Origin of the sequence: Streptomyces sp. NPDC007189 (genome assembly GCF_040703635.1) — a bacterium.
Lineage (GTDB): Bacteria > Actinomycetota > Actinomycetes > Streptomycetales > Streptomycetaceae > Streptomyces.
Genome location: NZ_JBEYEY010000015.1, coordinates 1 through 228,277, shown reverse-complemented (window position 1 = coordinate 228,277; position 228,277 = coordinate 1). Strand labels below are relative to the sequence as shown.

At 72.0% G+C, this 228,277-nt stretch carries 205 protein-coding genes, 2 tRNA genes and 3 pseudogenes (1 of these 210 cut by a window edge); 127 read left to right on the top strand and 83 right to left on the bottom strand.

Going from position 1 to position 228,277, the window contains the following annotated elements; translation table 11 throughout:
* A protein-coding gene (locus AB0950_RS28630; RefSeq protein ID WP_366779701.1) for a PA14 domain-containing protein crosses the window boundary here: on the bottom strand, positions 1-485 show its start. The gene continues 1,546 nt to the left of window position 1, outside the view; the window shows 485 of its 2,031 coding nt (coding positions 1-485); its start codon is at positions 483-485; its stop codon lies off the left edge, out of view.
* 291 nt (positions 486-776) lie between these two features.
* Between AB0950_RS28630 and AB0950_RS28625 the strand changes: the two genes are divergently transcribed.
* Together AB0950_RS28625 and AB0950_RS28620 are read left to right on the top strand one after the other, a co-directional pair.
* The gene (locus AB0950_RS28625; RefSeq protein WP_360571772.1) at positions 777-1,886 is read left to right on the top strand and encodes a substrate-binding domain-containing protein; all 1,110 of its coding nucleotides are present in this window, start codon (positions 777-779) and stop codon (positions 1,884-1,886) included.
* 197 nt (positions 1,887-2,083) lie between these two features.
* Complete coding sequence (locus AB0950_RS28620; protein WP_360154376.1) at positions 2,084-3,130, top strand: LuxR C-terminal-related transcriptional regulator; 1,047 nt, start codon at positions 2,084-2,086, stop codon at positions 3,128-3,130.
* Here AB0950_RS28620 and AB0950_RS28615 read toward each other — a convergent pair.
* Entirely contained in the window at positions 3,093-4,079 is a 987-nt protein-coding gene (locus AB0950_RS28615; RefSeq protein WP_366779700.1) for a helix-turn-helix transcriptional regulator, read from the bottom strand. The genes AB0950_RS28620 and AB0950_RS28615 overlap by 38 nt on opposite strands.
* A 20-nt stretch (positions 4,080-4,099) precedes the next feature.
* Positions 4,100-5,044 (bottom strand): helix-turn-helix transcriptional regulator, encoded by a 945-nt coding sequence (locus tag AB0950_RS28610; protein ID WP_360154551.1) that lies wholly within the window; start codon positions 5,042-5,044, stop codon positions 4,100-4,102.
* A 182-nt stretch (positions 5,045-5,226) separates the two neighbouring features.
* Between AB0950_RS28610 and AB0950_RS28605 the strand changes: the two genes are divergently transcribed.
* Together AB0950_RS28605 and AB0950_RS28600 are read left to right on the top strand one after the other, a co-directional pair.
* On the top strand, positions 5,227-5,529 hold the full coding sequence (locus AB0950_RS28605) for a hypothetical protein (protein ID WP_366779699.1): 303 nt from the start codon (positions 5,227-5,229) through the stop codon (positions 5,527-5,529).
* Positions 5,526-5,861, top strand: coding sequence for a hypothetical protein (locus tag AB0950_RS28600; protein WP_330338729.1), 336 nt, complete (start codon positions 5,526-5,528; stop codon positions 5,859-5,861). Before AB0950_RS28605 ends, AB0950_RS28600 begins: the two co-directional genes overlap by 4 nt.
* Positions 5,862-6,032: 171 nt before the next feature.
* On the opposite strand, the gene AB0950_RS28595 is transcribed toward AB0950_RS28600, so the two are convergent.
* On the bottom strand, positions 6,033-6,425 hold the full coding sequence (locus tag AB0950_RS28595; RefSeq protein ID WP_330338728.1) for a PPOX class F420-dependent oxidoreductase: 393 nt from the start codon (positions 6,423-6,425) through the stop codon (positions 6,033-6,035).
* Positions 6,426-6,553: 128 nt separating this feature from the next.
* Between AB0950_RS28595 and clpB the strand changes: the two genes are divergently transcribed.
* Positions 6,554-9,151, top strand: coding sequence for an ATP-dependent chaperone ClpB (gene clpB / locus AB0950_RS28590; RefSeq protein ID WP_360154365.1), 2,598 nt, complete (start codon positions 6,554-6,556; stop codon positions 9,149-9,151).
* 3 nt (positions 9,152-9,154) lie between these two features.
* Here clpB and AB0950_RS28585 read toward each other — a convergent pair whose 3' ends face one another.
* Positions 9,155-9,625, bottom strand: coding sequence for a hypothetical protein (locus AB0950_RS28585; RefSeq protein WP_360154362.1), 471 nt, complete (start codon positions 9,623-9,625; stop codon positions 9,155-9,157).
* 154 nt (positions 9,626-9,779) lie between these two features.
* Between AB0950_RS28585 and AB0950_RS28580 the strand changes: the two genes are divergently transcribed.
* Positions 9,780-10,319 carry a YbjN domain-containing protein gene (locus tag AB0950_RS28580; RefSeq protein ID WP_360154359.1) on the top strand — a complete coding sequence of 180 codons (540 nt, stop codon included), beginning with the start codon at positions 9,780-9,782 and terminating at the stop codon, positions 10,317-10,319.
* A 15-nt stretch (positions 10,320-10,334) separates the two neighbouring features.
* Here AB0950_RS28580 and AB0950_RS28575 read toward each other — a convergent pair whose 3' ends face one another.
* Both AB0950_RS28575 and AB0950_RS28570 read right to left on the bottom strand, forming a co-directional pair.
* Positions 10,335-11,477: a hypothetical protein gene (locus AB0950_RS28575; protein WP_366779717.1), complete on the bottom strand. Its 1,143-nt coding sequence runs from the start codon at positions 11,475-11,477 to the stop codon at positions 10,335-10,337.
* Positions 11,478-11,673: 196 nt separating this feature from the next.
* A complete protein-coding gene (locus AB0950_RS28570; protein WP_366779698.1) occupies positions 11,674-12,858 on the bottom strand; it encodes a pyridoxal phosphate-dependent aminotransferase in 1,185 nt (394 codons plus the stop codon).
* 837 nt (positions 12,859-13,695) lie between these two features.
* On the opposite strand from AB0950_RS28570, the gene AB0950_RS28565 reads away from it, so the two are divergent.
* From AB0950_RS28565 to AB0950_RS28500, 14 genes are all read left to right on the top strand, one after another.
* Complete coding sequence (locus AB0950_RS28565; RefSeq protein ID WP_360154353.1) at positions 13,696-14,220, top strand: DUF2617 family protein; 525 nt, start codon at positions 13,696-13,698, stop codon at positions 14,218-14,220.
* 98 nt (positions 14,221-14,318) lie between these two features.
* A complete protein-coding gene (locus AB0950_RS28560; RefSeq protein WP_360154350.1) occupies positions 14,319-15,956 on the top strand; it encodes a polyamine aminopropyltransferase in 1,638 nt (545 codons plus the stop codon).
* Between the two features lie 73 nt (positions 15,957-16,029).
* On the top strand, positions 16,030-16,830 hold the full coding sequence (locus AB0950_RS28555; protein WP_366779697.1) for an SRPBCC domain-containing protein: 801 nt from the start codon (positions 16,030-16,032) through the stop codon (positions 16,828-16,830).
* 71 nt (positions 16,831-16,901) lie between these two features.
* Positions 16,902-17,690 (top strand): aldose 1-epimerase, encoded by a 789-nt coding sequence (locus tag AB0950_RS28550; RefSeq protein ID WP_366779696.1) that lies wholly within the window; start codon positions 16,902-16,904, stop codon positions 17,688-17,690.
* Positions 17,691-17,700: 10 nt separating this feature from the next.
* Positions 17,701-18,249: an orotate phosphoribosyltransferase gene (gene pyrE, locus AB0950_RS28545; RefSeq protein WP_360154341.1), complete on the top strand. Its 549-nt coding sequence runs from the start codon at positions 17,701-17,703 to the stop codon at positions 18,247-18,249.
* A gap of 144 nt (positions 18,250-18,393) precedes the next feature.
* The gene (gene fbaA / locus AB0950_RS28540; protein WP_360571781.1) at positions 18,394-19,416 is read left to right on the top strand and encodes a class II fructose-bisphosphate aldolase; all 1,023 of its coding nucleotides are present in this window, start codon (positions 18,394-18,396) and stop codon (positions 19,414-19,416) included.
* Between the two features lie 68 nt (positions 19,417-19,484).
* A complete protein-coding gene (locus AB0950_RS28535) occupies positions 19,485-20,948 on the top strand; it encodes an MFS transporter (RefSeq protein WP_366779695.1) in 1,464 nt (487 codons plus the stop codon).
* A 64-nt stretch (positions 20,949-21,012) separates the two neighbouring features.
* A complete protein-coding gene (locus AB0950_RS28530) occupies positions 21,013-21,426 on the top strand; it encodes a DUF3151 domain-containing protein (protein ID WP_366779694.1) in 414 nt (137 codons plus the stop codon).
* Between the two features lie 145 nt (positions 21,427-21,571).
* Positions 21,572-22,420: a tryptophan 2,3-dioxygenase family protein gene (locus tag AB0950_RS28525; RefSeq protein ID WP_360154329.1), complete on the top strand. Its 849-nt coding sequence runs from the start codon at positions 21,572-21,574 to the stop codon at positions 22,418-22,420.
* Positions 22,413-23,606: a kynureninase gene (kynU, locus tag AB0950_RS28520; protein ID WP_366779693.1), complete on the top strand. Its 1,194-nt coding sequence runs from the start codon at positions 22,413-22,415 to the stop codon at positions 23,604-23,606. Before AB0950_RS28525 ends, kynU begins: the two co-directional genes overlap by 8 nt.
* Before the next feature lie 201 nt (positions 23,607-23,807).
* On the top strand, positions 23,808-24,710 hold the full coding sequence (locus AB0950_RS28515) for an alpha/beta hydrolase (RefSeq protein WP_360154323.1): 903 nt from the start codon (positions 23,808-23,810) through the stop codon (positions 24,708-24,710).
* A 104-nt stretch (positions 24,711-24,814) separates the two neighbouring features.
* Complete coding sequence (locus tag AB0950_RS28510) at positions 24,815-26,170, top strand: histidine kinase (RefSeq protein WP_360154320.1); 1,356 nt, start codon at positions 24,815-24,817, stop codon at positions 26,168-26,170.
* Positions 26,167-26,835, top strand: coding sequence for a response regulator transcription factor (locus AB0950_RS28505; RefSeq protein ID WP_366779692.1), 669 nt, complete (start codon positions 26,167-26,169; stop codon positions 26,833-26,835). The genes AB0950_RS28510 and AB0950_RS28505 overlap by 4 nt, the downstream gene beginning before the upstream one ends.
* A 94-nt stretch (positions 26,836-26,929) precedes the next feature.
* Entirely contained in the window at positions 26,930-28,150 is a 1,221-nt protein-coding gene (locus AB0950_RS28500; protein ID WP_366779691.1) for a cytochrome P450, read from the top strand.
* Positions 28,151-28,180: 30 nt separating this feature from the next.
* Here AB0950_RS28500 and AB0950_RS28495 read toward each other — a convergent pair.
* Positions 28,181-28,462 (bottom strand): annotated as a pseudogene (locus tag AB0950_RS28495) (ABC transporter permease); the annotation flags it as partial.
* 118 nt (positions 28,463-28,580) lie between these two features.
* On the bottom strand, positions 28,581-29,417 hold the full coding sequence (locus AB0950_RS28490; RefSeq protein WP_360154311.1) for a diacylglycerol kinase: 837 nt from the start codon (positions 29,415-29,417) through the stop codon (positions 28,581-28,583).
* Between the two features lie 207 nt (positions 29,418-29,624).
* On the opposite strand from AB0950_RS28490, the gene AB0950_RS28485 reads away from it, so the two are divergent.
* Complete coding sequence (locus tag AB0950_RS28485; RefSeq protein WP_360154308.1) at positions 29,625-30,908, top strand: adenylosuccinate synthase; 1,284 nt, start codon at positions 29,625-29,627, stop codon at positions 30,906-30,908.
* 253 nt (positions 30,909-31,161) lie between these two features.
* Positions 31,162-32,976 carry a 5'-nucleotidase C-terminal domain-containing protein gene (locus AB0950_RS28480; RefSeq protein ID WP_360154305.1) on the top strand — a complete coding sequence of 605 codons (1,815 nt, stop codon included), beginning with the start codon at positions 31,162-31,164 and terminating at the stop codon, positions 32,974-32,976.
* A 96-nt stretch (positions 32,977-33,072) separates the two neighbouring features.
* Here the strand turns inward: AB0950_RS28480 and AB0950_RS28475 are convergent, their stop codons facing one another.
* Together AB0950_RS28475 and AB0950_RS28470 are read right to left on the bottom strand one after the other, a co-directional pair.
* Positions 33,073-33,300: a hypothetical protein gene (locus AB0950_RS28475; protein ID WP_360154302.1), complete on the bottom strand. Its 228-nt coding sequence runs from the start codon at positions 33,298-33,300 to the stop codon at positions 33,073-33,075.
* The gene (locus AB0950_RS28470) at positions 33,287-33,526 is read right to left on the bottom strand and encodes a DUF6400 family protein (RefSeq protein WP_360154299.1); all 240 of its coding nucleotides are present in this window, start codon (positions 33,524-33,526) and stop codon (positions 33,287-33,289) included. Before AB0950_RS28470 ends, AB0950_RS28475 begins: the two co-directional genes overlap by 14 nt.
* A 152-nt stretch (positions 33,527-33,678) precedes the next feature.
* Here AB0950_RS28470 and AB0950_RS28465 point away from each other — a divergent pair, with 152 nt between their 5' ends.
* Positions 33,679-33,906, top strand: a complete 228-nt coding sequence (locus AB0950_RS28465; RefSeq protein WP_360154296.1) for a hypothetical protein — start codon at positions 33,679-33,681, stop codon at positions 33,904-33,906.
* A 27-nt stretch (positions 33,907-33,933) separates the two neighbouring features.
* Here AB0950_RS28465 and AB0950_RS28460 read toward each other — a convergent pair whose 3' ends face one another.
* From AB0950_RS28460 to AB0950_RS28450, 3 genes are all read right to left on the bottom strand, one after another.
* Positions 33,934-34,584 carry a hypothetical protein gene (locus AB0950_RS28460; protein WP_360154293.1) on the bottom strand — a complete coding sequence of 217 codons (651 nt, stop codon included), beginning with the start codon at positions 34,582-34,584 and terminating at the stop codon, positions 33,934-33,936.
* Between the two features lie 61 nt (positions 34,585-34,645).
* Entirely contained in the window at positions 34,646-35,341 is a 696-nt protein-coding gene (locus tag AB0950_RS28455) for a GntR family transcriptional regulator (RefSeq protein ID WP_360154290.1), read from the bottom strand.
* 123 nt (positions 35,342-35,464) lie between these two features.
* Positions 35,465-36,820: an aspartate aminotransferase family protein gene (locus AB0950_RS28450; protein WP_360154287.1), complete on the bottom strand. Its 1,356-nt coding sequence runs from the start codon at positions 36,818-36,820 to the stop codon at positions 35,465-35,467.
* A gap of 259 nt (positions 36,821-37,079) precedes the next feature.
* On the opposite strand from AB0950_RS28450, the gene AB0950_RS28445 reads away from it, so the two are divergent.
* A complete protein-coding gene (locus AB0950_RS28445; protein WP_366779689.1) occupies positions 37,080-39,038 on the top strand; it encodes a serine/threonine-protein kinase in 1,959 nt (652 codons plus the stop codon).
* Between the two features lie 16 nt (positions 39,039-39,054).
* On the opposite strand, the gene AB0950_RS28440 is transcribed toward AB0950_RS28445, so the two are convergent.
* A complete protein-coding gene (locus tag AB0950_RS28440; RefSeq protein WP_360154281.1) occupies positions 39,055-39,804 on the bottom strand; it encodes an SLATT domain-containing protein in 750 nt (249 codons plus the stop codon).
* Positions 39,805-40,066: 262 nt separating this feature from the next.
* Here AB0950_RS28440 and AB0950_RS28435 point away from each other — a divergent pair, with 262 nt between their 5' ends.
* Genes AB0950_RS28435 through AB0950_RS28425 form a run of 3 tightly spaced genes read left to right on the top strand, consistent with a single transcriptional unit; the run spans position 40,067 to position 41,717 of the window.
* Positions 40,067-40,411 carry a YbaB/EbfC family nucleoid-associated protein gene (locus tag AB0950_RS28435; protein ID WP_360154545.1) on the top strand — a complete coding sequence of 115 codons (345 nt, stop codon included), beginning with the start codon at positions 40,067-40,069 and terminating at the stop codon, positions 40,409-40,411.
* A gap of 51 nt (positions 40,412-40,462) precedes the next feature.
* A complete protein-coding gene (gene recR, locus AB0950_RS28430) occupies positions 40,463-41,062 on the top strand; it encodes a recombination mediator RecR (protein WP_358933022.1) in 600 nt (199 codons plus the stop codon).
* Positions 41,055-41,717 (top strand): DUF5063 domain-containing protein, encoded by a 663-nt coding sequence (locus AB0950_RS28425; protein WP_360154278.1) that lies wholly within the window; start codon positions 41,055-41,057, stop codon positions 41,715-41,717. Before recR ends, AB0950_RS28425 begins: the two co-directional genes overlap by 8 nt.
* On the opposite strand, the gene AB0950_RS28420 is transcribed toward AB0950_RS28425, so the two are convergent.
* Positions 41,668-42,102: a hypothetical protein gene (locus AB0950_RS28420; protein WP_360154275.1), complete on the bottom strand. Its 435-nt coding sequence runs from the start codon at positions 42,100-42,102 to the stop codon at positions 41,668-41,670. The two genes, AB0950_RS28425 and AB0950_RS28420, sit on opposite strands and share 50 nt — an antisense overlap.
* 102 nt (positions 42,103-42,204) lie before the next feature.
* On the opposite strand from AB0950_RS28420, the gene AB0950_RS28415 reads away from it, so the two are divergent.
* The 6 genes from AB0950_RS28415 to AB0950_RS28390 all read left to right on the top strand — a co-directional run bounded on the left by AB0950_RS28415 (position 42,205) and on the right by AB0950_RS28390 (position 48,024).
* On the top strand, positions 42,205-42,984 hold the full coding sequence (locus AB0950_RS28415) for a helix-turn-helix transcriptional regulator (protein ID WP_360571833.1): 780 nt from the start codon (positions 42,205-42,207) through the stop codon (positions 42,982-42,984).
* A complete protein-coding gene (locus tag AB0950_RS28410) occupies positions 42,977-43,174 on the top strand; it encodes a DUF397 domain-containing protein (protein ID WP_360571790.1) in 198 nt (65 codons plus the stop codon). Before AB0950_RS28415 ends, AB0950_RS28410 begins: the two co-directional genes overlap by 8 nt.
* A gap of 167 nt (positions 43,175-43,341) precedes the next feature.
* Positions 43,342-44,613 (top strand): aspartate kinase, encoded by a 1,272-nt coding sequence (locus tag AB0950_RS28405; RefSeq protein WP_360154269.1) that lies wholly within the window; start codon positions 43,342-43,344, stop codon positions 44,611-44,613.
* Between the two features lie 31 nt (positions 44,614-44,644).
* Positions 44,645-45,703, top strand: coding sequence for an aspartate-semialdehyde dehydrogenase (locus AB0950_RS28400; RefSeq protein WP_366779688.1), 1,059 nt, complete (start codon positions 44,645-44,647; stop codon positions 45,701-45,703).
* Positions 45,704-46,135: 432 nt separating this feature from the next.
* Positions 46,136-46,819, top strand: coding sequence for a SigE family RNA polymerase sigma factor (locus AB0950_RS28395; RefSeq protein ID WP_330338686.1), 684 nt, complete (start codon positions 46,136-46,138; stop codon positions 46,817-46,819).
* A 128-nt stretch (positions 46,820-46,947) separates the two neighbouring features.
* Positions 46,948-48,024: a hypothetical protein gene (locus AB0950_RS28390; protein ID WP_366779687.1), complete on the top strand. Its 1,077-nt coding sequence runs from the start codon at positions 46,948-46,950 to the stop codon at positions 48,022-48,024.
* A gap of 68 nt (positions 48,025-48,092) precedes the next feature.
* On the opposite strand, the gene AB0950_RS28385 is transcribed toward AB0950_RS28390, so the two are convergent.
* Both AB0950_RS28385 and AB0950_RS28380 read right to left on the bottom strand, forming a co-directional pair.
* Complete coding sequence (locus AB0950_RS28385; protein WP_360154261.1) at positions 48,093-48,878, bottom strand: SURF1 family protein; 786 nt, start codon at positions 48,876-48,878, stop codon at positions 48,093-48,095.
* Between the two features lie 50 nt (positions 48,879-48,928).
* The gene (locus AB0950_RS28380; RefSeq protein ID WP_366779685.1) at positions 48,929-49,717 is read right to left on the bottom strand and encodes a class I SAM-dependent methyltransferase; all 789 of its coding nucleotides are present in this window, start codon (positions 49,715-49,717) and stop codon (positions 48,929-48,931) included.
* A 941-nt stretch (positions 49,718-50,658) separates the two neighbouring features.
* Here AB0950_RS28380 and AB0950_RS28375 point away from each other — a divergent pair.
* On the top strand, positions 50,659-52,473 hold the full coding sequence (locus AB0950_RS28375) for a prolyl oligopeptidase family serine peptidase (RefSeq protein WP_366779684.1): 1,815 nt from the start codon (positions 50,659-50,661) through the stop codon (positions 52,471-52,473).
* 11 nt (positions 52,474-52,484) lie between these two features.
* Here the strand turns inward: AB0950_RS28375 and AB0950_RS28370 are convergent, their stop codons facing one another.
* Entirely contained in the window at positions 52,485-54,284 is a 1,800-nt protein-coding gene (locus AB0950_RS28370; RefSeq protein WP_366779683.1) for an NAD-binding protein, read from the bottom strand.
* A 162-nt stretch (positions 54,285-54,446) separates the two neighbouring features.
* Here AB0950_RS28370 and AB0950_RS28365 point away from each other — a divergent pair, with 162 nt between their 5' ends.
* Positions 54,447-55,457, top strand: coding sequence for a permease (locus AB0950_RS28365; protein ID WP_366779682.1), 1,011 nt, complete (start codon positions 54,447-54,449; stop codon positions 55,455-55,457).
* Entirely contained in the window at positions 55,454-56,176 is a 723-nt protein-coding gene (locus tag AB0950_RS28360; protein ID WP_366779681.1) for a TIGR03943 family protein, read from the top strand. Before AB0950_RS28365 ends, AB0950_RS28360 begins: the two co-directional genes overlap by 4 nt.
* A gap of 147 nt (positions 56,177-56,323) precedes the next feature.
* Here the strand turns inward: AB0950_RS28360 and AB0950_RS28355 are convergent, their stop codons facing one another.
* Positions 56,324-56,851, bottom strand: a complete 528-nt coding sequence (locus tag AB0950_RS28355) for an NUDIX hydrolase (protein WP_360154245.1) — start codon at positions 56,849-56,851, stop codon at positions 56,324-56,326.
* A 10-nt stretch (positions 56,852-56,861) separates the two neighbouring features.
* Positions 56,862-58,910: an NAD(+) synthase gene (locus tag AB0950_RS28350; protein ID WP_360154242.1), complete on the bottom strand. Its 2,049-nt coding sequence runs from the start codon at positions 58,908-58,910 to the stop codon at positions 56,862-56,864.
* A gap of 316 nt (positions 58,911-59,226) precedes the next feature.
* On the opposite strand from AB0950_RS28350, the gene AB0950_RS28345 reads away from it, so the two are divergent.
* On the top strand, positions 59,227-59,895 hold the full coding sequence (locus AB0950_RS28345; RefSeq protein WP_360571803.1) for an isoprenylcysteine carboxylmethyltransferase family protein: 669 nt from the start codon (positions 59,227-59,229) through the stop codon (positions 59,893-59,895).
* A gap of 72 nt (positions 59,896-59,967) precedes the next feature.
* Here the strand turns inward: AB0950_RS28345 and AB0950_RS28340 are convergent, their stop codons facing one another.
* On the bottom strand, positions 59,968-60,888 hold the full coding sequence (locus AB0950_RS28340; RefSeq protein ID WP_366779680.1) for a hypothetical protein: 921 nt from the start codon (positions 60,886-60,888) through the stop codon (positions 59,968-59,970).
* Between the two features lie 1,306 nt (positions 60,889-62,194).
* On the opposite strand from AB0950_RS28340, the gene AB0950_RS28335 reads away from it, so the two are divergent.
* The 7 genes and pseudogenes from AB0950_RS28335 (at position 62,195) to AB0950_RS28305 (ending at position 68,892) form a co-directional block, all read left to right on the top strand.
* Complete coding sequence (locus AB0950_RS28335; RefSeq protein ID WP_360571809.1) at positions 62,195-62,506, top strand: hypothetical protein; 312 nt, start codon at positions 62,195-62,197, stop codon at positions 62,504-62,506.
* A gap of 136 nt (positions 62,507-62,642) precedes the next feature.
* Positions 62,643-62,858, top strand: a pseudogene (locus AB0950_RS28330) (site-specific integrase); the annotation flags it as partial.
* A 499-nt stretch (positions 62,859-63,357) separates the two neighbouring features.
* Complete coding sequence (locus AB0950_RS28325; RefSeq protein WP_360154227.1) at positions 63,358-63,723, top strand: hypothetical protein; 366 nt, start codon at positions 63,358-63,360, stop codon at positions 63,721-63,723.
* Complete coding sequence (locus tag AB0950_RS28320; protein WP_366779679.1) at positions 63,713-67,987, top strand: polymorphic toxin type 17 domain-containing protein; 4,275 nt, start codon at positions 63,713-63,715, stop codon at positions 67,985-67,987. Before AB0950_RS28325 ends, AB0950_RS28320 begins: the two co-directional genes overlap by 11 nt.
* Before the next feature lie 21 nt (positions 67,988-68,008).
* Positions 68,009-68,236, top strand: a complete 228-nt coding sequence (locus AB0950_RS28315) for a hypothetical protein (RefSeq protein ID WP_360154557.1) — start codon at positions 68,009-68,011, stop codon at positions 68,234-68,236.
* The gene (locus AB0950_RS28310) at positions 68,139-68,741 is read left to right on the top strand and encodes a hypothetical protein (protein WP_366779678.1); all 603 of its coding nucleotides are present in this window, start codon (positions 68,139-68,141) and stop codon (positions 68,739-68,741) included. The genes AB0950_RS28315 and AB0950_RS28310 overlap by 98 nt, the downstream gene beginning before the upstream one ends.
* Positions 68,704-68,892, top strand: a complete 189-nt coding sequence (locus tag AB0950_RS28305; RefSeq protein WP_360154218.1) for a hypothetical protein — start codon at positions 68,704-68,706, stop codon at positions 68,890-68,892. The genes AB0950_RS28310 and AB0950_RS28305 overlap by 38 nt, the downstream gene beginning before the upstream one ends.
* A gap of 407 nt (positions 68,893-69,299) precedes the next feature.
* Here the strand turns inward: AB0950_RS28305 and AB0950_RS28300 are convergent.
* The 3 genes from AB0950_RS28300 to AB0950_RS28290 form a co-directional block, all read right to left on the bottom strand.
* A tRNA-Pro gene (locus AB0950_RS28300) sits at positions 69,300-69,373 on the bottom strand.
* A gap of 65 nt (positions 69,374-69,438) precedes the next feature.
* Positions 69,439-70,215 (bottom strand): Pr6Pr family membrane protein, encoded by a 777-nt coding sequence (locus AB0950_RS28295; RefSeq protein ID WP_360154162.1) that lies wholly within the window; start codon positions 70,213-70,215, stop codon positions 69,439-69,441.
* A 161-nt stretch (positions 70,216-70,376) separates the two neighbouring features.
* Complete coding sequence (locus AB0950_RS28290; RefSeq protein ID WP_366779677.1) at positions 70,377-71,303, bottom strand: metallophosphoesterase; 927 nt, start codon at positions 71,301-71,303, stop codon at positions 70,377-70,379.
* Positions 71,304-71,418: 115 nt separating this feature from the next.
* Here AB0950_RS28290 and AB0950_RS28285 point away from each other — a divergent pair, with 115 nt between their 5' ends.
* Positions 71,419-71,886, top strand: a complete 468-nt coding sequence (locus tag AB0950_RS28285; protein ID WP_360154157.1) for a GatB/YqeY domain-containing protein — start codon at positions 71,419-71,421, stop codon at positions 71,884-71,886.
* A gap of 217 nt (positions 71,887-72,103) precedes the next feature.
* On the opposite strand, the gene AB0950_RS28280 is transcribed toward AB0950_RS28285, so the two are convergent.
* Positions 72,104-74,416: a transglycosylase domain-containing protein gene (locus tag AB0950_RS28280; protein ID WP_360154154.1), complete on the bottom strand. Its 2,313-nt coding sequence runs from the start codon at positions 74,414-74,416 to the stop codon at positions 72,104-72,106.
* A 491-nt stretch (positions 74,417-74,907) separates the two neighbouring features.
* Between AB0950_RS28280 and wblA the strand changes: the two genes are divergently transcribed.
* Positions 74,908-75,246: a transcriptional regulator WblA gene (wblA, locus tag AB0950_RS28275; RefSeq protein ID WP_018547931.1), complete on the top strand. Its 339-nt coding sequence runs from the start codon at positions 74,908-74,910 to the stop codon at positions 75,244-75,246.
* A 420-nt stretch (positions 75,247-75,666) separates the two neighbouring features.
* Here the strand turns inward: wblA and AB0950_RS28270 are convergent, their stop codons facing one another.
* Positions 75,667-77,061 (bottom strand): ArsA family ATPase, encoded by a 1,395-nt coding sequence (locus tag AB0950_RS28270; RefSeq protein ID WP_360154151.1) that lies wholly within the window; start codon positions 77,059-77,061, stop codon positions 75,667-75,669.
* Complete coding sequence (locus AB0950_RS28265; protein WP_360154148.1) at positions 77,058-78,035, bottom strand: ArsA-related P-loop ATPase; 978 nt, start codon at positions 78,033-78,035, stop codon at positions 77,058-77,060. The genes AB0950_RS28270 and AB0950_RS28265 overlap by 4 nt, the downstream gene beginning before the upstream one ends.
* A 142-nt stretch (positions 78,036-78,177) precedes the next feature.
* Between AB0950_RS28265 and AB0950_RS28260 the strand changes: the two genes are divergently transcribed.
* The 4 genes from AB0950_RS28260 to AB0950_RS28245 are packed head-to-tail and all read left to right on the top strand — an operon-like array spanning position 78,178 to position 80,580.
* Positions 78,178-78,342, top strand: coding sequence for a DUF4177 domain-containing protein (locus AB0950_RS28260; protein WP_136744038.1), 165 nt, complete (start codon positions 78,178-78,180; stop codon positions 78,340-78,342).
* Complete coding sequence (locus AB0950_RS28255) at positions 78,339-78,803, top strand: RidA family protein (protein WP_360154144.1); 465 nt, start codon at positions 78,339-78,341, stop codon at positions 78,801-78,803. The genes AB0950_RS28260 and AB0950_RS28255 overlap by 4 nt, the downstream gene beginning before the upstream one ends.
* Positions 78,804-78,859: 56 nt before the next feature.
* Positions 78,860-79,753 (top strand): NUDIX hydrolase, encoded by an 894-nt coding sequence (locus AB0950_RS28250; RefSeq protein ID WP_366779676.1) that lies wholly within the window; start codon positions 78,860-78,862, stop codon positions 79,751-79,753.
* The gene (locus AB0950_RS28245) at positions 79,750-80,580 is read left to right on the top strand and encodes an MBL fold metallo-hydrolase (protein ID WP_360154137.1); all 831 of its coding nucleotides are present in this window, start codon (positions 79,750-79,752) and stop codon (positions 80,578-80,580) included. Before AB0950_RS28250 ends, AB0950_RS28245 begins: the two co-directional genes overlap by 4 nt.
* Here AB0950_RS28245 and AB0950_RS28240 read toward each other — a convergent pair.
* Positions 80,577-81,404 (bottom strand): nucleotidyltransferase domain-containing protein, encoded by an 828-nt coding sequence (locus AB0950_RS28240; RefSeq protein WP_366779675.1) that lies wholly within the window; start codon positions 81,402-81,404, stop codon positions 80,577-80,579. The genes AB0950_RS28245 and AB0950_RS28240 overlap by 4 nt on opposite strands.
* A 131-nt stretch (positions 81,405-81,535) precedes the next feature.
* Entirely contained in the window at positions 81,536-82,210 is a 675-nt protein-coding gene (locus tag AB0950_RS28235) for a Crp/Fnr family transcriptional regulator (protein ID WP_014674022.1), read from the bottom strand.
* 276 nt (positions 82,211-82,486) lie between these two features.
* Here AB0950_RS28235 and nth point away from each other — a divergent pair, with 276 nt between their 5' ends.
* The 3 genes from nth to AB0950_RS28220 are packed head-to-tail and all read left to right on the top strand — an operon-like array spanning position 82,487 to position 85,624.
* The gene (gene nth, locus AB0950_RS28230; protein WP_366779674.1) at positions 82,487-83,635 is read left to right on the top strand and encodes an endonuclease III; all 1,149 of its coding nucleotides are present in this window, start codon (positions 82,487-82,489) and stop codon (positions 83,633-83,635) included.
* A gap of 53 nt (positions 83,636-83,688) precedes the next feature.
* Positions 83,689-84,411, top strand: a complete 723-nt coding sequence (locus tag AB0950_RS28225; protein ID WP_360154127.1) for a CoA pyrophosphatase — start codon at positions 83,689-83,691, stop codon at positions 84,409-84,411.
* 13 nt (positions 84,412-84,424) lie between these two features.
* Positions 84,425-85,624: a MarP family serine protease gene (locus AB0950_RS28220; RefSeq protein ID WP_360154124.1), complete on the top strand. Its 1,200-nt coding sequence runs from the start codon at positions 84,425-84,427 to the stop codon at positions 85,622-85,624.
* A 15-nt stretch (positions 85,625-85,639) separates the two neighbouring features.
* Here the strand turns inward: AB0950_RS28220 and AB0950_RS28215 are convergent, their stop codons facing one another.
* From AB0950_RS28215 to acs, 5 genes are all read right to left on the bottom strand, one after another.
* Positions 85,640-85,819 (bottom strand): hypothetical protein, encoded by a 180-nt coding sequence (locus AB0950_RS28215; protein WP_360154121.1) that lies wholly within the window; start codon positions 85,817-85,819, stop codon positions 85,640-85,642.
* Between the two features lie 219 nt (positions 85,820-86,038).
* On the bottom strand, positions 86,039-86,959 hold the full coding sequence (locus AB0950_RS28210; protein ID WP_360154118.1) for an alpha/beta hydrolase: 921 nt from the start codon (positions 86,957-86,959) through the stop codon (positions 86,039-86,041).
* The gene (locus AB0950_RS28205; protein ID WP_360154115.1) at positions 86,956-87,444 is read right to left on the bottom strand and encodes a phage holin family protein; all 489 of its coding nucleotides are present in this window, start codon (positions 87,442-87,444) and stop codon (positions 86,956-86,958) included. The genes AB0950_RS28210 and AB0950_RS28205 overlap by 4 nt, the downstream gene beginning before the upstream one ends.
* A 146-nt stretch (positions 87,445-87,590) precedes the next feature.
* On the bottom strand, positions 87,591-89,030 hold the full coding sequence (gene nhaA, locus AB0950_RS28200; protein ID WP_366779673.1) for a Na+/H+ antiporter NhaA: 1,440 nt from the start codon (positions 89,028-89,030) through the stop codon (positions 87,591-87,593).
* Between the two features lie 189 nt (positions 89,031-89,219).
* Positions 89,220-91,175 carry an acetate--CoA ligase gene (gene acs / locus AB0950_RS28195; protein WP_360154109.1) on the bottom strand — a complete coding sequence of 652 codons (1,956 nt, stop codon included), beginning with the start codon at positions 91,173-91,175 and terminating at the stop codon, positions 89,220-89,222.
* 330 nt (positions 91,176-91,505) lie between these two features.
* Here acs and AB0950_RS28190 point away from each other — a divergent pair, with 330 nt between their 5' ends.
* Positions 91,506-92,795, top strand: a complete 1,290-nt coding sequence (locus tag AB0950_RS28190; protein ID WP_366779672.1) for a hypothetical protein — start codon at positions 91,506-91,508, stop codon at positions 92,793-92,795.
* Between the two features lie 38 nt (positions 92,796-92,833).
* Here AB0950_RS28190 and AB0950_RS28185 read toward each other — a convergent pair whose 3' ends face one another.
* Complete coding sequence (locus AB0950_RS28185) at positions 92,834-93,826, bottom strand: ATP-binding protein (RefSeq protein WP_366779671.1); 993 nt, start codon at positions 93,824-93,826, stop codon at positions 92,834-92,836.
* Positions 93,827-93,927: 101 nt separating this feature from the next.
* Between AB0950_RS28185 and AB0950_RS28180 the strand changes: the two genes are divergently transcribed.
* Positions 93,928-94,752 carry an oxidoreductase gene (locus AB0950_RS28180; protein ID WP_366779670.1) on the top strand — a complete coding sequence of 275 codons (825 nt, stop codon included), beginning with the start codon at positions 93,928-93,930 and terminating at the stop codon, positions 94,750-94,752.
* 362 nt (positions 94,753-95,114) lie between these two features.
* Here the strand turns inward: AB0950_RS28180 and AB0950_RS28175 are convergent, their stop codons facing one another.
* Complete coding sequence (locus tag AB0950_RS28175; protein WP_360154097.1) at positions 95,115-95,942, bottom strand: HAD-IB family hydrolase; 828 nt, start codon at positions 95,940-95,942, stop codon at positions 95,115-95,117.
* 591 nt (positions 95,943-96,533) lie between these two features.
* On the opposite strand from AB0950_RS28175, the gene ssd reads away from it, so the two are divergent.
* The 7 genes from ssd to AB0950_RS28140 all read left to right on the top strand — a co-directional run bounded on the left by ssd (position 96,534) and on the right by AB0950_RS28140 (position 101,657).
* The gene (gene ssd / locus AB0950_RS28170; protein ID WP_360154094.1) at positions 96,534-97,640 is read left to right on the top strand and encodes a septum site-determining protein Ssd; all 1,107 of its coding nucleotides are present in this window, start codon (positions 96,534-96,536) and stop codon (positions 97,638-97,640) included.
* Positions 97,637-98,905, top strand: a complete 1,269-nt coding sequence (locus AB0950_RS28165) for a TadA family conjugal transfer-associated ATPase (protein WP_360154091.1) — start codon at positions 97,637-97,639, stop codon at positions 98,903-98,905. The genes ssd and AB0950_RS28165 overlap by 4 nt, the downstream gene beginning before the upstream one ends.
* The gene (locus AB0950_RS28160; RefSeq protein WP_360154088.1) at positions 98,889-99,758 is read left to right on the top strand and encodes a type II secretion system F family protein; all 870 of its coding nucleotides are present in this window, start codon (positions 98,889-98,891) and stop codon (positions 99,756-99,758) included. Before AB0950_RS28165 ends, AB0950_RS28160 begins: the two co-directional genes overlap by 17 nt.
* 38 nt (positions 99,759-99,796) lie before the next feature.
* A complete protein-coding gene (locus tag AB0950_RS28155) occupies positions 99,797-100,576 on the top strand; it encodes a type II secretion system F family protein (RefSeq protein ID WP_360154085.1) in 780 nt (259 codons plus the stop codon).
* Positions 100,577-100,682: 106 nt separating this feature from the next.
* Positions 100,683-100,889, top strand: a complete 207-nt coding sequence (locus tag AB0950_RS28150; protein WP_360154082.1) for a DUF4244 domain-containing protein — start codon at positions 100,683-100,685, stop codon at positions 100,887-100,889.
* Entirely contained in the window at positions 100,876-101,250 is a 375-nt protein-coding gene (locus AB0950_RS28145) for a TadE family type IV pilus minor pilin (RefSeq protein WP_360154079.1), read from the top strand. Before AB0950_RS28150 ends, AB0950_RS28145 begins: the two co-directional genes overlap by 14 nt.
* Positions 101,247-101,657: an Rv3654c family TadE-like protein gene (locus tag AB0950_RS28140; protein WP_360154076.1), complete on the top strand. Its 411-nt coding sequence runs from the start codon at positions 101,247-101,249 to the stop codon at positions 101,655-101,657. Before AB0950_RS28145 ends, AB0950_RS28140 begins: the two co-directional genes overlap by 4 nt.
* A 230-nt stretch (positions 101,658-101,887) precedes the next feature.
* Here the strand turns inward: AB0950_RS28140 and AB0950_RS28135 are convergent, their stop codons facing one another.
* The gene (locus AB0950_RS28135) at positions 101,888-104,395 is read right to left on the bottom strand and encodes a DEAD/DEAH box helicase (protein WP_366779669.1); all 2,508 of its coding nucleotides are present in this window, start codon (positions 104,393-104,395) and stop codon (positions 101,888-101,890) included.
* A gap of 79 nt (positions 104,396-104,474) precedes the next feature.
* Between AB0950_RS28135 and bldG the strand changes: the two genes are divergently transcribed.
* From bldG to AB0950_RS28080, 11 genes are all read left to right on the top strand, one after another.
* On the top strand, positions 104,475-104,816 hold the full coding sequence (gene bldG / locus AB0950_RS28130) for an anti-sigma factor antagonist BldG (RefSeq protein WP_010986038.1): 342 nt from the start codon (positions 104,475-104,477) through the stop codon (positions 104,814-104,816).
* 203 nt (positions 104,817-105,019) lie between these two features.
* Positions 105,020-105,448: an ATP-binding protein gene (locus AB0950_RS28125; RefSeq protein WP_360154069.1), complete on the top strand. Its 429-nt coding sequence runs from the start codon at positions 105,020-105,022 to the stop codon at positions 105,446-105,448.
* 272 nt (positions 105,449-105,720) lie between these two features.
* Entirely contained in the window at positions 105,721-108,123 is a 2,403-nt protein-coding gene (locus AB0950_RS28120; RefSeq protein WP_360154066.1) for a sodium-translocating pyrophosphatase, read from the top strand.
* Positions 108,124-108,330: 207 nt separating this feature from the next.
* On the top strand, positions 108,331-108,963 hold the full coding sequence (locus tag AB0950_RS28115; protein ID WP_360154063.1) for a small secreted protein: 633 nt from the start codon (positions 108,331-108,333) through the stop codon (positions 108,961-108,963).
* Between the two features lie 171 nt (positions 108,964-109,134).
* Positions 109,135-110,655 (top strand): class I SAM-dependent methyltransferase, encoded by a 1,521-nt coding sequence (locus AB0950_RS28110; RefSeq protein WP_366779668.1) that lies wholly within the window; start codon positions 109,135-109,137, stop codon positions 110,653-110,655.
* Between the two features lie 457 nt (positions 110,656-111,112).
* On the top strand, positions 111,113-111,310 hold the full coding sequence (locus AB0950_RS28105; RefSeq protein WP_360154057.1) for a hypothetical protein: 198 nt from the start codon (positions 111,113-111,115) through the stop codon (positions 111,308-111,310).
* A gap of 268 nt (positions 111,311-111,578) precedes the next feature.
* A complete protein-coding gene (topA, locus tag AB0950_RS28100; RefSeq protein WP_366779667.1) occupies positions 111,579-114,431 on the top strand; it encodes a type I DNA topoisomerase in 2,853 nt (950 codons plus the stop codon).
* A 175-nt stretch (positions 114,432-114,606) separates the two neighbouring features.
* On the top strand, positions 114,607-117,930 hold the full coding sequence (gene tmk / locus AB0950_RS28095; RefSeq protein WP_366779666.1) for a dTMP kinase: 3,324 nt from the start codon (positions 114,607-114,609) through the stop codon (positions 117,928-117,930).
* Between the two features lie 212 nt (positions 117,931-118,142).
* Positions 118,143-119,348, top strand: coding sequence for a DNA polymerase III subunit delta' (locus tag AB0950_RS28090; RefSeq protein ID WP_366779665.1), 1,206 nt, complete (start codon positions 118,143-118,145; stop codon positions 119,346-119,348).
* A gap of 120 nt (positions 119,349-119,468) precedes the next feature.
* A complete protein-coding gene (locus tag AB0950_RS28085; protein WP_366779664.1) occupies positions 119,469-121,067 on the top strand; it encodes an alpha/beta hydrolase in 1,599 nt (532 codons plus the stop codon).
* A 108-nt stretch (positions 121,068-121,175) separates the two neighbouring features.
* Positions 121,176-121,252 (top strand) — tRNA-Thr (locus AB0950_RS28080).
* Positions 121,253-121,264: 12 nt separating this feature from the next.
* On the opposite strand, the gene AB0950_RS28075 is transcribed toward AB0950_RS28080, so the two are convergent.
* Positions 121,265-122,776 (bottom strand): MFS transporter, encoded by a 1,512-nt coding sequence (locus AB0950_RS28075; protein WP_366779663.1) that lies wholly within the window; start codon positions 122,774-122,776, stop codon positions 121,265-121,267.
* A gap of 55 nt (positions 122,777-122,831) precedes the next feature.
* Between AB0950_RS28075 and AB0950_RS28070 the strand changes: the two genes are divergently transcribed.
* Positions 122,832-123,632, top strand: a complete 801-nt coding sequence (locus tag AB0950_RS28070) for a TetR/AcrR family transcriptional regulator (protein WP_360154039.1) — start codon at positions 122,832-122,834, stop codon at positions 123,630-123,632.
* A 268-nt stretch (positions 123,633-123,900) separates the two neighbouring features.
* On the opposite strand, the pseudogene AB0950_RS28065 reads toward AB0950_RS28070, so the two are convergent.
* The 7 genes and pseudogenes from AB0950_RS28065 to AB0950_RS28035 all read right to left on the bottom strand — a co-directional run.
* Positions 123,901-124,335 (bottom strand): annotated as a pseudogene (locus AB0950_RS28065) (metallophosphoesterase); the annotation flags it as partial.
* A 411-nt stretch (positions 124,336-124,746) separates the two neighbouring features.
* On the bottom strand, positions 124,747-126,345 hold the full coding sequence (locus tag AB0950_RS28060; protein ID WP_360575076.1) for a fatty acid--CoA ligase family protein: 1,599 nt from the start codon (positions 126,343-126,345) through the stop codon (positions 124,747-124,749).
* A complete protein-coding gene (locus tag AB0950_RS28055) occupies positions 126,342-127,178 on the bottom strand; it encodes an SDR family NAD(P)-dependent oxidoreductase (protein WP_360154024.1) in 837 nt (278 codons plus the stop codon). The genes AB0950_RS28060 and AB0950_RS28055 overlap by 4 nt, the downstream gene beginning before the upstream one ends.
* On the bottom strand, positions 127,175-127,933 hold the full coding sequence (gene fabG / locus AB0950_RS28050; protein WP_360154021.1) for a 3-oxoacyl-ACP reductase FabG: 759 nt from the start codon (positions 127,931-127,933) through the stop codon (positions 127,175-127,177). The genes AB0950_RS28055 and fabG overlap by 4 nt, the downstream gene beginning before the upstream one ends.
* Positions 127,930-128,103, bottom strand: coding sequence for an MbtH family protein (locus AB0950_RS28045; RefSeq protein WP_360154018.1), 174 nt, complete (start codon positions 128,101-128,103; stop codon positions 127,930-127,932). The genes fabG and AB0950_RS28045 overlap by 4 nt, the downstream gene beginning before the upstream one ends.
* Before the next feature lie 25 nt (positions 128,104-128,128).
* Positions 128,129-129,352: a cytochrome P450 gene (locus tag AB0950_RS28040; protein ID WP_366779662.1), complete on the bottom strand. Its 1,224-nt coding sequence runs from the start codon at positions 129,350-129,352 to the stop codon at positions 128,129-128,131.
* Position 129,353: 1 nt separating this feature from the next.
* Complete coding sequence (locus AB0950_RS28035) at positions 129,354-131,099, bottom strand: amino acid adenylation domain-containing protein (RefSeq protein WP_366779661.1); 1,746 nt, start codon at positions 131,097-131,099, stop codon at positions 129,354-129,356.
* An 884-nt stretch (positions 131,100-131,983) separates the two neighbouring features.
* Between AB0950_RS28035 and AB0950_RS28030 the strand changes: the two genes are divergently transcribed.
* Together AB0950_RS28030 and AB0950_RS28025 are read left to right on the top strand one after the other, a co-directional pair.
* Positions 131,984-132,877 carry a glycosyltransferase gene (locus AB0950_RS28030; protein WP_366779660.1) on the top strand — a complete coding sequence of 298 codons (894 nt, stop codon included), beginning with the start codon at positions 131,984-131,986 and terminating at the stop codon, positions 132,875-132,877.
* A 479-nt stretch (positions 132,878-133,356) separates the two neighbouring features.
* Complete coding sequence (locus AB0950_RS28025; RefSeq protein ID WP_366779659.1) at positions 133,357-136,893, top strand: BTAD domain-containing putative transcriptional regulator; 3,537 nt, start codon at positions 133,357-133,359, stop codon at positions 136,891-136,893.
* A gap of 85 nt (positions 136,894-136,978) precedes the next feature.
* On the opposite strand, the gene AB0950_RS28020 is transcribed toward AB0950_RS28025, so the two are convergent.
* The 4 genes from AB0950_RS28020 to AB0950_RS28005 form a co-directional block, all read right to left on the bottom strand.
* Positions 136,979-138,679, bottom strand: coding sequence for a bifunctional 3'-5' exonuclease/DNA polymerase (locus tag AB0950_RS28020; protein WP_360575069.1), 1,701 nt, complete (start codon positions 138,677-138,679; stop codon positions 136,979-136,981).
* A 61-nt stretch (positions 138,680-138,740) separates the two neighbouring features.
* Positions 138,741-139,505, bottom strand: coding sequence for a Clp protease N-terminal domain-containing protein (locus tag AB0950_RS28015; RefSeq protein ID WP_366779658.1), 765 nt, complete (start codon positions 139,503-139,505; stop codon positions 138,741-138,743).
* 94 nt (positions 139,506-139,599) lie between these two features.
* The gene (locus AB0950_RS28010; RefSeq protein ID WP_360575067.1) at positions 139,600-140,226 is read right to left on the bottom strand and encodes a LysE family translocator; all 627 of its coding nucleotides are present in this window, start codon (positions 140,224-140,226) and stop codon (positions 139,600-139,602) included.
* A 141-nt stretch (positions 140,227-140,367) separates the two neighbouring features.
* Positions 140,368-140,895 (bottom strand): helix-turn-helix domain-containing protein, encoded by a 528-nt coding sequence (locus AB0950_RS28005; RefSeq protein WP_366779657.1) that lies wholly within the window; start codon positions 140,893-140,895, stop codon positions 140,368-140,370.
* A gap of 59 nt (positions 140,896-140,954) precedes the next feature.
* On the opposite strand from AB0950_RS28005, the gene AB0950_RS28000 reads away from it, so the two are divergent.
* Together AB0950_RS28000 and AB0950_RS27995 are read left to right on the top strand one after the other, a co-directional pair.
* Complete coding sequence (locus AB0950_RS28000) at positions 140,955-141,881, top strand: S41 family peptidase (RefSeq protein WP_360575066.1); 927 nt, start codon at positions 140,955-140,957, stop codon at positions 141,879-141,881.
* Positions 141,882-142,089: 208 nt separating this feature from the next.
* On the top strand, positions 142,090-143,199 hold the full coding sequence (locus AB0950_RS27995) for a DUF2786 domain-containing protein (protein WP_366779656.1): 1,110 nt from the start codon (positions 142,090-142,092) through the stop codon (positions 143,197-143,199).
* A gap of 125 nt (positions 143,200-143,324) precedes the next feature.
* Here the strand turns inward: AB0950_RS27995 and AB0950_RS27990 are convergent, their stop codons facing one another.
* Both AB0950_RS27990 and AB0950_RS27985 read right to left on the bottom strand, forming a co-directional pair.
* The gene (locus tag AB0950_RS27990) at positions 143,325-143,840 is read right to left on the bottom strand and encodes a DUF4232 domain-containing protein (protein ID WP_360153985.1); all 516 of its coding nucleotides are present in this window, start codon (positions 143,838-143,840) and stop codon (positions 143,325-143,327) included.
* 175 nt (positions 143,841-144,015) lie between these two features.
* Positions 144,016-144,549, bottom strand: coding sequence for a hypothetical protein (locus AB0950_RS27985; protein ID WP_360153982.1), 534 nt, complete (start codon positions 144,547-144,549; stop codon positions 144,016-144,018).
* A gap of 756 nt (positions 144,550-145,305) precedes the next feature.
* On the opposite strand from AB0950_RS27985, the gene AB0950_RS27980 reads away from it, so the two are divergent.
* The 4 genes from AB0950_RS27980 (at position 145,306) to AB0950_RS27965 (ending at position 147,056) form a co-directional block, all read left to right on the top strand.
* Entirely contained in the window at positions 145,306-145,680 is a 375-nt protein-coding gene (locus AB0950_RS27980; RefSeq protein WP_361990012.1) for a VOC family protein, read from the top strand.
* Positions 145,681-145,687: 7 nt separating this feature from the next.
* On the top strand, positions 145,688-146,035 hold the full coding sequence (locus AB0950_RS27975; RefSeq protein ID WP_360153976.1) for a metalloregulator ArsR/SmtB family transcription factor: 348 nt from the start codon (positions 145,688-145,690) through the stop codon (positions 146,033-146,035).
* Between the two features lie 25 nt (positions 146,036-146,060).
* A complete protein-coding gene (locus tag AB0950_RS27970; RefSeq protein WP_360153973.1) occupies positions 146,061-146,540 on the top strand; it encodes an SRPBCC domain-containing protein in 480 nt (159 codons plus the stop codon).
* 246 nt (positions 146,541-146,786) lie between these two features.
* Positions 146,787-147,056, top strand: a complete 270-nt coding sequence (locus AB0950_RS27965) for a DUF397 domain-containing protein (RefSeq protein ID WP_360153970.1) — start codon at positions 146,787-146,789, stop codon at positions 147,054-147,056.
* A gap of 90 nt (positions 147,057-147,146) precedes the next feature.
* On the opposite strand, the gene AB0950_RS27960 is transcribed toward AB0950_RS27965, so the two are convergent.
* Entirely contained in the window at positions 147,147-147,641 is a 495-nt protein-coding gene (locus tag AB0950_RS27960; RefSeq protein ID WP_360575063.1) for an ATP-binding protein, read from the bottom strand.
* 344 nt (positions 147,642-147,985) lie between these two features.
* On the opposite strand from AB0950_RS27960, the gene AB0950_RS27955 reads away from it, so the two are divergent.
* The 3 genes from AB0950_RS27955 (at position 147,986) to AB0950_RS27945 (ending at position 151,035) form a co-directional block, all read left to right on the top strand.
* A complete protein-coding gene (locus AB0950_RS27955) occupies positions 147,986-148,810 on the top strand; it encodes a helix-turn-helix transcriptional regulator (protein WP_360154538.1) in 825 nt (274 codons plus the stop codon).
* 69 nt (positions 148,811-148,879) lie between these two features.
* Positions 148,880-150,340, top strand: coding sequence for an aldehyde dehydrogenase family protein (locus AB0950_RS27950; protein ID WP_360153964.1), 1,461 nt, complete (start codon positions 148,880-148,882; stop codon positions 150,338-150,340).
* Between the two features lie 146 nt (positions 150,341-150,486).
* Positions 150,487-151,035: a DinB family protein gene (locus AB0950_RS27945; RefSeq protein ID WP_360153961.1), complete on the top strand. Its 549-nt coding sequence runs from the start codon at positions 150,487-150,489 to the stop codon at positions 151,033-151,035.
* A gap of 108 nt (positions 151,036-151,143) precedes the next feature.
* On the opposite strand, the gene AB0950_RS27940 is transcribed toward AB0950_RS27945, so the two are convergent.
* Entirely contained in the window at positions 151,144-152,550 is a 1,407-nt protein-coding gene (locus AB0950_RS27940; protein WP_366779655.1) for a glutamate decarboxylase, read from the bottom strand.
* 33 nt (positions 152,551-152,583) lie between these two features.
* Entirely contained in the window at positions 152,584-153,873 is a 1,290-nt protein-coding gene (locus AB0950_RS27935; protein ID WP_360153955.1) for an ion channel protein, read from the bottom strand.
* Positions 153,874-153,994: 121 nt separating this feature from the next.
* On the opposite strand from AB0950_RS27935, the gene AB0950_RS27930 reads away from it, so the two are divergent.
* Positions 153,995-154,774, top strand: a complete 780-nt coding sequence (locus tag AB0950_RS27930; protein ID WP_366779653.1) for a MerR family transcriptional regulator — start codon at positions 153,995-153,997, stop codon at positions 154,772-154,774.
* Positions 154,775-154,802: 28 nt separating this feature from the next.
* On the opposite strand, the gene AB0950_RS27925 is transcribed toward AB0950_RS27930, so the two are convergent.
* Positions 154,803-155,168 carry a YbjQ family protein gene (locus tag AB0950_RS27925; protein WP_360153949.1) on the bottom strand — a complete coding sequence of 122 codons (366 nt, stop codon included), beginning with the start codon at positions 155,166-155,168 and terminating at the stop codon, positions 154,803-154,805.
* Between the two features lie 147 nt (positions 155,169-155,315).
* On the opposite strand from AB0950_RS27925, the gene AB0950_RS27920 reads away from it, so the two are divergent.
* Positions 155,316-156,215 carry a VTT domain-containing protein gene (locus AB0950_RS27920; RefSeq protein ID WP_366779652.1) on the top strand — a complete coding sequence of 300 codons (900 nt, stop codon included), beginning with the start codon at positions 155,316-155,318 and terminating at the stop codon, positions 156,213-156,215.
* A gap of 65 nt (positions 156,216-156,280) precedes the next feature.
* Here the strand turns inward: AB0950_RS27920 and AB0950_RS27915 are convergent, their stop codons facing one another.
* Positions 156,281-157,936 carry a threonine/serine exporter family protein gene (locus tag AB0950_RS27915; protein WP_360153943.1) on the bottom strand — a complete coding sequence of 552 codons (1,656 nt, stop codon included), beginning with the start codon at positions 157,934-157,936 and terminating at the stop codon, positions 156,281-156,283.
* 115 nt (positions 157,937-158,051) lie between these two features.
* Positions 158,052-158,543 carry an inorganic diphosphatase gene (locus AB0950_RS27910; protein ID WP_189303680.1) on the bottom strand — a complete coding sequence of 164 codons (492 nt, stop codon included), beginning with the start codon at positions 158,541-158,543 and terminating at the stop codon, positions 158,052-158,054.
* A gap of 79 nt (positions 158,544-158,622) precedes the next feature.
* On the opposite strand from AB0950_RS27910, the gene dacB reads away from it, so the two are divergent.
* The 7 genes from dacB to AB0950_RS27875 all read left to right on the top strand — a co-directional run bounded on the left by dacB (position 158,623) and on the right by AB0950_RS27875 (position 167,513).
* Positions 158,623-160,224: a D-alanyl-D-alanine carboxypeptidase/D-alanyl-D-alanine-endopeptidase gene (gene dacB / locus AB0950_RS27905; RefSeq protein WP_366779651.1), complete on the top strand. Its 1,602-nt coding sequence runs from the start codon at positions 158,623-158,625 to the stop codon at positions 160,222-160,224.
* A gap of 119 nt (positions 160,225-160,343) precedes the next feature.
* The gene (locus AB0950_RS27900) at positions 160,344-161,477 is read left to right on the top strand and encodes a zinc-dependent metalloprotease (protein ID WP_366779650.1); all 1,134 of its coding nucleotides are present in this window, start codon (positions 160,344-160,346) and stop codon (positions 161,475-161,477) included.
* 192 nt (positions 161,478-161,669) lie between these two features.
* Positions 161,670-162,836 carry a tRNA lysidine(34) synthetase TilS gene (tilS, locus tag AB0950_RS27895; protein WP_360153934.1) on the top strand — a complete coding sequence of 389 codons (1,167 nt, stop codon included), beginning with the start codon at positions 161,670-161,672 and terminating at the stop codon, positions 162,834-162,836.
* Positions 162,837-162,926: 90 nt separating this feature from the next.
* Positions 162,927-163,487, top strand: a complete 561-nt coding sequence (hpt, locus tag AB0950_RS27890; RefSeq protein ID WP_031165039.1) for a hypoxanthine phosphoribosyltransferase — start codon at positions 162,927-162,929, stop codon at positions 163,485-163,487.
* A gap of 218 nt (positions 163,488-163,705) precedes the next feature.
* The gene (gene ftsH, locus AB0950_RS27885; RefSeq protein WP_360153929.1) at positions 163,706-165,745 is read left to right on the top strand and encodes an ATP-dependent zinc metalloprotease FtsH; all 2,040 of its coding nucleotides are present in this window, start codon (positions 163,706-163,708) and stop codon (positions 165,743-165,745) included.
* Positions 165,746-165,856: 111 nt separating this feature from the next.
* The gene (gene folE / locus AB0950_RS27880) at positions 165,857-166,462 is read left to right on the top strand and encodes a GTP cyclohydrolase I FolE (protein WP_360153926.1); all 606 of its coding nucleotides are present in this window, start codon (positions 165,857-165,859) and stop codon (positions 166,460-166,462) included.
* Between the two features lie 79 nt (positions 166,463-166,541).
* Positions 166,542-167,513 carry a hypothetical protein gene (locus tag AB0950_RS27875; RefSeq protein WP_366779649.1) on the top strand — a complete coding sequence of 324 codons (972 nt, stop codon included), beginning with the start codon at positions 166,542-166,544 and terminating at the stop codon, positions 167,511-167,513.
* Between the two features lie 13 nt (positions 167,514-167,526).
* On the opposite strand, the gene AB0950_RS27870 is transcribed toward AB0950_RS27875, so the two are convergent.
* The 6 genes from AB0950_RS27870 to AB0950_RS27845 form a co-directional block, all read right to left on the bottom strand.
* Complete coding sequence (locus AB0950_RS27870; RefSeq protein WP_360575055.1) at positions 167,527-168,015, bottom strand: DUF3180 domain-containing protein; 489 nt, start codon at positions 168,013-168,015, stop codon at positions 167,527-167,529.
* 82 nt (positions 168,016-168,097) lie between these two features.
* Positions 168,098-168,709: a 2-amino-4-hydroxy-6-hydroxymethyldihydropteridine diphosphokinase gene (gene folK, locus AB0950_RS27865; RefSeq protein WP_366779648.1), complete on the bottom strand. Its 612-nt coding sequence runs from the start codon at positions 168,707-168,709 to the stop codon at positions 168,098-168,100.
* Complete coding sequence (folB, locus tag AB0950_RS27860; protein WP_059251576.1) at positions 168,706-169,065, bottom strand: dihydroneopterin aldolase; 360 nt, start codon at positions 169,063-169,065, stop codon at positions 168,706-168,708. Before folB ends, folK begins: the two co-directional genes overlap by 4 nt.
* 266 nt (positions 169,066-169,331) lie before the next feature.
* Positions 169,332-169,865 (bottom strand): nuclear transport factor 2 family protein, encoded by a 534-nt coding sequence (locus AB0950_RS27855; RefSeq protein WP_360153911.1) that lies wholly within the window; start codon positions 169,863-169,865, stop codon positions 169,332-169,334.
* Positions 169,862-170,836 carry a dihydropteroate synthase gene (gene folP / locus AB0950_RS27850; protein WP_366779647.1) on the bottom strand — a complete coding sequence of 325 codons (975 nt, stop codon included), beginning with the start codon at positions 170,834-170,836 and terminating at the stop codon, positions 169,862-169,864. Before folP ends, AB0950_RS27855 begins: the two co-directional genes overlap by 4 nt.
* A gap of 140 nt (positions 170,837-170,976) precedes the next feature.
* Positions 170,977-172,791 (bottom strand): phosphatidylglycerol lysyltransferase domain-containing protein, encoded by a 1,815-nt coding sequence (locus AB0950_RS27845; RefSeq protein ID WP_360153905.1) that lies wholly within the window; start codon positions 172,789-172,791, stop codon positions 170,977-170,979.
* Between the two features lie 228 nt (positions 172,792-173,019).
* Here AB0950_RS27845 and AB0950_RS27840 point away from each other — a divergent pair, with 228 nt between their 5' ends.
* Both AB0950_RS27840 and AB0950_RS27835 read left to right on the top strand, forming a co-directional pair.
* Positions 173,020-174,147 (top strand): alpha/beta hydrolase-fold protein, encoded by a 1,128-nt coding sequence (locus AB0950_RS27840; RefSeq protein ID WP_360153902.1) that lies wholly within the window; start codon positions 173,020-173,022, stop codon positions 174,145-174,147.
* A gap of 96 nt (positions 174,148-174,243) precedes the next feature.
* Entirely contained in the window at positions 174,244-175,638 is a 1,395-nt protein-coding gene (locus AB0950_RS27835) for a hypothetical protein (protein WP_360153899.1), read from the top strand.
* 53 nt (positions 175,639-175,691) lie between these two features.
* Here AB0950_RS27835 and AB0950_RS27830 read toward each other — a convergent pair whose 3' ends face one another.
* The gene (locus tag AB0950_RS27830) at positions 175,692-176,975 is read right to left on the bottom strand and encodes a PH domain-containing protein (protein ID WP_366779716.1); all 1,284 of its coding nucleotides are present in this window, start codon (positions 176,973-176,975) and stop codon (positions 175,692-175,694) included.
* A 137-nt stretch (positions 176,976-177,112) separates the two neighbouring features.
* Positions 177,113-177,616, bottom strand: a complete 504-nt coding sequence (locus AB0950_RS27825; RefSeq protein WP_366779646.1) for a PH domain-containing protein — start codon at positions 177,614-177,616, stop codon at positions 177,113-177,115.
* Between the two features lie 31 nt (positions 177,617-177,647).
* Here AB0950_RS27825 and AB0950_RS27820 point away from each other — a divergent pair, with 31 nt between their 5' ends.
* Complete coding sequence (locus tag AB0950_RS27820; RefSeq protein ID WP_366779645.1) at positions 177,648-178,799, top strand: NADH-quinone oxidoreductase subunit D; 1,152 nt, start codon at positions 177,648-177,650, stop codon at positions 178,797-178,799.
* A 78-nt stretch (positions 178,800-178,877) separates the two neighbouring features.
* On the opposite strand, the gene AB0950_RS27815 is transcribed toward AB0950_RS27820, so the two are convergent.
* Complete coding sequence (locus AB0950_RS27815; protein WP_366779644.1) at positions 178,878-179,981, bottom strand: SAM-dependent methyltransferase; 1,104 nt, start codon at positions 179,979-179,981, stop codon at positions 178,878-178,880.
* 118 nt (positions 179,982-180,099) lie between these two features.
* On the opposite strand from AB0950_RS27815, the gene AB0950_RS27810 reads away from it, so the two are divergent.
* Both AB0950_RS27810 and AB0950_RS27805 read left to right on the top strand, forming a co-directional pair.
* Positions 180,100-181,305, top strand: coding sequence for a sensor histidine kinase (locus AB0950_RS27810; RefSeq protein ID WP_360153887.1), 1,206 nt, complete (start codon positions 180,100-180,102; stop codon positions 181,303-181,305).
* 80 nt (positions 181,306-181,385) lie between these two features.
* Positions 181,386-182,057: a response regulator transcription factor gene (locus AB0950_RS27805; protein WP_360153884.1), complete on the top strand. Its 672-nt coding sequence runs from the start codon at positions 181,386-181,388 to the stop codon at positions 182,055-182,057.
* Between the two features lie 22 nt (positions 182,058-182,079).
* On the opposite strand, the gene AB0950_RS27800 is transcribed toward AB0950_RS27805, so the two are convergent.
* Positions 182,080-183,273 (bottom strand): beta-eliminating lyase-related protein, encoded by a 1,194-nt coding sequence (locus AB0950_RS27800; protein WP_366779643.1) that lies wholly within the window; start codon positions 183,271-183,273, stop codon positions 182,080-182,082.
* 204 nt (positions 183,274-183,477) lie between these two features.
* Here AB0950_RS27800 and AB0950_RS27795 point away from each other — a divergent pair, with 204 nt between their 5' ends.
* From AB0950_RS27795 to AB0950_RS27750, 10 genes are all read left to right on the top strand, one after another.
* Positions 183,478-184,440 carry a DUF2520 domain-containing protein gene (locus AB0950_RS27795; protein ID WP_360153878.1) on the top strand — a complete coding sequence of 321 codons (963 nt, stop codon included), beginning with the start codon at positions 183,478-183,480 and terminating at the stop codon, positions 184,438-184,440.
* Complete coding sequence (gene panC, locus AB0950_RS27790; protein WP_366779642.1) at positions 184,437-185,438, top strand: pantoate--beta-alanine ligase; 1,002 nt, start codon at positions 184,437-184,439, stop codon at positions 185,436-185,438. Before AB0950_RS27795 ends, panC begins: the two co-directional genes overlap by 4 nt.
* On the top strand, positions 185,435-187,132 hold the full coding sequence (locus tag AB0950_RS27785; protein WP_360153872.1) for an L-aspartate oxidase: 1,698 nt from the start codon (positions 185,435-185,437) through the stop codon (positions 187,130-187,132). Before panC ends, AB0950_RS27785 begins: the two co-directional genes overlap by 4 nt.
* Before the next feature lie 27 nt (positions 187,133-187,159).
* On the top strand, positions 187,160-188,137 hold the full coding sequence (nadC, locus tag AB0950_RS27780; protein ID WP_360153869.1) for a carboxylating nicotinate-nucleotide diphosphorylase: 978 nt from the start codon (positions 187,160-187,162) through the stop codon (positions 188,135-188,137).
* A 5-nt stretch (positions 188,138-188,142) separates the two neighbouring features.
* Positions 188,143-188,940 carry a type III pantothenate kinase gene (locus AB0950_RS27775; RefSeq protein ID WP_360153866.1) on the top strand — a complete coding sequence of 266 codons (798 nt, stop codon included), beginning with the start codon at positions 188,143-188,145 and terminating at the stop codon, positions 188,938-188,940.
* Positions 188,941-189,070: 130 nt separating this feature from the next.
* Positions 189,071-189,745, top strand: coding sequence for a hypothetical protein (locus tag AB0950_RS27770; protein WP_360154531.1), 675 nt, complete (start codon positions 189,071-189,073; stop codon positions 189,743-189,745).
* A gap of 524 nt (positions 189,746-190,269) precedes the next feature.
* The gene (locus AB0950_RS27765; RefSeq protein WP_023547678.1) at positions 190,270-190,449 is read left to right on the top strand and encodes a hypothetical protein; all 180 of its coding nucleotides are present in this window, start codon (positions 190,270-190,272) and stop codon (positions 190,447-190,449) included.
* Positions 190,450-190,608: 159 nt separating this feature from the next.
* Entirely contained in the window at positions 190,609-191,049 is a 441-nt protein-coding gene (locus tag AB0950_RS27760; RefSeq protein WP_360153862.1) for a BlaI/MecI/CopY family transcriptional regulator, read from the top strand.
* Positions 191,050-191,058: 9 nt separating this feature from the next.
* Positions 191,059-191,592 (top strand): amino-acid N-acetyltransferase, encoded by a 534-nt coding sequence (locus tag AB0950_RS27755; protein ID WP_360153859.1) that lies wholly within the window; start codon positions 191,059-191,061, stop codon positions 191,590-191,592.
* 214 nt (positions 191,593-191,806) lie between these two features.
* Positions 191,807-192,142, top strand: a complete 336-nt coding sequence (locus AB0950_RS27750) for an Lsr2 family protein (protein WP_059251614.1) — start codon at positions 191,807-191,809, stop codon at positions 192,140-192,142.
* On the opposite strand, the gene AB0950_RS27745 is transcribed toward AB0950_RS27750, so the two are convergent.
* Positions 192,121-192,780 carry an SCO3374 family protein gene (locus AB0950_RS27745; RefSeq protein WP_366779641.1) on the bottom strand — a complete coding sequence of 220 codons (660 nt, stop codon included), beginning with the start codon at positions 192,778-192,780 and terminating at the stop codon, positions 192,121-192,123. The two genes, AB0950_RS27750 and AB0950_RS27745, sit on opposite strands and share 22 nt — an antisense overlap.
* A 430-nt stretch (positions 192,781-193,210) precedes the next feature.
* On the opposite strand from AB0950_RS27745, the gene AB0950_RS27740 reads away from it, so the two are divergent.
* A complete protein-coding gene (locus tag AB0950_RS27740) occupies positions 193,211-195,736 on the top strand; it encodes an ATP-dependent Clp protease ATP-binding subunit (protein WP_360153850.1) in 2,526 nt (841 codons plus the stop codon).
* A gap of 312 nt (positions 195,737-196,048) precedes the next feature.
* On the opposite strand, the gene AB0950_RS27735 is transcribed toward AB0950_RS27740, so the two are convergent.
* Both AB0950_RS27735 and AB0950_RS27730 read right to left on the bottom strand, forming a co-directional pair.
* The gene (locus AB0950_RS27735) at positions 196,049-196,666 is read right to left on the bottom strand and encodes an HAD family acid phosphatase (RefSeq protein WP_360153847.1); all 618 of its coding nucleotides are present in this window, start codon (positions 196,664-196,666) and stop codon (positions 196,049-196,051) included.
* Between the two features lie 176 nt (positions 196,667-196,842).
* Positions 196,843-197,442: a TetR/AcrR family transcriptional regulator gene (locus AB0950_RS27730; protein WP_360153844.1), complete on the bottom strand. Its 600-nt coding sequence runs from the start codon at positions 197,440-197,442 to the stop codon at positions 196,843-196,845.
* A gap of 124 nt (positions 197,443-197,566) precedes the next feature.
* On the opposite strand from AB0950_RS27730, the gene AB0950_RS27725 reads away from it, so the two are divergent.
* The 3 genes from AB0950_RS27725 to AB0950_RS27715 all read left to right on the top strand — a co-directional run bounded on the left by AB0950_RS27725 (position 197,567) and on the right by AB0950_RS27715 (position 200,214).
* Positions 197,567-199,135 (top strand): MDR family MFS transporter, encoded by a 1,569-nt coding sequence (locus AB0950_RS27725; protein ID WP_360153841.1) that lies wholly within the window; start codon positions 197,567-197,569, stop codon positions 199,133-199,135.
* Between the two features lie 111 nt (positions 199,136-199,246).
* A complete protein-coding gene (locus AB0950_RS27720; protein ID WP_360153838.1) occupies positions 199,247-199,771 on the top strand; it encodes an AraC family transcriptional regulator in 525 nt (174 codons plus the stop codon).
* A complete protein-coding gene (locus tag AB0950_RS27715; RefSeq protein ID WP_360575045.1) occupies positions 199,768-200,214 on the top strand; it encodes a VOC family protein in 447 nt (148 codons plus the stop codon). The genes AB0950_RS27720 and AB0950_RS27715 overlap by 4 nt, the downstream gene beginning before the upstream one ends.
* A 684-nt stretch (positions 200,215-200,898) precedes the next feature.
* Here AB0950_RS27715 and AB0950_RS27710 read toward each other — a convergent pair.
* Positions 200,899-201,651, bottom strand: coding sequence for an SDR family oxidoreductase (locus AB0950_RS27710; protein WP_360153832.1), 753 nt, complete (start codon positions 201,649-201,651; stop codon positions 200,899-200,901).
* Between the two features lie 156 nt (positions 201,652-201,807).
* Here AB0950_RS27710 and AB0950_RS27705 point away from each other — a divergent pair, with 156 nt between their 5' ends.
* Entirely contained in the window at positions 201,808-202,389 is a 582-nt protein-coding gene (locus tag AB0950_RS27705) for a TetR/AcrR family transcriptional regulator C-terminal ligand-binding domain-containing protein (protein ID WP_360153829.1), read from the top strand.
* 40 nt (positions 202,390-202,429) lie between these two features.
* On the opposite strand, the gene cseC is transcribed toward AB0950_RS27705, so the two are convergent.
* The 5 genes from cseC to AB0950_RS27680 form a co-directional block, all read right to left on the bottom strand.
* On the bottom strand, positions 202,430-203,785 hold the full coding sequence (gene cseC / locus AB0950_RS27700) for a two-component system sensor histidine kinase CseC (RefSeq protein ID WP_360153826.1): 1,356 nt from the start codon (positions 203,783-203,785) through the stop codon (positions 202,430-202,432).
* Between the two features lie 10 nt (positions 203,786-203,795).
* On the bottom strand, positions 203,796-204,500 hold the full coding sequence (gene cseB / locus AB0950_RS27695; protein WP_366779640.1) for a two-component system response regulator CseB: 705 nt from the start codon (positions 204,498-204,500) through the stop codon (positions 203,796-203,798).
* Positions 204,501-204,534: 34 nt separating this feature from the next.
* Positions 204,535-205,185 (bottom strand): hypothetical protein, encoded by a 651-nt coding sequence (locus AB0950_RS27690; RefSeq protein ID WP_360153820.1) that lies wholly within the window; start codon positions 205,183-205,185, stop codon positions 204,535-204,537.
* Positions 205,173-205,712 (bottom strand): SigE family RNA polymerase sigma factor, encoded by a 540-nt coding sequence (locus AB0950_RS27685; protein WP_330338561.1) that lies wholly within the window; start codon positions 205,710-205,712, stop codon positions 205,173-205,175. The genes AB0950_RS27690 and AB0950_RS27685 overlap by 13 nt, the downstream gene beginning before the upstream one ends.
* Positions 205,713-205,988: 276 nt before the next feature.
* Positions 205,989-206,864, bottom strand: a complete 876-nt coding sequence (locus AB0950_RS27680) for an A/G-specific adenine glycosylase (RefSeq protein ID WP_366779639.1) — start codon at positions 206,862-206,864, stop codon at positions 205,989-205,991.
* Positions 206,865-207,044: 180 nt separating this feature from the next.
* On the opposite strand from AB0950_RS27680, the gene AB0950_RS27675 reads away from it, so the two are divergent.
* Entirely contained in the window at positions 207,045-207,857 is an 813-nt protein-coding gene (locus AB0950_RS27675) for a hypothetical protein (protein ID WP_366779638.1), read from the top strand.
* A gap of 115 nt (positions 207,858-207,972) precedes the next feature.
* On the opposite strand, the gene disA is transcribed toward AB0950_RS27675, so the two are convergent.
* Positions 207,973-209,097 (bottom strand): DNA integrity scanning diadenylate cyclase DisA, encoded by a 1,125-nt coding sequence (gene disA / locus AB0950_RS27670; protein ID WP_330338559.1) that lies wholly within the window; start codon positions 209,095-209,097, stop codon positions 207,973-207,975.
* A gap of 81 nt (positions 209,098-209,178) precedes the next feature.
* Entirely contained in the window at positions 209,179-210,588 is a 1,410-nt protein-coding gene (radA, locus tag AB0950_RS27665; protein WP_360153811.1) for a DNA repair protein RadA, read from the bottom strand.
* Between the two features lie 197 nt (positions 210,589-210,785).
* Between radA and AB0950_RS27660 the strand changes: the two genes are divergently transcribed.
* On the top strand, positions 210,786-212,543 hold the full coding sequence (locus AB0950_RS27660) for a hypothetical protein (RefSeq protein WP_366779637.1): 1,758 nt from the start codon (positions 210,786-210,788) through the stop codon (positions 212,541-212,543).
* Between the two features lie 103 nt (positions 212,544-212,646).
* Here the strand turns inward: AB0950_RS27660 and AB0950_RS27655 are convergent, their stop codons facing one another.
* The gene (locus tag AB0950_RS27655) at positions 212,647-213,543 is read right to left on the bottom strand and encodes a hypothetical protein (protein ID WP_366779636.1); all 897 of its coding nucleotides are present in this window, start codon (positions 213,541-213,543) and stop codon (positions 212,647-212,649) included.
* A gap of 71 nt (positions 213,544-213,614) precedes the next feature.
* Here AB0950_RS27655 and AB0950_RS27650 point away from each other — a divergent pair, with 71 nt between their 5' ends.
* The 4 genes from AB0950_RS27650 (at position 213,615) to ilvD (ending at position 218,366) form a co-directional block, all read left to right on the top strand.
* A complete protein-coding gene (locus AB0950_RS27650) occupies positions 213,615-214,547 on the top strand; it encodes a Ppx/GppA phosphatase family protein (RefSeq protein WP_360153802.1) in 933 nt (310 codons plus the stop codon).
* A 126-nt stretch (positions 214,548-214,673) separates the two neighbouring features.
* Positions 214,674-215,486, top strand: coding sequence for a sugar phosphate isomerase/epimerase (locus AB0950_RS27645; RefSeq protein ID WP_360153799.1), 813 nt, complete (start codon positions 214,674-214,676; stop codon positions 215,484-215,486).
* 281 nt (positions 215,487-215,767) lie between these two features.
* Positions 215,768-216,379, top strand: a complete 612-nt coding sequence (locus AB0950_RS27640) for a TetR family transcriptional regulator (protein ID WP_360154528.1) — start codon at positions 215,768-215,770, stop codon at positions 216,377-216,379.
* A gap of 133 nt (positions 216,380-216,512) precedes the next feature.
* Complete coding sequence (gene ilvD / locus AB0950_RS27635; RefSeq protein ID WP_360575040.1) at positions 216,513-218,366, top strand: dihydroxy-acid dehydratase; 1,854 nt, start codon at positions 216,513-216,515, stop codon at positions 218,364-218,366.
* Positions 218,367-218,419: 53 nt separating this feature from the next.
* On the opposite strand, the gene AB0950_RS27630 is transcribed toward ilvD, so the two are convergent.
* Positions 218,420-220,510: a serine/threonine-protein kinase gene (locus tag AB0950_RS27630; protein ID WP_366779635.1), complete on the bottom strand. Its 2,091-nt coding sequence runs from the start codon at positions 220,508-220,510 to the stop codon at positions 218,420-218,422.
* Positions 220,511-220,688: 178 nt separating this feature from the next.
* On the opposite strand from AB0950_RS27630, the gene AB0950_RS27625 reads away from it, so the two are divergent.
* The 3 genes from AB0950_RS27625 (at position 220,689) to AB0950_RS27615 (ending at position 221,947) form a co-directional block, all read left to right on the top strand.
* Positions 220,689-221,006 carry an SH3 domain-containing protein gene (locus AB0950_RS27625; RefSeq protein WP_360153790.1) on the top strand — a complete coding sequence of 106 codons (318 nt, stop codon included), beginning with the start codon at positions 220,689-220,691 and terminating at the stop codon, positions 221,004-221,006.
* 84 nt (positions 221,007-221,090) lie between these two features.
* The gene (locus AB0950_RS27620; RefSeq protein WP_360154525.1) at positions 221,091-221,372 is read left to right on the top strand and encodes an SH3 domain-containing protein; all 282 of its coding nucleotides are present in this window, start codon (positions 221,091-221,093) and stop codon (positions 221,370-221,372) included.
* 50 nt (positions 221,373-221,422) lie between these two features.
* Positions 221,423-221,947 carry an EamA/RhaT family transporter gene (locus AB0950_RS27615; protein WP_366779634.1) on the top strand — a complete coding sequence of 175 codons (525 nt, stop codon included), beginning with the start codon at positions 221,423-221,425 and terminating at the stop codon, positions 221,945-221,947.
* A gap of 66 nt (positions 221,948-222,013) precedes the next feature.
* On the opposite strand, the gene AB0950_RS27610 is transcribed toward AB0950_RS27615, so the two are convergent.
* Complete coding sequence (locus AB0950_RS27610) at positions 222,014-222,469, bottom strand: SAM-dependent methyltransferase (RefSeq protein WP_360575113.1); 456 nt, start codon at positions 222,467-222,469, stop codon at positions 222,014-222,016.
* Between the two features lie 211 nt (positions 222,470-222,680).
* Between AB0950_RS27610 and AB0950_RS27605 the strand changes: the two genes are divergently transcribed.
* The 4 genes from AB0950_RS27605 to proC all read left to right on the top strand — a co-directional run bounded on the left by AB0950_RS27605 (position 222,681) and on the right by proC (position 226,536).
* Positions 222,681-223,505: a class I SAM-dependent methyltransferase gene (locus tag AB0950_RS27605; protein ID WP_366779633.1), complete on the top strand. Its 825-nt coding sequence runs from the start codon at positions 222,681-222,683 to the stop codon at positions 223,503-223,505.
* A gap of 119 nt (positions 223,506-223,624) precedes the next feature.
* The gene (locus AB0950_RS27600; protein ID WP_360575035.1) at positions 223,625-224,497 is read left to right on the top strand and encodes an ABC transporter ATP-binding protein; all 873 of its coding nucleotides are present in this window, start codon (positions 223,625-223,627) and stop codon (positions 224,495-224,497) included.
* Positions 224,498-224,526: 29 nt separating this feature from the next.
* On the top strand, positions 224,527-225,318 hold the full coding sequence (locus AB0950_RS27595) for an ABC transporter permease (RefSeq protein WP_360153778.1): 792 nt from the start codon (positions 224,527-224,529) through the stop codon (positions 225,316-225,318).
* A 405-nt stretch (positions 225,319-225,723) separates the two neighbouring features.
* Positions 225,724-226,536 carry a pyrroline-5-carboxylate reductase gene (proC, locus tag AB0950_RS27590; protein ID WP_360153775.1) on the top strand — a complete coding sequence of 271 codons (813 nt, stop codon included), beginning with the start codon at positions 225,724-225,726 and terminating at the stop codon, positions 226,534-226,536.
* Positions 226,537-226,609: 73 nt separating this feature from the next.
* Here proC and trpS read toward each other — a convergent pair whose 3' ends face one another.
* Entirely contained in the window at positions 226,610-227,638 is a 1,029-nt protein-coding gene (trpS, locus tag AB0950_RS27585; RefSeq protein ID WP_360153772.1) for a tryptophan--tRNA ligase, read from the bottom strand.
* Between the last annotated feature and the right edge of the window lie 639 nt (positions 227,639-228,277).

Sequence of the window (228,277 nt, the reverse complement as noted above, 5' to 3'; positions counted from 1 at the left end):
GAGGTGCGCGGGGTGTAGGCGAACTTCACGCTCGCGGCGCCGGTCCAGTTGACGTAGTCCACGCGCAGGGTGTGCTTGCCCTTGGGGACGGTGACGTTGACCGTCTTGGCACGGGTGCCCGAGGTGTTGGACCACAGGTCGGTCTTGCGGACACCGTCCAGGTACACCCGGATGCCGTCGGTCCCGGAGGCGGCGAACGCGAAGGGGCCGCCGGAGCCGAAGTCGCGGGTGACGCTCCAGCGGACGCCGAAGTTGTCCTTCGGCAGCCCGGAGGCGGGCGCGCCGGTCCAGTTCTGGTCGATGACGCTGTCGCAGTCCGTCTTCTTCGGGGTGCCGGAGAACGTGGTGTTCGCGTAGAACGTCCGCTTGTACGTCGGTGCGGTGCAGGTCGTGGCCGCGGACGCGGTCAGGGCGGCCGCGTTCAGCAGGGCGCCGGCGGTGGCGAGCACGACGGCCGTGGCGGTCGCGCGTCTGGCTGGGTTCATTCGGTCCTCTGCTCGAGTCGGGTGGGCGGCGCGCGGCCGCCGGTGATCACGACTCGCGAAGATCGGGGTTGGTTGTACCGCTCTTTGCCGGGCCATGAACTCCCTTTGAATGGAGGGTCCGTAAAGAGTGTTTGGAGGTGATTCCGCGTGTCCTTCACAGAGTCAGCTGAGCGTGGTGTTGCGGACTCGTTAAGTAGTTCCGCTTGACGCCGGGTGTGGCCTCCGCGTTGGCTTTTCAGACACCTGGGTCGTATAGCCGCCCTACGTCCGGAAGCCGAAGTGAGCCCTCGCATGCGTCGTATCGCCCTGTCCGTGGCCGCATCCACGATGACCCTCTCGCTCGCCGGCTGTGGCGTGCTGGACGCCACGGGGAACAGCGCGAGCGCGAGCCCGAGCAGGGGCAACGACATCACCGTCGGGCTGCTGCTGCCGGAGAAGGCCAACACCCGCTACGACAAGTTCGACTACCCCATCATCAAGAGCGAGGTCTCCCGGCTCACCGCGAAGCAGGGCAAGACCGAGTACCTCAACGCCGACGCGGACGCCTCCCGGCAGGCCTCGCAGATGCAGCGGCTGATCGACGAGAAGGCCGACATCATCATGCTCGACGCCGTCGACGCGCACGCCATCGCGCCCGAGGTGAAGAAGGCCAAGGACGCGGGCATCCCGGTCATCGCCTACGACCGGCTCGCCGAGGGCCCGATCGACGCCTACATCTCCTTCGACAACGAACTCGTCGGCGAGGTGCAGGGCCGCACCCTGCTGGAGGCCCTCGGCTCGAACGCCGACAGCTCCGCCAAGATCGTCATGGTGAACGGCTCGCCCACCGACCCCAACGCCAAGCAGTTCAAGGAGGGCGCGCTCTCCGAACTGAACGGCAAGGTGACGATCGCCCAGTCGTACGACACCACGGACTGGAAGCCGGAACTCGCCGAGTCCGAGATGACCAAGGCGATCGGCGCGATCGGCAAGAGCAACATCGCCGGTGTCTACGCCGCCAACGACGGCATGGCGGGCGGCGTCATCAAGGCCCTGAAGGCGGCCGGCGTCACCGCTCTGCCTCCGGTCACCGGCCAGGACGCGGAACTCGACGCGGTGCAGCGGATCGTGACCGGCGAGCAGTACATGAGCGTCTACAAGGCCTACCCGGACGAGGCCGAGGCCGCCGCCCAGATAGCCGTCGCCAAGGTCCAGGGCAAGGACATCCAGTTCGACGCGCTCACCCAGGACAAGGTCTCCAGCCCCACCACCAAGGACATCCCGTCCAAGCTGATCCAGCCGATCGCCCTGACCAAGGGCAACATCAAGGACACGGTCATCGCGGACGGCATCTACACCGTGGCCGACATCTGCACGCCCAAGTACAAGGCGGCCTGCGCGGCGATCGGCCTGAAGTCCTGAGGTCCTGAGGCAAGGGCGCGTTCCCCGCGCCCCCACCCCCATCAGCTTGTTGCAAGGCGAGGGGCGGAGCCTGGTCGATACCCGGACATAACGTGCTTTAGCGGTGGGCCTGTTGGGGCGAGCCGTGTTGCGGACCCGGTCGGCGCCGCGCATAGTTGCGCTGCGGAAGTGGCAGCACACCGGGGGTGAAATGGGCGATGGCCGGGCACGGGGCGGAGGAGCATCCACACGGGGCCGACCGACTGTGCGCGGCCGGGGACCGTGTCTATTCCCGGGCCGTACGCCGGGGCCGGGTGCCGCGCACCGACGCCGAGCCGGTGCCCTGCCTGCTGGACCTGGCCCTGCTGCACCCGGACCCCGACGACATGGACTGGCTGGTGCCGACCTCCCCGCAGGAGGTCATGACCAGGCTGCTGCGCGGGGTCTACGACGAGGTCAGTGAAAGCCAGCGCAAGGTGGGCTCGGCGGTGGCCGCCTTCGAGTGGTACGCCGGACTCGGCCGCCGGCTCGGCGCGCTGTCCGCACCGGCCGAGGGCAGCGCGATCCGGGTGCTGGACGGGCTCTCCCGGATCCAGGCCGCGATGGACGAGGCCACCGAGGCGTGCACCACCGAGGTGCTCACCGTGCAGCCCGGCGGCATCCGCCGGGAGGCCGAGCTGACCGAGGGCCTGCACCGGGCGCTGGCCCTGCGCGGCCGGGGCGTGCGCATGCGCGACCTGTACACGCACGTGGCCCGGCACGGCCAGGGGCTGCTCAACTACCTGGAGCTGATGGGCGACACGGTCGAGGCCCGGACGCTGGACGAGGTCATCGACCGGCTCATCCTGTTCGACCGCACGGTGGCCTTCATCCCCGCCAACGCCGACCGCACCATGGCCCTGGAGCTGCGCCACCCGGCCCTCGTGGAGTACCTGGTGACGGTCTTCGAACGCCTCTGGCGCCTCGCCATCCCGCTCACCGCGCCGCTACCCGACACCGGCATCGAGGGCATCTCGCACCGCGAGCAGTCCATCGCCGCGCTGCTCGCCGAGGGACACCAGGACGCGGTGATCGCCGAGCGGCTCGGCATCAGCGTGCGCACCTGCCGCGCCCACATCGCCCGCCTGTCGGAGACCCTCGGCGCGGCCAGCCGTACCCAGCTGGGTGTGCGGATCGCCCAGGTCGGCCTGGACGGCCACCGCGGCGCCGGGCTGCCGGCCCGCGCGCTCACGGTTCCTGGTCAAGAATCCCCGAGCGTGCGATGAGATAGCCGAGCTGGGCGCGGCTGTCGCTGCCGAGGGTGGCGGCGAGCTTGGCGATGTGCAGCCGGGCGGTGCGGACGTTCATGCCGAGCCGGTCGGCGATGTGGGCGTCGGTGTGGCCCTCGACCAGGAGGGCCACGATGGCCAGCTGGCGGGGCGTGACGCCGTCGAGGGAGGGCTGCGGGGCGGTCTGCGGGTACAGGGGCGTGGCCAGGCGCCACAGGCGGTCGAAGGCGGTGGCGAGGAACCCGACGATGGCGGGGTGGCGGATCTCCACGGCGAGGGTCCGGTCGGCGTTCGCCGGGATGAAGGCGACCGTGCGGTCCACGACGATGAGGCGGTCGGTGATCTCGTCGAGGGTGCGGGCCTCGACGTCGCCTCTGAGCTGCTCGTAGCGGGCCACCACCGAGGGCGCGTGCCGCAGGGTGTGCTGGTAGAGCGTGCGGATCCGGCCGCCCCGGTCGAGGAACGCCTGGTCCCGGCCGAGAGCCTGGGCGCGCGCCTCGTCGGACGCCCGGGTGTGGCTGACGTGCGGCTGGACGGCGAGCAGTTCGCCGCTGCTGCCTGCCATGGCCCGCTCGATCGCCCGGCCGATGCCGCGGAATCCGCTGAGGACGGCGATCACCGGCGGGTCGTCGGCCCCGGTGGGCCCGGCGTCGGTCCGCATCAGCGGGGCGAACAGCTCGGCCAGCCGGACCTCGCGCCGCCGTTCGTCGGCGATGCGGTCCTGAGAGGCCAGCAGCAACCGGTGCAGGGCGACGGCGGGTGCGAGGGGCTCCAGTCTGTCCAGGTCCCCGACCGACGGGTGCAGCAGACCGGTGTCGATCAGGCAGGGCGCTTCCTCGGCGTCCTCGGCGCGCAGGTGACCGTCGCGCAGCGCGCGTGCGTACAGTGCCGCCCCCTCGGCGCACAGGTCGTCGGCAGCGTGTGCCGCGTGCGTGGCCCGGCCCATCGTCGCCTCCCCTTGCGGACTCAGAGGTCCTGGTCCAGGATTCCCGACTGCGCTATGAGGAAGCCGAGCTGTGCCCGGCTGCCGCTGCCCAGTGCGGTCGCGAGCTTGGCGATGTGGGCCCGGCAGGTGCGCACGTTCATGCCCAGGCGCCGGGCGATGGCCTCGTCGACATGGCCCTCCACCAGCAGCTTGGCGATGGAGTGCTGGATCTCCGTGATGCCGTCGGGTGCGGTCTCGTAGGGCGCGCCGGCGCTGAGGGGGACCGCGCGGGCCCACATGAACTCGAAGACCTTGATCAGATAGCGGACGAGCCCGGGGTGCCGCAGTTCCAGGGCGATCTCCCCGTCGTCGCGCGTCGGGATGAAGGCCACGGTCTCGTCGCAGATGATCAGCCGCTCGACGAGTTCGTCGATGGTGCGGTACTCCACCTTGCCGTCGGTGAACTGGGCCACGTAGGCCAGCGTCTCCGGGCTGTAGCGGGCCGGGTGCTGGTAGAGGGTGCGGATGCGGCAGCCGCGTTCGATCAGCGGACGGTCGCGCTCGAGTGCCTTGGTGAGGGTGTGCTCCAGCCGCCGGCGGCTCGGCTGTACGGTCAGCATCTCGGTCTGGCACTGTGAGGTGGCCAGGTCCAGCGCCGCGTTGATCCGGTCGAGGCCCTCCAGCACGGTGATCGAGTGCGTGGTCGCCGTGGGCTGGGCACTGATGCTCATGAACGGCTCGAAAGCATCGGCCAGTTCGATCGACTGCCGCCTTCGCTGGCTGATCTCCTGCTCGATGGGGTTGAGCCGCTGGGCCAGGGCAATGGATGGAGGGACCGGACGCAGCCAGTTCGGGTCGTCGGGATCGGGGTGAAGGAGGGCGAACTCCATCAAACAGGGCGCCGGTTCCACATCCGCACGGGCTAGGCGTCCCGTCCGGAGAGCGTTCCCGTAAAGGCGGCGCCCGTCCTCGCACAGGTCGGTCAGCCCGTGGGGATGTGTCCGCTTAGTCTCATTTATCGCCAAATCTCCACCCCCCAGGGTCCTGAACGTGCAGGAACATGATGCATCGATTGTGTGGCCATGACGTGCCGGAATGGGCCATCGTCGTATTCGGACGGGGGAGAGGTGACCTTCAAATGAGGACGAAGCCGACTATGCATAAGAGAATGCTTCGCTCGGCGCTTGTCGCCGCCTTCTCCGCCGTGCTGGCCTTCGGAGCGATGACCGGTCACGCGGGGGCGAGGAGTGCCGCGCAGGACAGCAGCTGGCTGGTCAAGGCCGCGCCCGGCGACAGCAGTTGGCTGGTCAAGGCCGCGCCCGGCGACAGCAGTTGGCTGGTCAAGGCGGCGCCCGGTGACAGCAGTTGGGTGATCACGGCGTCCGGCACTCCGGGTGACAGCTCCTGGGTCGCTCCGGCGGACAGCTCTTGGGTCGCCCCGGCGGACAGCAGCTGGGCCGTGCGGTCATGAGCACTCCACCCGACGACCGCTCCTTCCGTCGCGAGATGGCCACGGCCTACCGCTCCGGATGGCACTTCATCGACCTGGTCACCGCCATCCCGCACAGCGGTGACTCGCTGATGGTGACGGTGTTCGGTGAGCCGGTCGTCGTGACGCGGGACGCGGACGAGGACGTGCGGGCGTACCGGTGCCTGCGCAAGCCGCGCGGAGCCCCCCAGCCCGTGCGGTGTGCCGTACGGTACGGAATGATCTTTGTGAATCTCGACCAGCGGGACCACCGGCTCGCCGAGCCGGCGGACCAGGACCTGAGGACCATCTCGGCCACCCCCCGCAGTGCCTGACGCGATTCCCCCGTCGTAAAAGATCGCTCAGGTGCTTCCCCCCGCAGCGGCGTCACCGTGACCTGAACACGGTGACGCCGCTGTCGTTTTCCAGCGGTATCTCCCGGCATCCCCCGGTATGTGCGCGCCTCCAGCGTGGCCGGAACTGTTCGCTCGCGCCCCGGCACCCCGTCACAGGTTGCCCAGCGCCCGCTCCACCTCGATCTCGATCACCACGCGCGCCGGATTGGGCGACGGCACCCGGTCGTACCGCTCGGCGTACCGCTTCTCCGCCTCCGCCACCCGGTCGGCCTGCGTCCGCACCCGCGCCCGGCCCTCCAGCGTGGCCCAGCGCCGGCCGTCCACCTGGCACACCGCGACCCGGGCGCCCTCGGCCCCCGCCGCGCGCACGTGCCGTACCTTCGCGCTGGTCCCGTTGGTGATCACCCTGGCCAGCCCGGCCGCCGCGTCGTACGTCACCCCCACCGGGACCACGTGCGGACTGCCGTCGGGCCGGAGCGTCGTCAGCGTGCACAGATGGCGTTCGCGCCAGAAGGCCAGGTACTGCTCGGAGTGGTTCACCATGCCCGCAACCTAGCCGCCCGCCCCCCTTTCCGCCCTACCGTCTCAGCCTTGAGCGGAATAGACTCAACTTTGTGTACGCTGGCTAAGTCAGCAGTGGAAGAGTGCGGCCGAGGAGGAGAACGGACGACGTGGACGCCGAGCTGACCAACAGGAGCCGGGACGCGATCAACGCGGCCAGCAGCCGGGCCGTGACCGAGGGGCACCCGGACCTCACCCCCGCTCACCTGCTGCTGGCTCTGCTCCAGGGGCAGGACAACGAGAACATCACCGACCTGCTCGCGGCCGTCGAGGCCGACCAGGCCGCCGTGCGTGCGGGCGCCGAGAAGATCCTGGCCGCGCTGCCCAGCGTGACCGGGTCCACCGTCGCGCCCCCGCAGCCCAACCGCGAGCTGCTGGCCGTGATCGCCGACGCCGGCGAGCGCGCCAGGGAACTGGGCGACGAGTACCTGTCGACCGAGCATCTGCTCATCGGCATCGCCGCGAAGGGCGGCCGGGCCGGTGAGCTGCTCGCACAGCAGGGCGCCGACGCCAAGAAGCTGCTGGAGGCCTTCAAGAAGGCCAGGGGAGGACGCCGCGTGACCACCGCCGACCCGGAGGGCCAGTACAAGGCCCTGGAGAAGTTCGGCACCGACTTCACCGCCGCCGCCCGCGAGGGCCGGCTCGACCCGGTCATCGGGCGCGACCAGGAGATCCGGCGGGTCGTGCAGGTGCTGAGCCGCCGGACGAAGAACAACCCCGTCCTCATCGGCGAGCCCGGCGTCGGCAAGACCGCCGTGGTGGAGGGGCTGGCCCAGCGGATCGTCAAGGGCGACGTGCCCTCCTCGCTGAAGGACAAGCGGCTGGTCGCGCTCGACCTCGGCGCGATGGTCGCCGGCGCCAAGTACCGCGGCGAGTTCGAGGAGCGGCTGAAGGCCGTCCTCGCCGAGATCAAGGACTCCGACGGGCAGATCATCACCTTCATCGACGAGCTGCACACCGTCGTCGGCGCGGGCGCCGGCGGCGACTCCGCCATGGACGCGGGCAACATGCTCAAGCCGATGCTGGCCCGCGGCGAGCTGCGCATGGTCGGCGCCACCACGCTGGACGAGTACCGCGAGCGGATCGAGAAGGACCCCGCCCTGGAGCGCCGCTTCCAGCAGGTGCTGGTCGCCGAGCCCACCGTGGAGGACACCATCGCGATCCTGCGCGGCCTGAAGGGCCGGTACGAGGCGCACCACAAGGTGCAGATCGCCGACAGCGCGCTGGTGGCGGCGGCCACCCTCTCCGACCGCTACATCACCTCCCGCTTCCTGCCCGACAAGGCCATCGACCTCGTCGACGAGGCTGCCTCACGGCTGCGCATGGAGATCGACTCCTCCCCGGTCGAGATCGACGAACTCCAGCGCGCCGTCGACCGGCTGAAGATGGAGGAGCTGGCGATCGCCAAGGAGACCGACCCGGCCTCCGTGGCCCGCCTGGAGAAGCTGCGCCGCGACCTCGCCGACAGGGAGGAGGAGCTGCGGCACCTCACCGCCCGCTGGGAGAAGGAGAAGCAGTCCCTCAACCGGGTCGGCGAGCTGAAGGAGAAGCTGGACGACCTGCGCGTCCAGGCCGAACGCGCCCAGCGCGACGGCGACTTCGACACCGCCGCCAAGCTGCTCTACGGCGAGATCCCGGGCCTGGAGAAGGAACTGGAGGCCGCCTCCGAGGCCGAGGAGGAGGTCGCCAGGGACACCATGGTCAAGGAGGAGGTCGGCTCCGACGACATCGCCGACGTCGTCGCCGCCTGGACCGGCATCCCGGCCGGCCGCCTGCTGGAGGGCGAGACGCAGAAGCTGCTGCGCATGGAGGAGGAGATCGGCAAGCGGCTCATCGGCCAGAGCGAGGCCGTACGGGCGGTCTCGGACGCCGTACGGCGCTCGCGGGCCGGCATCGCCGACCCCGACCGGCCCACCGGATCCTTCCTGTTCCTCGGGCCCACCGGCGTCGGCAAGACCGAACTCGCCAAGGCGCTCGCCGACTTCCTCTTCGACGACGAGCGGGCCATGGTCCGCATCGACATGTCGGAGTACAGCGAGAAGCACAGCGTGTCCCGGCTGGTCGGCGCGCCCCCCGGGTACGTCGGCTACGAGGAGGGCGGCCAGCTCACCGAGGCGGTCCGCCGCCGCCCGTACTCCGTCATCCTGCTGGACGAGGTGGAGAAGGCCCACCCGGAGGTCTTCGACATCCTGCTCCAGGTGCTGGACGACGGACGCCTGACGGACGGTCAGGGCCGCACGGTCGACTTCCGCAACACCATCCTGGTGCTCACCTCCAACCTGGGCAGCCAGTTCCTGGTCGACCCGCTCAGGAGCGAGGAGGAGAAGCGGGAGCAGGTCCTGGAGGTGGTCCGGGCCTCCTTCAAGCCGGAGTTCCTCAACCGCCTGGACGACCTGGTGGTCTTCTCGGCCCTGACCAGGCCCGAGCTGGAGCGGATCGCCCAGCTGCAGATCGAGCGCCTGGGCAGGCGGCTGGCCGAACGCCGGCTCACCCTGGACGTCACGCCCGAGGCGCTGGCCTGGCTCGCCGAGGAGGGCCTGGACCCGGCCTACGGCGCCCGCCCGCTGCGCCGCCTCGTCCAGAGCGCCATCGGCGACCGCCTCGCCAAGGAGATCCTCGCCGGCGACGTCAAGGACGGCGACACGGTGCGCGTCGACCGCTTCGGCGACGGCCTGCTGGTCGGACCGCCGACCGGGAAGACGCTGTGACGCTCACACGGTGAACGCCGAGAAACGTACGAGGGCCTGCCGAGGGCCCTCGTACGTCACGTCGATCTGCACCGCGTTCGCACCGATGCCGGGCGGCGCCGTGACCTCGCTGTCCATGTCCACGCAGAAGTCCGCCCCGCCGCCGACGCAGAAGCCGGTGTCCGGGTCGGGCGCCCGCGGGTAGGTGCGCCGCAGCCACGACCACAGCTCGGCCCGGGGCACGCGGAACTCGGCCTCGTAGTCGGTGTCCAGCCACGTCCGGACCGTGCACCTGCCCTCGAACGCCCCGTCCGGGAGCCTCGCCCCGCCGAAAGCCAGCGCCTCGGCGCACGGCACCTTCTCCGGGGCCCCGCCCAGCGGGTAGTCCGAGGTCGCGAACCGCACCGCCATCACCGCCAGCCCGGCCAGGATCAGTCCGGGCAGCGCCAGGATCGCCGCGACGGTTCCCCACCTGGTACGACCCCGTTCCGCCACCCGTGCCCCCACCTGCGCCCCCGCCCCTGTCACGGCCCACCGCCCCATCGGCCGGAATCATGTCAGCCAAAGGCGGACAGGGGGGCGTCGGGGCTTGCCTCCCCCCTCCCCGCATGGGGGAGGATGGCGGAATCCGCATGAAGGGAAGTACACGGTGACCATCGACCCGTCCTCGATTCCGAACTTCGGGGGCCAGCCCGAACCGCAGCCCCAAGGACCGGCGGGCCCCGTCGTCCCGGATCAGGATCTTGTGAAGCAGCTCCTCGACCAGATGGAGCTGAAGTACGTAGTCGACGAGGAGGGTGACCTCGCGGCGCCGTGGGAGCAGTTCCGCACCTACTTCATGTTCCGCGGAGAGGCCGAGCAGGCCGTCTTCTCGGTGCGGACGTTCTACGACCGCCCCCACAAGATCGACGAGAAGCCGCAGCTGCTGGAGTCCGTCGACGACTGGAACCGCCGCACCCTGTGGCCCAAGGTGTACACCCACACCCATGACGACGGCACCGTCCGGCTGATCGGCGAGGCCCAGATGCTGATCGGCACGGGCGTCGACATCAACCACTTCGTCTCCTCGACCGTCAGCTGGGTGCGGGCCGCCATCGAGTTCGACCGCTGGCTCGTCGAGCAGCTCGGCCTGGAGCAGGAGGTCAACGAGGCGGACCAGCCCGAGAACCCCGAGGACGACGCCGAGTAGCGCGCGCGTCCCCGTCTACAGTGGCTTGTGCGCGTACACCACCAGGTACGCGCCGTAGGCATAGCTGAGCCCGGCCAGGGCCGCGACCAGCACGGTCGCGTGCCAGGGCCGGGCTCGCGCCGTTCGCGCCAGGCTCCGCGCCGGCGGCAGCAGCAGCGGGAACGCCGGCAGCAGGAACCGCGGCTTGCACTCGAAGAAGCCCGACCCGCCGAGCACGACCAGCAGCAGCACCCCGCTGAACACCAGCAGCGGCAGCGGGGCGCGGTCCAGCACCAGCAGGGCGTACAGCACCGTGGCCGCCGCGACCAGGACCAGCGCCATCGGGAACACGAACCGGCTGCCGTGCAGCAGCATCGAGCGCAGGAACAGCAGCGTGCCGTGCCCGAAGTCGAACGTCGACCCCCACAGCCGCTGCACCTCGAAGTAGCCCCCGAACAGGTCCCCCCTGCGCCGGCCGACCCACAGCACGTACGCCGTCCAGCCCAGCGGGGCGAGCGCCGCGCCCGTCCACAGCCTGGGGGAAACCCTTCCGCGCCGCCGCCACAGCTCGGCCCCGGCCGCGGCCACCACCGCGACGGCGACCGCGAACCCGTTCGGCCTCGCCAGCCCGGCGCCCGCCGCGAGCGCGCCCGCCCACAGCCAGTTCCCGGCCAGCACCGCGTACAGCGACCAGGCCGCGAACGCGGTCAGCACCGGCTCGGTGTACGCCATCGACAGCACCACCGCGTGCGGCAGCAGCCCCCACAGCAGCACCAGCGCGACACCGGTGGCCGGCCCGTGCAGCCGCGTGCCGACCGCGTGGATCCCGGCGGCGGCCACGGCGGCCCCGGCCCACGAGATCAGCAGCCCGGCCGCGCCCCCGCCGAGGGGGGTCAGCGCGGTCACCGCCCGCAGCAGCGCCGGGTACAGCGGGAAGAACGCGAGGTCGCTGTGCGGGCCCGGCTCGTGGGAGGGCAGGTCGTGCCCGTAGCCGTGGGCGGCGATGCCCAGGTACCACACCGAGTCCCAGGACCGCGCGAGCAGCCGCAGCGGATCCCGGCCGGCGACATGCGCGACGAGCGCCAGCACGGCCGCACCGGTGAGCCGCACCCCGAGGAAGAGGCCCACGGCGACACCGCCCGCACGCAGCAACGACGGCCCGGTACGGTCCCCCCGCACCGGCTTCGGAGCGGCCCGGGACGGGGCGGGGGCCGGGACACGGGTCGGACTGGCGTGGGTCGGACTGGCGTGGGTCACATCTGAGCACCATGCGCGAGAAGACGGCACGTCCGCACGGTGCAGCGCCGGTGTGGCGCTTGGGGTCACCCGTCTGCGGGGCCGCATGCGGACACGGTCCCGCGCCTCTACGGGGTGCTCACAGCGCCCGGAGCCGTTCGGCCGCCTCCCGCAGCACGTCCTCCCTCTTGCAGAACGCGAAGCGCACGTACGGCGCCCCCGCCTCCCGGTCGTCGTAGAACACGGCGTTGGGAATGGCGACCACACCCGCGCGTTCCGGCAGGGCCCGGCAGAAGGCGAAGCCGTCCTTCTCACCGAGGGGCCGGATGTCGGTGGTGATGAAGTAGGTGCCGGACGGCACGAAGACCTCGAACCCCGCCTCCGCCAGCCCCTGCGCCAGGATGTCCCGCCGGACCAGCATGGACCGGCGGAACTCCTCGAAGTAGGAGTCGGGCAGAGCGAGGGCCTCGGCCACCGCGTACTGGAAGGGGCCGGAGGAGACGTACGTCAGGAACTGCTTCACCGAGCGCACCGCGGTCACCAGCTCCGGCGCGGACGTCACCCACCCCACCTTCCAGCCCGTGAAGGAGAACGTCTTGCCGGCCGAGCCGATCGTCACCGTGCGGTCGCGCATGCCGGGGAAGGAGGCGAGGGGCAGGTGTTCGGCGTCGTCGAAGACCAGGTGTTCGTAGACCTCGTCCGTGACCACCAGCAGGTCCCGCTCGACCGCCAGCTCGGCGATCGCGGCCAGCTCGGGGCGGGTGAGGACCGTGCCCGTCGGGTTGTGCGGGGTGTTGATCAGCAGCAGCCGGGTGCGGTCGGTGACGGCGGCGCGCAGCTCGTCCAGGTCCAGGCGGAAGGAGCCCTCGTGCGGGCGCAGGGTGACCGGCACGCGCGTGCCGCCCGCCATCGCGATGCTCGCCGCGTAGGAGTCGTAGTACGGCTCCAGGGCGACGACCTCGTCACCCGGCTCCACCAGCGCCAGCAGCGCCGCCGCGATCGCCTCCGTGGCGCCCGCCGTGACCAGCACCTCGGTGTCGGGGTCGTAGCTCAGCCCGTACCGGCGCTGTTGGTGCGCGGCGATCGCGGTGCGCAGCTCCGGGATGCCCGGGCCCGGCGGGTACTGGTTGCCGCGGCCCTCGCGCAGCGCCCGCACCGCCGCCTCCCGCACCTCCTCGGGTCCGTCGGTGTCGGGGAAGCCCTGGCCGAGGTTGATCGACCCGGTCGACAGGGCGAGCGCGGACATCTCGGCGAAGATCGTCGTACCGAACTCGGCCAGCCGGCGGTTCAGGTGAGGGCGTGCGCTGGAGGTCATGCCGGCCATCCTGCGCCCAAGCTCTGGAGTTCCTCAACTCTGCTTTGCGCCCCGAGGCGGCCGGGCATCCCCCGGGCACGGCGGTCCACGGGGGGCCGCTTCGGGGGAACGGAAGGAGGGTGACGCCATGGTTGCGGGCATCATCTTCATCCTGGTCGTGGTGGCGATCGTGGGGTGCACGGCGCTGGCGGGCGGGTCGCGGAGCCGGCGACGCGCGGTGCCGCCGGGGAAGGGCGGCAGCCGTCCGTCCCGGTCCCGGACGTACCGCTCGGCGTCCTCGTCGGGGGCGGCCGGGGGCGGCGCCAGCTGGTGGGCCGGTGACTCGGGGTCGTCCTCGGGGAGCCACGGGGGACACCACGGCGGCCACCACTCCTGCGGGGGCGGCCACTCGTGCGGGGGCGGGCACGGCTGCGGAGGGGGTGGCGGATGCGGGGGAGGCGGCGGCTGCGGCGGCGGATGCGGGGGAGGCGGCTGATGCGGGGCAGGCGCGCTGCTCTTTCGGGCGCCCGCCGGTGACGACGGCCGGTGGGCGCCGGACCGTGTGAGGCGTTCGGTGCTTGCGTGACCTGGGGCCGGACCTCGCCGTTGTGTTCAGCGTGCCCGGCGCTTGCGGGTCGTTCCGCGCGCCAGGCGTGCGCCGTGGTTGAACAGTTGAACTGTGGAGTCCCCTGAGGGATGGAAACCCCACGAAGTTGGGTAAAAACGCTGTGGGGGTGCCTCTGTTCATGATTCCCTCTAAATCGCCAACGCAGCCCCCGGATTGTCCCTGAGACTGCCCACTCCGGCGGAGCCGGCTGGGCTGACGTGGCCGATCTCCCCCTCATCGCGTGTTAGCGGAGCCGACCCATGCTCACGACCCTGAACACCTCCTACACCGATACGCGCGCCGCCGACCTAGCCTGGGCCCTGGGACGCGAACCGCTGCCGGCCCTGGCCACCCTCGACCTGGAACTGACCGATGCGAAGCTCCAGTTGAGACTGCTCGGCGCGTCCCACCAGGTACTGCTGGACCAGGAGCGCGGCAACTGCTCGGAGACGGTCGCGTGCATCCCCGGCTCCAGCACCCCCCTGCCGCTCGGCGTGGCCAAGCGGGTCGGCGACTGGGAGTACGAGTTCGCGGCGCGCGTCGAGGTGCTCACGCCCGGCTCCTTCGCGGGCCGCGCCCAGGAGTTGCTGGCGCTCGTCTCCGACCACCCGCACGGCCTCGTCGGCGTCTTCCCCGGCAGCCCGCACGCCTTCACCGCGATGCTGGCCCAGCGCCACGAGGGCCAGGTGCACTGGCGTACCTGGCACGCCTACCCGCAGGACGGGCAGCTGGTGGCCACCCGGACCCGGGTCGGGGTGCGGGTGCCGGTGGGCAGCGCCGGTTGACCCAAGATCGATGACATAAACCCACGGGGGCTCAACTGGCCCCAGATCCACACGTGTGGGTGACGAAGCGTCCCGAGCCCGTGACGTAACGTCGCAGGGTGATCGAACCGCACGCCCCCGCGCCCCCGGGCGCCCCGCCCCCCTGGGCGGGTCCGGCCCTGCTGCCCGTCCGGCCCGGCACCGGGCGGTTCCTGGTCCTCGTGTGCGTCTTCGTCTGCGCGGCCTGCGGACTCGTGTACGAACTCGAACTCGTCGCGTTCGCCTCGTACTTGATCGGCGACTCGGTCACCCAGGCCTCCGTCGTGCTCTCCGTGATGGTGTTCGCGATGGGTATCGGTTCCCTCGCCGCCAAACGGCTGCGCTGGCACGCCGCCGCCGGCTTCGGCGCGATCGAGACCGCGCTCGCCCTGGTCGGCGGGTGCAGCGCGATGGTGCTGTACGCCGTCTTCGCCTGGACCGGCGGCTGGGGCGGGCTGTGGGCCGAGGGCCCGCGCTGCCTGCTGGTCGCCTTCTCCCTCGCCATCGGCCTGCTCATCGGGGCCGAGGTCCCGCTGCTGATGGAGCTGATCCAGCGCATCCGCCGGCAGGACGCGGGCGGCGCGGTGGCCGACCTGTTCGCGGCGGACTACGTCGGCGCGCTGGTCGGCGGTCTCGCCTTTCCCTTCCTTCTCCTGCCGTTCCTCGGCCAGTTGACCGGCGCGCTGCTCACCGGCACGGTCAACGTCGTCGCCGGCGGCGCCCTGGTCCTCGGCCTGTTCCGCCGCGACCTGACCCGGCGGGCCCGCTGGACCCTGCTCCTCGTCGGCCTCACCGTCCTCGGCGTCCTCGCCTCCGCCGCCGCCCTCGCCGGCGACTTCGAACGCGCCGCCCGGCGCGCCGTGTACGGCACGGACGTCCGGGTCGCCGAACAGACCGACGGCCAGGAGGTCGTCCTGACCGGCGGCAGCGGCGGCGCGCCCCTCGACCTCTTCCTGGACGGCCGGCTGCGCGTCGGCGGCCGCGACGAACGCCGGTACGCCGAGGCCCTCGTGCACCCCGTGCTGTCCGGCGGCCCGCACGCGCGCGTGCTGATCCTGGGTGGCGGCGACGGCCTGGCCGCCCGCGAGGCGCTGCGCCACGGCGGGGTGCGCCGCGTCGACGTCGTCGAACTCGACCCCGGCCTGATCCGCCTGGCCCGCCACGACCCCGGCCTCACCGCCGCCAACGGCCACGTCTACGACGACCCCCGCGTACGCACCGTCACGGCCGACGCCCTCGGCTGGCTGCGCGGGGCGCCCGCGGCGGCGTACGACGTCGTGATCGCCGACCTCCCCGACCCGGGCATCACCGCCAGCACCAAGCTGTACTCCGAGGAGTTCTACGGCCTGGCCCGCCGCGTCCTCGCCCCCGGCGGCCGGCTCGTCGTCCACGCCGGGTCCGTCACCACCCGCCCCCGCGTCTTCTGGACGGTCGCCGCGACCCTGCGCGCCGCCGGCTTCGCCGGCTGCCCCTACCGCGTCGTCGGCCACGACTTTGGCTTCCCGGCCGGCCCCGACCGCTCGGCGGCCGCGTCCGGCGCCCCGCACGACTGGGGCTTCCTGCTGGCCCGGCCCGGCACCACCCCACCGCCGCTCCGCCTGACCCCCGGCCGGCTGCGCACACTCACCCCGGCGGCGCTGACAGCGGACGCCGGAGCAGCGGAACGCACCCGCATCGAGGGCCTGCCGGCGTCGACCCTCGTCCATCCCCGGTACTGAGGAGCCGGTCCGGTACCGAGGAGCCCGTCAGGTGGGGGTACTTTCCGGGGACACCTGGGTAGGCTCAGCGGACATGGAGCACCAGGTCTTCGTCCCGGTCCCGCCCGCCCAGCTCGGCGTCGCGCTCGCCGACCCGGTGCGCGTCGCCCGCGCGCTGCCCGGCCTGCAACAGGACGCCGGCGCCGAACCCGTCGCCGGGCGCCTGAAGCTCCGCGTCGGCGGACACTCCGTCACCTACCGGGGTACGGCACGGGTGGTGGCCCGCGACGACGGCACGTACGCCGTCGAGGCCGACGCCACCGAGGCCCGCGGCACCGGCGCCGTGAAGCTCGCCCTCACCCTGCGCCTCGCGGACACCGAGGGCGGTACGACGGTCACGGCCGAGGGCACGGCGGACGCGGACGGCCGTATCGCGGAACTCCCGCCGGACACGGTGCACGCGGCGGCGACCCGCCTGCTGAACCGTTTCCTGGAGAACCTGGCGACGGCACCGGAGCCGGAAGCGGCGCCGGAGCCCGAAGAGGAGCACACGCCCGAAGAGGAGCACACGTCCGTCTTCGACACCGAGGTCCCCCCGCCGTCCCTGGATGCCGCCGCCGACGAGGACGTGGCCGCCGGCACCCCGGCCGGCGGCCTGTCCGAGGACTTCGCCGACACCGGCGAGCCGCCCGCCGAGGCCGCGCACGCCCGCCGCACGATGATCGGCCGCAGCGCGGAGGAGGTCGACCACGCACCCCCGCGGGGCCGCTACGCCCCGGTGCCGGCCCCCCAGACGGTGACGGCGAGCTCGGCCCTGCGCTGGGCGGCGCCCGCGGCGGCACTGGCGGTGGCGTCGGCGATCGTCGTGACCCGGGCCCTGCGCAAACGCCGCTGAGCGCAAGCGCCCCCTAAGGCGCTGCGGCCCGCAGCCGCAACCGGGGCCGGTTCCCCCAGTAGTGTCGTCCCGTGAGCAACGAAGACATCACGCTGACCGCAGGCGAAGCGGAAGTACGTGTCAGCCCCGCGGGCGGCGGCCGCGTCGGCAGCCTCCGGATCGGCTCCCTGGAACTGCTGAGGCAAGGGCCCCGCTACGGCTGCTTCCCGATGGTGCCCTGGTGCGGCCGTATCCGCGAGGGCCGTTTCCTGGACGGCGGCGCCGTCCGCCAGATGCCGCTCAACTCCCCGCCCCACGCCATCCACGGCACCGCCCGCGACGGCGCCTGGCGCACCGCGCGCGTCGCGGAGAACGAGGCGGTGCTCACGTACGACCTGGTCGAGCCCTGGCCGCACCCCGGCCGCGTCACCCAGGTCGTCACGCTCGCCGAGGACAGCCTGACCCTGACCATGTCGGTGGAGGCGCGCGACGACTCCTTCCCGGCGCAGATCGGCTGGCACCCCTGGTTCAACCGGAACCTGGGCGGCGAGGACGTGGCCCTCGACTTCAAGCCCGCCTGGCAGGAGGAGCGCGGCGAGGACCATCTGCCCACCGGCAACCGGATCGACCCCGCGCCCGGCCCCTGGGACGACTGCTTCGGCATGCCCGGCGGCGTCGACGTCAGCCTCACCTGGCCGGGGCAGCTGGAGCTGAAGGTGACCAGCCGGGAGGAGTGGGTGGTGGTCTACGACGAGCAGGCCGAGGCCGTCTGCGTGGAGCCGCAGACCGGCCCGCCCAACGGCCTGAACACCGCCCCGCGCCTGGTCACGCCCCTGGAGCCGCTGGAGGCGAGCACCGCCTGGAGCTGGCGGCGCCTTTAAGCTGGTCGGCATGACGGACGTACGCGGCGCGCTGCTGCAGCAGATCAAGGACAAGGCCGTGGTGCACGGCAAGGTGACCCTCTCCTCGGGTCTGGAGGCCGACTACTACGTCGACCTGCGCCGCATCACCCTCGACGGCGAGGCCGCCCCGCTGGTCGGCCAGGTGCTCCTGGACCTGACCGCGGACCTGGAGTTCGACGCGGTCGGCGGCCTGACCATGGGCGCCGACCCGGTGGCCGCGGCCATGCTGCACGCCGCCGCCGCGCGCGGGAAGAGGCTCGACGCGTTCGTGGTACGCAAGGCCGCGAAGGCGCACGGGCTGCAGCGGCGGGTCGAGGGCCCGGAGATCAGGGGCCGCCGGGTCCTGGTCGTCGAGGACACCTCCACCACCGGCGGCTCGCCGCTCACCGCCGTGGAGGCCGTGCGGGAGGCCGGCGCCGAGGTCGTCGCCGTCGCGACCATCGTGGACCGGGCCACCGGCGCCGCGGAGAAGATCGAGGCCGGTGCGGGCGTTCCGTACCGTTTCGCCTTCTCGAAGGATGAACTGGGTCTGGACTGACGACGCGGAGTGACCTGGACTTGTCCGGCGCATGGACCAGCGGTCCATGTCTGGAAAGATGGGGACGACGACGGCGTCGAAACCCTCAGGTCTAGGTCAGGGCCGTAACGCACAACCCCAACCCGCAACACAAGGAGCGGACAGATGCCCATCGCAACCCCCGAGGTCTACAACGAGATGCTCGACCGGGCGAAGGCAGGCAAGTTCGCCTACCCGGCCATCAACGTCACCTCGAGCCAGACCCTGAACGCGGCGCTGCGCGGCTTCGCGGAGGCGGAGAGCGACGGCATCGTCCAGATCTCTACCGGCGGTGCCGAGTTCCTCGGCGGCCAGTACAGCAAGGACATGGTCACCGGCGCGGTCGCGCTCGCCGAGTACGCGCACATCCTCGCCGAGAAGTACCCGGTCAACATCGCGCTGCACACCGACCACTGCCCGAAGGACAAGCTCGACGGGTACGTGCGTCCGCTGCTCGCGCTCTCCGAGGAGCGCGTGAAGGCCGGCCGGAACCCGCTGTTCCAGTCCCACATGTGGGACGGCTCCGCCGAGACCCTCGCCGACAACCTGGCCATCGCGCAGGAGCTGCTGGAGCAGGCCCGCCGGGCGAACATCATCCTCGAGGTGGAGATCACCCCGACCGGCGGCGAGGAGGACGGCGTCTCCCACGAGATCAACGACTCCCTCTACACCACGGTCGACGACGCGATCCGCACCGCCGAGGCCCTGGGCCTGGGCGAGAAGGGCCGCTACCTGCTGGCCGCGTCCTTCGGCAACGTCCACGGCGTGTACAAGCCGGGCAACGTCGTCCTGCGCCCCGAGCTGCTGAAGGAGCTGAACGAGGGCGTCGCCGCCAAGTTCGGCAAGGCCTCCCCGTTCGACTTCGTCTTCCACGGCGGCTCCGGCTCCAGCGAGCAGGAGATCCTCACCGCGCTCGACAACGGCGTGGTGAAGATGAACATCGACACCGACACCCAGTACGCCTTCACCCGTCCGGTCGCCGCGCACATGTTCCAGAACTACGACGGCGTCCTGAAGGTCGACGGCGAGGTCGGCAACAAGAAGGCCTACGACCCGCGCACCTGGGGCAAGCTGGCCGAGGCGAGCATGGCCGCCCGCGTCGTCCAGGCCACGCAGCACCTGCGCTCGGCGGGCAACAAGATCAAGTAAGCGGTACGTCCGTTCCGCACCGGGCCCGGCGGCTGTCCTCGGTCGCCGGGCCGCTGTATACCTGGGACGTGCCCGATGTCCGGCTGGCCTCTTCCCAGGGCAAGTGGATCCTGCTCACCACGGTCCTCGGCTCCAGCATGGCGCTGCTGGACTCGACCGTCGTCAACGTGGCGCTGCCGCGCATCGGCGACGACCTCGGCGCGAGCCTCGCCGCGCTGCAGTGGACGGTCAACGCGTACATGGTCACGCTGGCCGGTCTGATCCTGCTCGGCGGCTCGCTCGGGGATCACTACGGCCGCCGGAAGATCTTCGTGCTGGGCGTGATCTGGTTCGCGGCGGGGTCCCTGCTGTGCGGCCTGGCGCCGAATGCGGGGATCCTCATCGCCGCGCGGGCGTTGCAGGGCGTCGGCGGCGCCCTGCTGACCCCCGGCTCCCTGGCGATCATCCAGGCGTCCTTCCACCCCGACGACCGCAGCCGGGCCGTGGGCCTGTGGTCCGGGTTCGGCGGGATCGGGGCCGCGGTCGGCCCGTTCCTCGGCGGCTGGCTGGTCGCCGGGCCCGGCTGGCGCTGGGTGTTCCTGCTGAACGTGCCGCTGGCGCTGCTGTGCGTACCGGTGGCGCTGCGGCACGTCCCGGAGTCGGCGGACGGCGGCAGGCACGCCCGCTTCGACGTGCTCGGCGCCGCGCTGGGCGCGCTGGCCCTGGCGTTGCTGACATACGCGCTGATCGAGGCGAGGGCGGGCGCACTGACGGTGGCCCTGACGGCGGCGGCGGGCCTGGCGGCCGCGGTGGCCTTCGTGCTGGTCGAACGGCGCCGCCCGGACCCGATGCTCCCTCTGGGCGTCTTCGCCTCACGCCAGTTCAGCGCGGTCAACCTGGTCACCCTGTGCGTGTACGCGGCGTTCGGCGGCTTCTTCTTCCTCACCGCGCTCCAGCTCCAGGTCGTGGCGGGCTACTCCCCGCTCAAGGCCGGTACGGCCCTGCTGCCGACGACGGCCCTGATGCTGCTCCTCTCCTCCCGCTCCGGCGCCCTGGCCGACCGGACGGGACCGCGCCTGCCCCTGACGGTCGGCCCGCTGCTGTGCGCGGCCGCGATGCTGCTGATGCTGCGGGTGGGCAAGGGCGCGTCCTATCCCGCCGACGTGCTCCCGGCCGTCCTCGTCATGGGCGCCGGCATGGTGACCCTCGTCGCGCCGCTGACCGCCACGGTCCTCGCCTCGGTGGACGCCTCCCGGGCGGGCCTGGCCAGCGGCGTCAACAACGCGGCGGCGCGCGCGGCGGGCCTGGTCGCGGTGGCCGCCCTGCCCCTGCTGGCCGGGATGGGCCCGGACGCGTACCGGGTCCCGTCCGCCTTCGACGCGGCCTTCCGGCGGGCCATGCCGATCTGCGCCGGGGTGCTCGTGGCCGGCTCCCTGCTGGCCTTCGCCCTGGTGCGCCGCCCACCGCCGGGCTGCCGCCGCCCGGACTGCCGCACGCACGGCAACGTGACGGCGCCGCCTCTGGAGGGAGAGCGCCGGGGGCAGCCGTCGTAGCGACCGGGACCGGCCCGGGGGCCGGCACCCCGCGCCTGTCACCCGCGTACGCCAGACTGGACCCATGACCATCCACGAAAACTTTCTCGGCGGCCCGCCCCCCACCCACCTCCCCGACGACCCCGAGCCCCGCGAGCAGCTCGCCGCCGGCGCCGCCCCCGCGGACGTCGCCGCCAAGTACCCCACATCCTCCCTCGCCTGGGCCCAGCTGGCCGACGATGCGTTCGAGCGCGGCGCGGTCGTGGAGTCGTACGCCTACGCCCGTACCGGCTACCACCGCGGCCTGGACGCCCTGCGCCGCAGCGGCTGGAAGGGCCACGGTCCCGTGCCCTGGGAGCACGAGCCCAACCGCGGCTTCCTGCGCGCCCTGCATGCCCTCGCCCGCGCCGCGCAGGCGATCGGCGAGCAGGAGGAGTACGAGCGCTGCACCCAGTTCCTGAAGGACTCCTCCCCGACGGCGGCCCAGACCCTGGGCTAGCCCCACGTGCCGGTGTGGCCCGTCTGGCACAGGCGGGCCTTGCCGTATCCGGGGTCCATTGCGGAGGATGCCGGTGGGGACCGGGGCCCCCGTGCCGGCATCGGCAGGGGCGGACCGCTACCCGGAGCTACAACAGGAGACAGCGATGTCCCAACCGGCTCAGCAGTCCACACAGACTCAGGAGCCCGAGACTCCGCATCTCGATTTCGCCGGCACGACGCCTTACGAGGACTACGTCAGGGCGGACGTGCTCACCCACCTCCAGCACACCCTCTCCGACGATCCCGGAGAGATGGTCTTCCTGGTCACGACCCAGGTGATGGAGCTGTGGTTCACCGTCATCGTCCACGAGTGGGAGACCGCGGCGGCCGCCCTGCGCGGTGACGACGTACCGGCCGCGATCGCCGCGCTGAAGCGTTCCGTACGGGAACTGGAGGCGCTCAACGCCTCCTGGACACCGCTCGGCCAGCTCACCCCGGCGCAGTTCAACTCCTACCGGTCCGCCCTCGGCGAGGGCTCCGGCTTCCAGTCGGCGATGTACCGGCGCATGGAGTTCCTGCTCGGCGAGAAGTCCGCGTCCATGCTGGTCCCGCACCGCGGCGCCCCCCGCGCCCACGCGGAACTTCAGAAGGCGCTGCACGAGCCGAGCTTGTACGACGAGGCGCTGCGGCTGCTGGCCCGGTGCGGCCACGCCATCCCCGGGTCCGTCCTGCACCGGGACGTCTCGCAGCGCTACGAGCCCTCCGACCAGGTCGAGCGGGCCTGGGCGGCGGTCTACGCCGGTGACCAGGACGCCGAACTCGTCCGCCTCGGCGAGGCGCTGACCGACGTGGCCGAACTGGTGTGGCGCTGGCGCAACGACCACCTGGTGGCCACCCGCCGCGCGATGGGCGCCAAGCCCGGCACCGGCGGCTCGGCCGGCGTCGCCTGGCTGGAGAAGCGCGCCCGCAAGAACGTCTTCCCGGAGCTGTGGACGGCGAGGTCCCATGTCTGAACTGTCCGAACCGGCCCTGGAAGCGGAGAAGCTGGACGCGGCGGACGAACTCGCCCCGCTCCGCGACCGCTTCGTCCTCGACGACGTGGTCTACCTCGACGGCAACTCCCTCGGCGCGCTCCCCGCGAACGTCCCCGACCGGGTGGCCGACGTGGTCCGCCGCCAGTGGGGCGAGCTGCGCATCCGCTCCTGGGAGGACAGCGGCTGGTGGACCGCGCCCGAGCGGATCGGCGACCGGATCGCCCCGCTGGTCGGCGCGGCGGCCGGGCAGATCGTCGTCGGCGACTCCACAAGCGTCAACGTCTTCAAGGCACTTGTGGCCGCCGTACGGATGGCGGGCGAGGACCGCACCGAGATCCTGGTGGACGCCACGACGTTCCCCACGGACGGCTACATCGCCGAGTCCGCGGCCCGCCTGACCGGCCGCACCCTGCGCGCGGTGACCCCGGCCGAGGTGCCGGAGGCGCTGAGCGGCCGTACGGCGGCGGTGCTGCTCAACCACGTCGACTACCGCACCGGCCGGCTGCACGACCTGCCCGGCATGACCGCCGCGATCCACGCCGCCGGCGCCCTCGCGGTCTGGGACCTGTGCCACAGCGCGGGCGCGTTGCCGGTCGGCCTGGACGAGCACGGCGTCGACCTGGCGGTCGGCTGCACCTACAAGTACCTGAACGGCGGCCCGGGTTCACCGGCGTACCTGTACGTCCGCCGGGACCTGCAGCCCCGCTTCGACTCGCCGCTGCCCGGCTGGAACTCGCACACCGACCCGTTCGGCATGAGCCCGTCGTACGCCCCTGCGCCGGGCGCGCTGCGCGGCCGGGTCGGCACCCCGGACATCCTGTCCATGCTGGCCCTGGAGGCGGCCCTGGACGTCTGGGACGGCGTGTCCGTCTTTGCCGTCCGCGCCAAGTCCCTCGCGCTGACGGACTTCTTCCTGCGCTGCGTACGGGCGTACACCGAGCCGGGGCGCGTGGAGTGCGTGACCCCGGAACGCCACGAGGAGCGCGGCAGCCAGGTCGCGCTGCGCTGCGACGACGCGGGCGAGGTGATGAAACGCCTGATCGACCGGGGTGTCGTGGGCGACTTCCGGCATCCCGACGTCCTCCGTTTCGGCTTCACCCCGCTGTACGTCGGCTTCGCCGACACGGAGCGGGCGGCCCGCATCCTGGGGGAGGAACTGGCGTAGGGAGCGGGGCCTGAGGGTGCGGGGCCGCGCGGGAACCGCACCCTCAGGCCCCGTACCGGACCGTTTGTCCCTCACCGTGCGTGACATCCCCGTGTCCGCGCACGTCACCGGCCTGATACCGTCCCGCCCAACGGCGAACTGGTGACCAGACGCCCAACGGGTCCCATCGCCAACCACGTTCCATCGCTGAGAGGTTGGAGCATGCCGGACGACGCCGCAGCAGCCCGCGCCGCCGCCGAAGAGGAATCGGCCTTCTCGCACCCCCCGGTCGACCCCGACGCCAGCTCCGCTTACGGCAGCCACCCCGACCAGGTGATCGACTTCTACGCGCCCCGCACCGCCGCGGACTCCCCGGCACCGCTGGTGGTGGTCCTGCACGGCGGCGCCTGGCGCGCCCGCTACGACCGGCGGCACCTCACCCCCTTCGCGGACTTTCTGGCCCGCAGGGGGTTCGCGGTGGCCAACGTCGAGTACCGGCGCGGCGGCGAACCGCTGATCCCCGGGCAGAACGCGGGGACGGAAGCGGGGAGCGTCCCCCCGCCGGCCGGCCGCTGGCCCGACACCTTCGACGACGTCGCCGCCGCCCTGGACGCGCTGCCCGCCCTGGCCCGCGAGGCGCTCCCGCAGGCGGACCCGCGCCGCACGGTGCTGACGGGCCACTCGGCCGGCGGCCACCTGGCCCTGTGGGCCGCCGCCCGCCATCTCCTGCCCGCGGACGCCCCCTGGCGCACCGACCGGCCGGTCCCGCTGCGCGGTGTCGTCGCCCTCGCCCCGATCGCGGACTTCGAGGTGGCGGAGAAGCTGGAGGTGTGCGGTCACGCGAGCCTGCAACTCCTCGGCGGCCACGACACGTTCGCCGAACGCCGCCCGTACGCCGACCCCGTCCTGCTCCTCCCGACGGGCATCGCGACGACGCTGGTCCAGGGGCGCGCGGACCTGGAGGTGCCGCAGACGGTGGCCGAGTCCTATGTGGACGCGGCGGCGAAGGCCGGTGAGATGGTGGGCCTGACCCTCCTGGAGGACGTCGGCCACTTCCCCCTGATCGACCCGGCGGCGGACGCGTGCGCGGTCGTGGCGGAGGAGATCGCCCAACTGGCGTGGTAGGCGATCCGTAGTACTGGCTTGGCCCGTAGTACCTGAGAGGGACCCGTGAGAACCCCTCTGCAAGGGGACGACCGCGACCCCGGCCGCCGCCTACCGTTTTCCACGTGACCGAGACGACGCACACGCAGACGACACCGCGGGGCGCGGCCGGCAGGCCGCGCAGCCCGGAGTACCGGCTGGCCGCGGACGCGCTGAGCGGGCTGCGCCAGGACCTGTTCCACGAGGCCTTCGCCTACCGCCCGCTGCCCCGGCTCGGCGCCGACAGCCCCTTCGTGCGCCGCCGGTCCGGCCGTATGCAGGAGTACGCGACCTGGGCGCCGCACGCGGTGGTCGTCGTCCTCGGCCTGGTGGCGGCGCTGATCGGTCTGACGCGCGGGGGCGACTCCGGGGTGCCGTCCCTGCTGTGCGGGCTGCTGGCCCTGGCGCCGGTGCTGCTCACCCTGGTGCGTCCGGCCGGAGCCTTCTGGCTGTCCCTCGCCGCCTCCACGGTCACGGCGGTCTTCAGCGAGCAGGAGTGGGTCGGCCGGCCGTGGCCGCCGAGCAGCTTCGTCTCCCACCTGGTGGTGCTCACGGTCGTCGCGGTACGCACCCGCCCGCGCACGGCGGCCTGGATGTGGGTGCTGACCGGTGTGTACGGCTCCTTCGCCGCGAGCGTGCTCGGCCCCTGGCACGGTGACACCGATGTGGCCCAGATGCTGGTCCTGTCGGCGGTGCTCCTGCTGGTGGTCACCGTCCGGCACATACGCCGGGAGGCGGCGCAGGAGGTGACCGCGCAGCAGACGGTCACCGCGCACGAACGCTCCCGGCGCACCCTCCTGGAGGAGCGCACGACGATCGCCCGCGAACTGCACGACGTGGTCGCCCACCACATGTCGGTGGTCGCCATCCAGGCGGAGGCGGCGCCCTACCGGGTGGAGAATCCGCCGGAGGAGCTGGAGAAGGCGTTCGCCACGATCCGGGAGAACGCGGTGGCGGCCCTGACCGAGCTGCGCCGGGTCCTCGGCGTCGTCCGCGCCGAGGACTACGAGGCGCCGGACGCCCCGCAGCCGACCCTGGCCGACCTGGACGGACTGCTCGCCAACGTGCGGGAGGCCGGGCTGACGGTGGAGAAGGCGGTGACGGGCGCGGTGCGCGAACTGCCGCAGGGGGTGGAGCTGTCGGCGTACCGGATCGTGCAGGAGGCCCTCAGCAACACCCTGCGCCATGCGCCGGGGGCGAGCGCCCGCGTGGAGATCGGCTACGTCCTCGGCGGGCTGGGCCTGCGCGTGGTCAACACCCCGCCGCCGGCCCCGCGGCTGGTCAAACCGTCGCCCGGCGCCGGACACGGCATCACGGGCATGCGGGAGCGGGTCTCCATGCTGGACGGCGAGATGACGGCGGGCCCGTCGCCGGACGGGGGCTATGAGGTGACGGTGTTCCTGCCGGTGCCGGCGGCCACCGTGAGCGAAGGGGACGCATGACCATCCGCGTACTGATCGCGGACGACCAGATGATGGTCCGCGAGGGCTTCTCGGTCCTGCTGAACGCGATGCCGGACATCGAGGTCGTCGGCGAGGCCGTCAACGGAAGGGAGGCGGTGGAGCGGGTCCGTGAACTAGCCCCGGACGTCGTGCTGATGGACATCCGCATGCCCGAGCTGAACGGCATCGAGGCCACCCGGGAGATCGTGGCGGCGGACGCGGCGGCGAAGGTGCTGGTCCTGACCACCTTCGACCTGGACGAGTACGTGTACCAGGCCCTGCGGGCGGGCGCCTCCGGCTTCCTCCTCAAGGACGCCTCGGCCCGCCAACTGGCCGACGGCGTACGCGTGGTGGCCGCCGGCGAGGCCCTGCTCGCGCCCTCGGTCACCAGGCGCCTGATCACGGAGTTCTCCCGCCTCGCGGACCCCCCGCGCCCGATCCCGCCGGCGGCCCGAGCGGCCTACGGCGACCTCACGGAACGCGAGACGGAGGTCCTGGTCCTGATCGCCCAGGGCCTGTCCAACGCGGAGATCGCCGAACGCCTGGTGGTGGCCGAGTCGACGATCAAGACCCACGTCAGCCGCATCCTGGTCAAACTGGGCCTGAGAGACCGCACCCAGGCAGCGGTCTTCGCCTACGAGGCCCGCCTGGTGACACCTGGCTGACCACCGCGCCTGATGGAACCAGCCGGATGAGGGCAGCTGCCGGGGTGACATCAGCCCCTGGTCACACCCCATCCCGGCGCGTTAGCGTCCCGGCATGGCTGGCAGCTCCGACCTGACCTTCGATCCGTGGGACCCGGCGTTCGTCGCCGACCCGTATCCGGCCTACGCCGAGCTGCGGGCGCGCGGCAGAGTGCTGTACTTCGAGCCCACGAAGCAGTGGCTGGTGCCGCATCACGCGGACGTGTCGGCGCTGCTGCGGGACCGGCGCCTCGGCCGCACCTACCTGCACCGGTTCTCGCACGAGGAGTTCGGCCGGACCGCGCCCCCGCCGGAGCACGAGCCGTTCCACACGCTCAACGACCACGGGATGCTCGACCTGGAGCCGCCGGACCACACCCGGATCCGGCGGCTGGTGTCGAAGGCGTTCACGCCGCGCACGGTGGAGCGGCTGCGGCCGTACGTCCACGCCCTGGCGGACGAGCTGGTGGCGGCGCTCGTCCGCAAAGGCGGCGGCGATCTGCTGAGCGAGGTGGCCGAGCCGCTGCCGGTGGCGGTGATCGCCGAGATGCTCGGCATCCCCGAGGCGGACCGTGCCCTGCTGCGCCCCTGGTCGGCGGCCATCTGCGGGATGTACGAGCTGAACCCGTCACAGGAGACCGCCGCGAAGGCGGTGCGGGCGTCGGTGGAGTTCTCGGACTACCTGCGAGGGCTGATCGCCGCGCGCCGCAAGGAACCCGGTGAGGACCTCGTCTCCGGGCTGATCGCGGCGCACGACGAGGGCGACCGGCTCACCGAGCAGGAGATGATCTCCACGGCGGTGCTGCTGCTCAACGCGGGCCACGAGGCGACCGTCAACGCGACCGTGAACGGCTGGTGGGCCCTGTTCCGCAACCCCGACCAGCTCGCCGCCCTGCGCGCCGACCACTCCCTGGTGCCGTCGGCGGTCGAGGAGCTGATGCGCTACGACACCCCGCTCCAGCTCTTCGAACGCTGGGTGCTGGACGACATCGAGATCGACGGCACGACGATCCCCAGGGGCGCGGAGATCGCCATGCTCTTCGGTTCCGCCAACCACGACCCGGCCGTCTTCACCGACCCCGACCGCCTGGACCTCACCCGCGGGGACAACCCGCACATCTCCTTCAGCGCGGGCATCCACTACTGCATCGGCGCCCCGCTGGCCCGTATCGAACTCGCGGCCTCCATGACCGCCCTCCTCCGGCAGGCCCCGACCCTGGCCCTGGCGGCGGAACCACGGCGGAAGCCGAACTTCGTCATCAGGGGGCTGGAAGGGCTCAGCGTGGAGGTGCGCTGAGCAAGCATCGGACGGCTGCCGCCGGTGCGCTCAGGCCGTCAGGTCCCTGCGGCGCAGCCCCGCGAGGCCGGCCGCGACGAACAGCACGGCCAGACCCAGCAGGACCAGCACCGGCCCCCACTCCATCTGCCCGCCCGGCAGCTTCGGCAGATGCCCGAAAGGGGAGAGGCCCAGCACCGCCCGGGGCAGGTTCAGCGCCGGCCCGATCCAGCCGAGGAGCAGGGCCGCGCCGGCCACGCCCCAGGCCGCGACCGCTCCCCGGAGCAGCAGGCCGTACAGCAGGACGGCGACCGCGCCGATCACCCAGACGGCGGCCGGCCGAGACCCTGGACTTCTTCGCGTTCATCGAGCGGGACGTCGCCGCGATGACGGAACGCTGGCGCGCCTACCGGGACCGCACGTACCAGAGCTGAGCCCCGGCACCGAGACCTCACGCCACCGGCAGCACCAACCCCCACGCCCCCTGCGCCACCCGCCAGGTCCGGCGTCGTACCGGGCCCGAGACGCCCGCGTCCGCCCGGTAGCGGAAGTCCGCGCCGGTCACCGTCACCGTGCGGCCCCACGCCCGTACCGGCGTCGCCTCCGCGCCCACCGACAGCGGCCGTACCTCCACCTCCGCGAGGCCGCGCGCGCCCGGCATCACCGACACCGCCTCGACCGGCTGGCCCAGGTCCACCACCGTCTTGCCGTCGACCTCCACCCGGAGCCGGGAGGGGCCGGGGGAGGGGATGGCCGCGAGCCGGGGCGGGCGGGGGGCGAGGGTGCGGACCAGGGAGCGGTACCAGGGGCGGCAGTCGACCGAGACCGGCTGCGGCGCGGCGGCCCGCGCCACCGGCTCCGGTGGTATGCCCAGCCCGCTCAGCACGACTCCGTCGCTGTCATCGACGAGCAGGTCCAGGCGCCGCTCCGCGCCGTCCAGCACGGCCCGCGCCGCCGCCACCGTCCCGCCCGGCACCCCGAGCGACTCGGCCAGACGGGTGTCACCCACCGGGACCATCGACAGCGCGCATCCGGCCAGCTCCCGCGCCCGGTGCAGCAGGGTCACGGCCCGCACCAGCGCCCGGTCGTCGCCGACCACCACCGGTCGCCGGGACCCCCGCCGGCCCAGCGCGCGGGCGAATTCCTCCGGCCCGTCCGGCAGGCACACCTTCGTTGCCGCACCCGCGCTGAGCACGTCTTTCGCGATGCGTACGGACTCTCCGTCCGCCTGCCGTGCCGCCGGATCGATGATCACCAGCAGCTGTTCGGACGTCGCGAAAGTCGCCACCTCGGTCCTGCCTCGCTTCCTCGGGTAGCATCTTTGTGCAAGAGCCCCTTGCGCTATTGCGCCAGGGGCTTCGTCTATTCCGGGGCATCCGGTCCGACGGTTGGGCGACCACCGGCGACCAACGACGGTCGCTGTGGCACGCGGCGGTGAACCTTACGCCCACGCCCCCGACCTTGGACATGCCCCGCCCGGAAGGGGTGTACGCGCGTGCCCGCACTTGTGCTGCTCGGTGCTCAGTGGGGTGACGAAGGCAAGGGAAAGGCGACCGACCTGCTCGGTGGCTCGGTGGACTATGTAGTGCGGTACCAGGGCGGCAACAACGCCGGCCACACGGTCGTCGTCGGCGACCAGAAGTACGCCCTCCACCTGCTCCCTTCCGGAATCCTGTCTCCCGGTTGTACGCCGGTCATCGGCAACGGCGTCGTCGTCGACCCGTCGGTCCTGCTCTCCGAGCTGAGCGGTCTGAACGAGCGTGGCGTCGACACGTCCAAGCTCCTGATCAGTGGTAACGCGCACATCATCACGCCGTACAACGTGACCGTCGACAAGGTGACGGAACGCTTCCTCGGCAAGCGCAAGATCGGCACCACCGGCCGCGGCATCGGCCCGACCTACGCCGACAAGATCAACCGCGTCGGCATCCGGGTCCAGGACCTGTACGACGAGTCGATCCTGCAGCAGAAGGTCGAGGCGGCCCTCGACGTCAAGAACCAGATCCTCACCAAGCTCTACAACCGGCGCGCCATCGCCGTCGACCAGGTGGTCGAGGAGCTGCTGGGCTACGCCGAGCAGATCAAGCCGTACGTCGCCGACACCGTCCTGATCCTCAACCAGGCGCTGGAGCAGGACAAGGTCGTGCTCTTCGAGGGCGGCCAGGGCACCCTGCTGGACATCGACCACGGAACCTATCCCTTCGTGACGTCCAGCAACCCCACCGCGGGCGGCGCCTGCACCGGCGCCGGCGTGGGCCCCACGAAGATCAGCCGGGTCATCGGCATCCTCAAGGCCTACACGACCCGCGTCGGCGCCGGCCCCTTCCCGACCGAGCTGCTCGACGAGGACGGCGAGGCGCTGCGCCGGATCGGCGGCGAGCGGGGTGTGACGACGGGCCGGGACCGCCGCTGCGGCTGGTTCGACGCGGTCATCGCCCGCTACGCCACCCGCGTGAACGGCCTGACCGACTTCTTCCTCACCAAGCTGGACGTGCTGACCGGCTGGGAGCAGATCCCGGTCTGCGTGGCGTACGAGATCGACGGCAAGCGGGTCGAGGAACTGCCGTACTCGCAGACCGACTTCCACCACGCGAAGCCGGTCTACGAGATGCTGCCGGGCTGGTCGGAGGACATCAGCAAGGCGAAGTCCTTCGCGGACCTCCCGAAGAACGCCCAGGCGTACGTCAAGGCGCTGGAGGAGATGTCCGGCGCCCCGATCTCCGCGATCGGCGTGGGCCCGGGCCGGGACGAGACGATCGAGATCAACTCGTTCCTGTAGGCAGGACGCGGTGGCCGGCACGGCGAAAGCGTGCCGGCCACCGCCTCACCCGACGACCGCCTGCCCCAGGGCGACGGCGAGCCCAAGGGAGCGGAGTGTGCGGAGTGCTCAACTCCGCTTCTGTTTCCCATTTGTTGACCCGTCCATGACCCATTCCTGGTTTCGCGCGGTTACGGCGTACGGCAAGCATCTACGCGGGTAGTCCCGCCGTCACGCCCGTTCGATCCTGCCTCTCGAGCTCCAGGAGCCCTGCATGCCCGCCCATCCCATGAACCGCCGTGAGTTCGTGAAGAAGTCGGCCGTCACCGGTGCGGCGGTGGCCGCCGCCGGGGCCGTCGGCACCGGCACCGCGCAGGCCGCCGAGGCCGGGCACCGGCCCGGAGACGCGCCGCGCACCTGGTCGTTCTCCATCCTGGGCACCACCGACCTGCACAGCCACGTCTTCGACTGGGACTACTACAAGGACGCCGCCTACACCGACAAGGCGGGCAACTCCGTGGGCGTGGCACGGGTCGCCACCCTCATCAAGCAGCAGCGCGAGGCCAAGGGCGAGCACCGCGTGCTGCTGGTCGACGCCGGCGACATCATCCAGGGCACCTCCCTCGCCTACTACTTCGCGCGCGTGCAGCCCATCACCGCCGAGGACGGCCCCAAGCACCCGATGGCCGTGGCCATGAACCACATGCGCTACGACGCCGCCGCCCTCGGCAACCACGAGTTCAACTACGGCATCGACACGCTGCGCAAGTTCGAGAGCCAGTGCCGCTTCCCGCTGCTCGGCGCGAACGCGCTCGACGCGAAGACGCTCCGGCCCGCCTTCGAGCCGTACACCGTCAAGCACATCCGCGTGCCCGGCGCCCCGGACATCAAGGTCGGCATCCTCGGCCTCACCAACCCCGGCATCGCGCTGTGGGACAAGGACAACGTCAGCGGGAAGATGGTGTTCCCGGGCCTGGTGGAGCAGGCCAAGAAGTACGTGCCGCGGCTGCGCGCGCTGGGCTGTGACGTCGTCTTCCTCACCGACCACTCCGGCCTCGACGGCTCCTCCTCCTACGGCGACGAACTGCCGTACGTGGAGAACGCCTCCAACCTGGTGGCCGAGCAGGTGCCGGGCATCGACGCGATCCTGGTGGGACACACGCACGTCGAGGTGCCGTCCTACACGGTGAAGAACGAGCAGACCGGCGAGGAGGTCCTGCTCTCCGAGCCGTACTGCTGGGGCTACCGCCTCAGCGTCTTCGACTTCGAGCTCGAACTCCACCACGGCCAGTGGAAGGTGACGGGCAAGACGGCGCAGACCCTCAACCCCAACACGGTGGACGAGGACCCGGAGATCAAGAAGCTCCTGGAGGCCGACCACGACCTGGTGGTCAAGTACGTGAACACGTCCGTCGGCACCTGCACCGCGGACCTGTCGGCGGCGGACTCCTGCTGGCAGGACGTCCCCATCATGGACTTCATCCACAAGGTCCAGATGGACACGGTGAAGACGGGCCTGTCGGCGGCGGACGCCGCGCTCCCGCTGATCTCCGTCGCGGCGCCCTTCTCCCGCACGGCCGACATCCCCCAGGGCAGCGTCACCATCAAGGACATCGCCGGCCTGTACATCTACGACAACACCCTGTACGGCAAGAAGCTGACCGGCGCCCAGCTCAAGGACTACCTGGAGTACGCGGCGAAGTACTACCACCAGGTCCCGGCCGGCACGAAGGTCGACACCGCGACCCTCACCAACGCCAACAACTTCTGGGACTACATGTACGACACGGCGGCGGGCGTCGACTACGAGATCGACATCGCGCAGCCGGAGGGCTCCAGGATCAAGAACCTGACCTACAACGGCGCCCCCGTCGCCGACGACCAGGTCTTCGTCGTGGCGGTGAACAACTACCGCGCGAACGGCGGCTCGGGCTACCCCCACATCGCCGCGGCGCCCATCGCCTACAGCTCCACGAACGAGATCCGCCAGCTGATGATCGACTACGTGACCGCGAAGAAGACCCTCGACCCGGCCGACTTCGCCGTCACCAACTGGAAGCTGACGCAGGCGGGCACGCCGGTCTTCTGAGAACGGCGTCCACGACACAGGCGGAGTGCGTGAGCGCGCGAGGGCCGCCGGGGTTCGCCCCGGCGGCCCTCGTCCGTGCTGCCGCAGGCCCGCCGGTCAGCCGGACGAGCGGGTGGCGCCGAAGCCGCTCTCGTGGGTCCAGACGTGGTGGCACGAGGGGCATTGCAGGTGCAGCAGGCTGCCGGTGTTGGACAGCAGGTAGCGCCAGTGGGCGGTGCAGGCGGCCTGCCGCCGGCAGGTCTCGCACGCGGCCCGGTCGTCGCAGTTCGGGCAGGCCACCCAGGCCCGCCGGCCTATGTCGGCCTGCGGATCAAGCGGCAGCATCGCCGGGTCCCGGCGGCAGCACACCGGCCGCCACCAGCTCGTCGTAGATCCGCTGCTGCTCGGCGTCCAGCCCGGAGTACAGCAGCGCCCGCGCCTCCTCCTCGCCGCGCAGCGCCGCCGCCGGGTCCCAGTCGGGGCCGAGGGCGGCCATGACGTGGGTGCGCCGGAGCATCTCGTGCGCGCTCAGGTCGACGCCGAATGCGAAGGTGGGGCCGTGCGGGGACATGCCACCGAACGTAGGCGGGACATTTCCCCCACGGCAAGACCAGGTGGGTGACATCACACCACCTCGGCCGGCCCGGACCGCCCTCGCTCCGTCCACCCCTGCCGCGGCATGCCAGGATGTGCCCCGTCCACGGGCGCGGGAGGAGATCGGCGTTGGTGCTCGTCATCGGGGTGCTCACCCTGCTCGTGAGCAGCGCCTTCCTGGCCGTGGCATGCGGCTGGCGCGGCAGCGACGTGTGGGTGTGGGACTGGGCACCCCTGGTGGTCCGGCAGTGGACCCGCAGCGGAGCGCCCTGGCGGAGCCTCACGACCATGCGGATCCAGTTCGGGATCATCGGCCTGACGTGCCTGGGGTTCGCCCTGCACCTCCTGGCACGCTGACCCGCCCCTCGGCCGGACACGGCCGGCTCAGCTGAAGACGATCATCGAGCCCTGGGCCAGGGAGCGGGTCGCCGCCGCGTGCAGGCCCAGCCACACATGCCGCTCGCGGGCGAAGGGGCTGGGATCGTACGGCGCGGGGACCGCCGGTTCCTCCAGTTCCGTCGGGGCCGTCGGCGGGGCCGGGGCCGCCGGGGGGTTGGCCGGGTCGATGCCGATGGACGCGGCCACGTACTCCAGCTCCCGCAGCAGGGTCTGCGAGCTGCCCAAGGGGCCGCCGCCCGCTAGGAGTTCGTCGTTGGACAGCGGGTGCGGGAAGTCGACCGGCACATACGCGCCCGCGTGGTCGTAGTGCCACACCAGATGGGACTGCTGGGCCGTGGACTCGAACATCTCCAGCAACTGCTCGTAGTCGCCGCCCAGTTCGTCCACCGGCGTCACTGGCAGGCCGCAGACCTGGAGCAGATAGGCCCGGCGCAGGAAATGCAGGGCGTCGTAGTCGAAACCCGCCACCGGCGCGACCTCGCCGGACAGGCCCGGCATGTACTGGTACACCGGCACCGGCGGCAGCCCGGCCTCCCCCAAGGCCTTGTTGTACTGCGCGAGTTCCTCGGCGAACGGGTTGTCGGGGGTGTGGCACAACACGTCCACGAGCGGTACCAGCCACAGGTCACAGGCCAAAGAGGGCTCCTCGCAACAGAAGGGTCCAGCACGGACGTGGTCAGGGAAGGGTACTGGTCATCTACCCGCTGGTCAGGTCTTCCAGCAGCGCCAGCGAATGGGCGTTGGACTCGGCGACGATCGCGCGGGCGGTGTCGGCGTCGCGGCGGGCCAGCGCGTCGACGAGCCGGGTGTGCCCGGACCAGAGCCGGCCGCGCAGGTCGGGCAGGCGCAGCAGGTGCTGCACCGCGCACACCCAGGACTGCACGCGCAGCCGGTTGAGGAAGTCGCCGAGGTAGGGATTGCCGAAGAGCGCGCTCAGCTCGCGCCAGAAGCGCAGGTCGTAGCCGATGAGTATGGTCAGGTCACCGGCCGCGGCGGCCCGCGCGGCCTCCTCGCCCCGGCGCCGCACGGTGGTCAGCGCGGCCGTCGTACGGGCGTCCTCGGGCGGGGTGCGGAAGGCGGGGTGGCCGCTGCCGAGGGCCTGGAACATGCCGTCGGTGACCAGGCTGCGGGCCTGGATCATGTTCCGGTAGTCGGTGACGGAGTACTCCGGCACCCGGAAGCCGCGGTGCTGGTCCGCCTCCAGGATGCCCTGCGCGGACAGGTCGACCAGCGCCTCGCGCACGGGGGTGGCGGAGACGCCGTACTGGTCGGCGATCTCCTTGACCGTGAACGCCCGGCCCGGCCGCAGCCGCCCCGCCAGCACCTCGTCACGGAGCGCGTCCGCGATCTGCTGCCGCAGGGTGCTGCGGGTCACGGCGCCGGTGCCGGGCATGGGGGGCCTCTCCTCACGCGTCGGATGACGTGCTCGTCCGTACTCGCCGTCTACGCGAGTATCTGTGCTTACGAGCACGTCACCTTACGCGTTCGAATCACCCCGGCGGCAGCCGTCGTACGGCTACACCGTGTACTCGTCGGCCACGCTCAGCGCGGCGTCCAGAGCGGCGAGGCCCTCCTTCAGTTCGGCCTCGGTGACATTGCACGGCGGGACCACGTGGGTGCGGTTCATGTTCACGAACGGCCAGATGCCGTACTGCCGGGCGGCGGCCGTGAAGGCGGCCATGGGGGCGTTCGCCTCGCCGGTGGCGTTGTACGGCACCAGCGGCTCGCGGGTCTCGCGGTTGCGCACCAGCTCCAGCGCCCAGAACATGCCGACGCCGCGCACCTCGCCGACGCTGGGGTGCCGCTGGGCCAGCTCGGCCAGGGCGGGCCCGAGGACGCTCTCGCCGAGCCGCCTGGCGTTCTCCACCACACGCTCCTCAGCCATCACGTTGATCGTGGCGACGGCGGCGGCGCAGGCCAGCGGGTGCCCGGAGTAGGTCAGACCGCCGGGGTACGGCCGCTTGCCGAAGGTCGCGGCGATCTCCTGGGAGATGGCGACACCGCCGAGCGGCACGTAACCGGAGTTCACGCCCTTGGCGAAGGTCATCAGGTCGGGCACGACACCGAAGAGGTCGGCGGCGAACCACTCGCCGGTGCGCCCGAAGCCGGCCATGACCTCGTCCAGGACGAAGACGATGCCGTACTTGTCGCAGATCTCGCGGACGCCGGCCAGATAGCCGGGCGGCGGGATCATGATCCCGGCCGTGCCGGGGATGGTCTCCAGGATGATCGCCGCGACCGTCCCCGGCCCCTCGAAGGCGATCGTCGTCTCCAGGTGCTCCAGGGCGCGCGCGGTCTCCTGCTCCTCGTTCTCGGCGTAGAAGCGGGAGCGGTACAGGAACGGCGCCCAGAAGTGGACGACCCCGTTCGTGGCGCTGTCGCTGGCCCAGCGGCGCGGGTCACCGGTGATGTTGACGGCCTGCTGGGTGCCGCCGTGGTACGAGCGGTACGCCGAGAGCACCTTCGGGCGGCCCGTGTGCAGCCGGGCCATGCGCACCGCGTGCTCGACGGCGTCCGCGCCGCCGTTGGTGAAGAAGATCTTGTCCAGGTCGCCCGGGGTCCGCTCGGCGATCAGCCGGGCCGCCTCCGAGCGCGCCTCGATCGCGAAGGCGGGCGCGAAGGTCGTCAGCTTCGCCGCCTGCTCCTGGATGGCCGCGACGACCTTCGGGTGCTGGTAGCCGATGTTCGTGTAGACGAGCCCGCTGGTGAAGTCCAGGTACCGCTTGCCGTCGTAGTCCCAGAAGTACGACCCCTCGGCGCCGGCGACGGCGAGCGGGTCGATGAGGTCCTGGGCGGACCAGGAGTGGAAGACGTGCGCGCGGTCCGCCGCCTTCACTGCGGCGCCGGCGTCGGGGTGGGGCTGAGGGGTCATGCGCCCGAGGGTAAGTGTCCGCGATGCGGAAGGGATATCGGCGTCCTGTTCCGTGGACGGGGGGAAACTGCGACAGGTTGTCCAGGCCGGGCCCCGCTCGAGCCGGGCGCTCCCGCCGGAACCGCGGACGCCGACTGGCGCGACTCTCCCGTGGGGCCGGATTATTCTCGGCTCCGTCGTACACGCATGCGTCGTACGCGCCGCGCGTGTGCCGCGTGTACGGGGTGCGTGGGAGGACCGGGGGGAAGGCGGGGCGGGCATGGAGAAGCTGGGGCCGGGGGATCCACAGGGCATCGGGGGTTACCGGCTGCTGGCGCGGCTGGGCGCGGGCGGCATGGGGCACGTGTATCTGGCCCGCTCGGACCGGGGCCGTACGGTCGCCGTGAAACTGGTCCGCGAGGAACTGGCCGCCCAGGAGGAGTTCCGGGCGCGGTTCCGGCAGGAGGTGCAGGCCGCGCGCCGGGTCGGCGGGTACTGGACCGCGCCCGTGCTGGACGCGGACACCGAGGCGGCGGTGCCGTGGGTGGCCACCGGGTATGTGGCCGGGCCCAGCCTGCAGCAGGTGGTCGGGCACGATCACGGCGCGCTGCCGGAGCGGTCGGTACGGATCCTCGCGGCCGGACTCGCGCACGCGCTCAAGGACATCCACGCGGCGGGGATCGTGCACCGGGATCTGAAGCCGTCGAACGTGCTCGTGACCATCGACGGGCCGCGCGTCATCGACTTCGGGATCGCGCGGGCGCTGGAGACGACCTCGCTGGGCGGGGAGGGGCTGACGAGGACCGGGTCGCTCGTCGGTTCGCCCGGTTTCATGGCGCCCGAGCAGGTGCGGGGGGACCGGATCACCCCGGCCTGCGACGTCTTCTGCCTGGGTTCCGTGCTGGCGTACGCGGCGACCGGGGCGCTGCCGTTCGGGAGCGCGAACAGCGGGGTACACGCGCTGATGTTTCGGATCGCCCAGGAGGAGCCGGATCTGGAGGGGGTGCCGGAGGGGATCGCCGACCTCGTACGGGACTGCCTGCGCAAGGAGCCGGGGCGCCGGCCTTCGCTGGACGCGATTCTCGAGCGGACCGGGGCGGAGGACACGGTGACCGGGGGAAAGTCCCGGGATCCGTGGCTGCCGGGGGCGTTGGTCGCGCAGCTGGGGCGGCATGCGGTGCAGCTGCTGGAGGTGGAGGATCCGGAGGGGGAGGGGGCGGCTCCGTCGCCGGGTGCGGGGGCGTCGTCGAGTGCGTGTGGCCCCGGTGGGGCGGACTCGCCGTCGGCGGGTGCGGGGGCGCCGAGTGCGGGTGAGGGTGCCCCTGGATCCGGTGGTGCCGAAACGCCCTCCGCCGGTGCTGCGAGTGCCGGATCGGTGAGTGGCGGTGGGTCGCCTGAGCATGCTGTCGCAGGCCGGGTGGAGCATCTGCCGACCGTGGTGTCGGGGCAGGCGCCGCCGGGAGTGCCGCCGGCCGGTCCCGGGGCCGGGGCGGCGCCGGGGGCGTACGGGTTTGGGCAGCAGCATCCGCAGCCGTATGCGCAGCCCCCGGCCGGCCCCGCCTATGGGTACCCGCAGCAGTCGTACGGGCCGTACGCCGGTGGGCCGGGGCCCACGCCGCCGTACGGGCCGCCGCCCTTCGGCGCCGCGCAGGAGCCGGAGCGGCGCAGTGGGCGGTCGACCGCGCTGCTCGTCGTGGTCGCCCTGGTGGTGGCGCTGGGCGCGGGCGGCTCGGTGTACGCGTTGATGCGGAACGGCGGCGGGAGCGACGACAAGGGCGCCGGGAAGGTGAGCCCCGCGCCCACCGCCAGTTCCACGGCCGGCGACGGGACCTCCGCCGCGCCGACGCCCACCGACTCCGCTTCCGCCTCCGCCTCCTCCGACGGGGCCGTCCCGGACGCCTACCTGGGCACCTGGGAGACCAGCATCGACAACGCCAACGGGACCAACACCCGCCGGCTGACCATCCGGCAGGGCGAGGTAGGCGACAGCGTGCTGACGCTGGTCGCGGACGGCCCCACGGACGGCGGCGGCTCGTACCACTGTGTCTTCGAGGCGAAGCTCGCCCAACAGCCCAGCGCGGACGGGCCGTTGGAGATCGGCCCGTCCAGCGTCACCAGCGGCGAGCCCGCGTCCTCCTGCACGCCGGGCGCGGCCACCGAGGTCACCCTGCTGCCGGACGGCCGGCTGAAGCGGGCCCAGGCGGGCGGCGGGGAGAGCCTGACGTACACCAAGCAGTGAGACGCCCGGGGCAGGCCTACCGCGGCTCCGGCGGCCGCTGGCGGGGCATGTTCGGGCGGGTGCCGTTCGCCGGGGGGATCGGGAAGCGGCCGGTCGGGCCGCCGATCTCCTGGCGCGGCACGTACGCCACCGCCGCCTGCAGCCCGAGCGGCGCGGTACCGGTGCGGAACTCGACCATCCAGTCGGTCGTCTCGGTGCGGATCAGTTCCGTGACGTCCTCGCTGAAGCGCCGCAGCACCCCGAGGCAGCGCTCCGCCGCCTCGCTCGCCGTGCCCTCCGCCGGGCCCAGCACCTCCCGGATGCTCTCCGCGGCCCAGTCGAACTGCAGCGCCTGCAGCCGCCGGTGCACCGCCTGCGCCGTCGCCACGTCCCGCATCCAGCCGGAGGTGAGCCCGAAGTACCGGTCGACGCCCACGCACGCGACCGCCACGAGCAGGGCGAGACAGCCCCAGGGAGCCACCCCGCGCGTCGCCCCGGTCAGGTCCAGCAGGGGCAGGGCGGCTCCGGAGACCACGCCGGCCGCCGCGCCCGCCCGCAGCAGCTGGGCGCCGCGCCGCTTCCACACCCGGTCCCGCAGATACCAGGACGCCGTCTGAAGTGCCCCGCGCTCCACCCACCGGTACAGCTCGTCCAGCCGTTCGGCGGGCTCTCCCCAGTCGCCGAGCGGAAAGGCCCGCCCGGTCAGATCGCCCGGCCGCAGCCCGGCCGCACCCTCGCCCCGCCCGTCCTGAGGCGGGCCCTCGGGCTGCATCTCCGGCTGACCCACCGGGCACTCCCTACTGATCACGACTGGACTGATCACGACTGATCACGACTGGTCACCTTCTGTGACATTCCATGACGGCGTGCGGCGTCCTTCCTACCGCCCAATGGGTGGCGGAGAGGACGCTTTCCCCGCTTTTCCGCCCGGAAGGAGGCCTTGATCAGGTATAGGGCTGTCGTACTTGTCACCCGAAAGAGTGGCGGGGCGACCGCGGCGGGGACCACGTAGGCTCATGCTCAGCGGAGAAAACGTAGAGGAGCTGATCGTGTTTCCCGGTGGTGGCCAGCCCAACATGCAGGAGTTGCTCCAGCAGGCCCAGAAGATGCAGCAGGATCTGCAGCGGGCGCAGGAGGAACTGGCGAACACGGAGGTCGACGGGCAGGCGGGCGGCGGTCTGGTGAAGGCCACCGTGACCGGCGCCGGCGAGCTGCGCGCGCTGAAGATCGACCCGAAGGCGGTCGACCCCGAGGACACCGACACCCTCGCCGACCTCGTCGTGGCCGCCGTGCAGGCGGCGACCGAGAACGCCCAGACCCTCCAGCAGCAGAAGCTCGGCCCGCTGGCCCAGGGCCTCGGCGGCGGCACCGGCATCCCCGGTCTGCCGTTCTGAGGCCGGGGCAACTAGCGTACGTACCGAAAGGTCTCAAGGAAGGTCAGTCCGTTGTACGAAGGCGTGGTCCAGGACCTCATCGACGAGCTGGGACGGCTGCCCGGCGTCGGTCCCAAGAGCGCGCAGCGGATCGCCTTCCACATCCTGCAGGCCGAGCCCGCGGACGTGAAGCGGCTCGCGCAGGCGCTCCTGGAGGTCAAGGCGAAGGTCCGCTTCTGCGCGGCCTGCGGCAACGTGGCGCAGGAGGAGCTGTGCAACATCTGCCGCGACCCGCGCCGCGACCCCTCGGTCATCTGTGTGGTCGAGGAACCCAAGGACGTGGTCGCCATCGAGCGCACCCGTGAGTTCCGTGGCCGCTACCACGTGCTCGGCGGCGCGATCAGCCCGATCGAGGGTGTGGGTCCCGACGACCTGCGTATACGAGAACTTCTCGCGCGGTTGGCCGACGGGACGGTCACGGAACTGATCCTTGCCACGGACCCGAATCTGGAGGGCGAGGCGACAGCGACGTACCTCGCCCGCATGATCAAGCCCATGGGCCTGAAGGTCACCCGCCTGGCCAGCGGCCTCCCGGTGGGTGGCGACCTGGAATACGCGGACGAGGTGACCCTCGGCCGCGCCTTCGAGGGGAGACGACTCCTAGATGTCTGACGCCACACTGCACGCGACCGGTCAGAACCCGGACGATTTCGCGGTCCAGATCGCGGACCAGATCGAAAGCTTCCTGGTGGCCGTCACGGAGGTGGCGAGGGGCGACGAGCCGGGCTCGACCGTCCCCTTCCTCCTCCTGGAGGTCTCCCAGCTGCTGCTGGCAGGCGGCCGCCTGGGCGCGCACGAGGACTTCGTCCCCGAGGAGCGCTACGAGCCCGACGTGGGCCCGGACGCCGATGTGGACGAACTCCGTGAGAACCTGGCCCGCCTGCTGGAGCCGGTCGACGTCTACTCCGAGGTCTTCGACCCGTACGAGCCCCGCAAGGCGCCCGTCCCGGCCCGGATCTCGGACGACCTGGTCGACGTCATCGCCGACCTGCGCCACGGCATGGCCCACTACCGCGCGGGCCGCACCACGGAGGCCCTGTGGTGGTGGCAGTTCTCCTACTTCTCCAACTGGGGCGCCACCGCCTCCGCCGTCCTGCGCGCCCTGCAGTCGGTCCTCATCCACGTCCGCCTCAACCAGCCCCTGGAAGAACTCGACGGCCTCGACACCGACCAGTCCGACATGGGCGACGAGACGCTGGAGTTCGAGGCGGGCCGCGTCATGGCGGAGGAGATCGGCGAACCGCTGGGGATCCGCCCCGGGCAGTGACCGAGAGCAGCGCCACCGCGTCGACGTACGGCGCGGTCGGCGTCGGCTCGCTGTACCAGCGCAGCGGCCAGGTGTCGCCGTCCAGCGCGGGGACGCCCACGTAGGTGACGGCTCGGTCCCATCGCCGCCCGAAGTACTGCACGCCGAGTGGCCAGTCGTAGCCGTGCACGACCCCGGGCGCCAGCAGGAAATACACCCACCGCGTCCCGCTCCCGCCCGCACACACGACGGGCCCCGCGTCGCCGTCCCCCCGCTCGATCAGCGCGTCGGCGACGGCCTCCCCCCATCTTCCCTCGATCCGCACGGCGTCGAAGTGCACGCCGGCCACGCGCAGCCGGTGGCCCCGTACGGGGACCCAGGCGGGCCGGTGAATTCCGTTGGTCATGGTCACAGGGTGCTGCCACGCTGGATACCCTCGGTAGTGACGCCGGTGATACACGGCGGGATGTACCGGTCGGAGGTGCGTGCGGTGTCCCAGTCGCCCGTCATGTGGCGCTTCAGCGGCAACCAGATGAAACGCTGGCGCACGAAGGCGAACATCAGCCGAGAGCAGTTGGCCGCCGCCGCGAACTACTCTCCGGACACCATCAAGGCGATGGAACAAGGGGTACGCATGCCGACGCCCCGAGTCCTGGACGTGGCAGACGAGTTGTGCCGCGCGGAGGGCTTGCTGAGCGCGGCGAAGGAGTACCTCAGCAGGGAGAAGTTCCCGCCCAGGGCGCAGGAGTTCATGGAGCGGGAGAGGGAGGCGATCGGTCGCTGGTCGTACGAAACCCTTTTGATCCCCGGGTTGTTGCAGACCGAGTCGTATGCACGCGCGCTCATCGAGAGCCGCTATCCGCCGCTCGACGAGGAGATGGTCGAGAAGCGGATCGCGGCGCGCATGGAGCGACAGGCGATCCTCAGCGGCAGGAAGCCGCCGGTGGCCTTCAGCTTCGTCATCCACGAGGCAGCCCTGCGCGGCCCCTTCGTAGATGCCGACCAACTTCGCCACTTGCTCGAAGTGTCCCGCCTGCGAAACGTCAACGTGCAGGTGCTGCCGTTCGAACGGGCCACGAGCGACGCCCACTTGGGTCCCATGGTCCTGTTGGAGGTCGAGGACCACGAGCGGTTCGCTTTCACGGAGGGCCCGCTGGCCAGTGAACTCTCGGCTGATCCGGAGGTTGTCAGCCGGGTCAGTGGGCGGCTTAGCATGATCCGCGCACTGGCCCTCAGCCCCGCTGAGTCGGCCTGTTTCATCGAGCGGATGGTGGATCGCCATGACTGACCAGCTCACGTGGTTCAAGTCCAGCTACAGCGATAACGAAGGCGGCGATTGCGTGGAAGTCGCCCCCACCCCCACCACCATCCACATCCGCGACTCCAAGACGGCCCCCGCCGGCCCCGAACTCCACGTCCCCGCCCCCGCCTGGTCGGCGTTCATCGCGGCGCTCCGGCTGTTCACCCCCAGTGGTTGAAAGGTACACATCCTGGCTGTGACCCGGGGCACTTTCCGAGTGGTGCGTCGACGGCTGGGCAGGTGCCGGATGCGGGCGCCGGATGTCTCACCATGCGGGAGCAGGGTGGTGGAATTCGGGCGCTCGTTAGACTGAGCCGACACAAACGAACCGAGCGAGGAGCGCACGTGGGCCTTGTCGTGCAGAAGTACGGAGGCTCCTCCGTAGCCGATGCCGAAGGCATCAAGCGCGTCGCCAAGCGGATCGTGGAAGCGAAGAAGAACGGCAACCAGGTTGTCGTCGTCGTTTCCGCGATGGGCGACACGACGGACGAGCTGATCGATCTCGCCGAGCAGGTTTCTCCGATGCCTGCCGGGCGTGAGTTCGACATGCTGCTGACCGCCGGAGAGCGTATCTCCATGGCCCTGCTGGCGATGGCGATCAAAAACCTGGGTCACGAGGCCCAGTCCTTCACCGGCAGCCAGGCCGGCGTCATCACCGACTCGGTCCACAACAAAGCCCGGATCATCGACGTCACCCCCGGGCGGATCCGCGAGTCGCTCGACAAGGGCAACATCGCGATCGTCGCGGGCTTCCAGGGCGTCAGCCAGGACAAGAAGGACATCACCACGCTGGGCCGCGGTGGGTCCGACACGACGGCCGTGGCGCTCGCCGCCGCGCTCGACGCCGAGGTCTGCGAGATCTACACCGACGTCGACGGCGTGTTCACCGCCGACCCGCGCGTGGTGAAGAAGGCGAAGAAGATCGACTGGATCTCCTTCGAGGACATGCTGGAGCTCGCGGCATCCGGCTCCAAGGTGCTGCTCCACCGCTGTGTGGAGTACGCCCGCCGCTACAACATCCCGATCCATGTCCGGTCCAGCTTCAGCGGGCTGCAGGGCACCTGGGTCAGCAGTGAGCCGATTGGGGACAAGAAGGTGGAGCAGGCCATCATCTCCGGTGTCGCGCACGACACCTCCGAGGCCAAGGTCACGGTCGTCGGCGTGCCGGACAAGCCGGGTGAGGCGGCCGCGATCTTCCGGGCCATCGCCGACGCCGAGATCAACATCGACATGGTGGTGCAGAACGTGTCCGCCGCCTCCACCGGCCTGACGGACATCTCCTTCACGCTGCCGAAGACCGAGGGCCGCAAGGCCATCGACGCCCTCGAGCGCAACAAGCCGGGCATCGGCTTCGACTCGCTGCGCTACGACGACCAGATCGGCAAGATCTCCCTGGTCGGCGCGGGTATGAAGACCAACCCGGGCGTCACCGCCTCCTTCTTCGAGGCGCTGTCCGACGCGGGCGTGAACATCGAGCTGATCTCGACCTCCGAGATCCGCATCTCGGTCGTCACCCGCAAGGACGACGTCCCGGAGGCCGTCCGCGCCGTGCACACCGCCTTCGGGCTCGACTCCGACTCGGACGAGGCCGTGGTCTACGGAGGCACCGGGCGATGACCGTCGCCATGACGTACGGAGGCGTACGACGATGACCGGCAAGCCGACGCTCGCGGTCGTGGGAGCGACCGGAGCCGTCGGCGCGGTCATGCTCCAGATCCTGTCCCAGCGCGCGGACATCTGGGGCGAGATCCGCCTGCTCGCCTCCCCGCGCTCGGCCGGCCGCAAGCTGGCCGTGCGCGGGGAGGAGGTGGAGGTTGCGGCCCTGAGCGAGGAGGCCTTCGACGGGGTCGACATCGCCCTGTTCGACGTCCCCGACGAGATCGCCGCGCACTGGGCGCCGATCGCCGCCGCGCGCGGCGCGGTCGTCGTCGACAACTCCGCCGCGTTCCGGTTCGACCCCGAGGTGCCGCTGGTGGTGCCCGAGGTCAACCCGCACGCCGTACGGTCCCACCCGCGCGGGATCGTGGCCAGCCCCAACTGCACGACCCTGACGATGATCGTCGCCCTGGGCGCGCTGCACGCCGAGTTCGGGCTGCGCGAGCTGGTGGTGTCGTCGTACCAGGCGGTGAGCGGGGCCGGGCGGGCCGGTGTGGACACGCTGCGGGCCCAGCTGTCCCTGGTGGCCGGCACCGAGCTGGGCACCAAGCCCGGCGACGTACGGCGGGCCGTCGGGGACGACACCGGGCCGTTCCCGGAGCCGGTCGCGCTGAACGTCGTCCCGTGGGCCGGGTCCCTGCGGGAGGACGGCTGGTCGTCGGAGGAGATGAAGGTCCGCGACGAGTCCCGCAAGATCCTCGGGCTGCCCCACCTGCCGGTCGCCGTGACCTGCGTGCGGGTGCCCGTGATCACCACGCACTCCCTCACCGTCCACGCCCGCTTCCAGGGCGAGGTCACGGTCGACGGCGCCCGGGAGATCCTCGCGACCGCGCCCGGCGTGGTCCTGTGCGACGACCCGGCCGCCGGCGAGTTCCCCACCCCCGCGGACGTCGTCGGCACCGATCCCACCTGGGTGGGCCGCGTCCGCCGGGCCCTGGACGACCCCACCGCCCTGGAGTTCTTCGTCTGCGGCGACAACCTCCGCAAGGGCGCCGCCCTGAACACGGCACAGATCGCGGAGCTGATCGCGACGGAGCGGACGGACCACTGAGCCCGGCCGCTGAGACGGGACCCTGAGACGGGACCCTTAGTCCGGTCACTGAGACCGGTCACTGAGCCTGACGGCTGGGACCGCCGCGTGCCGACCGCCCCCTGTCGACCGCCCCGTGCGGAGATCAGGAAAGAGCTTTATAGGATCTATGTAAGAAGTGTGGCCGGGACTGTGGTCCGTACCACTTGAACCATTGCTCAGGGCGCCAGAGGATTTCCCTCCCCGTCCCCGCAACCGTGCGGCGGACGGGGAGCGTCTTTGCGGTCACTCTTCGGCGTGGGGACGCCATGAGGGCTGGGTGTGGGGACACCCAGCCCAAATCAGACATAGCGGAAGAGCGGGGCGCATGACGGCACTTGAGGCACCGCCGGTTGTCGCACATGTGACGTCCGGCACGTACAACCCTCTCGGGGGTAAACGTGTCCAACAGGCGTGGCAGAGGTACTCGAACTCAGCGCGGCCCGCGGCGCGGCGGCCCTTCGGCCCCCCCGTGCGGCGCTCCGGCCCCGCACGCCCGGCGGCATGCCGGTGATCGCGCCCATGCCCGCAGCGCGGCCCGCCCGCATACCCAGTCAGCGCGACGGCTCCGACGAAACCACGGTGGCCACGGCGACCGAGGCCGCCGGCACGACCGTCGACCACCTCACCGAGACCTACCGGGCGCACTACCGCTCCCTGCTCGGCCTCGCCGCGCTGCTCCTCGACGACACCGCCTCCTGCGAGGACGTCGTCCAGGAGGCCTTCATCCGGGTGCACTCGGCCCGCAAGCGCGTCCGCGACCCCGAGAAGACCCTCGCCTACCTGCGGCAGACCGTCGTCAACCTCTCCCGCTCGGCGCTGCGCCGCCGCATCCTCGGCCTGAAGCTGCTCTCCAAGCCGATGCCGGACATGGCGAGCGCGGAGGAGGGCGCCTACGACCAGCTGGAGCGCCGCGACCTCATCAAGGCGATGAAGGGCCTGCAGCGCCGCCAGCGCGAGGTCCTCGTGCTGCGCTACTTCGCGGACATGACCGAGGCCCAGGTCGCCGAGACCCTCGGGATCTCGCTGGGCTCGGTGAAGGCGTACGGCTCGCGGGGCATCGCCGCCCTGCGGGTGGCCATGGGGACGCCGTCATGAGCGTTCGCCGCCCAGGGGGCGATTCCGATGGACGCCATTCCCACGAACGTCACGAGCCCTTCGCCTGGCACGAGCCGACGGACTGGGCCGAGCAAGAGCACACGCCATCGCACGCTGGGAACGGAACTGTGAACCACGGCCCCGACCACCAGGGCCCCGAAGAGCGCGACCAGGAACTCGGGGCGCTTCCGGACGACGAGCTGGCGCTGCGGCGACTGCTGCACTCCGCGGTCGACGACATCCAGCCGGGCACCGGCACACTGGAGCATCTGCGTAAGGCCGTACCCGCGCGGCGGGCCCGCAAGCGGCAGGCCGCCATCGGTATGGCCGCCGCGGCCCTGTTCATCGGCACCGCGATCCCCGCCCTCGTGCACGTCTCCGGCTCCGGCGGCACCGACCCCAACACCGCCATGGCCGGCCAGTCCTCCCAGGCCCAGGGCGGCACCGGGCAGGGCAAGGACAAGGGCGGCGACACGGGCGGCAGGAAGGACAGCGGCAGCACGGGCGTCAAGCCCGGCAAGGACTCCGGCAAGCAAGGCGCGAAGGGCCGGAGCAGCGGCAGCGGTGGCGCCGCCGGTGGCGCCGACCCGTCCTCCACCCTCTCCTCCAGCGGGGTCCCGATGTGTACGACGGCCCAGCTGGGCTCGGCCACCGGCACCGCCGACGTCCCCGACTCCGCGGGCGTGGTCTACGGCACGTTCCGCGTCGTCAACGTCTCCTCCACCGCGTGCACCGTCGCCGGCGAGGGCACCATCACCCCGGTCGCGGCGGGCGCGGCCGACCCGGCCAAGATCAGCGTGGCCCGGCATGTGGCGGGGGACGCGGCGACCGGTCTGCCCGACCCGTCCATGGAGGTCCCCGGGCTGGTCCTGCAACCGGGCGCGGCCTACGAGGAGAAGTTCGCCTTCGTACCGTCCGAGACCTGCCCCACGAACGGCGGCGGCACCGGCACTCCCGGCGGATCCGACACCGGCGGCCCCACGCCCGACCCGACCCCGTCCCAGGACGCGAGCGGCTCCGGCGGCTCCTCCGACGCCGGCGGCACGGCGGGCACCACGACCCAGCTGATGACCGCGGACGGCACGGCCGACGGCAGCGTCCAGATCACCCACACCGCGCAGGGCGGCTCCCCCTCCGCCACGACGACGGTGACGGGCGAGTGCGCGGGGACGGTGTACTACACCGGGGTGCTGGCAGGGGCGTAGGAGGGGACGCAGGAGGGCGCACCCCGAAGGGGCGCGGAGCTCACGACCCGAACCCCCGGCGCTCCCCGTCAGGAACTCACCGGCGCCGGCGTCTCCTCCGGCACCAAGCCCAGCGCAGCGTCCCGCGCCGCCTCCGCCTCGCGCCGTAGCAGACGGAACCACATGAACACCACGAACCCGGCGAAGACGAACCACTCGCCGGTGTAGCCGAGGTTCTGGAAGGCCTTCAGGTCCAGCCCGGTGCCCTCGGGCGCCGTCGCCGGTACGGCCTTCATCCCGGCGTCGGCCTTGTCGAGGGTCACCCACGCGTCGTACAGCCGGTACGGCACCAGGTTGACCAGCGACGCCGAGCTGATCGCCGCCGTCTGCCCGGCAGGCAGCCCCCCGGCCGCGCTGACCCCGTTGTCCCCGGGCGTCTCGGACGCCTGCAGCGCACCGGTGACGGTGACCTCACCGCTCGGCGGCGCGGGCGCCTTCGCCGGGTCCGCCTTGCCGGGCAGCCAGCCCCGCACCACCGGCAGCGCCTTTCCGGAGCCGGTGCGCAGCAGGGTGAGGACGTAGAAGCCGTTCTTGCCGTCGAGCTGCCGGTCCGGCACCAGCAGCTGCGTGCCGTAGTGCCCGCTCGCGGTGACCCGGCGCCCGGAGGTCGCCTTGTCGACCGGCAGCATCGAGTCCAGCGGGCGTGCCGTCTCGTGCTGGTCGGACGCGGCCTGCCGGGTGGCGGCGCGGCTGTCGTGCACCCGCCCCTCGAACCGGCTCAGCTGCCAGGACCCCATGAAGATGCAGAACGGGATGGCGAGCAGCACGAAGACGTTGATGCCCCACCAGCGGGGTGTCAGCAGAAACCGGTACACGCCTTCCACGGTACGGCTCCCGCATGGACGCCCCGCCCGCGGGTCGGCCCTCAGCCCTCGGCGGCCCTGCTCGCCCGCAGCGAGTAGATCAGCGGGATGCGCGGATGGCCCGCCGGGAAGCGGTGGTAGCCGTCGCGCACCTCGAAGTTCGCGAAGCGCGGGAACAGCGACACGTCGTGCTCGTGCAGGAACTCGATCCGCAGCCCGGTCGTGGCGAGCGCGGAGACCACGTCGCCGAGGGTGTGCTGCCACTGCACGCTGCGGTTGTGGACGGTCGCGGCGTTCAGGTCGGCGTAGGTGCCGGGCTCGTCCCACACCTGGGCGTCGCGGGCGAAGTAGTCGCGGACGAGCCGGGAGCCGGTCTCGTCGTCGAGGGCCTCGGTGATCGGGTGGAACTCGGCGAGGTACAGGAACCCGCCGGGCGCGACGAGCGAGGCGGCGGTCTCGGCCCAGCGGCGGACGTCCGGCAGCCAGCACAGGGCGCCGAGCCCCGTGTAGACGATGTCGTACGACGGTTCGGGCACGGCCTCCGCCGCGTCGTACACGTCGCTGGTGACGAACGCGGCACGCTCCGGGCCGTGACCGAGGTCGGCGGCGAGGGAGCGGGCGGCCTCGACGGCCGGCGCGGAGAAGTCCAGACCGACGACGCGGGCGGCGCCCCGGTGGACCCAGGAGAGGGTGTCGGTGCCGATGTGGCACTGCAGGTGCAGCAGCGTCTTGCCGCTGATGTCGCCGACCTCCTCCTTCTCGAAGTCGCGCAGCACGTCGGGGTGGACCCGGAAGCCGTCGAGGTCGTAGTACGCACCGGCAACGTGCACGGGCACCCGCTCGTCCCACATGGCCCGGTTGTCCTCACGCCAGCCATCGGGAGCAGCCGGCCCGCCGTCATGAGCGGACCCCCGGCCGCCGGCAGGGGTCGGCCCGCCGTCGGCAGCGGATCCCCGGTCGTCGGGGGCGGACGGCTGGTCGTCGGCAGGGGACGGCCCGCTGTCGGGGGCGGACGTCTGGCCGTCGGCGGCGGACCGCCCGGTGCCGGGAGCGGACGACCGGCCCTCGGCAGCGGACGGCTGGTCGTCGGCAGGGGACCGCCTGGTGCCGGGGGCGGACGGCTGGTCGTCGGCAGGGGACCGCCTGGTGCCGGGGGCGGACGGCTGGTCGTCGGCAGGGGACCGCCTGGTGCCGGGGGCGGACGACCGGCCCTTGGAAGCGGACGACCGGCTGTCGGCAGCGGACCTCCCGCCGTGGGCAGGGGGCTGCCCGCTGTCGGCAGCGGACGACCGGCCCTCGGCAGCGGACGGCTGGTCGTCGGCAGGGGACCGCCGGGTGCCGGGAGCGGACGACCGGTCCTCGGGGGCGGACGACCGGCTGTCGGCAGCGGACCTCCCGCCGTGGGCAGGGGGCTGCCCGCTGTCGGCAGCGGACGACCGGCCCTCGGCAGCGGACCGCCGGTCGTCGGCAGCGGATCCCCGGTCGTCGGGGGCGGACGTCTGGCCGTTGGCGGCGGACCGCCCGGTGCCGGGGGCGGACGAACGGCCCTCGCAAGCGGACGGCCCGCTGTTGGGAACGGACGGCTGATCGTCGGCAGCGGACGACCGGCCCTCGGCAGCGGACCCCTCGCCGTCGGCAGGGGACGCCCCGCTGTCGGCAGCGGACCGCCGGCCCTCGGAAGCCGGGTGATGGTCGACCTGGGAGCTCATGGGCGGGAAGTTATCCACAGGCTGCGCACACCCGCCACCCAATTGTCGGTGCGGCCAGGCAATATGGGCGCATGACTGGGGCGATGAGTGAGAGCAAGGGGCCGGGCGTGCGGGGCACGGACGGCATGCCGGACTGGGAGAAGCGCTTCCGGGCGCCGCGGGTGTCGCTGCCCGACTGGGCGGAGGACGCGCCGGACCGCTGCCTGTTCGTGTCGAACGCGACGGGCACGTACGAGCTGTACGCATGGGACCGCGCGACGGGAGCCCAGCGCCAGGTCACCGACCGGCCGAACGGCACGACGGACGGCGTGCTCTCCCCGGACGGCGCGTGGATCTGGTGGTTCGACGACAAGGACGGCGACGAGTTCGGCATCTGGCGCCGCCAGCCCTTCGGCGGCGGCGCGGACGAGCCGGCCGTCCCCGGCCTCGCCCCCTCCTACCCGGCCGGTCTCGCCCTGGCCCGCGACGGCCGCACGGCGGTCGTCGGCCGCTCCACGGACGAGGACGGTACGACGATCCACCTGGCCCGCGAGGGCGAGGACCCGGTGCAGATCTACCGGCACCGCGAGTCGGCGGGCGTCGGCGACCTCTCGCACGACGGCTCCCTGATCGCCATCGAGCACACCGAGCACGGCGACGCCATGCACGCGGCGCTGCGCGTGCTGCGCCCCGACGGCACGCCGGTCGCCGAGCTGGACGACACCAAGGGCGGCACCGAGGAGCTGGGCCTGGAGGTGCTGGGCTTCGCCCCGGTCGACGGCGACACCCGGCTGCTCATCGGCCACCAGCGCCGGGGCCGCTGGGAGCCGCTGGTGTGGGACGTGGCGACGGGCGAGGAGACCGACCTCGCCCTGGACCTGCCGGGCGACGTCAGCGCCGAGTGGTATCCGGACGGCTCGGCCCTGCTCGTCGAGCACGGCTTCGAGGCCCGCAGCGAGCTGTTCCGCTACGACCTGGCGACCCGCGAGCTGACCCGCATCCCCACCCCGCCCGGCTCGCTCTCCGGCGCCACCGCGCGCCCCGACGGCAGCGTGGAGTACCTGTGGTCGTCGGCCGCCGAGCCGCCCGCGGTCCGCTCGACGTCCGGCGGTGTGGTCCTGGACCCGCCCGGCATGGCCTGCCCGCCGTCGGTGCCGGTGGAGGACGCGTGGGTGGAGGGCCCCGGCGGCCGCATCCACGCCCTCGTCCAGAAGCCGGCGGGCGCGACCGGCCCGCTCCCCACGGTGTTCGACCTGCACGGCGGCCCGACCTGGCACGACAGCGACGCCTTCGCCGCGGGCCCGGCCGCCTGGGTCGACCAGGGCTACGCGGTGATCCGCATCAACTACCGCGGCTCCACCGGTTACGGCCGCGCCTGGACCGACGCCCTGAAGCACCGGGTCGGCCTGATCGAACTGGAGGACGTCGCCGCGGTCCGCGACTGGGCGGTCTCCTCCGGCCTCGCCGACCCCGACCGCCTGGTCCTCACCGGCGCCTCCTGGGGCGGCTATCTCACCCTGCTCGGCCTCGGCACGCAGCCCGACGCGTGGACGGTGGGCATCGCGGTCGTGCCCGTCGCGGACTACGTCACCGCGTACCACGACGAGATGGAGGCCCTGAAGGCCATGGACCGCACCCTGCTGGGCGGCACCCCCGAGGAGGTCCCCGAGCGCTTCGAGGCCTCCTCCCCGATCACCTACGTCGACCAGGTCAAGGCCCCGGTCTACATCTCGGCCGGCGTCAACGACCCCCGCTGCCCGATCCGCCAGATCGACAACTACGTCAAGCGCCTGGAAGCCAGAGGCGCCGTCCACGAGGTCTACCGCTACGACGCCGGCCACGGCTCCCTGGTGGTGGACGAACGCATCAAGCAGGTGAAACTGGAACTGGACTTCGCCAAACGGCACCTGGGGGCCTAGCGCCGAGGGGGTCAGTGGAGGTCCGCCAGCCCCCGGCGGGTCGCGGCGACCACTACCCGGTCCCCCTTCTCCAGTACGTGGTCCGGTGCCGTGTCGGTGCGGCCCTCCAGCGCCAGTACCCGCCAGGAACCGGCGCGGAAAGCCTGCCGTACCGTGCGGCCCTCCAGCTGGTGATGCCCGGAGACGTCCACCGCGGCGAAGAGCAGCACCCGGCGCTCGACCGCGACCGCGCCGAGCACCTGCCGCCCCAGCATCGCCCCGGCGAACGCGGGCGCGGCCAGATGCGTGACGCTCCGGCTCCGGGTCAGCGCATGCGGATACGCGGCACGCAGGGTGCGGTACACCGCGGTGGCGAAGTCGTCGTCGTACAGCCGTAGCACCACCCGCAGATCGGGCCGTACGTTCCGCGCGTACAGCACGGCCTCCAGGTTCGTGGTGTCCGCGCTGGTCACCGCGAGCAGCGCGTACGCCCGGTGGATCTTGGCGGACTCCAGCACCCCTTCCTGGGTGACGTCCCCGAGCACCACCGGCACCCGCAGCCGCCGCGCGGTCGCGAGCCCTCGCGCGTCGGGGTCGGACTCGACGCACACGACGGGGATGTTCAGCTCGCGCAGCCGGGTCAGCACCCGGGTGCCGATCTTCCCCAGCCCGAGCAGCACCACGTGCCCGCCGAGTCCGCGCGGTGGTTTCCGCAGCGCGGAGGCGGTGCGGAAGGTGCCCAGCGCCTCCAGCACCGCCGCCAGCAGCACCGGAAGCAGCAGCAACCCGACCAGACCGGAGAGGAGTTGGAGAATCTGCCGGCCCAGCGGCGCCCCCAGCGCGGGGTCGTCGATCGCGAACAGGTCCAGCAGGGTCAGATAGAAGGCCCGCAGCGGATGGATGCCGGGCGTGACCACCCACAGCGCCACGGCCAGCGCCACCACGCACGCCACCATGCCCGCCAGCGACCACCGCAGCCGCCGCGAGAACAGCGAGGCGAGCGGCGGCACCCCGCCCCGGCCGGGCGCCGCCGACTCGCCGCCGCCCGCCGAGGACACCTGCTCCAGCACCACCGCCGTCCGCCCGGCGGCCTGCCGTACCTCCTCGTCGTCCGGCAGCAGCCGCGGCTCCTGCTCCCCGCCGTGCCCGGGGTCCGTACCGGCGGGGGAGAGCAGGGCGAGCGTGCACAGTCCGGTGCCGGCCTGCCGTTCCACGGCCCGCAGCAGCAGTCCCTCGGTCTGCACGACCTTGCTGGTGCCGGCGACGGCGGTGGCGGCGAGCGCGGGCGCGGCGGTGTCGGCGTCGGACAGCACGGTGGTGGACGCGTCCGCACCGGCGTCGCCCTCGCCGTCACCGGCCACCAACGCGGCCGCCTGGTCGAGGAGTTCCTCGATGTGCTGGCCCAGCCGCCGGTTGTAGAGGCGCAGGACGAGCCGCAGGCGCGGGTTGAGGCGGCGGGCGGTCAGCGCGGCGCGGATGTTGGTCTCGTCGTCGTCGTAGACGAGGGCGAGCGCGGCGGCCCGCTCCACCCCGGCCTCGGCGAGCACGGCCTCGGTGATCTCGGTGGCGGTCAAAACCCCGGCCGTATCGCCGCCGTCGGTGCCCGTGGCCGTCGCGGTGCCCGCGGTGCCGGCGCCGTTGGGGCCGCGTCCGACCGTGGCGCTGACCACCCGGTCGAACAGCGCCGCCGACGCGGACCGCGCCCGGCCGACCACCGGAGGCCTCGCGGTGCGCACGTTCGGCGGCACCACCAGGGTGACCTGCTCGCCGTGGACCCCGCGCAGTTCGGCGGCCAGCCGGTGCGCGAGCCCGTCGTCCCCGGCCACCACCATGTGCGGGGCGCTGGGCCCACTTTGATACGGAACGCTCGCCACGAGGGAAAAGACTGCCCCAAGGAGAAGAGTGGTTCCAGCGGCGATGTGAACACGCGGGGGACGATGCGCGTACCCAGGGGGAGGGAGCGCACCAGGACAGCCAGCCGGAGGGAACCACCCGTGGCCATCACCGAAGACGCCCCGCCCGGCGCCGACGTCGGCTCCCCGCCCGGTCCCGGGAGCCCGAGGGTCAGCTCCCCGCTGGTGCTGACGCTGATCCTGCTGCTGGCGGTGCTCGCCCAGTCCCCGATCCGCGGGCTCCTCGGCACCCCGCTGATGCAGAGCTGGATGACGGTGTTCGTCGCGGTGACGCTCCAGGCGTTGCCCTTCCTCGTCCTCGGGGTGCTGCTGTCGGCGGCGATCGCGGTGTTCGTGCCCCCGGCGTTCTTCGCCCGCGCCCTGCCGCGCCGCCCCGCGCTGGCGGTGCCCGTGGCCGGGATCGCGGGCGCGGTGCTGCCGGGCTGCGAGTGCGCGTCGGTGCCGGTGGCGGGCGCCCTCGTCCGGCGGGGCGTCACCCCGGCCGCCGCCCTGGCGTTCCTGCTGTCCGCCCCGGCGATCAACCCGGTCGTGCTGACCGCCACCGCCGTCGCCTTCCCGCGCGACCCGGAGATGGTGCTGGGCCGGTTCGCGGCGAGCCTGCTGGTGGCGTGCGCGATGGGCTGGCTGTGGCAGCGGCTGGGCCGCACCGACTGGCTGCGCCCGCCGGCCCACGGCGCGCACGAGGGGGCGACGAAGGGGGAGGCGTTCTGGAGTTCGGTGCGGCACGACACCGTGCACGCCGGCGGCTTCCTGGTGCTGGGCGCGATGGCCGCGGCCACGCTGAAGGCGGCGACCCCGGCGGACTGGCAGCGCACGGCGGCCGGGAACCCCGTCTTCTCCGTGCTCGCCCTCGCCGTCCTCGCCGTACTGCTGTCCATCTGCTCGGAGGCGGACGCGTTCGTCGCGGCCTCCCTCACCCAGTTCTCGCTGACGGCCAAGCTGGTGTTCCTGGTGGTGGGCCCGATGATCGACCTCAAGCTGTTCGCGATGCAGGCCGGCACCTTCGGCCGCGGCTTCGCCCTCCGCTTCGCCCCCGCGACCTTCGCGCTGGCCGTCGCGGGCGGGCTCCTGACCGGGGCGGTGCTGCTGTGAACCGCCAGTCCCAGTCCGCCGTCATGTTCCTGCTCGGCGCCGCCCTGCTGCACGCGGGCAGCACCGGCCTGTATCTGCGGTACGTCAAACCGGGCCTGCGTCCGCTGCTGCTGGCCTCCGGCGCGGTCCTGATCGCGGCGGCGCTGGCCACGGTCTGGTACGAGCGCCGGCGCGCCAAGGCGGCACCCGACCACACCGAACACCACGCACACCCCGAACCCCGGGTGTCCTGGCTGCTGTTGCTGCCCCTGCTCGGCCTCATCCTCGTCGCGCCGCCCGCCCTCGGCTCCTACAGCGCCCTGCGCTCCGGCACGGCCCTGCAGAAGACGTACCTCTACGGCAAGCTGCCCGCCGCCGACCCGGCCCCGCTCTCCGTGATCGACTACGCCTCCCGCGCGGCCTACGGCCACGGCCGCACCCTGAAGGGCCGCACGGTCCGCGTCACCGGCTTCCTCGCCCTGGACCACACGGGCGCGCCGTACCTGGTCCGCATGGCCCTCAACTGCTGTGCCGCGGACGCCCAGCCGGTGAAGATCGCCCTGACCGGCGACCTGCCGCCGGTCCTCCGCCCGGACGCCTGGATGGAGGTGACCGGCACCTACACCCCCCGCCTCACCCACGACCCGGTCAACAACGGCCCCATCCCGTACCTGAAGGTCACCTCCGCCCGCCCGGTCCCGGTGCCGCACGACCCGTACGACGAGACCTGGAACACCTGACCCCGCAGCACGGCAGGGCCGGCCGGTCCTTCGATGCGGCGCGCGTACTGCTGTCGGCACCCCGGTCCGCCTGGCCGCCCCGGACGACCGCGCTCCCGCCCTGCGCGCGCGCCGCGGCCGGTACGCGGCCGAGGCGGGCGCCCGCCGTCAGTCCAGGTCCAGCAGCAGGGCCATCACGCCCACGAGGGTCGCGCTGCTGACGATCTCCCGCCGGGCGATCATGCCGCGCAGGTCGGCCAGCGGGATCCACTCCACGCGGTCCGACTCGTTGCGTTCCGTGGGCGCGCCGACCCGCCGCGCCCCGTCCACGCGGAACACGAAGTGCCGGGAGTCCGTGATCCCCGCCGCGGGCTCGGCGTAGACCAGCTCCCGCATCGTGCCCGGACGCCGGCCCGTCTCCTCCTGAAGTTCCCGCGCGGCGGCGGCCTCGGGCGTCTCCCCGTCCTCCACCAGGCCCATGGGCAGCTCCCAGGCCCAGGTGTCGGTGACGAAGCGGTGCCGCCACATCATCAGCACCCGCTGCCGGTCGTCGACGGCCGCGGTGACCGCGAGATCCCGCAGCCGTACGACGTGGTAGTCGGTCCGGGTGCCGTCCGGTTGCTCCACGTCCAGCGAGCGCACCCGCAGCCACGGGGTGTCGTACAGGGCGCGCTCGCCGTGAATCGTCCAGCGCATGCCGGGCCCGCTACCGGGCGGCTTCGTCGAGGTCGAAGCGCTCCAGGTCGCGCAGCCAGGCCTGGGCCGTGCCGTCCGACGGGGCGCGCCAGTCGCCGCGCGGGGAGAGGGAGCCGCCCGCCGAGACCTTCGGGCCGTTCGGCATCGCCGAGCGCTTGAACTGCGAGAAGGCGAAGAAGCGGCGGATGAAGACCTCCAGCCAGTGCCGGATGGCCGCGAGGTCGTACGTGCCCCGCTTCTCCTCGGGGAAGCCGGGCGGCCAGGCGCCCGCCTCCTTGTCGTGCCAGGCGTGCCAGGCCAGGAAGGCGATCTTCGAGGGGCGGAAGCCGTAGCGCAGGACGTGGAAGAGCGTGAAGTCGTGCAGCGCGTACGGGCCGATCTTCGACTCGGTGGACTGCATCTCCTCGCCGGGCACGAGCTCCGGGCTGATCTCGGTGTCGAGGATCGCGGCCAGGATCTTGCCGGTCTCGTCGTCGAACTGGCCACTGGTGATGACCCACCGGATGAGGTGCTGGATCAGTGTCTTGGGCACGCCCGAGTTGACGTTGTAGTGGCTCATCTGGTCGCCGACGCCGTACGTCGACCAGCCGAGCGCCAGCTCGGACAGGTCGCCGGTGCCGAGGACGATGCCGCCGCGCTGGTTGGCGAGCCGGAACAGGTAGTCGGTGCGCAGCCCCGCCTGGACGTTCTCGAAGGTGACGTCGTACACCGGCTCACCGGAGGCGAAGGGGTGGCCGATCTCCTTCAGCATCAGCCGCGCGGTCGGCGTGATGTCCAGTTCGGCGGCGGTGACGCCGAGGGCCCGCATCAGCCGGTGCGCGTTGTCCTTGGTGTGGTCGCTGGTGGCGAAGCCGGGCAGGGTGAAGGCCAGGATGTCGCTGCGCGGGCGGCCGGCGCGGTCCATCGCCCGGGCGGCGACGATCAGCGCGTGCGTGGAGTCCAGGCCGCCGGAGACCCCGATGACCACCTTCGGGCCGCCGATCGAGGCGAGCCGCTGCTGCAGCCCCGCGACCTGGATGTTGTACGCCTCGTAGCAGTCCAGGGCGAGACGGTCGGCGTCGGCGGGCACGAACGGGAAGCGCTCGAGGCGGCGGCGCAGGCCCAGGTCGGCCGTGGCCGGCGGGGCGAGCTCGAAGGACACCGTGCGGAAGTCGCCGGTGCGTGCGGCGTGGGTGCGGCCGTTCTCGCCGAACGTGCCCATCCGCTGCCGCTCCTGCCGCAGCAGGTCCAGGTCGACGTCGGCCACCGCGTACTGCTCGCCCAGCGGGAACCGCTCCGTCTCGGCCAGCAGCACCCCGTTCTCGTAGATCAGGGTCTGGCCGTCCCAGGACAGGTCCGTGGTCGACTCGCCGAGACCGGCCGCCGCGTAGACGTACGCCGCGAGGCAGCGCGAGGACGCCGAGCGGCACAGCAGCTTGCGGTCCTCGGCGCGGCCGACCGTGATGGGGCTGCCGGAGAGGTTGACGAGCACGGTCGCCCCGGCGAGGGCCGCCTCCGCGCTCGGCGGCACCGGCACCCACATGTCCTCGCAGATCTCCGCGTGCAGCACCAGGCCGGGCAGGTCGGCCGCCGAGAAGAGCAGGTCCACACCGAACGGCACCTCCGCGCCGCCCAGCCGGATCGTTCCGCCGCGCTCGGCGTCACCGCCCGCGATCTGCCGCCGCTCGTAGAACTCCCGGTAGTTCGGCGGGTACGACTTCGGCACGACGCCCAGGATCCGGCCCCGGTGCACGACCACCGCGCAGTTGAAGATCCTGCCGCGGTGGCGCAGCGGCGCGCCGACGACCAGCACCGGCAGCAGCTTTGCCGACTCCGCCACGATCGTGGCGAGCGCCGTCTCGACGTCGTCGAGCAGGGCGTCCTGCAGCAGCAGGTCGTCGATCGCGTACCCGGACAGACACAGCTCCGGGAACACGGCCACGGCGACGCCCTCGTCGGCACAGCGGCGGGCATGACGCAGGACCGCCTCGGCGTTGGCACGCGGGTCGGCGATGACGGTGTGGCCCGTACACGCGGCGACGCGCGCGAAGCCGTGCTGGTAGATCGACCAGAAGCTCAACGGGACCTCTTTCCGAGCGACTCTCCTACAGGAGGAAGCCTACGGGGAGGCCTACGCGAACCCGCTCACGTGCGGGTTTCCGGGGTGCTGAGGCTGTGTGGGGCGCGCGGCCGGGGGTGAGGCGGCGCCTCTCAGCGAGCAGCGCCCACCGTGCGCCGACTCCGACAGCGGCACGCGACCGTCGTCACCCTGCCCGGCCACAGGCATGCCGTCGCGGGCCCACCCCCACTCCACCCACGGGTGCAGCGCGGCGAGGGTTTCTCCATCCACCCCTGGGTGCTGGTGATCGCCTACCCGCCCGGCGCAGTCTGGAGCCATGGGTTCCTCCCTTCATTCGGCGCTCATCGTCCTCACCATCGCCTGCGTCTGGGTCTTCGTCGCGGCCTGGATCGCCGGCGCCGTCTACTTCGGCGTGAAGAGCCACACCGGCCCGCACAGCTGGATACGCGGACTGCGCCGTACGCTGCCGCGCCGCCTGACGCTGCTCGCGGGCGCGGTCCTCTTCTCCGTCCTGGTCCGGCACACCGGCGGCTTCTGGCGCCATCTGCGCTACTGGCAGCCGGAGCTGGCACTGCTCGGCGGCCTGCTCGCCGTCGCCTCCACCGCCCTGCTGCTGTGGGCGCGCTGGGTGCTGGGCACCATGTGGTCCAGCGTCCCGACGGTCCAAGAACACCACGAGCTGCGCACGGACGGCCCCTACCGGCTGGTCCGCCACCCCATCTACACCGGGCTGCTCGGCCTGATCGTCGGCGCCATGCTCGCCGACGGCTTCGGCGTCTGGATCGCGATCCTGGCGGTGGCCGTCCCCTGGCTGCTGAGACGGGTCCGGGCCGAGGACGCCCTGATGGCCGGCCAGTTCGGAGCCGCGTACGACGCCTACCGCGCGCACGTCCCGGCCCTGATCCCCCGGATACGCCCGCCTCGCCGACAGCCCCCACCCGCACCGGCCGCCCGCGCCGGATCCGGAGCCCCCGAGGAGATGTGACGCTCGCCGGGCACGGCACGTCGGTGGAGCGGTGCGCCCCGCCCGCGACCACGGCCAGGGCGCACCACCGGATCAGCCGACGTGCAGGGTGAGGGCCGCGGTGTGCAGCGTGCCCCCGGTCTGGAACTGGAGGAACAGCCGCCAGTCGCCGGACTGGGCGAACTCGGCGTGGAAGGAGAGCGTCGGTCCGCCGTGGCCGCCGTCGGCCTCCGTCTCCGGGTGGAGATGGGCGAAGGCGAGATCGCCCTGGTGGAAGGCGGTCAGATGGGCGTAGGTGCCGAGGTACGGCTGGAGGTCGGTGACCGGCCTGCCGTTCCGGGTGACGGTGGCGGTCAGCTGGTGCGCCATGCCCGCCATCGGTTCGCCCTTCACCGTCAGGGTGTAGCCGTCGACGGTGGCGGTGCCGGACGCCTTCGGCAGCGGCGAGGCCGTCGCCGTACCGGGCACCCGCACGGTGCGGCTGAGCACGAAGCTCTTGCCCTTGCCGGCGCCGCTGTCCGGGACGAAGGAGGCGTACAGCCGCCAGGTCCCCGGCCGCAGCGCGGCCAGCGGCGCGGTCCAGGTGCCGTCACCGGCCATGGTGGGGTGCAGGTGCTGGAAGCCGGTGAGGTCGGAGCGGATGGCGTAGAAGTGCATCCGCTGCGTCTGGTCGACGGCGAAGCCGGTGACGGGCCGGCCGTCCGGGCCGGTGATGGTGAAGCGATAGTCGGCCGCCTTCCCGGCCGGGAGCCCAGAGGTCTTGCCGGTCATCCGGTAACCGCTCTTCTCGGCGGCCAGACCGTTGCCGGTGGCCGCCGGCTCCATGCCGGGCATGGACGCCATCGAGTCGCCCGACGCCGAGGGGGACGGCGTGGCACTGTGCTCCATGCCGGCCATACCGGAGCCGTGCCCTGCGCCGGAGTCGGAGCCGCAGGCGGCGAGGCTCAGGGTGAGGGCGGCGGCGACGGCGGCCGCCGCGAGGGCATGACGGGTTGTCCGAAGTCGCTGGGACATACGTGTGTCTTTCCAGGTGGGCGCCGTGCGACGGCGCAGATGAACGGATGAGAGCCGTACGGGACCGCGGCAATGGGCCGGCCGGATCCCGGAGGTCTCATCACGTCCGCGCGACGCACACCTGAAGCAACAGCCCCCGCCCGCTCCCCGGCGGACCACGCCGCCGGACACCGTCCGCCCCCGACCGCCCCCACGGCACCGGCAAGACGACCGGCAACACGAGAACACCGGCCACGACCGGCGGCACCGGCACCTCAGACCGGCTCATCGTGGCCTGACACAGCGCCCCCCGCACCCCCTCGCCCACCCGGACGGGAACCTTGACGGCCGCGGCGACGGCGGCCCCGGCCATGGGGCCGGTCCCCGATCGCATCCCGTGCGGCAGGAAGCCGGGGGCAGCGTCTGCCGCCTTGGCGTCATGGGCGGGACGCGTGGCCATGCCGGAGTGGTGGGCCCCGTCCGCGGCCATCCCGGAGCGATCGGCCGGACGTTCGGCCATACCGGAGTGGTCGGCCCGGTGTTGTACCGGCGCGGCAGGGGCCGAACGCGGGACGGCGGAGCCGCCGCCCGGCATGCCCCCGTGGCAGCCGCTCGCCGCCGCTGCCGGACCACCGTGCATGAGGAACAGCCCGAGCAACAGCGCAACGAGCACGGCAGGGCGCACCACTCGGTGGCGGGCCCCGCGCATGCCGGCGACGGGCTGTGTGACAGTCACGGGTTCACCATACGAGGAGGCCTGCCCGGGAAGCCCGGGGAGGGGGCCGACCGGGGGACGGTGCGCCGGAACCGTACTACCGCGCCCTCCCTCAACGAGTCGTCCGGACCTCTGCGACGACCTCCAAGGGCGCCTCGGAGATCAACTCCCCTCAGCGGAGCGGGACATCCATGCGAAGGCGTCTGCGGTGCGAGTAGCCAGTGATCCGGTTCGCCAACAGTCGGTGATGTCGGTCCAGCCATGGAGACAGGCGCTGCGCGCACCGTGCTCGGACGCTTGGTCGTAGAAGAGGCTGAACCTGTAGACCCTGCCGTCTTCGGAGATGACCTGGCCATCCTCGTGATCGGGCCCCTCCTGCAAGAGGTCGACGACAACCGTCCGGCCCGGATCGAGCCCCTGGCCCGTCAGCAGCTCCCGCAACCGGCACCAAAGGCCGAGGGTCGCTGGTGCGCAGAAGATCGGTGTACTGAACGACGATGCTTGACACCATGAGCCTGATGATCAGAGCTGCGGTGAAGAGAAGCAATGGGCGCAGTCAAGCGTGGATGTCAGGTCGGCGCGAGCGTGTGCGCTGGCCGGCACGATGGACTCGTGGCTGACCAGGAACGCATCGCAGAAATCGCGGCTTACTACCGGGCACTCGACGAGGGCGCCACCCTGCGGCACCACTTCCGCCACGCTGACGAGGAAGCCGGCCTCTGGTACATCGAGGCCGTACCCGACCGCGGCGAGTTGATCGTCATCAAGCAGGCCGAGCTGACCTCGGCCGGCCAACTGCACCGGTATAGCTGGGAGCACCTGGACGACGAGCACGGTGGCCTGACAGACCAGGCGATCGACCCTGAAGAGGACCCGCTGGAGGCCATCCCGGCCGAAGAGTTCCAGCGAGTGTGGACTCGATGACTTGCTGCCGGCCGCAGGCGGTCGGCCGGTGGAAGCTGGTCGACCGCGTAGGCAAGATCCTCAAACCATCCTGAGGCGAGACCCGAGTCCGCCTCTTCGTCACATGTCATCTCCGGCTCCGCCAGACGCTGAGGGCGTTGAAGGGATCAGTGCCGACGAGTGGACGTCGAGGGCGCTGCGGCACGGCTCCGCGTCCCTTCTCTCCGACCGTGCCGTCCCACTGGGGGAGATCACCCGGCTCGTGGATCACTCTGGAACCGCCGTAACCGAGGAGGTCTACCGGAAGCAGATCCAGCCCGTGATCCAGACCGGCGCCGTGGTCATGGACGGAATCCTCGGCGCCCACCCGCGACGACACGCAGCAAAGCCAGAGGGCCCTTCCCCTCTGACCTACTACTTGGCTGTCGAGGTGGCGGGATTTGAACCCACGACCTCTTCGTCTCGAACGAGGTTTGGTTGGTGAGCCCGCCAGCCTTGATGGCGTTTCCGCAGGTCAGAGCGGTGGGCTCGGTTGGTGACGCGGGGTCTGGAAGGGGTTCGGGGAGCGGGTCGGCTCCCAGATGGCTCCCAGGGCGTGCGCCCGAAGGGCTCTGCACGCCTACCCGCCACCTGTTCGACCCCGAGTTCTGGCGCAGGCGCAGGCCCGCATCACCGCGGCCTCCTTGGTCATCTCCTCGGTTAACGAGGCGATCACCCACCCGCTCTTCGGAAGGCCGTCACGGCCAACCAGCCGGAGGCCTCGGAGACGAACACGCGACGGGCACCATTACGCACGCACGCTCTCGACATGACACTCTCTTTACCTGTCTGCCCTATGGTCGGATACCGCGATTGCGAACGGGGGTTCATCGGTGGGCGACGGCAAGGTCCCTGGCAAGGTCCTGGACATCAAGACCGCCGACATCAAGGCGGCGGCACCGGCCTTCCACCAGGGAGCCATCGATCTGAGCAAGGCTCTGACGACGCTGATCCAGACCCTGGACGGTCTGGGTGAGCCCTGGGGTCACGACGAGCAGGGCGACAAGTTCGGCAACGTCTACAAGCCGCAGCAGAAGAAGATCGAGAGCGCGGCGGGCATCCTGGTGCTCGGTCTGACGAGCATTCACGAGGCCATGGTGGACCTCTCGGACGGGCAGGTGGACAACGACCAGCTCATCGCCGGAATGTTCACGCAAGTGAAGACCCCTCAGCAGAGCGACGGTGCCGGTGAGCGTTGAGGACAAGGCCCGCCACATCCTTCTCAAGCTGGGTCTGTGGTGGCCCGAGGCGGACTCCGGCAAGCTGCGGGACGTGGCGAAGGCCTGGCGTGCCTTCGCCGACTCGGTGGACGACGTCCGCGCTCCCGTGCACCGCAGCGCGTCCTCGATCATCCACAACAACACCGGTGAGTCGATCGAGGCGTTCGAGAAGTTCTGGGGCCGCTATGCCAAGGACCAGGACGGCGGCTGGCTGAGCGACCTGGCGAAGTCCTCGCGGGAGATGGCCACGGCGCTGGAGAAGTTCGCCGACGCCATAGACGACGCGATCAACAAGCTCTGGACACGGATCGGTATCGACGCGGCGGTGATCGCGGGCGGGGTGGCACTGGCCTTCTTCACCGCGGGCCTGGCCTCCGGGGCGGCTGTCGCGGCGGCGGACGCGGTCATCGAGTTCGGCGCGACGATGGGCGTCGCGGTCTCCACCACGGTGGCCGAGATCGCCGGCGGCACCTTGATCGCCGCCGCGTTCGGCGGGGTCGAGTCGGTCACCGTCGACCTCGCCGTGGCCCAGCCGCTGAAGATCGCGACCGGGCTGCAGCAGGGCTTCAGCCTGGATGAGGTGAACCAGGCCGCCAAGGACGGCATGATCTTCGGCGGCGCCCTGGGAGCGGGCAGTGGCCTGCTGAAGGCGAGCATGGAAGGCGGCCTCGCCGACACCACCCCCCTGCTGCTGCGCCCGCCCTCCCTCCGCCCCGACCTGGTGGAGCTGGGCCCGGCGGCCCGCAACGCCGAGCGCACCCCGTGTGTCGGCGAGCCGATCGACGTGGCGACCGGCGCCATGCTGATGACGCAGACCGACCTGACCCTGCCGGGCAGTCTGCCGCTGGAGTTCACGCGCACCCACCTCTCCTCCTATCGGGGAGGCGTCTGCTTCGGCCCGACCTGGATCTCCACCCTGGACGAGTGCCTCCAGATCGACGGCGAGGGCGTCGTCTTCGCGTCGGCCGACGGCATGCGCCTGGTCTACCCGGTACCGGAACCAGGCGTGCCGACCATGCCGGTGAAGGGCCCGCGCTGGCCCCTGGAGTGGGACGGCAAACCGGACGGCGCGATGACGGTCACCGACCCGGCCACGGGCGTGACCCGCACCTTCGCCGCCCCCGTCCCCTCCCCCTCCTTCGGCGTCTTCCACCTGGCCCTGGACTCCTGGACCGACCGCAACGGCAACCGCATCGACGTCGAACGCGACGACGAGGGCATCCCGTTCGGCCTCCGTCACTCCGGCGGCTACTACGTCGCCGTCGACACCCAGGGCCCACGCATCACCGCCCTGCGCCTCCTGGCCGAGCCACCCTCCCGCTACCGTCCCGGCACGGCGTCCGACGAGGGCACGGTCGTCATGCGCTACGGCTACGACACCGCCGGCAACCTCACCGAGGTCATCAACTCCAGCGGCGAACCCCTCCGCTTCACCTACGACACCGAGGGCCGCGTCACCCGCTGGACCGACCGCAACGGCACCTGGTTCTCGTACGTCTACGACGACCGCGGCCGGGTGACCCGTACCGAGGGCGTCGACGGCATCCTCTCCGGCACCCTCACCTACGACGACACGACCCGCACGACGAAGTACACCGACTCCCAGGGCCACACCTCGGTCCACCGCTACAACACCGAGGGCCTGGTGGTGGAGGAGACGGACCCGCTCGGACACGTCACTCGCACCGAATGGGACGAGCACGGAGCCCGGCCGGTCACCGTGACAGACCCGCTGGGACACACCACGCGGTACACGTACGACGACACGGGCAACCTCACCGGCCTCACCCTCCCCGATGGCGCGGCGGCCCAGGCGGAGTACAACGCGCTCGGCTTGCCGACAATGGTCGTCGAGCCGGGCGGGGCGATCTGGCGGCACACCTACGATGACCGTGGCAACGTGCGTGCCACGGTGGATCCGACCGGAGCCGAGACTTGCTACGAGTACGACAGCGCAGGGCACCTGACCGCCGTCACCGACGCACTGGGTCACACACGGAGGATCGTATCGAACGCGGCCGGCTTGCCGATCACACTCAGTGATGAACTGGGACACGAAACGATCGTGAGCCGTGACTCGTTCGGCCGAATCGTTGGTGTGACCGACCCACTCGGTCACACCACACGCATGGGGTGGACCGTCGAAGGGAAGCCGAAGTGGCAGGAGCGCCCCGACGGCACGCGTGAATCCTGGACCTGGGACCCCGAGGGCAACCTGATCGCGCATACTGATCTCGCCGGAAACACGACTCGGCAGACCACCGCCCACTTCGATGTCCCGGCGACCCGCACGGACCCGGACGGCACCCGGTACGCGTTCACATACGACACTGAGTTGCGCCTGACAGGTGTCACCAACCCTGAGGGGCGGACCTGGTCCTATCTCTACGACCAGGCTGGTCGACTCGTCGCGGAGACCGACTTCAACGGGCGCACGCTGACGTACGCCTTCGACGCCGCGGGCAGGCTGATCGCCCGGACGAACGGCGCCAGCGAGAACCTGCGCTTCACCCGTGACCCACGCGGCAGGGTAGTGGCCCAGGAAACCGAGAGCGGTGAGATCACGACGTACGCTTACGCGCCGGGCGGTGACCTGTGCCGCGCAGCCAACGCGGATGCCGAATTGACCCTGGAACGGGACGGGCTGGGGCGGATCCTGTCGGAGACGGTCAACGATCGCACATCGGTCTTCCAGTACGACGCTCTCGGGCGCCGCACGCGTCGCGTGGCACCATCCGGCCTGGTTTCGGACTGGACGTATGACGCGGCCGGACGACCGGTGCAACTGCGTTCGGCGGCGGGCTCACTCGACTTCACGCACGACGCCGCCGGGCGTGAGACCGAGCGTCGGTTCGGGGAAGGCGTGACGCTTGAGCAGAGCTGGAACACGAACGGGCAGATGACCGCCCAGTCCCTGACCTCCGCCACCGCCGGGATCATCCCGGACCGCCTCCTCCAGCATCGCACGTATGCCTACCGGGCCGATGGCCACCTCACGGAGATCCGTGAGTTGACGTCTGGCACACGGCGCTTCGGTCTGGACGGTACGGGTCGGGTCACACAGGTACGGGCGCACGGCTGGACTGAGACCTACGCCTACGACACCACCGGCAAAGTGCGGGAGGTGTCGGCGCCTGGCCACGATTCTCCGGGCGAGCGCGCGTTCGAGGGCACGCTCGTTCGCCGGGCGGGGCGGACGGCGTACGACCACGATGCCCAGGGCCGGCTTGTCCGCCGAACGCGCACACTCCTCAGCGGGAAAACCCACACATGGTCCTACGCCTGGAACGCGGAGGACCGCCTGACCGAGGTGGTCACGCCGAGCGGGGACCGATGGAGGTACACCTACGACCCGCTCGGTCGGCGCATCTCCAAGCACCGTGTCACCGCTGAGGGATCGCCAACCGACCGTGTCGAGTTCTCCTGGGACGACACCCGCCTGGCAGAACAGACCGGACCGGACGGAAAGGTGACCACATGGGACTACGAACCGGACACGCACCGCCCGGTCGCCCAGACCCTTCGCACACCCCCGCATGTACCTGAGGGAGGTTCCTTCCTCGCTCGGCTCGCCGAGGAGACGGGCCTCGAGAACACCACGCGTTTTCTGGCCGTCATCACCGACAACGCCGGTGCCCCCATGGAACTCGTCACAGGAGAGGGCGAGGTGGTGTGGCAGCGTCGTAGCACGTTGTGGGGTACCCACGTCCCGGCCGGGACCGACGAGCCGGAATCCGCCACCTGTCCGCTGCGCTTCCCGGGCCAGTACGCCGACGCCGAGACGGGCCTGAACTACAACTACTTCCGCTACTACGACCCCGAAGTCGCCCGGTACCTCAGCCCCGACCCACTTGGGCTCGACGCTGCTCCCGATCACCATGCCTACGTCGACGCGCCGCTGTTGTTGATCGACCCGCTGGGTCTGAAATGTGAAGAGGTCGTTCCTACTCCTCGGACCGGGGTCAAGGGGATCATCAAGGACGCCCAGCTCCCCCACACGGGACGCATCCGATTTGTCCCGGACAAGAGGGTATCGGTCAGTACGGGCTTGCCCCGTGGCCCCCGGAAGGGCTATATCGACCGGTTCGGTAACGAATGGATCAAGGGGCCTTCCAGGACTGCCGGACAGCCGTTCGAGTGGGATGTCCAGCTCAGCAAGCTGGGCAAGGCCAAACTGGGGTGGCTCAGCAGAGATGGCAGCCACCTTAATGTGTCACTCGACGGTGAGATCACCCATAGGTGATGGGAAAGGACTGACTTCACGATGGCGGACACCCTCCCGTTCTACGCAGAAGTGCGCGTGCTTCGAGCCTCCGAAAGACCCGATTTGGAGGGTAAGTACGGAGGAATCCTCGGCATCACGGAGCCGCCCGACCCATCGATTCCGCCCGCCTATGCGGTGCTGCTCGACGGGGAGGAGGAGGTGTACACATTCCTCCGCGACGAGATCGAGCCCACGGGGCACATGCGAAAGCAGGAGGACTACTACTGACGCCTGCCGCCCGATTGTCGTCGGCACGCCTCGGCGCGGTGATACGCGAGAAGAACAGCACCGCCGGTCGGACGCCGGCTCCAGAGCCGGCCTTCGCCACGCTGCACGCGGCGCGGAGGTCCTCGGGGCCGCAGTGCGCCCAGCCGCCACCGTCGGGAGGACTGGCCGCCGCCCGGAAACGGGATGCCGAAGTCGACGGGACGGTGGAGGCCACCTGACCCGCCGCACGGCGCCGGACGGCAACGCCGAGATCTGGACGTACGTCGGCGAGGGTAACTGCACCAGCCACACCGACCCCCTGGGCGGCGTCACCCCGAGTCGAGTACCCACTTCCACCTGCCCACCGCCCGAACGGCCAAGACGAGGCGCGCTGCGAGTTACGGCACGAGACGGAACTGCGCCTGTCGCAGGTCACCAACTTACAGACCCTGACCTGGAGCTGCGAGTACGACCCAGCGGGGCACTGGTTGCGGAGACGGGCTTCGACGGCCACCCTCACGTATGAGTACGACTCCGCGGGCCGCCTGCCCTCGCGTACCGACGCCATCGGCCAGACGATGCCAATGGCGGTTCGCCTGGCATGGGCACGTAGGTCCCGCTGTCTATTGCAAGACGGAGCTCCAGGAGATTGGCCCACACGCGTAGTGACGACGTGAGTTCCATGGCCGCACTGGCTGCCTCTTCCGGACCCTCCAGGGTTACGAGACTCTCGGCTTTGTCTGTTTGGCGGACTGCATCGCTGAACTGCTCAGAGAGGCTGTCGACGGCAGACTCGCCGTCTGCATAGGCGTCGGTGGCCTCAGAGCCTTTCGAGATCGCCTCTGTCGTCTGGGTCACCAGTTGGCTGTAAGCGTCTCGCTGCTGCTGCCGCCGCCAGTGCTCATGCTGAGTACGCCTCTGGTCTCTGCCCGTCAAGCGAGCGGAGGCCCCAGAGTGCCCACCACGCCGATTAACCCGCCGAGTGCTGCCCCCGCCAGACCCGCTATGCCTTGATCCACTTGCTTTGGCCCCCAGGTACACCAGAGGCCCATTCGCGATCACGCGAATGGGCCTCTGGCCAGCGTCGGGGTGGCGGGATTTGAACCCACGACCTCTTCGTCCCGAACGAAGCGCGCTGCCAAGCTGCGCTACACCCCGATGTCGCTGCTCTCGCGGCGACGACGTTTACTTTAGCCCACCGGTGGCTGTAGACGAAATCCGGTTTAGACGCGGCGGCGGACCGGGGTCGGGCGGGTGTGGTCCAGGGCCACGAGGAGGACGGCCAGGGCGTACATCGCGAGGCCCAGGAGGAGGGCGTTCGCCAGGGTGCTGCGGTAGCCGTGCGTGGCGGCGTCCAGGAAGGGATAGAGGTAGCGGGCGGGGTTCGTGGGGGTGAGGGCAGCCGCTCGGATCAGGTAGAAGACCAGGTAGGCCAGGGGGTAGAGGAGCCAGGCGGCCGCCTGGCGCAGGTGCAGGCGGGCCGCGGGGGTCAGCAGCAGCCAGTCCAGTACGGCCGCCGCCGGCGTCAGAGTGTGCAGGATCTGCAGGGTCGCCCACGAGCCGTGCCAACGCTCCGGAACCGTCGTCGCGCCGGTCATGGAGAACGGCGGCGTCGTGTGGGCCAGGAACAGGTGGTAGACGAGCGCCGAGATCACGACGTAGAGGAGTGTGGCGCCTGACACGGAGGAAGGCAGGGGGCGGCGGGCTCGCCAGGCCCTCGATGCCGACATGAGCATGACGACGGCCAGCAGGATGGCGGTCTGGATGCCGAAGTAGCTCAGGATGCGGGACGGGGGGCCCAGCAGGAGTTCCAGGGCCACGCCGGCTGCCGCCGCCAGGGCGGTCAGGAGGCGGAACAGCGCGACCATGGGGCGGCGAATGGGCGCCACCACCGCCGTGGCGGGGACGGGCGAAGGCACCAGAACGGGCGGGCTCGGGACCGCGGGCAGGTCCGGGATGTCCCTGGGTATCGGGGGTATCGGCGGCATCGAGGCGCTCATGCCCTCACGCTAGGAGCGGGGGGAGGGGGCGGCTATCGGGCTTAGGCCGGGTGGGTTACGGTCCCGGTCCCTCGCCGGGATCCCACCCCTGGCCCCGGCCGCCGGTCCCGACTTCCCCCAGGACCCCGACGTGCCCCGGTCCCGGGCTTGGCCCTGCCCTTCTACTCCCTCCCCACCAACGTCAACAACGTAGCCTCCGGCGGGCAGGCGAAGCGGACCGGTGTGTAGCGGTTCGTGCCGCAGCCCGCTGAGACGTGGAGGTAGGAGGTGTGGCCGGCCGACGTGTGGGTGGACAGGCCCTTCACCCGGTCGGTGTCCAGGTCGCAGTTGGTGACCAGCGCGCCGTAGAAGGGGATGCACAGCTGGCCGCCATGGGTGTGGCCGGCCAGGATCAGCGGGTAGCCGTCCGCCGTGTACGCGTCCAGCACCCGCAGGTACGGCGCGTGCACCACGCCCATCGAGAAGTCGTACGTCTGCGACGGGCCGCCCGTCACCTTGGCGTAGCGGTCGCGCTTGATGTGCGGGTCGTCCAGGCCCGTCAGCTCGATCGACACGCCCTCGACCTTCAGGACACCCCGCGTGTTGGTCAGGTTCAGCCAGCCGGCCGTGTCGAAGCCGTCGCGCAGGTCCTCCCACGGGTTGTGGACGACGCCGACGGCCGGCGGGTTGCCGTTCAGCCCGTGGCGGCCGCTCGTCTTCTCCAGCAAGTAGCGGGCAGGGTTGCGCAGTCGGGGGCCGTAGTAGTCGTTGGAGCCGAAGACGTACGCGCCCGGGAACTCCATCAGCGGGCCGAGCGCGTCCAGGACCTCGGGGACGCCCTCGGGGTCGGAGAGGTTGTCGCCCGTGTTGATCACGAAGTCCGGGCGCAGGCCCGCCAGCGACCGCAGCCACCGCTGCTTCTTGCGCTGGCCGCTCACCATGTGGATGTCGGAGACCTGGAGCACGCGCAGCGGCTGCATGCCCGGCGGCAGGACCGGGACCGTCACCCGTCGGAGGCGGAAGGAGCGGACCTCGAAGCCCGCCGCGTACGCCAGACCGGCGGCGCCTGCCGCCATGATTCCCAGGGGTACTCCGTATCGCGCGCGCATGCCTCCATCGTGTCAGACCCCGGCGGTACGACGGGACCGGCCGGCTCTCCTCCGCTCCCCGGCGCCCCTTAAATCAGCGGGCGTTCACGTCGGCACACCTGCGACAATCGACGGCATGACCACCACGCTCAAGTCGAAGCTGCACGACGACCTCAACGCCGCGATCAAGGAGCGCGACGAGCTCCGCTCCTCGACGCTGCGGCTGACGCTCGCCGCGATCACCAAGGAGGAGGTCGCGGGCAAGGAGAAGCGGGAGCTGTCCGACGACGAGGTCCTCAAGGTGATCACCCGCGAGGCGAAGAAGCGCCGGGAGGCGGCCGATGCCTTCGCGCAGGGCGGTCGCGCCGAGCAGGCCGAGCGGGAGAAGGCGGAGGGCGAGGTGCTCGCCCACTACCTGCCCAAGCAGCTGTCCGACGACGAGCTGAACGCGATCGTCGCCCAGGCCGTGGAAGAGGCGAAGGCGGCCGGCGCCGAGGGGCCGAGGGCCATGGGCGCCGTCATGAAGATCGTGAACCCGAAGGTGGCCGGCCAGGCCGAGGGCGGCCGCGTCGCCGCCGCGGTGAAGAAGCTCCTCCAGGGCTGAGCGCCGGGGCCAAGCAGGGACGGACACGGCGGCGGGTCCGCGAAGCTGGGACGGACACGGCGGCTGAGCCGCGGTGAAGCTGGGACGGACCCGGCGGCGGGTCCGCGAAGCTGGGACGGACACGGCGGCGGGGCCGCGCAGCAGGGACGGACACGGCGGCGGGGCCGCGCCCCTGAAACCCAGGGTGCGGCCCCGCCGCCGTACTCACACCAGGCCGTTATCCCCAGCGCCCTCCGGTCCCCTTGTTCCCGCCGTTGCCCTGGCCCTGGATGAAGTTGCCCGGGAGGGAGATGGTCGGGCTGGGGAAGGCGCCGCCGGTCGTGTCACCCGTTGTGCCGCCGACTGTCGTTCCCCCGTCCGTCAGTCCGCCGATCAGTCCCCCGATCCCGCCCGTGTTGCCCCCGTTGGCCCCCCCTCGGCCTTTTCCCTGACCATCCCCCTTGTTGTTGTCCTTCTTGTCGTCGGGGATGTCGATCAGGTGGAAGTCCTGCACGGGTTTGCCGCTCAGCGCGCCGGTCATCATGTCGCGCCAGATCGGGCCGGGGACCTCGCCGCCGTAGACCTTGGCGTGCGGGACGCCGCCGATCGTGATGTCGACCATGTGCCGCTTGTGCTGCGGGTCGCCGACCCAGACCGCGCCGGCCAAATTCGGGGTGAAGCCGACGAACCAGGCCGCGAAGCGCTCGTCGGTCGTGCCCGTCTTGCCCGCGCTCGGGCGGTCGCCGAGGCCGGCCTGCTGGCCCGTACCGTCCTCGACCACGCCCTTGAGCAGGGTGGTGACGGTGTCCGCCGTCTTCTGCGACATCGCGCGTGAGCAGGTCGACCGCGGCACGTCCAGGGTCTTCTCCTCGGTGCCGGTCTTCTGGGTGATCGACTCGATGGCGATCGGGGTGCAGTACGTACCGCGCGAGGCGAAGGTGGCGTACGCGTTCGCCATCGTCAGCGGCGACATCTCCTGGGCGCCGAGCGCGAGGGAGGGGCTCTGGGCGATCGCCTGGCCGTCCGCGCGCTGCACGCCCATCTTCTTGGCCATGTCGATGACCGGGCAGATGCCGATGTCGCTGATGAGCTGCACGTAGTAGGTGTTGACCGACTTGGCGGTCGCCTCCTTCATGCCCATCGGGCCGCGCTCGGACTCGTTCTCGTTCGTCACCTTGGCCGGGTTGTTCGGGTCGTTGCGCCAGACCTTGCCGTCACACGCCTGCACGGGGCTCGGGTACGTCATCTCGTACGGCGACGGGTACTTCTGCGTCGCGGGCTTGCCGCCCTCGATCGCGGCCGCGGCGACGATCGGCTTGAAGGTCGAACCGGGCTGGTAGCCCGCGCCGCCGCCCATGTCCGAGTTGACGGAGAGGTTTATCTGCGTCTCGTCCTTGCCGAAGCCGTACGGGCGGGACTGGCCCATGGCGAGGATCTTGCCGGTGCCGGGCTCGACGATGGTCGCGGCCGTCGCCACGGCGTCGGACTTGTAGACGTGCTGCTTGATGGACGCTTCCACCGATTCCTGCGCCTGCGGGTCCAGCGTCGTACGGATCGTCAGACCGCCCTGGTTCCACAGTTTGGCCCGGGCCTGCTTGGTCTTGCCGAAGACCGGGTCGTTCAGGACGACGTCGCGGACGTAGTCGCAGAAGAAGCCGGCGCCCTTGACCGCGGTGATGCAGCCGTTCTTGGGCTGGCTCGGGTGCAGCCCGAGGGGCTGCTCCTTGGCCTGGTCGGCCTCCTGCTGGGAGATGTCGCCGACGTCCGCCATCCGCTGCAGCACGACGTTGCGCCGCTTGGTGGCCTCCGACTCGTCGTTGACCGGGTCGTAACGGCTCGGGGACTGCACGATGCCGGCCAGCAGCGCCGCTTCCTGGAGGTTCAGGTCCTTGGCGTGCTTGGAGAAGTAGCGCTGGGAGGCGGCTTCGACGCCGTAGGCCTGCTCGCCGAAGAAGGTGATGTTCAGGTAGTTCTCGAGGATCTTCTTCTTGCCGAGCTTCTCCTCGAGCTGGATCGCGTACTTCAGTTCCTTGATCTTGCGGCCCAGGGTCTGCTGGGTGGCCTCGGCGACCTTCGTCGGGTCGTCGCCGGCCTCCTCGACGAAGTAGTTCTTCACCAGCTGCTGGGTGAGCGTGGAGGCGCCCTGGGCGACGCCGCCCTCCTGCGCGTTCTTGTTCAGGGCGCGCAGCACGCCCTTGAGGTCGATCGCGCCGTGCTGGTAGAAGCGCGCGTCCTCGATCGCGACGATCGCCTTCTGTATGTAGGGCGAGATGTCCTTGAGGTCCACCACCGTACGGTCGCGGGAGTAGACGCTCGCGATCTGATTGCCCTGGTTGTCCAGGATTGTCGTGCGCTGACTGAGCCGGGGACTCTTGAGGGTGTCCGGGATCTCGTCGAAGCTCTGGACCGACCCCTTGGCGGCGAGGCCCAGCGCACCGGCAGCGGGCAGCGCGATGCCCGCCATCACGGCTCCGGCGAGCACACTGACACCGAGGAACTTGGCGGCCTGCTGCGTTGGCGACAGACCACCGCCCGAGCGCTTCTTTGCCATGGGGGCAGCCTAATCCGTACGTCTGAGCGTTCCGAAGGGCGACCGCGTCACGGCACGGCAAAGCGGGACGTCTGCCTTCCCATTCGCCGGACACGCGCCCAGGCCTTGGCCTAAGCTGCTCTCAACTGTCACAGCAGTGCGGTCATGTATCAATACGTCCGGCGACCCCGAATCGTTCCGGGCGTACCCGTTTTTCCCGCACGGGCCGTGACCGGCATCTGAGGGTGGCGTGCCCGAATCCGCCTCGTGTGTCACCCGGTGCCCGTTGTGGCGCACCACAGCCGTCCCGGTTTGCCGGGATGGTCGCGTATGTCGCCAGCTCACTCCCGCGGGTGATCTGCCGCTAACCCATAGTCCGTTCGGGCCATTCAAGATTGGGCCCGAAGGGGGTGTTGCGCTGTGCCCACCTTCCGTAACGTCCTCAACTGGCGGCGGTGAATATGCCGCTGCCGCCGTGGGGGAGCCTCGATTCGGGAGAGGACGGCGCCGGTATGGGCTGGGTTACCGACTGGAGTGCGCAGGCTGCCTGCCGCACTACCGATCCGGATGAACTGTTCGTTCAGGGAGCAGCGCAGAACAGGGCCAAGGCGGTGTGCACCGGATGCCCGGTACGCACCGAGTGCCTCGCCGATGCGCTGGACAACCGCGTCGAGTTCGGCGTGTGGGGAGGCATGACGGAGCGGGAGCGCCGCGCACTGCTGCGCCGCCGGCCCACCGTGACCTCCTGGCGCAGGCTGCTGGAGACCGCCCGCTCGGAGTACGAGCGCGGAGCGGGCATCGTGCCGCTCGACAACGACGAAGTGTACGAGAACTACGCGGCCGTGAGCTGAGGGAGCCGGAGGGCGTTCCCCGCGGCACATACCCGGGGCACACGGCCCCCGACCGGGCACGCGCCATCGGGATCGTCCGGGCGTGGGCCACGGAAAGCGGGGCCGGACAGACCCGGGTCCGGGTACGCCGAGCGGTGTCCACCCGGAACTCGGCAAGCGGTGAGGCGAGAGAAGCGCCGGTCGGGCCTACGCCTGGGGAAGTCATGACCGGCCTTGCGGCACCCGGTTGACCGGACAGCACCACGCGCGGCTCCGGCCTGCGCCTGCTGCCCGCACATGGCTCCTGCTCGCGCGTGCCATCGACACCGCCCGCGCATGCCACCCCCCACGCAGGACCGTCAGCGCGCGTTGTACGACGATCACCGCGCGTACGGCTTCACCCGCGCCCGGGCCGCCCCGCAGCAGTCGGCCGATGCCGCGCTACGGCAGCTCCGTCGGCTCTGTCGCGCCCGCTGCCAGCCGGGCGCCGATGTCGCGCAGGCCCGCGAGGTCGTGGACGTCGCCGGGCAGCGCGGGTACTTCCACGACCGCCACCTCGGGGTGGCGGGCGATGAAACGGTCACGCGTGCGCCGCTCGCGCGAGAGCAGCTGCATGCGGTCGGCGTGCAGTCGCAGCAGTCCCGCGGTGAGCCGGTCGACGGAGCGCTCCGTGTCGGCGGGGGAGCCTTCTTCGGAAGCAGGGGCGTCGGCTGCGGCCTCGGATGCGGGAGATCGCGAACTGCCGTATGTGTCGGGAGAGTTACGAAGTCCAGCTTTCCCGCCGCCCTGATCCACAATGCGGCGGTCCTCAAGATTTTCGGCGGCGGCGAGCGCCCGCTCCGCCGACAGCCGCCCGGCGCCGGTGCCATGGACTCGGTTCAGCACCAGGCCCACCAGCGGCATCTTCTCCGCGGCCAGCCGCTCCACGAAGTACGCCGCCTCCCGCAGCGCGTCCCGCTCCGGCGCCGCGACCACCACGAAGGCCGTACCGGGAGCCTGGAGCAGCTTGTACGTGGCGTCCGCGCGCGTGCGGAAACCGCCGAAGGTGGTGTCCATCGCGGCCACGAACGTCTGGACGTCCTTCAGCAGCTGGCCGCCTAGCAGCTTGCCGAGCGTGCCGGTCATCATCGACATGCCGACGTTGAGGAAGGCCATGCCCGCGCGCCCGCCGAGCTTGGCCGGCGCGGTCAGCAGGCGGATCAGCCGGCCGTCCAGGAAGGAGCCCAGCCGCTTCGGCGCGTCCAGGAAGTCCAGCGCCGAGCGGGACGGCGGGGTGTCGACGACGATCAGGTCCCACTCTTCCCTCGCCCGCAGCTGGCCGAGCTTCTCCATCGCCATGTACTCCTGCGTGCCCGCGAAGCCCGCCGAGAGCGACTGGTAGAAGGGGTTCGCCAGGATCGCGGCCGCCCGCTCCGGATCCGCGTGCGCCTCCACGACCTCGTCGAAGGTGCGCTTCATGTCGAGCATCATGGCGTGCAGTTCGCCCTCGCCCTCGGTGCCCTTCACCCGGCGCGGGACGTTGTCGAGGGAGTCGATGCCCATCGACTGGGCCAGCCGCCGGGCCGGGTCGATGGTCAGCACGACCACCTTGCGGCCCCGCTCGGCCGCCCGCAGCCCGAGAGCCGCGGCGGTCGTCGTCTTGCCGACCCCGCCCGAGCCGCAGCACACCACGATCCGGGTCTTCGGGTCGTCCAGCAGCGGATCGACGTCCAGCACGCGCGCGGGGGAGAGACCGTGGGGCTTGTCCCGCCCCTCGGCCCTCGCGAGCCCCTGGGCCGTCGCCGGCCCGTCGGCCGTCACTGCCGTCTCGGATGCCTCGGCCGGGTCCGGACTCATGTCAACCCCTGCTTCCGCAGCTCGGTGGCGAGTTCGTACAGGCCCGCCAGGTCCATGCCCTCGGCGAGCAGCGGCAGTTCGCCCAGCGGCAGACCCAGCTCACCGAGGACCGCGCGCTGTTCCTGCTCCAGCGCGTACCGCTCGGCGTACTCCGCCGCCTGCTCCAGCAGCGGGTCCACCAGCTTCTCCGCGTTCCCGCCCCGCCGGGCCCCGCCGAGCCCCGCGGCCGAGAGCGCCTGTGCGACGGAGGAACGCTCCACGGCACGTACGAGTTCCAGGTCGGCCGCGTCCAACACCTCGGGGCGGACCATGTTCACGATGACCCGGCCCACCGGCAGCCGCGCCGCGCGGAGTTCGGCGATGCCGTCGGCGGTCTCCTGGACCGGCATCTCCTCCAGCAGCGTCACCAGGTGCACCGCCGTCTCCGGCGACTTGAGCACCCGCATCACGGCCTGCGCCTGGTTGTGTATCGGGCCGATCTTCGCCAGGCCCGCCACCTCGTCGTTCACGTTCAGGAAGCGGGTGATGCGGCCCGTCGGCGGGGCGTCCATGACGACGTAGTCGTACACGAACCTGCCGGAGCGGTCCTTGCGGCGCACCGCCTCGCACGCCTTGCCGGTCAGCAGGACGTCCCGGATGCCCGGCGCGACGGTGGTGGCGAAGTCGATCGCGCCCAGCTTCTTCAGGGCCCGGCCCGCACCCCCGAGCTTGTAGAACATCTGGAGGTAGTCCAGAAGGGCCAGTTCGGCGTCTATGGCCAGGGCGTACACCTCACCGCCGCCCGGAGCCACCGCGATCTTCCGCTCCTCGTACGGCAACGCCTCCGTCTCGAAAAGCTGGGCGATGCCCTGCCGGCCCTCGACCTCGACGAGAAGCGTCCGCTTCCCCTCGGTCGCGAGGGCCAGCGCCAGTGCGGCGGCGACCGTCGTCTTTCCGGTCCCGCCCTTGCCGCTGACGACCTGGAGCCTGCTCACGTCTTCGAGACTAACCAGTTCGCTCGACACTCACGCGGGAGGCTGTGGATAACGAAGGTCACAGCGGGCCGCCCGGCCTGTGGACAACGCCCCCGCCGGTCGGCCGCCGGCCCCACCGGCCACAGCGGATACAGTCGGCCCCATGACCAAGAAGTGGGAATACGCCACCGTGCCGCTGCTCGTCCACGCCACGAAGCAGATCCTGGACACCTGGGGCGAGGACGGCTGGGAGCTCGTCCAGGTCGTGCCCGGGCCCAACAACCCCGAGCAGCTCGTCGCCTACCTGAAGCGGGAGAAGCAGGCATGAGCGGGGTCGAGGCCAAGCTGGCCGAACTGGGGCTGACCCTGCCGGAGGTCGTGCCGCCGCTGGCCGCGTACCAGCCGGCCGTGCAGTCCGGCGTGTACGTCTACACCGCCGGCCAGCTGCCGATGGTCGAGGGCAAGCTGCCGGTCACCGGCAAGGTGGGCGCCGAGGTCACCGCCGAGGAGGCCAAGGACCTGGCCCGGATCTGCGCGCTGAACGCGCTCGCCGCGGTGAAGTCCGTCACCGGCGACCTGGACCGCATCGCGCGCGTGGTGAAGGTCGTCGGCTTCGTCGCCTCCGCGGCCGACTTCACCGGGCAGCCCGGAGTCGTCAACGGCGCCAGCGAACTGCTCGGCGAGGTCCTCGGCGACAAGGGCGTGCACGCCCGCAGCGCCGTCGGCGTCGCGGTGCTGCCGCTGGACGCGCCGGTCGAGGTCGAGATCCAGGTCGAGCTGGCTCAGTAACCCTCTGACCTCGGGCAGCTCTCGAACATTCGCCCTACACGGGATAGCCTCCGGCCATGGCGAACGGTCAGTGGTACCCCCCGGAGTGGCCCGACCGCATCCGCGCGCTCGCGGCCGGCACCCTCACCCCGGTGTCCCCCCGGCGCGCGGCCACGGTGCTGCTCCTGAAGGACACGCCGGACGGCCCCGCGGTCCACATGCTGCGCAGACGCGCCTCCATGGCCTTCGCCGGAGGCGCGTACGCGTATCCGGGCGGCGGCGTCGACCCGCGCGACGACGACCGTCTGGTGCGCTGGGCCGGCCCCACGCGCGCGTGGTGGGCCGAGCGGCTCGGCGTGGACGAGCCGGGCGCCCAGGCCATCGTCTGCGCGGCCGTACGCGAGACGTACGAGGAGGCCGGCGTGCTGCTCGCCGGGCCCGACGCGGACTCGGTCGTCGGCGACACCACCGGAGAGGACTGGGAGGCCGACCGCGCCGCGCTGGTCGCGCGCGAGCTGTCCTTCGCCGAGTTCCTGCAGCGGCGCGGGCTGGTGCTGCGCTCCGACCTGCTGGGCGCCTGGACCCGCTGGATCACCCCGGAGTTCGAGTCCCGCCGCTACGACACCTGGTTCTTCGTGGCCGCGCTGCCCGAGGGCCAGCGCACCCGGAACGCCTCCACGGAGGCCGACCGCACGGTGTGGATCCGCCCGGCCGAGGCCGCCGCCCGGTACGACAAGGGCGAGCTGCTCATGATGCCGCCCACCATCGCCACCCTGCGCCAGCTGCTGCCGTACGCCTCCGCCGCCGAGACGCTCGCGGCCGCCCCCGGGCGCGACATGACCCCGGTGCTGGCCCGCGCCCGCCTCAGGGACGGCGAGATCGTCCTGTCCTGGCCCGGGCACGAGGAGTTCACCAAGCACATCCCGACGGCTCCGACGGGCGCCGAGACCACGGGCGGAGGCCCCGCATGACCGAAGCAAGCACGCTGCCCGGCCAGCCGCGCGGCCAGGTGCGCTCCGGCCCGGCCACCGAACGGGCCGTGAACGTCCTCGCGCCCAACGCCTCCCCGATGACCCTGGACGGCACCAACACCTGGATCGTCGCCGAGCCCGACTCCGACCTCGCCGTGGTGATCGACCCGGGGCCCCTGGACGACGGCCATCTGCGCACCGTCGTCGACACCGCCGAGAAGGCCGGCCGGCGCATCGCCCTGACCCTGCTCACCCACGGCCACCCCGACCACGCCGAGGGCGCCGCCCGCTTCGCGGAACTGACCGGCACGCGCGTGCGTGCCCTCGACCCGGCGCTGCGCCTGGGCGACGAGGGCCTGGCCGCCGGAGACGTGGTCACCGTCGGCGGCCTGGAGCTGCGGGTCGTACCGACGCCCGGGCACACCGCGGACTCGCTGTGCTTCCATCTCCCGGCCGACCGGGCCGTGCTGACCGGGGACACCATCCTCGGGCGCGGCACGACGGTCGTGGCGCACCCCGACGGCCGCCTCGGCGACTATCTGGACTCTTTGCGCCGCCTGCGGTCCCTGACGGTGGACGACGGCGTGCACACCGTCCTGCCGGGCCACGGGCCGGTCCTGGAGGACGCGCAGGGCGCCGTCGAGTTCTACCTCGCCCACCGCGCCCACCGGCTCGCCCAGGTGGAGACGGCGGTCGAGGACGGCCACCGCACCCCCGCCGAGGTCGTCGCCCATGTCTACGCCGACGTGGACCGCTCCCTGTGGCCGGCGGCGGAACTGTCGGTACGGGCCCAGCTGGACTACCTGAGCGAGCACGGGCTCATCTAGGGGCCGTCCGGCCGGGGCGCCTTCACGCCGTGCACGCGCGCGTACTCCGCGGCGAGCCAGGGGCCGAGGTCGTCCACGTACGGGCGCAGGACGTCCGGGTCGCCGACGGGCTCGTAGCCGTACTCCGCCGCCCTGCGCAGCTGTGCGGCCCGCAGCGGGTAGTACGTGCCGAACGCCTCGGCCATCTCGTGCAGGTCGCTCGTCCAGCCGTTCCAGCGGGGCATGACGAGCGTGAAGCCGGTGCGGACGAGGTGCCGGGACATGAAGCGCACGAGGGGGCGGCCAGCCTCCTCGGTGTCCTCGGCGTCCGCGATCCGCTCCCGCCAGCGGGGCAGCCACAGCGCCAGGTCGCCGTTGGTCTCCCGGGCGAGCAGGGAGTCGGGGCGGTAGCGCGGCAGGTACTCGGCGAGGTCCTCGCCGAGCAGCGGGGTGCACAGGCAGGCCACGAACCACCCCAGGTCGTACCGCTCCAGCTCGCTCAGCGCCCGGTCCCGGCTGGACAGCAGCGTGCCGCCCCCGTCGATCTGCCGGAACTCCTTGTCGACGGCCTTGTCCAGCGTCCGTGCGGCCTCTCGGTCCGCCTCGGTCGGCTCCTCCCGCAGCACGGCGAGCAGGTCCAGATCGCTGCGCCCCACACGCGCGGTGCCACGCGGGATCGAGCCGTAGAGGTAGGCGCTGTGCAGGCGCGGCCCGAAGACGGCCGCCAGCCGGTCGCGCGCCGCGGCCACGACGGGACGGAAGACACCGGGCACGCGCGCGAGGGAGCCTTCGCGCGCGATGAAGCCCTGCTCGTCGAGCCCGGGCCGACGGATCGTTTCAGCCATGGGGCAACTGTGCCGCCCGTGAGGCGGACGTGCGGCGCATTTTCGGCGCGGCGGCAGTCCGGGGCGGCAACGACAGCGGGGCCCGGCTCCATGAGAAGCGGGACCCCGCGGTCGTACGGCCGAGACCAGCGTCAGCGCGACCGCTTGGCCAGCCGCTCCACGTCCAGCAGGATGACCGCCCGCGCCTCCAGGCGGAGCCACCCGCGCTGCGCGAAGTCCGCCAGCGCCTTGTTCACGGTCTCGCGCGAGGCGCCGACCAGCTGGGCCAGCTCCTCCTGGGTGAGGTCGTGCACGACGTGGATGCCCTCCTCGGACTGCACGCCGAAGCGGCGCGACAGGTCCAGCAGGGCGCGCGCCACGCGGCCGGGGACGTCGGAGAAGACCAGGTCGGACATGGCGTCGTTGGTCTTGCGCAGACGGCGGGCGACGGCGCGCAGCAGGGCGCCGGCCACCTCGGGCCGGGCGTTCAGCCAGGGCTGGAGGTCGCCATGGCCCAGACCGAGCAGCTTGACCTCGGTCAGCGCGGTCGCGGTCGCCGTACGCGGGCCCGGGTCGAACAGCGACAGCTCGCCGATCAGCTCGCCGGGGCCGACGACGGCGAGCATGTTCTCGCGGCCGTCGGGGGAGGTACGGTGCAGCTTGACCTTGCCCTCGGTGACGACGTACAGCCGGTCGCCGGGATCGCCCTCGTGGAAGAGGGAGTCGCCGCGTGCGAGGGTCACCTCGCTCATGGAGGCGCGAAGCTCCGCGGCCTGCTCGTCGTCGAGAGCCGCGAAGAGCGGGTTGCGCCGCAGAACGTCGTCCACTGAGTTCTCTCCTTGTCGACCTGCTCAGGGGATCTTGCTCCCCCGAGTGCCAGGGGACCGTGTTCCCCATTTTGCCGGACGGTCCAAACAGTGTGATCTGTCACAAGGATGCCGCACAGGTGTCCTGAGGTAAGCGCCAGGGGTCCAATCGGGGGCCGGTCCTCGGGGTCCGGGGCGGATGTCGGTGCCGGGCTCTAGGCTGGCCGGGTGTCCAAATCGCCGGTGAGAGCACAGGCCAAGGGGGCTTAGCGGGTGGTTGTACGTCGCGATTCCGCTGTGGGCGAACAGAGCCCCGGCGGCGATAAGAAAACCGGAAAAACGGCAAAAAAGGCTACTTCGGGCTCCGCCAAGGAGACGGCGGCGGGCAAGAAGGCGGCGGCCGGGAAGACCACGGCGGCCAAGAAGACGGCGGCGGGCAAGACCGCAGCGGCCAAAAAGACCGCAGCCAAGAAGACCGCCTCGGCCAAGGCCGCTCAGGGCAAGAAGGCCGCCCCTGCCAAGAAAGCTGCCCCGGCCAAGAAGACCGCCCCCGCCAAGAAGGCCGCCTCCGCCAAGAAGGTCTCCCCGGTCAAGAAGGTCGTGGCGAGCGGGAAGCCCGTCGCCGTGAAGAAGGCGGCGCCCGTCAAGAAGGTCGCCGTTCAGCCGCCGGGGGGCGAGTCCCGTACCGCCCTGGTCCGCCGCGCCCGCCGTATCAACCGCGAGCTCGCCGCGGTGTTCCCGTACGCCCACCCCGAGCTGGACTTCGACAACCCCTTCCAGCTGCTGGTGGCCACCGTGCTGTCGGCCCAGACCACCGACCTGCGCGTCAACCAGACGACCCCGGCGCTCTTCGCGAAGTACCCGGCCCCCGAGGACCTGGCCGCCGCCAATCCGGAGGAGGTCGAGGAGATCCTGCGCCCCTGCGGGTTCTTCCGGGCCAAGACCAAGTCGGTCATAGGGCTCTCCAAGGCCCTCGTGGAGGACTTCGGCGGCGAGGTGCCCGGCAGGCTCGAGGACCTGGTCAAGCTGCCCGGCGTCGGCCGCAAGACCGCGTTCGTCGTGCTCGGCAACGCCTTCGGCCGGCCCGGGATCACCGTGGACACCCACTTCCAGCGGCTGGTCAGGCGCTGGCGGTGGACCGACGAGACCGACCCCGACAAGATCGAGGCCGCCGTCGGCGCGCTGTTCCCGAAGAGCGAGTGGACCGACCTGTCCCACCACGTGATCTGGCACGGCCGCCGTATCTGCCACGCCCGCAAGCCCGCCTGCGGCGCCTGCCCGATCGCCCCGCTGTGCCCGGCGTACGGCGAGGGGGAGATCGACCCGGAGAAGGCGAAGAAGCTGCTGAAGTACGAGAAGGGCGGCTTCCCCGGCCAGCGGCTGAGGCCCCCGCAGGCCTACCTCGACGCGGGCGGCAGGCCGGCCCCGCCCCTGGGGGCCGCGTGACGGAACGATCTCGGGGTCCTCGGACGTTGGACAGGCGGAGCGAGGGGGCGGCGATGGCGAGGACCGGTGAGACGCGGGGCGGTGCGGTGACGCGTGGTGCGGCGCACGGACGGGTGACGCTGAGCAAGGAGGGGCTGCCGGAGTGGCTGGCGCCGGTGGTGCGGGCCGCCGAGACGGTCGAGCCGCTCCAGCTGAGCCGCTTCCTGCCGCCGGAGAACGGCTCGGGCCGCAAGTCGGCCGTGCTGATCCTGTTCGGCGAGGGCGAGCGCGGCCCGGAGCTGCTGCTGATGGAGCGCGCCGGCTCGCTGCGCTCGCACGCGGGGCAGCCGTCCTTCCCGGGCGGCGCGCTCGACCCCGAGGACGGCGATCCGCACACCGACGGCCCGCTCAGAGCCGCGCTGCGCGAGGCGCAGGAGGAGACCGGCCTCGATCCGTCCGGCGTCCAGCTCTTCGGCGTGCTGCCCGCGCTGTACATCCCGGTCAGCGGTTTCGTCGTCACGCCCGTGCTCGGCTGGTGGCGCGAGCCCAGCCCGGTCGGCGTCGTCGATCCGAACGAGACGGCGCGGGTGTTCACGGTCCCCGTGGCGGATCTCACGGACCCCGCGAACCGCGCCACCGCCGTCCACCCCAGAGGTCACCGGGGCCCGGCATTCCTGGTCGAATCGGCGCTGGTCTGGGGTTTCACGGCCGGAGTGATCGACCGCCTGCTGCACTACGCGGGCTGGGAGCGCCCCTGGGACAGGGAGAAGCAGGTCCCGCTGGACTGGCGCGCATGACAGGGTGTCCTCCGTGAACGTGCTGGACATCCTGTTGCTGGTCGCGGCCGTGTGGTTCGCGGTCGTCGGCTACCGCCAGGGCTTCGTCGTGGGCATCCTGTCGGTGATCGGGTTCCTGGGCGGCGGCCTCGTCGCCGTCTACGCGCTGCCCGTGATCTGGGACGCCGTGACCGACAACGCGGACGTCGGCACCACCGCCGCCGTGGTCGCCGTGGTCGTCGTGATCGTCTGCGCCTCCGTCGGCCAGGCCCTGACCACCCATCTCGGCAACAAGCTGCGCCGGTACATCACCTGGTCCCCGGCCCGCGCCCTGGACGCCACCGGCGGCGCCCTGGTCAACGTCGTCGCCATGCTGCTGGTGGCCTGGCTGATCGGTTCCGCCCTCGCCGGCACCACCCTGCCGACGCTCGGCAGGGAGGTCCGCGGCTCCAAGGTGCTCCTCGGCGTCTCCCGGGCGCTGCCGGCGCAGGCCGACACCTGGTTCGCGGACTTCTCCTCCGTCCTCGCGCAGAACGGCTTCCCGCAGGTCTTCAGCCCGTTCGCCAACGAGCCGATCAAGGACGTCCGGCCGCCCGACCCGGCGCTCGCCAACAGCCCGGTCGCGGTGCGCGCCCAGCGGTCCATCGTCAAGGTCACCGGCACCGCCCAGAGCTGCGGCAAGGTGCTGGAGGGCACCGGCTTCGTGTTCGCCGACCGCAGGGTCATGACCAACGCGCACGTCGTCGGCGGCGTCGACGCGCCCACGGTGCAGATAGGCGGCGAGGGCCGCAAGTACGACGCCAAGGTCGTCCTGTACGACTGGAAGCGCGACATCGCCGTACTGGACGTACCCGACCTGAAGGCGAACGCCCTGCAATTCTCCGGCCAGGACGCGGCCGGCGGCGACGGCGCGATCGTCGCGGGCTTCCCGGAGAACGGCTCGTACGACGTGCGCGCGGCGCGCGTGCGCGGGCGCATCACGGCCAACGGCCCGGACATCTACCACCGCGGCACCGTCCGCCGCGACGTCTACTCGCTCTACACGACGGTCCGCCAGGGCAACTCGGGCGGTCCGCTGCTCACCCCCGACGGCCGGGTGTACGGCGTGGTGTTCGCCAAGTCCCTCGACGACGCCGAGACCGGCTACGCCCTCACGGCGGACGAGATCCGGCCCGACATCGCCCAGGGGCGCGCGGCGAACGAGCAGGTGGGTACGGACAGCTGCGCCCTGTGACCGTCCGGAGGGGACTCAGGTGCGGGGATGACGCAGACGCATCGAGACCCAGCGCGCCCGGCGGCGCAGGATGCGCGGAATGCCCACCCGGAGGTCCCCTTCCGCGAGTTGCGCGTTGCCGCGCCGAGGCGTGCTCAGACCCGCGGCGGAGCGGCGGTTGCGGGGTGCGTCACTGTAGTCGTGCGTCCAGCCCATACCCGGACGTGTGCCCCTGCCCGAAGGTCGATAACCGCCTGAGCGCCGTCCAATTGGCCTATGCGGCAGGCATGTGGCCGTTCGGGGGACAACTGTTCAGGAACCGGATACTGCCCGCATCGAACCGTCACCGCACGGTCACCGGCACGCGTCACCGGTACGGGTGAACTTCGCCGGTTCCGGGTGTCGCTCACCGGCGTGCGTCACCACCGGTGTTCGTCACCGATCCGGCTCGGGGTCCTTCAGCCAGTTGACCAGTTCCGTGGAGAACGCGGCCGGGTCCTCCTCGTGCGGGAAGTGGCCGAGGCCGTCGAACAGCCGCCAGCGGTACGGCGCTTCGACGTACTCGCCCGAACCGGCCGCGCTGCGCGTGCGCGTCACCGGGTCCAGTGAGCCGTGCAGATGCAGGGTGGGCACCCGGACCGGGCGCTTCATCCGGCGGTTGAACTGGATGCCGTCCGGCCGGGCCAGCGAGCGCACCAGCCAGCGGTACGGCTCGATCGCGCAGTGCGCGGTCGACGGGATGCACATGGCGCGCTGGTAGGTCTCCAGCGTCTTGTCCTCCGGCTGGCGCGGCCCGGACCAGTCCCGGATCAGCCGGCCCACCAGCGCGCCGCCGTCCGCGGTGAGTTGACGCTCCGGGAGCCACGGCCGCTGGAAGCCCCAGATGTAGGAGTTGGCGGCCGTCTGCCGGGCGTCCCGCAGCATCGCCGCCCGCCAGCGCCGGGGATGCGGCATGGACACCACGGCCAGCCGCCGGACGAGCTTGGGCCGCATCGCCGCCGCCGTCCACGCCAGATAGCCGCCCAGGTCGTGGCCGACCACCGCCGCGTCCGGCTCGCCGAGCGAGCGGATCACGCCGGTGACGTCGAGCGCGAGGTTCGCCGGGTCGTATCCGCGGGGCGTGCGGTCGCTGCCGCCGACGCCCCGCAGGTCCATCGCCACCGCCCGGTAGCCGGCGTCCGCGAGCGCGACCAGCTGGTGCCGCCAGGCCCACCAGAACTGCGGGAAGCCGTGCAGCAACAGCACCAGTGGGCCGTCGCCGAGCTCGGCGATGTGGAAGCGGGCGCCGTTGGCGGCGACGTCCCTGTGCAGCCAGGGACCTTCGATCCGTACGGCCGAGGGGGCGGGTTCCGTCATGACTGTGAGCGTGCCACAGCCTCGATGGCCGCGGGGGCCCGGTCCTCGGGCAGTTCCGCGCGGGGGTGCGGCTTGGCGTGCTGCAGGACGTTCGCCGTCTCCTTCATCGAGGCGGCCGCCTTCTGCGGGCCCTTGCCCTTCTTGGCCTTCTTCGCGAACACCACGCCGATCAGGGCGAGGAGGCCGGCGACGAGCACGTTCGCGGCGAAGGACAGCACGAAGCAGATCGCCAGGTTCCAGCCGCTCCAGGTCCGGATGCCGTAGGCGAGGGCGAAGTTGAGCATCGGGAGCGAGAAGACGAGCAGCACCAGGGCCGCCGTGAACGCGCCGCCGCTGGTCGCGCCGCGCTTGACGTCCTGCTTCAGCTGGGCCTTGGCCAGAGCGATCTCGTCGTGCACCAGCGCCGACAATTCGGTCGTCGCCGAGGCGAACAGCTGGCCGATGCTGCGTTCGGCGCCGACCGGGCTGCCGTCGGGTGCGCTCATCGCGTTCTCCCTCAGAGGTCTGTTGTGCCGCGGCGTGCCGGTGCCGTGCCGTCGTGACGTCGTGCGCGCGGCGTCGTGCGCGTGCCGTCGTACGTGGCCGGCGGGCCCGCCGGTGTGGCCGTCTTGTTTTGTACCGTCTCGTCAGATCATGCCGGACGGTCGTCCTCCTCGCCTGCCCCGCCCGGTACTTCCTGAAGCCCGTGGCGCGCCACCGCGGCCTTCTCGGCGGCGATACGGCGGTGCTCGGCGGCCTTGCGCTCGTGGATCTCGGCCATACGGAGGTGATAGGCGGGGTCGTCCTGCTCGTAGACGTCCGGGATGCCGTCGAGGTCCTCGTCGCGCTCCTCCTCCTCGCACAGCCTGCGGTACTTGGTGTTGCGTATCTTCAGCAGCACCGTCGCGCACGTCGCCGCGATGAGCGAGCCGACGAGGACGGACGTCTTGACCTCGTCGGTGAGGACGGCGTCCCCGGCGAAGGCGAGTTCGCCGATGAGCAGGGAGACGGTGAAGCCGATGCCGGCGAGGCAGGCCACCGCGAAGACGTCCGCCCAGGCGAGGTCCTCGCTGAGGGAGGCGCGGGTGAAGCGGACGGCCAGCCAGGCGCCGCCGAAGATGCCGATCGTCTTGCCGAGCACGAGCCCCAGCACCACACCCAGCGTCTGCGGCCTGCCGAACACGTCCCCGAGCGCGCCGCCCGTGACGGCGACGCCGGCGCTGAACAGCGCGAACATCGGCACCGCGAGCCCGGCGGAGAGGGGCCGTACCAGGTGCTCGACGTGCTCGCCCGGCGAGTGCCGCTCACCCTCCCGGGTGGTGCAGCGCAGCATCAGGCCCATCGCCACGCCGGCGATGGTGGCGTGCACGCCGCTGTTGTACATCAGCGCCCAGATCACCACGGCGAGCGGCACGTACACGTACCAGCCGCGGACGCCCTTGCGCAGCAGCAGCCAGAACACCACCAGCCCGGCGACGGCCCCGCCGAGCGCGGCGAAGTCCAGAGCGTCGGTGAAGAAGACCGCGATGATCAGGATCGCGAAGAGGTCGTCGACCACCGCCAGGGTGAGCAGGAAGGCCCGCAGCGAACTGGGCAGGGAGGTGCCGATCACCGCGAGGACGGCGAGCGCGAACGCGATGTCCGTGGCCGTGGGCACCGCCCAGCCCTGCGCCGAGCCGTGTCCGGTGAGGTTGGTGACCGTGTAGACGAGTGCCGGTACGGCCATCCCGCACAGCGCGGCCACCACGGGCAGGACGGCCGCCCTGGGGTCGCGCAGGTCCCCGGCGACCAGTTCGCGCTTGAGCTCGATGCCGGCGACGAAGAAGAACACCGCGAGCAGGCCGTCGGCGGCCCAGTGCGCCACGGACAGGTGCAGGCCGAGCGCGCCCGGACCGAGGTGGAAGTGGCTGACGGACTCGTAGCTGTCGTGCAGGGCGGGGATGTTCGCCCAGATCAGCGCCGCCACGGTGGCGAGGAGCAGCAGGACACCACCGACGGTCTCGGTCCGCAGCGCGTCCGCGACGAAGGCGCGCTCGGGCAGGGACAGGCGTCCGAGGGCCTTGCGGGGGGTGCGGGTGCGGGGTGCGGCCACGGCGGGGACCTCCGGGTCGTACGACGATGATCACGCCGTCGCGCACGGTCGCCGACGGCGTCGCCGACCAGACTTCCCGGCACACCCTGTGCCTGCCACTTTACCAGTTTTTGACGCGGAACATTTAGCGATCCGAACGAAAAGGGGCGCCCGGTGGTGACACCGGGCGCCCTCGTGCCGCCGCCTCGCCTAGTCCTCGCTCGGCGCCGCGGGCAGCTTCGCCTGGATGAGATCCATGACCGTGCTGTCCGTCAGCGTGGTGACGTCGCCGAGCTGGCGGTTCTCGGCCACGTCCCGCAGCAGACGGCGCATGATCTTGCCGGAGCGGGTCTTGGGCAGCTCGGCCACCGGCAGGATCCGCTTGGGCTTGGCGATCGGGCCGAGCGTGGCGCCCACGTGGTCGCGCAGCTCGCCGATGAGCGCCTCGGTCTCCGCGGCCGTACCGCGCAGGATGACGAACGCGACGATCGCCTGTCCGGTGGTCTCGTCGGCGGCGCCGACGACGGCCGCCTCGGCGACCGCGGGATGCGAGACGAGCGCGGACTCGACCTCGGTGGTGGAGATGTTGTGCCCGGACACGAGCATCACGTCGTCCACCCGGCCCAGCAGCCAGATGTCGCCGTCGTCGTCCTTCTTCGCGCCGTCGCCGGCGAAGTACTTGCCCTCGAACCGGGACCAGTAGGTGTCGATGAACCGCTGGTCGTCGCCCCAGATGGTGCGCAGCATCGACGGCCAGGGCTCGGTGAGGACCAGGTAGCCACCGCCGCCGTTGGGCACCTCGTTGGCCTCGTCGTCGACGACGGTCGCGCTGATGCCGGGCAGCGGGGTCTGCGCGGAGCCCGGCTTGGCCTCGGTGACGCCGGGCAGCGGCGAGATCATCATCGCGCCGGTCTCGGTCTGCCACCAGGTGTCCACCACCGGCGTGCGGTCGGCGCCGATGTTCTTCCGGTACCAGACCCACGCCTCGGGGTTGATGGGCTCGCCGACGGAGCCGAGGACACGCAGGCTGCCGAGGTCGAACTTCGCGGGGATGTCGTCGCCCCACTTCATGAACGTCCGGATCGCCGTCGGCGCCGTGTAGAGGATCGTGACCTTGTACTTCTGCACGATCTCCCAGAACCGGCCCTGGTGCGGGGTGTCCGGCGTGCCCTCGTACATGACCTGCGTCGCCCCGTTGGCCAGCGGGCCGTACACGATGTACGAGTGCCCGGTCACCCAGCCGACGTCGGCCGTGCACCAGTACACGTCCGTCTCCGGCTTGAGGTCGAAGACCGCCCAGTGCGTGTACGCCGTCTGGGTGAGGTAGCCGCCGGAGGTGTGCAGGATGCCCTTCGGCTTCCCCGTCGTGCCCGAGGTGTAGAGGATGAACAGCGGGTGCTCCGCCTCGAACGCCTCCGGGGTGTGCTCGGCCGGCTGCCGCTCGACCAGCTCGTGCCACCACACGTCCCGGCCCTCGGTCCACGCCACGTCCTGGCCGGTACGGCGCACCACCAGCACGTGCTCGACGTTGTCGACCTTGGTGATCGCCTCGTCCACGGCGGGCTTGAGCGCGGACGGCTTGCCACGCCGGTAGCCGCCGTCGGCGGTGACGACCACCTTGGCGTCCGCGTCCTGGATGCGGGTCGCGAGCGCGTCCGCCGAGAAGCCGCCGAAGACCACCGAGTGCGTGGCGCCGATACGGGCCGAGGCCAGCATCGCGATCGCGGTCTCCGGGATCATCGGCATGTAGATGGCGACCCGGTCGCCCTTGCGGACACCGAGCTCCAGCAGCGCGTTGGCCGCCTTGGAGACCTCGTCCTTCAACTCGGCGTAGGTGAGGGAGCGGCTGTCGCCCGGCTCGCCCTCGAAGTGGATGGCGACACGGTCCCCGTGCCCGGCCTCCACATGCCGGTCCACGCAGTTGTAGGCGACGTTCAGCTCGCCGTCCTTGAACCACTTCGCGAACGGCGGGTTCGACCAGTCCAGCGTCTCGGTCGGTTCCTTGGCCCAGGTCAGCCGGCGGGCCTGCTCGGCCCAGAAGCCGAGCCTGTCAGCCTTGGCCTGTGCATACGCCTCCGCGGTGACGTTGGCGTCCGCTGCCAGGTCGGCCGGGGGCGCGAACCTGCGTTCTTCCTTGAGCAGGTTGGCCAGGCTCTCGTTGCTCACGACATCTCCCTTTCGAAGGGTGTCCGTTGTGTCCCGGGCCACAGCTCATCAGACGCGGGGGTCCGATGACAAGGGTCGCCGGGAAAATTGGTTTAGACCTGTTGGTGTGGCTGGTCGGTCCCCTGGTGGCGGGGGCCGTGCATGACGTTTCGCGGCGGACAGCCCAGCTCATCCCTCGCATGAGTGAAGTAATCACGTGATCGGCTTGTCGTACTAATTCCTTCTCGATCTCGTGCGACCTTGGCGGCGCTGTCGGTGCAAGCCCGGCGCATCACCAGAAAACGGCCCACGTCAGCGATTGCCAGAGAGAAGGAAGAAGGTGGGCGGAAGATGGCCGCCACCCAGAGGATCGCCGTCGGCGTCTTGGTCGCCGCGGCCTGTGCCTCGCCGCTCGCCGGTTGTGCGACCGGCTCCCACACCTCACCCTCCCACGGTTCTCATGGTGCGAAGCAGGCTGCGCCCGGCCCGCAGCAGGGGGCGCCGGCGCCGGGCAGCGTGCTTCGGCTGATCGGCGACGGATCCACCGCGTACACCGGCTCGCAGCCGCATCTGCCCAGACCCGAGCGGCTGAAGCCGGGTCAGAAGCCGCCGCAGTTCGTGGTGTTCTCCTGGGACGGCGCGGGCGAGGACAGCCAGAAGCTGTTCTCGCACTTTCGTCAGGTCGCCAAGGAGAACCACGCGGCCATGACGTACTTCCTCAGCGGCGTGTACATGCTGCCGAAGGAGAAGCGCGAGCTGTACAAGCCGCCCCAGCACTCGCCCGGCAGCTCCGAGATCGGCTTCAACGACGAGAAGGGGATCGCCGACACCGTCGAGCAGGCCCGGCTGGCCTGGCTGGAGGGCAGTGAGATCGGCACCCACTTCAACGGCCATTTCTGCGGTACCGATGGAGGGGTGGGCACCTGGTCGGTGGACGAGTGGAAGAGCGAGATCGCCCAGGCCAAGCAGTTCGTGAAGTCCTGGAAGACCAACACCGGCATGACCAAGTCGGCGCCGCTGCCCTTCGATTACGACAAGGAGCTGATCGGCGCCCGCACCCCCTGCCTGGAAGGCCGGAAGAACTTCATGAAGGCGGCCCGCGAGCTGGGCTTCCGCTATGACTCCAGCGGGGTCGTCGAGCAGGTCTGGCCCACGAAGAAGCAGGGCCTGTGGGACCTGTCGATGCAGCTGGTGCCGTTCCCCGGCCACACGTACGAGCAGTTGACCATGGACTACAACTTCATGGTCAACCAGTCCGGCACCCGGACCCAGGGCGACCCGGACAAGTTCCAGTACTGGGGCGACCAGATGCGCGACGGCCTGCTCAAGGGCTTCTACCGGGCCTACGACGGCAACCGCGCGCCGCTGATCATCGGCAACCACTTCGAGTCCTGGAACGGCGGCACCTACATGCGCGCCGTCGAGGAGACGGTGAAGGAGGTGTGCACCAAGCCCGACGTGCGCTGTGTCTCCTTCCATCAGCTGGCCGACTGGCTGGACGCCCAGGATCCACGGGTCCTGGAGAAACTGCGCACCCTCCAGGTGGGCGAGGCCCCCAGGCAGGGCTGGGCGTCCTTCCTCTCCGGCCGCCCGGCCCCGGCGCCGAAGGGCGTCCCCGGGGCGCCGGCGGTCAGGCCTTAAGGGTCACCGCACGCCGCAGTTGCCACTCAAGCAGCGGGTCACACCGCCGTTGTGGCTTCCGCGCCGAGGGTCTCGCTGAGCACGAAGGCGGGGTCGACCTGGGCCGCCAGGTCGGCCCCGGTGCGTTCGTTGCCCCACGCCTCGGCGTTCTTCAGGTGGAAGTGCACCATCTGCCGGGTGTAGCGCTCCCAGTCGCGGTGTTCGTACGTGGCGTCCACGGCGGCCCGCAGGGTGTGCAGGGCGCGGGCGTTGGCCTCCTCCAGCAGGTCGAACCCGGGCGGCCGGCCCTTCTCCATGGCGCGCACCCAGTCCGAGCGGCCGACGGCCACGAGCAGGTCGTCCCCGACCTCCGCGCGCAGGAAGTCGATGTCGTCCTGATCCTGGACCTTGTTGCCGACGACCTTCAGGGCGACGCCGAAGTCGCGGGCGTACTCCTTGTACTGGCGATAGACGGAGACCCCCTTCCGGGTCGGTTCGGCGACGAGGAACGTCATGTCGAAGCGGGTGAACATGCCGGAGGCGAAGGAGTCCGAACCCGCCGTCATGTCGACCACGACGTACTCCTCGGGGCCGTCGACGAGGTGGTTCAGGAACAGCTCCACCGCTCCCGTCTTGGAGTGGTAGCAGGCGACCCCCAGGTCGGCGTCCGTGAAGGGGCCCGTGACCATCAAACGGACGGCGCCGCCGTCGAGTTCCACCGGCCGCGCGCAGGCGTCGTAGACCGGATTCGGCTCCCGCACCCGGACCAGCCGCGAACCCTCGCCGGGCGGAGTCGTCTTGATCATCTGGGCTGGGGAGGCGATGCGCGGGTTGCTGCCGCGCAGGTACTCCTTGATCAGCGGCAGCCGTTCGCCCATGGCGGGCAGCGCGGCGGCCTCCGCCTCGTCGAGGCCGAGCGCCGGACCGAGGTGCTGGTTGATGTCCGCGTCGATGGCGACCACCGGGGCGCCGGCGGCCGCGAGATGGCGGATGAAGAGGGAGGAGAGCGTGGTCTTGCCACTGCCGCCCTTCCCGACGAAAGCAATTTTCATGTTCACCAAGAGTAGTCAGCTGATAGCTGTATGTGCACGGCGGGAGTGAAGAAGACCACTCCTTCGAGGGGTCGGCCGATGAGGTGCGTAGGGTCGTACTCATGAGTACGACTGGCGCGAACGCCGACCCGCTCGCGACCCTGGGCTCGCTGCCCGGAGTGGCCGAATCCGTCGAGTCCGTGCGCAAGGCCGTGGACCGGGTCTACGGGCACCGGATCATGCGGCGGCGCAGCCCCGAGATCACCTCCGAGGCGGCGCTGCGCGGCGCCCGCGGCTCGGCGGCGCTGTCCGGCGCGGACTGGGCCCTGGAGGAGGTGCGGCGGCGCACCGACTTCGGCGGCGACGGGGAGGCGCGCGTCATGGGCGCCGCGCTCAGGCTGTCGGCGGAGGCCGGGCAGCTGCTGTCCGTCTGGCGGCAGTCGCCCCTCAGGGTGCTGGCCCGGCTGCACGTGGTGGCCGCGGCGGCCCAGGGCGACGAGGTCGGCAGGCCGCGCCAGGCCGGCGAGCCGGTGGACGAGCCGCTGATCGAGCTGCCGCTGCCGGACGCCCAGGAGGTCTCCGGGCGGCTGGAGGGGCTCGCCGATCTGATCATCGCCGGGACATCGGCTCCGGCGCTGGTGACGGCGGCCGTGGTGCATGGCGAGCTGCTCGCGCTACGGCCCTTCGTGTCGCACAACGGCCTGGTCGCGCGCGCTGCCGAGCGGATCGTGCTGATCGGCAGCGGCCTGGACCCCAAGGCGATCTGCCCGGCCGAGGTCGGCCACGCCGAGCTGGGCCGCGCCGCCTATCTGGCCGCGCTGGAGGGATACGTCTCCGGCACCCCCGAGGGCATGGCGGCCTGGATCGCGCACTGCGGCAGGGCGGTCGAACTGGGCGCGCGCGAGTCGACGGCCGTGTGCGAGGCGCTGCAGCGCGGCGCGGCCTGAGGCAACGCCCGGAACCACCCCCGGAGATGGGATGCGGCGGTACGAGTTCTCGTACCGCCGCTGGCATGTTCACCCAGTTACCATGCGTCCTCGATATGTGCCCATCAGGCGGGGACTTTGCCCGTCACCTGGTGCGGCTGGCCCGTAATCGACGGGTCGACGTCGCGTGGGTGCCCGGTGTCCATGCGCGGTCCGTGGGGCCACTGCGTAGTGGTAGGGGATCCTCTCGGATGTCCTGTGGTCTCGCGGGCCTAAGGCTTTTGTACCGCGAGCCGCGAGGAAGCGGAAGCCCTGTCTGCCGTTCTTTGCTTCCAGGTTCAAACGGGGGTGAATCGGGCGTCCTTCGGCGGAGATGCGCCCGCTCAGGCGGTGCTCCGGCGCCGGCTGGCGTACCAGACGAGGCCGGCGGTCGCGGCCGCCGCTGTTATGGCCGCCGCGACCAGCGCGGGGCGGGGCGGCACGGAGAACGCGGGCAGCCGCTTCTTCAGCGGGACCGGCCGGCGGAACTCCAGCACCGGCCACCCGCGCGCGAGTGCCTCACGGCGCAGCGCGCGGTCCGGGTTCACCGCGCGCGGGTGCCCGACGGCCTGGAGCATCGGCAGATCGGTCGCCGAGTCGCTGTAGGCGTAGCAGCGGTCGAGGTCGTAGCCCTCGGACACGGCCAGCTCCCGGATCGCCTCTGCCTTGGTCGGGCCGTAGGCGTAGTACTCCACCTCCCCGGTGAAGCAGCCGTCCGCACCGACGACCATGCGCGTGGCCACCACCCGGTCCGCGCCCAGCAGTTCGCCGATCGGCTCGACCACCTCGGCGCCCGAGGTCGACACGATCACCACGTCCCGGCCGGCCGCGTGGTGCTCCTCGATGAGGGAGGCGGCCTCGTCGTAGATGATCGGGTCGATCAGGTCGTGCAGGGTCTCGGCGACGATCTGCCGCACCTGCTGCACGTTCCAGCCGCGGACCAGCGTCGACAGGTACTCGCGCATGCGCTCCATCTGGTCGTGGTCCAGGCCGCCGGCCAGGAAGACGAACTGGGCATATGCGGTGCGCAGCGCAGCCCTGCGGCTGATCAGCCCGCCTTGGTAGAAGGACTTGCCGAAGGTGAGCGTGCTCGACTTCGCAATGACCGTCTTGTCCAGATCGAAGAAGGCTGCCGCGCGGGGCATGGAGTGGTTTTCCACGTCCCTGAGCATAGGCGGAGCCCATTCGGCGTAAGGTGGGCGCGTGGGTTTGCCTGAGAGGGCTCTCGGGTACACCATGGAAGTCACGGATCGTTCGCGACCGTGCTAACCCGGTCCGACTCCTCCCCCCCCGAGTCGGCCGTGGAGACGACCCCCGCTCTCCCCCCCGGCGGGGGTCGTCGCATGTCCGGACGGGTTTTCTCCCTCCTCCCCTTTTCTCGCGCGACCGCGGCGCCGGCACGGCTGCGCCGCGGGCACCGCTTCCGCCTGACCAAGATCCGTTACTGCGTGTAATCATCGCGCTGCTCTGTGGAACTCGCACAGGGATCGGTACAGAGGTCACCGGTATGGGTGACGGCGATATTCACAGGCCTCGAGTTGTCCACAGATTTCGACCAAGATCCACATGATTTCGCGGATCGCTGCACCGTGATTCCAGCGCGCTCGGCCGGGGCGAGTTCATGGCCGGTTCCGATTGCCGCAGCGCCTATGGCCGGTTTCCGCCGGCCGCTCATATGGGAGGCCGCTTGCCGGTTCTTCACACCTTTGGGAATCGCGTGGCCGCGGGGGCCACGCGGCCCACGCAGCGAAGGGGGAACACCCGTGACCGCAGCCGTCACCCACGACCCGCCGCCCGGCGCCTCCGACCCGCCGGGCCGGCCCCTCATCCTCACCGAGGACGCCGAGCTCCTGGACGACCTGCTGCGCCTGTGCGCGGCCGCCGGCGCCACCCCCGAGGTCCACCACGGCATCCCGGAACACGGCGACGGCTGGGACACGGCCCCGCTGGTGCTCGTCGGCGACGACGCCGTCCGCCGGATCGGCGGGGCCACGCGCCGGCGCGGCGTGGTGCTCGTCGGCCGTGACCAGGACGACCCGGGGGTGTGGCAACGCGCGGTCGAGATCGGCGCCGACCACGTCCTGATGCTTCCCGACGGCGAGCAGTGGCTCGTCGACCGGATCGCCGACGTCGCCGAGGGAGCCGGCCGCCCGGCCCTCACCGTCGGAGTGATCGGCGGCCGGGGAGGCGCCGGCGCCTCCACGCTCGCGTGCGCGCTCGCCGCCACCTCCGCGCGCCAGGGACTGCGCACCCTCCTCGTGGACGCCGATCCGCTCGGCGGCGGACTCGACGTACTCCTCGGCGGGGAGAGCGCCGACGGACTGCGCTGGCCCGCCTTCGCCGCCTCCCGCGGCCGGGTCGGCGGTGGCGCCCTGGAGGAGTCGCTGCCCGAACTGCACTCCCTGCGCGTGCTCAGCTGGGACCGCGGCGACTGCGTCGCCGTCCCGCCTCAGGCGGTGCGCGCGGTGCTCGCCGCCGCCCGGCGGCGCGGCGGCACGGTCGTGGTGGACCTGCCGCGCCGCCTCGACGACACAGTCGCCGAAGCCCTCGCCCAGCTCGACCTCGCGCTGCTCGTCGTCCCCGCCGAACTGCGCGCGGTCGCCGCCGCCGGGCGTGTCGCCTCCGCCGTGCAGATGGTCGTGCGCGATCTGCGCGTGGCGGTGCGCGGGCCGTACGCACCCGGGCTGGACGACCAGGAGGTGGCCCGGCTGCTCGGCCTGCCGCTGGCCGGGGAGGTGCCGGTCGAACCGGCGCTGCAGCGCCCCCACGGCGGCGCGAAGCCGCCCGGCGCGACCGGACGCGGCCCGCTCGCCCGCTTCTGCGCGACCTTCTGGGAGCGTGCGCTGGTCGAGACGGGAGGCACCCGATGACCCTCCCGGGACTCGACCGCGCGGACGGCGCCGCCCTGCTCGACGGCGTCCGGCGCCGGCTGGCCGAGAGCGGCGCCGAGCCCACCCCCGCGCGCGTGGCCCAGGCTCTGCGCGAGCAGGGCCGGGTGCTCGGCGACGCCGAAGTCCTCGGCGCGGCCCGGCAGCTGAGGTCCGAACTCGTCGGCGCCGGCCCGCTGGAGCCGCTGCTCGCCGACCCCGACGTCACCGACGTCCTGGTGTCCGCCCCGGACCGGGTGTGGGTCGACCGCGGCGGCGGCCTGGAGCTGACTCCGGTGACCTTCCCCGACGCGGCGGCCGTACGACGCCTCGCCCAGCGGCTCGCCGCGGTGGCCGGACGCCGGCTGGACGACGCCCGGCCGTGGGCGGACGCCCGCCTGCCCGACGGCACCCGGCTGCACGCGGTGCTGCCCCCGGTCGCCGTCGGCTGCACCTGTCTGGCCCTGCGGGTCGTACGGCCCCGGGCGTTCACCCTGGACGAACTGGTCGAGGCCGGCACGGTGCCGCCCGGCGGCGACCGCGTCCTCAAGGCGCTGCTCGCGGCCCGGCTGTCCTTCCTGGTCAGCGGCGGCACGGGAAGCGGCAAGACGACCCTGCTCAGCGCCCTGCTGAGCCTGGCCGGACCCGGCGAGCGGATCGTGCTCGCCGAGGACTCGGCCGAGCTGCGGCCGGACCATCCGCACGTCGTACGGCTGGAGACCCGGCCCGCCAACCAGGAGGGCGCCGGCCTGGTCACGCTGGAGGACCTCGTCCGGCAGGCGCTGCGGATGCGGCCCGACCGGCTGGTCGTCGGAGAGGTCCGCGGACCGGAGGTCGTGCACCTGCTCGCGGCCCTCAACACGGGTCATGAAGGCGGCTGTTGCACGGTCCACGCCAACGCCGCCGCAGACGTCCCGGCCCGCCTCGAGGCACTGGCCACGGCCGCCGGGCTGGACCGGGCCGCGCTGCACAGCCAGCTGGCCGCCGCGCTCTCCGTCGTCCTGCACCTCGTACGGGACCGGTCCGGGCGGCGCCGGATCGCCGAGGTGCACGTCCTGGAGCGGAACGCCTCGGGGCTGGTCCGGACCGTGCCGGCCCTGCGCCGGGGCGAACGGGCCTTCGCGCGGGAGCGGGGCTGGGAGCGGCTGCGGGACCTGCTGAGGGCCGCGGGCGAGTTCGAGGACGAGTTGGAGGACGGCTTCGAGGACGGCTTCGAGGGTGGCTTCGAGGCGAGTCCGGGGACGGGGAGTGATGGAAGTGATCGGTGAGACGTCCCTGAGTGCCGCGCTGATCTGTCTCGGCGCGCTGGCCTGGCTGCTGGGCGAGCGGCACTACGGAATGCGGCGGGCGCGACTGCTGCTCGCGGGCGGCGGCGTGGTGACGACCGGCCCGCCCTCCTGGGACCGGGCCCTCGCACGCCTGCGACAGATGAGGGCCCGATGGGGGGCCGAGTGGTGGGCGCTCGCCGCCGGCCTGGTGCTCGGGCTGCTGGGGGCATCGGTGCTTCCGGTCGTCGCGGGGGCGGCCGGGGTGCCGGTGCTGCGCCGGGTACGGCTGGCCCGGCAGGCCCGCCGCGTCCGGGAGCGGCAGGCGGACGCGGTGATCGCCCTGTGCGGGGCCCTCGCCGGGGAGGTACGGGCCGGACGGCAGCCGGGAGAGGCGCTGCTGCGGGCGGCGCAGGACTCCGGCGGGCTCGGCGAGGCGCAGGCGGCCGTGGTCGCGGCGGCGCGGTTCGGCGGGGACGTGCCGGGCGCGCTCGCCGGGGCGGCCCGGCAACCGGGTGCCGAGGGGCTGCTCGGGCTGGCCGCGTGCTGGCGGGTGGCCGTGGACCAGGGTGCCGGACTCGCGGCCGGCCTGGACCGGCTGGAGGCCGCCCTTCGCGCCGAGCGCGACCAACGGGCCGACCTTCACGCCCAGTTGGCGGGCGCCCGAGCGACCACGGTCCTGCTCGCCGTGCTCCCCGCCCTCGGTCTCCTCCTGGGCTCCGCCATGGGCGCGGCCCCCCTCCACGTCCTCCTCCACACCGGCGCCGGCCTCGGCTGCCTGGCGATCGGGTCCGCCTTCGAGATCGCCGGGCTGTGGTGGGCCGTGCGGATCGTGCGGGGAGCGGGGGTCGGGTGAGTGGGCGGCTGTGCGGACTGTGTGGGAGAGCGGGCGGTATGAGTGGGGAAGTTGTCCACAGGCTGGGGATGGGCGGGGTTCTTGTGCTGGCTCTCGGCTGGGCCGTTCTGCGGCTGGATCTGGTCCGGCGGCGGCGCCGAGCGCGGCGGCGGGTGGCCGAGCTGCTGGGGTCACAAGTGCCGGCGGGCCGACCGCGGTTCGCGGCTGCGGGCGCGGTGCGGCGATGGCCGGCCCCCGCCATGGCGGCGTGCGGGGCGTGGGTGCTGGTCGGCGGGGTGGCCGGAGCCGTGCTCGGGCTGGGCGCCGGGGCCGTGCTGTGGCGGTGGCGGAGCCGGCAACTGGCATCCGGGCGGATGGAGCCGTCCGACACCGCCGAAGCGCTACGGCAACTCCCGCTGGCCGCCGATCTGTTGGCCGCCTGTGTCGCAGCCGGTGCGGGTCCGGTGATCGCCGCGCAGGCGGTGGGCGACGCACTCGGCGGACCTGTCGGTGAGGCGCTGGCGCGGGGTGCGGCCGAGGTACGGCTCGGCGGTGAACCGGCGGACGCCTGGCGGCGGTTGGCCGAGCTGCCCGGCGCCGGGGCGCTGGCGCGGCTGCTGGAGCGTGCCGACGAGTCCGGGCTGCCGGCGGCAGGGCCGGCCGCCCGTCTCGCCTCCGACGCGCGCGCCCAGTGGACCCGCACGGCGACGGCCCGCGCCCGGCGCGCGGCGGTGCTGATCTCCGCTCCGGTGGGCCTGTGCTTCCTGCCCGCCTTCATCGCGGTCGGCGTGCTGCCCGTCGTGATCGGACTGGCGGGCGGGGTGATGGGAGGCAGATGAGACGGACGAGAGCCGGCGAGCCTAAGTAGCCGACGACATCGCGGCGAGCCGCGAAGGAACAAAAGACCGAACGACCGAAAGACCACTGAGCCTCACGGGGGTTGGAATGCACCTGCACAAGAAGATCGAGGAGATGGCGGCACGCCTGCGGCGGAAGGGCCGTGGGGACGCCGGAATGGTGACGTCCGAGTACGCGATGGGGATCATCGCGGCCGTCGGGTTCGCGGTGCTGCTCTACGAGGTCGTCACCAGCGGCCAGGTCCGGGGCGAACTGCAGGACATCGTGAAGAAGGCCCTCAGTGCGCGGATGTGAGCGAGGTGGGGACCAGGGATTCGTCACCGCGGAGGCGGCCGTGGTGCTGTGCGTACTGGTGGCCTTCACCATGGCGCTGGTCTGGGGGCTGCTCCTGGTGTCCGCGCAGATCCGGTGCGTGGACGCCGCCCGCATCGGCGCCCGGGCCGCCGCCCGGCAGGATCCCGCCGACGCGGTGATCACGGTGACCCGGGAGGCGGCGCCGCGCGGGTCGCGGGTGACGGTGGGACGCGAGGGCGACCAGGTCCGGGTGACGGTGGTGGCCAGGCCGCCGGTGCTGAGCGGACTGCCGTTCGAACTCCGTGAGGAAGCCGTCGCACCGGCCGAGGAGACGGCGCCGACGGGGGAGGCGGGGCAGTGAGGCGGGGGCATGCGCTCTGCAGACTCGCTGCGACGAGGAGCCGGCCGTACGGCGACCAGGGTTCCGCCACCGTGTGGAGCCTGGGCGCGATGGCGGTGCTGTGCCTGGTGTTCGGCGCCGTGCTCGCGCTCGGGCAGGCCGTCGTCGTCCGGCACCGGGCGGCCGGCGGCGCGGACCTGGCGGCGCTCGCGGCGGCGGCCCACTGGGAAGAGGGCGGCGCGGCGGCCTGCGCTCGGGCCGAGCGGGTGGCGGCGGCCCAGGGGGTACGGCTGGTGCGGTGCACGATCGTCGGCGAGACCTCGGACGTGACGGCGGCCTCCGGAAAGGGACCGTTCACAGCGGAGGCCAGGGCGAGAGCGGGCCCGGCGGAACCGGCGCCGGAAAGATCCGCGCCGAACAGCCCCTAGCCGGGAGGAGAACCGGCGCCGACCGGACCCGCGCCGGTGGCCTCCCGCGGGGAGGAGGACGGCGCCGTCACCGGAGTGACCAGGCCCGCCCAAGGGGCCCCGGTAGAGCCGACTCGCCCCTGATCAACGGCCAAGCCGCGCCCGCCCGCGGCCACCGGAGAGTTCGGCCGCCCACGCCAAGCACAAGGCCCCGGTCAACCACGAGACGCCGTTCAGCACGAGGCACCCGTTCAACCCCCAGACACCGGCCCCCGTGTCGGCTCCGGCGTCTGCGATTCGGCCGGGTTTTCCTCCGGCGCTCCTCGCAGCAGGACCGTGAGGAGTCGTACCGCACCCCTCTTGTGCAGTGGGTCGTTGCCGTTGCCGCACTTGGGGGACTGGATGCAGGACGGGCAGCCGGCCTCGCACTCGCAGGAGGCGATGGCCTCGCGGGTGGCGGTGAGCCAGGCGCGGGCGGTGCGGAAGGCGCGCTCGGCGAAGCCCGCGCCGCCCGGGTGGCCGTCGTACACGAAGACCGTGGGCAGCAGGGTGTCCGGGTGCAGGGGTACGGACACGCCGCCGATGTCCCAGCGGTCGCAGGTCGCGAAGAGGGGGAGCATGCCGATGGAGGCGTGTTCGGCGGCGTGCAGGGAGCCGCCGAGGATCTCCGGGTTGATCCGGGCCTCGTCCAGTTGGTCGTCGGTGACCGTCCACCACACCGCGCGCGTGCGCAGCGTACGAGGAGGGAGGTCGAGTTTGGTCTCACCGAGCACTTCGCCGGTGATGAGGCGTCTGCGCAGGTAGGAGACGACCTGGTTGGTGACCTCGACCGAGCCGTAGCAGAGGCGGCCGGCGCCCCAGGGGATCTCGGTGTCGGTCTCCAGGATGGAGATGGAGGTGGTGTCGCGGGCGACCGTGGAGTACGGCGGGTTGGCCTGTTCCACCAGGGCGACCGCTTCCTCCAGGTCCAGGTGACGCACCAGGTAGGTGCGGCCCTGGTGGAGGTGGACGGCGCCCTCGTGGACCGTGGAGTGCGCGGCACCCGCGTCGACCGTGCCGAGCAGGCGGCCCGTGCCGGACTCGACGACCTGCACCGGGCGTCCGCCCGCGCCGCGGATGTCGGTCAGGTCGGCGGCCCGCTCCCGGCGCGTCCAGTGCCAGGCCTTCGTCCGCCGGCGCAGCAGCTTCGCGGCCTCCAGCTGCGGCAGCACGTACGCGCAGGCGGGGCCGAAGAGGTCCAGGTCCTCCTCGGTCAGCGGGAGTTCCGCGGCGGCGGCGCACAGGTGCGGGGCGAGGACGTAGGGGTTGTCGGGATCGAGGACCGTCGATTCCACCGGTTGGTCGAACAGGGCCTCGGGGTGATGGACGAGGAAGGTGTCCAGCGGGTCGTCGCGAGCCACCAGCACCGCCAGCGCGCCCTGCCCGGAGCGGCCCGCACGGCCCGCCTGCTGCCACAGGGACGCGCGGGTGCCCGGGTAGCCGGCGATGACCACCGCGTCCAGACCGGAGACGTCCACGCCCAGCTCCAGGGCCGTCGTGGCGGCGAGCCCGAGGAGTTCGCCGGAGTGCAGGGCGCGCTCCAGGGCGCGGCGCTCCTCGGGGAGGTAGCCGCCCCGGTAGGCCGCGACACGCCGGACCAGGGAGCGGTCGACCTCGGCGAGTTTCTCCCGGGCGATCACCGAGATCAGCTCGGCGCCGCGCCGGGACCGCACGAAGGCCACCGAGCGGATGCCCTGCACGGTGAGGTCGGTCAGCAGGTCGGCGGTCTCGGCGGTGGCGGTACGCCGTACGGGTGCGCCCTTCTCGCCGTGCAGCTCGGTGAGCGGGGGCTCCCAGAGGGCGAAGACGAGTTCCCCGCGCGGGGAGGCGTCGTCGGCGACCTCGGTCACCGGCAGGCCGGTCAGCCTGCGGGCGGCGACGGCGGGCTCGGCGGCGGTCGCCGAGGCCAGCAGGAAGACGGGCGAGGCGCCGTAGCGGGCGCACAGGCGGCGCAGCCGGCGCAGCACCTGGGCGACGTGCGAACCGAACACGCCCCGGTAGGTGTGGCACTCGTCGATGACGACGTACTTCAGCGACTTCAGGAAGGAGGACCAGCGCGGGTGGGACGGGAGTATCCCGCGGTGCAGCATGTCGGGGTTGGTCAGGACGTAGTTGGCGTACTGGCGGATCCACTCCCGTTCCTCGAAGGGGGTGTCGCCGTCGTACACGGCCGGGCGTACCGCGGTGCCCAGCGGCTGTGAAAGTTCCTTCACCGACCGGCACTGGTCCGCCGCAAGCGCCTTGGTGGGGGCCAGGTACAGCGCGGTGGCCCCTCGGCCGTTCGGAGCCTCGGCGCCGTCCAGAAGGGTGGACAGGACGGGCACGAGGTAGGCGAGGGACTTGCCGGAGGCGGTGCCGGTGGCGACGACCACCGAGTCGCCGTCCAGGGCGTGCTCGGCGGCCAGTGCCTGGTGCGCCCAGGGGTGTTCGATGCCGCACGCCCGAACGGCCGCGATCACCTCGGAGCGAATCCGGTGAGGCCAGACGGCATGGCGGCCCGCGCGCGGGGGCAAGTGCTCCGTATGGGTGATGCGCGCAGCCCGGCTCGGCCCGGAGGCGAGCCGGTCCAGGACCGCGCCCGGAGACGGGCGCGATGCCGGGTCCGCCGGGGATCGATCGGATCGGTGATTCTTGGCCATCGGCACCGAGTGTGTCACTGGCGTGACGGACAATGGAGCCAAGGCGTCGTGCACGCCTGCCGGTAAGTGATTGAATGCCATCGCGGCTGGCGATGCGTCCCGGGGGCCGCCGAGGTGTCCCCGAGGGGCGACCGCTCGATAGCAAGGTGCTGGAGGATCCGTGGACCTGTCCCTGTCGACCCGTACCGTCGGCGATCGTACGGTCGTCGAGGTCGGTGGCGAAATCGATGTATACACCGCGCCAAAGCTGCGCGAGCAGCTGGTCGAGCTGGTGAACGACGGCAATTTCCACCTCGTCGTCGACATGGAGGGCGTGGACTTCCTCGACTCCACCGGGCTCGGCGTGCTGGTCGGCGGCCTGAAGCGGGTGCGTGCCCATGAGGGCTCGCTGCGCCTGGTCTGCAACCAGGAGCGCATTCTGAAGATCTTCCGTATCACCGGCCTCACCAAGGTGTTCCCGATCCACACCTCGGTCGAGGAAGCGGTGGCGGCCACCGACTGACCCCGGACCGGTCACCGGCGCCGGGCTCCCGTGGGGAGTCCGGACGTCGGCCGGTCCCGTCCGGCCCGTTGCGTTCGCGGCCGGCGCGTCGACCGATTCCGTCCCGGGTCCCCGAGCGGCCCGGGGCACAGAAGCACAGCAGGGGGTGCGGGCTCTCGGCGGCCCCGCCCCCGACCGCACGCCCGTAGTCGCGAGGGGGATGCATGGCCACCGTCGAACTCCGCTTCAGCGCGCTGCCCGAGCACGTCCGGACCGCCCGCTTGGTGGCGGCCGCGGTGGCACGCAGGGCCGGGGTGGACGAGGCCGTCCTCGACGAGGTCCGGCTCGCCGTCGGCGAGGCCTGCTCGCGTGCCGTCGGACTGCATCAGAGCAGCGGCATCACCGCGCCGGTGAAGGTGGCGCTGATCGAAGAGGAGAAACAGTTCTCCATCGAGGTCGGCGACGAGGCGCCGCACGCCACTCCGGGCGGCGCGCCCGGGGGGCAGGACGGCGACGCGGAGGTCGAGGAGGACGAGATGGGCCTCGCGGTCATCAGCGGCCTCGTCGACGACGTCCAGGTCACCACCGGACACGACGGCGGTCTGATCCGCATGACCTGGCCCACCGCACCACCGGCCACGACGCTCGTCTGAAGCGTCGTACCACCACGTCACGAGGGCCCTGCCGATCAGGGCCCTCGGTGTTTTTCCGGCCACCCGGCGACACCCTCCCCAATTCGTGAAGAAATTCACGATCATTGTCAATGCCTTGAGGGCATTACTCCATTCGGGTTGTCCGGAGAGATCTCGATCATTTGCCGATGAGTCGCCGGAGGCGAATTCCGTTTACCGCGCCCTGTTTAGATCACACTGAGGTACCTAGAATCCCCACATCTTGAGCTCAGCCCAAGCGTCAAGGAGGACGAATGGCGGGGCTTTCTACCCCTCAACCGGGTCACCTCACATCCCTCGCAGCCGCAGTCCTGACCGACGACAACCGGATCATCGTGGCCGTCATCGCGGCGGTCGCCCTGGCCGCGCTGGTGGTCGCGGGGATCCTGGTGCGCCAGGTGCTGGCGGCAGGCGAGGGCACCGACAGCATGAAGCGGATCGCCGAGGCGGTCCAGGAAGGCGCGATGGCGTATCTCGCGCGGCAGCTGCGCACGCTCGGCGTATTCGCCGTCGTCGTGTTCTTCCTGCTCATGCTGCTGCCCGCGGACGACTGGAATCAGCGTGCCGGACGCTCGGTGTTCTTCCTGATCGGTGCGGCGTTCTCGGCGGCCACCGGCTATATCGGCATGTGGCTCGCCGTGCGCAGCAATGTGCGCGTCGCCGCGGCCGCCCGCGAAGCCACCCCGGCACCCGGCGAACCGCAAAAGGATCTCACCACCGTCTCGCACACCGCGATGAAGATCGCATTTCGCACGGGCGGCGTCGTCGGCATGTTCACGGTGGGGCTCGGCCTGCTGGGCGCCTCCTGCGTGGTGCTGGTGTACGCGGCCGACGCTCCGAAGGTGCTGGAGGGCTTCGGCCTCGGCGCCGCCCTGATCGCCATGTTCATGCGTGTGGGCGGCGGCATCTTCACCAAGGCCGCCGACGTCGGCGCCGACCTGGTCGGCAAGGTCGAGCAGGGCATTCCGGAGGACGATCCGCGCAATGCCGCGACCATCGCCGACAACGTGGGCGACAACGTCGGCGACTGCGCGGGCATGGCGGCCGACCTGTTCGAGTCGTACGCCGTGACCCTGGTGGCCGCCCTGATCCTCGGCAAGGCCGCCTTCGGCAACTCCGGCCTCGCCTTCCCGCTGCTGGTGCCCGCGATCGGCGTCGTCACGGCGATGATCGGCATCTTCGCGGTCGCCCCGCGGCGCGCCGACCGCAGCGGCATGTCGGCGATCAACCGCGGCTTCTTCATCTCCGCGGTGATCTCGCTCGCGCTGGTCGCGATCGCGGTCTTCGTCTACCTGCCGTCGAAGTACTCGGCCCTCAAGGGCATCTCCGACGCGGCGATCAGGGGCAAGGACGGCGATCCGCGGATCCTCGCCCTGGTCGCGGTGGCGATCGGCATCCTGCTCGCCGCCGTCATCCAGCAGCTGACCGGCTACTTCACCGAGACCAGCCGCCGCCCGGTGCGGGACATCGGCAAGACGTCCCTGACCGGCCCGGCCACGGTCGTGCTCTCCGGCATCTCGGTGGGCCTGGAATCAGCCGTCTACACCGCGCTGCTCATCGGGCTCGGCGTGTACGGCGCGTTCCTGCTCGGCGGTACGTCGATCATGCTGGCGCTGTTCGCGGTGGCGCTGGCCGGCACCGGTCTGCTCACCACGGTCGGCGTGATCGTCGCCATGGACACCTTCGGCCCCGTCTCCGACAACGCGCAGGGCATCGCCGAGATGTCCGGTGACGTGGAGGGCGCGGGCGCGCAGGTGCTCACCAACCTGGACGCGGTCGGCAACACGACCAAGGCCATCACCAAGGGCATCGCCATCGCCACCGCCGTGCTGGCCGCGTCGGCGCTGTTCGGGTCGTACCGCGACGCGATCACCACCAACGTGCAGGACGTCGGGGAGAAGCTCACCGGGCCCGGGGCGCCGCTCAGCCTGTCCCTGGACATCTCGCAGCCCAACAACCTCGTCGGCCTCATCGCGGGCGCCGCGGTCGTCTTCCTCTTCTCCGGACTGGCCATCAACGCCGTGTCGCGCTCGGCGGGTTCGGTGGTGTTCGAGGTGCGGCGGCAGTTCCGCGAGCACCCCGGGATCATGGACTACACCGAGAAGCCCGAGTACGGGCGCGTCGTCGACATCTGCACCAAGGACGCCCTGCGGGAGCTGGCCACGCCCGGTCTGCTCGCCGTGATGGCGCCGATCTTCGTCGGGTTCACGCTCGGCGTCGGCTCGCTCGGCTCCTATCTCGCCGGCGCGATCGGCGCGGGCACGCTGATGGCGGTGTTCCTGGCCAACTCCGGCGGTGCCTGGGACAACGCCAAGAAGCTGGTGGAGGACGGCCACCACGGCGGCAAGGGCAGCGAGGCCCATGCGGCCACGGTGATCGGCGACACCGTCGGCGACCCCTTCAAGGACACCGCGGGCCCGGCGATCAACCCGCTGCTGAAGGTCATGAACCTGGTGTCGCTGCTGATCGCGCCCGCGGTCATCAAGTTCTCCTACGGCAGCGACAAGAACCTGGGCGTACGGATCGCAGTCGCGATCTTCGCGTTGGCCGTGATCGTCGTCGCGGTGTACGTCTCCAAGCGGCGCGGAATCGCCGTAGGCGACGACGACAGCGCCGAACGGGTCTCCAACTCACCGGACACGGCGGTGGTTTCCTGACCCTTCCGGGACATGCCTGCTCAACGGCCGGGCGGGCGGCGCGTGCTGACGCGCCGCCCGCCCGCTGCCGTCCACGGGCCGGCTGTGGGCTCGCCCACGTGGTGAGCCTTCTCTCTCATGGTGTAAAGGGTCACAAAGGGCGCCTTGGGGGGCGTACGGGGTGCGGAGGGTGTGCGTCCGCCGTGTAGGGTCCGTGGGCCGAGAGCCATGGAAGGGACCAATCCGGTGAACAAGAAGCTCACGGCCGCACTGTCCGGCGGTGCGGTACTGGTGGTGGCGCTGACGGGATGCAGCAGCGGCGGCGGCGACAAGGGGCCCGACCCCAAGCTGGTCGCCTGGGCCAAGTCGGTGTGCGACGCGGTGCCCGCCCAGGACGCGAAGATCAAGGCGGCGAACGCGGCGATCAGCACGACGGCCGCGGACACCGCCAAGCCCGAGACGCTCCAGAAGACGGACTCGCAGGCCTTCCAGGACATGGCCGACGGCTACAAGGCGATAGCCACCGCCGTGGGTGACGCGGGCGCGCCTCCCGGCGTCCAGGACGGCGCCCAGCGGCTGCGGGACGTCGTGAAGAGCTTCGACGGCCTCTCCGCCTCCTATGCCGGCCTGAAGAAGCAGGTCGACGCGCTGGACACCAAGGACCAGGCCAAGTTCGCCTCCGGGCTGCACGACATCGCCGTGAAGATGACGGACCTGGAGAAGCAGCACCAGAGCGGCACCGACGCGCTGGAGAAGCTCCAGCAGGGTGACGTCAAGAACGCCATCGCCCAGCAGGCCAGCTGCAAGAAGGTCGCGGCCACGGCCTCGGCGGCGTCCTCGGCGTCGCCGTCGGCGGGCTGACAGGACACCGCACAGGGCCACTCGTACGGCAGGCGGACGGCGGCCCGCGGCACGGGCGTCGGCACCGGCCGGCGAGAGCCGTGCTGAGCCGTGGCCGGGGTGAGCCGTGCCGCGTGCCGGTGAGGCGTGCTCAGGCCGCCCGCGGAAGGTGCCGCGGGTCACAATGGGGGCGTGACTGACTCCGGACTCGCTTCCCTGCCCGCTTCCGACCGGCCCGACATCGCCGCGCGCCTGCGTGACGCGCTGCTGGCCGCCTCCTTCACCGCCGACGGGCTGCTCGACCTGCTCGGCGCCCCCGCGTACGCGGCGCTGGCCCGCAGCGAGACCGTGCCCGCCCTGAGGGCGACCCGTGGCGACACGCCGCTGGAGACGCTCGTACGGCTGTTCCTGCTCCAGCAACCGGTGCCGCACGCGCGCGTGGCGGCCGTTCTGCCGGCCGAGGAGGCCCTGGAGGCCGGGTGGCTCATGCGCGTGGGCGGCGACGAGGTGGCCGCGACCGTGGACGTACGGCCCTACGGCGGCCCCGGCGGCGAGGACTGGTTCATCGTCTCCGACCTGGGCTGCGCGGTCGGCGGGGCCGGCGGCATCGGACAGCGCGACGAGGGCGTCGTCCTGGGCGTCGGCGGCGCCTCCACGACCCTCGCCGGCATCACCGTCCGCGCGCCGGTCGCATCCGCGCTGGACCTCGGCACCGGCTCCGGAATCCAGGCGCTGCACGCCGCGCAGCACGCCACGCGCGTGACGGCGACCGACCTCAACCCGCGTGCCCTGCACATCACCGCGCTCACGCTCGCGCTCTCCGGCGCGCCCGCCGCCGACCTGCGCGAGGGCTCGCTGTTCGAGCCGGTCCGGGACGACGAGACCTTCGACCTGATCGTCTCCAACCCGCCCTTCGTCATCTCGCCCGGCGCCCGCCTCACTTACCGAGACGGCGGGATGGGCGGGGACGATCTGTGCCGCTCGCTCGTTCAGCAGGCGGGGGAACGGCTGAACGAGGGCGGGTTCGCGCAGTTCCTCGCCAACTGGCAGCATGTGGCAGGGGAGGACTGGCAGGACAGACTCAGGTCGTGGGTGCCGCGCGGGTGCGATGCCTGGATCGTGCAGCGCGAGGTGCAGGACGTCACGCAGTACGCCGAGCTGTGGCTGAGGGACGCCGGTGACCACCGCGGGGATCCGGCGGAGTACCAGGCGCGGTACGACGCCTGGCTCGACGAGTTCGAGGCGCGCAAGGTCAAGGCGGTCGGCTTCGGCTGGATCACCCTGCGCAGGACGGGTTCCGCCGAGCCCGTCGTCACGGTGGAGGAGTGGCCGCACCCGGTCGAGCAGCCCCTCGGGGACACGGTCCGGGCGCACTTCGAGCGCCTGGACTATCTCCGGGACCACGACGACGCGGCGCTGCTCGACAGCCGCTTCAGGCTCGCCGCCGAGGTGGTCCAGGAGCAGGTCGGGCTGCCCGGCGCCGAGGACCCGGAGCATGTGGTGCTGCGCCAGCACCGCGGGATGCGCCGGGCCACGAAGGTGGACACGGTCGGCGCCGGGTTCGCGGGCGTCTGCGACGGCACGCTGAGCGCGGGCCGCATCCTGGACGCCATCGCCCAGCTCGTGGACGAGGACCCGGTCGTCCTCCGCGACCGGACGCCCGCCCAGATCCGCCTGCTGGTGGAACAGGGCTTCCTGGAGCCGGTGCGCTGAGCCGGCCGGACGGGGGCCGGGCCGCGGCGCCGGGGGCTGGCGCCCGGTGCGCGCGGGCCCGTCCCTGAGGTGTACGACGGCCTGCGCCGCCCGAGGCAGGGCGCATACCGGTGCCGTCGTAGCCGCTCCCGGATGCCTTCATCGCCCGCGCCCGGATCGTCGTCGTACGCCGGTGGCGCGACCCGGCGCGCACGGCGGCGCCCGCCGTGACGCCGCCCGCGCGCACCGGCGGTGTGCGCCCCGAGATGCCGGCACGCCCGCGCCTGCGCCCTGAGATGCCCGCGCCCGGAAAACGGCCGGAAAATTATGGGCGCCACGCCCACCCAAGGTGTCTTTCGGGTATGTGTTCGATATCACGGTGGCTCTCCGTTCACCCCGGTGTCGCCCGCGTGTCGCCCGCCCGTGCCAGTCTCGCGGCGCGGGCAGGGCCGGACGGCACGGAAGAGGTGGGCGGGGGATGGACAGCGGGCCGGCGATCTTCACGGGAACCGTGTTCGCCCTGTTCGGAGGCGCCCTGCTGGCCTGGACCGGCACCCGCCTCAGGCGCCGCGAGCCGGTGGCCCACGGTGTGAACCGGATCGCATCCGCGGCCCTCGCGAGCGTGGCCGGGACCGCCGCGCTGGCCCTCGGCGTGTACTGCCTCACGCGCCTGTGACATCGGCGGGCGCATGATGGCGCGCGTGCGGCGAGAGTAAGGGGAGCGCCACGCTCCGGACATGCCGCGCGTGGGTGCCCGGTAGTCCGGGCGGCAGGAATGCCGGTAGTCGGGTTACCGTTCGAGTGGCCGTTGTGGGCTTTTCCCGTTTGACACGGGGGCGGGATGTACCGTCACACTCCGCAGCGTCACACCTGCCAGCAGTACGCCGCGACCCCGGGACCAAGGCCTGGGGAGGCCCAAGCGTCGACCGGAGAGAAGAGCGAAGTTGTCCCCGACCAGCGAGACCGCACAGGGCGGCCGCCGACTCGTCATCGTCGAGTCGCCTGCCAAGGCGAAGACGATCAAGGGCTACCTCGGCCCCGGCTACGTAGTCGAGGCGAGCGTCGGGCACATCCGCGACCTCCCCAACGGCGCCGCGGAGGTGCCGGAGAAGTACACCGGCGACGTCCGCCGCCTCGGTGTGGACGTAGACCATGACTTCCAGCCGATCTATGTGATCAACGCTGACAAGAAGGCGCAGGTCAAGAAGCTCAAGGACCTGCTGAAGGACTCCGACGAGCTGTTCCTCGCCACCGATGAGGACCGGGAGGGCGAGGCGATCGCCTGGCACCTCCAGGAGGTCCTCAAGCCGAAGATCCCGGTCAAGCGGATGGTCTTCCACGAGATCACCAAGGACGCGATCCGCGAGGCCGTCGCCAACCCGCGCCAGCTCAACAAGAAGCTGGTCGACGCCCAGGAGACCCGCCGCATCCTCGACCGCCTCTACGGCTACGAGGTCTCGCCGGTCCTGTGGAAGAAGGTCATGCCGCGCCTGTCGGCCGGCCGTGTCCAGTCCGTCGCCACACGACTCGTGGTCGAGCGGGAACGCGAGCGCATCGCCTTTCGTTCTGCCGAGTACTGGGACCTGACGGGCACCTTCGCGACCGGCCGCGCGGGAGACCCGTCGGACCCGTCGACGCTGGTCGCCCGCCTGCAGACCGTCGACGGCAGGCGGATCGCGCAGGGCCGCGACTTCGACTCGGTGGGACAGCTCAAGAGCGCGAACATCCTCCACCTCGACGAGGCGACCGCCCGCGCCCTCGCCGCCGCCCTGGAGAACACCCGCTTCTCCGTGCGGTCCGTCGAGTCCAAGCCGTACCGCCGCTCGCCGTACGCCCCGTTCCGTACGACGACGCTGCAGCAGGAGGCCAGCCGCAAGCTCGGCTTCGGTGCGAAGGCGACCATGCAGATCGCGCAGAAGCTGTACGAGAACGGCTACATCACGTACATGCGTACGGACTCCACGACGCTGAGCGACACGGCGATCGGGGCGGCCCGCGCGCAGGTCACCCAGCTCTACGGCGCCGACTACCTGCCGCCGCAGCCGCGTACGTACGCCGCCAAGGTCAAGAACGCGCAGGAGGCCCACGAGGCGATCCGGCCCTCGGGCGATCGTTTCCGCACTCCCGCCGAGACCGGTCTGACCGGCGACCAGTTCAAGCTGTACGAGCTGATCTGGAAGCGGACCGTCGCCTCCCAGATGAAGGACGCGACCGGCAACAGCGTGACCGTGAAGATCGGCGGCGCCGCCGCCGACGGCCGGGATGTCGAGTTCAGCGCGTCGGGCAAGACGATCACCTTCCACGGCTTCCTGAAGGCCTACGTCGAGGGCGCCGACGACCCGAACGCCGAGCTGGACGACCGCGAGCGCCGGCTGCCGCAGGTCGCCGAGGGCGACGCGCTGTCCGCCGAGGAGATCACGGTCGACGGCCACGCCACCAAGCCCCCGGCCCGCTACACCGAGGCCTCCCTGGTCAAGGAGCTGGAAGAGCGGGAGATCGGCCGCCCGTCGACGTACGCGTCGATCATCGGCACGATCCTCGACCGCGGTTACGTCTTCAAGAAGGGCACGGCCCTGGTGCCGTCCTTCCTGTCCTTCGCCGTGGTCAACCTCCTGGAGAAGCACTTCGGGCGGCTGGTCGACTACGACTTCACCGCCAAGATGGAGGACGACCTCGACCGCATCGCCGCCGGCCAGGCCCAGGCCGTGCCGTGGCTGAAGCGCTTCTACTTCGGCGAGGGGCACAACGGCGTCGGCGCCGCGGCCGAGGCCGGCAACGGCGACGGGGACCACCTCGGCGGTCTCAAGGAGCTGGTGACCGACCTGGGCGCGATCGACGCCCGTGAGGTGTCGTCGTTCCCGGTGGGCAACGACATCGTGCTCCGCGTGGGCCGTTTCGGTCCCTACATCGAGCGCGGCGAGAAGGACACCGAGGAGCACCAGCGCGCCGACATCCCGGCCGACCTGGCGCCGGACGAGCTGACCGTCGAGCTGGCCGAGAAGCTGCTGGCCGAGCCCAGCGGCGACCGGGAGCTGGGCACCGACCCGGCCACCGGCCACACGATCGTCGCCAAGAAGGGCCGCTACGGCCCCTACGTCACCGAGGTCCTCCCCGAGGGCACCCCGAAGACCGGCAAGAACGCGGTCAAGCCGCGCACGGCGTCGCTCTTCAAGTCGATGTCCCTCGACACGGTGACGCTCGACGACGCCCTGAAACTGATGTCGCTGCCGCGCGTCGTCGGCACCGACGCCGACGGGCAGGAGATCACCGCGCAGAACGGCCGCTACGGCCCGTACCTGAAGAAGGGCACGGACTCGCGCTCGCTGCAGTCCGAGGACCAGCTCTTCACGATCACGCTGGAGGAGGCGCAGGCGATCTACGCCCAGCCCAAGCAGCGTGGTCGGGCCGCCGCCAAGCCGCCGCTGAAGGAACTGGGCGAGGACCCGGTTTCCGGCAAGCCGGTCGTGGTCAAGGACGGCCGCTTCGGTCCGTACGTCACCGACGGCGAGACCAACGCGACCCTCCGCTCCGGCGACAGCGTGGAGACGATCACTCCCGAGCGCGGCTTCGAACTGCTCGCCGAGAAGCGCGCGAAGGCCCCCGCCAAGAAGACGGCGAAGAAGACCGCCACCAAGGCCACGGCCAAGAAGGCGGCCCCGGCCAAGAAGACCGCCGCCAAGAAGACGGCGGCGAAGAAGACGACGACGAGCGCTGCCGCGAAGAAGACGGCGGCCAAGAAGACGACCACCAAGAAGGCGACGGCTGCGAAGGCCACGGCTTCCGGCGCGGAGGACTGACGCCGCCGACGTGGGTGCCGCCGACTCCTGGGTTTTCAGGGGCCGGCGGCTTCCTGCTTGAGGGGGCCCTCTTCGGCTTCGCAGAGCGAACGCCTCCGCATCACTTTGGTGTCGGGGCGTGCACATGCCAGGAGCGGCGGGGTGTGGTGTCGGCGGCTGCGGATAGGCTGAACGCATGACGCGAGCCGAGCAGCCAACGGCCCCCACCACAGCTCCGGACGACGCCCTGGTCGCGGACTCCCGCGAGCGCGCCGTCCGTTCCCTGCTGCGCCGCCCGCAGCTGAGGCGCCTGTGGAGCGCACAGCTGGTCAGCGGTGTCGGCGACACCCTTGCACTCCTCGTCCTGGTCGTCCTGGTCCTCCAGGCGGCGATCGCCCAGGGCGCCTTCGGAGGCGGATACCGGGGTGTCGCGTTCGCAGTGGCGACGGTCTTCGCCGCGCGCGTCCTCGCCGCGCTGCTCTTCGGCGCGGTCCTCCTCGGCCCCCTGAGCTCCCTCACCGCCCAGGAGGGCCCGCTCGACCGCCGCTGGACCATGGTCGGCGCCGACGGCGTGCGCGCCGCCCTGCTGATCGTCGCCCCCCTGTGGATCGACTGGACCCCGGACAACGCACCGGCCGTCCTCCTCGTCACCGCCTTCGTCACCGGCGTCGCCGAGCGCCTGTGGACGGTGTGCCGGGAGAGCGCGGCCCCGGCCCTGCTGCCCGGCCCGCCCCCGGAGGGCGCCACAGTACGGCCGCTGCCCGACCACATGGACGCCCTGCGCCGTCTGTCGCTGCGCACCAGCTTCGTCGCCGTCCCGCTGGCCGCCGCCGCGCTGGTCGTCGCCGGCCTGCTGAACAATCTCCTGGGCACCGGCGTGGCCTGGTTCGACCAGCACCACGCGGCCCTCGGGTCGTATGTGGCGGCCGGCCTGTTCGCGGCCTCCCTGTCCCTGCTGACCTTCCTCGAGCTGCCCGCGGTGCGCACCCCGCGCGCGCGGTCCCCGCTGGAGGGCCTGCGCCGCCCGCGCACCGGCACCGGCGTGGACAAGGGCCGTACGGGCGCGATCCCACTGCTCGTCCCGGCCTGCGCCGCGGTCGCCGGGGCCATCGCGGCGGCCGTCTCGGTGTGCGTGCTGCACGCCACCGACCTGGGCGGCGGCCCGGTCCTGTACGGCCTGCTGGTGCTGGGCCTGACCGGCGGCGTCGCCGTCGGCATCCGTACGGCCCCCGCGGTGCTGCCCTCGCTCTCGCGCCGCCGGCTGCTCGCCCTGGCCATCGCCTTCACCGGCATCGCCCTGCTGGCCGCCGGGCTGGTCCCGGACGTCACCACCGTGCTGCTCATCGTCACCCTGGCGGGTGTCACCGCGGGCGTGGCCGCCAGCACGGGGCACGGCCTGCTCGACCAGGAGACCGAGGACTACCGCCGGGCCCGCGTCACCGAGCACCTGCACGCCGTCGTCCGGGTCTTCATAGCGCTCGGCGCCCTGATCGCGCCCGTCGTCGCCGGGCTCATCGGCCGGCACCGGCTGCAGGACGGCAGGTTCGTCTTCGCGCACGGCGGCGCCTCCTTCACCCTGATGCTCGTCGGCGCGCTGCTGCTGCCGGTGGCCGCCCTGGTGCTCGCCAAGGTCGACGACCGCTCCGGCATCCCGCTGCGCCAGGACCTGAAGGACGCGCTGCTCGGCGGCGACGACCCGGTCGAGGCACCGGCGACCAGCGGTTTCTTCATCGCCCTGGAGGGCGGCGACGGCGCCGGCAAGTCCACCCAGGCCGAGGCCCTCGCCGAGTGGATCCGCGCCAAGGGCCACGAGGTCGTGCTCACCCGCGAGCCGGGGGCCACGCCCGTCGGCAAGCGGCTGCGCTCGATCCTGCTGGACGTGTCCTCGGCGGGCCTGTCCCACCGCGCGGAGGCGCTGCTGTACGCCGCCGACCGCGCCGAGCACGTCGACACCGTCGTACGGCCCGCCCTGGAGCGCGGCGCGGTGGTCATCTCCGACCGCTACATCGACTCGTCCGTCGCCTACCAGGGCGCCGGCCGCGATCTGTCCCCGACCGAGATCGCCCGCATCAACCGCTGGGCGACCAACGGGCTCGTCCCGAACCTGACCGTCCTGCTGGACGTCTCCCCGGAGACCGCCCGCGAGCGGTTCACCGAGGCGCCGGACCGTCTCGAGTCGGAGCCGGCGGAGTTCCACGCGCGCGTGCGGTCCGGTTTCCTCACGCTGGCCGCCGCCGACCCCGGCCGTTACCTGGTCGTGGACGCGGGCCAGGAGGCCGAGGCCGTCACGACCGTCATCCGGCACCGGCTGGACACCCTGCTGCCGCTGTCCGAGGCCGAGATCAAGGCCCAGGAGGAGGCGCGGCGCAAGGCCGAGGAAGAGGCCCGCCGCAAGGCCGAGGAAGAGGCCGCGCGCAAGGCCGAGGAGGAACGCCTGGAGCGCGAGCGCCAGGAGGAGCTGGCCCGGCTGCGCGCCGAGGAGGAGGAACGCAAGCGCCGCGAGCTGGAGGAGGCGCAGCGCCGCGAGGCCGAACGGCAGGCCGAGGAGGCCCGGCAGCGGGCGGCGGAGGCGGCCCGGCGCGCGGAGGAGGAGCGGCAGCGGCTGCTCGCCGAGGAGAAGGCCCGCGCCGAGGAGGAGGCCCGGCGCAGGGCCGAGGAGGAGCGGCGCCGCAAGCAGGCCGAGGAGGAGGCCCGGCTGCGCGCCGAGGAAGAGGCCCGCCAGGCCAGGCTGCGCGCCGAGGAAGAGGCACGGCGCCTGGAGGCGCAGCGCAAGGCCGAGGAGGCGCTGCTGCGCGCCGAGGAGGCCCGCAGGCAGGCGGCCGAGGCAGCGGCGGCGGCCGACACGGCGGCCCGCCGTTCCACGACACCCCTGCCGTCCGCACCGGGCGTGTTCCCGGACGCGGCGACGGTCCCGACGCCGGTGGTCTCGCCGGGCTCCGATGAGCCTGCGGGGCGCGGCGCGGGCACGGACGAGACGACGGTGCTGCGGCCCGTGCGCGACGAGGCCGACCAGCCCGAGGGCGGCCGGGCGGAAGGCACCCGGGACCGGCGAGCCGCCCGGACGCGCGAGTCCGGCGCCGACACCGAGGTGACGGCCGAGCTGCCGCAGCCGCAGGTCCCGGGTGCGGCCGATGAGACGGCGGTGCTCCCGCCGGTTCCTGGCGCGGCCGACGAGACCGCGGTGCTGCCGCCGGTGGTTCCGGGTGCGGCCGATGAGACGGCCGTACTGCCGCCCGTGCGGAGTGACGCACCGGCGGACCGGGTGCCGCCCGGCTTCTTCCGGGACGAGCGGACCGCCGCGGGTCCCGACGGCTCCGAGGACCGTACGCGCGAGATGCCGCAGCTCGACGCCGACGGTGCCCCGCGCCGCCGACCGCGCCCCGACTGGGCCGAGGAGACCCCGCTGGACGACCTGCCGTCGCTCGCGGACGAACTGCTGGGGACGTACGACGAGGGGGAGTACGGCGACCAGGACGAGGAGCAGGGCCGCAAGGGCCGCGGCCGGGGCCGGCGCGGCTGACGCCACCGGCTCCGCACGGGCACGGCGGACAGGGCGGACACGGAACCCAGGGCGGCGCGGGTCGGAGCAGCGACCGGCGCCGCCCTTGCCGCGCAGGGCACCGGCGTCACGGCCGTCCCCCGGGTCCCCCCCCGTCCGCCGCCCCCGTTGTCAGTGCCCACCCGCACAATGGATCCCGGAACGCGGAGTGTGACGGAAGGGCGGCGTGATCCATGACGGTGTGGGACGACCTCGTCGGGCAGGAGAAGGTGAGCGCGGTGCTCGACGCGGCCGCGCGGGACGCCGACGCCCTCGTCACGGCCGCCGCGGCCGACGAGCCGCTGCCCGAGGCGTCGCGGATGACGCACGCGTGGCTGTTCACGGGCCCGCCCGGCGCGGGCCGGAACCAGGCGGCCAGGGCCTTCGCCGCGGCCCTGCAGTGCGTGAGCCCCGACCGCGCCCTCGGCGGCGCCCCCGGCTGCGGCTTCTGCGACGGCTGCCACACCGCGCTGCTCGGCACCCACGCGGACGTCACCTCGGTGGCCGCGGTCGGCGCCGAAATCCTGGTGAAGGACATGCGGGACACGGTCCGCAAGTCGTTCACCGCCCCGGCGAACGGCCGCTGGCAGATCATCCTGGTCGAGGACGCCGAGCGGCTGAACGAGAAGTCGGCCAACGCCGTCCTGAAGGCGGTGGAGGAGCCCGCCCCCCGCACGGTCTGGCTGCTGTGCGCGCCCTCCATCGAGGACGTCCTGCCCACGATCCGCTCCCGCTGCCGCCACCTGAACCTGCGCACGCCGTCGGTGGACGCGGTCGCCGACATGCTGACGCGGCGCGACGGCATCGAGCCGGATGTCGCGGTGGCCGTCGCCCGCGCCACCCAGGGGCACGTCGACCGCGCCCGGCGCCTGGCCACGGACCCGGCGGCCCGCGAGCGCCGCGCGGCCGTGCTGAAGCTGCCCCTGCGGCTCGACGAGGTCGGCGCCTGCCTGAAGGCCGCCCAGGAGCTGGTCGACGCGGCCGCCGAGGACGCCAAGCAGCTCGCCGAGGAGATGGACGGCAAGGAGTCCGACGAGCTGAAGGCGGCGCTCGGCGCGGCCCAGGGCGGCCGGCTGCCGCGGGGCACGGCGGGCGTGATGAAGGACCTCGAGGACATGCAGAAGCGCCGCAGAACGCGCACGCAGCGCGACAGCCTCGACGTCGCCCTCGGCGACCTCACCGCCTTCTACCGCGACGTCCTCGCCCTGCAGCTCGGCTCGCGCGTGGCGATCGCGAACGAAGACGCGCAGGACGCCCTGGACCGGCTGGCGCGCGGCAGCACCCCGGAATCCACCCTCCGCCGCATCGAGGCGATCGCGGCCTGCCGCGAGGCCCTGGACCGCAACGTGGCCCCGCTGTTGGCCGTCGAGGCGATGACGATGGCGCTGCGGGCGGGCTGAGACCCGACCCCGGGAGGCCGGCCGGTGCCGTCACCGGTGCCAGGCCGCGGTTGTCCCCCGTACGAGGCGACAATCCCCACGCACCGCATCCGGCACAACGCGGAGCGTTACGCTCGCCTGATGCACACCAGGCCATCCCTCCGCCGGACCCGGGGCACCCGCACCCGGACGGCCCGCCTCACGGCCACCCTGTTCACGGCCGCCGCCCTGCTCCTGTCCGCCTGCTCCGCCGGGAGCTCGACCTCGGCCGGGGAGACGGTGGACGCCGCGCTGGCCGCGCTGCCGCGTGCGACACCGTCGGCGCTCTCGCCGTACTACACGCAGACGCTGCGCTGGCGTGCCTGCGGTGTCCCCGATTTCGAGTGCGCGACGATGAAGGCCCCGCTCGACTACGCCAAGCCCGGCGCGGGAGACGTCCGGCTCGCCGTGGCCCGCAAGAAGGCCGCCGGCAAGGGCAGGCCGCTCGGTTCGCTGCTGATCAACCCGGGCGGTCCCGGCGGCTCGGCGATCGCCTACCTGCAGAGTTACGCCGGTGTCGGCTATCCGGCCGGCGTCCGCGCCCACTACGACATGGTCGCCATGGACCCGCGGGGCGTCGCCCGCAGCGAGCCCGTCGAATGCCTGGACGGCCGCCGGATGGATGCGTACACGCAGACCGACCTGACGCCCGACGACCAGAAGGAGCGGGACGCGGTGGCCGCGGCGGACAGGACGTTCGACGAGAGCTGCGGGGCGCACTCGGCGCGCCTGCTGCGGCACGTCTCCACCGTCGAGGCGGCGCGGGACATGGACATCCTGCGGGCGGTGCTGGGCGATCCGAAACTGAACTACGTGGGGGCGTCGTACGGCACGTTCCTCGGGGCTACGTACGCGGGCCTGTTCCCCGGCCGGGTCGGCCGGATGGTGCTGGACGGCGCGATGGACCCGGCCCTGGACGCCCGGCGGATGAACCTGGACCAGACGGCCGGCTTCGAGACCGCGTTCCAGGCGTTCGCGAAGGACTGCGTACGGCACTCCGACTGCCCGCTCGGCACCGGCGGCACGACCCCCGCACAGGTCGGCGACCACCTGGAGGCGTTCTTCCGGAAGCTCGACGCGCACCCCATCCCGGCAGGCGACCCGGACGGCCGCAAGCTGGGCGAGGCGCTGGCCACCACCGGGGTGATCGCGGCGATGTACGACCAGGGCACCTGGCAGCAGCTGCGCGAGGCACTCACCTCGGCGATGAAGGGCAACGACGGCGCGGGCCTGCTCGCGCTCTCCGACAGCTACTACGAACGCGACGCCGGCGGTCACTACAGCAACCTGATGATGGCCAACGCCGCCGTGAACTGCCTGGACCTGCCGCCGGCCTTCACCGGCCCCGAGCAGGTCGAGCAGGCGCTGCCGGCCTTCGAGAAGGCGTCCCCGGTCTTCGGCGAGGTCCTGGCCTGGTCCTCGCTGAACTGCGCGTACTGGCCGGTGAAGGCCACGGGCGAGCCGCACCGCATCGAGGCGAAGGGCGCGGCGCCGATCGTGGTGGTCGGCACCACCCGCGACCCGGCGACCCCCTACCGCTGGGCCCGCTCCCTGGCACACCAGCTCTCCTCGGGCCGCCTGCTGACCTACGCCGGCGACGGCCACACCGCCTTCGGCCGCGGCAGCTCCTGCATCGACTCCGCGATCGGCGCCTACCTGCTGCGGGGCACCCCGCCACCCGTCGGAAAGCGCTGCTCCTAGCCCCCGCCCCCGGCCCCGGAACCGCGTGCTCCGGGGCCGGTACGAAGCACCCCGGGAAACTGTGTAGACTTACCGACGTTGCCGATCGCACCATGGTGCGGGCAGCGCGCCGCTTTAGCTCAGATGGCCAGAGCAACGCACTCGTAATGCGTAGGTCTCGGGTTCGAATCCCGAAAGCGGCTCCACTCGACCCCAGGTCAGGTATTCGCCGACCTGGGGTTTTCTTGTGCCCTGGCCGGCGCGGGGCGTTGCTCTGCGCGGTCGATGCGGTCGGCGCGATGGGGGACGAGGAGGTCGGCTGTGGCGATCGTGAGGGCCGCGAAGGTGAGGGCCGCCGCGCCGTAGAGGCTGTGGCTCGTGGCGTGCGGGAAGTCACCGTGGGCCGTGGCCAGGCGGTTGTAGAAGAGGGTCGCGGCCACGGCGGTGCCCAGGGACGTGCCGATGCGCTGGCCGGTCTGGAGCACGGCGGCCGCCGTACCGCTGCGGGCAGGGGGTACGTCGGCGAGTGCCAGGGTCTGGTTGGGGCCGATGACCAGGCCGCTGCCCAGGCCGGCCAGGAGGAGGGGGCCGAGGACGTACAGCCAGATATCGCCGTGCGGATGGTGGCCGACGACGGCGGCGGTGGTCCCGAGCCCGAGCGCGACGGCGGTGATGCCGGCGACCACCATGGGGCGGCCGAAACGGAACACGGCGCGTCCGCCCAGCGTGGAGGTGAGGGCGGAACCCAGGGCGAACGGCAGCCCGGTCGCGCCGGCCTCCAGCGCCGAGTAGCCGTGGCCCTGCTGCAGATAGAGCGTCAGGACGAGCAGCAGGCCGGTGTAGCCGGCGAAGTACACCGAGCCGACGGCGCTCCCGGTGCCGAACGAAAGGGCGCGCAGCAGCCCGAGGTCGACCAGGGGATCGCGTCCTGTCCGCCGCCACAGGGTCTCCCATACGACGAAGCAGGCGAGCAGCCCGGCCGCGAGGCCGAACAGCCACCACCGCACCGACGCGGCGCGCTGCTCCTGTTCGATCATCGGCAGCAGGACCGCGGCGACGGCCCCGCCCAGCAGGAGAACGCCCACCAGGTCCAGGCCCTTGCCGGCACGCCGCGGCCCCGTCCTCGGCAGGCACACCACGCCCAGCACCAGGGCGACCAGTCCGATGGGCAGGTTGACCAGGAACACCCAGCGCCAGCCGCTGTGCACGCCGGCCGCCTGGATCAGCAGCCCGCCGGCGAGCGGGCCGACGGCGGTGGAGATCGCGATGGAGGCGCCGTACAGGCCGAAGGCGCGGCCCCGCTCCGGGCCCCGGAACAGCTGCTGGATCATCCCGATGACCTGCGGGTTGAGCAGCCCGCCGGCGGCGCCCTGGAGCAGGCGCGCGACGACCAGCCACGTGGGGTTCGGTGAGACGGCGCACAGCACGCTCACCGCGGTGAAGAAGGCCAGTCCGGCGAGGAACATGGGCTTGCGCCCCAGGACGTCACCGAGTTTGCCCGCCGGCACCAGGGCGAGTCCGAAGGTGAGGGTGTACCCGGAGACGATCCACGACACGTCCGCCGGGGAGGCGTCGAGCCCTCTCTGCATGGATGGCAGGGCGACGTTGACGATGCTGACGTCGAGCAGGGTCATGAAACCTGCGATCAGGCAGACCGCCAGTGCACGCCAGCGGCGGGGATCGGAGGAGCCTGGGTCGTCCGCAGGGCTGTGATGGCTGCGTTGTTCCATATTTACACCGTACACGCCTGTGCTTACGGCGTAAATCCACGGTAACGTTGTACGCATGCCTGCCGATCGCACCGACCGAGCCGCCGACCGCACAGATCGCGCCGAGGGCGCGGACACCGGGCGGGCCGATGGCTCGATGTCCGTCTGGGAGCGGATGGCCCAGTCCCCGCCGGCTCCGCGCCCGGTGCTCACCCATGCGCGGATCGTGGCGGCCGCGCTCACGATCGCGGACACCGACGGCCTCGACGCCGTCTCCATGAGGCGCCTGGCGACGGAGCTCGGCGTCTCCGCGATGACCTGTTATCGGTACGTCTCCGGCAAGGACGACATCATCGAGCTGATGCTCGACAGGGTCCGGGCGGAGATGCTGCTGGAGCAGCCGGGCGGCTTCTGGCGGGAGGTGCTGAGGGCTTCCGCGCTGCGCTTCAGGCAGGTGGTGCTGCGGCACCCCTGGATGACAGATGTCCCCGGCAGGATCCTGTTCGCCCCCACGCCGGCCCATCTGGCCCTGATGGAGCAGCAGTTCACCGCGCTGGACGGGCTCGGGCTGTCCATGGAGCAGATGGCCGACGTCACCGGCGCCGTCACCGCGTACACCCGCGCCAGCACCCATGACGAGATCGCCCGCGCCCGGCTGCGCGCCCCCGAGGGCTGGAGCAGCGGGCAGGAGGCCCGGAAGGCCAACCTGGCCCGCCTCTCCTTCCTCCTCGAGGCCGGCGACTATCCGCTCTACCAGCGATACGTCCGTGAGGGCTCACCCGACGACGACGAGAACGCCCGTTTCGAGTTCGGCCTCGACTGCCTCCTCGACGGCATGGCCACCCGGCTCGGCCTGCCCCCGAGGCCATCCCACTGAGCGGGCCTCGGTATGAGTGGCGCCGGCCCCAGGAGCGACCAACCCCGCACGGGGACGGCCCTCCCGCGCTCCCCGCGCCCGCGCGGCAGGCATGGAAGGCGAACCGTGGGTGCGGGGAGGGGCGAGGAGCGTGGGCGCTGGGTGCCCGGCGTGCACAGCCTGCACGCCCACCCCGGACGCATCCGCCCCGGCGCACCCATGCCGCCCCGGCGGTCCACCCGGCAGGCCCCGGCCTTCCTCCTCCGGCCCATCCCGGCCCTCGCCCAGCTCAGAGCCCGACTCCCACCCCATCCCCCACCCGAGCCGGCCGCTCCGGGGCCGAGGGGCGGGGGTGCCACTCGTGTGGGTAGCCGAGGGAGACCTCGTGGTGGGGGATGCCGTCCACGTGGAGGACGCCGGGGATGTGCAGATGGCCGTAGACGACCGCCGCCGCACGGAAGCGGCGGGGCCAGTCGGCGGTGGCCTCGGTGCCGCACCACGGAGCGAACTCGGGGTTGCGCAGAGCCCGGGTCGGTGTGCGGACCAGGGGAAAGTGGTTGACGAGCACGGTCGGCAGCGCGCTGTCCACCGAGGCCAGGCGCGCCTCCGTGGCCGCGGTCCGGGCCCTGCACCACGCCGAGCGGCTCGGGTACGACAGGACGAAGAGTGGAGCGATCACGACCGGGCCGGCGGTGCTCTCCCAGAGGGGGTAGTCGTCCTCGGGGTGTGGCCGACTCGTCCTTGAAGAACAGCCGTCCGACGCCGAGGGCGGCGGCGAGTTCGGGCACTTCGAAGCACGGGGTGTTCCCCTCCCCTCCCCAGCGGGCCGAGTCCCTCTCGCGCAGCGGAAGCAGGGAGAAGTAGTGCCGCAGCGGGTCCGGGCCCTGACGGGTCGTCGGCAAGGTCACCTGGTCCAGGTCGTAGAAGGCGTCCAGGGCGCCGTCACAGCCGGAGCAGCGGGTGCGCGGTGACTCGGGACACTCCTTGCCGCACAGCAGGCAGAAGAAGCGGACCAGTTTGCCGGGTCCCGTGGCGGAGCCGCGTATCTTGCGGATCAAGCTCTCGTAGTTTCCGGTGATGGCTGACAATGGCCTCATCCTTCGAGTGCGTGGTGAGAGCGGAGGATGCCGGGCGGTCACTCGGCCGTGAGCGGCTCGTCGTCGGGGCCGGCGGTAAGGCCGCGTTCGCGTACCAGCCGGCGGTCGACCTTGCCGTTGCCGCCCACCGGGAACTCGCGCCAGCGCACGAAACGGACGGGCGCGTGCGTCGGCGTCATCACGCGCGCCACGTGCTCCCGCAGGTCCCCCGAACCCGGCGGGTCGTCCGGCCGGAGGACCACGGCGGCATGCAGTTCCTCGATCAGATCGGGTCGCCGGTGGGCGTACACATGGGCGTCGATCACGCCCCGGTGCCCGACGAGCACCTTTTCGACCTCGCTGGGGTGGACCTTGGTGTCGTGCACCTTGACGACGTCGTTCATACGGCCGCTCAGTCGCAGGTAGCCGTCCGCGTCCAGGCAGCCGAGGTCCCCGGTGTGCACCCAGCCGTCGCGCAGGACCCGGCCGGTCAGCTCCGGGTCGCCGGCGTAGCCCTCCATCGCGAGTGGGCTGCGAACGACCACCTCTCCGGTCTCCCCGCGGGGCAGCTCCCGGCCCGTCTCGGGGTCCTGGACGACCACGTCCAGACCGGGCCTCGGCCGGCCCACGGTGGACAGCAGCTCGGGTACCTCGTGATCGGCCGCGGTCAGCATGGCGATCTGACCCGTCTCGGTGGTGCCGTAGGAGTGGTGGAGTACTCCGGGGAACACCTTGACGGCTTCCCGTACCCGCTCGGGGGAGGCCGGGCACCCCACGTACAGCAGGCGCCGCAGCGAGGACAGGTCGGCCCGGTGCACGTCGGGATGGTGGATGAGCTCGTAGAACTGCGGGACGCCCATCAGGGTGTCGGTGACGCGGTGCCTGCCGATGTCCTTGAGGAGGGCTCGCGGGTCGAACCCGGTGCGCAGCACCACGCGCCCTCCGGAGGCGACCGCCGTGTCCACCAGCAGGCCGCCGGTGTGGGTGACCGCGCTCATGGCGAGGAAGACCTTGTCGGTCATCTCGGCGGACTCGTTCAGCACGACCGTGTTCCAGGCCGCGAAGGGCTTGATCACCCCTTTCGGCCGACCGGTGCTGCCGCTGGTGTAGATCACCAGTCCGCGGGCGGGGACGCGCGGGGAGAAGCCGGGCGGTGGACCGCCGATCCGGCGGCCGCCGGCGCTCACCGGTCCGCGGAGCGGCGTACCGAGCAGGCACAGGCCGGCGCCGCCGGGCAGCAGGGCGCGTATCCGCTCGGCCTCCTCGCGTTGCGGTTCGTCGTGCACGAGCACGCGCGCGCCGCACTCGCGGGCCATCCGGGCGCGGGTCTCGGTGGTGAGCCGGTGCGTGGTGGTGCCGTGATTGGCCCCGGAGACGGCGACCACCGTCGCGCCCACGAGGTGGACGGCGTACCGGGTCGCCAACAGCCACGGGCTGTTCACCTCGGTGAGGATCGCGACGGCGGAGCCTTCGCCGACGCCGAGTTCGGTCAGGGCGCCGACGACGCGCAGCACCGCCGAGCGGAGTTCGGAGCTGGAGATGACGTCCTGGCCCCAGTGGATGACGGGGCGTTCGTTGCGGTCGAGCCGGTCGAGGATGCGGACGGCGTAGTGCGCGTCCCGCATGCTCCCGCCGGCCGCGCTCGCGGTGCTGGTCATGGTGTGGCTACCGTTCCTCGGCTGGTTGGGGTGGTGGTCGGGGAGGGAGGCCCGGCCGGCGGGCGTCCGGGGAGGTAGGCGCCCTGCCCGGTGAGGGCCGCCGCCGGGGCGCCGATCAGGAAGGCGGCCTGGTCGGCTAGGTGGTCGGAGTAGGTACCGGTGTCCTCCGGGGGCGCCGTACCGACCGGCGGACGGGTGCCGGGACGCAGGGCGGCCGGTGCGACGAAGTGCGCGGTGATGCCGAAGGGCGCCAGCTCCAGTGCCGCGGACGCGGTGAACCCGGCCATCCCGGCGACCACGGTCCGGCGCATGCCCCCGGCCGTTCCGGCCGCCGCCGTCCGGCCCGGCTCGGGGGCCGGTCGGTCCGTCCGCGGGGCACGCGCGACGTTGATGATCCGGCCGCCGCCGCCGCGCACCATCTCCGCGGCGGCGGCCCGGTTGGTGACGAAGAGGGTGCGCAGGGCTCGCCGCAGCAGGGCATAGCGCGCCACGCCGGCGATGACGTCGTCCTCGTACGTCGCACGGGTGTCGTTCTCGTACATCGAGGGCGTGTCGTCGTCGGGGCCGGTGCCGATCAGGGTCAGCAGCACGCCGGGCCTGCCGAGCGCGGAGCGGATCCGGGCGAGCGCGGCGGTGAAGGCGCCGGTGTCGGCCGGGTCCGCCGCCACGGCGGTGCACCGCCGGCCGGTGGCAGTGATCCGCCGCAGCGTGTCGTCGGCGGGCGCGGGGTCGGGGTCGACCAGGGCGATGTCCAGCCCGCACTCGGCGAGCCGGACGGCGGCGGCCAGTCCCGTGCCCTCCGCCGCGCCCGCGAGTACGGCGACCGGGCTCATGGCTGACCCCCGTCGACGTAAACGGTCTGCCCGGTGACGAATCCGGAGTCAGGGCCGGCCAGGAAGGCCACTACAGCGGCGATGTCCTCGACGGAGCCGACGCGGCCGAGCGCGGACTCGGCGGCGGCCCGGTCCAGGAACTGGGCGCGGTCGGCCCCGAGCCGTTCGGCGAGGGCGTCCACCATCGGGGTGGCGACGAAGCCGGGGGCGACGGCGTTGACCGTGACGCCGTAGGGGCCCAGTTCGGCGGCCAGGTCACGGGTGAACCCGGTGACCGCCGCTTTCGCCGCCGCGTAGTTGGTCTGGCCGGGGTTTCCGTCGGCCGCCACGGAGGCGAAGTTGACGATGTGTCCGCTGCGCTGCCGCCGCATCTGCCCGGCTGCCGCCTGGCACCACAGCACGGTCCCGCCCAGGTTGACGTCGAGAGCCGTGTCCCACTCGTCGTCGTCCATGGTCAGCAGCAACCGGTCCCGTGTGACGCCTGCGCAGTTGACGAGGGCGTCCAGCCGGCCGAAGGCGCCGACGACCTCATGGGCGGCGGCTCTCACCTGGTCGGCGACGGCCACGTCGCAGCCCAGGCCCAGTGCCGTGGCACCGGTGGCCCGGACGGCGGCGACCGTGTCGGCGGTGTCGTCCTCGGTCCGGTCGACGACGGCCACCGAGGCCCCCGTCGCGGCGAGGCGCGCGGCGACGGCCGCCCCGATGCCCCGGCCGGCGCCGGTGACGACGGCGACCCTTGAGGGGGGCGTGGTCATCGCGTGTCTGCCTGTTCCTCGACATACCTGAGGCAGCCATCCCGGCTGTCCGGGCCCGCGACGGCGTGCCAGCCACCGGGGATGTCGATGCCGGCCGGCCACAGCGAATACGCCCCGGCGGCGTTGCGCAGCACGTGGAAGCTTCGCTGCTCGTCCTCGAACGCGTTCATGAAGTCCGTTTCCCTTCCCGGGATTTCAGGCCGTCAGACGCACGGGCAGCGAACTCATGCCGTGCAGGATGCTGGAGTAGATCCACTTCTCCTCACCGATCTGCTCCAGGTCGGAGACGAGCCTGCGCAGTCCGTCGAGCACCGCGTAGACCTCCATGCGCCCGAGATGGTGTCCCAGGCAGTAGTGGGTGCCGTAGGCGAAGGTGAAGTGCTTGTTGGGCGTGCGGGCGAGGTTGAACTCGTCCGGACGGTCGAAGACGGTCTCGTCGCGGTTCGCCGAGTAGATCCACACGCTCACGACATCGCCGGCCTTGATCTGCTCGCCGTTGACGACGACGTCACCGGTGGCCGTACGGCCGCCGTGCAGGGAGGGCACCGTCCACCGCAGCACCTCCTCGGTCGCGGTGTCGAGGTCCACGTCGCCGTTCTTGAGCGCGCGCCATTGGTCGGGGTGCTCGATCAGGGCGAGGATGGCACCGGTGATCGCGTGCCGCCCGGTCTCGTCACCGCCGATCATGAGGCCGTAGCAGTTCGCCATGAGCTCGACGGGGTTGAGAGGCTCGCCCTCGATGCGGCAGTTGGCCAGCAGGCTGACCATGTCGTCGTTGTCGCTGCCCTTGCGTTCCCGGCAGAGCTTGCTGAAGTAGAGCAGGATCTCGTTCTTCGCGACCCAGTTCTCCTCCGGCGGCTCGTCGGCGTAGTCGGAACTCCAGGCGTGCGCGGTCTGGCTCAGCAGGAACTTGCGCTCGGGCTCGGGTATCTCCAGCAGGTCGCAGATGGCTCCGAGCGGAACGTTCGCCGAGATGTCCTGCGCGGCGTCGCACTCGCGTTTCTCCAGCGCGGTCAGCAGGAGCCGGTCCACGCTCTGCTGGAGGGAGTGCGCGATGAGGTTCAGCGTCCGGCGTGAGAAGCCCTTGTTCAGCACGTTGCGGATCTGGTGGTGGCGTATGCCGTCGGTGACCGCCAGCATGGTTCCGGACGCGGAGTCGCCGCCGGTCAGAAGCGTCGCGAGCGCGTTGCCGTTCTCCGTGGTGAAGTGGGCTTTGTCCTGGTAGACCTTGTTGACGTCGGCGTACCGGGTGATCACCCAGAATCCGGGGCGGTCCTCCCGCGGCGGGTGCCAGTAGACCGGCCGGTGGGCACGCAGATGACGCCAGACCTCGTCCAGTTCGTACTCGGCGTACAGCCGCGGTGAGGCGAGGTCGATGGTGTCGATGTCCTCGGGTCGGACCATGGGTCGCCTGGTCATCTCACTCCTTGGCCGCCGCCACGGCGGCGAGTGCTTCGATGGTCGGGTTCTCGATGACGTCGCGCGGGGAGAACTCCAGCCCGGCCTCCTGGGCCCGCTGGATGAAGGAGATGGCGAGGATGCTGGTGCCGCCGAGCTCGAAGAAGTTGCTCTCGACGCCGATCTCGGCCCCCTCGAACAGCTCGCTGAAGATCTCGCACAGGGCCTTCTCGGCCGGCGTGTCCGGCTGCCGGAGGGCGGGTCGCGGGGTGAGGCTCGGGGCCGGGAGGGCCGCGCGGTCGACCTTGCCGTTGGGGCTGAGCGGCAGCGCGCCGAGCAGCGCGTAGACGGCCGGGACCATGTAGTCGGGCAGGGAGCGCATCATGTGCTCGCGCAGTTCGGCGGGGGTGGGCGCGGTGCCGTCTGCCGGCACGACATAGGCCGCCAGCTGGGGGCTCGATCCGTGGTCGGTGCGCAGCGTGGCCACCGCCTGCGCGACCTTCGGGTGCCGGCCGAGTACGGCCTCCACCTCGCCGAGTTCGATCCGGAATCCGTGGAGTTTGACCTGGTCGTCCGACCGGCCGTGGAAGAGGATCCGGCCGTCGGACCGCCAGGAGGCCAGGTCGCCGGTCCGGAACATGCGCTCGCCGGCCGCCGAGAACGGGTTCGCCACGAAGCGCTCCGCGGTCGTTGCGGGCCGGCCCAGGTAGCCGCGGGCGAGGGCGGGGCCGCCGATGAACAGCTCTCCGATCTCACCGGTGGGCACCGGTTGCAGCTCGTCGTCGAGGATGTGCACCGACACCCCGGGCAGGGGACGGCCGATCGTCACCTCGTCGCCCGGTGAGAGCGGCCCGGTCATCGTGGCGCAGACGGTGCCCTCGGTCGGGCCGTAGGCGTTGAGCAGCAGCACGTGGGGCGCCCAGCGCTCCACGAGGGCCGGCGGGCAGGCCTCTCCCGCGACAACCAGGGTGCGCAGGTCCGGGAGACGCTCGGGGACGACCGTCATGGCGGCGGTGGGCGGAAGCACGGCGTGGCTGATCCGGTGCTCGCGCAGGACCGCCTCCAGCGTCTCCGCCGCCAGCGTCCCGGCCGGCGGCACGACCAGTGCGGCTCCGCTGGTGAGGGCCGCGAGCAGCTCGGTCAGGAAGGCGTCGAAACTCGGAGAGGCGAACTGCAGCACACGGCTGTCCGGTTCCACCCGCATCGCCGATACCTTGGCGGCCGCCAGTCCGGCGAGGCCGGTGTGGGTGACGGCGACGCCCTTGGGGCGGCCGGTGGAGCCGGAGGTGTAGATGACGTAGGCAAGGTGTGCGGGGGAGAGCGGGCCGGCCCGGTCGTCGTCGGCGAGGTCCGTCCCCGGGACCGCCTCCAGTGCGGCGAGGTGCTGGGGACCGTCGAGGGCCAGCCGCGGAGCCGGGAGCCGGCCCGGGAGTGCCGTTCCCGCGTCCTGCGTGGTGCACAGCAGCACGGGTGCCGCGTCCTCGACGATGTAGGACACGCGCTCGGCCGGATAGGTGGTGTCGACGGGAAGGAAGGCGGCGCCGGCCTTGGCCGCGGCGAGCACGCCGATCACCATGTGCGCGGAGCGGGGCAGGGCCAGCCCCACCAGCCGTTCGGGACCCGCGCCCCGCTCGACGAGCACGCGGGCGAGCCGGTTGGCCCGGTCGTTCACGTCCTCGTACGTAAGGGATTCGCCCGCGGATAAGATCGCGGCGTTGCTCGGGAACTTCCTTGCCGTCCGCTCCCAGAGTTCCGCAAGTGTTGTCACGTCCAATTCGGCAGCCTCCGGAAAATACGAAGTAATCGCAGGGGAGGTCAGTGGATGGCTTTCTTTTCAGCCATTTCTGCGCGCAGGGCAATGCGGCAGCCGGCCCCCACGAATTTCACCCGCATGCTTCCGTCTCGCCGGGCCTCGACCTGTTCAGTCGGGCTGCGAGTCATGGCGGGTAACTGGTGAAACAGTCGTGCCGACCGCGAAAGGGCAGCGTGAAACTGCGGTGTCAGTGGTGCGGCGACGACCGTGAGACGTGAACGAACGGCGTCCGATACGCCTATGTGCAGGATCTGTCGACCCGCCATGTCGATGGCAGGACTCGGCCTCGCTCTGTGTGTGACATTCCCCCGTCACCCCGCTGAGTGCAAGTGGCGCGTCCGTCGACTGCGGAGCCACCGCTTAGTTTCAGAGGCCAGCAATTTATCGCATGGTGAACTAGCCCATGTCAAGGACGATTCGCATGCGCATGCGAACGGCGAGGCTGAAGCGGATCATTTACGTGCGCATTCGCCGTAAGCTTACAAACGGAACCATTGGCTCCGGTCGTAGTGGTTTACATATCCATTACCTGTCCTTCTGTGGCCCCGCAGACGGTTGCCGCGCTCCCGGGCCATCGTGGTTTACGACGTTCCTGCCAGTGTTTACGCCGTACTGAGCGATGTTTACACTGTTCCAGAAGGCTGGGGCGGTGGGGCTGCCGTGCCGGGGCTGTCCCCGGCTCGACGGGAGATCGTCTAGTCATGGCAAAGCACCGCAAAAAGGATGCAAAGTGGATCGGCTCCCGAGCAACGGCCGTAGGTGAGGCAACATCTTGGTGAACGGCGGGCGCCGCGCGGTCAGGGCGCGGTGCCGCCGTCGGGCCGGATGGGGTGAGGGACGTGGTGGAGCCGAGGATCGCCGTCGCCGTGGTGACCATGGGGAATCGGCCCGCCGAGGTCGACGCCCTGCTGGAGTCCGTGGCCAAGCAGGACCTCGCCCCCGCCCGCATCGTGATCGTCGGCAACGGCTGCCGGCTGCCCGAGTTCGCCCGCCGGCTCTCCCTGCCCGGCGAGGTCACCACCATCGACGTCGAGGAGAACCTCGGCTGCCCGGGCGGCCGTAACGTCGCGCTCGCCCGGCTGCGCGAGTACGGCGACGTGGACGTCGTCGTGGAACTGGACGACGACGGCCTGCTCGTCGACGCCGATGTGCTGCGCCGGGTACGGGACCTGTACACCGCCGACCCCCGCCTCGGCGTCGTCGGCTTCCGCATCGCCGACGAGCGCGGTGAGACCCAGCAGCGGCACGTGCCCCGCGTCGGCAACTCCGACCCCCTGCGCGGCGGTTACGTCACCGGCTTCCTCGGCGGCGGGCACGCCCTGAGCATGGCGATGCTGGCCGAGACCGGGGACTGGCCCGCCGAGTTCTTCTTCGCGCACGAGGAGACGGACCTCGCCTGGCGCGCAGCCGACGCCGGCTGGAAGATCCTCTACGCACCCGAGCTGCTCCTCCAGCACCCCAAGACCTCACCGGCCCGGCACGCCATCTACTACCGCGTCAACGCCCGCAACCGCGTCTGGCTCGCCAGGCGCCGGCTGCCGTGGCCGCTCGTCCCCGTGCACCTCGGGGTGTGGACGCTGCTCACGCTCGCCCGCACGCGGTCGGCGGCCGGGCTGAAGGCCTGGTTCGGCGGGTTCGTGGAAGGACTCCGGGAACCGGCGGGCGAACGCCGCCCCATGCGCTGGCGAACCGTGTGGCGGCTGACCAGGCTGGGGCGCCCGCCGGTGATCTGAGGCGGGGACGCCTGCCGGGCCGAGAAGGGCTTGCGAGAGGGGCTTGTCGGTGGATGAAGCCCAGCGGGAGAAGGGAACGGGACGCGGGGCCCCAGGCGTTCACCTCCGCCGACCGGGGCCCCTTGCGTCCCCGGACCCGGCCTGCGGCGACACTCCCCCGAGTTACGCGTCATACGCGCGCGCCGTAGATCCAGATCCGATGGAAACGATCTGATCAGGACGCGCCAACGGATCGCTAACATGTGGCCAACGGTTTGCCGTAGGCTGACGGACCCCTTGGCCGGAATTCGCCAGCGGTCTGCCGGAACGGGCCCTCGGGCAGGCTGGTCCCGGCCCCGTCCGGCCGGCAGACGGTGGCGGGAAACCGCCCTGGGCAGGGCGGAATTGCGTCAGAGACAGGCGGGCGCGGGCTCGTCGCGGAGCGCGGTCGGCCCCGGCCGCGCGGGAAGGCAGTCGGCGGGAAGGCAGTGGAGCGCGAGATGCGGCGGTACGAGCTGCGGTTCGGGCTGCTGGGGCCACCCGTCCTGTACGACCGACCGCCGTTCGGGATCTCGTGCAACAGCCCCGACGCCCTTTCCGGCGAGCCGGCCGCCGCCGACACCCGTACCGGCAAGCCCGCTTCCGCCGCCCTCGACCCCCTTCCCCAAGCCCCCGACGACACCCTCGACAACGGCGTCCGTGCCATCGGCAGTCCCAAGGTGCGCACCCTGCTCGCCGCGTTGCTGCTGGAACCGGGCCGGGTGGTGTCGGTGGAGTCGCTGAAGGACGCCCTGTGGGGCGGGGCGCCGCCCGTGTCCGCGCAGGCGTCCCTGCACAACCACGTCACCCGGCTGCGCCGCCTCCTGGACGACCCCGACCGGCTCAGGGCCGTACCACCGGGGTACCTCCTGCGCGTCGACCAGGGCGAGTTGGACGTGCACGTCTTCGACGCCCGGGTCGCCGAGGCGCGTGCCGCCCACGCCGGCGGGGACTGGCCCGGTGTCGTACGGGCCTGTGCGGCCGCACTCGCGCTCTGGCGCGGCACCCCGCTCAGCGGGCTGCCGGCCGACCTCGGCGGTTATGCCCTGGTGCAGCGCCTCCAGGAGGCGCGCCGGCTGCTGCTGGAATGGCGCTACGACGCCGAACTCGCCCTCGGCGGCGCGCGGTTGGCCGGTATCGTGCCGGAGCTCGCGGCGCTGGTCGCCGAGTACCCGCTGCGCGAGGCCTACCACCGTCAGCTCATGCTCGCCCTGCACCGCACCGGCCGTCAGGCCGAGGCCCTCGCCGTCCACCGCGATCTGCGCGCCCGCCTGATCGAGGAACTGGGCGTCGAACCCGGCCCCGCGGTCCGCGAGGCGCATGTCGAGGTGCTGCGGGGCGGCGACGAGGGCGGTCAGCGGGCAGAGGAGGAACGCGACGCTCGGCAGGCGGGCGCTGTCCGGCAACAGGACGGCGCGACCGGAGACTTGGGCGAGGCGGAGGGGCCGGCGGAAGCCCCGGCCGGGGGGGGGAACGGCGTCACGCCAGACGCCCGGCAGACTCCGCGACCCGCCCAACTCCCGCCCCCGCCCGCGCACTTCACCGGGCGCGTCGACGTACGCCAGGCACTGCGGCACGCGCTGACCGAGCCGGCCGCCCCGGCTCCCGCCGTCGCCGTGATCAGCGGCATGGCGGGCGTCGGCAAGAGCGCACTGGCGCTGCACGTCGCGCATGAGCTGCGGGAACGTTTCACCGATGGGCAGTTGTACGTCAACCTGCACGGCGCCACGCCGGGCATGACCCCGCTGACCTGCGTCCAGGCGCTCGCCGCGCTGCTCCGGGACCTCGGCGTCGAGCCGCGCAGCATCCCCGAACACCCAGACGCGGCGGCCGCGTTGCTCCGCTCGCTGCTCGCCCCCGCCCGTGTGCTGCTGGTACTGGACGACGCGGCGACCGCGGCCCAGGTACGGCCCCTGCTGCCGGCCGGATCCGGCTGCGCGGTGATCGTCACCAGCCGCTCGCCGCTGACCGCCCTCGACGGCGCCCGGCGCTTCCCGCTCGGCCCGCTGACCGGCGAGGACAGCGCGGCACTGCTGCGCGCGGTGAGCGGACGCGAGGGGCTGGACGCCGGTCACGCGCTGGTCGAGCTGACCGGCCGGCTGCCGCTGGCGCTGCGCGTCGTGGCCGCCAGGCTCGCCGCCCGCCGCGCCCTCACCCCGGACGTGCTGGCGGGCCAACTCGCCGAGACCGGCGGACGCCTGCGCCACCTCGAGTACGACGACCTGAGCGTCCGGCGTTCCCTGGCCGTCGCCCATGACGCGCTCGCCGCCGCGGCACGCGAGGCGGACCGGGACGCGGCCCTCGCCCTGCGCCGCATCGGCGCGCTGGACCTGCCGACCTACGGCGCCCCCCTGATCGCCCGCCTCACCGGCACCGACGAACGCCGCGCCGAAGCCGCCCTGGACCGCCTGGTCGACGTCGCCCTCCTGGAGGAGACCACCTACGGCCGCTACGCCCCCCACGACCTGGTCCGCGACTTCGCCCGCGAACTGGCGGACGCGGGGGAGGGGGAGGGGAAGAGCTGGGGGGAGTCGGGGGCATCGCTCGGCACCGGGTCCGGCGCGCCGGTCGGCGCGAGGACGGGTGCGCTACCCGGCACGGAGTCCGGAGCCGCGCCCGGCGCCGAGTCGTGCCCCGGCTCGTGTTCGGATCACGTCGGCCGAGCCGTTCACGCTGCCACGCCTGCCTCCATCGCCGTGTCCTTGCCTGCCGCCCCTGCCGCCGGGGCTGCGTCCACTCGCCCCACCGTGCCCGGTTCCGCTGCCACACCCGGCCAGCCCGCAGTCTCCGCTCCGGAGCACGGTCCCGCTCCGGATCACGGTCCCGCGCCCGACCACCGTGGCGCTCCCGATTACGGTCCCGCATCCGCGCCCGATCTCACCGCTCTGCGCTGGTACGCAGCCGTCGCCGAGCGGGTGTTGGAGGCTGTCGTCGAGCCCGGGATCGATCTGGACGACCGGCGTCGGCCGACCTGTGCGCAGCCGCCGGAGCACGCGGCCGACGTGGCCGGACTGGCCCGCTTCGAGTCGGCCGAGCAAGCCCATGGCTGGGGCGAGGTCGAGCTGGAGAACGTCGTCGCCCTGGTGTCCCGGAACGCGGGTACGGCGGACCGGGTGCGGGCCGCCCATCTTTCGACGCTCGCCCGGCTGCTCTTCCCCTACGCCCAGCGCGCCGGCCGGGTGGCCGAGATGGAGGTGCTGGGGCGGGCCGCGCTCGGGGCGGCGCGGCGGCTCGGGGACGCGGCGGCCGAGGCCTACGCGCTGGGCGACCTGGCGGCCCTGCACTTCCTCACCGGCCGGCAGAAGGACGCCCTCGCCCTCACCGACCGGTCCCTGGAGATCTGGCGGCAGCTCGGCATCCTCTCCAGGATCCGGCGCTCCCTGAACAACCGGGGGCTGCTGCTGGAGGGGCTCGGGCGGTACGCGGAGTCCGAGGAGGCACTGCGGCAGAGCCTCGCCTACTCGCGGCAGTTGAACGACCCGTACGGAGAGGCCGTCACCCACAGCCACCTCGGCAACCTCTACGAGCACACCGATCCGCGCGCCGCGATCGAGCAGCACCGGCTCTCCCTGGCGATCGGGAACGAGATCGGCGCCGTCATCGTGCAGCACTCGGCGCACTGCAACATCGGCTACGCCCATCTCACCCTCGGCGAACCGGCCGCCGCCGCCCGGCACTTCGAGGAGAGCCTGCGCATCCTCGGCGGCCACGGCGACTGGCACGGCGAGTCCCAGACCCGGCTCGGCCTGGTCCGCGCGCTGCGGCAGCTCAAGCAGACCGAGCGTGCGGGCCGCGAGTGCGCCGAGCTGCTGCGCCGGGCCGACGCCCGCGCCGACCGCTACATGGGCGGTCTGGCCCGGCACCAGCACGGGCTGCTGCTGAGCGCGCGGGGCCGGCTGACCGAGGCGTACGACGCCTGGCGCGCCGCGCTCGCGGCACTGGACGGCACCGACGAGCAGGCCATCGTGGCGGAGCTGCGGGACCTTCTCGCGGAGTGACCGGAGTGGCCGGAGTGGCCGGAGTGACCGTGGTGATCCCCGTGACTGGAGTGCTTCGCCGCAGCCCCTTGCGCCCGTACGGCTCTCACTTGGCGTCGGCATAGCACTCCACCACCGCCGTCGTGAACGGAAAGCGCACCGGTGTGTCGCCGAAGGTCAGTCGCCCGGCGAGGCCGGCGGAGGACCGGATGGCCTCGACGACCGTGTCGGCCTCCTCGGCGGGGCAGTGCACGATCACCTCGTCGTGCTGGAAGAAGACCAGTTCGGCCTTGAGGTCCGTGCAGGCCCGGCGCAGCCCGGCGAGCATCAGCAGGGCCCAGTCGGCGGCGCTGCCCTGGACGACGAAGTTCCGCGCGAAGCGGCCGCGCGCCCGGGAGTTGGTGGAGGCGTAGCCGGGCACCCAGGGCGCCTGGCCGTCGCCCTGCGCCTCGGTGTCGTCGTCGCCGACGGGGATGCCCGCCTCCTCCGCGGCGTCCTCGCCCGCGCCGGCGGCGGGCGGGCAGGTGCGCCCCAGCCACGTGCGCACCAGCCGGCCCTCCTCGCCCGCGCGGGCCGCCTCGTCGACGTACGCGACGGCCTTGGGGAAGCGGCGGCGCAGCGCGGCGAGGTTCTTCAGGCCGTCCCCCGAGGTCTGGCCGTAGATCGCGCCGAGCACGGCGAGCTTGGCCTGGTTGCGGTCGCCGGAGAAGGCGCGGTCGGAGACGGACTGGTAGAGGTCGCCGTCCCGGCCGGCGACCTCCATCAGGCCGGGGTCGCGGGAGATCGCGGCGAGCACGCGCGGCTCCATCTGGTCGGCGTCGGCCACCACCAGCCGCCAGCCCGGGTCGGCGACCACGGCCCGGCGGATCACCTTGGGGATCTGCAGGCCCCCTCCGCCGTGGGTCACCCAGCGTCCGGTGACCGTGCCGCCCGCGAGGAACTCGGGGCGGAAGCGGCCGTCGCGCACCCAGTCCTGCAGCCAGGACCAGCCGTGCGCCACCCAGATGCGGTACAGCTTCTTGTACTCCAGCAGGGGTTCCACGGCCGGGTGGTCGACGGACCGGATCTCCCAGCGGCGCGTCGAGCGCACCTTGATCCCGGCCTGGGCGAAGGCCTTGATCACATCGGCGGGCAGGTCCGGGCGCACCCGGCGGCCGAACGCGGCGGAGATCTCGTCGGCCAGCTCGGCGAGTCGGCGCGGCTCGCCGCCGCCCGCGTACCGCTCGCCGAGCAGCTCGTGCAGCAGGCGGCGGTGGACCTCGGCGCTCCACGGCACGCCCGCGTGGTTCATCTCGGCGGCCACCAGCATCCCGGCGGACTCGGCGGCCGTCAGCAGCCGCATCCGGTCGGGGTGGGCGGCCCGCTGGTGCCGCCTGAGCTGCTCGGCGTAGACCGCGAGGAGGTCGGTCAGCGGCAGGCGGGCGCCGGTGGGCTCGAACAGCGGGGACTGGGCGCCCGGTTCGGCCGGGCGCTGGGGCGGGTCGGGCGGCACGGGGCCGCCCCGGAGGCGGGCCAGAGCGGCGGCGGCCGAGCGCGGCTCGCCGTACCGGCCCTCGTGGCCCAGCAGGAGTGTCTCGGCGTCCTCGATGTCGTAGCACCGCTCCACTCGCACCCCCGTGGCGAGCAGACGCGGGTAGACCTCGGGGGTGGACCGCCACACCCAGCGGGTCACCTCCGGGCGGCTCCGCACCGCCCCGGCGAGATCGCTCTCCCGCCGCACCGGCCCGGCGGGCAGCCCGTCCGGGCCGAGGGGGGCGATCTCCACGCCTCCGTCCTCGGCCGGTGCGAGCGCCCACCGGTCCGTCATGACTGCGAGTGTGGCAGCCGGGTCTGACAATCGCCTTGACCTGCGGTTTCAGTCCTCTGTCTCATTCCTCGGACGGGGTCGGCCCGGCCTCCTTCCCCGCTGCCGCCTTCGTCTGCTCCAGCAGCAGCGACAGCATCGTGGCGATGTGCTCCTCGGTCGCGGCCTTGGTGATGCCGAGGCCGCTGAGGACGCCCTCGCCGTTCTCCTGCTCCAGGAGCGCCAGCAGGATGTGCTCGGTACCGATGTAGTTGTGGCCGAGCCGCAGGGCCTCGCGGAAGGTGAGTTCCAGGGCCTTCTTGGCGTCGGGGCCGTAGGGGACGAGGTCCGGGGCCTTGTCCGCGGCCGGCGGGAGAGCGGCGGTCGCGGCCTGCCGTACGGAGTCCAGGAGCACGCCCTGCGCGGTGATCGCCTTCGCGGCCAGGCCGTCCGGTTCGGCGAGCAGTCCGAGGACCAGGTGCTCGGGCCGGCCCTCGGTGTTGCGGGCCGCCACCGCCTCGTTGTGCGCGGCGATGACCACGTTCCGCGCGCGCGGGGTGTACCGGCTGAAGTCCTCGGGGCCGAGGTCGGCGGACTCCTTGGCCACGAACCGCTTCTGCGCCGCCTGCCGGGTGACCCCCATGCTCCGGCCGATCTCCGTCCAGGACGCGCCAGAGCGCCGTGCCTGGTCCACGAAGTGGCCGATCAGGTGGTCGGCCACGTCACCGAGGTGATCGGCGGCGATCACCGCGTCCTGGAGCTGCTCGAGAGGTTCGTTGTGGGCCTTCTTGATGGCCTCGATGAGGTCGTCGAGGCGTACGGATGCCGTGATGTTCGGGTTGGTCGCCATGTGTCAACCGTAGGTTGCCTCTAGGGGGCTGTCAACCGATGGTTGACAGTCCGAATTTCCTACGGCGGTGTCACTTGCCTTGCCGGTCTGCGGGTCACTTCGGGGTCGCCGCAAGGCGCACCGCGAGCCCGGCGAACACCGTCCCGCTGAAGTAGTCCAGACCCCGGGCCACCCGCCGGCTGCGGCGCAGCAGTGAGGCGAGCTTTCCGGAGAGCATTCCGACCGAGCCGTCCACCAGGACGCCCATCGCCGTGATCGTGAAGCCCAGGACGAGGAACTGCTCGCGCACGTGACCGAGGGAGGGGTTCACGAACTGCGGCAGGAAGGAGACGTTGAAGAGGATCACCTTCGGGTTGAGGAGGTTGGTGACGGCGCCCCGCCAGAACGCGCGTCGGCGCCCGTGCCGCGGTGCCGCCGCCTCCGCGACGGGGCCGCCGTCGCCCCGGAACGCCTTGACGGCGAGGAAGAGCAGATAGGCCGCGCCCGCCCAGTGCAGCGCTTCGTAGAGCGCCGGCAGGGCCAGGAACAGCGCCGAGAGGCCGAGCGCGGCGGCGACCGCGTGCACGAGCATCGCGCAGGCGACCCCGACGGCGGCCGCCACCCCGGTCAGGGGGCCGCCCCGGCCGCCCACCGCCACGATGAACATCATGTCGGGTCCGGGAGTGACGCAGAGCGCGAAAGCGGCGATCAGGAACGCCGCGTAGAGAGACGTGTCCACCATGCCGCCATGCTCCGCGCACGCCCACGCGCGCGTGGCGGATTTCCAGGGGCTGAGACGCGACGGGGGGCGGGTTGCCTTGGCGGCGCGGGGTATCGCTGGGGATGCGGGACGCCGTACGGACGCACGGGGCCCATTGCCGGCTCAGGGCCGTTCCCGCTCCTGCTCGTACATCACCACCAGCACGCCGTGCACCGGCTGGTCCGCGCCGTCCTCCTCCGCCTCGTCCACCAGCTCGGCCAGCGTCTCGCGCAGCCGCCGCGCCCGTTCCGGGCTCAGGCGCAGGTGGCGCAGGCTGAGCAGATGGTCGTCGGGGGAGCGCTCGACCTCCTGGGCGACGGCGTTCAACAGGGCCGCCCTGTCGGCCGCGCTCGGCTCGGCGATCCGCAGCCGGCGCGTGGTCCGCCGGTAGTACTGCTCGGTGCCGCCCCGGACCTTGCGGGTCCGCGTGATGCGCACGAGCCCCGCCGCGTGCAGCGTCTTCAGATGGTGCGCCACGCTGCCCTTGGCCACGCCGAGGCGCACCGCCAACTGGCTGATCGTGGCGGCCTCGTGGGTCAGCGCGAAGAGCAGGCGCTGGCGCAGCGGGTGGGCGAGCGCGGCGAACTGCTCGGGCGTGGAGATGTCCAGCACGCCGTCGGCGCCGTCCTCGGGCGGCTCAGGTCCGGTCATGGCGTAAAGCGTCTAATTTCCTTGACGCTTTGGCAAGCCCGGTGCTCTACTCCTCGCTCATGACCACACCGACAGCACCGCCCGCCCCCGTCACCGATGTGCCCGCCGTCATCGAGGAGACCGCCCAACTCCTCGTCGACCACTACGTCTTCCCCGATGTGGCGGACCGGCTCGCGGCCCGGCTGCGTGCCCGGCTGGCGAAGGGGGTGTACGACACCGACGACCCGGCCGAACTCGGCGCCCGCGTCACGGCCGACCTGCAGTCGGAGAACGGCGATCGGCATCTGCGCCTGAAATTCCATCCCGAACCGCTGCGGGAGGGCGAGGGGCCGGTCGACCTCGCCGAACTCCGCCGCTCGTTCGCGGCCTCCCTGGGCGGAGTGCCACGCGTGCAGCTCCTGGACGGCGGGGCCGCTGTCCTCGAACTCGGCCCGCTGCTGTTCCCGTTGGACTGGTCGGCCGAGCCGCTGTCGGCGGCGTTCACGCTGGCCACGCGCGCGTCCACGCTGATCCTCGACCTCAGGGGCACGGTCGGCGGCGATCCGGACACGGTGGCGTTCGCGTGCAGCTACCTCCTGGAGGAGCGGACCCATCTCAACACCCAGTACTGGCGCGCGGGTGAGCGCTACGAGCAGTTCTGGACCCTTCCCCACGTGCCGGGCGCCCGCTTCGGCGGGGTCAAACCGGTGTACGTCCTCACCAGCTGCCGCACCTTCTCCGGTGGCGAAGAACTCGCCTACGACCTGCAGCAGTTGGAGCGCGCCGTGGTCGTGGGCGAGACCACGCGGGGCGGCGCGCATCCGCGCGACGGCTGGGCGGTCCACCCGCACCTGGAGGCCACGGTCCCGGTCGGCCGCTCGATCAACCCCGTCACCGGCACCAACTGGGAGGGCACCGGCGTCCACCCCGACGTCCCCTGCCCCGCCGACACGGCCCTCGACCGGGCCCTCCAGCTGGCGGCCGGCGCATCGACGCCCCAGTCCTGACGGCGCGACCGCCCTCGCCGGCGGCGTCGCTCCGGGGCCCATGGGGGACGCCCGCGTGGGTCGGTTTCTTGGGAGCGGTGGCCGGCGGCATCGCGCGGTGCACGATGCGGGGTGCCAGCGGAGTCCGTTTCTGGGTCCCGCGCCCTGCATCCACAGCCTGTGGGCAACGCTCGGCGCGCTGTCGGTGGGGCATGGCACGATCGACGGTGTGACCAGGACTGCCAGCACGGTCGAGAGGGCGTTTCGGGCCGCTCTCTACGACGACACCGACACCGGCCTCGACACGGGCGCCTCGCTGCTCGCCGCCGACCCCGCCGCGGATGCCGAACTCGCGCGGCGGGGCGAGGAGTTCGTGGCGACGGCCTGGCGGCGCGGCTGGCAGCCCGCCGATGTCGTACGACTCGTGGGGCGCGAGCTCACGGACGCGCACGTGGGCCTGGCCGCCGCGCTGATCCGCGCGCAGGCCGGGCAGGACCGCCCGCGCGGGCGCCGCTGGGCCGCCCAGCTGGCGGAACTGCCCGAGGGCCCCGCCCGCGAGCCGGACCGCTTCTCGCAGGCCACGACCACGCTGGAGCTGTACCGCCTGCTGCTGCGGCTGCCCGCCCTGGAGCCCCTGGAGGAGGAGCCCCGCCGCGCCTCCGGCCCCGCCGCCTCCCGCATGCTCGCCCGGATCCGCGCGCTGCTCGCCAAGGCCGAGGCGACCGGGTATCCGGAGGAGGCGGAGGCGCTCAGCGCGAAGGCGCAGGAGCTGATGGCGCGGCACAGCGTCGACGAGGCGCTGCTCGCCGCCGAGGCGCCCGTCCCGGACGCACCCGGCGCCTGCCGCATCGGCGTCGAGCCGCCGTACGAACAGGCCAAGGCGATCCTGCTCGACGCCGTGGCAGGCGCGAACAACTGCCGCGCGGTGTGGAACGAACCGCTCGGCTTCTCCACGGTCGTCGGATTCGAGGCGGACCTGGAGGCGGTCGAACTGCTCTACACCTCGCTGCTGGTGCAGGCCACGCACGCGATGGCCAAGGCGGAGGCCGCCCAGAGAGCCGGCGGACGGAAGCGGACCAAGACGTTCCGGCAGTCGTTCCTGGCCGCCTACGCCCACCGCGTCGGCGACCGGCTCGCGGCCGCCGCCGAGACGCAGGTCAGCCAGGACCTGCTGCCGGTCCTCGCCACCAGACAGATAGCCGTGACGGACCGGATGGAGCGCATGTTCCCGGAGACCACCACCACCCGGCTGCGCGGGGTGAGCGACGCGGCCGGGTGGACGGAGGGCGCCCGAGCGGCGGACCGCGCGCAGGTCAGGGCCCACCGCCGCCTGGAGTGACGGTCTCCGGCCGGGGACCGCCTCCGGCGCAGGGCCGAGGCGACGGCACCTCAGGACGACACCTCAGCCCGGAGCGACGGTGCCGGGCCGGCACCCCGAGTCGTGCCCCGACGCCCGAGTGACACTCAGTCGCCGACCTGCTGGAAGGCGGTCACGGAGGCGTTCGGGCCGCTTCCGCCGGACTGGGCGGCGACGGGGCCGTACGACCAGGGGAAGCTCCGGGAGGCGGTGGTGCCGGGCAGGGTGATCTTCACGGTCTTGGCGTCCAGGGCGTTCTTGTCGCCCGCCGCGCCGCGCACATACGAGATGGTGAAGGACGCCGAGTCGCCCTTGGCGAGCTTCAGCGTTTGGGCCTTCGCGCCTTTGAGCGCCGGTACGTCCGCCTTGGTGCCGCCTGCGTTCAGGGTGATGTTCGCGAAGTGGTCCAGGGTGCACGGCTTGCTCTGGTTGGTGATGCTGACCGGAACCTCACCCGTGTCGCCGGCCTTCGGCGCCACGCTCGCCGAGCCGATCTGCACGGACACCCCGCCGATCTCGCAGGCCGAACTGTTCTTGTTGCCGCTCCTGCTCCCACCGCCGTTGCAGGCGGTCAGCAGCAGGGCGGCGGCGAGGGCCGTGACGGTGAGCGGAATGGCGCGCATGAGGCAGGTCCCATCGAGGTTGTGACGGTGCCCCTGCATCATGGCGTCTGCACTGCGGTCCCGTTCGCCCACCCCCGGTGGAATCACCGCATCAGGTGGAACGCCTCACTCGGCTCACACCGGTTCAACCGGCTCACGCCCACACGCGGCCACCGCACTCGGCCATCGCCCAGGGTCACCCCTTCGCCTTGGTCGGCAGCGCCGAAGGCAGCTTGCCGCCTTCCGCCTTGGTGTACGTCTCCTTGCCGACCGTGCCCGACCAGGTCACCGTCATGCTCTTGGCGTCGACCGAGTCGACCGTGCCGGTGGTCCGGTCCTTGTTGCCGTCGGGGCAGGTCAGACGGATCGTCTGCGTCCCCGCCTGCCGGCCGGCGGACCCCTGGCACCAGGCCTTCCGGCCGGTCACGAAGAGCCCGGCCTTCTTCCCGGTGACCACCAGCGCCACGATCTTGCCGCCGCTGGTGGTGATCCAGCTGCCCTCCAGCTTGCCGGCGGCTCCGGTCACGGTTCCGGAGCCCGCTCCCGAGGAGGCAGAGGCCGTGGCGGTCGCGCTCGGCGTCGTGGAGGCGGCGGTCTTGTCGCCGCCGCTCCCGCCTCCGCTGCAGGCGGTCAGCGCGGCGAGCGCGCCCACCAGGCCCACGGCCAGCGCCGCGGTCCGCGCCTTCGCTGAGCGAGCGGTTCCGGCGGACCCGCCTGAACCATCGGTCATGCCAGTTGTGCCAGTCGCAGCAGTCGCAGAAGTCACCGAAAGCTCCCAAGCTGTAGCGGCCGGCCGTCCTCGCCCGGACGGCTCGCAGCAAGCTACCAGCAGTTACCCGGAGGACCTCCGGACCCAGGACAGGAATAAGTTGAGAGCGCCGTAAAGCCCGCCGCAAGCCCGTGCCACCCAGCCAGACGCCCCATCCGGCCATCCGCAGAGCCGCCGAGCCGCCAGGCCTCCGGGCCACCGAGCTGCCGAGCCGCAGAGCCGCCGAGCCGCCAGGCCTCCGGGCCTCCGGGCTGTCGGGCCAGCCCGCCACCGAGCCACCCCGCCACCGGGCCTCCGGGCCTCCGGGCTGTCGGGCCAGCCCGCCACCGAGCCACCCCGCCACCGGGCCTCCGGGCCGTCGGGCCAGCCCGCCGCCGGGCCACCCCGCCGCAGAGCCGCCGAATCCCCCGCCACCCGGCTGCCGGGCCACCGAGCTGCTGAGCCGCAGAGCCGCCGAGTCACCCCGCCACCGGGCCGCCGAGCCACCGGGCCGCCGAGCCACCCCCGCACCGAGCCGCCCACCTGCTCCTCCCCCAGACCACCAAAATCGCGCCCCCCAGACGGCCGTGCCACCCCCCGTCCACCTGCTCCCCACCGCAGACCGCCAAGAGCGCCCCGAGACGGCCCTGCCAGGCACCCACCTCCGCAGGTCATCCCCCACACGTAGGAATCCCCCTACATTTGACGCGTAGGAAATCCCCTACCTATCCTCGACTCATGACCATCACCCACGCCTCATTCGTCACCCTCCCGGTCTCGGACCAGGACAGTGCCCTCCGCTTCTACCGGGACGTCCTCGGATTCCAGGTCACCGCCGACCGGGACATGCCCCAGGGCCGCTGGCTCCAGGTGGCGCCCGAGGGCGCGCAGACCGTCTTCACGCTCTCCGGGCCCGGCATGGGTGGTTTCGAGCCCGGGTCCGCGCGCGGGATCATGTTGGTGACGACCGACGTCGACGCGGACTGCGCGCGGCTCGCCGCGGCCGGGATCCCCGTGCAGGGGCCGGACGACCTGCCCTGGGGGCGGATGGCCTCCTTCGCGGATCCCGACGGCAACGGTCTGATGCTGCTGACGGAGAAGGAAGGCTTCTGACCGCTCCATGAACGGGACGGGTACCGCCGCCGAGGACCGCGTCTTCGCCGCGCTCGCCAACGCCACCCGCCGCGAGGTGCTGCGGCTGCTGCGCGAGCGCGGGCCGCAGCCCGTCCAGGCCCTGGCCGACCACTTCGACATGCGCCGCCCGAGCCTGTCGGAACACCTCAGGGTGCTGAGGGAGGCCGGCCTGGTCTCCGAGCAGCGCTCCGGCAGGCAGCGCATCTACCGCCTCCGGGCGGCCCCCCTCGCCGAGGTGCAGGAGTGGCTCCACCCGTACGAGCGGTTCTGGCGCGACCGGCTGAAGGACCTCGGCGAGCTGCTCGACCGGCTGCCCGACGATGACCGGTCATGAGCACCGAACCGGCAGTGAGCCAGTCATGAGCACCGAACCCGGCAGTGAGCAGGACGCGGACGACCTGACCACCATCCGCGTCGACCAGTTCTTCCCGCACCCGCCCGCCAAGGTCTGGCGCGCCCTGACCGACCCCCGGCTGCTCGCGCAGTGGCAGATGCCCGGCGCCGCGGGCTTCCGGCTTCAGGTCGGCCACCGGTACCGGATGACGTCCGTCCCGCGTCCGAACACGCGCTTCTCCGGGGTCGTGGAGGTGCGGGTGCTGGCCTACGACATCGAGCGGATGCTGTCCGTCCGCTGGAGCGACGCCGATCCGGCCAACCCCGCGGACTGGACCATCACCTGGACCCTGGAACAGGAAGGGCGCGGAACGCGTCTCTTCCTGGTGCACGAAGGTTTCGATCCGGACGATCCGGCTCAGCTGATGGCGCGGAAGATCATGGACGGGGGGTGGCGGGGGCATGTCCTTCCCGCTCTGGGGCAGACGCTGGAGCAGCTCGGCTAGGCCCTGCCGTCAAACCCCGCGCCTGCATCGCGACGACAGGACCGGGCGCCTCGGCTGCGATGAGCGATCGACGGCACAGGTCACAGGGCGGCTCCGGTAAAGCGGACGTCAAACCTGTAACCGTGGGAACACCCGCCGTGCACGTGCATGTGCTCATGCATCTGCACGTGAACGGGGTTATGATCCGGGTCAGTTGACCACAGCATCTATGGCCACACCAGCCAGTGCACCAGCGGGGAGCGACCTGTGGACCGCGACGTTGACGGCGTGTACGGGGGGTACGACGTGTACAACGGCATGGCTGCCGAGCAGCTGGACGGAGTGGCCTGGCAGAAGAGCCGGCACAGTAACTCGCAGGGATCCTGCGTGGAGTTCGCGAGACTTCCGGGCGGCGACGTCGCCGTACGCAACTCGCGTTTCCCCGACGGCCCGGCGCTCGTCTACACGCGCGCGGAGATCGAGGCCATGCTCCTCGGCGTCAAGGACGGCGAGTTCGACCACCTGATAGCGAGCTGACGCCCGACGGCGCATCCCTGCTCAGGCCGTTGGCAACGATGTCGGGGTGTACGCGCGTAGACACCGGTCGTGCGTCGGTGCCGTAGCGCGTCAGCCGGCCTGCTGCAGCCGGAACAGCGCCCAGACGACCTTGCCGTGCAGCGTTCCCGCGATGGGGTGCCAGCCCCAGCTGTCGGCGAAGGAGTCGACCAGGAAGAGCCCGCGCCCGGACTCGGCCGAGAAGTCGTCCGAGTCGCGCGGCACCGGCGTCTCGTGGCTCGGGTCGCGCACCGCGCACACCAGCCGCTCGGTCCAGCGCATCAGGTGCAGCCGTACGGACGAGGCGTGCTCGGGGCGTGCCGCATCAGGGGTGAGTCCGTGGCGCAGGGCGTTGGTGACGAGTTCGGAGACGACGAGGCATATGTCGTCGAAGCGGTCGCCGACGCCCCACTGGTCGAGAGTGCAGCGGGTGAATCTCCGGGCCTCGCGCACCGCTTCGTAACGGGCGGGCAGGGCGCAGGAGGCGGCATTGGACACGGCCGCGGGATCCAGCGGCGGAAGGCCCTGCCGTAACGGCTTGAGCATGGTCGATCCATTCGTCCCCATGCGAGGCACTCCCGGGAATTCGCGGTCGTTGCGATGCAGCGGTGGCGCGGCACCATGGTTTCGGATGCGCACACCAGATGCAAGGGCAGATGCACGTGCACGCGACCGAAATCGCCCTGCTCGTACCGCTTCTTGGTCATTTTTTCCGCCATCTTGTCGGCGGTCGCCGCCACAGGTCCTGACCTTTTCCCGACCGCACGCGCGCGGAAACGGCCCCGTCTTTCCGTTTCTGTAACCGGACGAGTACAGCTCGAAGTGTTTTAGTGGCAGACTGCGGGCCCTGAAGACGGTTGGGGAGGCTGACGAAGGTGAGTGCGGGAGAGCCCGGATCGGTGGTGCGGCGGATGCTGCTCGGCTCGCAACTCAGGCGGCTGCGGGAAGCGCGCGGGATCACGCGCGAGGCGGCGGGCTACTCGATCCGCGCTTCCGAGTCGAAGATCAGCCGGATGGAGCTGGGCCGGGTGAGCTTCAAGACCAGGGACGTCGAGGACCTGCTGACGCTGTACGGCGTCACCGACGAGAGCGAGCGCGAGTCGCTGCTGTCCCTCGCCCGGGAGGCCAACGTGGCCGGCTGGTGGCACAGTTACACGGATGTCCTGCCCAGTTGGTTCCCCACCTATGTGGGCCTGGAGGGCGCCGCGTCCCTCATCCGCGTCTACGAGGTGCAGTTCGTGCACGGCCTGCTCCAGACCGAGGACTACGCCCGCGCGGTGGTCCGGCGCGGCATGAAGGGCGCGAGCCCGGCCGACGTGGAACGCCGGGTCGCCCTGCGCCTGGAGCGGCAGAAGCACCTGTTCGCGAACAGCGCCCCCGAGTTCCACATCGTGCTCGACGAGGCCGCCCTGCGCCGCCCCTACGGCGACCGCGCCGTGATGCGCGGCCAGCTGCAGCACCTGATCGACATCTCCGAGCGGCCCAACCTACGGCTGCAGATCATGCCGTTCAGCTTCGGCGGGCACTCCGGCGAGAGCGGCGCCTTCACCATCCTCAGCTTCCCCGACGCCGACCTGTCCGACGTCGTCTACATGGAGCAGCTGACCAGCGCCCTGTACCTGGACAAGCGCGAGGACGTGGCCCAGTACGAGCAGGCCCTCAAGGAGCTCCAGCAGGACAGCCCCGGCCCCGCCGAGAGCCGGGACCTTCTCCGAGGTCTCCTTCAACTCACTTGAAACACAAGTACGATGACGTGTGATCAGACCGTGACCGGGATCTGGCTCCGCGAGTGATTGAGGGATCACATGTCGTCCTACTTCAGCGACCTGGCCCAGCAGTACATCGACGGTGAATGGCGACCGGGCACCGGGTCCTGGGACGTCATCGACTTCAACCCCTACGACGACGAGAAGCTGGCCTCGATCACGGTGGCCACGGTCGACGAGGTCGACCAGGCCTACCGGGCCGCCGCCCGCGCCCAGAAGAAGTGGGCGGGGACCAACCCCTACGCCCGTCGCGCGGTCTTCGAGCGGGCCCTGCGGCTCATAGAGGACCGCGAGCAGGAGATAGCCGACCTGATCATCGCGGAACTGGGCGGCACGCGCGTGAAGGCCGGTTTCGAACTCCACCTCGCCAAGGAGTTCCTGCGCGAGTCGGTCAACCTGGCGCTGCGGCCCGAGGGCAGGATCCTGCCCTCCCCGGCCGACGGCAAGGAGAACCGCGTCTACCGGGTGCCGGTGGGCGTCGTGGGCGTGATCAGCCCCTTCAACTTCCCGTTCCTGCTGTCGATCAAGTCGGTGGCCCCGGCGCTCGCGCTCGGCAACGCCGTGGTCCTCAAGCCGCACCAGAACACCCCGATCGCCGGCGGCACCCTGATCGCGAAGATCTTCGAGGACGCCGGGCTGCCCGGCGGCCTGCTCAACGTGGTCGTCACCGACATCGCCGAGATCGGCGACGCGTTCCTGGAGCACCCGGTGCCGAGGGTCATCTCCTTCACCGGTTCGGACAAGGTCGGCCGGCACGTGGCCACCGTCTGCGCCGCGAACTTCAAGCGCTCGGTGCTCGAACTGGGCGGCAACAGCGCGCTGGTGGTCCTGGACGACGCCGACGTCGACTACGCGGTGGACGCGGCGGTCTTCAGCCGGTTCGTGCACCAGGGCCAGGTCTGCATGGCCGCCAACCGGGTGCTGGTGGACCGTGCGATCGCGGCGGAGTTCACCGAGAAGTTCGTCGCCAAGGTGAAGTCGCTGAAGGTCGGCGACCCGCGCGACCCGCAGACCGTCATCGGCCCGGTGATCAACAGCCAGCAGGCGAACGCCCTGTCCGGCGCCGTCGAGCAGGCGCTCGCCGAGGGCGCCACGGCCCTGGTGCGGGGCGCCACGGAGGGCAACCTGGTGGCTCCCAGCGTGCTCACCGGCGTCCCCGCCGACTCCGCGCTGCTCCAGCAGGAGGTGTTCGGGCCGGTCGTCTTCCTCATCCCGTTCGACGGCGAGGAGGAGGCGCTGCGCATCGTCAACGACACCCCGTACGGCCTCAGCGGCGCCGTCCACACCGGGGACATCGAGCGGGGCGTCTCCTTCGCCAAGCAGGTCGACACCGGCATGTTCCACGTGAACGACGGCACGGTCCACGACGAGCCGATCGTGCCCTTCGGCGGCGAGAAGCACTCCGGCGTCGGCCGCCTCAACGGCGATACGACCCTGGAGGTCTTCACCACCGTCAAGTGGATCTCGGTGCAGCACGGCCGCAGCGGCTTCCCGTTCTAGCCGCCGGTCGCGGCCCCTTTCATCGCGGCCGCGCTTTCACTGAAGACTCCGGGCCCTTGCGGACAGCACCTGACCGCAAGGGCCCGTAGCGTCGTCGGTGTCAGGGGGCGGAAGGCCCCGGCGACGGTGAGGAGAGGCGGTCGGCCATGGTCAAGCACGTACCGGCGGAGGCGCAGGGCGACGAGCGCGGGGCGCTGCTCGCGTTCATCGAGGAGCAGCGCGGCGGGATCCGCCGGGCTCTGCTCGGACTGACCGAGGAGCAGGCCCGCTCCCGCCCCAGCGCCAGTGAACTGTCGCTCGGCGGCCTGCTCAAGCACGTCGCCGAGGTGGAGCAGATGTGGATCGCGCGGGCCCGGCAGGAGCCCCCGGCCGTCCGGCGCGACGCGTCGAACTGGCACGAGAGCTTCCAGCTGGTCGGCGAGGAGACAGTCGCCTCGCAGCTGGCGTACTGGGAGCAGGTCGCCGCCGAGACGGAGAAGTTCATCCGCTCGGCGCCCAGCCTGGACGACACCTTCCCGCTGCCGCCGGACCCCTGGTTCCCGCCGGAGGGCCGGGTCTCGCTGCGCTGGGTGTGTCTGCACCTGATCCGCGAGACGGCCCGGCACGCCGGCCACGCCGACATCATCCGCGAGTCCCTGGACGGCAGCACCGCCTTCGAGCTCGTCGCCCGGGAACAGGGCGGCTCCTGGGGGTGAGCGCCGGGCGGGCGGCCGTACGGCATCCGTGCACGCGCGCGTAGTGCGCAAGCCGACGGCCACGCGCGCGTGCACGCCACCGGAATGGCAAGGAAGGTCCCCGGTGGCTCAGTGGTGGAAGCCGGTGGCCGCCGCCCTGTCGTGGGTCAGGGGGTGCGGCTGCCGGCGCAGCTCCGGCAGGAGGCGGGTCAGGTCGTCCAGGAACAGGTCGGCCAGGTCGTGCGAGAAGCCGTTGCGGCACACGACCCGCAGCACGGACAGGTCCTCCCGGTTCGCCGGGAAGGTGTACGCGGGCACCAGCCAGCCGTGCTCGCGCAGCCGCCGGGAGACGTCGAAGACGTCGTACGCCGTCACGTCCGGGGCGGTGGTGAAGGCGAAGACCGGCAGCTCGTCACCCCGGGTCAGCAGCCGGAAGTCGCCGAGCGCCTCGATCCCGCCGGCGAGCGAGGTCGCCACGCCCCGCGTGGACTGCTGCACCGCGCGGTATCCCTCGCGGCCCAGGCGCAGGAAGGTGTAGTACTGCGCGACCACCTGGGCGCCGGGCCGGGAGAAGTTGAGGGCGAAGGTCGGCATCTCGCCGCCGAGGTAGTTGACCCGGAAGACCAGCTCCTCGGGCAGCGCCTCCTTGTCCCGCCACAGCGCCCAGCCGACCCCCGGGTACACCAGCCCGTACTTGTGCCCGGAGGTGTTGATCGAGGCCACGCGCGGCAGCCGGAAGTCCCATACGAGGTCCGGGTCCAGGAAGGGCGCGACCATGCCGCCGGACGCGCCGTCCACGTGCACGGGGATGTCGAGCCCGGTGCGCTCCTGGAGGGCGTCCAGGGCGGCGCACAGGTCGGCGATCGGCTCGTAGGAGCCGTCGAAGGTGGAGCCGAGGATGCCGACGACGCCGATGGTGTTCTCGTCGCACAGCTGCACGGCGGCCTGCGGGTCCAGATGGAAGCGGTCGCCCTCCATGGGCACCTGCCGGGCCTCCACCTCCCAGAAGTTGCAGAACTTCTCCCAGCACACCTGCACGTTGACGCCCATGACCAGGTTGGGGCGGGCGCCCGGGTAGCGGTCGGCGTTGCGCTTGGCCCAGCGCCGCTTGAGCGCCATCCCGGCGAGCATGCAGGCCTCGCTGGAGCCGGTCGTCGAACAGCCCACCGCGGCCGCCGGGTCCGGCGCGTTCCACAGGTCGGCGAGCATCGCCACACAGCGCCGCTCCAGTTCGGCGGTGCGCGGGTACTCGTCCTTGTCGATCATGTTCTTGTCCCGGCACTCTCCCATCAGCACCCCGGCCTGCGGCTCCATCCAGGTGGTGACGAACGTGGCCAGGTTCAGCCGGGAGTTGCCGTCCAGCATCAGCTCGTCGTGCACCAGCTGGTACGCCGTGGACGGGGGAATCGGCGCGTCCGGGAGCCGGTGTGTGGGCGGGGCCTCGGTCATGCCGCCGACCGGGTCGGCCTCCCCGAAGAAGGGGTTGACGGACATCGTCCGCTCGTCGTGCTTCTCGGGACCTTTGTGCAGGGCCATGAAACTGTCTCCAGGGGATCCGGGTAAGGGATGTCAGCGGACTGGTGCCCCGTCCTCGCCCAGCTGCATCTGCGGACGCCCCGTCACCAGCAGCCAGGCGGGCAGGGACGCGATGCACAGCAGGGCGAGCACGCCGGGCGAGGCGACGAGCACGGCGGCGGTGAACAGGCTCACCCAGCCCTGCCGGGTGACCGCGAGGAGCATGCCCAGGACGGCCGTGGCCACGCCCACCACCGGATGCACGGCCGGCACGAGCGCGTGGGCGCACAGTCCCAGGGCCGTGCCGACGAAGACGGCCGGGAAGATACGGCCGCCGCGGAAACCCGAGGACGCGGCCACCAGCAACGCGGCCAGCTTCACCACCGCCATCGCGGCGAACTGCCCCGCCGACCAGCCGTCCGGACGCCGGGCCAGCTCACCGACCTCCGCCAGCCCCTTGAAGAGCGTCAGCGGGCCGCCCAGGACGCCCAGAGCGGCCAGCACGACCCCGCCGGCCGGAAGCATCAGCATCGGGTGCCGCAGCCGCCGGAAGACCGCGTGGACGTACGGGAAGGCGTATACGGCGGCCATGCCGAGCAGCGCCGCCGCCGGGGCGATCACCACGGCCGCCAGCACATCCCCCGCCCGCGGGTGCCCCATGGGCGGCAGCCCCAGGTCGAAGCTCGGCCGGGCCACCAGGGTGGTCGTCACGGCCCCGCAGGCGCCGGCGGTCAGCGGCGCGAACAGGTTGTCCCACAGCCGGCCGCGCATCGGGCGCCCGGCGAGCGCCTCGGAGATGACCAGCGCCGCGGCCACCGGTGTGCCGAACAGCGCGCCGATCGTCGCCGACTCGGCCAGCACCGGCCACAGTTCGCCCGGCGTCCGGGGCATCAGGCGCCCGCCGAGCCAGGCCGCGAGGCCCACGTTCACCGCGATGACCGGGTTCTCCGGGCCGAGGCTCGGGCCGCCCGCCAGCATCAGCCCGGCCGCCAGCACCAGGCCCGGCAGCACGGCCGGCGGCAGCACCGGGGCGTTCAGGGCGAGGGTGGCCGGGTCGGGGCCGGCGTGGCCGGGTGCCTTCCACACCACCAGCCCGACCGCGGCACCGGTCGCCACGAGCATGACGGACATCCACGCCGCCGAGAAGCGGCCCAGCCCCAGTGCGTCCGGCAGCGGCCCCCACAGCACGTGCTGGAGCTGCTCCGCCGCCGCGCTGACCCCGACGAAGACCAGGCTCGCGGCCACGCCCACCGCCACGCCGGGCAGGATGAACGGCAGCAGGGCCCGAGCCGGCGCCGTAGGGGCGGTCGGGGGCGCCTGCGGCGCGTCGGTTTCCTGGGCCACGGGCTCACCATAAGCGGACAAAATGCCCACACCGTGTCGAACATGCTGAACCGGAACCGGCTTGCACCTCACGTGGCGTGAGGCCTCAGCGTGGAGGACGTACCGACCGAAGGAGCGGAAAGTGAGCCACCCCGAGGGACAGGTCTACTCCGTGGGACAGGTCGCGGGGTTCGCCGGAGTGACGGTGCGCACCCTGCACCACTACGACGAGATCGGCCTGCTCGTGCCCAGCGAGCGCACGTACGCCGGCCACCGGCGCTACACCGACGCCGACCTCGAACGGCTCCAGCAGATCCTGTTCTACCGGGAGCTCGGCTTCCCGCTCGAGGAGGTCGCGGTCCTGCTCGACGACCCGGACGCGGACCCGCGCCCACACCTGCGCCGCCAGCACGACCTGCTGACCGCCCGGATCGAGAAGCTCACGAAGATGGCCGCGGCCGTGGAGCACGCCATGGAGGCACGCAAGATGGGCATCAACCTCACCCCTCAGGAGCGGTTCGAGGTCTTCGGGGACAAGGACCCCGAGCAGTACCGGGAGGAGGCCGAGCAGCGCTGGGGGAACACCGAGGCCTACGCCGAGTCGCAGCGCCGCGCCGCCACCTACACCAAGGAGGACTGGAAGCGCATCCAGGCCGAGGTCGACGACTGGGGCCGGCGCTACGCCGACCTGGTGGCCGCCGGCGAGCAGCCGGCCGGCGAGGCGGCCATGGACCTGGCCGAGGAACACCGGCAGCACATCAGCAGGTACTACTTCGAGGTCCCCTACGAGATGCACCGGTGCTTCGCGGACATGTACGTCTCCGACGAGCGCTTCAAGGCGTTCTACGACTCGATGCGCCCCGGCCTCGCCGAGCACCTGCGCGCCGCGATCCTCGCCAACGCCGACCGGCACACCTCCTGACCGGCCCCGGCCCGGGACTGCACGGGGGTCACTCCCGGGCCACGACCACCGCCGTGCCGTAGGCGCACACCTCGGTGCCCACGTCCGCGGCCTCGGTCACGTCGAACCGGAACGCGAGCACCGCGTTGGCGCCACGCGCGCGTGCCTGCTCCACCAGCCGCTCCATGGCCTGGTTGCGGGTCTGCACCAGCGTCTTGGTGAGCCCCTTCAGCTCACCGCCGATCATCGACTTCAGACCGGCGCCGATCTGGCTGCCCAGGTGCCGCGAGCGCACGGTGAGCCCGAAGACCTCGCCGATCACCTGCTGCACCCGGTATCCCGGCACGTCGTTCGTCGTCACGACCAGCACATCGGACTGGGGCCCCTGGCCGCCGCCGTAGTCATCGAGTCCCATGAGTCACAGCTTTCTCCCGGTCACCGCACAGTGCATCCTGGATACACCGGTGGAACCTAGGGCGGTCGCCTCACGTTGATAGCTTTGTACGGCCTTTCCCCGAGACCAGCCGCCGAAGCCGCCTCACCCCTTCAGGAGCCCGGACCCGTGATGACACTCGCCCTCGGCCCGAGCTGGCTGGATCCCAACCACCTGCTCGGCACCTACGGCATCTGGGGCCTGCTGCTCGTCGTCTTCGCCGAGTCCGGCCTGCTCATCGGCTTCTTCCTGCCGGGCGACTCGCTGCTGTTCACCTGCGGTCTGCTGATCACCTCGCACCAGCTGGACTTCCCGCTGTGGGGCGCGATCGGCCTGATCTGCCTCGCCGCCGTCCTCGGCGACCAGGCGGGCTACATGTTCGGCAAGAAGGTCGGCCCATCCCTGTTCAACCGCCCGGACTCCCGCCTGTTCAAGCAGGAGAACGTCACCAAGGCGCACGAGTTCTTCGAGAAGTACGGCCCGAAGTCCCTGGTCCTGGCCCGCTTCGTGCCCGTGGTCCGCACGTTCACGCCGATCATCGCCGGCGTCAGCGGCATGCGGTACCGCTCGTTCCTTGTCTTCAACGTCATCGGCGGCACCCTGTGGGGCGCGGGCGTCACCCTGCTCGGCTCCTGGCTGGGCAACATCGGCTTCGTCAAGAACAACATCGAGGCGATCCTCATCCTGATCGTCCTCGTCTCCGTGGTCCCGATCGCGATCGAGTTCCTGCGGGCCCGCGGCAAGGAGAAGAAGGCCGCGCACGCTCCGCAGCAGCCCCAGACGCCCCAGCAGCCGTACGCGCCGGTCATGGACACCGAGACCACCCAGCTGCGCCGCATCGAGCCGGACCAGCCGTACGAGCAGCAGTACGGCGACCCGTACGGGCAGCAGCCGTACCAGCAGCCGCAGCAGCAGGACTGGGACCAGCAGTACTACGACCACCAGCAGTACGGGCAGCAGCAGTACCAGTCGCAGCAGCAGTACCAGTACCCCTACGACCACGACCAGGGCGAGTACCGCGCCCCGTAGGGGCGCGGGGAACTGCGCGAACAGCCACCGCGCACCCGCACCCGCGAACGCGAGCTCCTAAGCGCTCAGAATCCCCTGGTCCGCTTGGCCGCCCGGCGCTTGCCGGGATACCCGACCCGCAGGAACAGCCGGAAGACCTCCGACCCCAGATTGACCCCGATGGCGATCGCCATGGCCAACGACGCCGCGTTGGCCAGCGACACCAGTCCCTTGTCCACCTGGTTCTGGGCCATGTTCAACAGCCCGAAATAGGTCGCCGAGCCCGGCAGCAGCGGCCCGATCGCCGCCGTCGTGTAGGGCAGCGCGGACGCGAACCGGTACCGGGACAGCAGCTGCCCGAACAGCCCGACCAGCCCCGCCGCCACAGCGGTCGACGCCACCGGCGAGATGTGGGCGACGTAGTGCATCGCGCCGTACACCGTCCACGCCACGCCCCCGTTGAGCGTCACCCACAGCACGGTCGACCGCTCCTGCTGCAGCAGCACCGCGAAGGTCAGCGACAGCAGCATGGACGCCGCGATCTGGATCAGCGGCCGTTCGTCGGTGACGAGCGCCGCGTCCGGGTTGAGCTTGCCGCCGACCTTCACGCCGAAGTACAGGACGAGCAGCACGCCGGCGACGATGCCCACGAAGAAGTACAGGACCTCCAGCAGACGCGCGGAGGCGGTGATGTAGAAGCCGGTCAGGCCGTCCTGGACGCCCGCCACCAGCGCCCGCCCGGGCAGCAGCGCGAACAGCCCACCGGTGACGACGGCGGACGCCTTCACGTCGACGTGCGCCAGCGAGAACGCCACTCCGATCGCCGCGGGCGGCATCGCGGCGACCGTGAACTGGTAGAACTCCGGCAGCCCCCGCCCCGCGCACAGCCAGGCCAGCCGGTCGCCGAGCATCGCGCCGAGCGCCGCCGCGACGAACACGATCAGATCACCGCCGACCAGCAGCGAGGCCGCACCGGCCAGCAGCCCGCTGGCCAGGCTCAGCGCCCAGCCCGGATAGGGGTGCCGGTTGCGGCGGATCTCCGCGAGCCGCCGGTAGGCCTCCTCCAGGGAGACATGGGTCTCCGGGTCGGTCAGGTCGTCCACCAGCCGGAACACGGCGGCCAGCCGTGTGTAGTCGGTGCCCCGCCGCCGTACCGTCCGCGACGCCGTCACCGGGTCGTCCACCAGCGACGGCTGGTGCGAGATCGACAGCAGCGTGAAGGTGACGTTCGGCTCGCAGCGGTCCAGGCCGTAGGAGCGGCACACCGCGAACATCGCGGCCTCCACGTCCTCCGCGCCCTCGCCGCCGGCCAGCAGCAGCTCCCCGATACGCAGGGTCAGGTCGAGCACGCGCGGGACCGCGGGGCCCTCCTCCTCGGCCCGCTGCACCGGCTCCGGCGCGGGCCGCTCGGCCACCGGCAGCCGCAGCATCGTGCGCATCCGGTCCTGCCAGGGCGCGTCCTTGACCAGGCTGACCAGGGGCACCCCGGTGGCCGGGGTGAACGCCGGCGGGACCTCCCTGGCGCCGTAGGTGCGCGGCGGGCTGAACGCCGACCCCTCCGGCTCGGCACTGGGCGACTGCGGCGTCTGAAGGCCCTTGGGCAGGGCGAACTCCGATGTCGTCTCCGGTTCACCGCCACCCTCGGCGACCTCGATGCCCTCGGGAATCGCGAACTCGGACGTGATCTCCGGGTCGTACCGCGCCTCGTCGGACCGCGGCTTGCGGTCCTCCGCCTCCGTCACCTCGCACCGCTTCCTGAACGACACCTTCCGTAGGCCTCAGTATGCGCATGGGTACGCAAACGGGCCGCGCCACCCCACGCAGGGTGCCGCGGCCCGCGGAAGACAAACCGGCCGGTCAGTGACCGCCCTGCTCCTCGAAGCGCTTGTACGACCGCTCGATCTCGGCCTCGGCGTCCGTGCGGCCCACCCAGTTGGCGCCCTCGACCGACTTGCCGGGCTCCAGGTCCTTGTACACCTCGAAGAAGTGCTGGATCTCCAGGCGGTCGAACTCCGACACGTGGTGGATGTCCCGCAGGTGCTCCACGCGCGGGTCGGTGGCCGGAACGCACAGCAGCTTGTCGTCGCCGCCCGCCTCGTCCGTCATGCGGAACATGCCGATCGCGCGGCAGCGGATCAGGCAGCCCGGGAAGGTCGGCTCGTCCAGGATGACCAGCGCGTCCAGCGGGTCGCCGTCCTCGCCGAGGGTGTTCTCGACGAAGCCGTAGTCGGTCGGGTAGGCGGTCGAGGTGAAGAGACGACGGTCCAGGCGGATCCGACCGGTCTCGTGGTCCACCTCGTACTTGTTGCGCGAACCCTTCGGGATCTCGATCGTGACGTCGAACTCCACCGGTGGCTCCTCCATGATCAGCACATAGTTCTGGTGGTTAAGTGTCCCTCACGCAGGTGTGTGATCGCGAAAGGGGCTGGTGGTCGTGCCAGAGCTGAGGCCGTGGCAGGCCGCGAGACCGCAGGTGGAGCGGATCGCGAACGCCGTACGACCGCGTCTGGCGCGGGCCGGTGCCGCCGCCCGGCCGCGGGTCGCGCGGCTGGCGCGGGCCCTGCGGCCCCGGACCCCGCGGCTCCCGCGTCCGGGAGCGGTCAGGACCTGGCAGTACACCGCGGGCGCCGCCACCGCCGGCCTGGCGCTCGCCGCCGGTGTGGTGACCGCGGCCGGACCCTGGGACGCCAACGGTCAGCGTACGGCCGAGCGGGACCGGGCAGTCGCCCTGGAGCAGCCGGGTGGCGCAGATCACGGCCGCTCCGGCACGACGGCAGGCACGGCCCGGCCCGCGCCGAGCGCCGCACCCGTCCTGGTGGGCCTGGACGGCCCCGTGGCGGCCGTCGACACCAAGAAGGCCGCGCCGGACGGAAAGCCCCTCTCCGACGTCCTCAAACCCCTCCTGGGCGCCCCCGCACTGGGCGGTACCCGCGCGGCGGCCGTCGTCGACGTGGCCACCGGCAAGCGCCTCTACGACACCGACGCCGACGAGGCCCTCACCCCCGCCTCCACCACCAAGATCGCCACCGCCGTCGCCGCCCTGTCCGCGCTCGGCCCCGACCACCGCTTCACCACCCGCGCCGCCATCGAAGGCGACACCGGCGAACTCGTCCTCGTCGGCGGCGGCGACCCCACCCTCACCGCGCGCGGCAGGAGCGACGGCTGGGCCAGCCTGCGCGACCTCGCGGCGCACACCGCCCAGGCCCTGCACCGGCGCGGCATCCGCAAGGTCACGCTCTCCTACGACACGACCCTGTACTCCGGCCCCCAGCTGCACCCCATCGGCGTCAACGACAACCTCGCGCCGGTCAGCCCCCTGATCGCCGACGAGGGCCGCACCGACGGCTCCAGCAGCGGTCCGGCGCCCCGCGTGAGCGACCCCGCGAAGGACGCGGCGAGCAAGTTCGCGGCCTTCCTGAAGGACGCCGGCATCACCACCACGCCCCCCGGCCCCTCCAAGGCCGGCACGCGCGCGCAGACCCTCGCCACGGTCGCCTCGCCGCCGCTGTCCGACATCGTCGAGCGCATGCTGACCAACAGCGACAACGACATCGCCGAGGCCCTCGCCCGCCAGACCGCCCTCACCAGCGGGCAGCCCGGCAGCTTCGCCGGCGGCGCCAAGGCGATCGCCGCACGGCTGACCAAGCTGGGCCTGCCGATGTCGGGCGCCTCCTTCCACGACGGCAGCGGGCTCGACCGCGACGACCGGCTCACCGCCGGCCTCCTCACCGGCCTCCTGGTCACCGCCGGCGACCCCGCCCGCCCCGGCCTGCGGCCCGTCCTCACCGGCCTGCCCGTGGCCGGCTTCACCGGCACGCTGGCCGACCGCTACACCGACAGCGCGGCAGGCGTCGTACGCGCCAAGACCGGCACCCTCACCGGCGTGAACACCCTCGCCGGCACCGTCGTCGACGCCGACGGCCGCCTCCTCGCCTTCGCCTTCATGGCCTCCGGCACCACCGACCCCCTGGCAGCGGAGTCGGCCCTGGACAAGGCGGCGACGGCCCTGGCGTCCTGCGGCTGCCGGTGACCGCCCCGGGACCGCGCGGGCCTTCCGGGGCGGGCCGCACCGCCGCAGCCCCGGTGCCCGCCCGCCGCCGACCTCACACGGACTGCCCCAAGTGGGGACGTTCCCGTACGGTTGGCAGCATGACTGGCTTCGGTGGCACCGCATCTCCCGGGATGGTCGACTGGAACCTCGCGGTGGCGACCGCGACGCGGCTCGTACGCCCGGGCCCCGACGTCAGCCGCGACGAGGCCCGCGCCGTCGTCGCGGAGCTGCGCCGGCACGCCAAAGCCTCGGAGGAACACGTCCGGGGCTTCACTCGTATGGGCACCGACGAGACCCACGACACCCCCGTCCTGGTGGTCGACCGCCCCGGCTGGGTCCGCGCCAACGTCGCCGGCTTCCGCGAGATCCTCAGGCCGCTGCTGGAGAAGATGCAGCAACGCCGCTCCGGCAACCCCGCCGGCGCGGTGCTCGGCACCGTCGGCGGCAAGGTCACCGGCGTCGAACTCGGCATGCTGCTGTCGTTCCTGTCCTCCCGCGTCCTCGGCCAGTACGAGACGTTCGCCCCGGTCGGCCGCGACCTGCCGGCCGGCGAGAACGGCGGCGGCCGGCTGCTGCTCGTCGCACCGAACATCGTCCACGTCGAGCGCGAACTCGACGTCGAACCGCACGACTTCCGCCTGTGGGTGTGCCTGCACGAGGAGACGCACCGCACCCAGTTCACGGCCGTGCCCTGGCTGCGCGACCACCTGGAGGGCGAAATCCAGTCGTTCTTGGCGGAGACCGACGTCGACCCGATGACCTTCCTGGAGCGCATCAGGGAAGCCGCCCAGTCCCTCGCCGGGGGCCGCGTCGAGGGCGAGGACGAGGACGGCGGCCGCTCCTTCGTGGAACTGGTGCAGACCCCCGCCCAGCGCGAGATCCTCAGCCGCCTCACCGCCGTGATGTCCCTGCTGGAGGGCCACGCCGACTACGTGATGGACGGCGTCGGCCCCAGCGTGGTACCGACCGTCGCGGAGATCCGCGAGAAGTTCCAGCAGCGCCGCGCCAAGGGCGCCTCCCGCCTCGACCTCGCCCTGCGCAAGCTGCTCGGTCTCGATGCCAAACTGAGGCAGTACCGGGACGGCGAACGCTTCGTGCGGGCCGTCGTCGAACAGGTCGGCACCGACGGCTTCAACCGCGTGTGGACCTCGCCCAACACCCTGCCCACGAAGGCGGAGATCGCCAAACCGGCGGACTGGGTCGCGCGGGTGCACCGCAAGGCCGAGTCGTGAACGGCATGGACACGTCGTGAAACGAATCCGGCCGACGACAGGCGAACGCCCCTCCAATCACCCGTCCGAGGGACCGTGAGCCATGCGTAGGCGTGCAATGCTCGGGGAACGCCCCGGTTCTGTCACCATCTACACACTCTGAGTGACCGAACTCGGGCTCACCCCCCGAAAACTTCATGAAGGGAACCGGACATGGGTCCCCATCCTGCGGTCGCGGCGATACGCCTGGCGGTTCGCCGCGTCCTCCATGACATCCTCAACGACCACCAGACCTCCGGCGTCCCCGGACGCCAGGCCTTCAGCGGCCTCGGCGAGCAGGCCTCCGCCGGCCGCACCGGCGCGCTGACCGCCGGCAGCCCCGCGCGCCCGGTCACCGGCGGCCCCGGCCGGCAGGCCGGCGGCCGGCACCCGCACCGGACCGCCGAGCGGCCCCCCTCCCCGCTCGGCTCCCCGCTCGTGCTCGTCGCCTGCTCCGGCGGCGCCGACTCCATGGCCCTCGCCTCCGCCCTCGCCTTCGAAGCGCCCAAGCTCGGCATCCGCGCCGGCGGCGTCACCGTCGACCACGGCCTCCAGCCCGGCTCCGACCTGCGCGCCGACGAGGTCGCCCTGCGCCTGCGCGAACTCGGCCTCGACCCGGTCGAGTCCGTCGCCGTGACCGTCGGCCGCGACGGCGGGCCCGAAGCCGCCGCCCGCGACGCCCGCTACGCCGCCCTCGACGCCGTCGCCGAACGCCACGGCGCCACCGCCGTCCTGCTCGGCCACACCCGCGACGACCAGGCCGAAACCGTCCTGCTCGGCCTCGCCCGCGGCTCCGGCATCCGCTCCCTGTCCGGCATGGCCGCGGTCTCGGGGGCCGGCGGCCGCTACCGGCGCCCCTTCCTGCAGCTCGACCGGCAGACCGCCCGCAAGGCCTGCATGGCCCAGTCCCTCCCCGTCTGGGACGATCCTCACAACACCGACCCCGCCTACACCCGCTCCCGGCTGCGCCACGAAGGCCTGCCCGCCCTGGAGAAGGCCCTCGGCAAAGGGGTCGTGGAGGCGCTCGCCCGCACCGCCCAGCTCTCCCGCGACGACGCCGACGCCCTCGACGCCTGGGCCAGCCAGGCCGAAGCCTCCGTACGCGACGCCGCTGGCCGGCTGGAGTGCGCCAAGCTCTACGCCCTGCCGCCCGCCGTACGCCGCCGCATCCTGCGCCGCGCCGCCATCGAGGCCGGCGCCCCGGCCGGTTCGCTCTTCGCCCGCCACATCGAGGAAGTCGACCGCCTGATCACCGGCTGGCGCGGCCAGGGAGCCATCAATCTCCCGGGCAGAGTCGTCGCCCAGCGGCAGGGTGGCAGACTGGTGATTCGGCAAGGCTGAAACCCGGTCCCGCGGAGCGACCCTCCGGCGGCCGGTCCGGGCAGCCGGTGGCCGTGGACTACGGCCGTAAGTGCGGGACGACCGAAAGTGATGCGGGTGGACGCGAAAGACATGGGTGCCGACCTCCAGCAGGTGCTCATCACCAAGGAAGAGATCGACGCGAAGCTGGCCGAGCTGGCCGCGAAGATCGACGCGGAGTACGCGGGCAAGGACCTGCTCATCGTCGGCGTCCTCAAGGGCGCCGTGATGGTCATGGCGGACCTCGCCCGGGCGCTGTCCACCCCCGTCACCATGGACTGGATGGCCGTGTCCTCCTACGGCGCGGGCACCCAGTCCTCCGGTGTCGTGCGGATCCTCAAGGACCTCGACACCGACATCAAGGGCAAGCACGTCCTGATCGTCGAGGACATCATCGACTCCGGCCTGACCCTGTCCTGGCTGATCAACAACCTCGGCTCCCGCGAGCCCGCCTCCCTGAAGGTGTGCACGCTGCTGCGCAAGCCGGACGCCGCGAAGGTCGCCATCGACGTCGAGTGGGTCGGCTTCGACATCCCGAACGAGTTCGTCGTCGGCTACGGCCTCGACTACGCCGAGAAGTACCGCAACCTGCCGTTCGTGGGTACGCTCGCGCCTCACGTCTACGGCGGCTGAGCCCGGGCAGGACGTGAGCTCGGCCACTCGGCCCAAGCCTTGTAGGACGATCGGGAACCCCGGCGGGTTCCGCGCCGTTGAAGCTTGCAGAGACGGCCTTCCCGGCCCTCGAAGCGGACTTCGTGCGGCTTCGGACCACCACGCTGGGGTACCGTCAGAAGAACTGTCTTATCAAACTCACTATGGCAGGAGGGACGGGGCGGCACCGCTCCGTATGGATGGACGTGAAGCGATACTTCCGTGGGCCGGTCATGTGGATCGTGCTGGCCGTCCTTGCCGTGGTCGTGTTGATGCAGGTCGTCGGCTCGTCCGGCGGCTACAAGACGGTGGACACCGGCCAGGTCGTTGCGGCGATCAATGACAACAGGGTCCAGTCGGCGAAGCTCACCACGGGTGACGAGCAGAGCATCAAGGTCACGCTGAAGGACAACTACAAGGTCGACGGCAGCTCGAAGATCCAGGCGAGCTACATCGGCGACCAGGGCTCCCAGCTCGCCGGCAACCTGCAGACCAAGTACCAGGACAAGCAGATCCCGGACGGCTACACCGTGTCGCCGTCCAAGCAGAACCCGTTCGTCGGCGTCCTGCTCTCCCTGCTCCCCTTCGTCCTGATCGTGGTCGTCTTCCTGTTCCTGATGAACCAGATGCAGGGCGGCGGCTCCCGGGTCATGAACTTCGGCAAGTCCAAGGCCAAGCTCATCACCAAGGACACCCCGAAGACGACCTTCTCCGACGTCGCCGGCTGCGACGAGGCCGTCGAGGAACTCCAGGAGATCAAGGAGTTCCTGCAGGAGCCGGCCAAGTTCCAGGCCGTCGGCGCCAAGATCCCCAAGGGCGTGCTGCTCTACGGCCGCCCGGGTACCGGCAAGACGCTGCTCGCCCGAGCCGTGGCCGGCGAGGCGGGCGTCCCCTTCTACTCGATCTCCGGTTCCGACTTCGTCGAGATGTTCGTCGGCGTCGGCGCCTCCCGGGTCCGCGATCTGTTCGAGCAGGCCAAGGCGAACGCCCCGGCGATCGTCTTCGTCGACGAGATCGACGCGGTCGGCCGCCACCGCGGCGCCGGCCTCGGCGGCGGTCACGACGAGCGCGAGCAGACCCTGAACCAGCTGCTCGTCGAGATGGACGGCTTCGACGTCAAGGGCGGCGTGATCCTCATCGCCGCGACCAACCGGCCCGACATCCTCGACCCGGCCCTCCTGCGGCCCGGACGATTCGACCGCCAGATCGCGGTCGACCCGCCGGACCTGCAGGGCCGTCTGGAGATCCTCAAGGTCCACCAGAAGGGCAAGCCGGTCGCGCCCGACGTCGACCTGGCCGCCGTCGCCCGCCGCACGCCCGGCATGACGGGCGCCGACCTGGCGAACGTGCTCAACGAGGCGGCGCTGCTCACCGCCCGAGGCGACCAGAAGCTGATCGACAACAAGGCGCTGGACGAGGCGATCGACCGCGTGGTCGCGGGCCCGCAGAAGCGGACCCGGATCATGTCGGACAAGGAGAAGAAGATCACCGCGTACCACGAGGGCGGTCACGCCCTGGTCGCGGCGGCCTCACCGAACTCCGACCCGGTCCACAAGATCACCATCCTGTCCCGCGGCCGCGCCCTCGGTTACACGATGGTCCTGCCGGACGAGGACAAGTACTCCACCACGCGCAACGAGATGCTCGACCAGCTCGCCTACATGCTGGGTGGTCGCGCCGCCGAGGAACTGGTCTTCCACGACCCGACCACCGGCGCCGCGAACGACATCGAGAAGGCCACCAACCTGGCCCGCGCGATGGTCACCCAGTACGGCATGACCGAGCGGCTCGGCGCCATCAAGTTCGGCGGCGACAACAGCGAGCCCTTCCTCGGCCGTGAGATGGCTCACCAGCGCGACTACTCGGAAGAGGTCGCCGCGCTGGTCGACGAAGAGGTCAAGAAGCTCATCGAGACCGCGCACAACGAGGCCTGGGAGATCCTGGTCGAGAACCGCGACGTGCTCGACCAGCTCGTCCTTCACCTGCTGGAGAAGGAGACCCTGGGCAAGGAGGAGATCGCCGAGATCTTCGCCCCCATCGTCAAGCGCCCGCCGCGGCCCGCCTGGACCGGCTCCTCGCGACGCACCCCGTCCACCCGCCCGCCGGTGCTCTCCCCCAAGGAGCTGGCACTGACCAACGGCGCGAACGGCGCGACGGCCGCGATCAGCACGGCCAAGTCCACGGCCACGGAGTCCACCCCGGTCAGGGACCAGACCCCGGACGAACGCCCGGAGAGCTGACGCAATCCGGCCAACAGGGCCGGAATGAACGCCGCGCCCCCCAGGTTTTAGCCTGGGGGGCGCGGCATTTTCGTATGCCCGCGGGCAAGACGTACAGGAACGAGGCATCAGATGACCGACCCCGTGACGCTGGCCGGCGACGGCTTGATCGGCGACTTCGACGAGAAGCGCGCCGAGAACGCCGTCCGCGAACTCCTGATCGCGGTCGGCGAGGACCCCGACCGCGAGGGCCTCAGGGAAACGCCGGCGCGGGTCGCACGGGCGTACCGAGAGCTTCTGGCCGGGCTGTGGCAGGAGCCTGAGGATGTCCTGACGACGACGTTCGATCTGGGACATGACGAGATGGTCCTGGTCAAGGACATCGAGATCGTTTCTCTCTGTGAACATCATCTGCTGCCTTTTCATGGCGTAGCTCACGTCGGTTACATTCCGGCCGAGACGGGCAAGATCACGGGCCTTTCGAAGCTGGCGCGCCTGGTCGAGGTGTTCGCCCGTCGCCCGCAGGTGCAGGAACGACTCACCACTCAGATCGCGGACTCCCTCATGCGCATCCTCGAGGCCCGCGGCGCGATCGTCGTCATCGAGGCCGAGCACATGTGCATGTCGGTGAGGGGTATCCGCAAGCCCGGCGCCAAGACGACCACGTCGGCGGTCCGCGGCCAGCTCCGGGATGCTACGACCCGCGCCGAGGCGATGAGCCTGATACTGGCGAACTGACCCCGTTGACTGGTGCCCGATATCCCCCCTTGATCAGTGGTTGCTCACTGATCAAGGGGGGATCTGGATGGCACATGGTTTGCCCAGCAAGCAGACGGTCAATGCCGTCGGCGGACGCCTGCAGGCCCGCAGTGTTCAGGTGGGCTGTCGGCTGTGGGCGCTGCAGGGGGACCGAACGGTGCAGACCACGGTCACGGCCGTGGCGATGACGAAGGCGCGTGAGGTCCTCGAGGCCGTCACCGACCATCTCACGTTCACCGTGGCGCCGGACCAGATGCTGGGAACCCCCGATGGATGGATCCATGCGAGGGACGCACAGGGGACCGTGCTCGCGTGGACGCCTGCCCGAAAGCTGGTTCGGCAACGGTTGTCGATCGATCCGGGCTACGAATTCGGCTACCTAGTGGGAGCCACCTGTTCGGACGGAACGGTCGGCAAGAACTATGTCTCTGTGGTGGTCAACGACGAAGGCTTCGCCGAGCGCTATGCGAAGTGCCTCAGCGCGGCGACGGGACTGAGGGCTCGGCTGGAGCCGGTGACCCGGCCCTCCGGTTACCTGCGACGCGAAGCACCGGGCTTCAGGGCGCGGGTCGTGTCGTCCTACTTGGCCGACTTGATGAGGCAGTACGTCGGCGGGGACGCACACCACATGCGGCAGCGCTTTCCTCGTGTGGTGCTGCGGGACAGGGCGACCTTCGACGGCTTCCTGGACGGTTACGCGGACGGCGACGGCTGTCCGATCAAGGGCGGCCGGGTGCTGGTCAGCGCCAACGTGCCTTTTCTTGCAGAACTCGCACGCGTCATTGGCGCCCGATTCACTCCGCGAGCGGACGGTACGGCGTCCCACCTGGTCGTTGCGGACAGCTGGCCCGCGCGCGGCACATTTCGGCCTGAGAGCCATCCGATTCAGCTGCAGGAGTCCGAGTGGACGCAGGTCCATGAGGTGAGGACACGCTTCACGCCGGACAAGCCCTACACCCTCTACAGCTACCGCCTCGACCCCCACCCGGGCTTCCTGGTCAACGGCCACCTCGCTCGTGAGCCCTGGTAGCGGAAACCCGTGTTCACGCCGCCGGTTCAGCCCCCGGGGTGTTCTGGTCCTCGTCGTCCGGGAGTTTGCACACCCGTTCCAGGAACAGGGCTGCCGCTATGACGCCGATGCCGGCCAGGACCGAGAAGCCGGCGTAGATGGCCTGGTCGCGGCGGGTGGGGATGTCCAGGAGCTCCAGCAGGAAGGCGCCCGTGCCGCCGTACATGCCGGCGACGAGCGCGGCGACCAGGGCGCTGGCCTGGCCGAAGACGACGGCGCGGGCGGCCATCAGGGGGTCGACGCCCTTGGCGCCGGGGCGGCGTTCGCGCTGGGCCTTCAGACGGGCGCGCAGCGAGAGCGCCGTCGACAGCAGGACCACCGCGATCAGCGCGAGGACGATGGGGGCGGCCAGGGGGACGCTGGGCAGGGTCCCGATCGAGTTCCAGAGGCGGGCGCCCGCCCAGGACAGGATGCCGGCCACGACGAACACGCCCGCCAGCACCCTGATGCGCAGCTCTCTCACGGTGTCCCTTCAGCTCCCCCGGACCGGTGCGGACCGCGGTCGTACGCGACCTTGTCGTCTTCAGTCGTCTTGACCTTAACGACTATTCCGGCAGTCGGAGTTCCAGGTCCGCGCGGGGTTCGACGCCCGCGCGGGTGATGGCCGACAGCAGCTCGGCCACCGGGCCGCGGCCGGGCAGCTGGGCCTCGGGGTCCACGTCGTGCCAGGGCGCGAGCACGAAGGCGCGCTCGTGGGCGCGCGGGTGGGGCAGGGTGAGCTGCGGGTCGTCGGAGGTGACGTCGGCGTAGGCGACGATGTCGACGTCCAGGGTGCGCGGGCCCCAGTGCTCGTCGCGGACGCGTTTGTACGCCTCCTCGACGGCGTGCGCCCGCTCCAGCAGGGAGGCCGGGGGCAGGGTGGTCTTGAGGACCACGACCGCGTTGAAGTACGACGGCTGGCTGCCGGGCGCCACGCCCCAGGGCTCGGTCTCGTACACCGGGGAGACCGCCTTCACGCGGACGCCCGGGGTGTCCTCCAGCGCGTCGACGGCGCCCTGGAGGGTCTCCAGGCGGTTGCCGAGGTTGGCGCCGAGGGAGATGACGGCCCACTTCGGGTTCTGCAGGGTCGTGTCGGCGGCGTCGACCTTCTCGACGACCGAGGCGGGCACCGGCTGGACGGTCGGGTCGCTGTGACCCTGGAGGAACGGTCGGGTCATACTCGGCTCCGGGTGATGGTGACGGTCACGTCGTCGAAGGGGACGGTGATCGGTGCGTCCGGCTTGTGGACGCAGACCTCGACCTCCTGTACCCCTTCGTGCTTCAGGCAGGTCCGGGCGATCCGTTCGGCGAGGGTCTCGATGAGGTCCACCGGCTCGCCCTCGACCACGGCCACGACCTCCTCGGCCACGATGCCGTAGTGGACGGTCTTCGCCAGGTCGTCGTCGGCCGCGGCCGGACGGGTGTCGAGCCCCAGGACGAGGTCCACGATGAAGGTCTGGCCCTCCTCGCGCTCCTTGGGGAACACACCGTGGTGCCCGCGGGCCTTGAGGCCGCGCAGCGCGACACGATCCACGCGAATCACTCCTGCAATCGTCGGGAAGGACCGGTCCGTACCACGTGCGGGCGGCACACCGGCCTGAAGACGAATCTACCTGCGAGCACTGACAAAGCCGGGCCGCGGGAGACGGGCCCGCGTCTGGACCGCGAGGGTTCATCTCGCGTTTCCCCGGAGAAACCCGGCGGTGTCATGGGCTGGTAGCGGCTTCTACCCCGGGGTAGGTGATTCCAACCACTTCTCGGTCCCCGTGGTCTCCCGGTTCCCGCGCGGCGCCCGTCCGCTCAGGCGAGGGGTCCGTCGTCCGGGTTCACGCCGTTCACGCCGGTCTCCTCGTCCTCGTCGTCGGTCTCCGCGAGGACGGGGGAGGCGTGGTGCGACCAGAGCTTCCAGCCGGCGGGTGTGCGCCGGAACACGTTCGTGGCGACGACGAGCTGGCCGACCAGCGGGCCCAGTTCCGCGCCGTCCTCGGGGGCGGGGCCGCCGCTGAGGATGTTCTCGGTGCAGGTCACGAGCGCGGTGTCGCCGGTGACGGAGACGTGCACGTCGGTGAGGAAGAACTGGATGTAGTCGGTGTTGGCCATGATCAGGGCGTACGACCTGAGGACCTCGCCGCGTCCGGTGAGCACCGGCCAGCCGGGGTGCACGCAGGAGACCACCCCGGTGTCCGCGGGGTCGTGGTACTCCTCGTCCACGCCCAGGTCGGCCGGGGTGAGCCAGAGGGAGGACAGCTCCTCGAAGTCGCCGCGTTCCATCGCCTCGTAGAAGGCGGTGTTGGCGGCCTCCACCTGCTCGACGTCGGTGTGAGGGGCGCTCACCGGGCTCCTTCCGCCCCGAGCGGGCCACTCACACCCGGCGCGCGCCCGCTGCCGCACACCCCGTGTTCGCGCTCCGCGCGCAGCGCTTGCGCCCCCGGCACCAGGCCTGCCGTGCGCGCCTCCTCCACGGCGCGTGCGACCCGTACCGCGTCGGCGCTGGCGCGTACCTCGTGCACGCGCACCGCCCAGGCGCCGGACTGTGCGGCGAGCGCGGAGACGGCGGCCGTGGCGGCGTCGCGTTCGCGGGCCGGCGGCGGGGCGCCGTCCGGGCCGGCGAGGACGCGGCCGAGGAACCGCTTGCGGGAGGCGGCCACGAGCAGGGGGTGGCCGAGGCCGTGCAGGCGGTCGAGGTGGGAGAGGAGGGCGAGGTCGTGCTCGGCGTCCTTGGAGAAGCCGAGGCCGGGGTCGACGACGACGCGGTCGGGGGCGATGCCGCCGGCCAGAACGGCCTCCACGCGCGCGTGCAGTTCGTCCACGACGTCGGCGACGACGTCGTCGTAGACGCCCTTGACGTTGCCGCCCTCGAGGAAGCCGCGCCAGTGCATGACGACGAAGGGGGCGCCCGCGTCGGCGACCACCGGGATCATCGCGGGGTCGGCGAGGCCGCCGCTGACGTCGTTGACGAGGGACGCGCCGGCGGCGAGGGACTGCTCGGCGACGGACGCGCGCATGGTGTCGACGGAGACGACGACACCTTCCGAGGCGAGGCCCCGGACGACCGGGATGACACGCCGCAGTTCCTCGGCCTCGTCCACCCGGGTGGCGCCGGGGCGGGTGGACTCGCCGCCGACGTCGACCAGGTCCGCGCCCTGGGCGACGAGGTCCAGGCCGTGTTTGACGGCGGCGGTCGTGTCGAACCAGCGGCCGCCGTCGGAGAAGGAGTCGGGGGTCACGTTGACGACACCCATGACCGCGCACCGGTCCCATACCGGAAGGCCGGCGACGTGCCCGCGTCCGCTGAGGTTGTTCATACGTTCAGCGTAGGCCCAGCGGGGCGCCCGGAACGCGCGGCGGCCCGGGCGGTCGCCCCGGTGCTGGAGGGGGAGGGGCGACCGCCCGGGCCCGTACCCGGTCGCACCGCTCACCTTCGCGGTGCCCTGGTCCGCGCGGCTCAGGCCGCGCGGACGTCCCGTTCGGCCACGGTGTGCGCGCAGGGGCGCTCGGCGGTCGCCCTGCGCCGGCGCAGGAAGCGCGGAAGCGGCAGGGCGAGGTTGACGAAGCCTTCCGCCTGCATGGCGGCGAAGCCGATGCGGGGCAGGTCGGCGCTGTTGCGGTAGACCACGAAGCGGGGCTCCCAGCGCGGCTGGAACTTGGCGTTGAACTTGTACAGCGACTCGATCTGGAACCAGCGCGAGAGGAACACCAGCAGCCCGCGCCAGGCGCGCAGCACCGGACCGGCGCCGATCTTCTCGCCGCGCGCGAGGGCGGAGCGGAACATCGCGAAGTTCAGCGAGACCCGGGTGATGCCGAACTTCGGCGCGGCCTGGAGGGCGGCGACGATGAGCAGTTCGTTCATGCCGGGGTCGGCGCTGCGGTCGCGGCGCATGAGGTCCAGCGAGGCGCCGTCCCCGCCCCAGGGCACGAAGTGCAGGATCGCCTTCAGGTCGCCGTACTCGCCGGGCTCGTCGTCCTGCTTGTGCGCGGTGGCGATCAGGCAGTCGCCGTCGGCGGGGTCGCCGATGCGGCCGAGCGCCATGGAGAAGCCGCGCTCGGTGTCGGTGCCGCGCCAGTCCTCCGCCGCCCGCCGGATGCGCTCCAGTTCGGCGTCGCCGAGGTCACGGATGCGCCGTACCCGGGTTTCGTAGCCGGCCCGCTCGATGCGTTTGACCATTTGTCGCACGTTGCGCATCGCGCGTCCGGCGAGCGAGAAATCCGCGACGTCCACCACCGCCTCGTCGCCCAGTTCGAGGGCGTCCAGGCCGGTTTCGCGGGTCCACACCTCGCCGCCCGTCTCCGAGCAGCCCATGACGGCGGGGGTCCAGGAGTGGGCCCTGGCCTCGTCCATGAAGCGCTCGATGGCGCCGGGCCAGGCCTCGACGTCGCCGATGGGGTCGCCGCTGGCGAGCATCACGCCGGAGACGACGCGGTAGGTGACGGCGGCCTTGCCGCTGGGGGAGAAGACGACGGCCTTGTCGCGGCGCAGCGCGAAGTGGCCGAGGGAGTCGCGCCCGCCGTGCTTGTCCAGCAGGGCCCGCAGCCGGGACTCGTCCTCCTCGGTGAGGCGGGCGGCGGGGTGTTCGGGGCGGAAGGCGAGGTAGATGGTGGTGGCGGCGGTGATCCAGCCGAGGGCGCCGAGGGAGAAGGCGACGGTCCAGGACGTGTTGCCCTGGTAGTCGACCGGGCCCTCGAAGCCGAACAGGCCGTAGACGACGTGCGTCAGCCGATCGGCCAGGCTCGGGTCGCCGATCGTCCGGTGCGGGTGGACGCTGACGATGACGAGTCCGAGGACGAGAGAGCCGGCGCTCATGAGGATGAAGTTGGCGAGTGCGCGCCACCTGCTGCGCGGATCGGGCAGGGCGGCGAACTGGTCGCGGTGGAGCAGCAGCGGCACGAGCAGCGCGACGGCGATGAGCACGCCGGCGAGCGAGTGCCGGTACGCGAACTGCGCCGCCGCGCCCGCCGGCAGCAGCGCGACCGCGGCCCGCCACGCCCGGCGCTTGCGCCGTTTGAGCCCGTGCGCGAGCAGCAGCAACAGCACGCCGGCGCTCAGCGAGAGCGCGGCCGCGAACGGCCCGAACGAGCCGGGCAGCACTTCCGCGAGGGCGTGCATACGGCTGTGACGGAAGCGCGGGAACACGCCCGCGGCAATGTCCAGGACGCCCACGAGGGCGGCGGCCCTGCCGACGAGCACGGGGACGGCCTCGGGGCGCGGGCCGCGCAGTATGCGCCGCGCCCGGCTGGATCGGCTCGGAACCCCGCCCGACATTTCCCCATCTATCCTGACAGACATCGCATCCCGTAGTTCTGCGAGAGACCTTGAACCCGGGCCCGATACGGGCATCCGGCGACATTGCGCCCTCTAGGACGGTGTCTCGGGGAGACAGGTTCACTCCCCACCGGAAAGTCGGGTCAAAGGCCAAGGAAAGCCCCGGGCAAGCCCGTGCGACGACGCGCGGACGGGCGCCGGGCGGAGAGCGCAGGCAGGTAACAGCCCATGGGTCTGACGAGCAACAAGGTGCTGGCGCTGGCGGTCGTCCTCGCCGTCGTACTCTTCCTGGGCACGGTGTGGTGGTGGCCGCGGCTGGCCCGGCGGAACTGGCGGGCCGTCAGCGGACGCGTCGGGCTGCTGCTCGGCACCCAGTTGACGCTCTTCGCCTCGGTGGGCCTGGCCGTGAACCAGGCCTTCGGTTTCTACGCCAGCTGGGCCGACCTGTTCGGCCAGGAGACCGGACAGGGAGTGGTCGTCGACCACATAACGGGCGGCGGCGCCGGCAGCCCCGTCCAAGTGGTGTCCACCTCCCGCGTCATCGGGATGAGCAGCGCCCTGCCGCAGGTCGCCGGGCAGGTTCAGAAGGTGGACATCATCGGCCGTACGACCCACCTGGCCACGCCGGCGTTCGTGTATCTGCCGCCCGAGTACTTCCAGCCGCAGAACCGCACGCACAAGTTCCCGGTGTCCGTCATCCTCACCGGCTACCCCGGCACGGCCCAGGCGCTGGTGGACAAGCTGCACTACCCGAGTACGGCACTGCAGCTGGCCAAGGCCGGGAAGATGCAGCCGATGATCCTGGTGATGCTGCGCCCGACCGTGGCGCCGCCGCGGGACACCGAGTGCGTGGACGTGCCCGGCGGACCGCAGGCCGAGACGTTCTTCGCCAGGGACCTGCGCGACTCGGTGACCGCCCACTACCGGGTCGACAGGACGCCGGCCAGCTGGGGCATCGCCGGCGACTCGACCGGCGGCTACTGCGCGCTGAAGATCGCCATGCACCACCCGAAGGCGTACGCGGCCGCCGCCGGGCTGTCGCCGTACTACAAGGCGCCGGTCGACCCCACCACCGGAGACCTCTTCCGAGGCGATACGAATCTGCGGAATCGCGCCAACCTCTTCTGGGCGATCACGCACCTGTCCGCGCCCGAGACGTCGCTGCTCGTCACCAGCAGCAGGGTGGGCGAGCACAACTACAAGGACACGCTCAAGTTCATCAAGAGCGTGCAGGCGACCAACGTGACCAGGATTTCGTCGATCATCCTCCCGAGCGGCGGCCACAACTTCAACACCTGGCGGCGCGAGATCCCGCCGATGCTGCAGTGGCTGAGCCAGCGGCTGGTCGCCCACTGACCCGGGCATGCCTGACGTCTCGTGAAGCCGGTCTTGTGGCCGTGTTTTTACGGGGCGGGGGTCCGCGATTCGCCTACGCGCGGTAAGTTTCTGGCCATGCCACGTGGACGCCACCGCCATTCCCCACCTCTGCACCGGCTGTTGCCTCCGACGGCCATCGCCGGTGTGTCCGTCGTCTGCGCGCTGGGTCCCTGGGTGTTCTCCGAGGCCACGGCGCTGCGCGCGCTGGCGGCCGTCGCCGCGGCGACCGCGGTCGTCGGCGCCGTCGTGATGCGCCGCTGGGACGCGCAGGCGGGCAAGCGGGTCGCCGAGCTCATACGCGCGCGTGCCGGCGACGAATGGCGGTACGAGGAGCGGGTCGCCGAACTGGAGACCGACCTGGAGGAGTCGCGCGAGCTGCGCGCCAAGCTGGAGCAGCGGCTGCGCGCCAAGCGCGCGGAGCTGGCCGGCCTGCGCAACGAGCACGCGGCCCTGCTGCGCCGGTACGCCACCGCGGAGACCGAGCGCGCGAGCGCCCTGGAGGGACGCCGGCTGCTGGAGATCGAGGCGACCGCGCCCTCGTCCTCGCCCGCGCTGCCGCCCGCGCGCCGCGCCGGGCCGGAGCCGGCCGGGGCGAACGAAGAGGCCGCCCTGGAGCAGGCCGCCGGTGAGGCGCAGGCGGACTCCGGGGACGAGCCGGTGGCCTACGCGGTGTTCTCACGCGAGGGCGCCTGGCTCTACCAGCAGGCCCTGACGGCCCTGGCCCGCTTCGGCAGCGACACGCGCGGCGACTCCGGTACGGACACCGAGCCGACGGCCACGGCCGAGGCGTCCGAGGCGGCGGAATCCGAAGCAGCGGCCTCCGAGGCGGCGGCTTTGGGGGATACGGCCCCGCAGGCGGCGCGCGCCGAGGCCGGTGAGCCCGAGGACCGCTCGGCCAAGGGCGACGCGGGCGCGGTCGCGACGGGCAAGGCGGACCCCGTCCGTACGGCAGGCGAGCCTGAGGCGGAGTCCGCTGCCGCCGCCGCGGTGGAAGGCGTGCCGGACGGCGCCGGGGCTTCCCGCAGCGAGGCCGGTGCGCCGGCCGCCCAGGAGGAGGAGGCCCAGGGGAAGCCCCAGGCGGCCGACGAGCACGCGCGCGCGGCCGCCGCCCCCATGACGCCGGCCGAGCCCGCCACGGCCGTGGGCCCGCCGCCCGCCGGGCACTTCACGGTGCCGACCGCGGTGGCCGTCGTACCGGCCGCGCCCGTCCGCCGCCCGGTGGTCGAGGGCGGCTTCGACTTCTTCGGCACCCAGAAGGGCGGGCCGAAGGCCGCGCTGGAGTCGGTGCAGAACGAGGATCTCGCGGACGTCGTCGGCCAGGAGGCGCTCGCCGTGCACAAGGCCGAGGCCGAGGCCGGGTTCAAGCAGGCCCACGCCCGGCCGGACGGCGCCGGTCAGGTCATCGACCTGACCGCACACGACGAGACCGAGCAGATCGACGTCCAGGGCCTGCGCAGCGCGGCGTCCTGACCCGGCGCCACACAGCAGGCACGAGGCCCGGCTTCCCGCGCGGAAGCCGGGCCTCAGGTCATCCAGCGGTCGGGGCGTGCGTCGCGGCGGCCCGTGCGGGACCTCTCCGCCTGGGCGTGCAGCAGCCGTACGGCCTCCTCGGCGTCCCGCAGCCCGGCCGTCACGGTCTTGCCGGCCCCCGTGTCCACATGGACCTCGGCGAGCCGCCACAGCCGCCGCCAGGGCCCCTGGGTCAGCCGTACGCTCTGCACCTTGGCGTGCGGGACCAGCGAGAGCCGGCGCCGCAGCAGGCCGTGCCGGGCGGCGAACACGGCGCCGGTGACCGCGAGGCGGTGCCCGCTCCACCACACCGGCACGCACCAGCGGGCCCGCCGCGGCGGCCCCGACAGCTCCTGAGGCACCGTCACACCGGGCAGCACGCGCGCGAGGACCGACTCGGCGACCGGGCGGGGCGCGACCGGCACCAGCACCGAGTTCGCGGATCCGGCCACGTCCAGTTCCACCCGCACCCAGCCGAGCCGCCGCCACAGCAGCGGCTCCACCAGCCGCACGGTCTGCACCCGGCCGGGCGGCACCGTCTCGTGCGTACGGTCCAGCAGCCCGCGGTCGATGCGCAGCCCGTCCGGCGACTCGCTCACCTTCCAGTCGAACTCGGCGGCGAACCGTCCCGCGCTCCGCGCGCCGGCCGCGCCGAACAGCGGCAGGGCGGTCGCGAGAACCGTCCACAGGCTGTGGGTGGCGAGCCACAGCACGGCCGGTACGACGAGCGCGGCGCACAGCGAGACCCAGGGGGCGGCCGTCAGCACCAGGGACAGCGCCAGCGCGCGCGGGGGCACGCGCAGCAGTTCGTGCGCCGGCGCCTCGCCGACCTCACGCGCCGTCTCGGGCGCGAAACCCGCCGCGCGCGCGAGCAGTTCCGCGCGCAGGGCGCGGGCCTCCTGCTCGCCGAGGAAGGCCAGCTCGTCCTTGTCGTCGGCGCCGACGACGTCGATCCGCAGTTTGGCGACACCCGCCACGCGCGCGAGGAGGGGGCGGGAGACGTCCACGGCCTGGATGCGCTCCAGCCGGATGTGCGCGGTGCGCCGGAACACCAGGCCGGTGCGGATGCGCAGTTCGGTGCCGGTGACCGCGAAGTGCGTGAACCACCAGGACAGGAAGCCGTAGAGACCGGCCGCCGGCACCAGCACCGCGAGGCCGAGCAGCAGCGCGGTGGTGGTCAGCCGCGCCAGCTGCGCCTGCGTCGCGTTCGGGTCGTGCACCGCCCACCCGGCCAGCACGGCGACCGGCGCCCAGGCCCGGCGGAAGGGCGTGACGGGGTGCAGCCGCCGCTCGGGCACGGCCGCGCGGTCCTCCGCGCCCCCGGCGCCCGTGCCGGCCGGGGTGTCCGCGGGGTACGCGCGCGTGGCGTCGACGGGGTATGCGTCCGCGGGGTACGCGCGCGTGGCGTCCGCCGCGTCGCCGTGGTCCGGGGTGGTCACAGGCCCGCCGAGCGTGCCTCGCCCAGCTCGGTGAGCCGGTCGCGCAGCCGTTCCGCCTCGGCCGGGTCCAGGCCGGGGATGGTGGCGTCGGTCGCGGCGGCCGCCGTGTGCAGCTGCACGGTGGCCAGCCCGAAGCGCCGCTCGACGGGCCCGGAGGTGACCTCCACCAGCTGCATCCGCCCGTACGGCACCACCGTCTCCTCGCGCCACAGGACACCGCGGCTGATCAGCAGGTCGTCCGCGCGCTCGGCGTACCGCCACGAGCGCCAGTTCCGCCCCACCAGCCGCCGGCCCCACGCGCCGCCGGCCATCGGCACCAGCGCGAATACGGCCCACGCGGGCCCCACGGCCAGCCCCAGGACCAGCCCGGTGGCGAGGGCCAGCCCCGCCGCCCACACCAGCACGAGCAGCAGCCGCATCCGCAGCAGAGCGGACTCCAGGCCCCGCCACACCGGCTCGGCCCCCGGTATACCGGTCTCGTCAAGGCTCCCCGTTTCCATGGGGCCAGCGTACGTAGGGGAAACTGGGGCCATGACTCCTACGACGGAGACCACGGTCGGGATCGGCGGCGCCGCGGAAAGCACCGACATGGTGCTCAACATCGGGCCTCAGCACCCGTCCACGCACGGTGTGCTGCGGCTGAAGCTGGTGCTGGACGGCGAGCGCATCATGCGCGCGGAGCCGGTGATCGGCTATATGCACCGCGGGGCGGAGAAGCTCTTCGAGGCGCGCGACTACCGCCAGATCATCGTGCTCGCCAACCGCCACGACTGGCTGTCGGCGTTCTCGAACGAACTGGGCGTGGTCCTCGCCGTGGAGCGGATGCTCGGCATGGAGGTGTCCGAGCGGGCGGTGTGGACGCGCACGCTGCTGGCCGAGCTGAACCGGGTCCTGAACCACCTGATGTTCCTCGGCTCCTACCCGCTGGAGCTGGGCGGGATCACGCCGGTGTTCTACGCGTTCCGGGAGCGGGAGGTGCTCCAGAACGTCATGGAGGAGGTCTCCGGCGGGCGCATGCACTACATGTTCAACCGGGTCGGCGGCCTCAAGGAGGACCTGCCGGCCGGATGGGCCGCACGCGCGCGTGCCGCCGTCGCCGACGTGCGCTCGCGCATGGACGTCTTCGACGACCTGGTCCTCGGCAACGAGATCTTCCGCGGCCGCACGCGCGGGGTGGGGGCGCTCGCGCCGGAGACCGTGCACGCGTACGGCGTCAGCGGGCCCATCGCGCGCGCCTCGGGCGTGGACTTCGACCTGCGCCGCGACGAGCCGTACCTGGCGTACGGCGACCTCGGGGGCGCCCTGAAGGTCGCCACCCGCAGCGAGGGAGACTGCCTCGCCCGTTTCGAGGTGCTGCTGGAGCAGACCCACAACGCGCTCGACCTCGCGGACGCCTGCCTGGACCGGATCGCCGAACTGCCGCCCGGCCCGATCAACCAGCGGCTGCCGAAGGTGCTGAAGGCGCCCGAGGGGCACACGTACGCGTGGACCGAGAACCCGCTCGGCATCAACGGCTACTACCTGGTCAGCAAGGGCGAGAAGACGCCGTACCGGCTGAAGCTGCGCTCGGCCTCGTACAACAACATCCAGGTGCTGACCGAGCTGCTGCCGGGGACGCTGGTGGCGGACATGGTGGCGATCCTGGGCTCGATGTTCTTCGTCGTCGGCGACATCGACAAGTAGGGCGACCCCGGTGGGGGCCGGCCGCCGGGTGGGGGTCGGCCGCCTGGGCGCGCGTAGGGTCGGCGAGGAGCAGGGGGCTCAGGCGAGCGGGTCGGCGATACCGACCGGCTGGACCAGCCAGCCGAAGTCGCCGAGCCCGCCCGGAGCGGTGAGTTCGGCGGCCTCCCCGGCGCCCGCGAGGGCGCGCACGTAGGCGGCGGGGTCCGTGGAGGCCAGCGCGAGCGGGGGTCGTGCGCCGGTGATGTCGAGAGCGCGCAGAGCGGCGCGCTGCGTGAGCAGGCGCGGGGCAGACAGGGCGCGCACTGGGCCGGAGGGAGCGTGCGCCGTGTCCGCGGGCATGCTTGGCGTACCCGAAGGCGCGTGCGCCGTGGGAGCCGTCGCGCAGGCGTCCAGGGCGACGTGGGCCGTGATGTCGCACGATCCGTCGGGCACCGGCGCCGTCTCGCGCCCGGCGCGGAAGCCGGTGAGCGTGCCGAACAGGGGGCGCGTGTCGGCGGTGTGCGCGTAGTCCACGGCGACCGCGAGCCCGCGCACCAGCCGGTGCACCGCCGACGCCCACGCCAGGTCGCGGGGCAGCCCGATCTCCGCGCGCAGCCCTTCCTCGGGCGGCAGCGGCCACCACCGGGCGAGCCAGTCCGCGTCCGCGCCGGTCACCGGCTCCCCGAGCCGCTCGGTGCCGTCGTCGGCGACCAGCACCAGCCGGGGCACGCCCGCGGGGTCGACCTCGACGACGTCCACGGGCACGTTGTCCAGCCACTCGTTGGCGAATAGCAGGCCCGTGACGGCGGGCGGGGGCGCGTCCAGCCAGGTGATGCGCTCGTCGAGACCGGCCGGGCGGCCGGCGCGTTCGACGGCGTACGCACGCGCGCGTGCGGCCACGTCCGCCGGCAGGGCGGCCAGCACCCCGGTGACCAGTTCACCGCGCCCCGCGCCCATGTCGACGAAGTCCAGCGCGGCCGGCCGGCCCAGTGCCTCGTCGACCCGGCACAGCAGCCGGGCCACGGCCCGCGCGAACAGCGGGGAGGCGTGCACGGACGTACGGAAGTGGCCGGCCGGGCCCTCCGGGCGGCGGTAGAAGCCGCCGGGGCCGTACAGCGCCGCCTCGGCCGCCGCGCGCCAGCCGCGCGGTCCGCCGCCCTCGCGGGCGCGCCGTTCCGCTTCCCGCGGCGTCTCATCCGTCACCGCACCAGACTAGGCGCACAGATGATCACTTCCTCCACCTTGCGGAGTACGCGCGCCGGACGCGGATCGGCCCTCCGGTTGACCCCTGCACGCATCTGGTTTGCCTACGCTGGGTTACGTGCAGCGCCTCTATGACTTCCTCCGCCGCCACCCGACGTGGGTCGACACCTTCTGGGCCGTCGCCCTGTTCGGGCTGTCCGGTGTGAGCGTGGTCAATCTGAGCGGGGTGCCCGGTCACCACATGTCGGTCGCCGCCGGGATGGCCGTGTCCTTCGTGCTGTGCGTCGTCGTGGCGCTGCGCCGCCGTTTCCCGGAGCCGATGCTGCTGGTCGCCCTCGCGACCGGGCTGGTCCAGCTGGTGCTGGACGTCGAGACGACCGTCGCCGACTTCGCGATGCTGGTGATCACCTACACAGTGGCGGCGGTCGGCGCGCGCTGGGCCTCCCGGCTCGCGCTCGTCGTCAGCCTGTGCGCGGCGGCCTTCGCGCAGCTGCGCTGGCCGGCCGAGCACGCGGGCTTCCTCGGGCGGATCGCCATAGTCGCCTTCCAGACGGTGCCCTTCGCGCTCGCCTGGGTGCTCGGCGACTCCATGCGCACCCGGCGCGCCTACTTCGCCCAGCTGGAGGAGCGCGCGGCCCGTCTGGAGAAGGAGCGCGAGGCGCAGTCGAAGGTCGCGGTGGCCGCCGAACGCGCCCGGATAGCGCGCGAGTTGCACGATGTGGTCGCGCACAACGTGTCGGTGATGGTGGTGCAGGCCGACGGCGCCGCGTACGTCCTGGACGCCGCTCCCGACCAGGCCAGGAAGGCGCTGGAGACGATCTCCTCCACCGGCCGCCAGGCGCTCGCCGAGATGCGCCGCCTGCTGGGCGTGCTGCGCACCGGGGAGCACCAGGAGGGCGGGGAGTACGTTCCCCAGCCGGACGTCGAGCAGATCGACGACCTCGTCGAGCAGTGCCGCAACGCCGGCCTGCCGGTCGACTTCAAGGTCGAGGGCACCCCGCGTCCGCTGCCGAGCGGCGTGGAGCTGACCGCGTACCGGATCGTGCAGGAGGCGCTCACCAACACCCGCAAGCACGGCGGGCCCAACGCGGGCGCGAGCGTGCGGCTGGTCTACTTCGACGACGGGCTCGGCCTGCTCGTCGAGGACGACGGCAAGGGCGCCCCGCACGAGCTGTACGAGGAGGGCGGCGCCGACGGCCAGGGGCACGGCCTGATCGGGATGCGCGAGCGGGTCGGCATGGTGGGCGGCACCCTGGACGCCGGCCCGCGGCCGGGCGGAGGATTCCGCATCAGTGCCCTGCTCCCGCTCAAACCAGCGCACTGACGCAGCCGCACGCCCCCGATTGACACCTGTCACGCCCTGCCCGAACCACCAGACCACCCGTCCCGACCGAAAGAGGCCCGATGACGATCCGTGTGATGCTCGTCGACGACCAGGTGCTGCTGCGCACCGGGTTCCGGATGGTGCTCGCCGCCCAGCCGGACATGGAGGTCGTCGCGGAGGCGGGCGACGGCGTCGAGGCCCTGCAGGTGGTGAAGTCCACGCCGGTCGACGTCGTCCTGATGGACGTGCGCATGCCGAAGCTGGACGGCGTGGAGGCCACCCGGCGGATCTGCGCCGAGGCCGACCCGCCGAAGGTGCTGATCCTGACCACCTTCGACCTGGACGAGTACGCGTTCTCCGGGCTGAAGGCGGGCGCCTCCGGGTTCATGCTCAAGGACGTGCCGCCCGGTGATCTGCTGGCGGCCATCCGCGCGGTGCACAGCGGCGACGCGGTCGTGGCGCCGTCCACCACCCGGCGCCTGCTGGACCGTTTCGCCCCGATGCTGCCCTCCACCGGCAAGGAGCCGCAGCACAAGGAGCTGGACCGGCTCACCGACCGCGAGCGCGAGGTCATGGTGCTGGTCGCGCAGGGACTGTCCAACGGCGAGATCGCGGCCCGGCTGGTGCTGAGCGAGGCGACGGTGAAAACCCACGTCGGCCGCATCCTGACCAAGCTCGGCCTGCGCGACCGGGTCCAGGTCGTGGTGCTGGCCTACGAGACCGGCCTGGTCCGCGCGGGCGGCCACGGCTGAGCGCGGGAGCCGGGCTTGCCGGTCACGGCGTAGGCAGGCGCGTGGCGAAGCCGGCGACGGCCGTCCGCACGTCGTCCGCCGTCCACGCAAGGCCCTCGGAGCGCACGGCGACCTCGGTGAAGGACAGCCCGGGGCCGCCGCGGTCCCAGGGGGCGGCGAAGAGGTAGGTCCCGGTCTCCTCGGCCTGGCGCACCGCCGCCTCCGTGAGGACGTCGGGGTCGTACGGCAGCCACACCTGGAAGTCGTGGGTGTGCGGTTCCTCCGGGTGCACGCGGGCCCACGGCAGGCCGGCCGCGGCGAAACCCTCGCGCAGCGCGGCGGCGACCACGCGCGCGTGCCGCACGTAGTCCGGCAGCCGGGGCAGTTCGCGCTCCAGGCCGGCGAGCGCCGACAGCACGGTCGGGAACTGCTGGAAGACCATGCCGCCGTACCGGTGCCGCCAGGTCTTCGCCTCCTCCACCAGCGTCTTCGGGCCGGCCAGCGCGGCGCCGCCGAAGCCGTCGAGGGACTTGTAGAACGACACGTAGACGCTGTCCGCGAGGCCGGCGATCTCCGCGAGCGTGCGGCCGAAGTGGACCGTGCTCTCCCACAGGCGTGCGCCGTCGAAGTGCACCACCGCGTCGCGCTCCCGCGCCGCCTCGACGGCCTCGGTCAGTTCCTCCCAGGTGGGCAGCACGAAACCGGCGTCGCGCAAGGGCAGTTCGAGCATCAGCGTCCCGAAGGGCTCGTCGAAGCCGCGTATCTCGGCGGCGGTCGGCAGCCGCGGCTCACTGGTCACCCGCACCGGGCGCAACCCGCTGACCTCGCTGAAGGCGTGCCGTTCGTGCACCTCCGGGTGGGCCAGGGCGTGCAGGGCCACCGCGCGGTTGCCGGTGCGGCCCGCCCAGCAGCGCAGCGCCACCTGCTGGGCCATCGTGCCGGTCGGGAAGAACGCGGCCGCCTGAGTGCCGAGCAGGGACGCGATCCGCTCCTCCAGGTGCGCCACGATCCCGTTGCCGTAGATGTCCGCGGGCCGGTCCAGGTCGTACACCTCGGGCGCCGCCTGCTGGAGGTCCGCCAGCCGCTCCCTGATCGTGCGCCCGAAGCCCGGGCGTGCCAGCACGCGCTCCGCCTTCGCGAGGGCGGAGCGGCGCCGCGCCCGCATCGCCTCCTGCGGGGACTGCTCCGCCTGCTGCTGTTCCCGCTGCTCTTCGTCCGGTCGCGCCTCATCGGTCATGTGCGGATCATGCCGTGCGGCGGCCCGGACGGACAGCCGTATTTCCCGCGCGGACGCGCTGCAGCACCGTTCTTCCGGGCCCGCGAGGGCGTGGCGTAACCCACAGCCTGTGGACGACCGGTCGGCTCCGGACCGAGATAGCGTTAACATGACGAGAAATCGTCCGGTACCCAGAGCGGACTGGAACGGGAAGGCCGCCGTCGCGTGAGTACAGTCCACCAGCAAGACCTCAAGGACCGCCCCGCGCGGCTCACCGTCGGCGTCGTCGGCGCCGGCCGCGTGGGTCCCGCGCTCGCCGCGTCCCTCCAGCTCGCCGGGCACCGCCCGGTGGCCGTCTCCGGCGTCTCCGACGCCTCCCGGCGGCGCGCCGAGACCATGCTCCCGGACGTGCCGCTGGTGCCGCCCGCCGAGGTCCTCGGCCGCGCCGACCTGGTGCTGCTCACCGTCCCCGACGACGTCCTGCCCGGACTGGTCTCCGGGCTCGCCGAGACCGGTGCGGTACGGCCCGGGCAGCTGCTCGTGCACACCTCCGGCCGGTACGGCGCCAAGGTCCTCGACCCGGCCCTGCGCGCGGGCGCGCTGCCGATGGCCCTGCACCCCGCGATGACCTTCACCGGCACCCCGGTGGACGTCCAGCGCCTGGCCGGCTGCTCCTTCGGGGTCACCGCGCCCGAGGAGCTGCGGCTGGCCGCCCAGGCCCTCGTGATCGAGATGGGCGGCGAGCCGGAGTGGATCAGCGAGGAGAACCGCCCGCTGTACCACGCGGCGCTCGCCCTCGGCGCGAACCACCTGGTGACCCTGGTCGCCCAGTCGATGGAGCTGCTGCGCACCGCGGGCGTCGAGGCCCCCGACCGGATGCTCGGCCCGCTGCTCGGCGCCGCCCTCGACAACGCGCTGCGCTCCGGCGACGCGGCGCTCACCGGGCCCGTCGCGCGCGGGGACGCCGGCACGGTCGCCGCGCACATCGCCGAGCTGCGCGCGCACGCCCCGCAGACCGTCGCGGGCTATGTGGCGATGGCCCGCGCGACCGCCGACCGGGCGCTCGCGCACGGCCTGCTGAAGCCCGAACTCGCCGAGGACCTGCTCGGCGTGCTGGCCGACGGGGCCGCCGGCACGACCGGCAGCACCGGCCCAGGCACCACCGGCACCGAGGGGAACGACCGATGACCACCGCCCTGCTGAGCACCGCCGACGAGCTGCACGCGCGCGTGCGCCGGGGCCGCCGCGCCGTCGTGATGACCATGGGCGCCCTGCACGAGGGCCACGCCACCCTGATCCGCACCGCGCGCGGGATCGCCGGACCGGACGGCGAGGTCGTCGTCACCGTCTTCGTCAACCCGCTGCAGTTCGGCGCGGGCGAGGACCTGGACCGCTACCCGCGCACCCTCGACGCCGATGTGAAGATCGCCGAACAGGCCGGAGCGGACGTGGTGTTCGCGCCCTCCGTGGACGAGGTCTACCCCGGCGGCGCCCCCCAGGTCCGCATCAGCGCCGGGCCCATGGGCGAGCGCCTGGAGGGCGCCTCGCGGCCCGGCCACTTCGACGGCATGCTCACCGTCGTCGCCAAGCTGCTGCACCTCACCCGCCCCGACGCGGCCCTGTACGGCCAGAAGGACGCCCAGCAGCTGGCCCTGATCCGGCGCATGGTGCGGGACCTGAACTTCGGCGTCGAGATCGTCGCCGTACCGACCGTGCGCGAGGAGGACGGGCTCGCCCTGTCCAGCCGCAACCGCTACCTCTCGCCGGCCGAGCGCGCCACCGCGCTCGCACTGTCCCGCGCGCTGTTCGCGGGCCGCGACCGGCACGCCGCGCAGGAGGCGCTGCGCGCGCGTGCCCGCGAAGTGCCCTCCACGCAGGCGCGTGCGGAGGCGCTGAGCGCCCTCGGTGAGTCCCGCGCCGCCGCCGACGCGCACGCGGTCGCCACGGCGTCCCCGGGCGGCCCGGCCGCCGTCCGCACGGCCGCCCGCCAGGTGCTGGACGAGGCCACGCGCTTCGTCCCGCCGCTCGAACTGGACTACCTCGCCCTCGTCGACCCGTCCGACTTCACCGAGATCGGCGACGACTTCACCGGCGAGGCCGTCCTGGCCGTCGCCGCGCGGGTCGGCACGACCCGGCTGATCGACAACCTCCCCCTCACCTTCGGAACCCTCGGAGCCGCCTCGTGACCAGCACAGGCATACGACTGCACGCGCCCGCCCCCGGCTGGGCCATCTCCGCGGACGTGGTCGTCGTCGGCTCCGGAGTGGCCGGCCTGACCGCGGCGCTGCGCTGCGAGGCCGCGGGCCTGAGCACCGTGGTCGTCACCAAGGCGCGCCTGGACGACGGCTCCACGCGCTGGGCGCAGGGCGGCATCGCGGCCGCCCTCGGCGAGGGCGACACGCCCGAACAGCACCTCGAGGACACCCTGGTGGCCGGCGTGGGTCTGTGCGACGAGGAGGCGGTGCGGATCCTCGTCACCGAGGGCCCCGACGCCGTACGGCGGCTGATCTCCACCGGCGCCCACTTCGACACCGACGACGAGGGCGACATCCAGCTCACCCGCGAGGGCGGCCACCACCGGCGCCGGATCGCGCACGCGGGCGGCGACGCGACCGGCGCGGAGGTCTCCCGCGCCCTCGTGGAGGCCGTCCAGGCGCGTGGGGTGCGCACGATCGAGAACGCGCTCGTGCTGGACCTGCTGACCGACGCCGAGGGCCGTACGGCCGGTGTGACGCTCCACGTGATGGGCGAGGGCCAGCACGACGGCGTGGGCGCCGTGCACGCCCCCGCGGTCGTCCTCGCCACCGGCGGCATGGGCCAGGTGTTCTCCGCGACCACCAACCCCTCGGTGTCGACCGGTGACGGCGTGGCGCTGGCGCTGCGCGCGGGCGCCGAGGTGTCGGACCTGGAGTTCGTGCAGTTCCACCCGACCGTGCTGTTCCTCGGGGCGGAGGCCGAGGGCCAGCAGCCGCTGGTCTCCGAGGCGGTGCGCGGCGAGGGCGCCCACCTGGTCGACGCCGACGGCGTGCGCTTCATGGTCGGGCAGCACGAGCTGGCCGAGCTGGCGCCCCGGGACATCGTCGCCAAGGGCATCCTGCGGCGGATGCTGGAGCAGGGCGCCGAGCACATGTACCTCGACGCGCGGCACTTCGGCGCCGAGATGTGGCAGCACCGCTTCCCGACCATCCTGGCCGCCTGCCGCGCCAACGGCATCGACCCGGTCACCGAGCCCATCCCGATCGCCCCGGCCGCCCACTACGCCTCCGGAGGCGTGCGCACCGACGCCCGGGGCCGCACCACCGTGCCGGGCCTGTACGCGTGCGGCGAGGTCGCCTGCACCGGCGTGCACGGCGCCAACCGGCTCGCCTCCAACAGCCTCCTCGAGGGGCTCGTCTACGCCGAGCGGATCGCCGCCGACATCGCGGAGTCCCGGGCGGAGAACGGCCTCCACGCGCGCGTGCCCCAGCCGGTCCCGGAGCCCGGCAAGCCCGCGCACCCGCTGCTCGCCCCCGAGACGCGGTTCGCCATCCAGCGGATCATGACCGAGGGCGCCGGCGTGCTGCGCTCCGAGGAGTCCCTCGCCAGGGCCGCCGAACAGCTCCAGCGGCTGCACACGGACGCCCGCGACGCCCTCGCGGAGAACGGCAAGACAGCCGAGCCCGGCGTCGACACCTGGGAGGCCACCAACCTCCTGTGCGTCGCCCGGGTCCTGGTCGCCGCCGCGCGGATGCGCGAGGAGACCCGCGGCTGCCACTGGCGCGAGGACCGCGCCGAGCGCGACGACACCCACTGGCGGCGGCACATCGTCGTACGGCTGAACCCCGACCGGTCGCTGGCCGTGCACACCACCGACACCGCAGACTTCCCCCCGACCCGGTAACACCAGCGCCCAGGAGCAGTGACGAACGTGAGCACCGACGACCTTCCCCTCGCCCCCACCGGCGGCTGCGGTGACGGCTGCGCCTGCGGCGCGGAGGGCGACGAGGAGTACCTGGAGAGCGGGCTCGACCCCGCGCTCGCCGAGCTGCTGGCCGCCGCCGGGCTGGACCCCGTGGAGGTCGAGGACATCGCCAACGTGGCCATCCAGGAGGACCTGGACGGCGGCGTGGACGTGACGACCGTCTCCACCATCCCCGAGGACGCCGTCGCCACCGGCGACTTCACCGCGCGCGAGGGCGGCGTCGTCGCCGGCCTCCGGGTCGCCGAGGCCGTGCTCTCCGTGGTGTGCACGGACGAGTTCGAGGTCGAGCGGCACGTCGAGGACGGCGACCGGATCGAGGCCGGGCAGAAGCTGCTGTCGGTCACCACGCGCACGCGTGACCTGCTGACCGCCGAGCGCAGCGCGCTGAACATCCTGTGCCGTCTGTCCGGCATCGCGACCGCCACGCGCGCGTGGGCGGACGCGCTGGAGGGCACCAAGACGCGCGTGCGGGACACCCGCAAGACGACCCCGGGCCTGCGCTCGCTGGAGAAGTTCGCCGTCCGCTGCGGCGGCGGTGTCAACCACCGCATGTCGCTGTCCGACGCGGCCCTGGTCAAGGACAACCACGTGATCGCCGCCGGCGGCGTCGCGCAGGCCTTCAAGGCCGTACGGGAGAGCTTCCCGGACATCCCGATCGAGGTCGAGGTCGACACCCTGCACCAGCTGCGGGAGGTCGTCGAGGCGGGCGCGGACCTGATCCTGCTGGACAACTTCACCCCGGACGAGTGCGCGGAGGCCGTCGGGATCGTGCGCGGCCGGGCCCTGCTGGAGGCCTCCGGCCGGCTCACGCTCGACACCGCGCGCATGTACGCCGACACGGGCGTGGACTTCCTGGCCGTCGGCGCGCTGACCCACTCCGCGCCGATCCTGGACATCGGCCTCGACCTGCGCGAGGCGGAGTAACGGCCATGCTCCTCACGATCGACGTCGGCAACACCCACACCGTCCTCGGCCTGTTCGACGGCGAGGACATCGTCGAGCACTGGCGCATCTCCACGGACGCCCGCCGTACGGCGGACGAGCTGGCGGTGCTGCTCCAGGGGCTGATGGGCATGCACCCGCTGCTCGGCGAGGAGCTGGGCGACGGCATCGACGGCATCGCGATCTGCGCGACCGTGCCGTCGGTGCTGCACGAGCTGCGCGAGGTCACCCGGCGCTACTACGGCGACGTGCCCGCCGTACTGGTGGAGCCGGGCGTGAAGACGGGCGTGCCGATCCTCACCGACAACCCCAAGGAGGTCGGCGCGGACCGGATCATCAACGCGGTGGCCGCCGTCGAGCTGTACGGCGGCCCGGCGATCGTCGTCGACTTCGGTACGGCGACCACGTTCGACGCGGTCTCCGCGCGCGGGGAGTACGTCGGCGGGGTCATCGCGCCCGGCATCGAGATCTCCGTCGAGGCGCTCGGCGTGAAGGGCGCGCAGCTGCGCAAGATCGAGGTGGCCCGGCCGCGCAGCGTGATCGGCAAGAACACCGTCGAGGCCATGCAGGCCGGCATCGTGTACGGCTTCGCCGGGCAGGTCGACGGGGTCGTCAGCCGCATGGCGCGGGAGCTGGCGGACGACCCGGACGACGTGACGGTGATCGCGACGGGCGGGCTCGCGCCGATGGTGCTGGGGGAGTCCTCGGTGATCGACGAGCACCAGCCGTGGCTGACGCTGATCGGACTGCGGCTGGTGTACGAGCGCAACGTGGCCCGGCTCTGAGGCGACCGGCATGACCCCGGTCGGGGGAACCGGGAGCGACACGCGGCGAACCAATATGCCAGGTTCGTCACTTTTGTCCGATTAGCGGTAGCGTCGCCGCATGCCCACGCCATACGGATCCCGCGGCGGCATGGCGTTCGGCGTGGAGGAGCTCCATGTGCTCCGCCGCGCCCTCGCCCTCGCCCTTCACCCCGGCCAGACGTCCGCCGAGGACGTCCAGGACTGCTTCCGGCTCGCCGAGGCGCTCGACGAGGCCATGCGCGAGGGAGCGAGACTGCGCGCATTCCTGGTGGCCGACCTCGGCCGGTACCGGGCCGCCCTGCCGGGCACCGCCGCCGGCTATCTCGCCCTCCTGGAGGAGGCACTGGCGGCCGGGCACCGGCCGACGCCGGACGATCTCGCGGCGCTGCGGGCGCTGCGCGGGAACCCGGTGGCGGCCGCGCTGCTGGACCGCTGCCAGTCGCTGGCCGAGCAGGACGTACGCGCCCGGTTCGCGCAGGGTGCGCGCAAGGTGCCGGCGCCCGCCGTACCGCCCTCCAGGACCCGCCTGACGGCCCTTCCGGGCGGTGGGGGAGTGCCCGGGGTCCGGCAGGCCGCGGAACAGGCCGGAGAGCCGCAGCAGCCGGCCCAGAGGCCTCCGCAGAAGCAGCCGGCGCCGAAGCCCGCGCCGGCGCCCGGGGAGCGGCCGGGCACGGAGCCTGCGGCGCCGAAGCGGCCCATTCCGACGCCGGGGGAGGTCTTCCCGCGCCGCAAGCCCACGCCCCCGGCGGCCCCCGCCGAACCCCGCCAGCTGGCGGCGGGCTGACCTACACCGGGGCCTGCGGGGGGTTCGCCGTCTTGGGTGGGCGGTGCGTCTTCGGGTGCGGGTGCGTCGGGGGGCACCCGGCCTCCGGCCGGGTCCTGGTTCCCACCCGCACCACCGTGCGGGAATCGTCGTCGGGTGCGGGTGGCCCCGGTGGGGCGGGTTCGCCGTCGGCGGGTGCGGGTGGTGCCCCGGTGGGGCGGGCTCGGCGTCGTCGGGTGCGGGTGGCCCCAGTGGGGCGGGCTCGTCGTCGTCGGGTCCGGGTGGTGCCCTGGTGGGGGCGAGGCTCGTCGTCGGGTGCGGGTGGTGCCAGGTAGGGGTGAGGCTCGTCGTCGGCGGGCGCGGGTGGTCGCCCTGGCGGGGGCGAGTCTCGGTGTCGGCGGGTGTGGGTGGTGCCCTGGTGGGGCGGGCTCGCCGTCGGCGGGTGCGGGGCGTTCTGGGGGCCTTCTTCGGTCAGAGCGGCACCCCGCGCGGGGTTTGCGCCCCCCGTACCTTTCGCCCGGTGCGCCGTGGCTACTCTGGTGGGCATGGACTACGTCTCCGCGCTCGTGCCCCCGGTCGTGATGGCCGTGTTCTTCATCGGTGTGGTCAGGGTGATCGTGAAGACCCAGGGCGGGGCCGCCAAGGCCAAGGAGGACGCGGCCGTCGACGCCGCCCTCGCGCGCGCGGAGAGCGCGCGACAGGCCTCCGCCGGCGGCGACGCCTGACCCGGCCGGTAAACGGGGTCCGGGCCCGACCGGTTCCCGTCCCCCTCTCCGCGCACCCCTGAGCCGTACGCCCTTTTTGTTCGCATTCACGGGTTGGGCGCACGTCCGGCACGCCGTGGACCGGTTCTCCCACTATTGTTCTGAGTTGTGCCTCGCCCATTGGGAGAACTCGAAGACGCGGTCATGACGCGGGTGTGGAAGTGGAACCGCCCGGTGACCGTTCGAGAAGTCCTGGAAGACCTCCAGCAGGAACGCTCCATCGCGTACACCACCGTGATGACCGTTTTGGACAATCTCCATCAGAAGGGCTGGGTGCGCCGCGAGGCTGAAGGACGTGCCTATCGATATGAGGCCGTCTCGACGCGAGCCGCCTACGCCGCCGCCCTCATGAACGACGCCTGGTCGCAGAGCGACAACCCGGCCGCCGCTCTCGTCGCCTTCTTCGGGATGATGAGCGACGAACAGCGTCAGGCCCTCAGGGACGCCGTACGCATCGTTCAGGGACCGGAAATCGCGGATGCCATCCGCGATCGCGGCCAGGAGAACCCCGAGCCCGGTGAGGAGAACCCCGACTCGGCACGGGGCGCCGACGGGCGATAGCGTCCGCCCATGTCTGCAGAGCGTCCCGAAGTCACCGCAAGGGCCATCACCGTCCGGCGTGCCCGGACCGGCGACGTCCCGGCCGTACGCCGCCTCCTCGACGCCTACGTCCGCGACCGCATCCTGCTCGACAAAGCCACGGTCACGCTTTACGAGGACATCCAGGAGTTCTGGGTCGCGGAACGCGACGACAACGCCGAGGTGGTCGGCTGCGGCGCGCTGCACGTCATGTGGGAGGACCTCGCGGAAGTCCGCACTCTCGCGGTGAAGCCCGGCCTCAAGGGCGCCGGCGTCGGCCATCAGTTGCTGGAGAAGTTGCTGCAGACCGCGCGCTGGCTCGGTGTTCGCCGCGTTTTCTGCCTGACCTTCGAAGTGGACTTCTTCGGCAAGCACGGCTTCGTGGAGATCGGGGAGACACCGGTCGACACCGATGTGTACGCGGAGCTGTTGCGTTCCTATGACGAGGGCGTCGCGGAGTTCCTGGGTCTCGAACGAGTGAAACCGAACACCTTGGGCAACAGCCGGATGCTTCTGCATCTGTGATCGTCATTGCCCGGTGCCCTATGTCCGAAACGCGTATGTTTCCGGGCGGGGGCGGCCCGCCGGTCCTCTACCGGTGCTCTCCCAGGGGTTTGTGTTTTTCCGGCAAAAGCGGTTTGCTTTCCGACGTACTGCAGTACTGCATATAACAGGGGCGGCGAAACGGCGGACGCCGCACACCCCCTGCTCCTCAACGTTATCGATGAAAGGAAATCCGGTGGCACAGAAGGTTCAGGTCCTTCTTGTCGACGACCTCGACGGCGGCGAGGCGGACGAGACCGTGACGTTCGCGCTGGACGGCAAGACGTACGAGATCGATCTCACGACCGCCAATGCGGACAAGCTGCGCAGCCTTCTCGACCCCTATGTGAAGGGCGGTCGTCGTACCGGTGGCCGTGCGTCGGGCGGGCGCGGAAAGGCCCGTGCCGCTTCCGGTGGCAACCAGGACACCGCGGCGATCCGCGCCTGGGCGAAGGAGAACGGTTACGAGGTCAACGACCGCGGTCGTGTTCCCGCGTCCATTCGCGAGGCCTACGAGAAGGCCAACGGCTGATCCCGCCGGCAGGCGGCCGGCGGCCCGGTGCGCGGGCGCCGCAGCCGGATCCGGTGGCACTGCGCTGCCACCGTGTCCAGCAGCCGTACGAGATCGGGGGCGCCCTGTCCGCGCCCCATGGCCGGCAGCGCCGGCAGCGAGGCCTCGACCTCGCCTCCAGCCCCAGGGGGCCGCATCCACACGGCGGCCCCCTGCAAGGTTTCCGCCCACGGACGAGCGGCACGAGCGGCTTCCGGCGGGGCCGGCGCCTCCATCGCCCCGCCCTCGCCCAGGGCCCGCAGGTCGAGGGTGACGGCGCTCCACTCCAGCCAGTCCAGCAGGCCCGGCAGCTCCTCCGCGCTGCCCGCGGCCACCAGCAGCCGCATCCGGTCGCCCTTGAGGGCCACCGGAGAGTCCGGCGCGAGATGCCGGAGCGCTGCCGCGCCCGCCTCGGCCGGCACGTCCAGGACGTCGAACCGCACCCCGGTGACCAGCCGCAGCGGCCGTCCGGGCACCGTCGCCCAGCCCAGATCGTTCTCGTACCAGTGCCGGGCCCGGGCCACGGGGCCGGCGGCGGGATCAAAGGCGCCGGGTGCGTCCGGATCGAGAGGGCGTCGGGGAAGGGGGACCGTTGAGGCTGTGGGGACCGAGCCGACCATGCCAAGTGCAACCGCCGAATCGGCCGGCAAGTTACGCTGGGTGCCCTCTTGATTGCACGCTGTGCTGGAAATGGGGGCGTGCGGGGGTACGGGGAGGCGCAAGGTTGTTCGCCCATAGCGGAGGGAACCGGTGCGCGCCGCATGGAGTGTCAGTGGCTGCGGGTAAGACATGCCTAGTGGGAGGGGGCGACGCGCAGGAGAGGCCGTCTCACGTTCGCCATCGGCGTAGTGGCGAGTGGGGTAACTGCCTGGCCTGCGGGAACATCGTCTCGCACCATCGGGTTGGAGCAGATGTCGGCGCACACGGTCAGGAGGCCATCGACGGTGTCGGCAGTTGGAATGAGCGGTCCCCGCTTGCGGGACTAAGCTGCGGAAGGACAGGGAGGGGAAGTTCCCCCCACTGCCTGACCGCTCTGAGGAGCGATTAACGATGTTCGAGAGGTTCACCGACCGCGCGCGGCGGGTTGTCGTCCTGGCTCAGGAAGAAGCCCGGATGCTCAACCACAACTACATCGGCACCGAGCACATCCTCCTGGGTCTCATCCACGAGGGTGAAGGTGTCGCCGCTAAGGCCCTGGAGAGCCTCGGCATTTCGCTTGAGGCGGTCCGCCAGCAGGTGGAGGAGATCATCGGCCAGGGCCAGCAGGCCCCGTCCGGGCACATCCCCTTCACCCCCCGTGCCAAGAAGGTCCTGGAGCTGTCGCTCCGAGAGGCTCTTCAGCTGGGCCACAACTACATCGGCACGGAGCACATCCTGCTCGGCCTGATCCGCGAGGGCGAGGGCGTCGCCGCCCAGGTCCTGGTCAAGCTGGGCGCAGACCTCAACCGGGTGCGGCAGCAGGTCATCCAGCTGCTCTCCGGCTACCAGGGCAAGGAGACCGCCACCGCCGGCGGCCCGGCCGAGGGCACCCCCTCGACCTCTCTCGTCCTGGACCAGTTCGGCCGGAACCTCACCCAGGCCGCCCGTGAGTCCAAGCTCGACCCGGTCATCGGGCGCGAGAAGGAGATCGAGCGGGTCATGCAGGTGCTGTCCCGCCGTACCAAGAACAACCCGGTGCTGATCGGTGAGCCCGGCGTCGGCAAGACCGCCGTCGTCGAGGGCCTCGCCCAGGCCATCGTCAAGGGCGAGGTGCCCGAGACGCTGAAGGACAAGCACCTCTACACGCTGGACCTCGGCGCCCTGGTCGCCGGCTCCCGCTACCGCGGTGACTTCGAGGAGCGCCTGAAGAAGGTGCTCAAGGAGATCCGCACCCGCGGCGACATCATCCTGTTCATCGACGAGCTGCACACGCTGGTCGGTGCGGGTGCCGCCGAGGGCGCCATCGACGCGGCTTCCATCCTGAAGCCGATGCTGGCCCGCGGCGAGCTGCAGACCATCGGTGCCACGACGCTGGACGAGTACCGCAAGCACCTGGAGAAGGACGCGGCCCTGGAGCGCCGCTTCCAGCCCATCCAGGTCGCCGAGCCGTCCCTGCCGCACACGATCGAGATCCTCAAGGGCCTGCGCGACCGCTACGAGGCGCACCACCGCGTCTCCATCACGGACGAGGCCCTGGTCCAGGCGGCCACCCTGGCCGACCGCTACATCTCCGACCGCTTCCTGCCGGACAAGGCGATCGACCTGATCGACGAGGCCGGCTCGCGGATGCGCATCCGCCGGATGACCGCTCCGCCGGACCTGCGTGAATTCGACGAGAAGATCGCCGCCGTCCGCCGGGACAAGGAGTCCGCGATCGACTCGCAGGACTTCGAGAAGGCCGCCTCCCTGCGCGACAAGGAGAAGCAGCTCCTGGCCGCCAAGGCCAAGCGGGAGAAGGAGTGGAAGGCCGGCGACATGGACGTCGTCGCCGAGGTCGACGGCGAGCTGATCGCCGAGGTCCTCGCCACGGCCACCGGCATCCCGGTCTTCAAGCTGACCGAGGAGGAGTCCAGCCGCCTGCTCCGCATGGAGGAGGAGCTGCACAAGCGGGTCATCGGCCAGGTCGACGCCGTCAAGGCGCTGTCGAAGGCGATCCGCCGTACGCGTGCGGGCCTGAAGGACCCGAAGCGTCCGGGTGGTTCGTTCATCTTCGCCGGCCCGTCCGGTGTCGGTAAGACCGAGCTGTCCAAGGCGCTCGCGGAGTTCCTCTTCGGTGACGAGGACGCGCTGATCTCCCTCGACATGTCGGAGTTCAGCGAGAAGCACACGGTCTCGCGTCTCTTCGGTTCGCCCCCCGGCTACGTGGGCTACGAAGAGGGCGGCCAGCTGACCGAGAAGGTGCGCCGCAAGCCGTTCTCCGTCGTCCTGTTCGACGAGGTCGAGAAGGCCCACCCGGACATCTTCAACTCGCTGCTGCAGATCCTGGAGGACGGTCGCCTGACCGACTCCCAGGGCCGGGTCGTGGACTTCAAGAACACGGTCATCATCATGACGACCAACCTCGGCACCCGGGACATCTCCAAGGGCTTCAACCTCGGCTTCGCCGCCGCGGGTGACACGAAGACCAACTACGAGCGCATGAAGAACAAGGTGTCGGACGAGCTCAAGCAGCACTTCCGCCCCGAGTTCCTCAACCGCGTCGACGACGTGGTGGTCTTCCCGCAGCTGACCCAGTCCGACATCCTGCGGATCGTCGACCTGATGATCAGCAAGGTGGACGAGCGCCTGAAGGACCGGGACATGGGCATCGAGCTCTCCCAGTCCGCCAAGGAGCTGCTGGCCAAGAAGGGTTACGACCCGGTGCTGGGCGCCCGGCCGCTGCGCCGCACGATCCAGCGCGAGGTCGAGGACACGCTGTCGGAGAAGATCCTCTTCGGCGAGCTGCGCCCCGGTCACATCGTGGTCGTGGACACCGAGGGCGAGGGCGAGGCCCAGAAGTTCACCTTCCGCGGTGAGGAGAAGTCGGCGCTGCCCGACGTCCCGCCGATCGAGCAGGCGGCCGGCGGCGCCGGACCGAACCTGAGCAAGGAGGCGTAAGCCTCCCGGCGAGAGCCGAACCCCCAAAGGGGCCGGTGCCTTCGGGCGCCGGCCCCTTTCGGTGTGTATGCGGCGGCTCCTCAGAAGGCGTAGGGACGAGAGGACGGTACGACGACGTCGGCGTCCGGGAACTGGTGCGCGTAGGTGGCTGCGTCGCAGGAGACGGACTGCTGCCTCGGGTACAGCCGGACGGTGCGGACGTTCGGGCCTGACCAGTGGGCCGACCAGGGTGGACGCCAGTTTGCCGCCGAGTACCGCGGGCTCCATCCGCCACCCCGTGAGTTGCGCGAACGGATGGAGCCTAACGGGCGCCTACGACAACTGGCCGTCGTAGTCCGGGAGTTTGAAGGTCTTCTCCGCGTGGCCGCCGGAAAGGTCGGTGGCGCTGTTGCCGATGTTCGCGATGATCGTGTAGCCGTGGTTCTCGATGTCGACGCGCTGGGCGGTCTTGTAGGCGGCGACGTCCTTGAACAGGTCGAACAGGCCGCGGACGTAGAGGCCGGAGACGTCGTAGCCGTCGTGTTCGAGGTTGTACTCGGTGGGCAGGTAGATGATGCCCGGCCGGGCGGTGACGAAGAACAGCGAGACGCCGTGCTCCTGGGCGTAGCGCGCCACGTTCAGGACGGGCTTGTTGGCCGGCTGCGGGTAGCTGAAGCCGAAGTCGGTCTCCAGCGTGGTGTTGTCGATGTCGAAGACGATCGCCTGCTTCTCGCCCGGCCCGGCCTCGGCGATGCGTTCCTTCAGGTACGGCAGGGCCTGGTCCATCACCGTCTGGCAGTCCTTCTGCCAGGTGGCGTAGTCGACCTTCGTGGAGGTGCTCGTGGCCGGTGCCGTGCCGTCCGCCGCCTGGGCCGGGGCGGCCAGGGCGGCCAGAGCGGCCACGGAGACGGCGGTTGCGCAGATGCGGGGCGCCCAGGGGCGTCTGGTCATCGGTGGGGGTCCTCTCACGTCCGTACGCGCGATCCGTACGCGTCCTGAAATGTCAGGGGCATGATCTGAGGTGCGAGTGGCGCGAGGGGAACCGTAGGGTTACTGCACGGTAGGTGACCAGAGGCGTGCGTCACATTTCGGCGCGGGCGTGGCCGCGAGCGCCGCCGGACGCCGGCCTACCCCTTGCCGCGGGCGTGTTCGTGTGCCTGGGTGACCAGGTCCATGGCGACCTCGAGAACGGCCTCCCGCACCTTCTCGGGGTCGCGTTCCAGGTCGTGCATCACGAACATCCCGGCGTGCAGGGTGAACATCGCGCTGACCGAGCGCACCTGGTCGACGAGGTCGGCCTCCGGGTCGATGAGGATGTCCCGCAGACCGCGCATCCGGTCCTTGAAGGTGTCGCCGATGCGCAGTTCCCGTACCGTCGCCTGGTTCTCCTGCATGAAGCGGAACAGCGGCTCGGCGGCGGCCAGGGCCGCGCTGTAGCGCCGTACGATCTCCTGCTTAGTCTCCAGGTTGTGCGGCTGGCTGCGGCCCCACTCGATCAGGTCCTCGATCGGCTGCGTCAGGTCCTCGAAGACGCTGACGATGATCTCTTCCTTCGTCTTGAAGTGGTAGTACAGGGCCGCCTTCGTCACGTCGAGATGCTCGGCGATCTCGCGCAGAGAGGTCTTCTCGTAGCCCTGCTCCGCGAAGAGTTCGAGCGCGATGTCCTGGATGCGCTGGCGGGTGTTGCCGCGGCGCTGTTGCTTGGTGCCGTCCATGGTGCCGCCCATCCTCGTACTCCTCGCGCTTCCGCGGAAACTTACTTGACGCCCGGCTAGTTACGGGGCTACCTTCCCAGTGTAATGAACTAGCCGGGCGGCAAGTAAGTAGCTGCTGCAGGGGGAGTGAGAAGAGATGGCGGACACAGTAGAAAACGTCACGGAGGGTAAACCGCCCAGAAGCGTGCGGGTGGTCCTGCTCGCGCTCATGATCGCGATGATGCTCGCGATGCTGGACAACATGATCGTGGGCACGGCGATGCCGACGATCGTGGGCGAGCTGGGCGGCCTGGAGCACCTGTCCTGGGTGGTCACCGGCTACACCCTGGCCACCGCGGCCTCGACCCCGATCTGGGGCAAGATCGGCGACATGTACGGGCGCAAGGGCGCCTTCCTCAGCTCGATCGTGCTGTTCCTGATCGGCTCGGCGCTCAGCGGCATGGCCCAGAACATGGACCAGCTGATCGGCTTCCGGGCCGTGCAGGGCCTCGGCGCCGGCGGTCTGATGGTCGGCGTCATGGCGATCATCGGCGACCTGATACCGCCGCGGGAGCGCGGCAAGTACACCGGCATGATGGCCGGCGTGATGGCGCTGGCGATGATCGGCGGCCCGCTGGTCGGCGGCACCATCACCGACAACTGGGGCTGGCGCTGGTCCTTCTACATCAACCTGCCGCTCGGCGCCGTCGCCCTGGCGCTGGTCAGCGCCGTGCTGCACCTGCCCAGGAAGCGGTCGCAGGCGCGCATCGACTACCTGGGCGTCGCGCTGCTGACCGTCGGCATCACCGCGATCGTGCTGGTCACCACCTGGGGCGGCACCGAGTACGCCTGGACCTCCGCGCGGATCATGGAGCTGATCGCCCTCGGCGTCGTCGCCCTGATCGGCTTCGTGTGGTGGCAGACCAAGGCCGTCGAGCCCGTTCTGCCGCTGCACATGTTCAAGAGCCGCAACTTCACCCTGATGTCCCTCATCGGCTTCATCACCGGCTTCGTGATGTTCGGCGCCACGCTCTACCTGCCGCTGTACCAGCAGTCGGTGCAGGGCGCCTCGGCGACCAACTCCGGTCTGCTGCTCCTGCCGATGCTCGGCGCGATGCTCGTGACCTCGATGGTCGCGGGCCGGGTCACCACCAACAGCGGCCGCTACAAGGTCTTCCCGATCGTCGGCGGTGCCCTGATGATCGTCGGGCTGTATCTGCTGTCGCTGATGGACACGGACACGACCCGGCTGACCTCCGGCGTCTACATGGCCGTGCTGGGCCTGGGCATGGGCTGCCTGATGCAGATCACCATGCTGGTCGCGCAGAACAGCGTGGAGATGAAGGACATGGGCGTCGCGTCCTCGTCCACCACCCTGTTCCGTACGCTCGGCTCCTCCTTCGGCGTGGCCATCATGGGCGCGCTGTTCAACGACCGCGTCAAGCACGTGATGGCCGAGCGGGCCGGCGCCCTGGGCAAGGGTGTCACCGAGAAGTCCGCGCAGCTGGACGCGAAGAGCCTGGCCAAGCTGCCCGCCGTGGCGCGGGAGGCCTACCAGCACGCGGTGTCCTCCGGCACGCACTCGGCGTTCCTGCTGGGCGCGGTGATCGCGGTGATCGTGCTCGTCGCGGCGCTGTTCGTGAAGGAGGTTCCGCTGCGGACCGGCAAGCCGTCGGCGGAGAGCGGCGAGGACGTGGCTCCGGTGCAGGTCGCCGAGCCCGTGTGAGGCTCGTCTGAGACGAAGACCCCGGTCGGTGTCCGCCCCGGGGTCTTCTTCCTTTCATGGCGTTCCCGCCGGCCGGCGCCGTTGTCAGTGCCCCGTGCCACCATCGGCTGCATGGACAAGCTGCGCCGTATGCGTCTGGCCAAGGACGCCATGGACCGGGACTGGGCGGACCCCGGTCTCGACCTGGACGCCGTGGCGGCCCGCGCCGGGTACTCGCGGTTCCACTTCCTGCGCGCCTTCAAGGACGTCTACGGCGAGACGCCGGGCCGGTATCTGACCCACCGGCGGATCGAGCGGGCCGAGGAGATGCTGCGCAGCGCCGACCTCACCGTGACCGAGATCTGCACCCTGGTCGGCTTCAGCAGCCTCGGCACGTTCTCCGCCCGCTTCAAGGCCCGCACCGGACTCACCCCCAGCGAGTACCGCGCACGGCACGTGGGGCGCGGCGCCGCCCTGATACCCGGGTGCTACGCCATGCTCTGGGCCGGCGGATTCAGCACCGCAAGATCGGAGAAGCGCTCCGGGCCCGGCCCTGCCTACGGTGGCGAAGGGCTGTCCGCCGGCGCGGACGGCACCGCCAGCGCGGACGGCACCACCAGCGCCGTCAGCACCACCGGCAGAAGGGCCGAACCATGATCAAGGGGCTTGCCATCACCACCGTCTGGGTCCTCGACCAGGACCGGGCCAAGGACTTCTACACCGGGAAACTCGGCCTCGAGGTCCGTACGGACATGACCATGGGCGAGGGCGGCGCGCGCTGGCTGACCGTCGGCGCCCCCGGCCAGCCCGACGTGGAGCTGACCCTCATGGTGCCGGGGCCGCCGGCGATGGACCCCGAGTCCGCCGAGATGCTGAAGAAGCTCGTCGCGAAGGGCGCGCTGGGCGCCGGCGTGCTCGTGACGGACGACATCCACGGGGACTACAAGAAGCTCAAGGAGCGCGGGGTCGAGTTCCTCCAGGAACCCCAGGAGCGCCCCTACGGCACGGAAGCCTTGTTCCGCGACGACTCCGGCAACTGGTTCTCGTTCACACAGCGACGGAAAGAGGGGCTGGACCTGGAGCGGGACTGGGCGTACTGAGCCGGGGCCGCGGGCCCGCCTGGCGGGGATGGGGGCGAGGGCGCCTGACGCATGCCGGGCGCGCAACCGCCCGACGGGTTCGGGGCGCGTGCCCGGCCGCCGGGTGACGGGGGCGCGGGCGCCTAGTCGGCTCGTTCAGCGGGCGTGCTGGGCCCGGTCGGCCGGGATTTCCGGGGCATCTCCCGCGTGTTGGGCGTGCACCAGCCTGGCGGGCCTGGGCGGGAGCGCCTGCATGGCGGCCCTGGGCGCGGGCCCGGGCGGCCGGGATTTCCGGGGCCTCTCCCGCGTGTTGGGCGCTCACCGGCCTGGCGGGCCGGGTGGGAGCGCCTGCGTGGCGGGTCCTGGGCGCGGAGCCCGTGTGACGGGTACCGAGCCGCCCCTCGCCGCCGTACGGTCCCCAGCCCGCCCCCTCCGCGGCTTGGCGTCGCTCAGCGCTCGTCGCGGTACGGTCCCAGGGCGTGTGCCTCCGTTTGGCGGCTTGGCCTCGCTCAGCGCTCGTTGCGGTACGGTCCCAAGGCGTGGCCCCGTTCCGGTGGCTTGGCGCCGCTCAGCGCTCGTCGCGGTACGGTCCCAGGGCGCGCTCCCCTCCGCGGCTTGGCGTCGATCAGCGCTCGTCGCGGTACGGTCCCAAGGCGCGCCCCCGTCCGCGGCTCGGCGTCGATCAGCGCCCCCGCCCGGTGCCCGTCAGCGGCCCGTCGCCAGGGTTGCCCCGCCCGTGGCCTCCAGGACCACGCCTGTCATGAAGCCGTTCGTCGCGAGCATGTGGATCGCGCGGGCGATGTCCTCGGGGCGGCCGACGCGGCCGACCGGGGTGATGGCCGCGAAGCCGTCGAAGAGGGACTGGCGCTGTTCGGCCGGGACGCCGTTCCACCAGGGGGTGTCGACGACGCCGGGGGAGACGGCGTTGACCCGCAGCGGCGCCAGTTCCACCGCGAGCGGCGGGACCATCGCCTCCAGCGCGCCGTTGATCGCGGCGAGGCCCGCCGTGCCGGGCAGGGCGGCGCGGGCGGAGGCGGCGGTCACCAGGGTCACCGATCCGTCGCGGCGCAGCGCCGGCAGGGCGGCCTGGAGCACCTGGACGTGCGGCCAGAACTTGGCGTCGAAGCCCTCCGCCAGCTCGGCGAGGTCCAGTTGGGCGAAGGGGCCGCCGCCCTTGGCGCCGCTGAGCGCGACGACCAGGTGATCGACGGGCCCGGACTGCGTGAAGAAGGCGTCCACCGCGGCGCGGTCCGCGCCGTCCAGCCGGTACGCCGAGACCTTGCCGCCGATCCGGTCCGCCGCGGCGTCGAGGCGGCCCTGGTCGCGGCCGGTGATGATCACTTCCGCGCCGTCCGCCGTGAAGAACGCGGCGGCGGCCTCACCGATGCCGGAGCTGCCGCCCATCACGACGACGCGCTGTCCGGCGAGGTGGTGCACAGAGCTGTTCGCAGTGCTCATGAGAGGGCTCCCCCAGGAATCGAAGCGGATCACCGGATCCCGGCGCCCTTCTCCGGAGAGCTTGTCGAGAACGCCGGTCTCGTTAAAGTGTTACCGAGACCGTCAGTCTCGTCAAGCGTGTTCGGGGCGCCGCCACGCCTCGGAGAGGATGGGCCCGTGCACGACAGCAACGAACCCCGCCCGCACACCGGGCGCCGCCGCAACGAGGCCGCGCGCCGGGCCATCCTGACCGCCGCGCTGGACCTGCTCGCCGACGCCGACGGCGCCCCGGTGACCGTGGAGACCATCGCGCGCGCGGCCGGCGTCGGAAAGCAGACCCTGTACCGCTGGTGGCCCTCCAAGGGCGCCGTCCTGCTGGACGCGCTCCTCGACCGCGCCGCCCAGGACGTGCCGGCGCCGGACACGGGCAGCCTCGGGGCGGATCTGCGGGAGCTGGCCGTCGCCACGTTCGAGGCGGCCCAGCGGGCGCCGTCCGGGCCTGCCCTGCGGACCCTGGTCCGGGAGGCGGCGCGGGATGCGCATCTGGCCGAGCTGATGCGGGAGTTCACGCAGTCGCGCCGGGCGGCGGTGCGCGCGGTGCTCGAACGCGGCCGCGAGCGCGGCGAGTTGGCCGCCGACCGGGACCTCGACCTGCTGGTCGACCAGTTCTACGGGGTCTTCTGGTACCGCTTCCTGCTGGGGCACGCTCCGCTGGACGCGGCCGCCGCCGAGCGGCTCACCGAGTCGCTGCTCCGCTGAGGGCCTGCCCAAGTGCCGTATGCCGGGCGGCCGGCCGGCCTCAGGCGGTGCCCCCCGGCAGGGGCAGCACCGGATAGCTGCCCGTCGCCGTAGGGGCGTGCTCGGGAAGCCACAGCACCGCCACCGCGCCCTCCGCCGGGACGCCGGGCGGGGCCCCGACGGGGCGTACGTTGCGGAAGGTCAGGCGGGCGCCGAGGACGCGGGCCTGGCCCGCCGCGATGGTCAGGCCCAGCCCGTGGCCCGTACCGGCGCGGTCCTTGCTGCCCGTGCGGAAGCGGCTCGGGCCCTCGGCGAGCAGTTCCTCGGGGAAACCGGGACCGTGGTCGCGGACCCGGATCACCCGGCCCTCGACGGTCACCTCGATCGGCGGCCTGCCGTGCCGGGCGGCATTGGCGAGCAGGTTGAACAGCACCCGCTCCAGCCGGCGGGGGTCGGTGGTGACCTCCGACTCGTGCACCACCCGCACGGCGATGTCCGGGTCCTTGGCCGCCACCCGGCGGGCCACGAACTCGCCGAGCATGATGTCCTGCAGCTCGGCCCGCTCCGAGGCGCCGTCCAGGCGGGCCACCTCCAGGACGTCCTCGACCAGCGTGCGCATCGCCTTCGCCCGGTCCAGGACGAGTTCGGTCGGGCGGCCCGGCGGCAGCAGTTCGGCGGCCGTGAGCAGGCCCGTCACCGGGGTGCGCAGCTCGTGCGCGATGTCGGCGGTGACCCGCCGCTCGGCCTCCAGGCGCTGCCGCAGCGCGTCCGCCATGGCGTCCACCGCGCGCGCGAGATCGTCGGTCTCGTCCCGTACGACCCCGCCTATGGCCTCGCGCACCCGCACGTCGGTCTCGCCCCTGGCGACCCGGTTCGCGGCGGCCGCAGCCTTGCGCAGCCGCCGGGACAGCTGCCCGCCGATCAGCACCCCGAGGGCGCTGCCGCAGAACACGACCGCGACCGAGCCGATGACCAGCGCCTGGTCGAGGTCCTTCATCACGTCGGTGGAACGGTCCGGCATATGGCTGTGCAGGGACAGCACGTGCCCGTCCTTGGTCGGCACGGCCGCCCAGATGTCCGGCGCGCGGCCGTGGTCGATGACGTCGCTGGCCTTGCGGCCCTCCTCGACCTTCTCGCGCAGCGCGTCCGGCAGTTGGGGGTCGTCGACCTTGATGTTGGGGAAGTTCGGCCGCCGGCTCAGCTCGTAGTTGCGCTGCGCGATCTGGACGCGCTGGTTGGCCAGGTCGCGCGCGTTGTCGAGCATCGAGACCCGGGCCGCGTTGTGCACGACCAGGCTGAGCGCTATCGCCACCAGGCCCGCCACCAGCGCGATCGCCGCGCTGAGCTTCCACCTGAGCCCGGTGTGCAGGCCCGCCCGCTCCATCCGCCGGACCGGGTACCGAAGGATCCCCCGCATGCCGCCCCGCTCAGGCCTTCAGCTTGTAGCCGAAGCCGCGGACCGTCTCGATCCGGTCCTGGCCGATCTTCTGGCGCAGCCGCTGCACATGCACGTCGACGACCCGGGTGTCACCGCCCCAGCCGTAGTCCCACACCCGCTCCAGCAGCTTGTCGCGGGAGAGCACGGTGCCCGGCGCCGCGGAGAACTCCAGCAGCAGCCGCATCTCGGTGGGCGTGAGCGCGACCGGCTGCCCGGCCCGGCGCACCTCCATGCCCTCGGTGTCGACCTGAAGGTCGCCGAAGGTGAGCACACCGCCGGTCACCGGGTCCTCGGCGGACTCGCCCCGGTCGTTGCCGCCGGCGTGCCCGAAGCGGCGCAGCACCGCCCGGATCCGCGCGACCAGCACGGCGCCGTCGAACGGCTTGGTCACATAGTCGTCGGCGCCTGCCTCCAGACCGAGGACGACGTCGATGGAGTCGGCGCGCGCCGACAGCATGATCACCGGCACGGTGGACTCGTCCCGGATACGACGGCACAGGCTGACGCCGTCCAGGCCCGGCACCATGACGTCCAGCAGGGCGATGTCGGGGCGGTTCGCCCGGAACGCCTCCAGGCCCGACAGGCCGTCGGGCATGGCGGTGACCGCGAAGCCGTCCCGCTCCAGGGCGAGCTGGGTGGCCTCGCGGATGACGTCGTCGTCCTCGACGAACAGGACGTGGGTCTGGTCTGCCATCCCGGTGCTCTCAAGTCCTCGTGTCTGTGGGGGGTCAGTTGTCCGTGGTGGCCGCCGCGTCGCCGCCGGTCTTGCTGTAGTCGGTCTCGTGCCGGTTGATCTCGGTGAACCGGCCCGCCTTCCACCGGTAGGTGATCACCGTCTCCTGGGACGGGTTCGACACCGGGTCGTCCGTCGCGTACACCTGCTTGGTCACGCTCAGGTCCGTGCCGTCGATCTCCGAGTAGACCGGCGACTCCTCCGCCTTGAACACATTCTTGTACGCGCCCTCCACCCGCCGGTACACGTAGGTGCCGATGCCCACCCAGTCACCGCAGGTCGACACGTTGACGAGGACGTCGTTGACGGATCCGCCGGTCAGATAGCCGTAGGTGACGTCGACCGGGTAGTCGCCGCCGCTGCACGGCTTCAGGTCACGTTTCACCGCGGCGGAGACCACCGGGTCCTTCCTGAGCAGCGAGACCGCGTCCACGCGCCGGAAGCCGCCGGACGGGCTCGGCGAGGGTGAGTCGACGACTCCCGCGACCGCCGAGGCGTGCGCCGGCCCCTCGTCGCGGGTGCCGGTGCCCCCCGTCCCGCACGCGGCGAGGAAAAGGGCGACGGCGGCGAGCACGGCCCCCGCCGCGATCACCGCCTGTGCACTGCCCCGGACCCGTTCGGATCCGGACCCGGTCAGGCCGCGCAACGCTCCTGCTCCTCACGCTCCAGCGCGCGTGCGTCCAGATCGCGGGCCTCCAGCTCCTCGCGGAGCCGGGCGAGCGCCCGGTGCAGCGTGCTCTTGACCGTACCCGCCGACATGCCGAGGGCCGCGGCCGTCTCCTCCGTGGACATCTGCTCCCAGTGTCGCAGTACTACGACACTGCGCTGCTTGGGTGCCAGCACCTTCATGACGTCCATCAGCAGGGCGCGGTCGGCGTGCTGCTCGGTGGAGTCGTCCACGGACGCGTCGGGCAGCTGCTCGGTGGGGACCTCCTCCAGCTTGCGCGCCCGCCACCACTCCGTACGGGTGTTGATCATGACGCGGCGCAGATAGGCGTCGGCGAGCCGCTTGTCGGCGATGCCCTCCCAGCGGCCGTACGTCCGCACCAGCGCCGTCTGCAGCAGGTCCTGGGCGTCGACCGGGTCCGGGACCAGCCGGCGGGCGCTGCGCAGCAGCGCGTCCTGCCGGGTGCGGACGTACTCCTCGAACTCGAGCACCTCTCCCTGCGCCATGATCGACCGCCTCCGTTTCCCCGTTCACTCCGGCCCGTGCCTGGAGTGCTGCGTACCTTCCCCGTGTCCGGTGGTCTGCCGGGCACGGAATGAAGGTAGGGAGCGGTTGTCACGGCGTTGTCCGCTCCAGCCTGCGGCTGGCAATCGGCTGTCCGTCGGTTGTGTAACAGCCGTAGGAACGGGGTAAAGGGACGACCCGTTATGTCCCGTTCCATTGGTCTTTGTCGGGCGAAAGGGGCCGTAACGAAGCCGCCGGGGCTGTGACTTGGCTGTGCGTCAGCTGAGCGGCAGCCGGTACAGGCCGCCCGGCAGCGGCTCCACCAGGCCGTCCGTGACGAGCCCGTCGAGCGCCCGGGCGCGCTGCACCGGCTCGTGCCACACCCGGTCCAGCACCGCCTGCGGCACCGGCGCGTGCGCCTCCCGCAGCACCGCCAGCAGCTTGCCGCGCACCTGCCGGTCCGTGCCGGCGTACGTCTGCCCGCGGCGCGGCGGCCCGGCGTGCTCCGGCTTGCCGGCCAGCCGCCAGGCGCACTGCGCGGCGATCGGGCACCGCGCGCACCCCTCGTTCTTCGCCGTGCACACCAGCGCGCCCAGCTCCATGGAGGCCGCCGCCCAGCGCGCGGCCGTCTTCTCGTCCTCGGGCAGCAGCTCGCGGGCGAGCCTGCGCTCGGCGGCCGTCGTCGCGTTCGGCGGGTACTGCACCCCCGTCACCGCCCGCGCGAGCACCCGGCGCACGTTCGTGTCCAGCACCGGATGCCGCTGCCCGTAGGCGAACGAGGCCACCGCGGCGGCCGTGTACTCGCCGATCCCGGGCAGCGCCAGCAGCTGCGCGTGCTCCGTCGGCACGTCCCCGCCGTGCCGTTCCGTTATGGCGACCGCGGCGCCGTGCAGCCTCAGCGCCCGGCGCGGATAGCCGAGCCGGCCCCAGGCGCGCACCGCCTCGCCGGGCGCCTCCTTCGCCAGGTCGGCGGGGCGCGGCCAGCGGGCCAGCCACTCCTCGTACACCGGCAGCACCCGGTTGACCGGGGTCTGCTGGAGCATGAACTCGCTGACCATCACACCCCACGGGCCCGCCTCCGGGCGGCGCCAGGGGAGGTCGCGGGCGTGGGCGTCGAACCAGGCGATCACGGGGGTGTGCAGCTTCTCAGTCATGGCCTTCCGATCCTGCCACGGGTCGGCACCCAGGGAGGGTGACGGCACGGTCACTCAGCGTGCCGAACGGTGAAGATCCTTGGCCGTTACGGCAGTTGCCGGGATGATGATCCGGAAAAGTTGACGCTCGCGCGGCGGGTGACGCAAGCGAGCACGGCGATCTCTCGTACAGTTTGCGCCGTGGGATCTCTGCGCAATCCGGTCGGGCCGCTTCCCTCCTCCATCTACTGGCGAAGGAGGGTCGTACTGCTGTCGGTGATCGCCCTGTTGGCGCTGCTGATCACCTGGATCGTCACCGCCGGCGGTGGCGGGGGCGGCAAGAACAACGCCGGCGGATCCGACGGCAAGAATCCCGCGCACACCATCACCCCGGGGCCGTCCTCGTCCGGACCCGCGATCAGCCAACACCCCGGCGGCCGCGACGACTCGGGCGGCGCCGGCACCGGCGGGAGCGGCTCCGGCTCGGCCGGCGGCAGCGGTTCGGACGACGGCTCCACCGGGTCCTCCGGGTCCGGGTCCGGTGGCGGCTCGGGCACGGGTTCCGGCGGCGGCGCCGTCGGTACGGGCGACACGATCCCGGCATCGTCCACGCTGCCCGACTGCACCGCCTCCGCGGTGACGCTGAGCCTGCGCAGCCTGCACAACTCCTACTCGCCGGACCAGACGCCGACCTTCGAACTCACCGCGAAGAACAGCTCGTCCGCCGACTGCAAGGTCGATCTCGGGCCGAAGAACGCGGTGTTGACCATCACGCCGACGAGCGGCAAGACGTTCTGGTCGTCGGCCGACTGCCCCAAGGGCGCGGGCAGCCTGGTGTTCCGGGTGCCGGCCGGGCAGAGCATCACCTACACGGTGCAGTGGGACCGCAAGCCGAGCGCCCCCCAGTGCGCGACGCCCGCGGCGGGCTCGGCGAAGCCGGACACGTACCTGCTGGAGGCGAAGGCACCGGGATTCGGAACGGTGCACACGTCGTTCGTGCTGTCGGCGGACTGAGGGCTGAGGCTGAGGCGCCCCAAAAGGGGCGCGGGGAACTGCGCGAACAACCACCACGGCCCCGCAGTCGCCCGTGGACGCACGCCACCCGGCCCAGCAGGCGCCCGGCGCCCTGTCAGACGTACCGCTCCAAGATGGACGACTCGGCCAGACGCGACAAACCTTCGCGCACGCTCCTCGCCCGCGCCTCGCCCACGCCGTCCACCGTCTGCAGGTCGTCCACACTCGCGGCGAGCAGCTTCTGCAGGCCGCCGAAGTGCTCCACCAGCCGGTCGATGATCGCGCCGGGCAGCCGCGGAACCTTGGCCAGCAGCCGGAAGCCCCGCGGGGACACCGCGGAGTCGAGCGTCTCGGGCGAGCCGGTGTAGCCCAGCGCCCGCGCCACCGTGCCGAGTTCGATCAGCTCCGCGTGGGTCAGCGCGTCCAGCTCGGACAGGGCCTCCTCGACCGTGCGGGAGCGCTTGGCCGTCGGCTCGGGGACGTAGTCCCGGACGACCAGCTCGCGGTCCGGCTCGACCCCGGCGATCAACTCCTCCAGCTGAAGCGCGAGAAGACGCCCGTCGGTGCCCAGCTCGACCACGTACTCGGCGATTTCGGTGGCGATGCGGCGGACCATCTCCAGGCGCTGCGCGACGGCGGACACGTCCCGCACCGTCACCAGGTCCTCGATCTCCAGCGCGGAGAGGGTGCCGGCCACCTCGTCCAGCCGCAGCTTGTACCGCTCCAGCGTGGCCAGCGCCTGGTTCGCGCGGGACAGGATCGCCGCCGAGTCCTCCAGGACGCGGCGCTGACCGTCGACGTACAGGGCGATCAGGCGCATCGACTGGGAGACCGAGACCACCGGGAAGCCGACCTGCTTGCTCACCCGGTCCGCCGTACGGTGCCGGGTGCCCGTCTCCTCCGTGGGGATCGTCGGGTCCGGCACCAGCTGGACACCGGCCCGCAGGATCTTCGACAGGTCCGACGACAGCACGATGCCGCCGTCCAGCTTGCACAGCTCCCGCAGCCGGGTCGCGGTGAACTCCACGTCCAGCACGAACCCGCCCGTGCACATCGCCTCGACCGTCTTGTCGGAGCCGAGGACGATCAGCCCGCCGGTGTTGCCGCGCAGCACGCGCTCCAGGCCGTCCCGCAGGGCCGTACCAGGAGCCACAGCGCTCAGCGAGGCGCGCATCAGGCCATCGGAACCGGCACTCCCACCGATTTTTCCGGGAGCTGCTGCCCGGTCGTTGGCTGCCACTGCACTCCTCCGGTCGCAGGTTCTGACGCGCCCCCGTGACCCGCACGCGGTTCGTACGGACGGGCGAGACCAGGGCAAAGTCTACCGGCGGTCCTCCGCCTCCCGTGGGGCCTCTCGGCGACGGGAGCGCGGCAGCACCCGCAGGGCGTCCCCCATGTCGGCGACTTCCAGGACCTTCATGCCGGGCGGCACCTTGCCCGGATCGGTCGGCACGAGCGCGTGCGTGAAGCCCAGCCGCTGCGCCTCGGCGAGCCTGCGCTGCACGCCCGTCACCCGTCTGACCTCGCCCGCGAGGCCCACCTCGCCGATCGCGACCAGGTTCTTCGGCAGCGGGGTGTCGCTGGCGGCGGAGGCCAGCGCGAGGGCGATCGCGAGGTCGGCGGCCGGCTCCGACAGCTTCACCCCGCCGACCGTCGCGGAGTAGATGTCCCGCTTGCCGAGCGCGCTGATCCGGCCGCGCTGCTCCAGGACGGCCAGCATCATCGACACACGCGAGGTCTCCAGGCCCGAGGTCGTCCGGCGCGGGGAGGGGATCTGGGAGTCCACGGTCAGCGCCTGCACCTCGGCCACCAGCGGGCGGCGGCCCTCCAGGGTCACGGTCAGGCACGTGCCCGGGACCGGCTCGTCACGGCGGGTCAGGAAGAGGCCGCTGGGGTCGGCGAGGCCGGTGATGCCCTCGTCGTGCAGCTCGAAGCAGCCGACCTCGTCCGTCGCCCCGTAGCGGTTCTTCACGCCGCGGACCAGGCGCAGGCGCGCGTGCCGGTCGCCCTCGAAGTGCAGGACGACGTCCACCAGGTGCTCCAGCAGGCGGGGGCCGGCGATCGCGCCGTCCTTCGTGACATGGCCCACAAGGAGAGTGGACATGCCCCGCTCCTTCGAGGCGCGGATCAGCGCGCCCGCCACCTCCCGCACCTGGGCCATGCCGCCCGGCGCGCCCTCGATCTGCGGGGAGGCGACCGTCTGCACCGAGTCGAGGATCAGCAGGGACGGCTTGACCTCGTCCAAGTGGCCGAGGACGGCGGACAGGTCGGTCTCCGCCGCCAGATACAGCTCCTCGTGCAGGGCGCCGATGCGGTCCGCGCGCATCCGCACCTGGCTCGCCGACTCCTCGCCGGTCACATAGAGGGTGCGGTGCTCGGCGCTCGCGGACTTGGCGGCCACGTCCAGCAGCAGCGTGGACTTGCCGACGCCGGGCTCGCCCGCGAGCAGCACGACCGCGCCGGGCACCAGGCCGCCGCCGAGCACCCGGTCCAGCTCGGGCACGCCGGTCGAGCGGGCGGTGGCCTGCCGGCCGTCGACCTGGCCGATGGGCAGCGCGGACGACGTCACCCGGCCCGGTGCCGTCGTACGGACCGCGGGCGCGCCGTACTCCTCGACCGTGCCCCAGGCCTGGCACTCGGGGCAGCGGCCGAGCCACTTGGCCGTCTGCCAGCCGCACTCGGTGCAGCGGTAGGACGGGCGGTCCTTGGTGGTCTTGGTACGGGCAGCCATGCGGAAACCGTAGCCCGCGGCACTGACAACGGGTCCCCGGGGCGTGTGTGGGTGAACGGGTATCGGCCATCACCCGCCGGGATCCGGCCGCGGAACACAGGGCTCCTGTCCCCTTATGAGGGATCGTTTCACCCGTACGAATTAAAAGAGCTCAAGCTTCAAGAAGGGGCCCGGCGCCGCCGCCTACGGTCGCACGGGTGATGAGCAGTAGTCCGGAGACCACCGTCCGCACCACCGGCGCGCACCGGGCGCGCGGGGAGGCGCGTGAAGCACGAGCGGCGCGGAAGGGGCGCGAAGAAGCAGAGGTGCGCGAGGCCGGCGAGAGGCGCGACCGAGCCGCCGCGCGCACCATCGCCCAGCGGCCGCCCGCGCGCTACGAGCCGTACCTGGACGGACTGTTCACCTACTGTCTGTCGGTGCTGTGCGACCACGACGCCGCCACGGCCGCCCTCGGCGACGTCCTCGCCCTGGCCGAACGGCGCGGACACCGCGCCCCGGAGAACGCCGGCGACCGCAGGGCCTGGCTGTACGCGCTGGCCCGCTGGGCGTGCCTGCGCAAGCTGGCCGAGGCCAAGCAGAAACGTCAGGCCACCCACGCGGCCGGCCGCCCCGCGGGTCCGCGCGAGACCCCCGAGCCGCCCGTCTCCGCCGAGGCCCAGGAGCGGCGCCGCCGCGAACTCGCCCTGCTGGCCTGGCCGGAGGCGGCCGGCACGACGCCCGAGCAGCGCGAGGCCCTGGAGCTGGCCGTCCGCCACCACCTGGCCGCGCACGAGGTCGCCGCCGTGCTCGGCATGGAACCGGCGGCCGCGCGCGAACTGCTCGCCTCCGCCGCCTGCGAGGTCGAGCGCACCCGCGCGGCCCTCGCCGTCGTGGAGACCGGCGGCTGCCCCGGCGTGGCCCATCTCACCGGTGACAGCGGTCTCGTCCTCAGCACGGCCCTGCGCCGCGAACTGGTCCGGCACGTCGACGACTGCCCGCGCTGCCGCCGCACCGCCGAGCGCGCCGTCCCCGGCCGCTGGCCCGGCGCCACGGTCACCCCCGCCGAACTGCCCGTCCTCGAAGCGCCCCGCGCGGACCTGCAGGTCGCGCTGGCACACCACGCACGCGCGCGTGGCGCGGCGGCACCCCGCTTCGACCGGCGCGGCTTCCCGATGGACCCCAAGGACCGCGCGGCCCGCCGCGACCGGCTACGCGCGCGTGCGGTGACGACGACGGTCGTCGCCACGGTCGTCGCCGCGCCGGTCCTGGCCCTGTGGGCCGCCTACCGGGGCGCGCCCACGGCGGACGGCAGCGGACCCTCTCCCACCGCGCGCGAGTCCCAGGGCCACGACGTCCTGCACAGCGACACGGCCGGCGGCTACGAGAACGCCGGGAACGCGAGCGTGAAGCCCGGCGTACGCGTCGGCAAGGACGGCAAATCGGACGTCTCCGTGGAGGTCGTCAGCGTCACCGGCGTGGGCGCGAAGGGCGCGGGGCACCTCGCGGTCGGCGCCGCGAACGACGGCGACACCACCCTGATCACCCTCACCGCGTCCGGCTCCGCCCCGGTCCGCTGGTCGGCGTCCACCTCGGCGCCCTGGCTGTACCTCAGCCAGTCCATGGGAACCCTCGACCCCGGCGACACGTTGACGATCAAGGTGTACGTCGACCACCTCCGCGAGCCCTCCGGCCCCTGGCACGCACAGGTGGCGATCTCCCCGGCCGGCACGGTGGTCACCATCGACGGCTACGGCACGGCCCCCACCCACCACCCGACCCCTCCACCAACGTCCTCCACGCCAACTCCGCCGAGCACCCCGCCCACGGACCCCCCGTCGACAACCCCGACCGACCCGACCCCGCCCCCCACCGACTCCCCGTCCCCCTCCGACCCGACCCCGACGCCGACACCGTCCACGCCGCCCTCATCGGGTGGCGGCAGCGACAGCGAGACACCGCGCCCGTCCGGGGAGTGAGGGGCCGGCTCTGGGGAAGGGGCGGGGGCGCGTGGAGACAGGCAGGGTCCTTGTCCGGCGCGGACCACCCGGGCCGGCCCGTGCCCACCCGGACCGGCCCGGTCTACGGCGTCGGGTCGGCCGGATGCGGCGCGACCAGCGGGAGCTGGGACGCCAGGCGCTGCTCGCAGAGTTCGGCCAGGCGGTCGTAGCCGGCCTTGCCCATCAGTTCGGTCAGTTCCGCGCGGTAGGAGACGTACACCGGCTCGCCCGCGCCGTGCGCCGACGTCGCCGAGGTGCACCACCAGTGCAGGTCGTGGCCGCCCGGGCCCCAGCCCCGGCGGTCGTACTCGCCGATCGAGATCTGCAGCACACGCGTGTCGTCGGGGCGGTCGATCCAGTCGTACGTCCGCCGGATCGGCAGCTGCCAGCACACGTCCGGCTTGGTCTCCAGCGGCTCCCGGCCCTCCCGCAGCGCGAGGATGTGGAGGGAGCAGCCCGCGCCGCCCGCGAACCCCGGCCGGTTCTGGAAGACGCACGAGCCCTCGAAGGGGCGGGTCTGCCGGGAGCCCTCGTCGTCCTCCGACACCCAGCCGTTCCGGGTCCCCTCGTCATGGTGCTGCCAGATCTCCGGCGTGAGCCGCGCCACGTGCTCGGCGACCCGCTTCTCGTCGTCCTCGTCGGAGAAGTGCGCGCCCAGCGAGCAGCACCCGTCGTCCGCGCGGCCCGCCTGGATGCCCTGGCAGCCGCTGCCGAAGATGCAGTTCCAGCGGGAGGTCAGCCATGTCAGATCACAGCGGAAGACCTGCTCGTCGTCCGCGGGATCCGGAAACTCCACCCAGGCACGCGCGAAGTCGAGCCCCTTCTCGTCGCTCACCAGCGGGGCCTCCGCGGACTCCGTGGACTTCCGGGACTTCGTGGACTTCGTGGACGACTTCTTCGACTCGGACGCCTTCGCCTGCGAAGAATCCTTCATTCCCTTGGAGGATTTGTGATCCTTCGCCTTTTTCGTCTTTGGCACCCGTCCAGGGTAAGTGGCCGGGCCCCGTTCCGGGGACCGCCGGCGGACGATCTGGCAGTAGCGTTCCGTACATGAGACTCGGTGTCCTGGACGTGGGTTCGAACACGGTGCATCTGCTGGTGGTGGACGCCCACCCCGGCGCGCGCCCGCTGCCCGCGCATTCGCACAAGGCCGAACTGCGGCTCGCCCAACTGCTCGACGACAGCGGTGCCATCGACGACACCGGCATCGAGAAGCTGGTCGCCGTCGTCCAGGACGCGCTCCAGGCCGCCGAGGACAAGGGCGTCGAGGACCTGGTGCCGTTCGCGACCTCCGCCGTCCGGGAGGCCACCAACGCCGACGACGTCCTCGCGCGCGTGGCCGACGAGACCGGCGTACGACTCCAGGTCCTCTCCGGCGCGGAGGAGGCCCGCCTCACCTTCCTCGCGGTCCGCCGCTGGTTCGGCTGGTCCGCCGGAAAGCTGCTGGTCCTGGACATCGGCGGCGGCTCCCTGGAGATCGCCTACGGCATGGACGAGGAGCCGGACACCGCCGTCTCGCTGCCGCTCGGCGCCGGCCGCCTGACCGCGGCGTGGCTGCCCGGCGACCCGCCGTCCCCCGAGGACGTACGCGCCCTGCGCCGCCACGTGCGTACGGAGATCGCCCGCACGGTCGGCGAATTCAGCCGCTTCGGCGCCCCCGACCATGTCGTCGCCACGTCCAAGACCTTCAAGCAGCTCGCCCGCATCGCCGGCGCCGCCCGCAGCGCGGAGGGCCTCTACGTCCAGCGCGAACTCAAGCGCGAGTCCCTGGAGGCCTGGGTCCCGCGCCTGGCCGGCATGACCTCGCAGCAGCGCGCGGAACTCCCGGGGGTCTCGGAGGGCCGGGCGGGCCAGCTCCTCGCGGGCGCCCTGGTCGCCGAGGGCGCGATGGACCTGTTCGGCGTCGAGAGCCTGGAAGTGTGCCCGTGGGCCCTGAGGGAGGGCGTCATCCTCCGGCGGCTTGATCACATGGGGTCCGCGTAGCGCCCCATGGGGCGCGGGGAACGGCGCGCGCGACCGCGACGACGACGCACCCGCCCGAATGGCAAAGCTCACAACGGCGAATAGGCACCCAACACCGGCACCACTCCACGCCGTAAGGTGGCCGACGTGGCTGAACCAACGGACGTGCGTATCGCGCTGTCGACGGCCTCCGTGTACCCGGAGTCCACCGCGACGGCCTTCGAGACCGCCGCGCGCCTCGGCTACGACGGCGTCGAGGTCATGGTGTGGACCGACCCGGTGAGCCAGGACATCGAGGCGCTGCGCCGCCTGTCGGACTACCACGGCATCCCGGTCCTGGCCGTCCACGCCCCCTGCCTGCTGATCACCCAGCGGGTCTGGTCGACGGACCCCTGGGTCAAGCTGCAGCGCGCCCGGGCGGCCGCCGAGAAGCTGGGCGCCTCCACCGTCGTCGTCCACCCGCCCTTCCGCTGGCAGCGGCAGTACGCGCGCGACTTCGTCACCGGGATCTGGCGGATGGCGGACGAGACGGACGTGCGGTTCGCCGTCGAGAACATGTACCCGTGGCGGTACCGCGACCGCGAGATGCTCGCCTACGCCCCGGACTGGGACGTCACCCGGCACGACTACCGGCACTTCACGATCGATCTCAGCCACGCGGCGACGGCCCGCACCGACGCCCTGGAGATGATCGGCCGCATGGGCGACCGGCTCGGCCACGTCCACCTGGCCGACGGCCGGGGCTCCGCCAAGGACGAGCACCTGGTGCCCGGCCGCGGCACCCAGCCCTGCGCCGAGGTGCTGGAACACCTGACGCTGTCCGGGTTCGACGGCCATGTCGTCATCGAGGTCAACACCCGGCGGGCGATGTCCGGCGCCGAACGCGAGGCCGACCTCGCCGAGGCCCTGGCCTTCACCCGCAAGCACCTGTCGTCGGCGGCCCGGGTACGCCGGCCATGAACGGCGACGCACAGCCGGCCCACGGCCGGGACGGGGCGCCGAGCACGGGCCCGGGTGCGGGGGCGGGGGCCATGAACGGCGACACACAACCCGCCCGCCGTCGCGGCAGGCCGCCGCGCACGGAGTCCGCCGATACCCGCGCCCCCGGCACATCCCCGGGCACGGAGTCTGCCGCCGTGGCCGACGACGCGCAGCCCGCCCGCCGCCGAGGCGGCCCCCCGCGCACGGAGCCCGCCGACACCCGCGACCCCGGCACACCCCCGCGCACGGAGTCCGCCGTCGTGACCGACGACGCCCAGCCCGCCCGCCGTCGCGGCAGGCCCCCGCGCACGGAGTCCGCCGATACCCGCGACCGCATCCTTGCCGTCGCCCGCGAGGAGTTCTCCGAGCGGGGGTACGAGAAGACGTCCGTCCGTGGCATCGCCAAGGCAGCCGGTGTCGACTCCGCGCTGGTCCACCATTACTTCGGCACCAAGGAGCAGGTCTTCGAGGCGGCGATCGCGGTGGCCTTCGCGCCCGCGCTGAACGCCCCCGAGGCCCTGGCCGCCGGCCCCCTCGACGGGGTGGGGGAGCGGCTGACCCGCTTCGTCTTCGGCGTCTGGGAGAACCCCACGACCCGTACGCCGCTCCTCGCGATCCTCCGTTCCGCGGTGAACAACGACACCGCAGCCGCCGTCTTCCGCCGGCTCGTCGCCTCCCAGCTGCTGCGCCGCATCGCCGCCCAGCTGGACCTGCCCGACGCCGAGCTGCGCGCCGAGCTGGCCGCCGCGCAGCTGGTGGGTACGGCGATGATGCGGTACGTCGTCAAGCTGGAGCCGCTGGCGTCCGCCGACCTGGAGCAGATCATCGCGCGCGTCGCACCGGTCGTACAGCACCACCTGACCAGCACCTGAGCCGCGCTGCGAGGCTCGTGCCGCCGAGACGGCCGTCCCGCATTCCGGACAGCCGTGTCCAGCGTTTGGAGCACCGGCGTACGCTCGGAGACAACCAGAACTGTCTGGCAGATCTTCGAAGGAGCGAGCGACGATGCCCGAGCTGAGGTCCCGCACAGTCACCCACGGCCGCAACATGGCGGGCGCCCGCGCCCTTATGCGCGCCTCCGGTGTACCGGGTGCGGACATCGGCCGGAAGCCGATCATCGCCGTCGCCAACTCCTTCACCGAGTTCGTCCCCGGCCACACGCATCTGCAGCCGGTCGGCCGGATCGTGTCCGAGGCGATCACGGAGGCGGGCGGCATCCCGCGCGAGTTCAACACCATCGCGGTCGACGACGGCATCGCCATGGGCCACGGCGGCATGCTGTACTCCCTGCCCTCCCGCGACCTGATCGCGGACAGCGTCGAGTACATGGTCGAGGCGCACTGCGCCGACGCCCTGGTCTGCATCTCCAACTGCGACAAGATCACGCCGGGCATGCTGCTGGCCGCCCTGCGCCTGAACATCCCGACGGTCTTCGTCTCCGGCGGCCCGATGGAGTCCGGCCGCGCCACCCTGGTCGACGGCACGGTCCGCACCCTCGACCTGGTCGACGCGATCTCCGACGCCGTCAATGACAAGATCTCCGACGAGGACATCCTCCGCATCGAGGAGAACGCCTGCCCGACCTGCGGCAGCTGTTCCGGCATGTTCACCGCCAACTCGATGAACTGCCTGACCGAGGCCATCGGCCTCTCCCTCCCCGGCAACGGCTCGGTCCTCGCCACGCACACCGCGCGCAAGCAGCTCTACGTCGACGCGGCCCGCACGGTCATGGACCTCACCCGCCGCTACTACGAGCAGGACGACGACTCGGTCCTGCCCCTCAACATCGCCACCTTCCAGGCCTTCGAGAACGCCATGGCCCTGGACATCGCGATGGGCGGCTCCACCAACACGATCCTGCACCTGCTGGCCGCCGCCCAGGAGGCGGGCGTCCCCTTCGGCCTGGAGCAGATCGACGCCGTCTCCCGCCGGGTCCCGTGCCTGGCCAAGGTCGCCCCGAACGTCGCGAAGAACCGCACGTACTACATGGAGGACGTGCACCGCGCCGGCGGCATCCCGGCCCTGCTCGGCGAACTGCACCGCGCCGGCCTGCTCAACGAGGACGTGCACTCCGTCCACAGCCCGTCCCTGGCCGACTGGCTGAAGACCTGGGACGTGCGCGGCGGCTCCCCGTCCCCCGAGGCGGTCGAACTGTGGCACGCGGCCCCCGGCTGCAAGCGCTCGGCCGAGGCCTTCTCCCAGTCCGAGCGCTGGGAGGCCCTGGACGACGACGCCGAGAACGGCTGCATCCGCTCCGTCGAGCACGCCTACTCCAAGGACGGCGGCCTCGCGGTCCTCAAGGGCAACCTGGCGGTCGACGGCTGCGTCGTGAAGACGGCCGGCGTGGACGAGTCGATCTGGACCTTCGAGGGCCCGGCGGTCGTCTGCGAGTCCCAGGAGGAGGCCGTCCAGCGGATCCTGACCCAGGAGGTCAAGGACGGCGACGTCGTCGTCATCCGCTACGAGGGCCCCAAGGGCGGCCCCGGCATGCAGGAGATGCTCTACCCGACCTCGTACCTGAAGGGCCGCGGCCTCGGCAAGACCTGCGCGCTGATCACCGACGGCCGCTTCTCCGGCGGCACCTCCGGCTTGTCCATCGGCCACGCCTCCCCGGAGGCGGCCTCCGGCGGCACCATCGCCCTCGTCCAGGACGGCGACCGCATCCGCATCGACATCCCGAACCGCACGATCGAACTCCTCGTCGACGAGCCCGAACTCGCCCGCCGCGAGCAGGCCCTGAACGGCGTGTACGCCCCCAAGAACCGCGACCGCAAGGTCTCCGCCGCCCTCCGCGCCTACGCCGCGATGGCGACCAGCGCCGACAAGGGCGCGGTCCGGGACGTCACCAAGCTGGGCTGAGCCCGTACATGAGAAGGGGCCGCCTCCCGCCCGGGGGGCGGCCCCTTCCCGTGTCACCAGCCGGCGGGATCGCGCGCGGCGACGGCGAAGACGGTCCCGTCGGGGGCGGTGGCGTAGACGCGGCCGCCGACGACCAGTGGTGCCGGCAGATCGGCGGTGACCACGGCGGTACCGAGCCGCGCCGGCGTCTGCCCGACGAGGCGTCCACTGCGGGCGTCGACGGCCAGGAGCCGGCCGTCGGCCGAGGTGAAGAAGACGTGCCCACCGTCGGCGATCGGGGCCGAACCACGGGTGACGGACGTTTCCAGGTGCCACAGCCGCTTGCCGGCATTCAGGTCGACGGCCTCCAGCGAGCCGCCGGCGGCCAGCAGGTACACCGTGCCGCCGTGGGCGGTCGCCTGCGGTGACTGACGCGGGACGGGCAGGGCCACCCGGCGCGAAGCCTTCGAGCCCGGCGTGTAGCGGACGACGGCGTTCGTGCCCCGGGACCTGTCGGCGGACAGGAAGAACAGAGACCCGCCCTGGCTGCCGACAGGGTTCATGAGCCCGTCCAGCGATGCCCCCCAGCGCACAGCGCCGGTCTCCGGATCCACAGCCGCCACATGCGTGTGGGCCCCGTCCTGGGACGAGGTGGTCGCGTACGCCAGCGGATCTCCGGCGAACGAGGCGAGGGACGGGGTGCTGTAGCCGGGAAGGCGCCGGTGCCACTTCGTGCGGCCCGACCTGCCGTCCACACCGGTGACCGTCCCGTCGGCCCCGGTGAGCAGGGCCGTGCCACCGGCGTACCGGACTGTCGTTCCCCGAGGCAGACGCCGCTTCCACACCTCGTCGCCGGTACGCGGATCGCGTGCCGTCAGCAGGGAGCCGCCGTCCGTGCAGAACTGGACGAGAGAACCGGCGAGAACCGGCTGTCCGCACACGGGCCCGGCGGCGCCGGCACGGTGCCACAGGAGCCGTCCGTCGGCAGGGGAGAGGGCGAAAGCGGCACCGGCCTGTGCGCAGAACACCTTCCCCGCCCCGTACGAACACTGCGGCATCCCCGATGCGTCGGGCACCGGCCTGACCCGCCAGGAACTGAACGCGGCCGCCTTGGTGTGCGGGCTCGCACCGGACGGCGTACCACCACCGCCCCCGATCAGCTGGACCGAGCCCAGCGCCGCGGCCATGACCAGCCCGAGTGCCCCCACACCCACCGCCGCCTTCCGGCCGAACCGCCGCTCGGCCGCCGGCGCGGACCGCTTCTCGGCACCGAGCCGCGGAGCCGACGCGTCCTCGCCCGCTCGCTGCGCCGGTATGAAGGCCTGGGTGTCGTACGAGGCCGCCACCGACCGCAGTTCCCGCATCAGCTCATCCGGCGTCGGCCGGTCCTCGGGCTCCTTGGCCAGACAGCGCAGCACCAGCGGCGCGAGACTCGGCGGTACCCCGGTCAGGTCGGGTTCGTCGTGCACCACCTGGTAGGCCACGATGTACGGGCTGTCCGAGTCGAACGGCCCGCGCCCCGTGGCCGCGTGCACCATCACCGAGCCGAGCGCGAAGATGTCGGCGGCGGGCCCGACCTCACGCGGTCGCCGGAACTGCTCGGGCGCCATGAAGGGGGGCGTGCCGATCAACTTGCCGGTCTCGGTGCGCAGTTCGCTGTCGCGCGGGCGGGAGATGCCGAAGTCGATGACCTTCGGCCCGTCCTCGGCCAGCAGCACGTTGCTCGGCTTCAGATCCCGGTGCACCACGCCGACCCGATGGATGTCGCGCAACGCCTCGGCGAGCCCGGCCATCAGCCGCCGCAACTGCTCCGCCGGCATAGGACCGTTCCGCTTGACCTGCTCGGAGAGGGTGGGGCCCGGAATGAACAGCGTGGCCATCCAAGGCCGTTCGGCCTCCGGATCGGCATCCACGACGGGCGCGGTGAAGGCACCGCTCACCCTGCGGGCCGCAGCCACCTCCTGCCGGAAACGGCTCCTGAACTCGGGATCCTTGGCGAACTCGGCGTGTACGACCTTCACCGCGAGCTTCATACCCGAGGTGCTGCGCGCCAGGTGGACGACGCCCATGCCCCCCGAACCGAGGCTCGACTCCAGGCGGTAGTGACCGGCGTACTCGGGAAGTTCCGCTTCCGCGCCCGCTCCTGTGTTCCCGCGTGGCGTCATGCGACCACCCCCGTGCTGTTCGTCCGCGCGCGCGACGCACGGAGCCTAGTCGATGACTCGTGCGAGACAGAGGCGGCTTGCTAGCCTGCGCGCGCGAGTCGCGTACGGATGTGCTGCGACTCGACTACGGGGATTACTGACACCCATGGCGACCATGGGCCCAACGGGGAGGTATCACATGGCCGTTGACCGTGCAGAAGAGACGGCGGCCGACGCCGGAGAGGCTGCTGTGTCCGCTGAGACGGCCGTGCGTACGTACGCCGTCGCTCCAGGTGTCCGCCTGAACGTCCGCAGCGGCCCCGGCACCAGCTACGGAATCGTTCGCGTCCTGCCCGAGGGCATGCGCGTCCCGATCTTCTGCCAGTCGCCGGGCACGACCGTCTCGGGCCCGTACGGTACGTCGAACATCTGGGACAACATCGACAACGGCCAGTTCGTCTCCGACGCCTACGTCCAGACCGGAAGCGACGGCTACATCGCCTCCCGCTGCGGCTGATGCACCGCTGAAAGGGCAACAGTGACCTCACTCAAGCGCAGAACCGCCGTCCTGGCCGCCACCGCGGGGGCCTTCCTCACGGTGATGAGCCTGCCGGCCTCGGCGGCCTCCACCGACCTCCGCTACTACTCGGTCGCCCCGGACGTCCGTCTGAACGTCCGCAGCGGCCCCGGCACCGACTACAACCTCGTCCGCACTCTGCCCGTGGGCGCCAAGGTGCCGATCTTCTGCCAGGCGCCGGGCACGACGGTCACCGGTACCTACGGCACGTCGAACATCTGGGACAACATCAACAACGGCGAGTACGTCTCCGACGCGTACGTCCAGACCGGAAGCGACGGCTACATCGCACCGCGCTGCGGCTGACGCCCCCACCCGGAGCCCGCCCCCGCCGAGCCGAGCGCCATAATCGTCCCGTGAGCGACGAAAACGGCACCCCGGACACCCCGGCGGGCTCCGCGGGCGGTACGGACCAGGGCGGCGGACCCCGCCCCGAGCCCCTCCGCTTCTTCGGCACCACCTGGGTCCACCACGACCACGGCTACGCGGCCCGCCGCGCCGGCGTCGCCGTCGGCTCCCTCGCCGCCGCCGTCGTCTCGTGCCTGATCCTCCGCTTCGCCTACGAGGGCATCCGGATCGCCGACACCGGCTCCTTCGTGACCGTGCTGATCATCGCCATGTTCGCGATCTGCAGCGCGCTCGCCTTCCGCAACACCTGGGAGGGCTTCGGCAGGCGCCACGACCCCCAGCGCCAGGCCTCCCTGCGCGGCCTGCTCGCCATCGGCTTCGTCGGCTCCCTCCTCGCCTACTTCTTCCGCTCCCTCACCGAGGCCCCGGGCGAGAAACTCCACCGCGAGGAGTACGACAGGGCACGCGAGGAGTACTCCCGCCGCTCCTCCCGCCGCACCGGCAACCCGTCGAAGAAGAAGCGCCGGCGGTAGAGACACGGGACACGAGCGGCTCGGCAACCGGCTCACGATGGTCCAGTAGTGACTGCTCGCGATCGCTCAGTAGTAGCTGCTCATGATCGCCGTCGCCCACTCCGGCTGACGCGTCTCGCCCTGCGGCCCGAACTCCGTCATGTACGGCTTGATGTCCAGCACCGGAGTGTCCTCCACCGCGTCCAGCCCCTCGACGTGCACCTCAAGCCCGTCGACCCGTAGGAGACGGCAGCGGGAGACCCCGATCCGGTTGGGACGGTTCTTGCCGCGCTGGGCGAAGATGCCGGCCTTCGGCCAGTCGGTGTTGCCGCGTGGATGCCGGGCCCCGGTCTCGATCCGCTCCTCCGGCACCCGGTCGAAGTGGTAGACGACCTCCAGATGGGAGAAGTCCTCCAGCCCGGCCAAGGTCTCCTCCCCGAACCGCGCACCGTCGATCCGGATCACGGCACGCACCACACCCCACTCGTCGTCCCGCACGTCCCCGCGCCCACCGACGACCCACCCGACCGGCCGCACCACCACATCCCCGACGCCCGTGCCGCCCCCGGCGAGGTCCGCCGCATCCTCACCCTGCCGCTCACCCTGCCCGCCCACGCAGGCCCCCTTCCTCACGGAACACACCCGCAGGCTAAGCGACTTGGGCCCACACCCACCGCCTCCGCACCTCCATCCCCACCGGCATCACGCCCGAAAACCCCTGCCGTCACCACCCCACCCACCGACCATGGTCCGTATGACCACGACACAGCCACCCTCCGCCTCACCGCACCCCTCCCCCTCCTCCTCGCCCTCCCCCGCCCTCTCGAACACGGCCCGCGCGCACTCCTTCAACTCCGCCGCCGCCCAGTACGCCGCGAACCGCCCCTCCTACCCGCCCGCCCTCTTCGACACCGTCGAGGAACTGGCCGGCCGCTCGCTCTCCGGCGCCAAGGTCGTGGACGTCGGCGCCGGCACCGGCATCGCGACCGCCCTGCTGCAGGCCCGCGGCGCCGACGTACTCGCCGTCGAACCCGGCGCGGGCATGGCCGCCGAGTTCCGCCGCGGCCTGCCGCAGCTCCCGATCGTCCGCGGCACCGGCGACGCCCTCCCCATCGCCGACGCCTACGCCGACTTCATCACCTACGCCCAGGCCTGGCACTGGACCGACACCGCCCGCTCGGTGCCGGAGGCGCTGCGGGTGCTGCGGCCGGGCGGCGCGCTGGCGCTGTGGTGGAACGGCGACGCCCTGGACGTCGACTGGATCGCCGAGGCCGCTGCCCGTATCGGACGCTTCCTGGGCGTGGACGTCGTCGCCCAGAAGCACAACGCCGGCCGCACGGAACTGGCCGACCCCAGCGGCCGCGTCCGCTTCAGCCGCCGGAAGGTCCGCTGGAGCCGCCGCGTCACGATCGACACGCACCTCGCCAACATCGGCAGCCACTCCGCCTTCCTCCTCACGCCCGAGGACCGCAGGACAGCCTTTCTGGAGGAGGAGCGCGCCCACCTGCTGAAGGCGTTCCCGGACGGCATCGTCGAGGAGACCTACGACGTACTCCTCCTCGTCGCCCTCAAGCCCTGACCCAGGCGACGTCTTGGGGCACAGCGGCGGTCGGGTACTTCCCGGCCGCCGCTGCCGTATGCCCGTCCGCCCCGACACGGCCCTTGACGTCCGAGACACCCAGGCACATTATTCATCGCATGATGAATTACTCGCCGGAACCGCCCCTCGAATCCCTCGGCGCCTCGGCCCCAACCACGTCGACCACGGCAACGACCCCCGCTGTCCACGCCGACGACCTCACCGTCGTCCGCGGCCCCCGCACCGTCCTGCGCCACCTCCGCTTCACCATCCCCCGCGGCCAGATCACCGGCCTGCTCGGGCCCTCCGGCTGCGGCAAGTCCACCCTCATGCGCGCGATCGTCGGCACCCAGGCCAAGGTCACCGGCACCCTCGACGTCCTCGGCCGCCCGGCCGGCCACCCCACCCTGCGCAGCCGCGTCGGCTACGTCACCCAGGCCCCCTCCGTCTACGACGACCTGACCGTCCGCCAGAACCTCGAGTACTTCGCCGCGATCCTCGACCCCGGCCTGCCCCACGCCCGCACGCCCTCCCGAGGAGCGACCCGCAGCGCCGCCGAACGCCGCCGCGAACACGTCACCCGCGCCATCGCCGACGTCGACCTCACCAGCCACGCGGACGCCCTCGTCGGCAACCTCTCCGGCGGCCAGCGCGGCCGGGTCTCGCTGGCCGTGGCCCTGCTCGGCAGCCCCGAACTCCTCGTCCTGGACGAACCGACCGTCGGCCTCGACCCCGTCCTGCGCCGCGACCTGTGGAACCTCTTCCACGACATCGCCGCCGGCCGCGGCGCCACCCTCCTCGTCTCCTCCCACGTCATGGACGAGGCCGAGCGCTGCCACCGCCTCGTGCTCATGCGCGAGGGGGAGATCCTCGCCGGCGGAGACACCCCCGAGGACCTGCGCGCCCGCACCGGCGCCGACACCGTAGAGGCCGCCTTCCTCCGCCTCGTCGACGAGGCCGCCGCACACCACCCCCAGCAGACGACCCGATGAGCCCGACGAGCCCGGCGAGGATGACCCCGATGAGTACGACCGCGACCACCCCCGCGACCGCCGCCACCGCCCCCACGGGCGCCCTCAACATCTCCCGTACGACCGCCACCGCCGCCCGGGTGCTGCGCCAGCTCCGGCACGACCCGCGCAGCATCGCGCTGATGCTCCTCGTCCCGTGCGTGATGCTCGTCCTGCTGCGCTACGTCTTCGACGCCAGTCCCCGCACCTTCGACAACATCGGCGCCTCCCTGCTCGGCGTCTTCCCGCTGATCACGATGTTCCTGGTCACCTCCATAGCCACCCTGCGCGAACGCACCTCCGGCACCCTCGAACGCCTCCTCGCCATGCCCCTCGGCAAGGCCGACCTCATCGCCGGCTACGCGCTAGCCTTCGGCGCGCTGGCCATCGTCCAGTCCGCCCTCGCCACCGGACTCGCCCTGTGGCTGCTCGGCCTCGACGTCACCGGATCCCCCTGGCTGCTGCTCCTCGTCGCCCTCCTCGACGCCCTGCTCGGCACGGCCCTCGGCCTCTTCGTCTCCGCCTTCGCCGCCTCGGAGTTCCAGGCCGTCCAGTTCATGCCCGCGGTGATCTTTCCCCAGCTCCTCCTGTGCGGCCTGTTCACCCCCCGCTCCGACATGCACCCCGTCCTCACGGCCGTCTCCGACGTGCTGCCCATGTCGTACGCCGTCGACGGCATGAACCAGGTGCTCCACCACACCGACATGACCGCCACCTTCGTCCGGGACGTCCTGGTCGTGGCCGGCTGCGCCCTGCTGGTCCTGGCACTGGGCGCGGCGACCTTGCGACGCCGGACAGCCTGACCCCCCGAGCGCCCGCGTCTCGCCCGGACGACCCGCCCGGCCCGACCGATCAGACCGGACCGACTGACTCGACCGATCAGACCAGTCCGACTGACTCGACCGATCCGACCGGCCGGACCAATTCGACCCATCCGACCGGCCGGACCGACCCAACCGGCCCGACCGACCCCCGGCCAGACCGACCCGGACGACACGGACGGTCGACGAGCGTGGGCCGCGAGCCGGACGTCCAGGGCCGGACCACCCGGCGCAAGCCCGCCGGAAGCCCGGCGCAAGTCCGCCAGAAGCCGGACGCAAGTCCGCCGCAAGCCCGCCGGAAGCCTGACGCAAGCCCGCCGGAAGACGGGCGTCCGCCCACCGGACAAGGCAGCCGTCCCGCTCCTCACCGGTGCAAAACTGAACCCCATGAGCCAGAAAGTCGCAGTCCTCGGCACCGGCAAGATCGGCGAAGCCCTGCTCAGCGGAATGATCCGGGCCGGCTGGGCCCCCGCCGACCTCCTGGTCACCGCCCGCCGCCCCGAACGCGCCGAAGAACTCCGCGCCCGTCACGGCGTCAGCCCGGTCACCAACACCGAGGCCGCCAAGACCGCCGACACCCTCATCCTCACGGTCAAGCCGCAGGACATGGGCACCCTCCTGGACGAGCTGGCCCCCCACGTCCCCGCCGACCGCCTGATCATCAGCGGCGCCGCCGGTATCCCCACCTCCTTCTTCGAGGAGCGCCTGGCCGCAGGCACCCCGGTCGTCCGGGTCATGACCAACACCCCCGCCCTCGTCGACGAGGCCATGTCGGTGATCTCCGCCGGCAGCCACGCCACCGAGCAGCACCTCGCGCACGCCGAGGAGATCTTCGGCGCCGTCGGCAAGACGCTCCGCGTGCCCGAGACCCAGCAGGACGCCTGCACCGCCCTGTCCGGCTCCGGTCCCGCGTACTTCTTCTATCTGGTCGAGGCCATGACCGACGCCGGCATCCTGCTCGGCCTGCCCCGCGACAAGGCCCACGACCTCATCGTCCAGTCCGCCATCGGCGCCGCCGTGATGCTCCGCGACAGCGGCGAACACCCCGTCAAGCTCCGCGAGAACGTCACCTCCCCGGCGGGCACGACGATCAACGCCATCCGCGAACTGGAGAACCACGGCGTACGAGCCGCCCTCATCGCCGCCCTCGAAGCCGCCCGCGACCGCAGCCGCGAACTCGCCTCCGGCAAGAAGGACTGACCCGGCGCCGGGGGCGACGGCCCCCCGCCACCGCCCCCGCACCCCGAAACCCGCACGGGCCGCCCCGACCGCCCTAACGGCCGGCCGCGCTCAACGCCGTCTCGAACACCGGCGGCAACAACCCGATCGCCCGGTACGCTGCATCGACGGTCGGCCGGGCCATCGCCCTCGCCTTCTCCGCTCCATCCCGCAGCACCCCCTCCACATAGGCCGGATCGGCGCACAGCTCCCTGTGCCTGGCCTGCACGGGCCTGAGGACCTCCACCACCGCCTCCGCGGTGTCCCTCTTCAAAGCGCCGTACGAGTCGTAAACGGATGCCAGTGACTCAGGGTTCCCGCCCGTGCACGCAGCGAGAATCTCCAGCAGGTTCGCGACCCCCGGCCGGCCCTCGCGGTCGTACTCCACCGCACGCCCGCTGTCCGTGACGGCGCGCATGATCTTCTTGCGCACGGCGTCCGGCTCGTCCAGCAGATAGACGACGCCCAGCCCCGACTCGTCCGACTTCCCCATCTTCGACGCCGGGTTCTGCAGATTCATCACGCGTGCCGCGACCGCCGGGCGCGTCGCCCTCGGCACCACGAACGTGTGCCCGAACCGCTGGTTGAACCGCACGGCCAGATCCCGCGCCAGCTCCACATGCTGCACCTGGTCGTCCCCGACCGGCACCTCGTCCGCGCCGTACCCGAGGATGTCCGCCGCCATCAGCACCGGATACGTCAGCAGCGACAGCCGCACGGTCCCACCGCGCTCCCGCACCTTCGCCGTCTTCTCTTTGTACTGGATCATCCGGCGCATCTCACCGTCGGTCGCCACGCACTCCAGCAGGTACGACAGTCTGGTGTGCTCGTCGACATGGCTCTGCAGGAACACGGTGCAGACCTCCGGATCCAGCCCCGCCGCCAGCATCAACGTCGCCGTCTGCCGACTGAGCCTGAGCAACCGCGCCGGATCCTGGTCCACCGTCAGCGCGTGCAGGTCCACGACGCAGAACACCGAGTCGGCCTGGTGCTGGTCCGTCTCCACCCAGCGCCGCAGCGCTCCCAGATAGTTGCCCAGCGTCAGGTGCCCGGTCGGCTGTACCCCGCTGAAGACTCGCGTCATCTCCACTCCACCTCCTGGTCGGGACCGCCGCTCCTGCGGCCGGCCCCCGGAGTCCGGAGGAGATACGAGAACGGCCGCCGAAGCGGCGGCCGTTGGTTGCATACGTGAGTCCGGCCGCCGTCAGGCGGCCCACCAAAGCTGGGTACACGTACGCGTCGTCATGTCGAGAAGAGTACGCCTCCGTGGGACGTCCCGCATGAAGTTGACACGCCGGAGGCCGATCCGTAAGGTACTCCGAGTTGTCCGACGTGAGCGCCGACTCCGGTCGGTCCCCGGACAGCCACTCCGCAAGTACCACCCGCAATCGACGCTCCGGTGCCGACTGCTTTGGCGTGCGTATTTGCGGAATGAGGAATCCGCGTTCGAAAGAACGCAGCCCCCGATTCGCTCGGGAGCACGGAATCCGCTAAAGTCTCACTCGTCCGAACGGCCCAACGGCTGCGAAGACAAACCCGCTGACTGGGAGTCAGAGCCGAAAGGATCTGATAGAGTCGGAACCGCCGGAAAGGAAACCGCGAAACAAACGCGGGAACCTGGAAAGCGCCGAGGAAATCGGATCGGAAAGATCTGATAGAGTCGGAAACACCGAAGGGAAGCGCCCGGAGGAAAGCCCGAGAGGGTGAGTACGAAGGAAGCGAC

Bases quoted from the DNA above. Each gene is read 5' to 3' on its own strand.
- AB0950_RS28180 (WP_366779670.1), top strand. From the start codon at position 93,928: ATGAGTACGACTGGCGCGAACGCCGACCCGCTCGCGACCCTGGGCTCG.
- AB0950_RS28345 (WP_360571803.1), top strand. From the start codon at position 59,227: ATGGGTTCCTCCCTTCATTCGGCGCTCATCGTCCTCACCATCGCCTGC.
- AB0950_RS27685 (WP_330338561.1), bottom strand. From the start codon at position 205,712: ATGGCGCAGGGAGAGGTGCTCGAGTTCGAGGAGTACGTCCGCACCCGG.
- ftsH (WP_360153929.1), top strand. From the start codon at position 163,706: ATGGACGTGAAGCGATACTTCCGTGGGCCGGTCATGTGGATCGTGCTG.
- AB0950_RS28225 (WP_360154127.1), top strand. From the start codon at position 83,689: ATGGCGAGGACCGGTGAGACGCGGGGCGGTGCGGTGACGCGTGGTGCG.
- AB0950_RS28060 (WP_360575076.1), bottom strand. From the start codon at position 126,345: ATGACCAGCACCGCGAGCGCGGCCGGCGGGAGCATGCGGGACGCGCAC.
- AB0950_RS27605 (WP_366779633.1), top strand. From the start codon at position 222,681: ATGACCACGACACAGCCACCCTCCGCCTCACCGCACCCCTCCCCCTCC.
- AB0950_RS27720 (WP_360153838.1), top strand. From the start codon at position 199,247: ATGGACAAGCTGCGCCGTATGCGTCTGGCCAAGGACGCCATGGACCGG.
- AB0950_RS27990 (WP_360153985.1), bottom strand. From the start codon at position 143,840: ATGCGCGCCATTCCGCTCACCGTCACGGCCCTCGCCGCCGCCCTGCTG.
- AB0950_RS28470 (WP_360154299.1), bottom strand. From the start codon at position 33,526: ATGTCCCCGCACGGCCCCACCTTCGCATTCGGCGTCGACCTGAGCGCG.
- AB0950_RS27745 (WP_366779641.1), bottom strand. From the start codon at position 192,780: ATGGTCGGCTCGGTCCCCACAGCCTCAACGGTCCCCCTTCCCCGACGC.
- AB0950_RS27940 (WP_366779655.1), bottom strand. From the start codon at position 152,550: ATGGCCCTGCACAAAGGTCCCGAGAAGCACGACGAGCGGACGATGTCC.
- tmk (WP_366779666.1), top strand. From the start codon at position 114,607: ATGACGCGAGCCGAGCAGCCAACGGCCCCCACCACAGCTCCGGACGAC.
- AB0950_RS28555 (WP_366779697.1), top strand. From the start codon at position 16,030: ATGGAGCACCAGGTCTTCGTCCCGGTCCCGCCCGCCCAGCTCGGCGTC.
- fbaA (WP_360571781.1), top strand. From the start codon at position 18,394: ATGCCCATCGCAACCCCCGAGGTCTACAACGAGATGCTCGACCGGGCG.
- radA (WP_360153811.1), bottom strand. From the start codon at position 210,588: ATGGCTGCCCGTACCAAGACCACCAAGGACCGCCCGTCCTACCGCTGC.
- folK (WP_366779648.1), bottom strand. From the start codon at position 168,709: ATGACCCGACCGTTCCTCCAGGGTCACAGCGACCCGACCGTCCAGCCG.
- AB0950_RS28115 (WP_360154063.1), top strand. From the start codon at position 108,331: ATGGAAGGGACCAATCCGGTGAACAAGAAGCTCACGGCCGCACTGTCC.
- AB0950_RS27840 (WP_360153902.1), top strand. From the start codon at position 173,020: ATGGGTCTGACGAGCAACAAGGTGCTGGCGCTGGCGGTCGTCCTCGCC.
- AB0950_RS27770 (WP_360154531.1), top strand. From the start codon at position 189,071: ATGGCGTTCGGCGTGGAGGAGCTCCATGTGCTCCGCCGCGCCCTCGCC.
- AB0950_RS27765 (WP_023547678.1), top strand. From the start codon at position 190,270: ATGGACTACGTCTCCGCGCTCGTGCCCCCGGTCGTGATGGCCGTGTTC.
- AB0950_RS27730 (WP_360153844.1), bottom strand. From the start codon at position 197,442: ATGGGCGGCACCATGGACGGCACCAAGCAACAGCGCCGCGGCAACACC.
- AB0950_RS28105 (WP_360154057.1), top strand. From the start codon at position 111,113: ATGGACAGCGGGCCGGCGATCTTCACGGGAACCGTGTTCGCCCTGTTC.
- AB0950_RS28160 (WP_360154088.1), top strand. From the start codon at position 98,889: ATGGAAGTGATCGGTGAGACGTCCCTGAGTGCCGCGCTGATCTGTCTC.
- hpt (WP_031165039.1), top strand. From the start codon at position 162,927: ATGCGGGTGGACGCGAAAGACATGGGTGCCGACCTCCAGCAGGTGCTC.
- AB0950_RS28400 (WP_366779688.1), top strand. From the start codon at position 44,645: ATGACCGGCAAGCCGACGCTCGCGGTCGTGGGAGCGACCGGAGCCGTC.
- folP (WP_366779647.1), bottom strand. From the start codon at position 170,836: ATGAACAACCTCAGCGGACGCGGGCACGTCGCCGGCCTTCCGGTATGG.
- AB0950_RS27620 (WP_360154525.1), top strand. From the start codon at position 221,091: ATGAGCCTGCCGGCCTCGGCGGCCTCCACCGACCTCCGCTACTACTCG.
- AB0950_RS28155 (WP_360154085.1), top strand. From the start codon at position 99,797: ATGAGTGGGGAAGTTGTCCACAGGCTGGGGATGGGCGGGGTTCTTGTG.
- AB0950_RS28625 (WP_360571772.1), top strand. From the start codon at position 777: ATGCGTCGTATCGCCCTGTCCGTGGCCGCATCCACGATGACCCTCTCG.
- AB0950_RS27600 (WP_360575035.1), top strand. From the start codon at position 223,625: ATGATGAATTACTCGCCGGAACCGCCCCTCGAATCCCTCGGCGCCTCG.
- AB0950_RS27595 (WP_360153778.1), top strand. From the start codon at position 224,527: ATGAGTACGACCGCGACCACCCCCGCGACCGCCGCCACCGCCCCCACG.
- AB0950_RS28015 (WP_366779658.1), bottom strand. From the start codon at position 139,505: ATGGCGACCAACCCGAACATCACGGCATCCGTACGCCTCGACGACCTC.
- AB0950_RS27820 (WP_366779645.1), top strand. From the start codon at position 177,648: ATGACTCCTACGACGGAGACCACGGTCGGGATCGGCGGCGCCGCGGAA.
- AB0950_RS28450 (WP_360154287.1), bottom strand. From the start codon at position 36,820: ATGACCCCTCAGCCCCACCCCGACGCCGGCGCCGCAGTGAAGGCGGCG.
- folE (WP_360153926.1), top strand. From the start codon at position 165,857: ATGACCGACCCCGTGACGCTGGCCGGCGACGGCTTGATCGGCGACTTC.
- AB0950_RS28565 (WP_360154353.1), top strand. From the start codon at position 13,696: ATGCTCACGACCCTGAACACCTCCTACACCGATACGCGCGCCGCCGAC.
- AB0950_RS27985 (WP_360153982.1), bottom strand. From the start codon at position 144,549: ATGACCGATGGTTCAGGCGGGTCCGCCGGAACCGCTCGCTCAGCGAAG.
- AB0950_RS28285 (WP_360154157.1), top strand. From the start codon at position 71,419: ATGACCACCACGCTCAAGTCGAAGCTGCACGACGACCTCAACGCCGCG.
- AB0950_RS27740 (WP_360153850.1), top strand. From the start codon at position 193,211: ATGTTCGAGAGGTTCACCGACCGCGCGCGGCGGGTTGTCGTCCTGGCT.
- AB0950_RS27710 (WP_360153832.1), bottom strand. From the start codon at position 201,651: ATGAGCACTGCGAACAGCTCTGTGCACCACCTCGCCGGACAGCGCGTC.
- AB0950_RS28175 (WP_360154097.1), bottom strand. From the start codon at position 95,942: ATGCTCAGGGACGTGGAAAACCACTCCATGCCCCGCGCGGCAGCCTTC.
- AB0950_RS28040 (WP_366779662.1), bottom strand. From the start codon at position 129,352: ATGACCAGGCGACCCATGGTCCGACCCGAGGACATCGACACCATCGAC.
- AB0950_RS28000 (WP_360575066.1), top strand. From the start codon at position 140,955: ATGACCACACCGACAGCACCGCCCGCCCCCGTCACCGATGTGCCCGCC.
- AB0950_RS28190 (WP_366779672.1), top strand. From the start codon at position 91,506: ATGGCCGCCACCCAGAGGATCGCCGTCGGCGTCTTGGTCGCCGCGGCC.
- AB0950_RS28370 (WP_366779683.1), bottom strand. From the start codon at position 54,284: ATGGTGGTGGCCGGGGACGACGGGCTCGCGCACCGGCTGGCCGCCGAA.
- AB0950_RS28255 (WP_360154144.1), top strand. From the start codon at position 78,339: ATGAGCGGGGTCGAGGCCAAGCTGGCCGAACTGGGGCTGACCCTGCCG.
- cseC (WP_360153826.1), bottom strand. From the start codon at position 203,785: ATGCGGGGGATCCTTCGGTACCCGGTCCGGCGGATGGAGCGGGCGGGC.
- AB0950_RS27715 (WP_360575045.1), top strand. From the start codon at position 199,768: ATGATCAAGGGGCTTGCCATCACCACCGTCTGGGTCCTCGACCAGGAC.
- AB0950_RS28315 (WP_360154557.1), top strand. From the start codon at position 68,009: ATGGCGGACACCCTCCCGTTCTACGCAGAAGTGCGCGTGCTTCGAGCC.
- AB0950_RS28150 (WP_360154082.1), top strand. From the start codon at position 100,683: ATGCACCTGCACAAGAAGATCGAGGAGATGGCGGCACGCCTGCGGCGG.
- AB0950_RS27650 (WP_360153802.1), top strand. From the start codon at position 213,615: ATGAGACTCGGTGTCCTGGACGTGGGTTCGAACACGGTGCATCTGCTG.
- AB0950_RS28165 (WP_360154091.1), top strand. From the start codon at position 97,637: ATGACCCTCCCGGGACTCGACCGCGCGGACGGCGCCGCCCTGCTCGAC.
- panC (WP_366779642.1), top strand. From the start codon at position 184,437: ATGACCACCGCCCTGCTGAGCACCGCCGACGAGCTGCACGCGCGCGTG.
- trpS (WP_360153772.1), bottom strand. From the start codon at position 227,638: ATGACGCGAGTCTTCAGCGGGGTACAGCCGACCGGGCACCTGACGCTG.
- AB0950_RS27950 (WP_360153964.1), top strand. From the start codon at position 148,880: ATGTCGTCCTACTTCAGCGACCTGGCCCAGCAGTACATCGACGGTGAA.
- AB0950_RS28595 (WP_330338728.1), bottom strand. From the start codon at position 6,425: ATGGTGAACCACTCCGAGCAGTACCTGGCCTTCTGGCGCGAACGCCAT.
- AB0950_RS28415 (WP_360571833.1), top strand. From the start codon at position 42,205: ATGTGGCGCTTCAGCGGCAACCAGATGAAACGCTGGCGCACGAAGGCG.
- cseB (WP_366779640.1), bottom strand. From the start codon at position 204,500: ATGGCAGACCAGACCCACGTCCTGTTCGTCGAGGACGACGACGTCATC.
- AB0950_RS28525 (WP_360154329.1), top strand. From the start codon at position 21,572: ATGTCCCAACCGGCTCAGCAGTCCACACAGACTCAGGAGCCCGAGACT.
- AB0950_RS27735 (WP_360153847.1), bottom strand. From the start codon at position 196,666: ATGACCAGACGCCCCTGGGCGCCCCGCATCTGCGCAACCGCCGTCTCC.
- proC (WP_360153775.1), top strand. From the start codon at position 225,724: ATGAGCCAGAAAGTCGCAGTCCTCGGCACCGGCAAGATCGGCGAAGCC.
- pyrE (WP_360154341.1), top strand. From the start codon at position 17,701: ATGACGGACGTACGCGGCGCGCTGCTGCAGCAGATCAAGGACAAGGCC.
- wblA (WP_018547931.1), top strand. From the start codon at position 74,908: ATGGGCTGGGTTACCGACTGGAGTGCGCAGGCTGCCTGCCGCACTACC.
- kynU (WP_366779693.1), top strand. From the start codon at position 22,413: ATGTCTGAACTGTCCGAACCGGCCCTGGAAGCGGAGAAGCTGGACGCG.
- tilS (WP_360153934.1), top strand. From the start codon at position 161,670: ATGGGTCCCCATCCTGCGGTCGCGGCGATACGCCTGGCGGTTCGCCGC.
- AB0950_RS28355 (WP_360154245.1), bottom strand. From the start codon at position 56,851: ATGCGCTGGACGATTCACGGCGAGCGCGCCCTGTACGACACCCCGTGG.
- AB0950_RS28600 (WP_330338729.1), top strand. From the start codon at position 5,526: ATGAGCACTCCACCCGACGACCGCTCCTTCCGTCGCGAGATGGCCACG.
- AB0950_RS28260 (WP_136744038.1), top strand. From the start codon at position 78,178: ATGACCAAGAAGTGGGAATACGCCACCGTGCCGCTGCTCGTCCACGCC.
- AB0950_RS28425 (WP_360154278.1), top strand. From the start codon at position 41,055: ATGTCTGACGCCACACTGCACGCGACCGGTCAGAACCCGGACGATTTC.
- AB0950_RS28010 (WP_360575067.1), bottom strand. From the start codon at position 140,226: ATGGTGGACACGTCTCTCTACGCGGCGTTCCTGATCGCCGCTTTCGCG.
- AB0950_RS28455 (WP_360154290.1), bottom strand. From the start codon at position 35,341: ATGCCCGGCACCGGCGCCGTGACCCGCAGCACCCTGCGGCAGCAGATC.
- AB0950_RS28530 (WP_366779694.1), top strand. From the start codon at position 21,013: ATGACCATCCACGAAAACTTTCTCGGCGGCCCGCCCCCCACCCACCTC.
- AB0950_RS28605 (WP_366779699.1), top strand. From the start codon at position 5,227: ATGCTTCGCTCGGCGCTTGTCGCCGCCTTCTCCGCCGTGCTGGCCTTC.
- AB0950_RS28620 (WP_360154376.1), top strand. From the start codon at position 2,084: ATGGCCGGGCACGGGGCGGAGGAGCATCCACACGGGGCCGACCGACTG.
- AB0950_RS28570 (WP_366779698.1), bottom strand. From the start codon at position 12,858: ATGGCCGGCATGACCTCCAGCGCACGCCCTCACCTGAACCGCCGGCTG.
- AB0950_RS28205 (WP_360154115.1), bottom strand. From the start codon at position 87,444: ATGAGCGCACCCGACGGCAGCCCGGTCGGCGCCGAACGCAGCATCGGC.
- AB0950_RS28215 (WP_360154121.1), bottom strand. From the start codon at position 85,819: ATGGGCTGGACGCACGACTACAGTGACGCACCCCGCAACCGCCGCTCC.
- AB0950_RS28310 (WP_366779678.1), top strand. From the start codon at position 68,139: ATGCGGTGCTGCTCGACGGGGAGGAGGAGGTGTACACATTCCTCCGCG.
- AB0950_RS28380 (WP_366779685.1), bottom strand. From the start codon at position 49,717: ATGTGGGACGAGCGGGTGCCCGTGCACGTTGCCGGTGCGTACTACGAC.
- AB0950_RS27800 (WP_366779643.1), bottom strand. From the start codon at position 183,273: ATGACCGATGAGGCGCGACCGGACGAAGAGCAGCGGGAACAGCAGCAG.
- ilvD (WP_360575040.1), top strand. From the start codon at position 216,513: ATGCCCGAGCTGAGGTCCCGCACAGTCACCCACGGCCGCAACATGGCG.
- AB0950_RS28020 (WP_360575069.1), bottom strand. From the start codon at position 138,679: ATGACGGACCGGTGGGCGCTCGCACCGGCCGAGGACGGAGGCGTGGAG.
- AB0950_RS27755 (WP_360153859.1), top strand. From the start codon at position 191,059: ATGTCTGCAGAGCGTCCCGAAGTCACCGCAAGGGCCATCACCGTCCGG.
- AB0950_RS27955 (WP_360154538.1), top strand. From the start codon at position 147,986: ATGCTGCTCGGCTCGCAACTCAGGCGGCTGCGGGAAGCGCGCGGGATC.
- AB0950_RS28085 (WP_366779664.1), top strand. From the start codon at position 119,469: ATGCACACCAGGCCATCCCTCCGCCGGACCCGGGGCACCCGCACCCGG.
- AB0950_RS28515 (WP_360154323.1), top strand. From the start codon at position 23,808: ATGCCGGACGACGCCGCAGCAGCCCGCGCCGCCGCCGAAGAGGAATCG.
- fabG (WP_360154021.1), bottom strand. From the start codon at position 127,933: ATGACCACGCCCCCCTCAAGGGTCGCCGTCGTCACCGGCGCCGGCCGG.
- AB0950_RS27900 (WP_366779650.1), top strand. From the start codon at position 160,344: ATGACTGGCTTCGGTGGCACCGCATCTCCCGGGATGGTCGACTGGAAC.
- AB0950_RS28250 (WP_366779676.1), top strand. From the start codon at position 78,860: ATGGCGAACGGTCAGTGGTACCCCCCGGAGTGGCCCGACCGCATCCGC.
- AB0950_RS27960 (WP_360575063.1), bottom strand. From the start codon at position 147,641: ATGGGGACGAATGGATCGACCATGCTCAAGCCGTTACGGCAGGGCCTT.
- AB0950_RS28295 (WP_360154162.1), bottom strand. From the start codon at position 70,215: ATGAGCGCCTCGATGCCGCCGATACCCCCGATACCCAGGGACATCCCG.
- AB0950_RS27725 (WP_360153841.1), top strand. From the start codon at position 197,567: ATGGCGGACACAGTAGAAAACGTCACGGAGGGTAAACCGCCCAGAAGC.
- AB0950_RS28445 (WP_366779689.1), top strand. From the start codon at position 37,080: ATGGAGAAGCTGGGGCCGGGGGATCCACAGGGCATCGGGGGTTACCGG.
- AB0950_RS28005 (WP_366779657.1), bottom strand. From the start codon at position 140,895: ATGACCGGACCTGAGCCGCCCGAGGACGGCGCCGACGGCGTGCTGGAC.
- AB0950_RS27945 (WP_360153961.1), top strand. From the start codon at position 150,487: ATGGTCAAGCACGTACCGGCGGAGGCGCAGGGCGACGAGCGCGGGGCG.
- AB0950_RS28475 (WP_360154302.1), bottom strand. From the start codon at position 33,300: ATGCTGCCGCTTGATCCGCAGGCCGACATAGGCCGGCGGGCCTGGGTG.
- AB0950_RS28135 (WP_366779669.1), bottom strand. From the start codon at position 104,395: ATGGCATTCAATCACTTACCGGCAGGCGTGCACGACGCCTTGGCTCCA.
- AB0950_RS28340 (WP_366779680.1), bottom strand. From the start codon at position 60,888: ATGTCCCAGCGACTTCGGACAACCCGTCATGCCCTCGCGGCGGCCGCC.
- AB0950_RS28500 (WP_366779691.1), top strand. From the start codon at position 26,930: ATGGCTGGCAGCTCCGACCTGACCTTCGATCCGTGGGACCCGGCGTTC.
- AB0950_RS27980 (WP_361990012.1), top strand. From the start codon at position 145,306: ATGACCATCACCCACGCCTCATTCGTCACCCTCCCGGTCTCGGACCAG.
- AB0950_RS28025 (WP_366779659.1), top strand. From the start codon at position 133,357: ATGCGGCGGTACGAGCTGCGGTTCGGGCTGCTGGGGCCACCCGTCCTG.
- AB0950_RS27805 (WP_360153884.1), top strand. From the start codon at position 181,386: ATGACGATCCGTGTGATGCTCGTCGACGACCAGGTGCTGCTGCGCACC.
- AB0950_RS28480 (WP_360154305.1), top strand. From the start codon at position 31,162: ATGCCCGCCCATCCCATGAACCGCCGTGAGTTCGTGAAGAAGTCGGCC.
- AB0950_RS28375 (WP_366779684.1), top strand. From the start codon at position 50,659: ATGAGTGAGAGCAAGGGGCCGGGCGTGCGGGGCACGGACGGCATGCCG.
- AB0950_RS28420 (WP_360154275.1), bottom strand. From the start codon at position 42,102: ATGACCAACGGAATTCACCGGCCCGCCTGGGTCCCCGTACGGGGCCAC.
- AB0950_RS28090 (WP_366779665.1), top strand. From the start codon at position 118,143: ATGACGGTGTGGGACGACCTCGTCGGGCAGGAGAAGGTGAGCGCGGTG.
- AB0950_RS28075 (WP_366779663.1), bottom strand. From the start codon at position 122,776: ATGGAACAACGCAGCCATCACAGCCCTGCGGACGACCCAGGCTCCTCC.
- AB0950_RS27975 (WP_360153976.1), top strand. From the start codon at position 145,688: ATGAACGGGACGGGTACCGCCGCCGAGGACCGCGTCTTCGCCGCGCTC.
- AB0950_RS28210 (WP_360154118.1), bottom strand. From the start codon at position 86,959: ATGACGGAACCCGCCCCCTCGGCCGTACGGATCGAAGGTCCCTGGCTG.
- AB0950_RS27845 (WP_360153905.1), bottom strand. From the start codon at position 172,791: ATGTCGGGCGGGGTTCCGAGCCGATCCAGCCGGGCGCGGCGCATACTG.
- AB0950_RS28185 (WP_366779671.1), bottom strand. From the start codon at position 93,826: ATGAAAATTGCTTTCGTCGGGAAGGGCGGCAGTGGCAAGACCACGCTC.
- AB0950_RS28615 (WP_366779700.1), bottom strand. From the start codon at position 4,079: ATGGGCCGGGCCACGCACGCGGCACACGCTGCCGACGACCTGTGCGCC.
- AB0950_RS28505 (WP_366779692.1), top strand. From the start codon at position 26,167: ATGACCATCCGCGTACTGATCGCGGACGACCAGATGATGGTCCGCGAG.
- AB0950_RS28070 (WP_360154039.1), top strand. From the start codon at position 122,832: ATGCCTGCCGATCGCACCGACCGAGCCGCCGACCGCACAGATCGCGCC.
- AB0950_RS28055 (WP_360154024.1), bottom strand. From the start codon at position 127,178: ATGAGCCCGGTCGCCGTACTCGCGGGCGCGGCGGAGGGCACGGGACTG.
- AB0950_RS28125 (WP_360154069.1), top strand. From the start codon at position 105,020: ATGGCCACCGTCGAACTCCGCTTCAGCGCGCTGCCCGAGCACGTCCGG.
- AB0950_RS28245 (WP_360154137.1), top strand. From the start codon at position 79,750: ATGACCGAAGCAAGCACGCTGCCCGGCCAGCCGCGCGGCCAGGTGCGC.
- AB0950_RS27680 (WP_366779639.1), bottom strand. From the start codon at position 206,864: ATGACTGAGAAGCTGCACACCCCCGTGATCGCCTGGTTCGACGCCCAC.
- AB0950_RS27625 (WP_360153790.1), top strand. From the start codon at position 220,689: ATGGCCGTTGACCGTGCAGAAGAGACGGCGGCCGACGCCGGAGAGGCT.
- AB0950_RS28045 (WP_360154018.1), bottom strand. From the start codon at position 128,103: ATGAACGCGTTCGAGGACGAGCAGCGAAGCTTCCACGTGCTGCGCAAC.
- AB0950_RS28290 (WP_366779677.1), bottom strand. From the start codon at position 71,303: ATGCGCGCGCGATACGGAGTACCCCTGGGAATCATGGCGGCAGGCGCC.
- AB0950_RS28120 (WP_360154066.1), top strand. From the start codon at position 105,721: ATGGCGGGGCTTTCTACCCCTCAACCGGGTCACCTCACATCCCTCGCA.
- AB0950_RS27970 (WP_360153973.1), top strand. From the start codon at position 146,061: ATGAGCACCGAACCCGGCAGTGAGCAGGACGCGGACGACCTGACCACC.
- AB0950_RS27630 (WP_366779635.1), bottom strand. From the start codon at position 220,510: ATGACGCCACGCGGGAACACAGGAGCGGGCGCGGAAGCGGAACTTCCC.
- AB0950_RS28240 (WP_366779675.1), bottom strand. From the start codon at position 81,404: ATGGCTGAAACGATCCGTCGGCCCGGGCTCGACGAGCAGGGCTTCATC.
- AB0950_RS28280 (WP_360154154.1), bottom strand. From the start codon at position 74,416: ATGGCAAAGAAGCGCTCGGGCGGTGGTCTGTCGCCAACGCAGCAGGCC.
- AB0950_RS27835 (WP_360153899.1), top strand. From the start codon at position 174,244: ATGCCACGTGGACGCCACCGCCATTCCCCACCTCTGCACCGGCTGTTG.
- AB0950_RS27775 (WP_360153866.1), top strand. From the start codon at position 188,143: ATGCTCCTCACGATCGACGTCGGCAACACCCACACCGTCCTCGGCCTG.
- AB0950_RS27925 (WP_360153949.1), bottom strand. From the start codon at position 155,168: ATGGGACTCGATGACTACGGCGGCGGCCAGGGGCCCCAGTCCGATGTG.
- AB0950_RS28270 (WP_360154151.1), bottom strand. From the start codon at position 77,061: ATGAGTCCGGACCCGGCCGAGGCATCCGAGACGGCAGTGACGGCCGAC.
- AB0950_RS27825 (WP_366779646.1), bottom strand. From the start codon at position 177,616: ATGGAAACGGGGAGCCTTGACGAGACCGGTATACCGGGGGCCGAGCCG.
- AB0950_RS28410 (WP_360571790.1), top strand. From the start codon at position 42,977: ATGACTGACCAGCTCACGTGGTTCAAGTCCAGCTACAGCGATAACGAA.